Below are 230,686 nucleotides of genomic sequence, written 5' to 3' on the forward strand. Positions count from 1 at the left end.
CTGGCGATGGCCGCCGCCCTGCGCGCCGCCCACGACGCCGGGGTCGTGCACCGGGACGTCAAACCCGCCAACGTGCTGCTCGGTGCCGGCGGTCGGATCGTCCTCACCGACTTCGGGATCGCCATGGAGTCGGGAACGTCCTCCCTCACCAAGCCCGGTGAGCTGATCGGCTCCATCCGCTATCTGTCGCCCGAACGCCTCCGGGGCGCCGAGCCCGGTCCCGCCAGCGACCTGTGGGCCCTGGGGGCGACGCTGTACCAGGTGGTCGAGGGGCAGCACCCGTTCGCCCGCGACACCCCGATCGAGACCGCGTACGCCATCGCAACGGATCCGTACGAGCCCTTGCGCAACGCCGGGGACCTGGCCCCGGTCATCGAGGGTCTGCTCGTCAAGGAACCCGGGCAGCGCATGGACGTGCACGAGGTCGAACGCCGCCTGGGCGATGTGACCGCCACACGGACCGCTCGCCTCGATCCGCCCACACGGTCGGAACGGACCGACACCCCCTCGCCTCCCGCACAGAAGGGCAGTGGCAACCGCAGCCGTACGGTGGTGCGGTCGGTGGTGGCAGTGGTGCTCGCCGCCGCTGTGGCGGGCGGCGGCGCACTGTGGTGGCTCAAGGGCCCTGCCGATGAGCCGAGTTCACAGGCGTCCGGGTCCGGTGCCTCCGCCTCTCCCAGTCCCAGTCCCAGTCCCAGCGCCACCCTGCCGCCGCCGGTGCCCGACGGATATCAGCTCCAGAAGGCGGGCAGCGGCTTCTCCGTACCCGTACCGGACGGCTGGACCCGCAAGACGCTGGACGGCGGCGAAGTCGCCTTCATCGACCCGTCCGGTCTGGTCGGGCTCAGGGTCAACGCCATCGAGTTCGCGGGCACCGATCCGCTACGGCACTGGCGTGAGACGGAAGAGGAACAGACCGCCCGCGACAACCCCGGCTACGAACGCGTGCGGATGGCCGAGACGACCTTCCGCGGACGACCCGCCGGGTACTGGGAGTTCACCTTCGACGGCAGGGCACGGCAGTTCCGGGCGGCGGAGCTGGCGTTCTCCAGCACCGACGGCACCCAGTACGTGGTCTATCTCTCCGCGCCGAACGCGCAATGGCACAAGTACCGGCAGGTCTTCGACACCGCCGCCAACGGAGTCCGCGTTAGCGAGACCGGTGAGTGAGACCGGCTAGCCAGACCGGCTGAGGAAATCGTCCGTCGAAGCTGTTGCATCGCGCAACAAAACGCAGAACGCACCCAGGTGAGGGACCGACGCGGACGCCCCCGGGACTTCTACTCGTCCTGAACCGCCGTCCACTCCCCGGCCCGGACGACGTCGGCGACCACACAGCTGACGTTGTCCGGGCCGCCAGCGTCGTTGGCGGCGTCGACCAGGGCTCGTACCGCGGTGTCCGGGTCCGGGACAGAGAGGAGGAGGTGCCGGATGCGGTCTTCGGGGACGACGCCGTACAGCCCGTCCGAGCAGAGGAGGTAGCGGTCGCCGACGCGAGTCTCGTGCAGACGCAGGTCAGGGGCGGCGGGCGGGCCGCTCCCCATGGACTTGAGCAGGAGCATCCGCTGCGGATGGGACCCGGCCTCCTCCGGCGTCAACCGGCCCTCGTCGATCATCGACTGGACGACGGTGTGATCGTGGGTGATCCGGAAGAGGCCGCCGTCCCGCAGCAGATACGCGCGGCTGTCGCCGATGTGGACGAGGGCCAGCTGGGAGCCCGTCCACAGCACGGCGGTGAGGGTGGTACCGGCCTCCTCGCCGTCGGCCGCGACATCCCGAACCGCGTCGGTCGCCCCCTGCACGGCATCCTCCAGCAGCCCGAGGACGCTACCGGCCGGCACCTCGTCCCCGTCCAGGAACTTCAGCGCCTGCACGGCTGCGCTGCTGGCGGGCGCACCCGCAGGCCCGTACCCGTCGGCCACGGCGAGCAGCCGCGCGCCCGCGTACGCGGTGTCCTGGTTGGCGGGGCGTACCCGTCCGATGTCCGAGTGGGCGGCGTAACGCAGTTCCAGCATGCTGGTGCCTCTTTCCGATATGCCCGGTCCATCCGCTACGGCGGACAGCTGATCGACGAGGAACGAGGCGAGGTCACGCCGGACCGCCGTCTCGGCCTCGACGCCGGCCCAGTAGGCACGGATCTCCCGAGCGGCGGCGGCGCGCTCAAGACCGCACACCGCACGGATCCGCGCCAACGGCATCCCCAGCCGCCGCAGCCACGCCACCAGCCGGGCCCGCTCCAACTGGCCGGGCGCGTAATAGCGGTAGCCGGTGTCCGGGTCGACGTGGGCGGGCCGCAGCAGGTCCAGTTCGTCGTACAGCCGCAGTGCTTTGGGCGTGAGCCGGGACGCGTTCGAGAAGGCGCCGATCGTGAGCAGATCCATTCGCAGATCCATCCGTGAGCTCCCCCTGTTCCGCCACCGATGCTGGGGCTTCACCAAGGGTGAAGGTCAAATGGGTTGTCGCGGTTGCGGGCGTGACGGTTAGCCTGCGGGAACGCCGTACGAGAATGGAGTCCCGCCGTGCCCCGAGTCGCCCTCGTCACCTACGACCCCCGACCGGAGCCCAGCAAGGACGCCGACCTCCCCGTGCTGCTGCGGGCGCTGCGCGAGGCCGGGGCCGAGGCGGAGGCGGTGTATTGGGACGACACCGAGGCCGACTGGGCCGCGTACGACCTGGCCGTCATCCGCTCCACCTGGGACTACAGCTGGCGGGCGGACGAATTCCTGGCGTGGACGCAGAAGTGCGCGACCCTGACACGGCTGGCGAACCCGGCCGAGGTCGTGCGGTGGAACGCGGACAAGCGGTACCTCGGGGATCTTGCGGGGGCGGGAGTGCCGGTCGTCTCGACCAGCTACATAGCCCCCGGGGAGCCGGCCAGCCTCCCCGACACCCACGAGTACGTCCTCAAGCCCACCACCGGCGCCGGCTCCCGCTATGCCGCCCGGTACACCGCCGACGACCACGACACGGCCGTACGGCATCTTGCGCGGATGCACGATGAGGGGCTGACCGCGATGGTCCAGCCGTACATGCGCGGCATCGACGTCTCCGGCGAGCGCGCGTTGCAGTTCTTCGGCGGAGGGTTGCTGCACGCCAGCCGCAAACGGGCGGTGCTCACACCAGGCACGGCATACGACGCCCCCAAGGTGGCCCACCCGGACCTCGCCCCCTGGACCCCGAGTCCGTCCGAACTCGCCGTCGCCGAACAGGCGTTGGCCGCCGTACCGGACGCGACGGACCTGCTCTACGCCCGCCTGGACCTCGTGGACGGCCCCGACGGCGAACCACGCGTGATGGAACTGGAACTGGTCGAGCCGAACCTGTTCCTGTTTCTGCACCCGACGTCGGTGCCGGCGGTCAGTGACGCGATCCTGGCGGCGGTTGCGCGGTAGCCCCTAGGGCCGTGTCCCCGACCTCTTTCCGGGATGTTCCCGATGTATGGGGATGGGGCACCTTGGTCAACTTTTCCCATGAGCCGTCAACAGTCCTCTCGTGGACTCCCCATCGCCCTTGCCGTCGCAGCCGTCGCCCTGGGAACGCTCGCCGCTGCCACCGCCGCACCGGCCGGGCCAGCCCACCATGATCCGCCCCGGTTACACGCGAAGACCCAGGCCGTACTGAACGAGATCGTCGCGCAAGGCACTCCCGGCGTCATCGCCCGGGTACGAGACGCGCGCGGCGTGTGGGACGGCCGGGCCGGTGTCGGTGACCTGGTCACCGAGCGACCGAGGAGTACCAGCGAGAAGTTCCGTATCGCCAGCGTGACCAAGACCTTCACCGCCACGGTGCTGCTCCGGCTCGAAGCCGAGGGCAGGCTTTCGCTGGACGACAGTGTGGAGAAATGGCTGCCCGGGGTGGTGCGCGGCAAGGGCTACCGGCCCGGGAACATCACCGTGCGGCACCTGCTCAACCACACGAGCGGCATCTTCGACTACAACATGGACGACGGCTTCCGCGCCCTGTACGCGGGTGACGAGTTCGACCGGAACCGCCACACCAGGTGGTCCCCGAAGGAGCTGGTGGACATCGCGCTCGCCCACCCGCCCAACTTCCAGCCGGAGCAGGGCAGCAGGCCCGGCAGGCCAGGCAGGTGGGACTATTCCGACACCAACTACATCGTCGCCGGCATGGTCATCGAGAAGGCCACCGGCGGCACCTACGCGCAGGCGGTCGAGCGTCTCGTCATCCGGCCGCTCGGTCTGCCCGGCACGATCGTGCCGGGCACCTCGCCCCGACTGCCCGCGCCCCACGCGCGGCACTACTCCACGCTGTTCGAGGACGGGCCGGAGGCGAAGGTACGCGACGTCACCGAGTTCAGCCCCACCGTCGCCTTCTCTGCCGGGCAGATGATCTCGACCGTCTCAGACGTGAACACCTTCCTGTCCAAGCTCCTGGCCGGTCAGCTGCTGCCGCCCGCCCAGCAGCGGCAGCTGCTCGACGCGGTCCACGTCGACGGGGACAAGGGACACGGTGGTCCGCAGGACCGCTACGGCCTCGGCATACGGCACTTCAAACTCAAGGAGGGCTGCTGGGCCTGGGGCCACGGCGGCATGATCCCCGGCTCCGCGACCCGAACGCTCGCCTCGGCGGACGGCCGGCACGTCATGACCATGAACCGCAACGGCGACTGGGGCGAACAGCGACTGGAGGACGCGGCGGTCGAGACCGAGTTCTGCGGGCCCTGACACCCTGGGTTCCCTGCCCCGCGACGTCTGCCCGCGCGCACATGGCGACACAACCGCTCCAGCGCGTCGCCGGCGGATCGACATCACCGCCTGGGAAGCGCGTTCATGGCAGTGGTGATCCGGGCTTCTGCGGTTACCTACTGCGGAGCTGGGACCGGGGCCGCGGAAAGCCTCAGGCGCGGGCCCGGACGATGAGCGTGCCGATGTGTCCGGCCTCGGGGGCATCCACAATCGTCGCTTCAGCGGTGGCGAACCCAGCACGGAGCAGATGCCGCTCCCACACCGCGGGCTTGTAGCTGTACCGGTAGGTGAACATCGCCTTGCCCGCGAAGCCTCCCTTGTACATGCCCTGCGGCCCGTAGGCCCCGGGGATCGCGGGTGGCTGTGAGAACACGAGGACGCCGCCCGGGACCAGGTGTGCGCGGACGAGGGGGAAGAGGCGGGATGGGTCGGTGAACCATGCCGCGCCGAAGATCGAGTACACGGCGTCGTACCGGCCCTCGTCTGCGGCGAGCCAGTCGATGATCTCGCCCTGCTGGATCCGTACACCGAGCGGGGCCCACTTCTCGCCCGCGAGTTGCACCATGCGCGGCGACAGGTCGACCCCGGTCGCTTTGACGCCCCGCTGTGCGAGGTGGGCGAGGGCGCGGCCCGTGCCGCAGCCGATCTCCAGGACGGACTCCGGGGCACCGAGGAGTTCGGGACCGGGCCCGTGGCCGGCGTACTGCGTCCAGCAGAACGAGGGTGGGGCGTCGTCCTTGAACGCGGATTCGGCGTAGGTGTCCCACAGTTCGGTCTCGGCGGCGATGTCGTGCGGTACGGGCACGGGCGCGTTCCTTCGGATTGTCGGGATGCCGGAGCCCCCACCCTCGGGGAGATGTGTGAGGGCGGGGGCCGACTGTAGCGGGGTCAGTGGCTGTCGGGGACCTTGTCGTCGCAGGGAGAGCAGTCAGTGCCGTCGATGGCCCACAGTTCCTCGTCGATTGCCCAGCCCTGGCTCTTGAGGAAGTCGCCGGTGCGCAGGCACAGGCCGTCGCGGCGGCGCTCGATGAACGGGGCGTGGTGCTTGGAATCGGCCGCCGTTGTACAGGCGGCAGATGCCCCACCAGACGGGTGTGTCGAGGATGAGTTGATGGACGCCGATGTCGACGAGTTTGCCGACGCCGAGGTGCACGTCGGGATTCTCGATGGAGCCGAGGACGTACATAACGGCGTTGCCGAGGATCCGCTCGGCCATGTCGCGGACCATCGTGTGGTCGCGGAGCAGTAGGGCGACCTCGCGGTCCCACAGGCTCATGCCGGAGTCGAAGACGTTGACGGTCAGCTCGGTGATGTGCGGTGCGACCGAGTTCAGCAGCTCTTGCGGGTCACGGGTGCGGGTTGCGGCGGGACGTTCCAACGCGACGGTCACGTGGTCCTCCTGTTGTGGACGGTCGCCTCCGGCCGGAGGCGACCGTCCCTTCGAGGGTGCAGGGCAGGCGGGTCAGTGGTTCGACAGAGCGCGGGCGGGCCCGAGTTGGCGGGCTCGTGTCCACGAGCACTGAGTCGTCGGGATCGGTGATCGGCTCGTCGCAGTGACGGCAGATGTGCAGCGTCCCCGTCACGGGCGCCCGTTCAGCGTCTCGAAGTGGTCGCACAGCGAGTTCAGGGAACGGGCCAGACGGCGGGCGTGGGCAACACCGGCATCGAGCCTGGCGAGCGGTGTAACGGCCATCTTCCGGCGCGCCTCACCGACGCAGGCCATGGCGCAGTACGACTGCACGCTCTTGAGCCGGTTCCCCGCGGCCCGCTCCACCTCCGGGACGAGCAACTCCAGGTGGCCGCGCAGCACGAGGGCAAGCGCGTCGACCTCGGTGGCTGTCGGCGGCAGCGCCTCCGGACCGTCATCGGGGCCGAGGAGACGGCGCGCGTTCTCCCTCATCATTTCCAGGTCGGGAGGAGCCTGATCGCACTCTTCGACGGCCGGTGGGCGGGCTGTAGCTTGGGCCATGTCGGCGCTCCTCAGCAGCGTTGGCCACGCCCCGGGAGGCCTCCACCTCGCCGGGTCTTTCCGTAGCTCCCGACGCTAGAAGTGCAGTCTGCGCAACCTCCAGGAATGTGCATGGATGTACACCCGTCTTGTTTGCGGTCTTGACCTGCCAACTGCTCCACACGACCGTGGTGTACATCCCTGAACACCATGAGCAGCGGAGGCGATTGTGGACCTACGGTTCATCGGGATCGACCCCAACACCGGCGACGGCGAAAGCCCCACCGTGTGGGTCGACCAGGAGAAGCAGGAACTCGTACTCCAAGGCTGGAAGCCGGGTCCGGAACTTGAAGCGGCGTGTGCGCAGTTCGAGGTGCCCGGCCACGCGGTGGGGATCCCGGACCACGAGGCCGTGATCCGTATCCCCGCCAGGATGGTGCCGATGATCAGGGAGGCCTGCGATGCCGTCGAGCGTGCCGACGTTTCCTGAACTGCTCGGCTCGGCAACGAGCACGGCCGTCCATCTGGAGATGCGCGACAGCTACGCCGTCGACTACGAGAACGGGCCGTTCGCCGACTGGCGGGCTGGCTTCCGTCACGACCCCGCGGACCGGGCGTCCTGGTGGCGTCCGTGGCTCGACCTGATCCAGGAGACCGTGGGCCGCGGCGTCGTCGTCCGCCGGGCCCGTATCGTGTCCGAGCCGGTCAGCGAATACACCCGCTTCCTCTACGACGGCACGTTCACCAACGTCGCCGCGGGCGAACAGGTGCGCTGGCTTGCTCGCCGCCGTGCTTCAGACATCGCCCTGCCGGGAAACGACTTCTGGCTGATCGATGGCCGGCTGATCCGGTGGAACCACTTCACCGGCGAAGGCGCGTCCGGAGGCGGGGAGATCAGCGATGATCCGGCCGCGGTGAAGCTGTGCGCCGACGCCTTCGAAGCGGTGTGGGAGCGAGCCATCCCGCACGACAAGTACAAGATCAGCTAGCACGGAAGGCGCACGCCCAGCTCATGCCCATCTCTCCCTCGTCCTCGGCGCAGGCCGCCCGAAAAGCAGTAGCCGGACGGCTGAAGGAACTTCGCGCCGACGCCGGGATCACCGGCCCCGAGCTGGCCGCGCGCTGCGGCTGGAGCCACCCGAAGACGTACCGGATCGAGGCTGCCCGCACGCCGCCGTCAGCTGACGACATCCGTCGTTGGTGCGAGGCGTGCGGCGCCGCGGGCCAGGCCGAGGACATCATCGCCCAGTCCCGCACCGCCGAGTCCATGTACACGGAATGGCGACGCAAGGTGCGCACTGGCCTCAAGCAACTCCAGAACAGCTACGTGCACTTGTTCCGGTCCACGCAGCTCTTCCGCGTCTACTCGCCCACGCTCGTGCCCGGCCTGCTCCAGACCGAGGGATACGCGACGGGCCTGCTCTCCTCGATCACAGAGTTCCGCGACATCCCCAACGACGTCGGGGAAGCCGTAGCCGCGAGGCTGGAACGATCCCGGATCCTGCACGAACCCGGGCACCACTTCGTGATGGTCATCGAAGAGCCGGTCCTCTACTACCGACTGGGCGACAGCGATGCGATGGCCGCCCAGCTCGGCTACCTGCTCACCGCTGGCGCGCTGCCGTCGGTGTCGCTGGGCATCATCCCCAGCGCGACCGAGGAACGCGCCATGTGGCCACAGGAGTTGTTCCACGTGTACGACGACGCGCTTGTGTCGGTGGAGCTGCTTTCGGCGCGCGTCCAAGTCACCCAGCCCTCGGAGATCGCCCTGTACGTGAAGGCGTTCGAGCAACTGCGCGGCATGGCCGTGTACGGGGCCGACGCTCGCGCGTTGATCGTGAAGGCCATCGAGGTGCTGAGATGACCCGGGTGCAGGGCCTACCCTCCCCGGCATGACCGCCGTCGCTGTGACCCTGGCCGTGATCGCCGCCGCCCTGGAGATCTGGGGCATCTGGCGGACCATCAAAGACATCCGTACGGCACGCCGGCGTCTGGCGTCGTATCTGGATCTTCCGCGCACCGTGTACGGGTCGGCTCACGGCCTCCTTGGCGGCTTGAGGATGATGGCCACTGGGACGGTGCGGTCAGACGCTGGAGCAGCGCATCGAGGCTCTGGAGGCGGCACAGCGCGGTCTGCATGACGAACTCGACCGTCGGGAAGAGACGGCGAGGGAGCGCCTCAGGAAAGAGTTCCAAGGCGCCCTGAAAGATTCCGAGAAGACCATCGACGACCAGTTCACGAAGCTGCGGAGATACGTCGTGGGCGATGGTCAGACATCCCGGACCAGGGCGTACCGGGGGCCGATCGTGTTGGGCATCGGCATCGTGGTCGGCCTGGTCGGCAACATCTTCTCCAGCCTCTGATCGCAGAGATCAGGCAAGGGTGGACGGGTCCGCCGACCGAGAAGAACGAGTCCGACCGCATCGAGTGGATCCCGCTCGCGGAGGTTCGGGGCATGATCGACCGCCGCGAGGTCGTGAGCAGTGGGTCGCTTGTGGGTCTTCTCTACCTGCTCATGGATGAAGCGATCCGCTGACTGGTGGGACGAGTCCCCGTAGCTCTGTCCCGACACTTCGGGCCGGGACAGAAGCCGCACGGCTACGGCTCGAGGCCGCTGGCCTTGGCGATCGCCTCTACCTCGCGGCGGAGTCGTTCACGATCGGTGGCGCTCTGACCGGGATCCGGGCCCGCGGCGCCGAAGCCGACGAAGGTCTGCGCGCCGAGCGGGCCCAGGAGCGTCAGGAGTTGGTGGAGCTGCTTGCCGAACTTCGGGGTGAACAGTTCCTGTTCGCGTGGGGAGAGGGCGATGTCGATGTTGGTGTTGCGGTGCACCAGGGCGTCGTTGGTGCCCTTGAGGATGCGTAGCAGCAGGTCGTACGACTCGGGGTCGAGGCTGTTCTGGAGCTCGGACAGACAGAGGGCGAACTGCTTGGTGCTCTCCAGGAATCCGTGTTCGTTCATTGGGGCATCGTGGCGGATCACTGGCTGCGATATGGGGTGTTTCGGGGGATTGGCTGTCTTTCCTCTGTCTGGCTTGACAAGACAAGGATGCAGGGCGGGGGTTCGGGGGGTTCGGACAGGATGGGTCCCATGACTTCCTCGTCCTCGCTGTCCGCCACGGTGATCACCTCGGACCGACTCCGGCTGCGCAAGGCCCATGACACCGACCGCGATGGAATCATCGAGCTTCAGACCGATCCACGGGTCCGGATGTACCTCGGCGGACCGAGGCCCCGGAGTGCTGTCGAGCAGTATCTCGATGCGGCCGGTATCGCCGACGTGGCCAACAAGCCCGGCACCTTCGTCATCGCCGACAAGACGACGGACCGGCTCATCGGAACGCTCGTACTCGACCGACGCTCCCCCGACCTCCCCGGTCACGTCACCGAGAACGGTGGGGAACTGGAGCTGGGCTACCTCCTCCGACACGACGCCTGGGGCGCGGGCCTGGCGTTCGAGGCCGCCACGGCCGCGTTGCGCGCCGCCGCCGACGAACTGCCCGACCAGCCGGTCCTGGTCGTGACCCAGACAGCCAACGAGCGTTCACTCAAGCTCGCCACAACCCGCCTCGGCTTCCAGCGCATCAGCACCTTCGAGGCGTACGACGCGGAGCAAACCCTCGCCGTAGCCAGCCTGCACTCATTCAAAGCCTGACCGACAACCTTGTGCCGGTGCGGTTTTCCGCAGCGTCGGTCATGCGGAAACCCGTACAGGACCGGACGGCAACCCTCATACCAGCGTTGAGCTGCGGTTTCTAAGTTGGAGGGCGGTCGGGGTCGTTGCCCCGGCGAAACTGAACCTGACCCTCCGCGGGGAGACCGTATGCAGCTCACGTCCTTGGCTCTGACCGACCAGCCGACCGGCGGTATCGCCGGCTGGGCTGCCGATCTTGTGGAGGCGTTGGGGGGTCCCGGGGCCGGACTGGCCATCGCGTTGGAGAATCTCTTTCCGCCGCTGCCGAGTGAGGTGATTCTGCCGCTGACCGGGTTCGCGGCGGGGCAGGGATCGCTGAGTCTGGTCTCGGCGCTGTTCTGGACCACGCTCGGGTCGGTTGTGGGGGCCGTGGTGCTGTATTGGACCGGCATGCTCTTCGGGCGTGAACGGATGCACGCGATCTGGGCGAAGCTGCCGCTGGTGAAGGCTTCCGATCTGGAGCGTACGGAGCGGTGGTTCCTGAAGCACGGCACCAAGGCGGTGTTCCTCGGCCGTATGGTGCCGATCTTCCGGAGTCTTGTCTCCGTGCCCGCCGGGGTGGAGCGTATGCCGTTGCCCGTGTTCGTCATGCTGACGACGCTGGGCAGCCTGATCTGGAACTCGGTTCTGGTACTGGCCGGTTACTGGCTGGGCGACCAGTGGTCGTCCGTGGAGAGGTATGTCGGGGCCCTCTCCAAGGGTGTGCTGATCCTGGTGTTCGTCGCCCTTGCGGCATACGTCAGCGTACGGCTGCGCGGCGGCAACCGGGCCCAGCACCGCCGTACTTCATGACCCACCGGATAGGCTCGGCGCTCGTGCAGGGGGATTCCGCAGGTGTCAGCGGCCAGGACTCCGCAGGTGTCACCGGCCAGAACCTGTCGGCCTCGTGGCCGCGTCGAAGTGCCGGTACGTTACTCGGCTGCGTCACGGGGCTGTTCGACTCCCTTCATTTCCTCGTCGTAGGCACCGCCCTCGGCCCCTTCCTGCTGTGGCCACTCACCCGCGCCAGTGCCCTCGGCGTCCTTATGGCCGGAGCCCGTCGGCTGATGGTCCTGGAGCGGAGGCGGCGGGCCGTCTTCTTCGGTGATGTCTTTCCCGGGCGCTATCAGGCGTCCGATGAGAAGGTTCTGCGCTATCTGGCGGTGCGCAGTTACGCCGGTCTGCTGTGCGGTGTCGTGATCGCACTGCTGGGGGCCGGCATCGTCCTGGCGGGGCTGCTCGTCGCGGGAGTGGTGCAAGGGAGCGTCCGCTGGAACGAGTTGCTGACGCAGGTGCTGTTGGGTGGTGTGCTGCTCTTCCTCGATCTCCAGGGGCTCCACTCGCTCGCCGCCCTGGACGCGCGTCTCGCCCGCGAGTACTTCGGCCCCTCCGAGCGGGAACTGCTGGAGCGCCGCATCCATGAACTCGCCGCCAGCCGGGCAGCGGTCGTGCAGGCCGTCGACGCGGAACGCCGGCGTATCGAGCGGGATCTGCACGACGGGATTCAGCAGCGCATGGTGGCGCTGGCCATGCTGCTGGGCCGGGCACGCCGGGGACGCAGTCCCGAGCAGGCGGACGCCATGCTGCGCCAGGCGCACCAGGAGTCCCAGGACATGATGGCGGAGCTGCGCGAAGTGAGCTGGCGGGTGTACCCCTCGGCGCTGGACAGCCTGGGGCTCGAGGAGGCGCTGGGCGGGGTGTCCGAGCGGTGCGGCATTCCCGTACGGACGGAGTTCGACGTCGGTGGGCCGTTGCCGCAACCGGTGGCGACCGCCGCGTACTTCGTGGTGTCGGAGTCCGTGACCAACGCGGCCAAGCACTCGCGCGCCACGGCCGTCTCCGTGCGGGTCGGGCTCCGCGGCGGAATGCTCGCCGTGCAGGTCCAGGACGACGGCAAGGGCGGCGCGAATCCGGCGGGCGGCGGGCTGAGCGGGCTGCGCAGCCGGGTGGCCGCGCTGGACGGCGCCCTGCGTGTCGACAGCCCCGAAGGGGGACCCACCACCATCACCGCGGAGCTGCCATGCGCCTGATGATCGCCGAGGACTCGACCCTGCTGCGCGAAGGGCTGGTCCGTCTCCTGGTGGAGGAGGGGCACGAGGTCCTGGGCGCGTACGGCGACGCTGGTCCGTTGATGGAGGAGATCGCCGTACGGCGGCCCGACGTCGTCGTTCTCGACATCCGGATGCCGCCTACGCACACCGACGAGGGGCTGCGTGCCGCGCTGGAGATCCGTGAACGGTGGCCGGAGACCGGCGTAATGGTGCTGTCCCAGCACATCGAACGCAACTACGCCGTCCAGCTCCTGGCCTCCAGCGCGGAACGAGTCGGCTACCTCCTCAAGGACCGCGTCGCACAAGTAGAGGAGTTCCTGGACGCGTTGGAGCGCATTCAGGCCGGGGGTGCGGCCATCGACCCGGAGGTGGTACGGCAGTTGGTGGTCCGGACGACGAACGCCGATCTCCTGACCCGCCTCACGCCTCGCGAGCGCAGCGTTCTCGAAACCCTGGCCCAGGGGCACACCAACACGGCGATCGCCCAGCAGCTGCATATCTCGCTGAGCGCGGTGGAGAAGAACCTCAACGCGATCTTCGACAAGCTGGAGCTGTCGCGCACCACCGGTTACAACCGGCGGATCCTGGCGGTGCTGAGGTATCTGGAGGCGTAGCGAACGCCGGTTGGCGGGAGGCGTGGAACGCAGACCGTGGCGCCTCGCGGCTACGCCCCCTCCCCCGGGTCCCAGTCCAGCAGCCGTACCTTCGCGACCGTCCGGACGTGGCGGCGCATCGCCGCGGCGGCGGCTGCGGGGCGGCGGTCGGTGATCGCGTCGAGGATGGCCTCGTGCTGGGCGTAGGAGCGGGTGGGGCGGCCGGGCTGGCGGAGGGACTCGGTGCGGCTCTCGGCGATCTGGTCGGAGATGGAGCGCATGAACTCGGCGAGGATGCTGCTGTGCGCGGCCGCCGTGACCGCCGCGTGGAACAGGCGGTCACCGTCGACACCGGGCCGGCCGTGCTCGATCTCCTCGGCCATGTGCGCGAGCGCCTGGCGCATCGCGGTCAGGTCGTCCTCCGTACGCCGCTCCGCGGCCAGTTCGGCGAGTTTCGTCTCCAGGGCCTCGCGGGCGTCGAGGACGTCGGGGAGACGCCGGCGACGCTCGACCAGCTTCTCCACGGGCTCCACGTCGAGGCTGTCCCGGACGAGGTACGTGCCGCCGCCGTGCCGCGCCTCCACCAGGCCCTGGACCTCCAGCACCACGATGGCCTGCTTCACCGAGGCGCGGCTGACGCCGAGGCGCTGGGCGAGGTCGCGCTCGGGCGGGAGACGGTCGCCGGCCTTGAGGTCACCCTCGGCGACGTACTGGCGCAGCCGGTCCAGCACCTGCTCGTAGAGGCGCTGCTTGCTCATGGGGCGCAGGGCGTCGGTCACAGGGTCCCCCTCTCGTGGGGAGGGTAACACTGGGTGGTCGAGTGGTTCATTGGTGCAGTGGCTGAGCCAATTCTTGCGCGACCCCTTGACGCGTCGGACAGACGGGCCCACGCTAACCAGCCAACCAGGCAAAGTGGCTCAGCCACTCGTCCACTCACCCAGCCGTCCACTCACCCAGCCAGTCATCCCTCACCGCTCCGGGACCCAAAGGCGGGAGCCCGTATGTCATCCGAACTCATCTCGATCCTCGTCCTCGTCGTGGTGTTCGTCATCGCCACCACGCGCTCCATCAACATGGGCGCGCTCGCCTTCGCCGCCGCCTTCGCGGTGGGCGAGCTCGTCGCCGACCTCGACGCGGACGGCATCTTCGCCGGCTTCCCCGGCGACCTCTTCGTCGTCCTCGTCGGCGTCACGTATCTGTTCGCGATCGCGCGGGCCAACGGCACCACCTACTGGCTGGTGCATGCGGCCATCCGGCTCGTACGGGGGCGGGTGGCCCTGATCCCGTGGGTGATGTTCGCGATCACCGGGGCGCTCACGGCGATCGGCGCGGTCAGTCCGGCCGCGGTCGCGATCGTCGCGCCCGTCGCGCTGAGCTTCGCCTCCCGTTACGGGATCAGCCCGCTGCTGATGGGCGCGATGGTGGTGCACGGCGCCCAGGCCGGCGGGTTCTCGCCGATCAGCATCTACGGTTCGATCGTCAACGGCATCGTGGAGCGCGAGAAGCTCCCCGGCAACGAACTCGCCCTCTTCCTCGCCTCGCTCCTCGTCAACCTGGTCATCGCGGGCGTGGTGTTCGTCCTCTTCGGCGGCCTGAAGCTGTGGACGCAGGGCGCGGTGGCGACGGAGACAGGGACAGGGACGGAAGGCGGTGGCTCCGGCAGCGGCGATACGGGGAAGCCGCGCCCGGAGCCGAACGGCACCGGCACCTCCCCCACTCCCACCGCCACAGTCACAGCCACCCACCCCGACACAGCCCCCGACACCCGCCTCACCCCCTCCCGCATCACCACCCTCGTCGCCCTGGTCGCCCTCGTCGTCGCCGTGCTCGCCTTCGATCTCGACGCCGGGCTCACCGCGATCACGCTCGCCGTGGTCCTCAGCGCCGCCTGGCCGGAGGACAGCAAGAAGGCGGTCGGGCAGATCGCGTGGCCGACGGTGCTGGTGATCTGCGGTGTGCTCACGTACGTCGGCGTGCTGGAGGAGATGGGCACGATCACCTGGGCGGGCGAGGGCGTCAGCGACATCGGCGTGCCGCTGCTGTCCGCCGTGCTGCTGTGCTACATCGGTGCGCTCGTCTCGGCGTTCGCGTCGTCCGTGGGGATCATGGGCGCGCTGATTCCGCTGGCGGTGCCGTTCCTCGCGGAGGGGGACGTGGGCGCGGTCGGCATGGTGGCGGCGTTCGCGGTGTCGGCGACGGTCGTGGACGTCAGCCCGTTCTCGACGAACGGCGCGCTGGTCCTGGCCGCCGCGCCGGACGTCGACCGCGAGCGATTCTTCAAGCAGCTGATGGTGTACGGAGGGATCGTGGTGGCGGCGGTACCCGCGGTGGTGTGGCTGGTGCTGGTGGTGCCCGGCTGGGGGTAGGCCTCACCGGCCTGCGCCGCCGCAAGGTGACCGTTGCAGCGTGACAACAGGTTCGAGTTAAGGAGTACGACGCGTGTCCTCTCTCTTTCCCGCCCTGACCGAGGGCCCGACCGACCGTCCCGCGCTGCGGTTCGGCGACCGCTCCCTGACCTACGGGCAGCTCGCCGCCGCGGCCGGCGCGACGGCCGGGAGAATCCGGGGCGCGGAGCGGGTGGCCGTCTGGGCGACCCCGGCGCTGGAGACGGCCGTCGCCGTGGTGGCGGCGCTGGAGGCCGGGGTGGCCGTCGTACCGCTGAACCCGAAGTCGGGCGAGAAGGAGCTGGGGCACATCCTGGCCGACAGCGCCCCGTCGGCCGTACTGACCGCATCCGGCACCGAACTCCCCTCCCCCCTGGGCGACTTGCGGCGCATCGACGTGAACCCGCAAGCCACCGGCACCACGCCCGCCACCTCACTCTCTCCCGAAGATCCCGCCCTCGTCGTCTACACCTCCGGCACAACCGGCCCGCCCAAGGGCGCCGTCCTCCCGCGCCGCGCGATCGCCACCACCCTCGACGCGCTCGCCGACGCCTGGCAGTGGACCGGCGACGACATCCTCGTCCACGGCCTCCCCCTGTTCCATGTGCACGGTCTCGTCCTGGGCGTCCTCGGCCCGCTGCGGCGCGGTGGGTCCGTCCGCCACCTCGGCCGGTTCAGCACGGAGGGCGTGACGCGCGAGCTGAACGACGGCGCGACCATGCTGTTCGGCGTGCCGACGATGTACCACCGCATCGCCCAAGCCCTGCCCGAGGAGCCGCAGTTGGCGAAGGCTCTCGCCCATGCCCGGCTGCTCGTCTCCGGGTCGGCCGCGCTGCCCGTGCACGACCACGAGCGGATCGCGGCGGCGACCGGGCGGCGGGTGATCGAGCGGTACGGCATGACGGAGACGCTGATGAACACCAGCGTGCGGGCCGACGGGGAGCCGCGGGCGGGGACGGTGGGCGTACCGCTGCCGGGCGTGGAGCTGCGGCTCGTCGAGGAGGACGGGGCGGCCATCACGTCGTACGACGGCGAGACCGTGGGCGAGATCCAGGTGCGCGGACCGAACCTGTTCACCGAGTATCTCAACCGGCCGGACGCGACGGCCGCCGCGTTCACCGCCGACGGCTGGTTCCGCACCGGCGACATGGCGGTGCGGGACCCCGACGGCTATGTCCGGATCGTCGGTCGCAAGGCCACCGACCTGATCAAGAGCGGGGGGTACAAGATCGGGGCGGGCGAGATCGAGAACGCGCTGCTGGAGCACCCGGGTGTGCGGGAGGCCGCGGTCACCGGTGAGCCCGACCCGGATCTGGGTGAGCGGATCGTCGCCTGGATCGTTCCTGCGGATCCTCAATCCCCGCCCGCCGACGACGAGTTGGCTGATCATGTGGCCCGTCGCCTGGCCCCGCACAAGCGGCCCCGCGTCGTCCGTCACCTCGACGCCCTGCCCCGCAACGACATGGGGAAGATCATGAAGCGGGCGCTGAGCACCGATGGCTGACCGTCTCACCGCCCGCGAGACGATCGCCCTCGTCGCCGACGACTTCTCCGAACTCCCGCCCCCGCCGGGGCAGTCGGCCCCGGACGGCCCCCTCGGCTGGCAGGGTTACGACGCCTCGCGCGCCCGCGCCGCCGAACGCACCGGCGAGCAGGAGTCCGTCGTCTGCGGCACGGCCCGCATCGAGGGCACGCACGCGCTGCTGATCGCCTTCGAATTCGGTTTCCTGGGCGGCTCGTTGGGCGAACGGACCGGCGACCGTATAGAGGCCGCCTACGCTCACGCCCGCGCTCACCGTCTCCCCGTCGTCCCGCTCGTCGCCACCGGCGGCAGCCGCATGCAGGAGGGCATGTTCGCGCTCACCCAACTCCAGCGCGTGGCCCGGCAGTCCGCCCTCACCCGCGAGGCGGGCCTGCCCCAGATCGCCGTACTCCGCGACCCGACGACCGGCGGCGGCTGGGCCACGCTCGGCGCGGGCGCGGATGTCGTCCTCGCCCTCCCCGGCGCCCAGGTCGGCTTCGCGGGCTCCCGGGTCCGTCCCCCGGACGCGGATCCCGCCGCGTACACGGCGGAGGCGCAGGTGGCGGCGGGCGCGGCGGACGCGATCGTACGGCCGGAGCAACTGCGGGCGACGCTGGGCCGGTGGCTGAAACTCCTGACGCGACCGTCGGCACAGGAGGCACCGGTCCCGCGGACGCTGGGCACCGCGGAGGCCTCGGCCACAGCCACCGCGGCACAGCCCGCCGTCACAGGCAACGCCCCCGACGACGCCCCGAACCTCCCGCCAACAGCCTGGGAAGCCGTCCAGCGCGCCCGCTCGCCTCAACGCCCGCGCGCCGAGGCCTACTTGGACGCCTACTTCACCCACCGCGTCGCCCTCAGCGGTGACCGTTGCGGTGGCACCGACGCGGGGATGCTCTGTGGGTTCGGCGAGCATGACGGTCGTACGGTCGCGTATGCGGCGCAGGCCGGGACGGCGACGCGGCCCGCCGGTTACCGTATGGCCGCCCGGCTGATCCGGCTGGCGGACCGGCTCGGGATTCCCGTGCTGACGCTGGTGGACACGCCGGGCGCGGCCAATGACGCCGAGGCGGAGCGGCAGGGGGTGGGCGCGGCGATCGCGGACGTGTTCGTCGCGGTGGCCGGCGCCCGTACGCCGATCACCACGCTCCTCATCGGCGAGGGCGGCTCGGGCGGCGCGCTGGCGCTGGCCGCGCCCGGCAACACCTGGGCCACACCGGACAGTTACTTCTCGGTGATCGCACCGGAGTTGGCGGCGGCGATCCTGAAGCGGCCGGCGGAGGAGGTCGAGGCGACAGCGGATCAGCTCCGTATCCGGCCGCAGGACCTGGCGGAGCTGGGGGTGATCCGGGGCGTGGCCGGCTGACTCCCGGCGGAATCCGGTGACATCTCCAAGCACCGTCCGTAACAATGGAGTTCGCACAGGTCACATACATCGCGGGGGAGCGGGCGACGCCATGGACGGGTTGATGGAGTTCCGGACCGAGGGCGGCGCCATGGTGGTCGTGGAGGGTGTCGAGGACGAGTCGGGCGCCCGGCTGGTGTCGCGCGGCGACGGGCCGGCGCGGGCGGCGCGCACGTTCGAGGGCGCGCTGGACGGGGTCCGGGCGGCGGCCGAGTCCGCGTTGCGGGTCTTCCGGGACGGCTCGCTGCGGCCGGACTCGGTGGAGCTGGAGTTCGGCGTGAAGCTGACCGCCGAGTCCGGAGCGGTCATCGCCAAGGGGTCGGCGGAGGGCCATCTGGTGGTGAAGCTCAGCTGGTCCCCGGGACAGACCCCGGGACAGCCCCTGGGACCGACCCCAGCGGCACCGGAGGCCGCCGGCCAGTCATGAGCGGCGCCGCCTGGCACGCCCGGATCTCCTGCGGGAACGAGGTCGGCGCGGGCTTCCTGATCTCCCCCCGCCGTGTCCTCACCTGCGCCCACGTCGTGCGCGGGCGCGGCACGTCGGAGGTGACGGTGACCTTCCCCGGCAGCAGAGGGCTCGATCCGCTGTCCGCCACGGTGACCGCCCACGGCGGCTGGTCGGGCGGCGCGGCCGACCCCGGTGACCTGGCCGTCCTCGAACTGGACCGCGAAGTCCCGCTGGCGCCCGCCCAGTTCGCACCGCCGGGCGCCGAACTGGGCGACCCCGCGCCGACGCTCGTCGCATACGGCTTCCCCAAGGGGTACGACGAGGGCATGCTCGCCCGCTACCAGGCCGTGCCCGGCGCACTGGTCTCGGACGAGTGGCGTCAGCTGGAGGCCGTGACGGCTCACGGGCAGCCCCTGGCGGCCGGCTTCAGCGGCGCCGCGGTGGCCCTCCCGGACGGCAGGGTCGTCGGCATGGTGGCGTCGGTCGCGGGCGCGCGGGACGTCCGGGTCGGGCGGATGCTGCCCACCCAGGTCATGGCGCGCTACTGGCCGGAGCTGGGCGAGCGGGTGCCCACTCCCGACCATCACCCCGATGCCGTACGGCGGTTGTACACGCTGGTGCGCAGGGCGGTGGCGCACGACGTGGACTGCGATCCGAACCGGCTGTACGTCGATGCCGTGGGCCCGTTCGGGCCGCCGTTGCCGGAGGGCGGGTTCGCCTCGCTCGGGGCGGCTGCCGGGTATGTGCAGTGGGAGGTGCCGGGCGCGGAGGCGGTGGGCCGGTTCGCCGACCGGCTGCAGGAGCTGCTGGACGCGACGCCCGCCCGGCCCGCCGCCGCGCACGCATGGTCGCCGATCCTGGTCGAGATCGAGCACAGCGGAGCCGGCGTCGACCAGGTCACCGTCGAGGTGTCCGCCTACCGCGACGGGCACCGGCGGCGCATCGGGTCGCGCAGGCTGCCGCGCACCGCCGTACGGGCGTACGTCCAGGAGCGCATCGACGAGGCGTTCAGCCACCTCGCTCCGGACGCGGACGAGCTGATCACGTTCGTGCTGCCCCGCGAGTGGCTGAACGAGCCGGTGGCGCACTGGGAGTGCGGTGAGGACGACTCCACCCCGCTGGGCTGCGCCTATCCGCTGGTCGTGGTGGACCGGTCCCGGCACCGCAGCGGGCGGCTGCGGCACCGGCTGGCCAAGCGGTGGCAGCAGCTGGACGCCTGTCCCGGGGCGCGGCTGCACCGCGTGGAGTGCGGTGCCCCGGAGCGGCCGCCGAGCCTGCGCAAACGGCTGCGCGACCACTCGGCCGACCTGGCGGGCTTCGCCTTCCCGCCGTCCACCGCGAGGCCGCACTTCGAGGTCGGCCTCAACACTCCGGTGCCGGTGCTGCTGTGGTCGCGTACGGGCTGTGCCGACCTGCGGCACGACGGTCCCTGCTCCGGGGCCGCGTTCCTCGACGAACTCGCCGCCTCCGTCGCCGATGTCCCGCCGATCGAACTCCCGCGTCACGTCATGGAGTTGAGGGAGTCGGCGGACGCGGACGACGATCCGGAGAGCCACTGGGCGAAGGACGTCCAGCTGCTCTGGGACGACCCGCGCTGCTTCCCCGAGCCCGCCGCCTCCTTGCACTCACCCGTCGTCTGAGCTGCCCAACCCCATGGAGAGAAGATCCATGCCCCTGTGGCCCGTCTACACCGGTACGACCGAGCCGCACGACGGCATCGACCGGCTGCCGCCGCCCCCGCCCTGGCGGGCCTTCGACGGCGGCCCGGTGCTCGACGCCCCGGACGGGGCCGCCGACGCGTCGGCCGTCTCCCCGGACCGCACCCATCGCGCCGCGACCTACCGGGCCACCCCGCAGACGGTCCAACTGGTCAACGCGGCCCTGTACTTGCGGCGCCCGCTCCTGGTGACCGGCCCGCCAGGCACCGGCAAGTCCTCCCTGGTGTACGCGGTCGCGCGCGAGCTGAGCCTCGGCCCGGTCCTGCGCTGGAACATCACCAGCCGCAGCACCCTGCACGACGGCCTCTACCAGTACGACCCGCTGTCCCGCCTGTACGCGGCCCGGCACACCCCGGCGGCGAAGACCGGCGACGCGGGCGGCATCGAGGACCATCTGAGGCTGGGCCCCCTCGGCACCGCCCTCCTCCCCTACGCCCGCCCGCGCGCCCTGCTCATCGACGAGATCGACAAGAGCGACCTCGACCTGCCCAACGACCTGCTGAACGTGCTGGAGGAGGGCCAGTACGAGATCCCCGAACTGATCCGGGGGTCCCGCACGGCCGAGGTCATGATCGACGGCGCCGACCAGCGGGTGCCGGTGCGGCGCGGCCGGGTGCGCTGCCGGGCCTTCCCCTTCGTCGTCCTCACCAGCAACGGCGAGCGCGAGTTCCCGCCCGCCTTCCTGCGCCGCTGTGTGACCTTGCGCCTGCGCCAGCCCGACGACGGCCACCTCGCCGACATCGTCCGCGCCCACTTCGACGAGGATCCCGACGCCTACGCGCAGACCCTCATCGACCGTTTCCTGTCCCGCGTGGGCGGCGGCGACCTCGCCACCGACCAGCTCCTGAACGCCATCTACCTGGCCCGCTCCTCCGACCTGGCCGCCGAGTCCCTCGACGAGCTGGCCGAGCAGCTGATGCCGTATCTGAGCGAGGCACCGCAGACCGATGCCTTCTGAGCGCCCCGGACCGCGCACGCCGCTGCTCCGCCTGGCCGACATGCTGGCCGAGGCGTCCGGCGGCCCGCACCCGACCCCGCTCGAACTCGCCGAACTGCTGTGGCTGGCCCGCCACATGGAGCCCTCGGCGGAACCCCCGGCCGCCCCTGCCGCGCAGGCCGCCGCCGATGTCGTACGCCCTCCCGAAGCCGCGCCCCAGACACCACCGCCACCCCCAGCCGGGCATCAGGACGTCAGCCGGCCCTCCCCTCGCGCCCCGCTTCACCTGCCCGCGCCGACCACGGCACCCCAGTCGACGACCCAACCCCACACGACCCTCCTGGCCCCCGCGCCCCCGATGCTGCGCCACCCCCTGGCCCTGCAACGCTCCCTGCGCCCGCTCAAGCGCCGTACCGACGCCCCCGACCGGCTCGAACTGGACGAGCGGGCCACGGCCGACCGCATCGCCCGCCTCGGGGCCGCCCCCGAATGGTGGCTGCCGGTGCTGCGGCCCGCGCGGGAGCGCTGGCTGCGGCTGAACCTGGTGTACGACACGGGCCCGACCATGCCGGTCTGGCGCCCTCTGATCCGCGAACTGCACACCGCGCTCGTCCAGTCCGGGATCTTCCGCACGGTCACCCTGCATCGCGCCCACCCGGACGGCACCGTGCGCTCCCTCCCCCTCCCCGGCGACGGCCGCACGGTCACCCTGCTGGTCAGTGACTGCATGGGCCCGCAATGGCGGCAGGGTCCGGCCGGCGCCCGCTGGTTCGGCACGCTGGCCCGCTGGGCGCACCGGATGCCGCTGGCCGTCGTACAACCCCTCCCGGAACACCTGTGGCGGGACACCGCGCTGCCGTCGACGCCGGGCCGTCTGTCGGCACCGCATCCGGCGGCACCGGCGGCCTCGCTCGCGTTCACGCCGTACGACGACGCCCTCGACGCGCCGGACGGCACCGGCACCAGCACCGTCCCGCTGCCCGTGCTGGAGCCGGGGCCGCGCTGGCTGGCGAACTGGGCGGCGCTGGTCGCGGCGCCTGGCGGGCAGGAGTTTCCCGGTTCGGCGGCCCGGCTGGGCGGACCGCTGCCGGCCGCCTCCGACGACCGTACGGACATCACCGGCCTGTCCGCCGAGGAGCTGGTCCTCCGCTTCCGCGCGACGGCGTCGCCGGAGGCGTTCCGGCTGGCCGGCCATCTCGCGCTGGGCCGCCCGGACCTGCCGGTCATGCGCCTCGTCCAGGCCGCCGTCGAGCCACGCCCGCGCCCCCAGCATCTCGCCGAGGTGATCCTCAGCGGCATGCTCACCACGGTCCCCGGCCCGGCCGGGTCGTATGCCTTCCGGCCCGGCGTGGGCGAACTGCTGCTGCGCAGCCTGCCGCGGACAGCGCGGGGGCGTACGGCCGAACTGCTCACCCGAGTGGGCGGGTTGATCGAGGAGCGGGCGGGAGCGGCGCCGGGTGAGTTCCGGGCGTCCACACCGGCGGCGGGCGGTACGCCGACCGTCGTAGAAGGGGAGGCGTTCGCGACGGTCACCACGGAGAGCGTGCGGCAGTTGACGGGCGGGGGCACGGGGACGTCGGGGTCCGTGCCGCCGGTTCTCGGCCGCTACCGGATGCTGGGCCTGCTCAGGTCGGACAGAACGCTGTGGCGGGCCCATGACACCGAGGCGGACCGGACCGTCGTGATCCAGCGGCAGCGGCCGGTCACCGACCCGGAGGGGCGGGAGGCCTTCCTGCGGGAGGCGCGGATTCTCCAGGGCATCGAGGACCGGGGTGTGGTGACCATCCACGACTTCGGCATCGAGGACAACATCCCGTACGTGGTGATGGAGCATCTGGACGGCATTCCGCTCAACGCGATGGCGGCGGCGGGCGGTTATGAGCTTCCGTTTCCGCTGCTGGTGTCGATCGGGACGCAGCTCGCGCGGGCCCTGCGGGCCTGCCACCTGTCCGGCATCTTCCACAAAGGGCTCGAAGCAGGGCAGGTCGTCCTCCTGCCGGACGGCACGGTCAAGATCACCCTCTTCACACCGGGCCGCACCGCCGGCCCTGATCTGCGGGCCCTGACCGAGGTGCTGCTCGAACTGGCGGCGGCGACCGCGTGGCTGACACGGCCGGTACACCCGGACCAACTGATCCATCTGCCGAGCAGCTTGCGTCCGCGGTTCGCGGAGGCGATCGACCAGCTGCTGTCCCAGGATCTGAACACTCAGATGCAGGGCCTGGAACAGCTCACCTCCCCGGACCTCCTGCTGACGGCCAGGGAGGCCTACGAACCCCGCTACCACTACGTCCTGGGTCCCCTGCACGTGGAAGGCCCGACCGGCGACATCCCCATCCCCCGGCACCTCCGGCCCATGCTCGCGATGCTGCTGCTCAGAAACGGCCGCAAGGTGACCTACGACGAGCTGGCCGCCGGCGTGTGGGACCCGGGCGAGGCGCCACAGGACACCGTGGCCGAGCTGGCCCGGCAGGCGTCCGAGCTGCGCGCCCTGCTGGGCCCCGGCACCCTTGCCGTCCAGCCCGACGGCTATGCCCTGCACACGAGCGCCGACTTCGTGGACCTGATCACGTGCGAACGGCTCGTGGCCCGCACACCCCGCCACCCCTCGCACTACGACCGGGCCCTGGAGCTTTGGCGCGGCGACGAACCCCTCGCCGACGTCCCCGGCCCCGCCGCGCACACCGCCCGCGGCCGGCTCCAGCAGCTCCGCCTCGGCCTCTACCGTTCCCGCGCCGAACTCGACCTGGAGCGCGGCGAGTTGGAGCGCGCCGAGACCGACTTGGCCGAGCTGCTCCGCGCCCATCCCGACCGTGAGGACTTCCGCCGCCTGTACATCACCGCGCTCCGCCGCCAGGGCCGTACCGAAGACGCGCTCGAGGCGTACGAGGAGTACGAGGTGTCCGGCGGCCAGAATCCGGAACTGCGGACCCTAGGACACGAACTCCGAGACGAGCTGGAGAGGTTCGACGACCCTCCGGAGGGCGGGTACGAGGAGCCGGCCGCCGACAGCACCGTCACCGACATCCTGCTCGGTTACGCCGCGGCGGCCGAGGAGCTGCCGTCGGGGGAGCCACTCCCCGAGGAGGACGTGCCGGTCGACCCGCGCGACGAACTTCCGCCGGAGACGTTCGACAATGCGGACGACGAGCCGGATGCCGACCAACGCGACTGTGCCGCCTTCGAGTTCGTGGACGGCCCGCCGTCCGAAGAGGCGCTGGAGGGCCTCCGCCGGCTGGTCACGCTCCTGCTCACGGTGAGTGGTCTCGACTCCGACCAGTACGAACTGGTAGGAGGCCGCACGGGTTTCACAGTCCTGACGGCGCCGTACCTGGACGGGGCTCCCCTCTTCCGGGCGACCGTGGCGGGGCTGCCGGAGCTGCTGGAGCGCTTGGACGGCCACCGCCTCCGGGCGGAGTTCTGGCAGGCGTGGTTCCGGCCGGACGGCACCGAGGAGTACAGCGACCGGCCGGGCGCCGAAGCGGTGACGGCTGCGCTGGACGCGTCCGGTGCGCTGGCGGTCCTCGCCTTCTCGGGCTTCTGGCACGATGTCGAGGTCGCCGAGAATCCGTACGCGAACCCGGGGTTGTTCGAGCCGTTGTGGGACGGGACGGGGTGGTGTCTGACGGTCCAGCCCGTCGAGGTGCGCGAAGCGCCCGCGGCGGACGTCGTGGTCGACATCTCCGGCGCGGCCTACGACGTGGTCACGGCGTCGACCGACCCCGCGGTGCGCGGCCCCTTCCCCATGCCGGCCGACGGCGGACTCGTACGTGCGGAGAGCGCGTCCGAGGCTGTCGTTCTCTCTCTCCCCGGCGGCGAACTCATCCCTGTGGACTCGTCATTGGCCCGCGTCGCACCCGATGACGTCCGTGCGACGTGGAGCTACTTCACGGTCGACCTGACGGAGCGCGGCCTCGCGCCCGACGCCGTGCGCGGCGTCGAGGTGAGATGGTCCGTCAAGGACCCGGTGAAGGCCGCGAGCAGCCTCGATCTCGACCTGCCCGGCCTATTGACCGAAACGCTGCTCGGCGCGCGGGGCATGTACGGCCACGAACTGCGCGAGGCGTTGGCCCGGACGAAGGTGCCCGGCTATGTCATCCACTGGATCCTGCCCGCCGAGTTCCAGAGCGCGACGCTCGGCACCATGCCCGACTGGTCCCGCCGGGCCAAGGCCTCCTTGACCCTCATCGCCGCCGCCGACGCGGTCATCCTGGCCTTCGAGGACGTGCTGGCCCGTATGTTCGTTGCGGGCGCCGAGCGGGAGGTGCTGCGGGATGTGGCGCGGCTCATCGCGGAGGTACGTGATCTCGAGGTGCTGACGGGGAAGCCGCTGCTGCCGGGGGGCGGGCCGGTTCCGCCGCTGGAGGGGCACGCCAACTCCCTCGATCTGCTGAGGGCGTTCGCCGGGCACGGCCTGCTGGCGGAGGAGGTGCGGCGCCGGATGGACGCGCACGAGGCGCGGGCGGCGGCGACCGCACGGCCCACCCCGCGGTCCGACCAGCTGGTGAGCACCCTGGCCGCGGCGAACGTCCCCTTGGCCGTGGTGACCGACAGGGCGCCCGAGCCGGTCAGGAAACACCTGGACCGACGGGGCCTGACCCGGCACGTGACGGGCGGCGTGCACGGCCGCGGCACCGAACTCGCCCTCCTCATGCCGCACCCGCATGTCCTCCAGCAGGCCCTCGACCGGCTCGGCGTGCCTGCCGCCCGCTGCGTGATGATCGGTTCCACCGTCGCCGAGCAGGCCGCCGCCCGCGCCATCGGCCTGCCGTTCATCGGCTTCAGCCCGGACGACCGGACCCTGCGGCGACTGCGCGCGGCGGACGCCGAGGCCCCCCTCGTCACGAGCCTCCGTACGCTCATGAAGGCCGCCCGGTACCGCTGAGCCCGCAGGAGCCCGATACCGCTGAGCCGACAGGACAGGGCGGCGACGCGCCACGTGAAGATCAGGAATCACCCGTCCAGTCGCACCCCACCCGGCCCCCCACAAGAGGCGGCCCCCGTCACGCCCCCCGCACGATGCGAGGGAGAGGCCCGCCGCCCGGCGGCCCGCGAAGCGAGGCCGGCCGGCGCGCGTCCGGCGGCCCGCCACGCTCTGCACTCGGGAGGATCTGCCGTGACCGACAGCCTGAACCAGTTGCGCCGTTGCCATTTCGCCGTCGACCTGGGGGCGGCCCGGACCCGGGTCTATCTGAAGGGGACCGGGCTCGTGGTCGACCAACCGTCGGCGGCGGCCGTGAACACCAGGAACGGTGCGCTGATAGCGGTCGGGGAGTCCGCGGAGCGGATGACGGGCCGTACGCCGCCGTTCATCCGGGTCGTCAGGCCCGTATCGGGTGGCAGTGTCGTCGACATCGAGATGGCGCAGCGGATGCTGCGGCATCTGCTCGGTGACAAGATCCGCCGCTCGCTGCGCCGCAGGCCGTTCCTGCGGGCCGCCGCCTGCACACCGCACGACGCGGACCCGCTGGCCCAGCGGGCGACGATCGAGACGCTCGTCGGGCTGGGTGCGCGCCGGGTCGAGCTCGTCGACACGCTGATCGCCGCCGCCGTCGGCTGCGGGCTGCCCGTCGAGCAGCCGGAGGCCACGATGGTGCTGGTGTGCGGGGCCGCCGCCACGCAGATCGCCGTGCTGTCGTTGGGCGCGATCGTGACCGCCGAGCGCATCTCCGTGGGCGGCGAGGCCGTCGACCGCGCGATCGTGCAGCACCTGCGGCACCAGCACGAACTGATGCTGCCGAGCCAGTCCGTACGGCCCCTGCAGCTCGCCCTCTCCGGCAACGGACTCACGCCCCACGGGCCCGCCTCCACCGAGATCCACGGCCGGGACGTCGCCACGGGTCTCGCTCGTTCCGTGCACGTCGACACGGCCGCCGTACGCGACGTCATCCAGACCCCGCTCACCGCCGTCCTCGACGGCATCGGCAAGGTGCTGCGGGACTGCCCGCCCGACCTGGTGGCCGACCTGGCCGACCGGGGCGTCATGATGGTCGGCGGAAGCGCCCTGATCCCCGGCCTCGACCAGATGGTCCGCCAGGCGACCGGCATGCCGGTACACATCGCGGAACGGCCCGACGTGTGTGCCGTACAGGGCCTCGGCTCCATGCTGGAGGGCGAGATCGAGCCGATCGCGCTGGACACGAGCACGACGACCTGACGACGGACCGGCCGCGCCCCGAAGGGGCGCGGGGAACTGCGCGACCAGCCCCAACGGACCCGCAGACGACAGCGCACCCAGCGGAGCGCCTACGTGCGGGTGACCGTCCCGCACTCCTCCTCGCGGTCCGGCTCCGGAGTGCGGCTGCGGTCGTACGGGTCGACGGCCGAACCGGAGGGCGAGGGGCCGGAGGGGACGTCCGAGTCGAAACCGGGGTGGAGGAAACCGTCGTAGACGTCGCAGGCGGAGTTGCCGATCTCCTGGTCGTAGCGCTTGACGGCGATCTTTCCCGGGGTGACCTGGTAGCGGCCGGGATCGTCGAGGCGGAGGTCGAGCACGCGGCGTACGACGGTCCGGGCCACCTCGGTCGCACCGTCGCCCGCCTTCACGAGCGGGTAGACGAAGGTGTAGTCGGCGTGCACGGCCAGCGAGCCGTCCTCGCCGGCCCCGAAGGTCATCCGCCCGCGCGTCTTGACGACGTCACCGGCGAGGCGGACTTCGTCGGGGTCGAAGCGGCTGAACATGGTCAGCGGGTCGTGGTCCTTGTCGGGCTTGCGCAACGACATGTCGAGCAACTCCACAAGCTCCGTCTGCTTCGGCTCGATCACGCCGAACGCGGTCTCGGGCCGGCCGCCACGCAGCGTGACCGGGTCGAGGTTCGCGTCGACCAGCAACTCCCGGGTCTGCCGCAGGGCTTGGCCCACTCGCGCCGCGGAGAACGTGCCGACCGCGGTCGCCTTCGGCAGTACGATCCCGGCCGCGCCGTCGGCGTACTCCTTGGCCGGTGACCCGGCGAACGGATCGGCGAGCGTGGCGGTGTCCGGGGCCACCGAGGACGGCGGTGCGGTGGGGCGGGCGGTTTCGGCGGGCAGCGGGGAGGCGGCGCCGACGTCGTCCGAGGCGCCGGATCCGAAGGGGTCCCCGGGGAGCAGCGACGGCTTCACCGCCACCAGCGCGACGACGATCGCGACGGGAACGCCGAGGATCGCCCACAGCCGCCGGCGCCGTGTCCCGCGCCGCTCCGTCACCCGCCGGTCGGGCCCGGCCCGCCATGCTTCGGGCGCCTGCCCCCGCGCGTCCTGCTCCCGCAACCGCGCGGTGACCATACGGGCCCGCGCGGACGGTTCCTTCGGCGCCGAGGCCGGGGTCTCCCGCTCCGCGTCCTTGAGGAACCGCTCCCACTCGTCGTCGGAAATGGGCGTCTCGTCGGACGGCTGTCCGGCCATGCTGCTACTCCCCCTCGTTCACCATTGCCCCCAGGGCAGCGTCGCCCCTGCTGGGCGGGGCTGACGCGCAGGCGCAAGTGTAGATGCGGGTCGGGTGGAAGTCGGCCGACGGTTCGGCAGCGCCCCGAAAGGGGCGCGGGGAACTGCGCGACCAGCCACAACGGACCCGCACACGACCGACGACCGGCCTCTGCCCCTTACGGTGGCTATATGGGTGGCGGCGGCGTAGTCACGCTGTTCCTGTGCGGCGACGTGATGCTCGGACGAGGCGTCGACCAGATCCTCCCGCACCCGGGCGATCCGGCCCTGCGGGAGACCTGGGTCGCGGACGCCCGTTCCTACGTCGACCTGGCCGAGGCGGCGCACGGGCCCGTCCCCGCCCCCGTACCCCCGTCCTGGCCGTGGGGCGAGGCCCTGCGCGTGCTGGACGAGGCCGGGCCGGACGTGCGGGTCCTGAACCTGGAGACGTCCGTCACGCGCAGCGACACGTTCGCGCCCGGCAAGGAGGTGCACTACCGGATGCACCCGGCCAACCTGCCCGCCCTGACCGTGGCCCGCCCCGACGTGTGCGTCCTGGCCAACAACCACGTCCTCGACTTCGGCCGCCCCGGACTCGACGAAACCCTCGGCTCAGTCGCCGGCGCGGGCCTGCGGACGGCGGGAGCGGGACGGAACGCCGACGAGGCGTACGCGCCGGCGGTCGTCCCGCTCGGGCACGGCCACCGGGTGCTGGTGTTCGCCCTGGGGGCGTGGTCCAGCGGCATCCCGCCCGACTGGGCCGCGACGACGGACCGGTCCGGTGTCGCCTACGTGCCCGAACTCTCCGCCGCCGAGGCCGCCGCGACAGTCGTACGCATACGACGGACCAGACGCGCGGGCGACCTCGTCGTCGTCTCCGTGCACTGGGGCTCCAACTGGGGCTACCTCGTCCCCCACGACCAGACCGCCTTCGCGCACGCCCTGGTCGACGGCGGCGCCGACGTCGTCCACGGGCATTCCTCGCACCATCCCCGCCCGTTGGAGGTGTACCGCGACCGGCTGATCCTGCACGGCTGCGGCGACTTCATCGACGACTACGAAGGCATCTCCGGCTACGAGCAGTACCGCGACGACCTGCGCCTCGCCCACCTCGTCTCGCTGGACGCGGAGACGGGACGGCTGACCGGGCTGCGCCTGGTGCCGCTGCGGGCGCGCCGGATGCGGCTGGAGCCCGCACCGCCGGATGACCGCGCGTGGCTCGCCGAGACGCTCGGCCGGATCAGCGGCGGGCCGCGGATCGCCGTGGAGCGCGACGGCACGCTTGGGCTGGTGCTTGCGGATATGCCGGGGTGAGCGTCATCAACTACCGGACGGCGTGAGGAGAGAGATCCCGCCGCCGCACATCCGCCCCCCTCCTCCCCCCTCGGACACCGACCCCAACTCGCTCACAGGCACCACCTAATATCAACGCGATGAAGAGCCGGGCGCAGGACGCGACCCGCGGCACGCGGTGGACCACGCGGATCGCGGCGCTCTGCCCTGCCGCCGCCGTACCGCTCTCCGTACTGCTCTCCGCGCTCGTGCTCTGCCTGGGCCTCGTGACGCCCGGTCAGAGCGCCCCGGCCGACGACGCCTCCACGATCTCCGTGTCCACCACCGCGATGGGCTCCCCTGCCGGGCAACCCCTCGCGGCGCCCGTCGCGCACGCCTCCGACTGCCCCTACGGCGACATGTGCTGCCACCGGGCCGTCGACGCCGTACGAGCCGTGCTCGCCGCTCCCGTCCATCCCCTCCCGGCGGTCCTCCCCCGCTCGCCGGACCTGCCCCGGCCGCCGGACACCGCCCCGCGCATCGCCGGGCCCACGCCGGCCTGTCGCGCTCCCGATCTCCACGTCCTCCAGGTGCAGCGGACGTAGACGAACACCCAGGGCCCGGTACGCACGTGTGCGCACCGGCCCGGCGGCGTACGTCCAACCACCCCTGCATGCACCGCCGTTCGGCGGGGACGAGGAACGCACAGCCATGAGCAGAACCAGCAAGAAGGCCGCCGCCCAGGCACGGCGGGCGCGAATAGAGGAGATGCGCCGCGCCGACCAGGCCCGCGAGCGCCGTAACCGGATCATCACCATCACGCTCAGCACGGTCATCGTCGCCGGACTGGTCGGCTGGGGCGGGTACGCCCTCAACAAGGCCGACGAGAAGGACGAGCAGCAGGCCGCCGCGGCGAAGAAGCCCGTACGCGGCGAGCAGACCTGGGCGAAGAAGGAGCTCACGCAGAAGCACGTCGAGGGCACCGTCGACTACCCGATGGACCCACCCGTCGGCGGCGATCACCATCAGGCCTGGATGACCTGCGACGGCACGGTCTACACCAAGCCCGTCCCGAACGAGAACGCCGTGCACTCCCTGGAGCACGGCGCGGTCTGGGTGACGTACAACGACAAAGCCGCCGACGCCGACATCAAGACGCTCGGCGACAAGGTCTCCCGGACGCCTTACACCCTGATGAGCCCGAACGACGACCAGTCCGGGCCCATCATGCTGTCGGCCTGGGGCCGCCAGCTCAGTGTGGACAAGGCGTCCGACCCGAGGGTGGAGCAGTTCTTCACCAAGTACGTCCAGGGTGCGCAGACCCCTGAGCCGGGCGCCGCCTGCTCCGGGGGCCTGACCGGGGCGTGAGGGCTGATCGCAGCCCAGTTCATACCGTTTCATGCCAGTTCATGCCGGTTCGTAGACACACCCCCGTCTACGGACCGGCAGTCGGCCCTGTGCCCCGCAGTTCCCGGACGGTCCCGCCGATCTTGTCCCGGAACCGCTCCAGCATCTCCGGCTTCGCACTGACGACCCAGCGCTCACCGACCAGGTACTTGCCGCCGTAGACCGCGGCGGAGTCCAGCCAGACCTGGGTGTACTTCTCCTCGGGGAAGGTGGTGATGAGGTACTCGGCCTCCTTCGTGCGGCACACCCCCTCGCGCAGTTGGTCCGCCTCGACGCGGATCTTGGGCTTGCACCCGGTCAGGGAGGCGATCACCTCGACCTTCGCCGGAGCCTCGACACCGGCCGCCGGAGCGGCCGACATCTCCGAAGGCTTCACGTCCGCCGACGCCTCACCTTCATTACCACCGCACGCTGCGACCAAAGGAAGAAGGACCAGACTCACGACCGGCGCGGCAGCGCGCAACAGACGGGCGATGCTTCCTCGCGCGGGCCACCGTGACTCCTCAGGCAGATGTGGCACGAACCTCTCCGTCTCCGTACTGCTCAGACCTACGAGAAGAGGTACGGGTGTCCGCCGACGACTGTTCACCGGGCTGCCTCCCTCAACAGGTCAGCGGCAAGCTGGAGGGGGCTGTCTGGGCGCCCAGGTCAGGCAGGCGACCGCGGTTGCGTAGGCGGCGGCTGCCGAGGAGGCCAAGGTGAGGGCCGTTCGATCGGCTCGGTCACCATGGCCTGCGATCGGTGGGGACCGGCCTTGTGGAGGCGGTCCTGGTGATCAGGCTCGTACGTCTCGCTGCTGAAGTTCCTTGAGCACTCCGGCGACCGTCGCGAAGTCGTTGTCCACATGGAGGACGGTGTGCCCGTGGTGGACCGCGGTCGCACACACCAACAGGTCGATCGCCCCTGCAGCACGATGCTCACCCTGTTGTGTCAGCTTGTACTGGGCGGTGTCGACCCAACGCCAGCCATTCTTCGGAACGGGAGAGAGCAGGCAGAGTGCGTCCAGCTCCTCCGCGAGCTCGTCCCGGTGAGTCGGACTGGTTGCCGAGACGGGTGGGGCGTTGGGGCGACCGACACGTCGGACAACGCGAGCGGCGCATGCACCTCATACCCGTGATCATGGCGTCCGTCGGCATCGCCATCACGGCCATGGTGCTGCTCGACGCGCCTGCTCAGATGACCGCCCTGGTGGTGGCGATGCTGGCTACGCTCGGGGCGATCCTGCCGGTGACGGCATTCTGGAAGATCAGCGTGCATACCTCGGTCTCGGCCGGAGCCGTCGCGATCCTGGCGGCCGGCATCAACCCCTGGTGGGCGGCGGCCTTCCCGCTGGTCGCGCTCATCGGCTGGTCGCGGGTTGCTTTGCGCGACCACACGCTCGGCCAGGTGGTGGCCGGCGCGGCGCTTGGCACCCTCGTCGCCAGCGGAGTCTTCGCGTGGTTGACCTGAAAGTCCGTCGGCGTCCGACACGCCACGAAGAGAGCCGGAACGCCCCGACAGGGGATCACGCGCCGGCGGAAAGTCCTCGCCCGAAAGACCGGTCAAGGGCGATGCGCGTGAGCCAGCCGAGGCCGGCGGTGAACAGCGGTGGCCAGACGATCGGCCCGAGCGCGTAGCCGATCAGTACCACCAGCGGGATCCACACGCGGTGTACCGCTTGGTGGAGTGGGCCCGGCGGGCGGACCCCAGCCAGCCGAGCCAGGTCAGGCAGAGCGAAGAACACCAGCGCGGCAGCCGTGGTCGGCAAGCCGTACTTGACGCTCTCGAAAACCGCGAACGCAGCCAGGAACAGGGTGAACGCCCCCCAGCTGCTCTTCCTGACCCAACCGCCGGCACCGTGTCGGCTGCCGACCCCCGTGATGCGCTGCGACACATCGCCATGAGCGCGTTCGCTTGTCACGCCCACAGCGTAGGCCAGTTGAGGACTGGGCGGCCCAACTACCAGACTCGCACGGTGAGCTGTACCAGGTTCCCCGGCGCTGCTCGCGGCCCGCGGTCTCGTTCCACCAGGTCCCGACGCCCTGGTCCCCGGGGGCCCACACCGGGTTTCCCCCGACGTTCCCCCGACCGAGTGCAAAACGTACGAAACAACGAGCTGCGGCCCCTGAAGCAGGTCCAGGGGCCGCAGTCTTGATCTACGTGACCCGGATTCCCACAGGCCACATCGTTTCTGCGCGAAGTGTGTGAGGTGGGGCGGGTGGGACTCGAACCCACGGCCGACGGATTATGAGTCCGCTGCTCTAACCGGCTGAGCTACCGCCCCATAGCGGCGTGTCGCGCACATTTGTGCGCGCCGTCTGCCGCAGCATAGCCGCTCATACGATCTCCTGCCTCGGATGGTCGACTTCGCACGCCCATGAGGACTTAGGCCTGGCCTGGGCGGTTCCACCGGACATGAAAAAGGACCCCAACGGGGTCCTCTTCAGGGGCTCTCCCGACTGGACTCGAACCAGTAACCTGCCGGTTAACAGCCGGCTGCTCTGCCAATTGAGCTACGGAAGATCGAAGCTCCCCCGACTGGACTCGAACCAGTAACCTGCCGGTTAACAGCCGGCTGCTCTGCCAATTGAGCTACGGAGGATCGCCTCGTTGCATCGAACGTACCTCCCTGGGTATTCGCCAGGGGGCGCGCGCTCGCTGCGACACATACATTAGCGCAAGCAGGGGGGTGCTCCGCCAATCGGTTCCCCCCGGCCCGACGCCGACACCAGGGACTCGTCAAGGAAGGGTGGCCACCATGCGCTACCGGCTCACGTTCGTCGCCGGACTCGCTCTTGGTTACGTGCTGGGCACACGGGCCGGGCGCGAGCGCTACGAGCAGCTGAAGAAGTCCGCCCAGCAGATCTCCCAGAACCCCGCCGTCCGCAACACCGCCGAATCGGCCGCCCAACAGGGCCGCCAGTTCGCCGGCAAGGCCTACCACACGGTCACCGAGAAGGTCCACGTCCCCGACTCAGTAGCCGAACGGGTCCGCGCCCTCCGCGACCGCAACACCAACGGCGCAGTAGAGGACGACTGGGGCACCAGCAACACATGAACCCCGAGTACCTGGATGCCCTCAAGGGGCGCGGGGAACTGCGCGACCAGCCACAACGCACCCACACCAGCAAGACCACCGGCACCCCTACGGCGCCGATGGCCACACCCAGTGGAACGGTGCGGCAGAATTTTGTGTCATGGGGATAGTCGCCGGGCTGGACAGTGCGCCCGATTTCACTCGCATCGTCGTCTGCGACGCGGACACCGGAGCCGTGCTCCGGCAGGGGTACGCCCCGCATCCGATCGAAGGTGCCGAAGGCGGATCGCGGCCGTCCGATGTCGATCCGCAGGCCTGGCTGCTGTCCCTCGGTGAGGCGGCCGGGGGTGGTCTCCTCGAAGGTGTGCAGGCCATCGGCGTGTCCGCGCAGCAGAACGCGCTGGTGCCGCTGGACCCGCAGGGCAACACCGTGCGGCCGGCGATGGTCGGCGGTGACAAGCGGGCGCAGGTCGCGGCGGCCGATCTGATCGACGCGCTCGGCGGGCGTGAGGCGTGGGCGCAGGCGGTGGGGTGTGTGCCGCAGGCCGCTCAGCCCGTGACCAAGCTGCGGTGGCTGGCGAAGACCGAGCCGGAGAACGCCGTACGAACCGCTGTGCTGATGCAGGCGCACGACTGGCTGGTGTGGCAGTTGCTGGGGCGGCCGGTGCGGAGGACGACCGATCGCGGTGGGGCTTCCGGGACGGGGTACTGGTCCGCGGCCACCGGGGCCTACCGGGGTGATCTCGTCGAGCTGGCGCTCGGGCATCAGGCGATGCTGCCCGAGGTGATCGGGCCGTCGGACGCGGGCGGTACGACGCCGGAGGGGCTGCTGATCTCCGCCGGGACCGGCGAGACGATGGCCGCCGCTTTCGGGCTGGGGATCGGGCTCGGCGATGCCGTCGTGTCGCTGGGCGCGTCCGGGTCGGTGATGGCCGTGCACCCCGAGGCGCTCGTCGACCAGACCGGGATGATCACCTCGCTGGCCGACGCGACCGGCATGCACTTGCCGGTCGTCACCACCCTGAACGCCGTACGGACCCTGCGCGGCACCGCCGAGCTGCTCGGGCTGCCCGACCTGGAGAGCCTGTCCGACCTGGCGATGAAGTCGACGCCGGGCGCCCATGGACTCGTGCTCCTCCCCTATTTGGAGGGTGAGCGGACGCCGAGTCTGCCGCACACCGCGGGGACGCTCGCGGGGCTCAGGCGGGAGTCGATGAAGGCGGAGCATCTGGCGCGGGCGGCCTTCGAGGGGATGCTGTGCGGGCTGGCGGACGCGCTGGACGTGCTGCGGGGGCGGGGTGTGGAGGTGCGGCGGGTGTTCCTGCTCGGAGCCGCTGCCGAACTGCCCGCCGTGCAGGCCGCGGCGCCTTCGCTGTTCGGGGCGCAGGTCGTCGTGCCGCAGCCCGCGGACTACGGGGCGATCGGTGCGGCCCGGCAGGCGGCGTGGGCGCTCGGCACGTCGCAGGGCTACCTCGACCCGCGTACCCCGCCGGCCTGGCAGGGACCGGCCGCGCAGGTCCTGGAGCCCGGCGAGGAACTGGCGGTGGGACAGGCGGTGCGGCAGCAGTTCGTGTCGGTGCGGGAGCAGACGCATCCCGGGGCGTTCCGGATGTGAGTCCGGCCTTGCGGAACGTAAGAGACCGGTAGGAGTCGGGCGCTGTCCGTACCCATTCCGTACCCATAAGGCCGTACGAAGCACTGCTGACGGCTTAATCGGTTGAGGTAACGCGGGTGGAGTGTCCGACGATAGGGGCCAAGGGCAACCACCGCCCCCACCGCCGACTCCGAGAGACGTAGCGTGCTCATACGACTTCTGCGGACCTATCTCAGGCCCTACAGAAAACCCATCGCTGTGCTGGTGCTGCTGCAGTTCCTGCAGACCTGCGCCACCCTCTACCTGCCCACGCTGAACGCCGACATCATCGACAACGGTGTCGTGAACGGCGACACCGGCTACATCCTTTCCTACGGCGCCCTGATGATCGGCATCTCGCTGGTGCAGGTCGTCTGCAACATCGGTGCCGTGTACTACGGCGCCCGTACGGCGGCGGCGCTCGGCCGCGACATCCGGGGTGCCGTCTTCGACCGGGTGCAGTCCTTCTCCGCCCGTGAGGTCGGTCACTTCGGGGCGCCCACGCTGATCACGCGGACGACCAATGACGTCCAGCAGGTGCAGATGCTGGCGCTGATGACCTTCACGCTGCTCGTGTCGGCGCCGATCATGTGCGTGGGCGGCATCGTGCTGGCGCTGGGCCTGGATGTGCCACTGTCCGGGGTGCTGGTCGCGGTGGTGCCGGTGCTGGGCATCTGTGTGACGTTGATCGTGCGGCGGCTGCGGCCGCTGTTCCGGACGATGCAGGAGCGGCTGGACACCGTGAACCGGGTGCTGCGCGAGCAGATCACCGGCAACCGGGTGATCCGCGCCTTCGTCCGCGACGAGTACGAGCAGCAGCGCTTCCGGCACGCGAACGCCGAGCTGACCGAGATGTCCCTGGCCACCGGCAAGCTGCTGGCGCTGATGTTCCCGATGGTGATGACGGTGGTGAACCTGTCGTCGATCGCGGTGGTGTGGTTCGGCGCGCATCGCATCGACAGCGGTGGGATGGAGATCGGCGATCTGACGGCGTTCCTCGCCTATCTGATGCAGATCGTGATGTCCGTGATGATGGCCACCTTCATGTTCATGATGGTGCCGCGCGCGGAGGTCTGCGCCGAGCGCATCCAGGAGGTGCTGGACACGTCCTCATCGGTGGTTCCGCCGACCGCGCCCGTGGTCAAACTGCTTCGGCACGGGCATCTGGAGATGCGCGGGGCCGGGTTCCGCTACCCGGGTGCCGAGGAGCCGGTGCTGAAGGCCGTCGACCTGGTGGCCCGGCCCGGTGAGACGACCGCCGTGATCGGCTCGACCGGCAGCGGCAAGTCCACGCTGCTGGGGCTGGTGCCGCGGCTGTTCGACGCGACCGACGGGGAGGTGCTCGTCGACGGCGTCGCGGTGGCCTCCCTCGAACCGAAGCTGCTGGCGAAGACGGTCGGGCTCGTCCCGCAGAAGCCGTATCTCTTCGCGGGTACGGTGGCGACCAATCTGCGGTACGGCAATCCGGACGCGACGGACGAGGAGCTGTGGCACGCGCTGGAGGTGGCGCAGGCCAAGGAGTTCGTGGAGCGGCTCGAAGGCGGGCTCGACTCGCCGATCGCGCAGGGCGGCACGAACGTATCCGGTGGTCAGCGGCAGCGGCTCGCGATCGCCCGCACGCTGGTCCAGCGGCCGGAGATCTATCTCTTCGACGACTCCTTCTCCGCGCTCGACTACGCGACCGACGCGGCGCTGCGTGCCGCGCTCGCCCAGGAGACCGCCGAGGCGACCGTCGTGATCGTCGCCCAGCGGGTGGCCACCATCCGGGACGCGGACCGGATCGTCGTACTCGACGAAGGGCGGGTGGTCGGGACGGGCCGGCACCACGAGCTGATGGCGGGCAACGAGACCTATCGGGAGATCGTGCTCTCCCAGCTGACGGAAGCGGAGGCTGCGTGATGGCCGGGCCTGCGGGGCGGATGATGGCCGGGACGGGACCCGAGCACCGCTCGATGGACTTCAAGGGGTCGGGCAAACGACTCGTCGCCCAGTTCAGACCCGAGCGGCTGACGATCTGCGCGCTGCTGCTGTGCGTGCTGGTGAGCGTGGGCCTGTCGGTGGTCGGGCCGAAGATCCTCGGTCATGCGACCGACCTGGTCTTCGCGGGCATCGTCGGGCGGCAGTTCGAGGCCGGGTCCACCAAGGAGCAGGTGCTCGACGCCATGCGGGAGCGGGGTGACGGCTCGGTCGCCGACATGCTCCGCAGCACGGACTTCACGCCGGGTCAGGGCGTCGACTTCGATGCGGTCGGCTCCGTACTGCTGCTCGCGCTGGGCGTGTTCGTGGTGGCGGGGCTGCTGATGCTGGTGGCGACGCGGCTGGTGAACCGTTCCGTGAACCGGACGATGTACCGGATGCGGGAGGACGTGCAGACGAAGCTGTCGCGGCTGCCGCTGTCGTATTTCGACAAGCGGCAGCGCGGTGAGGTGCTGTCCCGTGCCACCAACGACATCGACAACATCGGGCAGACGCTGCAGCAGTCGATGGGGCAGCTCATCAACTCCGTGCTCACGATCATCGGTGTGCTCGCGATGATGTTCTGGGTGTCGTGGATCCTGGCGCTGGTGGCGCTGGTGACCGTGCCGCTGTCGTTCGTCGTCGCCACCCGGGTCGGGAAGCGGTCGCAGCCGCACTTCGTGCAGCAGTGGCGGTCCACCGGGAAGCTCAACGCGCACGTCGAGGAGATGTACACCGGGCACGCGCTGGTGAAGGTGTTCGGGCGGCAGGACGAGTCGGCGCGGCAGTTCGCCGAGCAGAACGACGCGTTGTACGAGGCCGGGTTCAAGGCGCAGTTCAACAGCGGGATCATGCAGCCGCTGATGATGTTCGTGTCGAACATCAACTATGTGCTGGTCGCTGTGGTCGGTGGCCTGCGGGTCGCGTCGGGCGCGCTGTCCATCGGTGACGTGCAGGCCTTCATCCAGTACTCCCGGCAGTTCTCCATGCCGCTCACGCAGGTCGCGTCGATGGCGAACCTCGTGCAGTCCGGGGTCGCGTCGTCCGAGCGGGTCTTCGAAGTCCTCGACGCCGAGGAGCAGGAGGCCGATCCGATGCCGGGCGAGCGGCCGGAGGAGCTGCGCGGGCGGGTGGCGCTGGAGCATGTGTCGTTCCGGTACGACCCCGAGAAGCCGCTCATCGAGGATCTGTCGCTGAAGGTCGAACCCGGGCACACGGTCGCGATCGTTGGGCCGACCGGTGCGGGCAAGACCACCCTCGTCAATCTGCTCATGCGGTTCTACGAGGTCTCCGGCGGGCGGATCACCCTCGACGGCGTCGACATCGCCCGGATGTCCCGGGACGAACTGCGTGCCGGAATCGGCATGGTGCTCCAGGACACCTGGCTGTTCGGCGGGACCATCGCCGAGAACATCGCGTACGGGGCGTCCAGGGACGTCACCCGAGGCGAGATCGAGGAGGCGGCGCGGGCTGCGCACGCGGACCGGTTCGTGCGGACGCTGCCGGACGGGTACGACACCGTGATCGACGACGAGGGGACCGGGGTCAGCGCGGGTGAGAAGCAGCTGATCACCATCGCGCGGGCGTTTCTGTCCGATCCGGTGATCCTGGTGCTGGACGAGGCGACGAGTTCTGTGGACACGCGGACCGAGGTGCTGATCCAGAAGGCGATGGCGAAGCTGGCGCACGGTCGTACGTCGTTCGTCATCGCGCATCGGCTGTCGACGATTCGGGATGCCGACACGATTCTGGTGATGGAGAACGGGGCGATCGTGGAACAGGGGGCGCACGGGGAGTTGCTGGCGGCCGACGGGGCTTATGCGCGGCTGTACAAGGCGCAGTTCGCGCAGGCGGTGGCTGAGGTGGACTGAGCGGGTGCGGGGGGGGTGGGGGCTGGGGCGGGGGCGTGGCGCAGCCCGGCGCGACGGGGTGCCGCCTGCGCCCACCCGTGCCGCCCCAGCGGCACGACTGCCCGCAGCTCAGCTAGTCGAGGTAGCCCCTCAGCTGGTCCGCGAAGGCGTGGTCGCGCAGTTTGTTCAGGGTCTTCGACTCGATCTGGCGGATTCGTTCCCGCGTCACGCCGAAGATGCGGCCTATCTCCTCCAGCGTGCGGGGGCGGCCGTCTGCCAGGCCGTAGCGGAGTTGGACGACTTTGCGTTCGCGTTCGCCGAGGGTGGAGAGGACCGCCTCGAGGTGCTCTCGGAGGAGGAGGAACGCTGCTGATTCCACCGGGCTTGCGGCGTCGCCGTCCTCTATGAGGTCGCCCAGGGCTACGTCGTCCTCCTCGCCCACGGGGGCGTGCAGCGACACGGGCTCCTGGGCCAGGCGCAGGACCTCGCTGACGCGCTCGGGTGGGAGGTCGAGGTGGGCGGCGACCTCTTCGGGGGTGGGTTCGTAGCCGCGTTCCTGGAGCATGCGGCGCTGGACGCGGACCACCCGGTTGATCAACTCGACCACGTGGACCGGGACTCGGATCGTGCGGGCCTGGTCGGCGAGGGCTCGGGACATGGCCTGGCGGATCCACCAGGTGGCGTACGTGGAGAACTTGTAGCCGCGGGCGTAGTCGAACTTCTCCACCGCGCGGATGAGTCCGAGGTTGCCCTCCTGGACGAGGTCGAGCATGGTCAGCCCGCGGCCGACGTACCGTTTCGCGACGGACACGACGAGCCGCAGGTTCGCCTCGATGAGGCGGCGCTTGGCCATCCGCCCCATGACGACGAGTTTGTCGAGGTCGAGGGCGAGCTGGCTGTCCAAGTCGGAGGCGCCGGCGAGCTTCTCCTCGGCGAACAGGCCGGCCTCGACACGGCGGGCGAGGTCGACCTCCTCGGCCGCCGTGAGCAGGGGGATGCGGCCGATCTCGCGGAGGTACTGGCGGAACAGGTCCGAGGACGGGCCGCTGGTGTCGGCGCGGCGCGGGGGTTCCACCGGCTCGGGTTCCGCCTCTTCGACGGGCGGTTCCGCCGCTTCCTGCGGGGCCTCCGGCTCCGCCTCGGGATGGTGCACGACACGGCCCTGCGGCGGAACAGCGACGAGCACGTCGGTCTCCGCTTCCGGCTCCGTGATGTCGGTCTGGGTCAGGGTCTGGGTCTGCACGGGGGCGACCTCCAGGATGATCGCTGCTGAGGTGTGCGGCAGCGCTGCTTCGGGAGCGGAGTCGGCGGCCACGCCGCTGTCCGTCCCGTACGCGATGAGCGGAACCGCGGGGGTGTGGGATCCGTTGGGGACGGATCGGCCGCGCTCCGAGGACTCAGGCACCGGAACCCAGTGTGGAGTACGACACATCGCCGCCACGAGGGGCGTGCGGTGACTTTTTGAGTCCGGTCCGTGACCGCGTGGTTACCCCTGCGAAAAACCCGGGTGCTCGTTCGCGCCCTGATCTGCGACGACCCGAGGGCGTCCGGTTCCTTGTGGGACCGGCCGGTGCCCTCTTGCCGGGTTCCCCGTCATATGCCGGGGAACCAGCCAGGGGGCAAGAGGAACCGGAAGCGGGCTAGAGCGCCGCCACTCCCCGCTCCCGCAGCGCCTGCCCGTACTGCTGGAGCACCCACAACTCGTTCTGTACGGCCGCCAGTTGGGCCGGGTCACCGCCGTTGGTGAGGCGGGTGAGGGTGCCCTGGATCTCCTGGATGCGGCGGTCCACGGCGCGGCGGCGGACCATGACGAGCTGATCGCCGGCGTAGATCTCGTCGACGGTGCGGCGCATGATCGCCTCCACCGCCAGCTCCGTCACCATCGCGCGGACCTGGTCGTCGGGGGCGGCCTCGCGGACGCGGACCAGGTACTCCTGCGGGTCCTGGATGCCGTACTCCGCGCCGCCCGCGTCCATGACGGCCTGGCGTACGGCGGCGTAGGGCGGGGCGGTGAACTCGTCGACGCCGTATGCGTCGAAGGCCGGGGAGACCAACTCGGGGCGTTGGAGGGCGAGTTTCAGGAGCTCGCGTTCGGTGGCGTATACCGGGTTGCGGAGGTTCAGGGCCGGGCCGGAGGGGGCGCGGACCATGTCGTACTGCTGCGTGTGGCGCTGCTGGGCGGGGGCCGGGCCCTTGCCGCCGCGGTCCCTGGCCCAGCGCGCCAGCTGGGCGACCCGCTTGACCACGAACTGGGTGTCGAGGATGCCGAGCATGCCCGCGAGCTGGACGGCGACCTCGTGCTGGGCGCCGGTGTTCTTGATGCGGGCGACGATCGGCGCCGACTCGTCCAGCGCCGAGGCGCGGCCCGCGGGGGTGTCGAGGTCGTAGCGGCTGACGATCTGGCGGAGCGCGAACTCGAAGAGCGGCGTGCGGGGTTCGACCAGGTCGGCCACCGCCTCGTCGCCCTTGGCCAGGCGCAGCTCGCAGGGGTCCATGCCGTCGGGCGCGATCGCGATGTACGTCTCGGCGGCGAACTTCTGGTCGTCCTCGAAGGCGCGCAGGGCCGCCTTCTGACCGGCCGCGTCGCCGTCGAAGGTGAAGATCACGCGGGCCGAGCCGTTGTCCATCAGGAGGCGGCGGAGGATCTTGATGTGCTCGCCGCCGAAGGCCGTGCCGCAGGTGGCGATGGCGGTGGTGACGCCGGCGAGGTGGCAGGCCATGACGTCCGTGTAGCCCTCGACTACGACCGCGCGGCTGGCCTTGGCGATGTGCTGCTTCGCGAGGTCGACGCCGTACAGGACCTGGGACTTCTTGTAGATCGCCGTGTCGGGGGTGTTGAGGTACTTGGGGCCGTTGTCGGACTCGTACAGCTTGCGGGCGCCGAAGCCGACGACGTCGCCGGCGATGTCGCGGATCGGCCACATCAGCCGGCCGCGGAAGCGGTCGATGGGGCCGCGGCGGCCCTCCTGGGCGAGGCCGGACAGGAGCAGCTCCTTGTCGGAGAAGCCCTTGCCGCGGAGGTAGCGGGTGAGGTGGTCCCAGCCCTGGGGGCTGTAGCCGACGGAGAAGTGCTCGGCGGCGGACTGGTCGAAGCCCCGCTCGGCGAGGAACTTGCGGCCGGTGTCGGCCTCCGGGCTGGTGGCCAGCTGCTCCACATACCACTGCGCGGCGATCTTGTGCGCCTCGACCAGGCGGATGCGTTCGCCGCGCTGGTGGGAGGGGTTGTACCCGCCCTCCTCGTACCGCAGGGTGATGCCGGCCTGGCCGGCCAGGCGCTCGACCACCTCGGAGAAGGAGAGGTGATCGACCTTCATCACGAACGTGATGGTGTCGCCGCCCTCCTGGCAGCCGAAGCAGTGGAAGAGCCCCTTGCTCGGGCTGACCTGGAAGGACGGTGACTTCTCGTCGTGGAACGGGCAGAGGCCCTTCAGGTTGCCGCCGCCCGCGGGGCGCAGCTGGAGGTACTCGGACACGACGGCGTCGATCGGGACCGCGTCCCGAACCGCCTTCACGTCCTCGTCGTTGATCCGTCCTGCCACGCGGTGATTCTACGGGGCAGAACTGACACTCTGGGGCGCGGTGACCGACCCCCGGCCGGGGGTCCGGGGGTTGTCCCCCGGGAATTGCAGCACGGGGGCGGACCGACATTCCTGACTGCTGCCGTCGGCTACGGGATGAGGCTGTCGAGTGGTACGTGCGGGTCCGCGAGCGCCTCTGTGTCCACGCGTGCCGCGGAACGAATCAGCTGCTGGATCGGGTCTGTGACGTCCCACACATTCACGTTCATCCCGGCCAGCACGCGGTTCTCCTTCACCCAGAAGGCGATGAACTCACGCTTTCCGGCGTCCCCCCGGATCACCACTTCGTCGTACGTGCCCGGGGGCGCCCAGCCGGAGTACTCCATGCCGAGGTCGTACTGGTCGGAGAAGAAATAGGGCACGCGGTCGTAGGTGCCGTCCCGGCCGAGCATCGCGCGAGCCGCCGCCGGGCCGCCGTTGAGGGCGTTGGCCCAGTGCTCGACGCGTACGCGGGTGCCGAACAGGGCGTGCGGGAACGCGGCGACGTCGCCGGCCGCATAGATATCGGGGTCGGAGGTGCGCAGCTGTTCGTCGACCAGCACGCCGCCGCCGTACGCGCGCTCGGCGATTTCCAGCCCGGCCGACTCCGCGAGGGCGATGCGCGGGGCCGCGCCGATCGCCGCGAGGACGTCGTGCGCGGGGTGTTCCTCGCCGTCGTCGGTGCGGGCGGCCAGGACCATGCCGTCCTGGCCGATGATCTCCGTCAGCCGCACGCCGAAGTGGAAGCGGACACCGTGCTCGCGGTGCAGCTCGGCGAAGACGTTGCCGAGTTCGGGCCCGAGGACGCCGTGCAGCGGGGTCGGCCCCGGCTCGACGACCGTGACCTCCGCGCCGTACTCCCGGGCCGCCGCCGCGACCTCCAGGCCGATCCAGCCGGCGCCGGCGATGACGAGGTGGCCGTTGTCGCGGCCCAGGGAGGCCAGGACGCCCTTGAGGCGTTCGGCGTGGGCGAGGCGGCGCAGGTGGTGGACGCCCGCGAGGTCCGTGCCGGGGACGTCCAGGCGGCGGGGTTCGGCACCGGTCGCAAGCAGCAGCTTGTCGTAGCGGACAACGGTGCCGTCCTCGCCGAAGCGGACCGTCTTGGCCGTACGGTCGATGGCGTCGACGGTCTGGCCGAGGTGCAGCTCGATGTCGTTGCGGGCGTACCAGGCGGGCTCGTGCACGAAGACGCTGTCGCGCTCCTCCTTGCCGAGCAGATAGCCCTTGGAGAGGGGCGGGCGCTCGTACGGGTGATCGCGTTCGTCGCAGATCAGTATCACGCGGCCGGTGAAGCCCTCCGCTCGGAGTGTCTCGGCCGCCTTCGCGCCGGCGAGACCGCCTCCGACGATGACGAATGTCTGATCCGCGTCGACCACTTGATGCCTCCTCGTAAGGATGTCGCCACATGCGAGCGTCCCGCACGCAGCGTGATGGGGGAAGAGGGAGTGGCCCGATCAGGCCACGGAGGGTCACATTCGGGCTTGATTCACCTCACTGCCGTCCCGTGCGCCTCTGGTGCAACGACCGCGCCGACGCGTCCGTGAGCGACGCGATCTGGTCGACGATCACGCGTTTACGGGCGCGGTCGTCGGACGCCCGGTCGAACAGCGCGCGGAACTGGGGGTCGAGTCCGTCGGGCGCGCGGGTGGTGAGCGCGTCGGCGAGTTCCGCGACGACGATGCGCTGGTCGGCGCGGAGACGTTCCTGTTCGGCGCGCTGCATGACGTACCGGTCGGCGACGGCCTTCAGGACGGCGCATTCGAGGCGGACCTCGCGCGGTACGACGAGTTCGGCGTCGTATCTCGTCAGGCGGCCGGTGCCGTACGCCGCGCGCGTGGCGGCCTCCGCGCCCAGGCAGAAGCGGCCGATGAGCTGGCTGGTGGCATCCTTGAGGCGGGCCTGGGCCACGGCCGTGCCGTCGTAGCCGTGCGGCCACCAGTCCTCGTCCAGGAGACGGTCGAGGGCCTCGGCGAGTTCGGCGGGGTCGGTGTCCGGGGGGACGTAGCGGCCGATGGCGACCGCGAAGACCGCCTGCCGTTCAGGTTCGGCGTGCAGACAGTTGGGGTCGATGTGGCCGGCGTGCAGGCCGTCCTCGACGTCGTGCACGGAGTAGGCCACGTCGTCGGACCAGTCCATGACCTGGGCCTCGAAGCAGGTGCGGGTGCCGGGGGCGTCCTTGCGGACCCACTCGAAGACCGGGCGGTCGTCGTCGTAGACGCCGAACTTCCGGGACTTGGGGTCGGTGGGGTGGGCGCCGCGGGGCCAGGGGTACTTGGTGGCCGCGTCGAGGGCGGCTCGGGTGAGGTTGAGGCCGACGGAGCCTTCGGGGGTGAACCGTTTGGGCTCGATGCGGGTGAGGAGCCTCAGGGACTGGGCGTTGCCCTCGAAGCCGCCGCAGTCTTCCGCGAACTCGTTGAGGGCCTGTTCGCCGTTGTGGCCGAACGGGGGGTGGCCGAGGTCGTGGGAGAGGCAGGCGGCTTCGACCAGGTCGGGGTCGCAGCCGAGGGCTGCGCCCAGTTCCCGGCCTACCTGGGCGCACTCCAGGGAGTGCGTGAGCCTGGTGCGGGGGCTGGCGTCCCAGACTGAGGAGCTGCCCGGCGTGACGACCTGGGTTTTTCCCGCGAGCCTTCTGAGCGCGGCGGAGTGCAGGATGCGGGCGCGGTCGCGCTGGAAGGCGGTTCGGCCGGGGCGTTTGTCCGGTTCGAGGGCCCAGCGTTCGGTTGACTGCAGGTCGTACGGCATGACTCGACAGTAATCGCCGGTGGTGGCGAACGGTGTGCGCCTTTGCGTCTGCCGAGTCCGGTTAGCTGGCGAGTGCGGGTTGTGGGTGGCTGGTCGCGCAGTTCCCCGCGCCCCTGACGTACGTCCGCTCGTCCTGCGTTTTCAGTGACTCGTCGTAGCGGTGCAGGACCAAGCGGGCCATCGCCGGGTGAGTGCCCAGGGGGGCCGACGCTATCCAGGGGGCCGCCTCCGCGCACTGGGTCGCGAAGTAGCCGGGGGCCGTGAAATAGCTCGCTACGGCCACCCTGCGGCAGCCTCGGGCCGTAAGCGCCTGTACGGCTTCCTCGACCGTGGGCTTCGCTGCCGACGCGTACGCGGGGATCACCGGTACGCCCAGGCGGTCGGCCAGCAACTGGGCCGTGCGGCCTGTGTCTGTTGCCGCGTCTGGGTCGCGGGAGCCTGCGGCGGCCAGGACGACTCCGGTCTTTTCCGTGCCCTTGCGCCGCCAGCCCGCCTCGGTCAGGCGGTCGTGGAGGGCGTCCACGAGGAGGGGGTGGGGTCCGAGGGCGGGGGCGACGCGGGTGCGGGCCGGGGCCGCGGCGGCCATGTCGGGGATGTCGCGCTTGACGTGGTAGCCGCGGCTGAGGAGGAGCGGTACGAGGACGGCTTCGGAGGTGCCGAGGGCGGCGAGGGTGTCCGGGAGCAGGGGCTCGTTCAGCTCGATGTGGCCGAGTCGGACGGGCAGGCCGGGGCGCAGTTCGCGGACGCGGTCGACGAGGGCGGTGACCGTGCGCAGGGTGCGCGGGTCGCGGCTGCCGTGGGCCACGAGGACCAGGGCGGGCGGCTCCGGGCGTCGCCTGCCGTCGCGGGAGACGAGGCTGAGCTGGTCGGCGAGCTGGCTGGTGATCCGGTTCATGATGTGCGCCGTACTGTCGAGGTGGGCCCCGTGCGGGAGGGTCGCGGACTCGTCGTGGAGGTTTTTCGACGCCGTCATGAACCGATGGTGACGGCGGGAGGTTGCCGCCCCGTTGCATGGGCGTCACGGGTCTTTTCGCGGGGTTCACGGTGGGGGGCATGGGGTGTGTGAGGTGGCCTGACCTGCGGTTTCGGTGGGGTGAGTGAAGCTGGTCACATGGGCGGGACCGAACCGGAACGGCTGTACGGGACGTCTGTCACTGTCGAGAACCCACCAGGGAGGGACCGTGAAGGTGCGCAGACCCCGTCTGCCGCGTAGCCGTACCGGGCAGCGGTGGCTGGTGCAGGCCGTGATGCTCGGGTGTGTGCTGGCGCTGCTTCCGGCGACCTGGATGTACGTGGTGGCCGGCGACCGGCTGCGGACCACGGCGGACGTGCCCCGCACCGAGGTCGCGGTCGTCTTCGGCGCGGGTCTGTGGGACGGCGAGCCGTCGCCGTATCTCGCGCACCGGCTCGACGCGGCGGCCGAGCTGTACCGCGAGGGCCGTATCGAGGTCGTCCTCGTCACTGGCGACAACAGCCGCGAGGACTATGACGAGCCCGACGCGATGCGCACCTATCTGACCCGGCGGGGCGTGCCGGACGCGCGCATCGTGAGCGACTACGCGGGGTTCGACACCTGGGACTCCTGTGTCCGCGCGAAGAAGATCTTCGGGGTGGACGAGGCCGTGCTGATCAGCCAGGGCTTCCATATCCGGCGGGCGGTCGCGCTGTGCGAGGAGGCGGGGGTGTCGTCGTACGGCGTCGGGGTGGCCGACGTGCACGACGCGACCTGGTACTACGGCGGCGTCCGGGAGCTGATCGCCGCCGGGAAGGCCGCCGTGGACGCCGTGTTCGAGCCGGACCCCCGGTTCCTCGGACCGCGGGAACCGGGGGTGGCTCGGGCGCTCGCTAGCGCCCGGTGAAGTGCGGGGCGCGTTTCTCCAGGAACGCGCTCATGCCCTCCTTCTGGTCGGCCGTCGCGAACAAGGCGTGGAACACCCGGCGTTCGAAGCGGATGCCGTCGCGCAGGCCGGTTTCCAGGGCCTGGTTCACGCATTCACGGGCCGCGGTGACCGCCGCGCGGCCGTACGAGGCGATGGTCGCCGCCGCTTCGAGGGCCTCCGGCAGGACCTGGTCGTCGGATACGACGCGGGAGACGAGACCGCAGCGTCCAGCCTCCCGTGCGTCCATGGTGCGACCGGTGAGGATCAGGTCCATCGCCGTGGCCTTGCCGACCAGCCGGGTCAGCCGCTGGGTGCCGCCGATGCCCGGGATCACCCCGAGCTTGATCTCCGGCTGGCCGAACACCGCCGACTCGCCCGCGATGACGAGGTCGCACATCATCGCCAGCTCACAACCACCGCCCAGGGCATGCCCGTTGACGGCGGCGATCTTCGGCGTACGGAGGTCGGCGAACTCCTCCCACGCCGCGAAGTAGTCCTCCGCCGCCATCTCCGCGGCCGACTTCCCCGCCATCTCCTTGATGTCGGCGCCGGCGGCGAACACACTCTCCGAGCCGGTGACGACGAAGCAGCCGACCTCGGGGTCCGCGTCCAAGGGGCGCAGGGTGTCGAGGAGTTCGGTCAGCAGCTCGGTGTTCAGTGCGTTGAGCACGCGCGGCCGGTGCAGTCGGACCGTCACCACCCGGCCGTGCTGTTCGACTTTCAGGTTTCTCATACGGAATCCCTTCGAGGGTTACGAGTCCCAGATCGCGCCGTACGCCGGAATCCCGCGCCGCTCCAGCCCGTGGACGACCTGCCAGGTGAGCTTCTTGTTGGAGATGCAGATCACCGCCTCGGCGCCGAAGTCGCGGTACGCGGCGTACGCGAGGCGCACCATGTCGGGCTTGCCGTGCCGGGAGGTGTCCCAGATGACGGCCTCGGGCTGGACGGCGAGGATCTCGTCGGCGAGGGCGTCGCCGTAGGTCGTGCGGGGGTCGCGGGTCGCCCAGACCAGGCGGGAGGGGACCTCGGCGGCGAGGAGATGGGGCAGGCAGGGGCCGATGCCGCTGCCGGTCGCGACGTAGATCACCTTCTTGAACAGGACCTCGATGTTGGCGACGCCGGCCGTGGTGATGCCCTTCACCCACACCTTGGGCGGCAGGTCGTCGATGAACGAGCCCGTCCAGTCGCCGGCCCGCGAGATGGTGAGCCGGAAGCCGGGCTCGCCGGGGGCCGGGACGTTGGCGAAGGAGTGCCATTCCCGTAGCGGGCTGCGGCTGATCGCGGTCGAGGAGCCCGCGAAGGGGGTCTCGCCGTGGTCGAAGCGGGCCAGTACGACGTGGCGCGAGGGGCGTTCGAGACGGACGGCGACCTTGCGGAGCCGTAGCCAGGGCAGGGCGACGCTGAAGGTGACGACCGTGAGGACGGTGACGGGTATCGGCCCCGGCGTCGACATGAGCGTGTGCGTCCAGAAGAGGGCCAGGGCCGTCCAGCCGCCGAAGCGGTGGATCTTCTCGAAGTGGTCGTGATGGCGGGAGCGGAAGGGCGGCAGGGCGGTGGCGACGATGACGGTGAGGAGGGCGATCAGGGTCCAGCTCACGGTCCTGAGCGCCGTACTGGCCGGCCCCTGGGTCGTGCTGATCGTGAGCGCCAGGAACCAGCCGGTCCCCGCCAGCGCCCCGCCCGCGTGCAGTCCGCCGAAGTGGTACACCTTCCCCAGCGTCCAGCGGATCTTCAGGGGCCAGTGCGTCGGCGCCCAGGTCGCCAGCCGGAAGAAGAGGTTGATGACGTACTGCTGTCGTACGACGACGGCGAGCGCGAGGTTGGCGAGGGCCGCGTGGCCGAAAGTCTCGGTCGACAGGGGCCAACGGGCGTACAGGAAGACGAGGTTGGCCAGGATCACCAGGGCCGCGAGCCTGTTGTAGTGCATCAGGCGTGGGTGCTTGAGCAGGCGGCGAGGGCCCGACAGAAGCGGGGGCAGCTCGGTGGTGTCCTGCCGTGTCCGCGGAGGTGAGGTGGTCATCGGGCCACCGCCATCCGCTCTTCGGCCATCCGCAGCAGCGCCGTTTTGTCGATCTTGCCGCGGTCGGTCTCCGGGAGGACGGGCAGGGGCAGGACCTCGTCGGGCACGCAGTAGTACGGCAGGGCGTCGGCGACGGCGCCGCGGGCGGTGCCCGGGTCGACGTCGGCGGGGCAGACGAAGGAGACCAGCGTGCGGGCGTCCCGCTTCAGGGTCACCGCGCGCCGGCAGCCCGGCACCGACTCCAGCACCGAGGACACCGAGTCGAGCTCGACGCGGAAGCCGCGCACCTTGACCTGGTCGTCGGTGCGGCCGAGGTGTTCCAGTTCGCCGTCCGAGGTCCAGCGGCCGAGGTCGCGGGTGCGGAACATACGGCGGCCACCGCCGAGGAAGGGGTCGGGGGCGTATCTCTCGGCGTTGAGCCGGTCGTCGCCGAGGTATCCCGCCGAGACGCAGTCACCGCCCGCCCACATCTCGCCGATCTCGCCGATGGGCAGCGGGCGGCGGGCGGCGTCGAGGACGTAGACCGTGTTGTTGGGGGTGGGCCGGCCGATGGTGAGGAGCGGGTCGGCCGGGTCGTGGCGGCGCATCGTGTTGACGATGGTCGTCTCGGTGGGGCCGCAGCAGTTGTGGAAGGCGGCGCGGGCGGCCCAGGCGTCGGCGAGCGGACGGGGGCAGGGTTCGCCCGCCACCGCGACCGTGCGGACGCGCGGGCAGGCTGCCGGGTCGATGCCGGACAGGACGGTCGGCGTGGCGATCAGGACGTCGGCCGTACGGGCCGCCGCCGCGATGTCCTTGCCGCGGATCGCGAGGGTGCCTCCGTGGGCGAGGCAGCCGAGGATCTCCCAGGCGGCCATGTCGAAGGCGATGTTGAGGAGCTGGGCGACCCGGTCGCCGGGACGGATGCCCAGGTCACCGGGGGCGGTGAGGAGGATGTTGGCGACGTTGCGGTGGGTGACCTTCACGCCGTTGGGTCGGCCGGTGGTGCCGGAGGTGAACAGGACGTAGCAGCCGTCGTCGGGGCTGATGTGCGGGCGGGGGGCGATCGCAGGGGGCAGCGGGCTGTCCAGGGCGATCACGCGCGGGCCCCGCGGAATACGGGCCGCGTGTTCCGCGACGGTGAGGATGACGCGGGTGCGGGCGGTGCGGACGACGTGGGCGAGCTGGACGGGGGGCGCGAGAGCGATGTCCTGGGGGACGTAGGCGGCGCCCGCCTTCAGGATGCCGAGCAGTCCGACGAGCATCGGGAGCGAGCGGCGTACGAAGAGGCCGACGTGGTCGCCGGGCCGTACGCCCTCGCGGACCAGACGGGCGGCGAGCGCGTCGGCCTGGCGGTCCAGCTCGCCGTAGGTGATCAGCGCGCCCTGGTGTTCGGCGGCGACGGCGTGCGGGGTGGCCGCGGCGTGCCGTTCGACGGCGCGGTGGACGAGGGGGTCCGGGACGGGAACCGTGGGACCGCGACCGTATTGCCGGAAAAGGTGCTGGTCACGAGGGGTCAAATGGCGCAGGGGCATGACTCGGAGACCTCCTGGCTGTTTCGCTTGACGGGCTGTTTCGATGGCGGTTACTGCCTTGCCGGATCCGGGATGAGCGGCGGGCATGCCCGGTATGTCGAACGCCGTACGGAGTCGCGCGAAGGCCCGACTGTAGGGGCCTTTACTCCAACACTCAACAACCTGCGATCGGCCAACTACAGTACGGAACGAGCCACATGTGGCGCCTTTCACACCAAGGGCACCTTGCGCACCGTCCGGCGGCGTCTCAGAGGCGGGCTGCCGTGCGCCTCACGTCGGTCCGGTGGCGGCGGGGAGGTCGCCGTCCCGGCCGTGTAACAAAGAGCCGACCCGACCCGTAACAAGGACGAAGCATGCTGAATGACATGCAGAACTCCGCGACGCCCACGCACTGCCCGTACTGCGCCCTGCAGTGCGGGATGAATCTGACGCCGGCCCCGGACGGGACCGTCGAGGTGACCGAGCGCGCGGACTTCCCGGTGAACCGGGGTGCGCTGTGCGGCAAGGGCCGTACGGCGCCGGCGGTGCTCTCGTCCCGGGTGCGTCTGACCTCCCCGTTGGTGCGCTCCGAGGGCAAGCTCGTGCCCGCCTCCTGGGACGAGGCACTGGACCGGATCGCCGAGGGGCTGTCCCGCACGCGCACGGAGCATGGCCCGGACGCGTGCGGGGTCTTCGGCGGCGGCGGACTGACGAACGAGAAGGCGTACACGCTCGGCAAGTTCGCGCGGGTGGTGCTGGGCACCTCCCAGATCGACTACAACGGGCGCTTCTGCATGTCCTCGGCGGCAGCCGCCGGGATGAAGGCGTTCGGCCTCGACCGCGGCCTCCCCTTCCCCCTGGAGGACATCCCGAAGACGGGCTGCGTGATCCTCGTCGGCTCGAACCTCGCGGAGACGATGCCGCCCGCGCTCCGCTTCTTCAGCGAGCTGCGCGAGAACGGCGGCACGCTGATCGTCATCGACCCGCGCCGCACGAAGACCGCCGAGCAGGCGGACCTGCATCTGGCGCCCCGCCCCGGCACCGACCTCGCGCTCGCCCTGGGCCTCCTCCACCTGGTCGTCGCCGAGGGCCGGGTGGACGAGGAGTACGTGCGTGAGCGCACGGTTGGCTGGGAGGAGGCGCGGGCTGCCGCGATGGCGCACTGGCCGGAGTACGTGGAGCGGATCACCGGCGTCGATGTGCCCCAACTCCGCGAGGCTGTACGGATGTTCTGCGAGCCCGAGGCCGCGATGGTGCTGACCGCGCGCGGGCCCGAGCAGCAGTCCAAGGGCACCGACACGGTGGGCGCGTGGATCAACCTGTGCCTGGCGACCGGCCGTGCGGGCCGCCCGCTGTCCGGCTACGGCTGTCTGACCGGACAGGGCAACGGACAGGGCGGGCGCGAACACGGCCAGAAGGCCGACCAGTTGCCCGGCTACCGCAAGCTGACCGACCCGGCGGCGCGACAGCATGTGGCCGAGGTGTGGGGCGTGGACCCGGACTCGCTGCCGGGTCCGGGGCGCAGTGCGTACGAGCTGCTGGACGCGCTGGGCACGGATATTCGGGCGCTGCTGCTGATGGCCTCCAACCCGGTGGTGTCGGCGCCGCGCGCCGCGCACATCGAGGAGCGGATCAAGTCCCTTGATTTCCTTGCGGTTTGTGACGTTGTACTGTCCGAGACCGCAGCCCTCGCCGATGTCGTCCTCCCGGTCACCCAGTGGGCGGAGGAGACGGGCACGACCACCAACCTCGAGGGCAGGGTGTTGTTGCGCCGGCAGGCGATCACCCCGCCCGACGGCATCCGCAGCGACCTCGACGTCATGCACGAACTGGCCGACCGGCTCGGGGTGGAGAAGGGTTTCCCGACCGACCCCGAGGAGGTCTTCGAGGAGCTGCGCCGGGCGAGCACGGGCGGCCCCGCGGACTACTCCGGCATCACCTACCGCAGGCTGATCGAGGAGAACGGGGTGTTCTGGCCGTGCCCGACCCCGGCGGAAAGTTCTGACGCCGGTGACCATCCCGGCACCCCCCGCCTCTTCCTCGACCGCTTCGCCACCGAGGACGGCCGCGCCCGCTTCGTCGCCGTCTCGCACCGGGCGATCGCGGAGGAGCCGGACGACGAGTACCCGGTGCTCCTGACGACCGGCCGGGTCGTGGCCCAGTACCAGTCCGGCGCCCAGACGCGGCGCGTGGACGAGCTGAACGCCGCGGCGCCGGGGCCCTTCGTGGAACTGCATCCGCGGCTGGCCGAACGGCTCGGCGCCAACGAGGGCGACCCGTTGGCGGTCGTGTCCCGGCGGGGCAGGGCGGTGGCCCCCGCGCGCATCACGACCACGATCCGCCCGGACACGGTCTTCATGCCCTTCCACTGGCCGGGCGAGGGCCGCGCCAACACGCTGACGAACCCGGCGCTGGACCCGACGTCGCGGATGCCGGAGTTCAAGGCGTGTGCGGTTCGTCTGGAGACGGTGAAGCCGTAGTAGCCCGGTTCAGCGCCGGGCGGCCCGCCAGTCCCCGCCCTCGATGACCTTCCCGCGCGCCCGCAGTCGTACGGCGACTGCGGGCGCCGCGACGTACACCCAGGCGCGTACGACCGTCCCGTCCCCCTCCCGCGTCACGTCACGCGCGACGCGCTCGTAGAGGTTGCGCGGGTCGCCGGGGGTGTACTCCTCCAACTGGTCGAGGGTGGCGAGGAGTTCGCCGTACGCGTCGGGGCGCGCGGTGACGATTTCCCCGCATACGGCACCGGCTCCCGCATCCTCCACGGCGTACGGATATCCGGGCCCGGCGTAGAGCAGCCCGCCCGTGAGCCGGGCCGGCTCCTCGGCCTCGGTGCGGCCGCTCAGGAAGAGGTCGTGGTTGGGCTCGCCGGGGCGGAGGGTGCCGTAGACGAAGAACGGAAGTCTCGCGGATCTCACAGAAACGATTCTCTCTCCTCACACATCTCCTCAGCAGCGCCATGGACATGGCAGGTCAGCGGCCCCTTGAATCGCAGGACCGCAGAAACGATCACGCCTCCGTCCCCACGCGCCCGTCCCCATGCGCCCGCCCCAGGCGCCTCCCTGAGGAGACTCATGAGCCGTATACGCATACGGACCCGGACCATCCGGGGTTCCCGTCTCACCGCGGCCGGCACGGCGGCGACCGCAGCCGCTCTGCTGGCCGCCGCCCTCTCCCCCACGGCGGACGCCACCGACAAACCGACCCGCGCAACCGCTGTCGAGAACGCGGCAGCGGCGCTCGCCGAGCACGCGACGTCGCTGGGTCTCACGCCGGCGACGGACACGAAGGTGCGGGACGTGATCGTCGATTCGGACGGCACGCAGCACGTCCGCTATGACCGGACGTACCGTCACCTCCCGGTGTTGGGCGGCGACTTCGTCGTGCACCTGGCTCCGGACGGGGCGTACCGAAGTGTCTCGCGGGCGACTCGGCAGGTGGTGGGGTTGTCGAGTGTGACACCCAAGTTGTCGGGCCCCCGTGCTGCCGACCTGGCGGCGAACGCGCTGCGGGCGGCCAACTTGGGCGAGACGCTTCACAAGTTGACGTCGAGGCCGGAGCTGGTCGTCGACGCCCTGCACGGCGCCCCGAAGCTGGCCTGGCGCACGGACGCGACGGCTCAGGACTCGCTCGGCAACCCGGTCGCCCGCACGGTGCTGACCGATGCCGTCACGGGTGAGCAGATCGACGCGTGGGATGTGTTGGAGACGGCGACGGGAGACGGGGAGTCGCTGTACGCGGGCACGGTCCCGCTGGAGACGACGGCGACGGGATCGACGTACGCACTCAAGGACCCGACGCGCGGAAACACGTACACCGGCGACGCGGCGAACAAGACCGACCTGTGCCTGCTGACCACGATCTGCCTCAGCCGCGCCCCCTCCACGGTGTTCACCGACACCGACAACCACTGGGGCACGGGCACGACGACCGACCGCGCGTCGGCGGCGGTGGACGCGCAGTACGGCACGGACGTCACCTGGGACTACTACGAGAACATGCACGGCCGTTCCGGCATCCGCGGCGACGGCGTGGGCTCGTACAACCGCGTGCACTACGGGACGCGGTACAACAACGCCTTCTGGGACGACAGTTGCTTCTGCATGACGTACGGGGACGGCGACGGGACGCAGCTCGGTCCGTTGGTGTCCTTGGATGTGGCCGGGCACGAGATGTCACACGGGGTGACGTCGGCGACGGCGGCGCTGACCTACTCGGGCGAGTCGGGCGGGCTGAACGAGGCGACGTCGGACATCTTCGGGACGCTGGTGGAGTTCTACGCGAGGAATGCGTCCGACCCCGGTGACTGGCTGATCGGCGAGAAGATCGTCCGGTCGGGGCTGGGGCGGGATGCGCTGAGGTACATGGACCGGCCGTCCAAGGACGGCAACTCGGCGGACTGCTGGAGCGCCGGGACCGGAAGGCTCGACGTCCACTACTCGTCGGGCGTCGGCAACCACTTCGCGTATCTGCTGGCGGAGGGGAGCGGGGCGAAGACGATCGGCGGGGTTGCTCATAACTCGCCTACGTGTGACGGGTCTTCGGTTGCGGGGATCGGGCGGGGGAAGTTGGGGGCGATCTGGTATCGGGCGCTGACGGTTTATATGACGTCGTCGACGGATTATGCGGGGGCTCGGGGGGCTACGTTGCGGGCGGCTGCGGATCTTTATGGGGCTGGGGGTGCTGAGCACGATGCCGTGGCTGCGGCTTGGGGGGCTGTGAACGTGGGGTGAGTTGAGTGTCGTGTCGGCGGCCGTTGCGCGTCGGTGAGGCATGTTCCCTCACCGACGGAGGGGCGGTCAGCCCCAGGCCTTCAGCAGAGCATCCGGCTGCCAGCACGCAGCCAGATGCTCGCGCGCTCCCTCCGTCGGCGGAGTACGGGTGACGGCGACCAGCTCAGCCCTCTCCGCCCCTGGGACATGACGGGCGTGTTCGCGGAGTTCAGCGAGGTCGCGTACGTCGAAGGGCGCGTCGTCCCGCCACTTCACCGATCCGACGAAGCGCACAGCGGCGGCCACCGGCTCACTGTCGGCGCCGATCAGATCCACTTCCGGGTTGTTCTGGCGGTTCCACCAGCCACCCACCTCGGACACCTCCGGAAAGGTGTCGTCGGGGAGCAGCCTCACCAGTGCTTCCCGCACGACCGGTTCGATCGCGCGCCCGCGCCAAGACGGCCAGGACTTCTCGATCCGGGTGAGCGACTGGGCGCCTCGCCCCCGCTCTGCCTGAGCGACCGCGTTCTCCAGGTGGGCAAGCCAGAAACGGAGGTAGGTGTCGGCGATGCGGTACCGCTTCAGTTTGGGAGCCGGCTGAGTGGAGAGCGGCATGTCGACGGCCACGATCTTCTTGGCATCGGTGAGTTCGGTCAGTATCGGGGCGAGGGTCCCATGGGCGAGCGGCTGACCTCCGCTGCCGCCGGTACGGGCCGCGATCCCGGAGAAGGTCCGCTCCCCGGAGCCGATGGCCCGCAACACCCGGCCCGCCTGCAGCCGGGCCGGGAACTCCGCCGCAAGCGAGCGCTCCCCCGTGGTCAGCAACACCGAGGACGGATCCTCCAACTGCCGTTCGAGATAGGCGGACAACGACTCCCCCGGCCGCCAGCCCGTGACGACCTCCGGGAATCCGCCCGTGACGAGGTAGGCATCCAGAGCGGATGCCGCGTCCAGTCCAGTGACATCACGGATGTCTGCGGGGTTGAGGGGACCGACCGTATACTGCCCGGCCCGCCCGTAGAACGGATGGTCGTAGGAGGTGAGCCGGTCCATCATCGCCAGGTCGGAGCCAAGCAGCAGGAGCAGCACGGGCCGGGCGGACAGATGCATGTCCCAGGCTGTCTTGAGCGCGGCGTCGAACCCGGGGTCGGCTTCCGCAAGCCAGGGCACCTCGTCCAGTACGAGGATCGACGGCCCCTGGGCCGGCAACGCGGCGGCGACGGCGGCGAGTGATCGCGCCCAGTCCGCGGGGGGCACGGCATGGGCCAGTGCCTGAGCATGTTCACGCAGCCCTTCTCCCTCAGCCAGGGCATCGAACAGCGCCTGCCTGGCCAGCGGCGCGGGCTGGCTCCTGGTCGCCTGGAAGAAGGCGTACGGCACCCCGGACTGCGCACAGAACTCCTGCACCAACCGCGTCTTCCCGATCCTCCGTCGCCCCTTGAGGACCAGTGCCTGCCCCAGGCTCCCGCCGGACGGCGAGCGGACCTTGTCGAGCCAGGAGTCGAGGATGCGCAGTTCGCGCCGGCGGCCGGTGAATGCCATGGGCGGCTCCAAAAGTAGGATTCGAGCAAAGTTGGGACCATTCCTACTTTACCTCGGCGGTCGCGATGCCGCGCACACCGAGGCTTCGGATCGCAGCCGGCGCCGGTGGGGTACTCCGCACGTATCCAGGGCCCTCAGCCCTTGCTCCAGCTCCAGCTCCAGCTCCAGCCCAACGTCACCGCTACTCGGGTACGCCGTCAGGCTCGGGGAGGTAAGACCGACACAGGAGGCCCTGAGCAGCCACTACCAGCATGCGCCCAGGGACCCGGAGACCACGCCCGGTGGATCAGCGGCACCTCACAGACCACTCAGCAAGCCCGTTCCTCGCGCCGCTCGTCCGGGAGGGCCGCACGGATGTCGGGGATGCTGTTGGGGACCTCGATGGCTACGCCGTTGACGACAGCCTTGAGCGGTTCGGCCATCGTTGCCCTCCCTGAGGACCGTGGTTCGCCGGGCTCACAGTGATGCATCGAGGCGGCTTCTCGTACGACGTCCAGCTCGGCCCACACCGATTTGCCGACGGCTCGCTCGCACACGCCCCACCGGTCGGCGACCTCCCGCACGATGAGCAGGCCTCGTCCGAACATGTCATCGTCCGATGCGTGGCGTGGGATTGGCAGTAACTCACCCTTGGGGTCGGAGACATCGATGCGCAACGCGCGCTCGGTGAGGGTGAGTTCGACACGGAAGAGGCGGTCGCGAAGGCATCCGTGGAGGACTGCGTTGCCGCCGAGTTCGGAGACCAAGAGGGCGGCGTCGGCGGCGAGTTCGGGGTGGCCCCATTCGGCGAGGAGGCGGTGGGCTCGGCGGCGGGCGAGGGTGACGCTTTTGGGGAACGGGGTGTAGTCGAGGCGGTCGCGTTGAAGGACGCCATCGGGTTGCCGAGGCTCTTGGGGGACGGCCATGCCAGTCACCTCCGGGCAGGGGCGAGCTGCACCAGACATCCACTGGCACCGCTCTGCGATCGGTTCACAACGGAAGGTAGCGGCGCGAACTCAATCCATTCAACCTCTACCCGGAAGATATCCACCGAACGTGTTTGCCAGACCGATCTCGCACCCAGCAAACTGACCGCGCACAGCGCCGAAGGAGCAGCTAGTGACAGCAGGTCAGGCACGTCAAGGCAACAGCACGACCAGCGTCTTGGGACGCAGGCTCGGAACAGAACTCCTCAAGCTCCGCACGGCGGCCGGCCTCACCCAGCCGCAGGCCGCCAATGCACTGTCGGCTTCAACTGCGAAGGTCGCCAAGATGGAGGGTGGCTGGGTTCCCGTACGCGATCCGGACATCCGGGCGCTGTGCGAGTTGTACGGGGTACATGATCCCGCCACCGTGGGCGGACTACTGGAGCTGGCCAAGGTCGACCGCGAACGCCGCAAGGCAAAGGGGTGGTGGGACGACTACCCGCTCCCCGGCATCATGCAGGAGTACATGGCGCTGGAGAGCGCTGCGACGACCATCAAGGCATGGCAACCGGCGTTCGTCCCAGGGCTGCTCCAAACGCCAGAGTATGTACGGGCATTGAGGGAAAGTCCCGCGGCGCAGGTAGCCAAGGGGACCGTACCGGACGAGGAGTTCATCGAGACTCGGCTCACTCGCAGGCAACGCCTCGTAGGTGACCCGGCACTCGCGTTCCAGGTGGTGATCTACGAAGCGGTTCTTCGCAACTTCCCGGGCGGCGCGGCGACAGCGCGGGGTCAGCTCGAAGACCTGACGAAGACCGCCGACCTGCCGAACGTCAGTCTCCGGGTCTTCCCCTTCACCTCCGGCACGCACTCGGGCCTCAACGGCTCGTTCAACATCCTCTCGTTCGCTGCCCCCGGAGCCATGGACGTCGTCTACGTCGAAGGGCCCTTCGCTCAGCGCTGGTTGGAGGGAGGAGACGCCGCAGCCTCCTACGATGAGCTGTTCGAGCGGATCACCGAACGCTCCCTTGATGAACGGGAGTCGGTGTCCTTCCTCCACAAGCTGCGCAAGGATCTGTGAGACCGTGCCTGACTTCGAGTACCGCAAGTCCAACTACAGCGACGAAGCCGCCGAGTGCGTCGAGATAGCGACCAACGTCCCCACCACCGTCGCTATACGCGACTCCAAGGACCCCGACGGCGCTTCCCTCCAACTCCGAGCAACCACCTGGGGTTTCTTCCAGGCAGCCCTCCTTGAGGGAAAGCTGTAGCCACAGCCCCTCAAGACGGCTCTATCCGGTGAAGGGGTCTTCCAGCGTCGGGATGCAAGGAGACAACAACGCCTCCGTGTGCAGTGTGATCGCGCCCCGCGCGAGTCTCAGCACGCGTACCTCGTTCTCATGGCCCGGATCCTCGTCATCACGAATATGAAGGAGTCCGTAGGAGCCAGGAGCAACCGCCGCCACATGCTCGAACAGACCGACAACATCAGGCGACGAGCGGTGATTGGAATGGCCTCCGAGGTGGATGAACGCCTCGCCGTTCATCCACCTGAGGTCAAGGAGGTAGGGGCTCGCCATCTGGGCGATACGAGGCTGAAGCTCATCGACGATCTGCCGCAGCCGGATCTCATCATCGTCATCAACTGCGGTCTCTCTGACGGTGATCCAGCCGTGGTATTCGAACACACCACGATCCTACTGAGTTCAGCTGTGCGTCACTGATCCGCATCGGCAAGCCGTTGCAACACTTCCTCGATGGTGAAGCTCCACCCCACGAGACGGGGTCCGGACCAGTTGACGCCGATGAGCAGACCGCCGCGGCGCGCGGCCGGTAGTTCACCAGCACGCCAGGCGCCCAGGGTCATCGACTCCATCCACAGACCCTGGCCCCAGATGTCGCGGGCCGAAGACGACCAGAAGGGCAGGCTGCGTCGGCCATCAGCGCCCAGGGGCGCGGGGCTACCGTCGCCGTCCCGGACAAACCAGACCGTCTCCGTCTGACGGACATCTCGAAAGAAGGCCGCCGCCTGTGCACCGCTTTGACTCATGACAGCGGGAGCGTAGCGCGGCCCGCCTCATTCCGCTGAGAGCTCTACCAATGGCTGAGGCGCCATGAGTTGGTGATTGGCGATGTAGATAGTCACTGGCAGACGTGCTGCGGTAGCGGTTGAATGCCTTGGTGAGCGGCTACTGGACTCCCGCCCATCACGCGGTCGAGCACGAGGATGCGGAAACCTTGGCCCGGTTGCTGGCCGACGGCGCCAATCCCAATGAGGTCTTCAGCAACATGACGCTGCTGACGCACGCGATCGACGTCGAGGGCGATGGCTCCCTGCAGACCGGCTGGCCATTGACCGTGCACACCACTGCTGTGCTGCTGGCTTTCGGGGCTGATCCTGAGCTCGCAGATCCAGACGGCCACAGCCCCCTGGACATGGCCAATGACTACGGTCACGTCCTGGCGGTGAAGCTGCTGCGCGCCCACATCAGCGGGCGAGGCGCCCGGTAACAGATGAGGGTGCAGGCGACTCTCGTTAAGACAGGGAACCGTTCGGCCTTGCGCCCGTAGCGATGCTGGAGACAGCGGCAACCGGCGAGCCAGGACGTTGGGTCGGCCACGCGACTTCAGACAGTGCAAATCTACTGGGAAACCGGTCCAAAATACACGAAGCCGCCTTTTGAAACTGGCCTGCTGCCTGATCGCCCACCGATGGATCGACTCGCTGTACCGACCGTCGAAGGCGAACGGCCGATTACCATCGCTCACTTCAGCGACTCAGAACTCTCGCCCTGCCCATAAACCCCGGCGTGGGAACCTTCGACTCCACTACGATAGAGGGCGATGGGCATGTGGATGCGGCCATGAGCTTCTACTCCAATACGAGTTGACCTTTCTCGCTCAGTGACAGCGACTCGTCTAGGGTCAGAAATCGGCACTCGCCAGTCTGAAGAGATGCAAACACAGGAGTGATCCCCACAGCTGATTCTCCACGCCCTTCAAGGAAGGATTTCAAGTTACAAAGAAACACAATCCCTTCATCAAAATTGAAATGAATCCCGCCCTCGATGCCCAATCCCTCGCCGTCCTCGGTGTCCACCGATTCCAGGAAGGAGCGCGCCCGATTACGCAATTCATCGATCTTCACACTCGCCACCCCCGTCCTCATGTTCGACCATCAAGGAAGATCACATCGCCTCATCATTTGTGAGGTTGAACGCGTGCGATGATACCTCGCGCCCCGCAGCATCGGTCTTGGTATCGACAAATATACCTAGCCCTCATCACCATTCTTCGAAATATCGCCGACGCTACTGGCCAGGGATCTGCCGTGAAATTCCTCCCAGATAGCTTCTCAATGGGCCGTCGACACTAACTCCCTAGTCCCATTCAGAGAGGCAACCGCAAGCGACGTCACCAGGTGAGGGGCCCACTCTCAGTAGAGCGTAGACGATCAAGGTATTCTCTACCCCATCCGATAAAGTCGTCATCATTGTCGATCACGCAGGGCCACCGGTCACACATCGCGGCCACAACCATCACCGCGACTTCTATCGTTCGATAGTCGATAATGAAGCCAACCCACTCTCCGATGAGTCCGCTGACAAGAGCAAGCTCATCCGGCTCGTACTCCCTCTCGAGCTCGCCGTCCGAGTCTCGCCCGATCCACGCGATCGACCCTCCACTGGACACCGTAACCCGGTTGTCCCGGAATTCCACTTGCATTCCGGATTCAGACAGCTGGTCGCGTACATCCTCCGAGGTCACGCTGCGTGGCACGCAGACGATCAGCGAATTCATGGCGCCACACTGCCAAACAGATCGTCCAGTGATGTCACGCCAATTACTCCACGACTACTCAGTTCCGCTGATCCACTCTCTCATGGCTGCAATCACCATATCCCCGATGAGATTCCAGCTCGGCGGCTCGGGGAACCTCTTCTCCGTTCCGCTCGAACCATCCAGGACAGCTGTTGAGCCAAGCGGCCCAGGCGGGGATGAAGGCAGGCAGGGAGTCGTTCTCCCAGCCTTCCGGATTCGCCGCGAGGTCCTCGGCAGCCAGGCGCAGAAAGGCGCCTAGGTCGTCTCTCGTACGCACTTCTCGTACGCGCGTCTCGCACACTTTCAGCCAGACCCGCCACCGTCCAACCCTCACCATGATCGAAATTCCATCGTTCCGCGTTGGGAATTCCACGCTTCGTTCTCCAACTCGGCGGCCGTGGCCAGTTTGTCCTCGCTTCCCCCGGCTCCCCTGAAACACGACAAACCACCCCCACCTCTCGACCAAAGCGATTGGGCCCCTGCAGCCGCAAAGGCGGCACCCCGATGCATGAGGAGCGCCGCCTTCGTCGTATCAGTCCATTCCGCCGTTCAGACCACTTCCTCAGTGACCTCGAAGGCGACCGGGACCCTCTTGCGGATCACATCCCATACGGGATCCCGCAGCACGCTGTCGAACCACACGGCGAAGGAGGTAACGCCGTCGCGAAACCACCAGGAGTCGGGGCTCTTGAGCTGGTCCAGTTCGGCGTCGTAGTGGTACTGATACTCGAACTGGACTTGGACGTACTCCTCCACGGAGCCCTCCTCTCCCACTCCCAACTGCCGTGTGATCCCCAGGACGAACGTGGGCTCCGGGAACCAGTTCGCGTGACCGTACTGGAAGAGGAAACCGTCCGTTTCGTCGCCCGCCGGGACCTCGAACTCCACCTGCTCGAAGCGACGCACTGCCTCGGCCAGGTCAGGGACTTCGGGAATCGCCGCGGAGGTTACAGACAGGAGCACCCTCAGGGCGACCTCACGAGCGTGGTCAACAGGCTGCTTCATGGTCGAACCCTCTCATGGCCAGTACCCGCCCTCCAGTTGTCTGCGCATGTGGCCGAGCACATCGATCGCTTCGCTGCGGTTCCGTGCCCCGTCCATCATGGTGTTGACGTAGTTGAAGTATGCGTTGGTGTGGATCCTCGAATGCACGGACATATTGTTCGGGTTCACGGACTTAGAGCTCGTTGGCAGATACACCCCGTTGACCGCGTCGTTGAAGTTGATGCCGTATTTGGCCATCACGGCCCGCGCGGGAGCGGCCTTTTTCGATGTGCTCGCCACGATGTGATGCGCGGAAGTCTCCGCCGGACGGCTGATACGGGCCTTGGTCATGTTGTTGGCAAGGATCTGCGCGTTCGAGGCGGTGGTGGGGGGTACCTTCGCGCCGCCAGGCTTGCCTTTGCCCAGAGGCGCCCCCAAGCTCCCCACCGCCGCGCCGAGGCCGGCCGAGTTGGAGTCGGGGTCGAGGCCGTGCTCCTCCCCCCAGGTCCGGTAGCGGTCGGCCAGGCACTTGCCCTCGACGATGCAGGCGGGGGTGTAGAGGGCGCTGGTGTAGTCGAGGAGGGTGGCGAAGGGCAGGCCGAGACCGAAGAGGAAGTTGTCAATCCAGCCAGCACCAGAGTGGCCTTCCCCGTTCACCCCGCCACCAGTATTTTGGTCAACATCGGCCGGCCCAGCGACTACACCGGTCCCGGAATCCGTAGTGCTGAAAGTGTCATCGGAGCTGCTGCCGTCGGCCGTGCCCCCGGTGTTTCCGCCTCCGTAATTGCAGGTGTAGTAGCAGCCGCCTTCGCGGGTTCCGCCCGCCGGGATACCCGGTGTCGAACTCTGGCCGCCGCCACCGCCGCCGGGGCGGGGTTCGTTGTGGCCCGTGCCGTCGTCGAGCCACAAGCCCGTGGGGTCGCTGAAAGTGGTCGGGTTGTTTCCGGCGTAGCTGTAGCCGTTGAGGGTTTGGTGGCGGTCGGGGGTGAGGAGTGGGTCGACGCTGATGAACTGGCCCGTTTTCGGGTCGTATTCGCGGGCGCCGATGTGGGTGAGGCCGGTGGTGGTGTCCTCGGGTTTGCCGAGGAAGCCCTTGTCGTCCGGCCACGGGCCGAAGAGCGTGGTGCCTCGGGGAGCGCCGAATGGCGTGGTATAGCGCTTGGTGATGGCCCACGTCGTCGCGTCGAGGACGACGCTTGCCGTGCCGTGAGGGTCGGCGGCCAGGAAGGAGAGCTTGGTGGTGCTCGTGCCGGCTGTGGCCGTGCGGACGGCAATGGTCTTGCCGCCTGCTGAGTAATACCGGGTGCCGGTCAGGGTTTTCGTGCTGCCCTTGACCGTCAGGCGCACTTCGGTGTCGCCGAGGTAGAGGATCGTGTCGCCATCTCCGGTGGCGCGACGGATGAGGAGATTGCCGTCGGCGTCGTAGATGTAGCCGGTCTTCTTGGTGCCTTCGGTGAGGCCGGAGAGCTTGCCTTCGCTGTTCCAGGCGAGGGTCTGTGTGCCGGTGGTCCCCGGGCGCTTGGTCGTGTTGCCCGTCTTGTCGTACGTGTACGTGGCGCTCTTGGCGCCGGTGGTGTGGTCCAGGGGGTGAGGCTGGCCGTTGGCCGTGCCGTAGACGTAGTCGGTCGTCTGCTTGGTGGTGGTCAGGTTCTGCGTCTCGGTGTCGCGCTGCCCGGAGGTCGTGTAGGTGTACGAGGTCCAGTACGGGGCCGCGCCGCCGAGGTTGGCCGTGGTGCGGCCGGTGGCGGCGCAGTCGGCGGTCTTGGGGGTCCAGGCTTCGGTCATGCGACGGTAGCCGTCGTAGGAGAAGCACTGGTTGTCGGCCTGGCCGGTGCCGCCGAGGGTGCTGGCGTCCTTGATGGAGGTGACGTTGCCCGCGTCGTCCTGGGTGAACGTGAGGTCCTGTGGCATGTAGCTGTGCGTGTCGTCGGTGATGTAGGACCGGGTCAGGCGGCGGGTGCCTTGCTCGTACCTGTAGTTGAGATATGCCTTCCTCGCCGAGTCGGTGTCGTCCATGCCCAGCGTGAGCTTGGTCAGGTCGCCGAGTTCGGAGTAGGCGGCGCCCAGGAGGTAGCCGGTCTTGCCGTTGAGGGTTTTCGGGTTGCCGAGGTTGTCGAAGGTGGTACTGATGCCTTCCGTGGCAAGGCCCGCAACGGCAGGGTCGCCGATGAGGGACAGCTGGTTGGCAGCGTTGTAGGTGGCGGTGAAGTTCAGCGTCGGTGGGACACCGGCATCGACGAGCGCGTCGCTCTCCGGGAGGATCAGCGAGGTACCCGTGGCGTTGTAAAGGCCGTCGAACTTCGTGATCTTCTTGACGTACGCCTGACCGCCGCTACCACCGACATAGCGCGTGGCAGTGTCCTGCTGGCCCTTGGCGACCTGGTCGTAGTCCCAGTGGGCGAGCTTGTTGGCGGCGGTCTTGTCGGTCTGCCACTGGTCGGTCTTGCGCCCGAGCAAGTCGTACGCGTAGATCAGCTTGTTGTTCTCCGTGTCCTGCGTCCACTCGACTTGGTCGAGGTTGTTGTAGTGGGTGTTGGTCGTGCCCGAGTCGGGGTCAGTGGTGCTGGTCTTGCGGCCGAAGAGGTCGCAGGCGTAGGACCAGACACTGCTGTCGTGAGCGGTGAGGGTCTTCTGCTGTCCGGCGGGCGTGTAGGTGTAGCGGGTGTGGTTGTAGGAGCCGGTGCCGTTGGGCTCGGCGTATTCGCGGGTTTCGGTCGTCTGGCCCAGGGCGTTGGTCAGAGTTGCGGTGGCCTGGCCGCCCGCGGGAGCCGTCTGGATGACGCGGTCACCCTGGTACTTGGTGGTCGTCGTCCAGCGCTTGACTCCCTTCACCTTTGTCTCGCTGGTAACAGGGCGGGCGGCACCGTCGTAGGTGGTGTCCACCTGTAGGGGGGCCTCGCCGCCCTCGACCGTGGCCGGGTTGTCCCCGGACGGAGCGTTGTTGGCGTCCCAAATATCCGCCATGGTCGAGTTGGCCAGGCCGCGGGTGTCGTACTGGGTCAAGCTGACGATGCGGCCGCCTGCCGGCGAGGGGGACTGCGTTTCACGGGCCCGCAGCAGCGAGTCGTAGATGGTGTACGTGGTGGTGTATCCCGACGCGGTCGGCGTGAGGGTGCTCGTCGAAACCCAGGACGCGGTGTCCTTCGACAGGTGGTACTCGTACTTGAAGTTCGGTGTGGCTCCGGCCAGGCGCAGGCGGTTGGGCAGCCAGACGTCGGTGACGCGTCCGAGGCTGTCGTACGTGGTCTCGGTGGCCTTCGAGTTGGGATCGGTGACCTTGGTTGCCGTACCTGTCGCGAAGTCGATGACGCTCTTGGTGGCGTAGTCCTTCGCGTCGTACACCGTTGTGGCGGTAAGTGGGCCGGTGGTTTCCGGGGTGTACGTGGTCTTGCTGGCTTGCGCGTCGTTGGTGTCTTTGACGACCAGGGGTCGGCCCAGAGTGTCGAACGTCGTAGTGCTGACCTTCTGCCAAGTCGGCTGATCGTTCGCGTCGTAACCGCTCGCGCGGCCGGTCCACTTCGGCTCACCCCGCGTGGGTGACTGGCTTGAGGTCCAAGCCGTCGTGGCGTCGTAGGTGACAGCGGTGTCGGAGATGACGTCACCTGCGGATGCGGAGTTGGCAGGCAGGTTGAGTGCGCTGTCTGCTGTGGCGCAGGGGTCGGCGGTGGTGCGCGTGCGGGAGACCAGGGATGTCAGACCCGCGGACGCGTTGCGGGCGTACCAGGTGCGAGTGCAGGTCTCATCGCCGGTGGCGGCGTCGTCGCCCTTGTCCTCCACGGTCTGCGCCATGCCGTAGTCGTCGTAGGTCGTGACGGTCGTCCTCGTGCGGTCGACCGGAGTGCTGCCGCTGGTGATGCGGGTGCGGGTGTGGGAGGCGCCGGTGCGGACGTAGTACGCCTCGGTGTCGGCGTACGACTTGTGCTGAGTGGCGGTCCTGCGCGACCAGGGGTCATTGATCGTGCCGGTGACTTCGTCGGCCCCGTTGTAGGTGACCGTCTCCCGAGTGAAGCCCGCGTACTGGTCGGCGTCGGCGATGGCCGCGGCCTTGATGCCCGTGATCTCAGCGTTTCTGCGGGCGTCCGGGTCGAGCGTCTTGCCGTCGGCCTTCAGCAGGCGATCGCCGTTCATACCGCGCATGTAGACGGTGACGGTCTTGCTCCGTGGGCCGGCGGCGGGACCGGTGAGGTGGGTGACCTTCGCGAAGCCGCGCCAGATGGACCAGGTGCGCTCCTTCTCGGGGGTCATGGGGTCGTCGTTGTAGTGCCAAGCCCCGCTGCTGGATGGGTACTCGTAGGTGTCGGTGATGGTGCCGGAGGCGCCAGTCTCGTCGGTGGTGTTGACGGCGATCACGGGGTACTTCTGGAACCAGTCCAGAATGGGATCGACATCTCCCCCGTTCGGCCTCCAGTAGACGGGGTAGCAAGTGCTCTTGTTCTGGTCAGGGCGGGGCCTTGCCTGGCCGGCGACGCAGCCCGCCTCGGCGTAGGTGACGGCGGTCTTGGCTCCTGTCTCCGTCACGATGCCGGTCAGGCGCGGCTTGGCGAGGGGCAGGATGTTGTCGGATTCGCCGTCGACGCGGTTGGTGAGGAATTCGCTGGCGAAGGTGATCGGCTCGGTCGACAGGGGCGTGCCGTGCTCACCGGTGTGGCGGATGGACTGCAACACGAGGGACTGGTCGCCGGAATCGCCGGTCTCACCGGCCTCTTGGTAGTTCTGCGTGAGCTTCCAGGAGTCCACAGCCTCGAAGTCGGCGGTCGGGGTGAGAGCCGCGTTCCACGCGTAGGTGGTGATGCCGGTGAGTCTCTTGCGGGTCACCTTCTCGGCCGTGAACGGCCGAGCTTGTGTACTCGGTCGTTCACACCTTGTCGCGCTCCCGACTGCCCCCTACGACAGGACGGTCACGGGTCGCATCTCCCCACCATCCGGCCTGTTCAGGCTGGTGCGGGGACGGGTGCGGTGACGAACACCCACGCCGAGCGTGCGCGGTTGCGCACGTTGACCCCGGCGACGTGGTCGGCAGGCCCAGCGAGGCCGCACCGACGACAGGAGAAACGGTCCCGGGTGGGCCGGTTGGCCCGCTCGGTGTGCCCGCAGCGCGGGCAGTGCTGCGAGGTGTAGGCCGGATCCACTTCTACAAACGGCACCCCGGCCCGGCGGGCCTTGTAAGCGAGGTGCTGTCCGAGCTGGTGGAACGGCCAGGAAGACAAGGTGCCCCGCTGGTCGCGGCGAAGCCGTACCCGGTCCCGGATCCCGTCGAGCTCCTCGACGGCAATCCCACGACCGGTGCGTTGCGCGACGGACACAATCTCCTTCGAAATCCGGTGGTTCACATGGGTGGCATGACACTGCTCCTTCTTCGCCCGGCGAGCCAGGCGGCGGGTGGCCGAACGGCTCTGCTTTGCCTGGAGTTCGGCGCGTTTACGGGCCTGCCAGCGCCGGTAGCGGTTCAGCCGACGGCCCTGGTAGTTGGCGCCGTCACTGGTGCTGGCGAGATTGACGATGCCACGGTCCACCCCGATCCAGTCACTCGGCTCATACACCTCGGGATCGGGAAGGTCGCAGGTCGCGATCAAAAACCACTTCCCGCCCCGCTGGACCAGATCGGACTCGCCCTTGCGGTACTCGGCCAGCACCTTGAGCTGGTCCGACGAGCCGGTGTAGCGGATGCCGCGCATCCGCCCATCCACCGTCCAGATCGACACCGTGCGCGCGTCCATCTGCCAGGACAGGCACCGGTCGTCGAACGGCTGCGCCGCCTCGGGCCGGAAAGTGACCGGCGAACCGACCGCCTTGCGGTACCGCTTCGACCCCGGACCGCCCAGCCGCCCGGCCTGCAGGCTCGCCCCGAGCGCACCGTAGGCGTCCACGACCTTCTTCACCACCCGCACCGCGGGCTGCGCCGACAGCCCGAACGTGGCCTTGATGTCCGCGTAGACCAGCTTCTGCAGCCCGTTGCGGTCCTTCACGCCCGTCTCGAAGGCGGTCCGGGACACGTGGTCGGCGGCCCGGTTGCAGGCACGCAAGGTCGCCTCCAGCGCCGCCGCCTGCTCCGGCGACGGCAACAGCTTCATTTGCACCACCAGCTTCACAGCCCCAAACCTAGGCAGCACCTCGCACACCCGGGCGAACTTCGCACTCATTCACCCACCCTCGCGACCATCCAGCACGCGCGTGCGAATTCGCCGCTCCGCTGGACAGTCATGCGGGCACTCCGCGCCCGGCCAGGGACGCGGTGACGCCCCGCGTCACCGGTTCGAGATGCGATTCCTCCCCGACCTGAACGCCGGGACATCCTCGCAAGAATCAGGGGAAGGTGCTCGAGGAGCCACCGGTCGGCCAGGTGGATGAGGCCGACAGCGGCCTGGCCTTGTAGCCGCCGTCGTCCGACTTGGTGCCTGCTGCGAGGGCGAGCACCATGGTCTGGCCATCGGCTGCCGCAGAGCTGAAAGCGAGGTGGGTGCGGAGCCTCTCTCCACTGCGGTCAATGGCGACGCAGATCATGCGGCGATTTTCGGTCGAGCGTTCAAGCAGCGAAACAATCGACCATCTATCTGAATCCAAGAACGTGATAACCACAGGCATACGCAGGGAACTTCTGGCGCTCGGGGCAACGCGGTCACGTCGGCCGTAATGCCGGAAGCGGACCAATGAGTGACACCGCCCCAGCCCCACTACCCCGCATACGCCCGCCGCCCCCGCCCCTCCCGCAACGCCCTCCCCCACCACACCAACTGATCCAGCATCCCCTTCGCCGCCGCATCCGCCGCGGACGGATCCTTCAGGCGTCCGTCGTCGCCGAAGGACGCCCCCGCGTTGTGGAAGGACACCGTGTCCCGGATCGTCACGGCGTGGAGTTCGGCGAAGACCTGGCGGAGGTGTTCCACCGCGCGCAGGCCGCCTGCCAGGCCGCCGTACGAGACGAGGGCCACCGGCTTGGCGCGCCATTCGGTGTAGTGCCAGTCGATGAGGTTCTTGAGGCCGGCCGGGTAAGAGTGGTTGTACTCGGGGGTCAGGACGACGAACGCGTCGGCGGCCGCCAGTTTCGGGGTGACCGTGGACAGTTCGGCGGTGGCCTGCGGGGTCGGGGCGAGAGATGTCGGGAGGGAGATCTCGGCTACGTCGACGACCTGGGGGATCAGGTCGTCCCGGTCCCGGAGGCGAGCGAGCAGCCAGTCGGCGACGACGGGGCCGAAGCGGCCGTGGCGGTTGCTGCCGATGACCAGGGTCAGGTTCAGGGGAGCGTTCGGAGTTGTTTTCGTCTGCATGCCGCCCACCCTCGTATCTCAACCTAACTTGAGGTCAAGGTCCGGCTGCCCGGCGTCTTCGTGTCACCCGTTCACAGCCCCGCCCCGCCTCCTTCCGGTTCTTTACCGAAGGCCGCCCCGCACACACCGGTGACCTGCCGAAATGCCGGCCCAGGGGGCCCTAGGGCGACCCTCACCGCGCCCATTCACCCCACTCCCCCCGCCCGCTCAGGAAGCGCGCTCGGCGTCCTCCCTTTTTCCTCGGAAGGGAAACCACCGCTGATCTCGAGGGAGCACCGAATGCGACGTACCGCCCGCCTGCTGTCCGGTGCCGCACTCGCCCTAGCCGCCGCGGGCCTCGGCAGCGGGCCCGCGGACGCCGCGGACGCCGCGGACGCCGCGGACGCCGCGGACGCCGCGGACGCCGGGAGTCTGGAGGTGTTTCCGTCCTCTGTCGTGCCGGGCGGCCAGGTCTCGGTGAACACGACGGCATGCGGCGATACGGGCACGGCGGCGGGGGACGCCAGCGCGGTCGGCGCCGGTTCGTTCACGCTCGCGCCGAGCACCCACAAGGGCAACGCCATCGGGCAGTTCAAGGTGCCGCCGAGCGCGCAGCCGGGGACGTACGAGATCGTCGCGACCTGTGCCGAGGACGGGAAGCGGGTGACCGGTGACCTGGTGGTGACGCTGACGGCGCCCCGTGAGCAGGTGTACCCGAGAGGAAGCGTGAAGACGGGGGTCGGCGGCGCCCTGGGCCCCGATCCCGTGCAGACCGCGGCCGGCATCGCGGCTCTTGCCGTCGCCGCCGCGGGCGGTACCTGGCTCCTGCATCGCCGGGCGAGAGGCGACGGGATCTGACGGACACCCTCCGCTGTCCGTCCGCCGGTACCGCACGTCCCCTCCCCCTCCGGGTCCGACGCCCCTCGCGGCCCGGAGGGGGATCGGGGCCAGCCGGCTTCAGGGGGTCGTTTTACGGGGTCGCTTCAGGAGGTCGTATGCGCAGGTCGGGCAAAGCCGTCATAGCCAACGCCTCCATAGCCAACGCCGCGATAGCGGCCGTGACCCTCACCGCCCTGTGCACCGGCGCCTGGCTGCTCAGCAGCGGCACCCAGCCGCACAACACCCCTCCGCAGCCCTCCGCCCAGGAAGCACAGCAAGCACAGGAAGCACAGGAAGCACACGCCGACGCGTCCGTACGGCACTCCGCCCTACCCGCCACCCCCGCCCTGCCCCCCTCCCCACCCGACCGCATCCGCATCCCATCCCTCCGCGTGGACGCCCCCCTCATGGGCCTCGGGCTCACCAAGACCGGCAGTCTCGACGTCCCGCCGGCCGGGCAGCGGAACCTCGCCGGCTGGTACGAGGCCGGCACCACCCCGGGCGAGACGGGCACCGCCATCGTCGCGGGCCACGTCGACAACGCCGACGGACCCGCCGTCTTCTACGGCCTCGGCGCCCTGAAGCGGGGCAGCACGGTGGAGGTGGACCGGCGCGACGGCGGGATCGCCGTGTTCACCGTGGACGCCGTCGAGGTGTACGACGCGAAGGACTTCCCCGACGAGAAGGTGTACGGGGCGGCGAACCGGCCCGAGCTACGGGTGATCACCTGCGGCGGGGGCTACTCACGGGCGACGGGATATCAGGGGAACGTGGTCGTCTTCGCGCATCTGACGGGCAGCCGCTGACTCCCTGCCCCTCGCACTCAAGGCAGTGCCCACCGCCTGCCTCCCCGGCCGTGAGCTGCTGAAAGCCGCCCCCTCCAGCCCGCCCCGCCCCCGCTTCGTAGACGATGGTGGCCGCACGGATACCGCACGGATACCGCACGGATACCGCTGGTTCGGGCACCCGTACCGGCCCCGCCTCACAGTCCGCGACCCGCGCACCGTCCGAACCCTCACACACACCCCCGGCCTCCGCTGAGGGCAGCGTTCCTCACGGGAAACAGACGTGATGCGGCCGGGTAACACCGGCACCGCACGCTCAAGGGCATGACCTCGAATACGCGTGTGGTGGTGATCGGCGCCGGCCTCGCGGGCGTACGTCTCGCCCGGCGGCTCGGTGAGCTCGGCACGCCCGTGACGCTGATCGGCGAGGAGGAGCACAGGCCGTACAACCGGGTGCTGCTCGCCGAGGTGCTGGCCGGCCGGTACGCCCCCGAGGTGATCGCCCTGCCCTCTCCCACCGGTCTCGTCCGGGCCCGGGTCACCGGGATCGACCGTGCCGGGCGGCAGGTGGAGTGCGCGGACGGCACGAAGATCCCCTACGACACGCTGGTCCTGGCCACCGGCTCCAACCCGGTGCTCCCACCGCTGCGCGGACTGTTCACCCCCGAGCACGAGCTGCCCGAGGGCGTGCACGCGTTCCGGACCATGGACGACTGCCTCGGCCTGTCCAAGGCGGTACGGCCGGGTGTGCGCGCGGTCGTCATCGGCGGCGGGCTCCTCGGGGTCTCCGCGGCCCGGGCACTCGCCATGCGCGGCGCCCAGGTCATGCTCGCCCAGCAGTCCGAGCGGCTCATGGAGCGCCAGCTCGACCCGAACGCCTCGGGGCTGGTGCTGCGGCACCTCAAGGATCTCGGCGTCGAGGTCCACACCGAGTGCCGCGTGCGCGACGTGCGCTGCGTCGGCGGCGCGGTCCGCTCGGTGGAGATGGCCGACGGATACGCCCTCGACGCCGACCTCGTCGTCCTGGCCTGCGGGGTCCACCCGCGTGTGGGCCTCGCCCAGATCGCCGGACTCGCGGTGCGCAAGGGCGTCATCGTGGACGACGAACTGCGGACGTCCGACCCGCACATCCGGGCGATCGGCGACTGCTCCCAGCACGACGGCGTCCTGTACGGGCTCGCCACTCCGGCCCTCGAACAGGCCGACGCACTGGCCGAGATGCTGGCGGGGAAGGCGGGCGCCCGCTACACCGGCACCCGTTCGCTGACCCGGCTCACGCTGAACGGGACGGACGCGTTCGACCTCGCCGCGTTCGGCGAGACCGTGCCGCTGCCGGGCGACGACGTCGTCCAGCTCGCCGACGCCACCCGCGGCACCTACCGCAAGGTCGTCGTCCGCGACGACCGCGTGGTCGGCGGCGTACTGGTCGGCGAACTCGGCACCGTGGGCGCCCTCGCCCGCGCCTGGGAGGGAGCAGAGCCGCTTCCCGCCGACGGCGCCCCCCTGCTCCACCTGCTCACCAACGATGGAGGCTCCTGATGACCGCCACCCTGGGGGCCACCCCCACGATCGTGCTCGTCGGCCATGGCATGGTCGGCCAGCGCTTCCTCGAAGCGCTGGCCGAGCGCGGCCTGACCGCCACGCACCGCGTGGTCGTGCTGTGCGAGGAGCCGCGCCCCGCGTACGACCGCGTCGGCCTCACCTCGTACTTCTCGGGGAAGACGCCCGAGGACCTGTCGATGACAGACATGGAGTTCATCGAGAAGCACTCGATCGAGCTGCGCGTCGGCGACCCGGCCGTCTCCGTGGACCGCGAGGCGAAGAAGGTCACGGCCAGGTCCGGTGAGGTCTTCGAGTACGACACCCTCGTCCTCGCCACCGGCTCCTTCCCCTTCGTGCCGCCCGTCCCCAACAAGGACGCCACCGGCTGCTTCGTCTACCGCACGATCGAGGATCTGCTCGCGATCGAGGAGTACGCGAAGACGGCCACGACCGGCGCGGTCGTCGGCGGCGGTCTGCTCGGCCTGGAGGCGGCGGGCGCGCTGCAGGGCCTCGGGCTCACCTCCCACATCGTGGAGTTCGCGCCCCGGCTGATGCCCGTCCAGGTGGACGACGGCGGCGGCGCGGCGCTGCTGCGCACGATCGAGGACATGGGCCTGAGCGTCCACACGGGCGTCGGCACGCAGGAGATCGTGGTCGACGCGGACGGCGCCGTGACCGGCATGAAGCTGTCCGACGGCTCCGAACTCGCCACCGACCTGGTCGTGTTCAGCGCCGGTGTCCGCCCCCGCGACCAGCTGGCCCGCGACTGCGGTCTGACGGTCGGCGAGCGCGGCGGCATCACGGTCGACGAGCAGTGCCGTACGGTCTCCGACCCGCACGTCTTCGCGATCGGCGAGTGCGCGCTGGCGTCCGACGGCCGGGTCTACGGCCTGGTGGCGCCGGGCTACGAGCAGGCGGAGACGGCCGCCGCGACCATCGCGCGGGACGAGGCGGAGTTCACCGGCGCCGACCTCTCCACCAAGCTGAAGCTGCTCGGCGTGGACGTGGCGTCCTTCGGTGACGCGCACGGCTCCACCGACGACTGCCTCGACGTCGTCTACTCCGACTCCCGCGCGGGCCTGTACAAGAAGCTCGTCATCGGCCGCGACGGCACCCTGCTCGGCGGCATCCTGATCGGCGACGCGGACGCGTACGGCACCCTTCGCGCGCTGACCGGCTCGGTCCCGCCGATCGCACCCGAGTCGCTGGTCCTGCCGGCCGGCGCGAGCGGCGGCGCCCAGCTCGGCCCGTCCGCGCTGCCGGACGACGCGGTCATCTGTTCCTGCCACAACGTCTCCAAGGGCACGATCCGCGGCGCGGTCACCGACCACCAGTGCACGACCGTGCCCGAGGTGAAGAAGTGCACCAAGGCCGGTACGGGCTGCGGCAGTTGCGTCAAGGTGCTCGGCCAGCTGGTCACCGCGGAGCTGGAGGCCAGCGGTGTCGAGGTCGACAAGGGCCTGTGCGGCTGCTTCTCGCAGACCCGCGAGGAGTTGTACGAGATCGTCCTCGCCCTGCGCATCAACACCTACCAGGATCTGCTGGACCGTTACGGCCGCGAGGACGCCCGGGGCGGCGACGGCTGCGAGATCTGCAAGCCGGCGGTGGCGTCGATCATCGCCTCCCTCGCCCCGACGATCGGCGCGAGCGGCTACGTCCTCGACGGCGAGCAGGCGGCCCTCCAGGACAGCAACGACCACTTCCTCGCCAACCTCCAGAAGAACGGCTCGTACTCGGTCGTCCCGCGCATCCCCGGCGGTGAGATCACCCCGGAGGGCCTGATCGTCATCGGCGAGATCGCCCGCGACTTCGGCCTCTACACGAAGATCACCGGCGGCCAGCGCATCGACATGTTCGGCGCACGGGTCGAGCAACTCCCGCTGATCTGGACGAGGTTGGTGGACGCCGGCTTCGAGTCCGGCCACGCCTACGGCAAGTCCCTGCGCACGGTGAAGTCCTGCGTCGGCCAGACCTGGTGCCGCTACGGCGTCCAGGACTCCGTCCGCATGGCGATCGACCTGGAGCTGCGCTACCGGGGGCTCAGGTCCCCCCACAAGCTGAAGTCCGCGGTCTCGGGGTGCGCCCGCGAGTGCGCGGAGGCCCAGTCGAAGGACTTCGGCGTGATCGCCACGTCCAACGGCTGGAACCTGTACGTCGCCGGCAACGGCGGCGCGACCCCGCGCCACGCGGACCTGCTCGCGCAGGATCTGACCGACGCCGAGCTGATCAAACTGATCGACCGTTTCCTGATGTTCTACATCCGCACCGCCGACCGCCTGGAGCGCACGTCGACGTGGCTGGAGCGGATCCCGGGCGGCCTGGACCACGTACGCGATGTGGTCGTCGAGGACTCCCTCGGTATCTGCGAGGAGCTGGAGACGCTGATGGCCGCACACGTCGCCAACTACCGCGACGAGTGGTCCGACACCATCAACGACCCGGAGAAGCTCGCCCGGTTCGTGTCCTTCGTGAACGCGCCGGACACCCCCGACCCCGTCGTCGGCTTCGTCCCCGAGCGCGACCAGATCAAGCCCGACCTGCCGTTGCTGTCCATCGGCCTGCGCCCCGCCGATGACGTCCTGGAAGGAAGCGCCCAGCGATGACCCTGGCCCCCGAGACGACCGATCTGTTGGTCCAACTCCGCCTCGACGACAGCTGGTTCACCGTCTGCGACCTGAACGTCCTGCTGCCGGGCCGCGGCGTGGCCGCCCTGCTGCCCGACGGCCGGCAGGCAGCCCTCTTCCGCGACCGGGCCGGCAACCTCTACGCCATCGACAACCGCGACCCGTTCGTCGGCGCGGCCGTCCTCTCCCGCGGCCTGATCGGCTCCCACCAGGGCCGCCCCTTCGTCGCCTCCCCGCTGCTGAAGCAGCGCTTCGACCTGGAGAGCGGGCAGTGCCTGGACGACGACACGGTGCGGATCACCGCGTACGAGGTGCGTACCGCTGACGTCGGCGCTCCTACGACCGACGGCTGAGACGAAGGCCGACCGCACCGGCCGGCCTTCCGCGTCTCACTCGCAGCCGACGCCGTCGCCGTCCCGGTCGAGGTGGCGGCCGTAACCGGGATCGCCGACCCGCACGGGCGCGGCACCGGCGGCGCGGGCCGCGTCGCAGTTGCCGTAGTAGACGCTGCCTGAGCCGCCGCCGTCACCGGATCCGGCGTCCGCGTCGGCGGCGGGCCGGGCCGTGACGGTGACGGTCTCAGTGACCTCGACGGTCTTCGTCGCGGTCACGGTGGGCGCCGCTTCGGGCTCCGCCGTCTCCGTGGCGGTCGCGGTCGCCGTCGCCGTGACAGTGACGGTCGGCTGTGGCTTGGCGGACGTGGGCTGCGCCTGGTCCGTCGTCGTGCCCTGGCCGCTGTTGCCTATCCCGACGCCGATGAACAGCGCCACGGCGAGCGCCGGCAGGACGTACCGCTTCCTGGCCCACTTGGGCGTGGGCGTGGGCCTGGAGGCCGGCGGCTGCGGCGGCCAGGGCGGTGTGGTGTACGCGTTGCTCATGCTTGCTCATCCCCCCGAAGGTGTTACGTGAGGGGATGACCGTATTGCCGCGCTCTCGCTTGTGAAGGTTAAGTGACCATCTTGTGATGCATCGGTGGTCGACTGCTCAGGCCTTCAACCCTTCGTACGTCACCCTGGTCAACCGCTCCGACGCCTCCCAAAGGCGTTCCCCCGCCCGGTTGTTGAGCGTCCAGGGGGCGCGCCAGGCCCGGCCCGGTGCGCCTCGCCAGCCCGCGAGTGACGGGCCGGTGAAGGAGTCGGGGGTCGCGTCGGGGGCGGTGGCGGCGTAGAGGGTGGGCAGGGCGCCGGTGGTGGCGGGCTGGGCGAAGATGCGGTTGCCGAGGAGCATGAACCGTTCGCTGAGCTTGCTGCCCGCCATTCGGGGGCCTGCGGTCTGGAGGTTGGTCTCGGCGTAACCGGGGTGCGCGGCGGCGGCCAGGAGGTCCGCGCCGGCGGCCGCCGCCCTGCGGGCCAGCTCGTGTGTGAAGAGCAGGTTGGCCGTCTTGGATCGGGCGTAGGCGATCCAACGGCTGTAGCGGCGCTCGCTGTTGAGGTCGTCGATGTCGATGTTGGACAGGGCGTGCATGGCGCTGGAGACGGTCACCACGCGCGCCCCGGGCGTGCCGAGCAGCACCGGCAGCAGCCGTCCCGTGAGCGCGAAGTGGCCCAGGTGATTGACCCCGAACTGCGTCTCGAAGCCGTCCGCCGTCGTCCCGTACGGCAGGGCCATCACCCCGGCGTTGTTGATCAGCAGATCGAGACGGTCGTACGGATACCAGGCCGCGAAATCCCGTACGGACCCCAGGTCCGCCAGGTCCAGCCGGCCGCACTCCACGTCCGAGCCCGGCGCTTCGGTGACCAGCCGGTCGCCGGCCTCGGTGCCGCGGGCCTCGCTGCGGCAGGCGAGCACCACACGGGCGCCCTTGCGGGCCAGCTCCCGCGCGGTGACGTAGCCGAGGCCGCTGTTGGCGCCGGTGACGACGGCGACGCGGCCGTGCTGATCGGGAATCTCCATCGTGTTCCAGCCGGCCATGGCCGAGCTCCCTCCGCTGACGGCTGGATTCAGCGTACGAGCGGTGGGCGGCCGGCGTAATCGGCCGGAAGGGGGCGTGTGTCCAGGTAGAACCATTCGGCTCCGGGGCCCGGGGCGGGCAGCGCGGCCGTGTCGGCGTCGGCGGGGGCGGGTTCGGTGGGGGTGGGAGCGGGGTCTGCCCCTCTCACCGGGCCCGGCATCAGCAGTTCCACCCGTGTGCCCGTCCCCCGCTGCTGGGCCGTGAACTCCTCGATCTGGTTGCGGCAGGCGTGGTCCAGATGGGTCACGCCGGTCAGATCGAGGCGGATCCTCGGCTTGCCCGACGCGGCGGCCGCCTCCAGCGCCTCGATGACCTGCGGCAGCCGCAGGAAGGTGGCGTTGCCGACCATGACGACCTTGGCGGTGTCCTCCTCGGTGTGCTGCCGGATCACCGTCTGCGACATGCGCAGCGCGGCCAGCACGATCCCGGCGCCGAGTCCGACGATCACGCCTTCGAGCAGCGCGGTCGCCACGATCACCAGCGTGGTCACCGTCATCACCACGAACTCGCCCCGGTCCTGCCGCCACATCTTCGGGAACTCCTCGGGCGCGAACAGCTTCCAGCCGCTGTGCACGAGGACCCCCGCGAGCACCGAGACCGGGATCAGGGCGAGGACCTGCGGCAGCAGCAGCGCGAACGCGAGCAGCCACAGGCCGTGCAGCGTGCGGGAGAGCCGGGTCTTCGCGCCGGCCTGGACGTTCGCCGAGCTGCGGGCGACGACCGCGGTGATCGGGAGCGCGCCCAGCAGCCCGGCGAGGGTGTTGCCGGCGCCCTGCGCCATGAGCTCCGTGTTGTAGCGGGTGCGCGGGCCGGTGTGCATCCGGTCCACGGCCGCCGCGGTGAACAGGCTCTCCGCGGAGGCGATGACCGTGAAGGTGAGGACGGACGTGATGATCGCCGCGTCGGCGAGGCCCGCGAACTGCCCGGCGCCCGGCGGCTGTATGGAGTCCAGCAGACTGCCGACCTGGAGGGTCTTCACCTCCACGCCGGGCAGTGCGGCGACCGCGATGCCGATGCCCACGGCGATCAGGGCGGCGGGGATCTTCCGCAGCGGCCCCGGCACCTTCTTCCACACGAAGCTGAGCACGATGGTGACGACCCCGAGCAGCGCGGCGATCATCGCCTGCCGGTCCGTCAGGATGTCGCCGAGCAGCCCCGGGATGCCGGCCATGTTCTCGATCGGGGTGCCGGGGGCCTTGGCGTCGGCCATCGGATAGGCCTGGCTGAACATCAGCGGCAGTCCGATGCCGGCCAGCATGCCCTGGATGACGGCGAGGGAGATCGCCTGGAACAACCGGCCGAGGCGTACCAGGCCGAGGATGATCTGCAGCAGCCCCGAGCACAGGACGATCACACCGAGCATGACCACGCCGTGCTCCGCGACGGTCTCCGCGACCAGTGCGGCGAGGCCTGCGGCGGGCCCGCTGACCTGGAGCGTGCTGCCTCGGAACGCGCCCACCACGAGGCCTCCGATGACGCCGGAGATGATGCCTAGCTCGGGCGGGACGCCGGATGCGACGGCCACGCCGATGCACAGGGGGAGGGCGACGAGGAAGACAACGAGGGAGGCGGTGATCTCGGTGCTGAGCGGTCCGCTGGGATTGCCCTTCGGGGTCGTCGGTCGGCTGCTGCGCCGTTGTGGCTGGTCGCGCCCACGCGGCGGTAGCCGCACATCGATTGCAGCCCCGCGCCCCTTTGGGGCGCTGCCTCGCACCGTTGGTTTTCGGCCCCGCGCATGCGCCCCGCTCATCCGGCGTGCACCCGGAAGCGGCCGTCGTCGTCCAGTTCGGCCACCCGGCCGGTGTGGACCTCGTAGTACCAGCCGTGCAGCCGCAGCCGGCCCGCGTCGAGCCGCTGCCGCACCACCGGGTAACTCCGCAGCGCGGCCAGCTGGTTGACGACGTTGCGCTGAACCACCTCCGGCAGCGACGGATCGTCGGACGGGCCGGCCAGCACCGATGCCAGCTCGGGGCGGGCCGTGCGGAGCCAGGCGTCCACGCCCGGCAGCGCGGTCAGGTCCTCGCCGGACATGAGCGCACCCATCGCCCCGCAGTGTGAGTGACCGCACACCACGATGTCCTGAACTCCGAGCACCTCCAGCGCGTATTCGACGGTGGCGGCCTCGCCACCGGCGCCGTGCTGCCCGTACGACGGCACGATATTGCCCGCGTTGCGCAACTCGAATATCTCTCCGGGGCGGGCTCCGGTGATGAGCGCCGGTATGACCCGGGAGTCCGAGCAGGTAATGAAGAGGACCTCGGGATTTTGCCCCTCGGCCAGTTTCCGGTATTCGCCGCTCTCGAAATCCACGTGTCGTTTGAACGAGCGGGCGCGGTCCAGCAACGCCTTCAACGGTGCCTCCTCGACTGGGAGTTCGGTCAGTGCACGACACCGTAGAGGGGCGATGGACAGAGGAAGGTTAAGCCAACACCAGAGCGCGGCCAGCAGCCGGACATTCTTTGTCACGGAGCCGGTGACACACGCGGAAATAGCAGCGGACAAACGCTTTCTGAGCGGCTGGTCACACTGTGCCGCATTCGCTCGACGCACGGTTGGCATCCCTCGTAACGTGTCAACTCCACGACACACCGAACGCATTGTCGTGATGTTGATACGCATTGTCGTGTTGTTGTCCGGATTCACGGAGAGACGGGACCTATGGGCCTACACGTGTTGCTCATCGAGGACGACGAGACGATCGCCGAGCCGCTCGCCGAGGGGCTCGGGCACTTCGGGCTGACGGTCGATCGCGTCGCCACCGGCACCGAGGGTCTGAGAGGTCCGTACGGCGATGTGGTCCTGCTCGATCTGGGGCTGCCGGACATGGACGGCATCGACGTCTGCCGGGGCATCCGGCAGACCTCCGACGTCCCCATCGTCATCCTCAGCGCGCGCGGCGAGGAGGCCGACCGCGTGCTGGGCCTGGAGCTGGGCGCCGACGACTATCTCGCGAAGCCGTTCAGCGTACGGGAGTTGGTGGCGCGGGTGCGGGCGGTGACCCGGCGGACGCAGCGCACGCAGGAGCCCGCGGAGTCCGCGCCGGAACCGGCGTACGAGCCCGGGCCCCTCGTGGTGGACCGCCGTACCCGCCAGGTCTGGGTCGGTGAGGTGCAGATCCCCCTGACTCCCAAGGAGTTCGAGTTGCTGGCGCTGCTCACCGAGGACCCGGGCGCCGTCTACTCCCGGCAGCAGATCCTCGACCGGGTGTGGGACCCGCACTACGAGGGCCCGACCAAGACCCTGGATGTCCATGTCGCCGCGTTGCGCCGGAAGTTGGGGCACCCCGCGTGGATCCAGACCCTGCGCGGGATCGGCTTCCGGCTGGCGGTGCAGTCCGGGCCGAACGAGCCGACATGACGCGTCGGCTGCTGTTCAGCTATCTCAGCCTGGCCGCCCTGGTGCTGCTCTGTCTGGAGGTCCCGCTGGGCTTCGTGTACTCGCGGGGCGAGCGGGAGCGGGTGGTGGGCCTGGCGAGGGACGAGGCCGAGTCGGTGTCCGCGTACGCCGCGCTGTCCCTGGCGGCCGGCCGGGCCGAGCGGGACCTGCCCGGCCGGGCGGCGCACTGCGCGGTGCGCATCGGCGGGAAGGTGGTGGTCGTGGACGCCTCGGGCACCCTGCTCGCCACCTCGCATCCGCTGACCGGGCAGGCGGTGCGCGCACTGCCGACCCGCCCGGGGATCGCGGCGGCGCTCCGGGGCACGTCCACGGTGGATGTCCGTACGTCGACCATCGGCGGGGTGGAATACCTCTCCGTCGCCGCGCCCGTCGGGGAGGGGGCGCGGGGTGCCGTATGGCTCACGGTGCCCACGCGGACGGTGCATGAACGCGTCCACGATGTGTGGCTGCTGCTCGCTCTCGGCGGGCTCGGGGTGCTCGCCGCGGTCACCCTGGTCGGCTTCGGCATCGCCCGCTGGACCGGCCGCCCCATCCGTGAACTGGAGCGGGCCACGCACGCGTTGGCGGACGGCGGCTGCGCCGAGCCGGTGACGATCACCAAGGGCCCGCCCGAAGTACGCAGGCTGGCCGCCGCGTTCAACCGTACGGCGGCCCGGCTCGCCCATCTCCTCGATTCCCAGCACGCCTTCGCGGGCGAGGCCTCGCACCAGCTCAAGACGCCGCTCGCGGCACTGCGGCTGCGGCTGGAGAACCTGGAGCCGAACGTCTTGGCGCGCGGCCGGGGCAGCCTCGCCGCCGCCGTCACCGAGACGGACCGGCTGTCCCGGATGGTCGAGGGCCTGCTGGCGATGGCCCGGCTGGAGGAGGACGCGGTCACTCCCGGGCCGGTCGACGTGGGCGCGGTCTGCGCGGAGCGGCACCGGACCTGGGGGGCGCTGTTCGAGCAGCAGGGGGTCGCGCTGGTCCTGTTCGCCGGCAGCGTGGGCCCGGTGCTCGCGGTGCCCGGGGCCGTCGAGCAGATCCTGGACAACCTGCTGTCCAACGCCTTGCGGGCCTCCCCGTCCGACAGCACGGTGACCATCGAGCTACGGCTCCTCGTCCCCGCCCGCCGGGCGCTGCGCGACAGCCGCCCCTGCTGGGTCGACCTGCACGTCACCGACGAGGGCCCCGGCATGACCGCGGACCAGCGCCACCGCGCCTTCGACCGGTTCTGGCGCGCGCCCGGCGCCCCCAAGGGCGGTACAGGCCTAGGGCTCTCGCTGGTCCAACGGCTCGCGCACGCGAGCGGCGGCGAGGCGAGGCTGCACGCCGCGGCGACGGGAGGGCTCGACGCCGTGGTCCGCCTGCCCTCCGCGGACCCGTCCGCCGGCGGCCACCCCATCACCAGGCCGGGCCCACCACGCCGCCGCGAGGCACCGGCGCTTCCGGCATGAGCGGTCTTGATCGGCGTGAGCGGCCGGATCGGCCTGATGGCAACGGCGCCCGAGCCCGCCACAGCCGCCGCACAGCCCCGTCACAACCTGTCCATGACACGTCAACCCAGGGTCTCCGAGGGCGGTAACCCGCGCCCATAGGTTCCGTGACCGCACGACCCCGTCGCCGATCGGTGACGGGGCGGTCATGCCACCCTTGGAGCGAGAGTGGAACGTCGTACTGTCCTGCGTGCGGCCGTCCTCGGCGGGTCCTCCGCCGTCTTCGGCGGAACCCTGTGGCGCGGCGCCGCGTACGCCGCACCCGCGCAGCCCGGCACCGGCCCGTACGGAGCGCTCGGCTCGCCGGACGCCCGCGGCATCAGACTCCCCAGCGGCTTCACCAGCCGAGTGATAGCCCGCTCCGGCCAGACGGTTCCCGGCACGTCGTACACCTGGCACAACGCCCCGGACGGCGGCGCCTGTTACACCGACGGCAGCGGCTGGATCTACGTCTCCAACTCGGAGATCAACCCGTCCGGCGGCGCGAGCGCGGTGAAGTTCTCGTCGACCGGCGCGATCACGGGCGCGTACCGCATCCTGGCCGGCACCCGCCAGAACTGCGCGGGCGGCAAGACCCCGTGGAACACCTGGCTGTCCTGCGAGGAGGTGTCCCTCGGCTACGTGTACGAGACGGACCCCTGGGGCGTGAACGCCGCCGTGCGCCGCGACGCCATGGGCCGCTTCAAGCACGAGGCCGCGGCCGCCGACCCCGTGCGCAAGGTCATCTACCTGACCGAGGACGAGTCCAACGGCCGCTTCTACCGCTTCGTACCGACCACTTGGGGCAACCTCGCCTCCGGCACCCTTCAGGTCATGGTCGCCGGGTCGGGTACGTCCGGCTCCTTCACCTGGGCCAACGTCCCCGACCCGGACGGCTCCCCGACGTCCACCCGCACGCAGGTCTCCGGCTCGAAGTCCTTCAACGGCGGCGAGGGCTGTCACTACGCCGACGACACGGTCTGGTTCACCACCAAGGGCGACAACCGCGTCTGGCAGCTCAACCTGACGTCGAACACCTACGAGCTGGCGTACGACGACTCCCTGGTGACCTCGGGCACGGCCCCCCTCACCGGCGTCGACAACATCACCGGCTCCGCCTCCGGCGACCTCTTCGTCGCCGAGGACGGCGGCACCATGGACATCTGCGTCATCACCCCGGACGACGTCATCGCACCGTTCCTGCGCATCGACGGCCAGTCCGGCTCGGAGATCACCGGCCCGGCCTTCTCGCCCGACGGCTCCCGGCTGTACTTCTCCAGCCAGCGGGGGACCAGCGGAAGTTCGGCCGGTGGGATCACATACGAGGTGACGGGGCCCTTCCGCGCGTAGCGGCCCGTCCGGCGGGGGCGTCCGTGCCGTGCGGGACGCCCCACGGCCTGCTTAGGCTTCCGTCATGACCGTGACCTTCTTCGCCGTGACCGTTCCCAAAGACTGAGCGGGAGTGAGTCCTGTTGCCAGGACTCATGCTCAGCCGAACGCCCCGTACGGTGTTGGGCGTTCTGGTCGACCGCGTTCGCTCCGCGTCCGGCGCGCACGGATCGTGTCCGTGGTCCGGGGATGCGCGGGCGGTTTCCCTCACGCCCCGGGGTGCCCGGTCGGGCCTGGACGGTCCGATGCCCCTGCTCATCACTCCGGTGAGCAGGGGGCGGTGCCGTCCGTCGCCGGATCGGGTGCCCCAGGGCGCGCCTTCCGATCGCCACGGCCGCTGCGTCGTGGCGGGTCGTCTTACGGGTCTTGCTGGTGAGGGGCTTTTGCCAGTGTTGGGCGCCCCAGCGAGAGGTGTAGGCCGGGTCCACGGCGACGATGGTGACGCCGAGTTCGGCAGCCATCGACACCAGCCGGGCCCGCAGCCTGCTGACCGGCATGCCGGAGATGAGCTTGCGGAACCGCTTGCGGCCGCCGTGCTTCTCGCGGGTCTTCTCCGCGGTGAAGTCGAGGTCCTCGACCGCGATGGACAGACCACGTCGTTTGGCCCAGTGCAGTAGGCGGATCAGTGCGTGGCGGACTTGCGCGTCGCGGTGGCCGGCGGTGCCGGACAGGTCGTAGCCGAACCGGAGCGGTTCGCCGGTGGGGTTGCCGTGGTGGTCCAGGCGGCGAGGTGGTCGGCGTTGGTGTCCACGCCGACCATGCCGTGCGCGCGGGCCGCCTCCAGCGGCACGAGGGCCACGGGCGGGTTCGTCCATGACGCGGTCAGGTACCGGCGGCCCCGCACGGTGTCTTCGTGGATGCGGTAGGCGACGGCCCGGTTGGCGGCGACCCGGTCGGCCCACTGCTCGCCCCGGTGCGCGAAGCTCACCCGGGCGGTGAGCACGTAGCGGCCGTGCGGCGCGTTCGCCAGGTGCGCCAGCGGCGCCGGGAGCTTGAGCGAGACCTCGCCGTCGGGCGTGACGCGGATGGTCTCGTTGCCGTACCGCTTGCCGGTCTCGCCGTCCGCCTGCAGGAACCGCCGCCCCGCCTCCCACCGGGCACGCCATCCGGCATCGGTGAGCTGGGCTTCCTGAAGGTGGTGCCGGGTGTTCAGCAGCCGCTTGCCGCCCCGCACCACGCGCACGATTCCGGCCTCGCGGTCGGCCCGCGCCGCGTCGAGCCGGTCTTCGAGTACGTGCAGGCGGCGGGACTTGGCGAACCACCCCTGCCGACTGCGGTACCCGCCCGGAGCGCGCTTGCTGCCCTTCTCACCGATGGGCCTCGACAGCCGGTGGGTGATCGTCTCGATCCCGGCTTGAAGGCTGTGGATGTGTGCGAGCTGGCCGCGGCGGGCGAGCGCCCACTGATCGTGGGTGGCCTTCGTGATCGCCCCGGCCCAGCGGGAGGAGGACTGCTTGGTGAGGGTGCGCTTGCGCTCGGCCCATCGCTCGGCGTCGTGATCCGTCCCGGCCGCACACCGCGCTTTGAGGTCGCGGGAGGCGAGCGTGCCGAGCAGATCACCGACCGGCCGAAGCACCTTCTCGTCCCCGGCACTCAGGTGCTTGAGCCGGGTACGGATCGCGACCCCGCAGGGGCCGGGCACCACGAACGGCGCCGCCACCTCCCGCAGCCCACCCACCCCGTTCCCCCCGCACTACACAAGCCGAAGAACCCACTGCCCCACCCAACGACCCACCGCCCGCAAGGGTCACGCATTCGATGTAGGAACCTTCGTTCCCATCCCGGACGCCCGCACCCGCCGCCAGGACACTCACTCATACACACCAGAACGCGCCCGTGCGCAGTCGATCGACAGCAGCTCATTACCCCCCAACCACCCCACTGGCCGGACCCGGCCGCCCCGCGCCGCCATCACCTGGAGTTCGCCGTCGACGAGGACATGCCCACGATCGAACGCCGCCTCCTCGAACTCGGCGCGACCATGCACGAACACCAGTCGGGCGCCGACCAGTTCCGGGTGTTCACCGACCCCGCCGGTCACCTGTTCTGCGTGGCGCCGCGCGAGACGACGTATGTGCACGGGGAGTTGCTCGACGCCGAGCACTGAAGCGGGATCGGGCGGACGCCGACGCTCCGGGGCCAGGTGGCGTGGCCCAGCGCTGATCCAAACGAAAAGCCCTGGTGGGATGTCTCCCCGATCGGTGCCGGTACGTTGGCCCGATGGACGAGGCATGGAGCGAGTTCCGTGACCGGCTGCGGGCGGAAGTGACCGGTATGCGCGAGAGGGACACCCTGGTGGTCTCCGAGCCCGACCCCGAGCCGGCGCCCGATGCTCCGGGCCGGCACTGGTGGCAGCGGCGCCCCAAACCTCGGCAGGATACGGGGCGTTACGTGCAGTTCATGAGGTGGGACGACGGGTTCGGCGCCGAATGCGTCTCATTGGCGTACCGGAAAATGACCGAGGCACAGAAGCAGCGACTGCTGTCGCTCGGCTGGTCCGACCCGGACGCCCACCCGCCGCGCAGCGGGCGCTCGGAGAATCACGAGATGTGGTTCGGCCTCGACGAGGTCGACCGACTTGCCCAGATCTCCACCGACTCGCTCCGCGTACTGGGCGAGGAGCCGCCCGACGCGCACTGGACCTGGCGCAAGGACCCGCCGGCGTGAGCGGCCGGACAGCACACCTAGTCGCGCTTGGGCCAGATGAGGCCCTGATCGGTCCAGATGACACCCTTGTTGCGGCAGAGGCAGAAGGGGTGGCCGATGGGATCGGTGTAGACGCGGAAGCCGTAGCCGTCGGGGCCGACGCAGTCCCGCTCCAGGGTCGCGCCGAGGGCCAAGACCCGGCGCTGTTCGGCCTCGACGTCATCGACTTCGAAGTCGAGGTGGAACTGCTTGGGGTGCTCGCTGTCGGGCCACTGCGGGGCGCGGTAGTCCTCCACCCGAATGAAGGCCAGCTCGATCTCGCCGCACTTGATACCGGCCCAGTCCTCGTTACTGCCCTCCTTGACCGGGAGCCCGATCACCTCGGAGTAGAAGGCTGCCAGCTTCATCGTGTCCGGGCAATCGATGATGAAGTCGGTTAGTCGTAGCATCCGGCGATCTTGCCACAAGATCCGAGTGCTCGACTGCTTGCTCCGCCGGCGCGGCCGGTCTTGGCAGCGGGCCAGGTTATGCGAACGCCCAGCCGCTCCACCGCTCGACCCGAATGGCGGCCACGGGACCCTGGGGAGGAGAGTCCCGGTACTGGTCGTACTTGTCGCGCAGCAACTCCACCGCGCGATGCCGCTCTTGCCCGTCCTCCAGCACTTCCCCGCGTCCGTCGGCACGAGCCCACCACAACGTCGACCAGTCCTCGGCGTAGTGGTCGACCAGGACCGTCACCGAGGGATTCTCCCGAATGTTGCGGAGCCGCCGCAGTTGCCATGTGCTCTTGGGTTTGTGGTCCACCGCGAAATACACGACGTCGTCCAGGACGGCGAAGGTCACCGGCACGGCGTGGGGCACTCCATTGGCGTCGGCGGTCGCCAGCCGTGCGACAGGGGATCCGGCAAAGCGTTTCCGGGCGACGAGCGGCGAGAGCTTCACGCATTCCACGGTAGAGCTGAAGCATCACCGGGTTTACAGAACGCCAACCCATGAGCGGAGAGCTACCGTCCGGTCACGTCACGTTCGCATCACGTGTCCGGCATTTCGCCGCGGCATCAGCAGCCCCCCAATACTTTCGTCACCTCATATCCGGCCGATTGCCTCTGTGTGATCAGGCGTATGGATATCCGCGCACATTGAGGGGGCTCTCCGTGAAGTCGTTCCACAAGCCTGCCGCCGTGGCTGTCGCCGCGTTGGCACTGGCCGCTCTGCCTGTCACTGCCGAGGCGCATGACGGCAATCACCCGTTCGAGAACTGCTCCGAGGCGTACGACAACGGGTACTCCAATATCAAGGAGGGCGACGAGCACTACGGGGAGCACCTGGACCGCGATCAGGACGGCGTCGGCTGTGACAACCCGCCCGCGGGCTTCGTCCCCGCCGAGGACGAGGGCAGCGGCGAAGACGAGGACGCTGCGGGGCAGGACGACACCGACCTCGCGGCGACCGGCGGCAACAGTGTCACGCCGTACATCGCGGGTGGCGGTGCGGCCGTTCTGCTCGCCGGGGGTGGGCTGCTGGTCGTGGTGCGTCGGCGGCGCGAGGTTCGCTGAGCCGCGGAATCGGGGCGTCTGTCGGCGAGTTGACGAGAGCGTATCCGCGATCTTCAGAGAGCAGGCCGACATGTCTGACGAACCCGCCGTCCGTGAACTCCGCCTCGTCGTCACAGCGGACGACTACGACGCCGCCCTGCACTTCTACCGGGATGTCCTCGGCCTGACCGAACAGGCCGCGTTCTCCTCACCCGGCGGGCACGTCACGATCCTCGATGCGGGGCGGGCCACGCTGGAGCTGACCGATCCGAATCATGCGGCGTTCATCGACGAGGTGGAGGTCGGGCGGCGGGTGGCCGGGCATATCCGCGTGGCGTTCCAGGTGGGTGACTCCGCCGCCGTCACGGCGAGGCTGGCCGCCGCCGGTGCCGAGGTGGTCGCCGAGCCGACGCGGACGCCGTGGAATTCGCTCAACTCCCGGCTGGAGGCGCCGGGTGCGCTCCAGCTGACCCTCTTCACCGAGCTGGGCGAAGGCGAATAGGAAGGGCGAGAGGGCGGCACCCCCCGCACGGGGTGCCGCCCTCTCGTCGTGCGCCGGAACCGCCGCCCATCGGTGAGGGTCGGGGACGGACGACGGCTCCGGGGACCGAGGGTCAGCGGTGGTCGCTGCCCTGCGACTGAGACGCCGCCCGGCCCGCCTCCAAGCGCGCCACCGGGATGCGGAACGGGGAGCAGGAGACGTAGTCCAGGCCCACCTCGTGGAAGAAGTGGACGGACTCCGGGTCGCCGCCGTGCTCGCCGCAGACGCCGAGCTTGAGGTCGGGGCGGGTCGCACGGCCCGCCTCGGCGGCCAGCTTCACCAGCGAGCCCACGCCGTCCCTGTCGATCGTCTCGAAGGGCGACACTCCGAAGATGCCCTTCTCCAGGTACGCGGTGAAGAACGAGGCCTCCACGTCGTCCCGGCTGAAGCCCCACACCGTCTGGGTCAGGTCGTTCGTGCCGAAGCTGAAGAACTCCGCCGCCTCCGCGATCTGGCCCGCCGTCAGCGCGGCGCGCGGCAGCTCGATCATCGTGCCGATCGCCAGCTTCAGGTCCGTGCCCGTCGCCGCCTGTACCTCCGCTACGACCTGGTCGGCCTCCTCGCGGACGATCTCCAGCTCCTGGACCGTGCCGACGAGCGGGATCATGATCTCGGCGCGCGGGTCGCCCTTGGCGTTCTTGCGCTCGGCCGCGGCCTCGGCGATCGCCCGTACCTGCATGGTGAACAGGCCGGGGATCACGAGGCCCAGGCGCACACCGCGCAGACCCAGCATCGGGTTCTGCTCGTGCAGGCGGTGGACGGCCTGGAGGAGGCGCAGTTCGTTCTCGTGCGGCTCCTGGCGGGACTCGGCGAGTGCCACGCGGACCGACAGCTCGGTGATGTCGGGGAGGAACTCGTGCAGCGGCGGGTCGAGGAGACGGATCGTCACCGGGAGGCCGTCCATCGCCGAGAACAGCTCCACGAAGTCCTGCTTCTGGAGCGGGAGAAGGGCCTTCAGGGACTCCTCGCGCTCCGTCTCCGTGTCGGCGAGGATCAGGCGCTCGACCAGTTCGCGGCGGTCGCCGAGGAACATGTGCTCCGTACGGCAGAGTCCGATGCCCTGCGCGCCGAACCTCCGCGCCCGCAGCGCGTCCTCCGCGTTGTCCGCGTTGGCGCGTACCCGCAGCCGGCGCTTGCGGTCGGCGAACGCCATGATCCGGTGTACGGCCTCGACCAGCTCGTCGGCGTCGTTGGCACCCGCGTGCATCCGGCCCTCGAAGTACTCCACGACGGGAGACGGGACCACCGGGACCTCGCCCAGGTAGACCTTGCCGGACGAACCGTCGATCGAGATCACGTCGCCCTCCTCGACCACGTGACCACCCGGCACCGTCATCCGGCGCCGCTTGGTGTCGACCTCGAGCTCCTCCGCGCCGCACACGCACGTCTTGCCCATGCCGCGCGCGACCACGGCCGCGTGGGACGTCTTGCCGCCGCGGGACGTCAGGATGCCCTCCGCCGCGATCATGCCGTCCAGGTCGTCGGGGTTGGTCTCCCGGCGGACCAGGATCACCTTCTCGCCCGAACGCGACCACTTCACGGCGGTGTACGAGTCGAAGACCGCCTTGCCGACCGCCGCACCCGGCGACGCCGCGATGCCCCGGCCGACCGTCTCGACCTTCGTGTCCTCGTCGAAGCGCGGGAACATCAGCTGGGCCAACTGGGCGCCGGTGACGCGCTGAAGCGCCTCGGCCTCGTCGATCAGCCCCTGGTCCACCAGCTGGGTCGCGATACGGAAGGCCGCGCCCGCCGTCCGCTTGCCGACGCGGGTCTGGAGCATCCACAGCTGGCCGCGTTCGATGGTGAACTCGATGTCGCAGAGGTCTTTGTAGTGGTTCTCCAGGGTCTCCATGATCTGCATCAGCTGGTCGTACGACTTCTTGTCGATCGACTCCAGCTCGGCGAGCGGGACCGTGTTGCGGATGCCTGCCACCACGTCCTCGCCCTGCGCGTTCTGCAGGTAGTCGCCGTACACGCCCTGGTGGCCGCTGGCCGGGTCACGGGTGAAGGCGACGCCCGTGCCCGAGTCCGGGCCGAGGTTGCCGAAGACCATCGAGCAGATGTTGACCGCGGTGCCGAGGTCGCCGGGGATGCGCTCCTGGCGGCGGTACAGCTTGGCCCGGTCGGTGTTCCAGGAGTCGAAGACGGCGTGGATGGCGAGGTCCATCTGCTCGCGCGGGTCCTGCGGGAAGTCCCGGCCGGCCTCGGTCTTGACGATCTTCTTGAAGCGGGTGACCAGCTTCTTGAGGTCGGCGGCCTCCAGCTCGGTGTCGACCGTGACCTTCTTGGCCTCCTTGGCCTTTTCCAGCGCGTCCTCGAAGAGGTCGCCGTCGACGCCGAGGACGGTCTTGCCGAACATCTGGATGAGGCGGCGGTAGGAGTCCCAGGCGAACCGGTCGTCGCCGGCCTGCTTGGCGAGGCCCTGCACGGACTTGTCGGAGAGACCGATGTTGAGGACCGTGTCCATCATGCCGGGCATCGAGAACTTCGCCCCGGAACGTACCGATACGAGGAGGGGGTTATCGGCCTGTCCGAGCTTCTTGCCCATCGTCGCTTCGAGGGCGTCGAGGTGCGCGCTCACCTCGTCACGCAGTGCCACCGGCTCCTCGCCGCTGTCGAGGTAGACCTTGCAGGCCTCGGTGGTGATGGTGAAGCCCGGAGGGACCGGAAGACCCAGATTGGTCATCTCGGCGAGGTTCGCACCCTTTCCGCCGAGGAGGTCCTTGAGTTCCTTGTTGCCCTCGGTGAAGTCGTAAACGAACTTTTGATTTTCCGACACGGGTCCCAACTCCTCGAGGACGCGGTGGCTGCCCTGACGGCCAGGAACATACCCAGTTCGAAGGCGCCTGGGTACGTCCACTTGTGCGTCATGAGCCTGTAACCAGCCGTCCGCCACAGGATCGAAAGTCAAAGCTTGGCAAGGAATAGCCCGGCCATGTGTTCACCTCTTGAACGGGCCAAGCCCCGCATGTCGCCATTATCGCTCACCTGAGCGGCTCTCAGCACGTCTGATTTCGATCGATGAACGATCAAGGGGTGGCACTCAGTGCCACCCCTTGGAGAAGTGCAGCCGCTCAAGATCCGCTCATCTGAGCGCAACCCTTATCAAGGGTGGCGAGAATCACGCTGCCACACGCGACGGAATTTCACCATGCGGACGCCCCGCGGACAGGTATCCGGACCGAAACGTGCTGCTTACACAACGTCTTGCTTACAGACCGAGCGCCAGCAACCGCTCCTCCACCCGCTCCGGCGCATACAGGTACTCGACGACCAACGCCCCCGCCCCCACAAGACCGGCCCGCTCACCGAGCCGCGAGGTCACGACCTCCAGATGAGCGGTGGAACGCGGCAGCGCCCGCTGGTACAGCAGCTCCCGTACGCCGGTGAGGAAGGGAGTTCCGGCCAGATCCCCGGCGATCATCAGAACCCCGGGGTTCAGCAGCGTCACGACGGTCGCCAGTACGTCCCCGACCGCCCGCCCGGCCTCCCGCGCGAGCGCCGCCGCCTCCGGATGCCCGGCCGCCAGCAGATCCCGTACATCCGAGCCGGAGGCCGCCGGCACCCCGGTCTCCGCCAGCCGCCGGGCCACGGCACCACCGCTGGCGACGGCGGCCAGACAGCCGTACGAACCGCACCGGCACAGCGCCTCCGCGCCCACCCGGATGTGCCCGAGGTCGCCCGCGCCCCCGTCGATGCCCCGGTAGACCGAGCCGTCGACGACGACGCCCGCGCCGATACCGGTGGACACCTTGACCAGCACGAAGGCCGAGCAGTCGGGGTGGCTGGTGCGCTGTTCGCCGTACGCCATGAGGTTCGCGTCGTTGTCGACGAGGACGGGGACGGGTGCGGCGCCCGTGTGCTCGGTGAAGGCCCGGGCGAGGCGGCCCCGTATGTCGTAGCCGTCCCAGCCGGGCATGATCGGCGGCTGGACGACGCGGCCGGTGTCGCGGTCGACGGGGCCGGGCACCGCGAGCCCGATGCCGCAGACCTCGTCGGCCCGGTGACCGGCCTTCTCCAGGAGCTCGGCGAACCAGTGGCCGAGATCGCCGAGTACGGCGTCCGGGCCGTCCTCGACGACCAGCGTGCCGGAGTGCTCGGCGAGGATCTCGCCGGTGAGCGAGAGGACGGCGGCGCGGGCGTGCCGGGTGTCCAGGTCGGCGGCGAGGACGACGGCGTGCTCGTCGTCGAACTCCAGGGTGATCGAGGGGCGACCGCCGAGCGGGGACTCGACCCGGCCGCCGGCGCCCTCGCGCAGCCAGCCCGCGCGGAAGAGACGGTCGAGACGCTGGCCGACGGTGGCGCGTGAGAGACCCGTCACTTGCTGGAGGGCACCACGAGTCGTCGCACGGCCGCTGCGCACCAGTTCCAGCAGCTCTCCGGCGCTCGCCTGAGTCCGACCGGCCATGCACACCCCCTTGTGTTTCTCAAGCCTGCATTACATATTGAGTTTTGCGTGTTAAATAGACGTAACTCTACGGTAGCCAGCGCCGAACCGATCGGCCGGACGTCTTCGGGGAGCCCCGAGTGGATCGCACTGCCCAACTCACAGCACGCCGCACCGAGCGTGAGCTCGTATACGATCCGCCCCGCACGAAACCTTCGCTGCACCTCAGGGCCGCGCGGGTGCTGGAGACCAACTGGACCGGCACCAACACGGTGCCCTCGCGCAGCCTGTATCCGCACCAGTGGTCGTGGGACTCCGCGTTCATCGCGATCGGCCTGCGGCACATCTCGCCGTTACGGGCGCAGACGGAGCTGGACACGCTGCTCGACGCCCAGTGGGGCGACGGCCGGATCCCGCACATCGTCTTCAACCCCTCCGTACCGCTCGACGCCTACTTCCCGAGCCCCGACTTCTGGCGCTCCTCGACCGCGGGGCGCGCTGCGGGCGCCCCGCGCACCGTACAGACGTCCGGCATCGTGCAGCCACCGGTGCACGCGCTGGCGGCCTGGCTGGTGCACTGCGCCGACCCCGGCCTGTCCCGCGCGCGCGGCTTCCTCTCCAGGGTGTATCCCCGGCTGGCCGCCTGGCACCGCTATCTGCTGCACCGGCGGGACCTGGGCGGCGGCGGTCTCGCGTCCGTCGTGCACCCGTGGGAGCAGGGCATGGACAACTCCCCCGCCTGGGACGCTCCGCTGAGCCGCATCACGCCCGCCCCGGCCCGCTCCTTCCGCCGCGCCGACCTCGACCACGGGGCGGCCGAGGACCGGCCGACGGATCTGGACTACGGACGGTATGTGCGGCTGGCGACGGACTACCGGGACCGGGGGTACGCCGACGGGGCCGGCGACTTCGCGGTGGAGGACCCGGCCTTCAACGCCCTGCTCATCGCCTCCGAACACGCCCTCGCCCGCATCGCCCACGAGCTGGGCGCGACGGGCACGGCCCGGCACGCACGCGCGGAACGGCTGACGGCGGCGCTGGTGGACCGGCTGTGGGACCCGGAGCGGGGCATGTTCTTCTGCCGGGATCTGCGGGGTGGCGCCCTGATCCCCGAGCGCGGTGTCTCGGGGCTCATCCCCCTCCTCCTGCCCGGCCTCCCGCGTGACATCGCCGCCGCCCTGATCCGCACGGCGAGCGGCCCGCACTTCGGCCTGGGTGACACGACGCGCCTCATCCCGTCGTACGACCTCCTGGGCGAGGCCTTCGACCGGCACCGGTACTGGCGCGGCCCGGCGTGGTTCAACACGAGCTGGCTGCTGGAGCGCGGGCTGCGGATGTACGGCGAGCGGGAGCGCGCCGGTGCGCTGCGCGAGGCTGTGCTGGAGCTGGCCGACACGTCCGATTTCGCGGAGTACGTCGACCCGTACACCGGCGAGGCCTGCGGAGCCACCGGCTTCGGCTGGACCGCCGCGCTCGCGCTCGACCTGCTGCACAGCGACACGTCAGTCAGCGGCACCTCAGTCAGCGATACCTCAGTGAGCGATACCTCAGTCAGCGGCACCTCAGTGATGGCCGGCGCGGCGGCCAAGGGAGGGGACCAGGGATGACGGACCGGCATCATCTGCTCGTGCACGGCGGGACGTTCGCCGCCGTGGGCGACGGCGGCGACATCAGCGGCGTACGGGGCGGCACCTCCCCCGACGGCTTGTTCGTGCGCGACGCCCGGCACCTCAGCCGCTGGCAGCTGACGGTCGACGGGGCCGTGCCCGAGGCCCTCAGTCCCGTCGCCGACGGGGACACCGCGCGCTGTGTCCTGGTCCCGCGCGGGGGCCGCCAGGAGCCACCGGCGTACACGATCTTCCGCGAACAGGCCGTCGGAGACGGCGCGTTCGTCGAGTTACTGCGGGTGACCAGCAACCGCCCGGTGCCGACCACGGTCCGCCTCGCGGTCACCGCCGACGCCGACTTCACCGACCAGTTCGAGCTGCGCTCCGACCACCGCACCTACACCAAGATCGGCGCCACCCGCGCCCGCCAAGTCCTCGACGGCGGCGTGGAGTTCACCTACCGGCGCGGCGAATGGCGCTCCCTGACCACGGTGACGGCCGAGCCGGTGCCGGACGGCGTCGAGGAGACGGGCACGGGCGCACGTCGCCTCGTCTGGACCCTGGAACTGGAGCCGCACGGCACGGCGGAGCTCGCCCTGCGGGTCATGGCCCGCCCGCACGGCGACAAGCGGGCCCTCCGGGTGCCCCGCTCCCCCGCCGCGCTGACCGACCAACTCCTGGCCATGGAGGGCGAGTTCGTCGAAGGCGTGGCGTTCCCGACCGGCTGGCCGGAGCTCGCTGCGGCCTGCGCGCGCGGCCTCGCCGACCTGGCCTCGCTGCAGATCCCGGCGGCGGGCCTGGACGGTGAGGAGGTACGGGTTCCCGCGGCCGGAGCGCCCTGGTTCCTGACGCTGCTGGGCCGCGACGCGCTCCTGACATCCCTGTTCGCCCTCCCCTACCGCCCCCAGCTCGCCGCCGCCACCCTCCCCGCGCTCGCCGCCGTCCAGGCGACGGAGACCGGCGCGGACTCGGTCGCCCAGCCCGGCAAGATCGTGCACGAGGTACGGCACGGCGAGCTGGCGCACTTCGGACAGGTGCCGTACGGGCGTTACTACGGGTCGGTGGATGCGACGCCGCTGTTCCTGGTGCTGCTCGGCGCGTACGTCGAGCAGACGGGCGACGCGGAACTGGCCCGCCGCCTCGAGCCCCACGCCCGCGCCGCGATCGGCTGGATGCTGGACCACGGCGGGCTCACCTCCCGCGGCTACCTCGTCTACCGCGCCGACCAGGGCGGCCTCGCCAACCAGAACTGGAAGGACTCCCCCGGCGCGATCTGCTCCGCCGACGGCACGAGGGCCTCCGGCTCGGTGATGGCGGCGGGCGCGCAGGGTTATGCGTACGACGCCCTGCGCCGCACCGCGTGGCTGGCCCGCACGGTGTGGGACGACGAGGTGTACGCGGCGCTGCTTGAGCAGGCGGCGGGCGATCTCCGCGACCGTTTCCAGCGGGACTTCTGGATGCCGGACCGGTCCTTCCCCGCCCTCGCGCTGGACGGCGAGGGCCGACATGTCGACGCGCTGGCCTCCGACGCCGGGCATCTGCTGTGGTCGGGGCTGCTCGACAAGGAGTACGGCGCGATGGTCGGGCGACGCCTGCTGGAACCGGACTTCTTCTCCGGGTGGGGCGTCCGCACGGTGGCCTCCGGCCAGCCCGCGTACCATCCGCTGTCGTATCACCGGGGGTCTGTGTGGCCGCATGACAACGCGCTGATCACGTTGGGGCTCGCGCGGTACGGGCTTCATGACGAGGCTCGTACGGTGGCGCATGCGCTGGTTGACGCGGCGGCGGCGACGGGGCATCGGTTGCCGGAGGTGCTGGCGGGGTACGGGCGGGACACCCATGGGGAGCCGGTGCCGTATCCGCATGCGTGCGTGCGGGAGTCTCGGTCGGCGGCGGCGCCGCTTGCTCTGCTGACGGCTGTTGGGGGTGCCTGAGGTTTGTGTTGCGGGTGCGGGTGAGTGGGGGCTGGTCGCGCAGTTCCCCGCGCCCCTATCGGGGCGTCTTGTTTGCCCGGAGTTTGCTGAGTGCTGGGCGAATGTGCTGAACACGAGCCACAGCCCGGCCGTACGGGATGGCGTAGATCCTGGGCTTTGCACGGAAGGACTTCGGGTGCCCGTCTTCACGCGCCAACGTCAACAGCCTGCTACGACTGACGAGCCGGCACCCGCCGACGGCGAGACACCACTGGAGGGGCCACCCGCACCCGACGACGAAAGTAGTACGGGTGGTGCGGGTGGGAACGACAAGGCCGAAGGCGAAGCCGAGGCCGCAAAGCTACCCACCATCCTCAGCTGGACCACCACCATCCTCGCCGCCACCCTCGTCATCGCCGCCTTCCTCCTCCCGAACGCCTGGGGCGCCCTGCGCCCGAACAGATTCATGCGGCTCCCGGCGGAGGCGATCGTAGGAGCCGTGCTCCTGCTCGCACTCCCCCGCCGCCCCCGCACCATCGTCGCCGCGCTGATCGGAGCCGGCCTGGGTGTCCTGACTGTGCTGAACTTCCTGGACATGGGCTTCCGGGAGTACCTGGGCCGGGGCTTCAACCTGGTCCTGGACTGGGAGTTGCTGGACGACGCGCAGTCGTACATGGCGGACTCGATGGGCGGTACGGTCGCGACGCTCGCCGCCGTCGGAGCCGTACTCCTCGTCGTCGTACTGATAGCCGTGATGGCGCTGGCGACGGTCAGGCTGGCGAATCTCCTCGGCCGGAACACCGCGCTGGCGACGCGCGGCACGCTGATCGCGGGCACCGTCTGGATCATGTGCTCGGCGATGGGGGTCCAACTGCTGGGCGTGCCGGTGGCTTCCGACCGGGCGGTGAGCGCGCTGGCGGTCCAGGCGCGGCGGGTGAAGGACACGCTGCGGGACGAGGCGGCGTTCGCCGAGGAGGCCAAGGCGGACCGGTTCGGCAGTACGCCCGGCGCTCAGCTGGTGCCGGATCTGCGGGGCAAGGACGTCATCTTCACGTTCATCGAGAGCTACGGCCGCAGCGCGCTCGAGGACCCGGACATCTCGCCCGGCGTGAACAAGACGCTCGACACGAGCGCCGAGGCGCTCACGAAGGCCGGTTTCGCCGCCAAGAGCGGCTGGCTGACGTCGGCGACCTTCGGCGGCAGCAGCTGGCTCGGCCACTCCACGTTCCTGTCCGGCCTGTGGATCGACAACCAGCAGCGCTTCCGCACCGTCATGTCCAGCGACCGGCTCTCCCTCACGAAGATGTTCCAGAAGACCGGCGCGTGGGACACGGTCGGCATCATGCCGGGCATCCAGAAGGGCTGGCCGGAGGAGAAGTTCTACGGCCTCGACAAGGTCTACAACGCCTTCGAACTGGGCTACAAGGGCCCGAAGTTCAGCTGGTCGACGATGCCGGACCAGTACGCCCTGGAGGCCTTCCAGCGCCAGGTGCACGGCAAGAAGCGCGACAAGCCGCTGATGTCGGAGGTCATCCTGACCTCCAGCCACCAGCCGTGGTCCCCGATACCCAAGATGGTCGGCTGGGACGAACTGGGCGACGGCTCCATCTTCAACAGCATCCAGAAGGCCGGCACCAACCCGTCGGACGTCATGTCCGACAGCGCCAAGTCCCGTGAGGAGTACGGCAAGTCGATCGAGTACTCGGTCACTTCCCTCACCCAGTGGCTCGAGCGCTACGGCACCGACGACACCGTCCTCGTCTTCCTCGGCGACCACCAGCCCATCGCCCGCGTCAGCGGCAACAACGCCAGCCGCGACGTCCCGATATCGATCGTCGCCAAGGACCCCAAGGTCCTCGACAAGATCTCCTCCTGGAACTGGACCGACGGCATCAAGCCCGCCACCAAGGCCCCCGTCTGGAAAATGGACACCTTCCGCGACCGCTTCCTGATGGCATACGGCTCAACACCCGGCCCCAGCAAGGGCTGAGGGGGCTGCCGCGCCCCGAAGGGGCGCGGGGAACTGCGCGACCAGCCCCAACGGCGCCGCAGCGGACCACTTACCCGCCGGACGTATCCAGTTCCGCATCCTCGCCGATGCCCGCACAGTCGTACGGATCCTTCAACCAGCCATCCGGGAGAACGACCCGGTTGTTCCCAGAGGTACGCCCGCGAGGGCCATCCGCCCCGGTCGGCCAGGCCTGGTCGAGGTCCAACTCGTCCAGACCAGAACGGAGTTCCTGAAGCGAGGAAGTGATCGCAAGACGCTTCCGCATCTCCGAACCCACCGCGAAGCCCTTCAGATACCAGGCCACATGCTTACGGAAGTCGATGACGCCGCGCGCCTCGTCACCGATCCACTCCCCGAGCAGGGCCGCGTGGCGGACCATGACGTCGGCCACCTCACGGAGGGTGGGCCTGCTGAAGTCCGTCCGTCCCTCGAACGCCGCCACCAGGTCGGAGAACAACCACGGCCGCCCAAGGCAACCCCGCCCGACAACCACCCCGTCGCATCCGGTCGCCCGCACCATCCGCAGCGCGTCCTCCGCCGACCAGATGTCGCCGTTGCCGAGGACCGGGATCTCCGGCACGTGTTCCTTGAGGCGGGCGATGGCGTCCCAGTCCGCCGTACCCCCGTAGTGCTGCGCAGCCGTACGACCGTGCAGCGCGATGGCCGTCACGCCCTCCTCGACGGCGATCCGCCCGGCGTCGAGGTAGGTGATGTGATCGTCGTCGATGCCCTTGCGCATCTTCATCGTGACCGGCAGGTCCCCCGCCCCGCTGACCGCCTCCCGCAGGATCGCCCGCAGCAGGTTCCGCTTGTACGGCAGCGCGGAACCCCCGCCCTTGCGCGTCACCTTGGGGACCGGACACCCGAAGTTCAGGTCGATGTGATCGGCCAGCCCCTCCTCGGCGATCATGCGCACGGCCTTGCCGACCGTCGCCGGATCGACGCCGTACAGCTGGATCGACCGCGGCTTCTCACTCTCATCGAAGTGGATCAGCTGCATGGTCTTCTCGTTGCGCTCGACCAGCGCCCGGGTGGTGATCATCTCGCTCACGAACAGGCCCTTGCCCCCGCTGAACTCCCTGCACAGCGTGCGGAAGGGCGCGTTGGTGATCCCGGCCATGGGGGCCAGGACGACGGGCGGCTGGACGGTGTGGGGGCCGATCCGCAGGGTCGAGTTCATCGTGGACGTGGGCGTGGACATTCCCCCATTCTCCCGTACCGAGGGGGGTGCGGCCAGATTCATTAGTTAGGCGTACTATTGATGGATGCCCGAGTTGAGCCCCCGTCGCCGCAAACTGGTGCTCGCGATCTGCTGTATGAGCCTGCTGATCGTGAGCCTCGACAACACGATCCTCAACGTGGCCCTGCCCTCGGTGCAGCGCGAGTTGCACGCGAGTACGGCGGGCCTGCAGTGGACCATCGACGCCTACACCCTCGTACTCGCCTCGCTGCTGATGCTCGCGGGCTCCACCGCCGACCGGATCGGCCGCAAGCGCGTCTTCATGGCGGGGCTCGTCGTCTTCACGATCGGCTCGGCGCTGTGCTCGATCGCGCCGAACCTGGAAACGCTCGTCGCGTTCCGCATGGTGCAGGCGGTGGGCGGTTCGATGCTGAACCCGGTCGCCATGTCCATCATCACCAACACGTTCACGGACCCGCGTGAGCGGGCCCGGGCGATCGGCGTCTGGGGCGCGGTGGTCGGTATATCGATGGCCGCGGGCCCGCTGGTCGGCGGACTGCTCGTGGAGTCGGTGGGCTGGCGGTCGATCTTCTGGGTCAACCTGCCGGTCGGGCTGGCCGCGCTGCTGCTGACCCTCCGCTACGTCCCCGAGTCCCGTGCGGACCGGGCCCGCCGTCCCGACCCCGTCGGCCAGCTCCTGGTGATCGCGCTGTTCGGCTCCGCGACATACGGGATCATCGAGGCGCCGCACGCGTCGGCCGCCACGGTGCTGCCGTTCGCGGTGGTCGCGGTCGCCGCGCTGATCGGGCTCCTCGTGTACGAGCCTCGTCGCGCCGAGCCCCTCATCGATCTGCGGTTCTTCCGGTCGGCACCGTTCAGTGGGGCGACCGTGATCGCGATCAGCGCGTTCGCCTCGCTGGGCGGGTTCCTGTTCCTGTCGACGCTGTATCTGCAGAACGTGCGGGGGCTGGACGCGCTGCACGCGGGGCTGTGGATGCTGCCGATGGCTGTGCCGACGCTGGTGTGCGCTCCGCTGGCCGGGCGGTTGGTCGGGAGCCGGGGGCCGCGGTTGCCGTTGCTGATCGCGGGGGTGGCGATGACGTGCAGTTCGCTGTTGTTCGCGGTCTTCGACGCGGAGACCTCTGACGTGACGCTGTTCCTGGGGTACGCGCTGTTCGGTGTCGGGTTCGGGTTCGTGAACGCGCCGATCACCAATACGGCCGTGTCCGGGATGCCGCGAGCGCAAGCCGGCGTGGCCGCCGCCGTCGCCTCGACGAGCCGCCAGTTGGGACAGACGCTCGGTGTCGCCGTGGTGGGGGCGGTGCTGGCCGCCGGTGTGGGGGCAGCGGCGTACAAGGACGCGTTCGTGGCTGCCGCCGTGCCGGGGTGGTGGATCCTGACCGGGTGCGGGATGGCCGTACTGGTGGTGGGTCTGCTGAGCAGCGGGCGGTGGGCACGGGGAACTGCCGAACGCACGGCTGAGAAGCTGGACGCGGTGGAAGTACGTCAGACCGTAGGGGCTTCTGAGCGTCATTGAGGGACGTGAACACTGGGACCTCTTCGGCAGAAACTGGTGAAGGACCACCTGTTGATGTTGGTCTTCCTGCACACTCCTCCTTGACTCTCCCGGGACGACTTTCCCAGGACGCTGGAGGCGTCATGCCGCAGATCGACTCGAGCAAGGTAAGCCGCTGGGACCAGCACGGCCGTGAGCACGTGGTGCGGGTGCAGCGCACCGGAGTGCAGCGCACGATCAAGTGCGACACGTGCGGCTGGCGCAAGCCGGCGCAGTTTCTGCCCTGGCTGAAGGCGGAGGAGCATCTGGCGGAGGCGCATCAGGCGACGGTGGATCCATCGGCGGCCTAGCGCTCCGCGGGATGGGCCGCGATGGGCTGTCGATCGGCTGCGGGCTCGTCGTGGCTGGTCGCGCAGTTCCCCGCGCCCCTTTTGGGGCACTGTCGAGCCGTAGCCAACAACGATCAACGCGGAAGGCCGGCCCATGAGCGCTCTGCGCGAGACCCTGCGACGGCACGTCGACGACGGATCTGTGCCGGGCGCGGTCGGTCTGGTGGACCGCGGCGACGAGGTGGAGGTGGTGACCGTCGGTTCCCTGACCGCCGGCGGCACCGCGCCGCTGCCCCGGGACGCGATCTTCCGGATCGCCTCGCTGACCAAGCCGATCACCGCGGCGGCGGTGCTGATGCTGGTGGAGGACGGGCGGATCGGGCTCCATGACGCCATCGACGAATGGCTGCCGGAGCTGTCGAAGCCGATGGTGGTGCGTACGCCGTCGAGTCCCGTGGACGACGTGGTTCCGGCGGTCCGCCCGATCACGGTCGAGGACCTGCTCACCTCCCGGACGGGCTGGGGCTACGCGTCCGACTTCTCGCTCCCCGCGGTCCAGGCCCTCTCCGCGGTCCAGAAGGACAGCCGGGAACCGCACACCTATCCGGACCCCGACACCTGGCTACGGCAGCTGGCCCAGGTCCCGTTGCTCCACCAGCCGGGCGACGGCTGGCTCTACCACACCGCGTCCGACCTCCAGGGCATCCTGATCGCCAGGGCGTCGGGCCGGACCTTCCCCGACTTCCTCGCGGAACGGATCTTCGAACCGCTGGGCATGAAGGACACGGCCTTCGAAGTGCCGGAGACGAAGCGCGACCACTTCACGACCTACTACCGCACGGACTCGACCGGCACCCTTGAACCGGCGGACACCCCGGACGGCGACTGGAGCCGCCTGCCCGCTCTCCCGTCGGGCGGCGGCGGACTGGCCTCCACGGCCGACGACCTGCTGGCCTTCTTCCGCCTCCTCCGCGCCTCCGGTGAATCCGGCGGCCACCGTCTCCTGACCCCCACCTCCGTCAGCCGCATGACCACCAACCACCTCACCGCCCACCAGCGCGAACTCGGCACCCTCTTCCTCCAGGGCCAGGGCTGGGGCTACGGCGGCCAGGTCGACGTCACTCCCAGCCAGCCCTGGAACACGCCCGGCCGCTACGGCTGGGTCGGCGGCACCGGCACCACCGCCTACCTCATCCCGCCCACCGGCACCATCACGATCCTGCTGACCCAGGTGGGCGTGGAGAGCCCGGAACCGGTGCGGTTGCTGGTGGACTTCTGGCGGTGTACGGCGGGAGGTTAGGCCCTGAGTCCGCGCACCAGCAGATCCACCATCGCCTCGAACTCCCCCTGGATCTCCGCCCGTTCCCACTCCCGGTAGTACCGCGGGTCGTGGAAGAGGGCCGTGGCCTGGAAGAGGGCGGTGGCGGTGGTCGCCGGGTCGGCGGTGGAGAAGGCGCCGGACTCGGTGCCGGCGCGGACGATGTCCGTGAGCTGGCCGGTCAGGTCGGTGAGGTGTTCGTCGACGGCGTGGCTGTTCTCGCTGGTGAGGACGGTGTAGGTGGCGAAGAGTTCAGGGTCGTCGCCCGCCTTGTGGCGCTTGGCGTCGAACAGGGCCCGCAGCCAGTCGCGGACCCGGGACTCCGGGTCACGGTCGGTCGCCGCGACGATGCCGGACAGGGACGCCGACGTACGGTCCAGCCACCTCTTCGTCACGGCCTCCCGGAGCGCGGCCTTCGTGCGGAAGTGCCGGTACACGCTCCCGTGGCTGACGCCGAGCGCGCGGGCCACGTCGACGACGGTGGCCTTGGCGGGGCCGTGGCGGCGCAGCACCTCCTCGGTCGCTTCGAGGATGCGCTCGGCGGTCAGGATCTCGGAGGTGGGTGGCATGGTCAGACCGTACCTGGCGGCCCGGTCGTCACTTGGTGCCCAGGTGGGACATCTGCGCGGCCGGGTAGCGGTCGCCCGCCGCCGCGTCCGCCGGTACGGCCTCCTCGACAGCCCGCAGATCGGCCTCGTCCAGCGTGACGTCCAGCGCGCCGAGGGACTCCGTGAGCCGGTCCCGGGTGCGGGCGCCGACGAGCGGCACGATGTCGTCGCCGCGCGACAGAGCCCAGGCGATGGCGATCTGCGCGACCGAGACGCCCTTCTGCTCGGCGATCTTCCGCAGGGCCTCGACCAGGTTCAGGTTGTGCTGGAGGTTCTCGCCCTGGAAGCGGGGCGACAGGGACCGGAAGTCGTTCGCGGCGAGCTGCCGGTCGGCGGAGAAGTGGCCGGAGATCAGTCCGCGCGAGAGCACCCCGTACGCCGTGATGCCGATCCCCAATTCGCGCGTGGTCGGCAGGATCTCGTCCTCGATGCCGCGTGAGATCAGCGAGTACTCGATCTGCAGGTCGGCTACGGGTGCCGTGGCGGCCGCCCTGCGGATGGTGTCCGCGCCGACCTCGCTCAGACCGACATGCCGCACGTACCCCTTCTCGATCAGCTCCGCGATCGCTCCGACCGTCTCCTCGATGGGCACGGCCGGGTCGAGCCGGGCGATCCGGTACACGTCGATGTGGTCGACGCCGAGGCGCTGGAGCGAGTACGCGGCGAAGTTCTTCACGGCGGCGGGACGGCCGTCGTATCCGCTCCAGCCGCCGTCCGGGTCGCGCAGTGCGCCGAACTTCACACTGACGACCGCCTGTTCACGCCGGGCCGCCGGCGCGCTGCGCAGGGCCTCGCCGATCAGCATCTCGTTGTGGCCCATGCCGTAGAAGTCGCCGGTGTCGAGCAGGGTCACGCCGGACTCCAGTGCGGCGTGAATGGTCGCGATCGACTCGGCCCGGTCCGCGTCGCCGTACAGCGCGGACATGCCCATGCAGCCGAGGCCGAGGGCGGAGACCTGGGGGCCGGTGGTTCCGAGGGTTCGGGTTCGCATCGTCATGTGCTCCAGCCTGACATGACAGCTGACATATTTCAATATCTGTCAGCTGTCATTCGTCAGCCACCACAGCCGTTCCTGCGGAGCGAACCCCGAGCACATCGAGCATCGCCCGCGTCGCCGGACTCGGATTGAACCGGCTCCACGCGAGCACCTCGATACGACGCGGCCCGCCCACCACCGGGACCAGCACCAGCTCGGGGTCGCCCTCCGCCAGCGGCCGGGCGAAGGCCGACGGCAGCAGCGCGACGCCCAGGGCCCGGGCGGTCAGCCGGGTGATCAGCTCGACGACCCCGACCTCGTAGGCCACGTCCCGCGCCAGCCCTGCCGCGGCGAACGCCTGGTCGGACTGGGCCCGGGCGGGTGTGCCGTGCATGAAGTCCACGAAGGTCTCCTCGGCGATGTCCCGCAGGGTGACCCGGGAAGCGCCCGCGAGCCGGTGCCCGGCCGGCACGACCAGCACATGCTCGTCGTGATCGAGCACCAAGGTCTCCACCTCGGCCGGCCGCTGGTCCTCGGGCAGACCGAGAAAGGCGATGTCCAGTTCGCCGTCCCGGATCGCCGCCACCAGATCGTCGCTGCGCCCGGAGCGCAACACGATCCTGACCTCCGGGTGCAGCGCGCGATACCGCTGCAACAGCTCCGGTACGTCGACGGCGGCGGTGGTCACGATCACGCCGACGGCGAGCCGGCCCCGTACCACCCCGGCCGCCGCGCCGGCGTCGGCAGCCGCGAGGTCGGCGGCCGTCAGGCACTCGCGGGCCCGCGCGACGAACGCCTCTCCGGCGCTGGTCAGCTCCACCCGACGACTGGAGCGGGCGAACAGCCGGACCCCCAGCTCCCGTTCCAGGCCCGCGATCCGGTGGCTCAGTGACGACTGCACCACGGAACACCGCTCCGCGGCCCGCGTGAAGTTGCGGGTCTCGGCGACGGCGACGACGTAGCGCATCTGCTGAAGATCCATCCAGCCATCGTTCTGATTCATCGCTGCCATGGCAACCATGCTTTGGAGTCATGACGCGGTGCGGCCGAGACTGCACCCCATGCAGAGGAATTCGTCCGCGCAGCACGCGGCGACCGTCGCCCTGACCGCACTCGCCCCGGCCTCCTGGGGCACCACCTACGCCGTCACCACAGAGCTGCTGCCGCCCGGGCATCCGCTGTTCGCCGCGCTGTTGCGTGCCCTGCCCGCCGGGCTGCTCGCGCTGGCGCTCACCCGTGTGCTGCCGCGCGGCGACTGGTGGTGGAAGGCCGCCGTCCTCGGCACCCTCAACATCGGCGCGCTGTTCCCCCTGCTGTTCGTGGCCGCCGAACGGCTTCCCGGCGGTGTCGCCGGCACCCTCGGCGCCGTCCAGCCGCTGCTCGTCGCCGGGCTGGCCATCGCGGTGCTCCACAGTCGGCCGACCGCCTGGACCTGGATGTGGGGTGTGCTCGGTGTGGTCGGCGTCGGGCTCGTGGTGCTCGGGCCCGAGGCCCGGCTGGACGCCGTCGGCGTGCTCGCCGGTCTCGGCGGTACGGCGGGCATGGCGGCCGGGGTGGTCCTCACCAAGCGCTGGGGCCGCCCCGCGGGGGTCGGTCCGATGACCCTGGCGGGCTGGCAACTGACGGTCGGCGGGCTGGTGTTGCTGCCCCTCACCGTCGTGTTCGAGGGAGCGCCGCCGTCGATCGACACGGAGGCCGTCGTCGGCTATCTGTGGCTCGGCAGCATGGGCGGGCTGATCTCGTTCACGCTGTGGTTCCGCGGCATCGGGAAGCTGCCGGTCAGGGCGTCCGCCCCGCTGGTGCTGCTGTCACCGCTGGTCGCCACCGTCGTAGGTCTCACGCTCGGCGAGACGCTGAACCCGCTCCAGGCCTTCGGTTTCACCCTCGCCCTGGCCGCCCTGCTGGCCGCGCAGTTCAACGCCCCGCACACAAGGAGAGCAGATTCCATGACGACAGGGTCGACAGGGACGGCAGGGACGGCAGGCCTGACGATCGCCGTGCTCGGCGCCACCGGCATGGTCGGCAGCCGGGTGATCAACGAGGCCGTCGCACGCGGACACCACGTGCGCGCCCTGTCCCGGAAGCCTGCCGACGAGGACCCCGACGTGACGCCCTTCGCCATCGACGCGAACGACACGGACGCCCTGCGCGAGGCGCTCGCCGGCACCGACGCCGTTGTGGTCGCGGTGCGGACCGATCCGGTCGACCAGGACTTCCTCGTCGGTACGACCCGTGCGGTGCTGAACACCGGGATACGCACCCTCGTGGTCGGCGGCGCGGGGGTGCTGCGCAGCCCGGAGGACGGTGAGCTGCTGGTCGCCGACAACCCGGTGTACGTGCCGGAAGAGGTGAAGCCGGTAGCGGCGGCCGGAGTGGCTCAACTGCGGGCCTGCGAAGGGCACGGCGGCAACTGGGCCTATCTCGCGCCGCCCGCCCTGCTGGTCCCCGGCGAGCGCACCGGCCACTACCGGCGGGGCACCGACACCTTGCTCACGGCCGCCGACGGCCGCGCGTGGATCAGCGCGGAGGATCTGGCTGTCGCCGTACTCGACGAACTGGAGGCGCCCGCCCCTGACCGCCTGTTCACCGTCGTCCACTGCGGCGCCGTCGTGGCTGGTCGCGCAGTTCCCCGCGCCCCTTTGGGGCGCCACCGAACCGCCTAGCGGGAGGTGAACGCCAGCTTCGCCCCCAGCGCCACGAACGACCCCGCGAAGCTCCGCCGCAGCCACGTCATCACCCCCGGCCGGGACGTGACGTGGCTGCGGACGGACGCGGCGAGGATGCCGTAGGCCGCGAAGACGACGAAGGTGGCCAGCATGAAGACGCCGCTGAGGGCGAGCATTCGCGGGACCGCACGCGGCCCGTCCGGGTCGACGAACTGGGGCAGGAAGGCGAAGAAGAACATCGTCAGCTTGGGGTTGAGCAGATTGATCAGTACGCCTCGGACGATCATTCGACTCGCCGAGACCGGCGCCGCCGTACGCTCCACGGTGATCGCATCCTTGTCCCGCAAGGTCGCCCACGCCATGTACAGGAGATAGGCGACACCGGCGTACTTCAGGATCTGGAAGGCCGTGGCACTGGCGTGCAGCAGCGCGGCGACGCCGGTGATCGTGGCCACCATGTGCGGGACGATGCCGAGGGCGCAGGCGAAGGCGGCCACCACACTCGCCCGCCGGCCGTGCGACAGCCCGGCCGCGAGGGTGTAGACGACGCCGGTGCCGGGAGTGGCGACCACGACCAGGGTGGTCAGCAGGAACGCGATGCTCATGCCACCCACCCTGTCGGGCCGCCACGGACCGGTACAGGACCAATTACTCGTCCCCTACGGGGACCACTCAGCCCTGCTTCAGCGGCAGCGCCAGGTCGACCACGGCCCGGCCGCCGTCGAAGGTCCCGGCCCGCGTGACCGAGCCGTTCAGCAGGTCCACGCGGTACAGCCGCTGTGCGCCGCCGACGCTGAGGACGCCGTACGCCGTGTTGGAACCGCTCCTCGTGGACGTGTAGATGTCGAAGCCCGCGCTCGGGCCCGCGTCGACGCCCAGCTTGCCGGTGGGGGCGAGGTTGCCCGCGTTCGCCGGGGACTGGATGGAGACCTGGTCGCCCGCCGTGTCCACGTCGAAGAGGGTCGTGGCGGTGGTCTGGGAGAGGTCGTTGTTCGTGTACGCCGCCCCGGTCACGCCCTGTGCCGTGGCGCCCGCCGTCGCGGGCGGGACCGGCGGGTTGGTCAGGGTGCCGTCGACAGCAGTGGTGCCCGCCGCCGGGGCGCCCGCCGGGTCGTCGATGTTGTGGCGGAGGTTCTGGCCGGTGTCGCTGATGACGCGCAGGCGGTTGGCGGCCGGGTTGAAGTCGACGCCGTACGACCCGCCCTGCAGCGCCACGCTCAGCTGGCTGACCTTCTTCGCCTTCGCGCCGATCTCGCGGACCGTGTAGACGCCGCCGCGGTCGCCGACGCCGTACAACTTGCCGTTCTGGACGCGGTAGTCGATGCCGACGAGCTTGGTGTCGCCCTGGAGGCCGTGCACCTTGCCGAGCGGGAGGACGCGGTCGGGACGGTCGGTGCGGAAGCTGACGAGCCGCTGGTCGGCGGTGAGGCCGATGGCGGTGAGCCGGTCGCTCTGCGCCGCGCCCGCACCAGCGCCGGCGCCGGCGCCGATCAGGCCGCCCTTGTTCTCGATGGCGGCGGGGGAAGACTCGGCCTTCGCCGCCCCGTCGCCCGTCGCTCCGCAGCCGACGGTGCCGATGGCCAGTGCCATGACGGACGCGGCGATGACTGCTTGCTTGCGCATTGGTGCCCCCGTGAAGTTCTCACCGCGACCCGCCCGCTGCGGGCCGCGCATGTCCCCTCTTCGGAGCCGGATGGGCACTGGATGGGAAAAACCCCGGTTCCGTTACGTCTGTTACGTCCGTAACGGAACCGGGGTTTTTGCCGACACTTACGCGCCGATGAGACGACCCGCCAGGTAACCCTCGATCTGGTCCAGCGACACCCGCTCCTGCTTCATGGTGTCGCGCTCGCGCACCGTCACCGCGTTGTCGTCCAGGGTGTCGAAGTCGACCGTCACGCAGTACGGCGTGCCGATCTCGTCCTGGCGGCGGTAGCGGCGGCCGATGGCGCCGGCGTCGTCGAACTCGATGTTCCAGTTCTGCCGGAGCGCCTGGGCGAGGCCCTTGGCCTTGGGCGACAGTTCCGGGTTCCTCGAAAGAGGAAGCACGGCAACCTTCACCGGAGCCAGACGGTGGTCCAGACGCAGCACCGTCCGCTTCTCCATCTTGCCCTTGGCGTTGGGCGCCTCGTCCTCGATGTAGGCGTCGAGGAGGAAGGCCAGCATCGCGCGGCCGACACCGGCGGCGGGCTCGATGACGTACGGCGTCCAGCGCTCCCCGGCCTCCTGGTCGAAGTAGGAGAGGTCCTGGCCGGAGGCCTTGGAGTGGGCGCCGAGGTCGTAGTCGGTGCGGTTGGCCACACCTTCCAGCTCGCCCCACTCGTTGCCGCCGAACTGGAAGCGGTACTCGATGTCAGCGGTGCGCTTGGAGTAGTGGGAGAGCTTCTCCTTCGGGTGCTCGTACCACCGCATGTTCTCCTCGCGCAGGCCCAGGCCGGTGTACCAGTTCCAGCGCTGCTCCATCCAGTACTCCTGCCACGTCTCGTCCTCGCCCGGCTTGACGAAGAACTCCATCTCCATCTGCTCGAACTCGCGGGTGCGGAAGATGAAGTTGCCGGGCGTGATCTCGTTGCGGAAGGACTTGCCCATCTGGGCGATGCCGAACGGCGGCTTGCGGCGCGAGGTGGTCTGCACCTGGGCGAAGTTGGTGAAGATGCCCTGCGCGGTCTCGGGACGCAGGTAGGCGATGGAGCCGGAGTCCTGGGTGGGGCCGAGGTGGGTGGAGAGGAGGCCCGAGAACTGCTTGGGCTCGGTGAACTGGCCCTTGTTGCCGCAGTTGGGGCAGTTGACGTCGGCGAGGCCGTTCTCGGGGAGGTGGCCCTTCTTGGCCTCGTACGCCTCCTCCAGGTGGTCCGCGCGGAACCGCTTGTGACAGGAGGTGCACTCGGTGAGCGGGTCCGTGAAGGTGGCGACATGGCCGGAGGCGACCCACACCTCGGGGGCCAGGATCACGGACGAGTCGATACCGACGACGTCCTCGCGCGAGGTCACCATGTAGCGCCACCACTGGCGCTTGAGGTTCTCCTTGAGCTCGACACCAAGCGGCCCGTAGTCCCAGGCGGCGCGCTGTCCGCCGTAGATCTCACTGCAGGGAAATACGAAGCCACGGCGCTTGCTCAGGCTGACGATGGTGTCGATCTTGTCGGCGGCCACGGTGCTCTCTTCATTACGACGACGGGCGACGAAGCGAGGTGCTTCCAGCGAATGCTTCAGGTTACCGGCGCAGGCTCCCCCTCAACCAAATCGGGTTGTGCTCAGGGCCACCCCGGACCTTTGTTGACAATCGTTTCCAGAACCATTGAAAATGACTGTCATGAACGTACGTCGTCGTCTGATACCCACAGCCGTGGTGACCGCCCTCGGTCTCGCGGCCCTCTCCGCCTGCTCCAGCGACAGCGGCAGTGACACCGCCGCGAGCGCGGGCGGCACGGACAAGTTCGACGTCGTCGCGTCGTTCTACCCGATGCAGTTCCTCGCCGAGCAGATCGGCGGGGACCATGTGAACGTCACCACGCTGACCGAGCCCGGCCAGGAGCCGCACGACCTCGAGATCAGCGCCAAGCAGACCGCGGCACTCCAGGAGTCCGACGCGGTGCTCTATCTCAAGACCCTCCAGCCCGCCGTCGACGAGGCGGTGGAGCAGTCCCCCGTCAAGACGAAGATCGACGCGGCGACCCTCACCAAGTTCGAGAACCACGGCGAGACCGGCCACGCCCATGAGGGCGAGGAAGAGCACGCCGAGGAGGAGCACGCGGAGGAGGAGTCGGCGCTCGACCCGCACGTCTGGCTGGACCCGGTGAAGTACGCCGAGGTCGCAGAGGGTGTCAGCGCCGCCTTCGAGAAGGCCGACCCGGACAACGCGGCCGACTACCGGAAGAACACCGTGGACCTGGTCGCGAAGCTGAACACGCTGAACACCGACTTCGAGACCGGCCTGAAGAACACCGACACGAAGGTGTTCTTCACCAACCACTCGGCCTTCGCCTACCTCGCCGAGCGCTACGGCCTGACCCAGGAGTCCGTCACCGGCGTCGACCCGGAGAGCGAGCCCAGCGCGGCGCGCATGAAGGAACTCCAGGCGGAGGCCAAGGCGGACGGCGTGACCACCGTCTTCTACGAGACCCTGGTCTCCGACAAGACGGCCAAGACCCTGGCCGACGACGCCGGGCTGAAAACTGATGTACTCGACCCGCTCGAGGGCATCACCGACAAGTCCAAGGGCGACGACTACTTCGGGGTCATGCAGGCGAACCTGACGGCCCTGGAGAAGGCGCTCGGCGCGAAGTGACCAGCAGTACACAGCAGTTCGGAGGCGCACGCCATGACGGCACGTAAAGCCGGCGACCCCGTCATATCCCTGCGGAGCGTGACGGCGGAGCTCGGCTCGCGCCCCGTGCTGCGCGGCATCGACCTCACCGTGGGCCACGGTGAGGTCGTCGCGCTGCTCGGCGCCAACGGCTCCGGGAAGTCGACCGCGGTGCGCACGATCATCGGCCAGGTCCCGGTGTCCGGCGGCGAGATAGAGATCTTCGGCACCCCGCGGCGCCGGTTCCGCGACTGGGCGCGGGTCGGCTACGTCCCCCAGCGCACGACCGCCGCGGGCGGTGTCCCGGCGACGGTGACCGAGGTCGTCTCCTCGGGCCGCCTCTCCCGCACCCGCTTCGGCGTCCTGCGCAAGGCCGACCGGGACGCGATAGGGCACGCCCTGGAGCTGGTCGGCATGGCGGACCGCGCCAAGGACTCCGTCGACGCGCTCTCCGGCGGCCAGCACCAGCGGGTGCTGATCGCCCGCGCGCTCGCCTCCGATCCCGAACTGCTGATCATGGACGAGCCGATGGCAGGCGTGGACCTGGCCAGCCAGGAGGTGCTGGCGCGGACGCTCACGGAGCAGGTGTCCCAGGGCACGACGGTCCTGCTCGTCCTGCATGAACTGGGCCCCCTGGAGCCGCTGATCGACCGAGCGGTCGTCCTCCGCGACGGCTGTGTCCTGCACGACGGCCCGCCCCCGAAGGCGGTCGGCCAGCACGCGCTGCCGGGCCACGACCACGTCCACCCGCACTCGGCCCACGACGCCGAACCGATCCGCACGGGACTGCTGAGCTGATGGAGATCCTGGACTACGCCTTCATGCAGCGGGCCCTGCTCGCCGCCGTCCTGGTCGGCATCACCGCCCCCGCGATCGGGATCTACCTCGTCCAGCGCCGCCAGGCCCTGATGGGCGACGGCATCGGCCATGTCGCGATGACCGGCGTCGGCCTCGGCTTCCTGCTCTCCACCTCGCCGGTGTGGATGGCGACGGCGGTCGCGGTGATCGGCGCGGTCCTGATGGAGCTGATCCGCTGGTACGGCCGCACCCGCGGCGACATCGCCCTCGCGATGCTCTTCTACGGCGGTATGGCCGGCGGCGTGATGTTCATCAACCTCGCGCCGGGCGGCTCCAACGCCAACCTGAACTCGTATCTGTTCGGTTCGCTGTCCACGGTCTCCGAGGACGACGTGGCGGCGATCTGTCTGCTGGCGGCGTTCGTGGTGCTGGTCACCGTGGGGCTGCGCCGGCAGTTGTTCGCGGTCAGCCAGGACGAGGAGTTCGCGCGGGTCACGGGCCTCCCCGTCCGCGCCCTGAACCTGCTGACGGCGATCACGGCGGCGGTGACGGTGACCGTCGCGATGCGTGTGGTCGGGCTGCTGCTGGTGTCGGCGCTGATGGTGGTGCCGGTCGCCGCGGCGCAGCAGCTCAGCCGGAGTTTCGCGCTAACGTTCGCCATCGCGGTGGCGATCGGGGTGAGCGTGACGATCGGCGGGACCGTGACCTCGTACTACCAGGACGTGCCGCCCGGCGCGACGATCGTGCTGTTGGCCATCGGCGCGTTCATCGTGCTGACCGCGACGGCGGCTCCGCTGGCCCGGCGCCGTGCTCGGGCCCTGGCCGCGGCACACCCCGTGGGAGACCCCGCGGAGTGTGCGATTCCGGCCAGCCGGGAACGCGACGGAAAGGTCGGTGTCTGACCGCGCACATGTCGGACTGGCACAATGGCCGGGCACGGCAAGCGCAGATGTGAGTCGCTCGGTCGACACCGGCGCAAGCGCCCGTAGGCGACCGAGCAATAAAGGAGGACCGGTGACGACCGCTGGACAGCCGGTGAAGGGCCGAGCCACCCGGCAGCGTGCCGCCGTGGCGGCGGCGCTCGACGAGGTCGACGAGTTCCGCAGTGCGCAGGACCTGCACGACATGCTGAAGCACAAGGGCGATTCCGTCGGGCTCACGACGGTCTACCGCACCCTGCAGTCCCTCGCCGATGCCGGTGAGGTCGACGTCCTGCGCACCTCCGACGGCGAGTCCGTCTACCGCCGCTGCTCCACCGGCGAACACCACCACCACCTCGTCTGCCGCGTCTGCGGCAAGGCCGTCGAGGTCGAGGGCCCGGCCGTCGAGAAGTGGGCGGACGCGATCGCCGAGGAGCACGGCTACGTCAATGTGGCGCACACGGTGGAGATCTTCGGCACGTGTGCGGACTGCGCGGCGGCCACCGCGTAACTGACGCACCCGACGCACCTGGGGCGCCCCTCACGGGACGCCCCAGAGCCGTTCACTCCTGCCTGCCCTCCATGGCCAGCAGCTCCTCGTTCGGGATCGCGCCGCCGAAGCGCCGGTCGCGGGAGGCGAACTCCAGGCACGCGCGCCACAGGTCACGGCGGTCGAAGTCCGGCCACAGCACATCCTGGAAAACCATCTCGGCGTACGCGCTCTGCCAGAGCAGGTAGTTGGAGGTGCGCTGCTCACCGCTGGGCCGCAGGAAGAGGTCCACGTCCGGCATGTCCGGGTAGTACAGGTACTTCGCGAAGGTCTTCTCGTCGACCTTGGACGGGTCCAGCCGCCCGGCCTTCACATCCTCCGCCAGCGCCTTCGCGGCGTCGGCGATCTCGGCACGCCCGCCGTAGTTCATGCAGAAGTACAGGGTCAGCTTGTCGTTGTCCTTGGTCTGCTCCTGGGCGATCTGGAGCTCCTTGGCGACCGACTTCCACAGCTTGGGCATCCGGCCCACCCAGCGCACCCGTACGCCCAGTTCGTCGAGCTGGTCGCGGCTCTTGCGGATGAAGTCGCGGTTGAAGTTCATCAGGAAGCGCACCTCGTCGGGCGAGCGCTTCCAGTTCTCGGTGGAGAAGGCGTAGAGCGAGATCGCTTTGACGCCCATCTCGATCGATCCCTGCAGCACGTCGAGCACGCGCTCGGCACCGACTTTGTGGCCCTCGGTCCGCGGCAGCCCGCGCGCCTTGGCCCAGCGTCCGTTGCCGTCCATGACGATCGCCACATGGCGGGGGATCAGCTCGCCCGGGAGCTTCGGCGGGCGGGCACCGGACGGGTGCGGCTCCGGCGTCGTGTACTCGCGGCGCTGACGCCCCAGAAACCCGCGTACGGCCATGTGTTTCTCGTCTCCTCGCTCCGTGCATGTTGTGCGTGTTGCACGGGTTTCGCGTGTCTCGCTACTTCTCTACGTACCTGAGTGAGCGCAGCCCGCGCTCCAGGTGCCAGTGCAGGTAGGCGGAGACCAGCCCGCTGCCCTCCCGCACATACCGCGGCTCGCACGCGTCCGCGGTCTCCCAGTCTCCCGTAAGCAGCGCGCCGAGGAGTTCCAGGGTCTGCGGCGAGGGTACGACGCTCCCGCCCACCCGGCAGTCGACGCAGACGGAGCCGCCGGAGGCCACGGAGAAGAACCGGTTCGGCCCGGGCAGCCCGCACTTCGCGCAGTCGCTGAAGCTGGGCGCGTAGCCGTTGACGGCGAGCGAGCGGAGCAGGAAGGCGTCCAGGACGAGGTGGGAGGCGTGCTCGCCCCGGGCGAGCGTGCGCAGGGCGCCGACGAGCAGCAGATACTGCTGGACCGCCGGCTCGCCCTCGTGGTCGGTGAAGCGCTCGGCGGTCTCCAGCATGGCCGTCCCGGCGGTGTAGCGGGCGTAGTCGCTCACGATCCCGCCACCGTACGGAGCGATCGTCTCGCTCTGCGTGCACAGCGGCAGCCCGCGCCCGACCAGCTCGCTCCCCCGCGCGAAGAACTGCACGTCCACATGCGAGAAGGGTTCGAGCCGCGCCCCGAACTTCGACTTCGTCCGCCGCACCCCGCGGGCCACGGCGCGCACCCGCCCGTGACCGCGGGTGAGCAGGGTGATGATGCGGTCGGCTTCCCCGAGCTTTTGCGTCCGCAGGACGATGCCGTCGTCCCGGAAGAGACTCATGAGCCCATTCTCGCCTACCGCGTGCGCGCATCCGCCCGGTTGTGGCCCAGCCCACCCGGATCCGGTGCGTCGGCCGTTTCCCCCATGGGACGGATCAGCGGCCCCATTGACGGCATGGCCAACACCGGCGGACCGGAACAATAAAGTCCGGATTTCGATCCCGTAACAAGAATCGTCGGGTCCCGTGAAAATAACCACCCTCGCATGACCCACCTGCAGAGAAGCCCTTAATCAACCGCCTTTACGACCAGATTCAACATCTCCATCCTGACCGAAACGAATCAGCGAGTACGTGTAGCATCGATTGCCAGCGACCCGCCAATTCAACGGCGAAGGAGGCCGGGCCGCCAACGGGGGCACCACATGCTGCGCCCGCGCACTCTCTTCACGCACGCGAACGTCACGCGAACGAAGGGAAAGCATGTCATCGATACGAATCCTGCTCGTGGACAGCGAACGTTTAGTGGCCGAAGGATTCCAGAAGTTGTTGGAAAGTTTCTCCGAGTTTTCCGTCGTCGCAGTCGCCCGTGACGGGCTGTCGGCGCTGAGGGAGGTGCGCCGGGAACAGCCGCACCTCGTCATCATGAATCTGAGCCCGGCCGGGTCCAACTCCGCGCAGGTCGCCCGGGAGATCCGCCGCGACTTCCAGCACGTACGGATCGTCGTCCTCGCCACCAACCAGCAACCGGTCTACATGCGCGAGGCATTCGTGGCCGGCGCCAACGCCTACCTCTCCCGCAACATCGGCGCGGACGAGCTGCGCGACACCCTGCTCACGGTGCACCGAGAGGGCGCCGCCCTCTCGACCGTCGCGGCGGGGCAGGTCCTGGAACTGCTGTCGGGGCGCCCGCCGGACGGCGGCTCCCCACTCTCCCTGCTCACCGAGCGCGAACGGCAGATCCTGTTCCTCGTGGCCGACGAGCAGGCGACGCACCGCATCGCCAAACGTCTGGGCATCAGCCCGAAGACGGTCCGCAACTACCTGAGCCGTATCTACGCCAAGCTCGGCACCCAGAACCGCGTCGAGACGGCGCTGTACGCCAAGCGTTCCCTGGACCGTCGACCGGAGCCGGTCGCGGAGTTCTGACCTGCTCCCTCCGGACGCCCTGTTCCCCCTTGGGTAAATACGCTACGCTACTCGTAGCGTATTTAAATGGTCTGGCATTGAACAACCCAAGGAGGGGGCATGGCGCCCAACCGGTGGTGGACACTGACCGTGGTGTCGGTGGGCAGCTTCATGCTGCTGCTCGACGTCACGATCGTGAACATCGCACTGCCCGAGATCGAGGAGGCCCTGGACGCCACGCTCACGGACCTGCAATGGGTGGTGGCGGCCTACGCCGTGGCCCTGTCGGCCGTGCTGCTCACGGCGGGCTCCCTCGCCGACCGGTTCGGCCGACGCGCGGTCTTCTCCTGGGGCATGGCGGTCTTCACGCTTGCCTCACTGCTGTGCGGGGTCGCCCAGGACCCGCTCACCCTCATCGTGGCCCGGGTGCTCCAAGGGGTGGGCGGCGCCGCCCTGCTCGCGACCTCGTTGGCCCTGCTCGCCGCCGCCTACCCCGACCACCGCGACCGGCATGTCGCCCTCGCCGTCTGGGGCGCCGTCAGCGGGGCAGCGCTCGCCGTGGGACCGCTCGCCGGCGGGGTGCTGGTCGAAGCGGCCGGCTGGCGGTGGATCTTCCTGGTCAACCTGCCCGTCGGCATCCTCGCTCTGATCGCCACCGCACTGTGCGTGGCCGAGTCCCGGGCGGAGAGCGCCGGGCGGATCGACTGGCCCGGCTTCCTCACCTTCGGCACCGCGCTCGGCGCCCTGTCCTTCGCCCTGCTGCGCGCCAACGAGGAGGGCTGGGGCAGCGCCCCGGTGGTCAGCGGCTTCGTCCTGTCCGCCGTGTCGATGACCGCGTTCGTCCTGGTCGAACGCGCCCGGCGGGACCCCATGCTCCCCGGCGCCGTGTTCCGGAAGATCACCACCACGGGTGCCGCTGTCGGCGTCCTTGCCATGAGCTCCACGGCGTTCGCGCTGCTGCTGTACCTGACGCTGTATCTGCAGACGGTCCTCGGGCACGAACCCCTGGCGGCCGGGCTGCGGCTGCTGCCGCTGACCCTCTCCATCTTCGTCGCCTCGGCGATCGCCGCCCGGGTGGGCACCGTGCTGCCGGCCCGCTGGCTCGTCTCCGCCGGCCTGGCCTGCGTAGGGCTCGGGCTGCTGCTCATGGGCGGCCTCGACGCGTCCGACGACTGGACCGCTCTGCTCGCCGGGCAGTTGGTGACCGGGCTCGGCGTCGGACTGGTCAACCCGAACGTGGTCGCCGCCGCGATGGGCGCGGTCGAACCGGCCCGCGTGGGGGTGGCCTCCGGGCTGAGCAACACCTGCCGGTCCCTGGGCATCGCCGTCGGCATCGCCGCCTTGGGCGCGATCTTCGCCGACCGGGTGCGCGACGCGGTGCACGACGCCGTCGCCGGCACCCCGCTCCAGGAGCGGGCGGGCGAGCTCGGCCACGCCGTCGCCTCCGGGCAGATAGGTCCCGCCCTCGCCGGGCTCCCGCCCGAGCAGCGGGGCATCTTCACCGACGCGGCGCACTCCGCGTTCGTCCACGGGCTGAACTCGATCCTGACGGTGGCGGCGGTGGTGGCCTTCGCGGGTGCCCTCGCCGTCATCCCGCTCATTCGCAGCCGCGACCTTTCCACCACCGGGCCGGACGGCGAGCCCCTGCCGATCGCGGCCGGGCACTGACCCGCGCCCGCACGCAACCCAGGAGCGATCCATGAAGACCGAGACCACCCAGTGCGTCGTCGTGGGCGGCGGCCCTGCCGGGATGATGGCAGGACTGCTGCTCGCCCGGCAGGGTGTGCAGGTCACCGTCATCGAGAAGCACGGCGACTTCCTGCGGGACTTCCGCGGCGACACCGTGCACCCCTCGACCCTCCAGGTCATCGACGAACTGGGGCTGCTGGACGAGTTTCTGCAGATCCCGCACACCAAGGTCACCGACATCACGGTGAGCACAGCCGCGGGGCCGACCACGTTCGCCGACTTCTCCCGGATCCGCAGCCGCTACCCGTACATCGCGTTCATGCCGCAGTGGGACGTCCTGGACTTCCTGGCCCGCAAGGCCGGGGAACTGCCCGGCTTCCGGCTGCTGCAGAAGACCGAGGGCACCACCGTGATCCGCGAGGGCGACCGGGTGGTCGGGGTGCGCGCGGACACCCCGGAGGGGCCGCTGGAGATCCGGGCCGACCTGGTGATCGCCGCGGACGGCCGCCACTCGGCCATGCGCAAGGCCGTCGGACTGCGCGTGGCGGCGAGCGCCGCGCCCATGGACGTGCTGTGGTTCCGGCTCGGCCGCGAACCCGAAGAGACCATGACCTTCCTGCACACCGGGAAGGGCTTCGTGCTGATCACCATCGACCGGGGCTCCTACTGGCAGGTCGCGTACGTCATCCCGCAGGGCCAGTACGACGCCGTACGGGCGGAGGGCCTCGGCCGGCTGAGGGCCGACGTGTCCTCCGTGCACCCGCCGTTCGCCGAGCGGGCCGAGCGGGAGATCCGCGACTGGGACGACGTGAAACTGCTCGGCGTCCGGGTCGACCGGCTGCGCAGCTGGTACCGGCCCGGCCTGCTGTGCATCGGGGACGCGGCGCACGCCATGTCTCCGGCCGGCGGGGTCGGCATCAACCTCGCCGTGCAGGACGCGGTGGCCGCCGCGCGGATGCTCGGACCGGTGCTGCGCACGGGACGTACGCCGACCCTCAAGGAACTGCGCCGGGTCCAGCGGCGGCGCGAGTTGCCGGTACGAGCCGTGCAGTTGGCGCAGGTGCACATGCTCGCCGACCTCTATCCGAAGGACCGGCGGTCGGTGGTGGAGCGGCCGTTCGCGGCCCGGCTGGTGCGGCGCTTCCCGTTCCTGAACCGGTGGACAGCGCAGTTCATCGGCGTGGGGCTGCGGCCGGAACACGTGTCCTGAGCGGCCTGCCCTCAGGTGGCCCGGATGGCCGGCCAGATCGTGTCGACCACCACGTCCGCCCAGTCGGCGGGTGGCGGCGCGCCCCGGACCGCGAACCGGGCGATGAAGGAACCGGCCAGCATGCTGACGACCGTCTCGTAGTCGGCGTCCGCCCTCAGTTCGCCGCTCTCCACTCCGGACCGGAGGGTCTGGAAGATGACCTCCAGCCGCGGCCCCAGAATGGTCTCCCGGAACACCTGGGTGAACTCCGGGTCCTCGTCGCCGTGCAGCAGGGCGACGAGGGCCCGGAGGCCGACCACCTCTTCCAGACCATGTCGGAATTGCGTGAGCAAATAGACGAGCCGTTCCCGCACCGGAAGACCGGGGGACGGCTCGGGAATGTCCTCGACGAAAGCGAGCGAGGACCGCAGAAGTTCATAGCGGTTCTTGTACCGGCGGTAGATCGTCGTCTTCGCGGAACCCGAATACTGGGCCACCGCCTCGACCGTGACGCCCTGCGGGCCGCGTTCCCGCAGCAGGGCGAGAGCGGCCAGATTGATTCCTCTGGACACTTCCGCACTGCGCGGGCGGCCCGGAGCGGACCGGGCGATATCTTCTTCAACCATTGCCGCCAGTATAAGGAAAACCCGGGAACGGCTATACGACGGAACGGGACCCGGGGTAGACACGGCTCCAGTCCACCGGCACCCCCGCCGTGTACAGCCGCCCCAGCGCCATGAGCATCGGTCCGGTGCCGTCGGTGCTCCTGCCCAGCGAGGCCAGCCACAGCCGCCCCTCCCCCGGCAGGCAGCGTGCCCCGAGCCCGACCAGCGCCCGGCCGGGTCCGGCCTCCACATGGGCGCGGATGCCGAGTCCGTCGAGGACACGGACGGCGTCCAGGAATCGCACCGGGCCGCTCAGATGCCGGGACCAGTGCTCGGGGGCGAGTGGGCCGGTGACCCTGGCGCCGGTGACCGTGGACACGAAGGGAATGCGGGGCGGGCGCGTGGGGATCCTCTCCGCCACGGCCCGCAGTTCGGCCGACGCCGGTTCCTGGAGCGGTGAGTGCAGGCCCGAGGACACCGGCAGGCTGCTGGTCCGGACGCCGGCGGCCGTGAGGCGCTCCACGATCCGGGCCAGTTCCGTGGCCCGGCCCGAAAGGGACACCTCGCCCGGTGAGATGACCGCCGCGAGCCCCACCGACGGCCCGGTCTCCGCGAGGAGGTCCAGCGCGGCCTTCTCCTCCAGGCCGACCACCGCCATCGCACCGTCCGTGACCCGCTCGGCAAGGGTGACCTGCGTGCCGAGCAGCAGCACCGCGTCCTCCGGGGTGAGGACCCCCGCCCAGCAGGCGGCCGCATACTCGCCCGAGCTGAAGCCGAGCACCGCCGCGGCCTCTATCCCCCAGCTGCGCCACAGCTCGCCCAGCGCGAAGTTGACGCAGAACGTGCCGAGGGCCGCGTGGGCGAGCCGGTACACCACGGCCGGCCCGGCGCCGGGGTCGAGCAGGTCCTGGAGAGGAATGCCGAGGTAGGGCCGGGCCGCCTCCGCGCACCGGTCGAAGGCCGCCCGGAAGACGGGTTCGGTGCGGTGGAGGCCCCGGCCCATGCCCGCGTACTGCGCCCCCTGGCCGCTGAACAGCAAGGCGACCGGCGGCCGACGGGCCGGGTCCGCGTGCCCGACGGACACCTCCCGGACCGGCTCGCCCGCCAGGTGAGCGCCGATCCGGTCGGCCATCTCACCCGCCGTGCGGCCCACCACGCCCATCCGATGGCCGGAATGCGGGCCTGCGGCGGCCTCGGCGCACCACTGGGCCAAAGCGGCGTCGCCGAGCCGGGCGAGCCGGGCGGCGGTTTCGCGAGCGCCGGCGGTCAGGGCGTCCGAGGTGTCGGCGGAGAGGGTGAGGAGGTGCGTGGCGCGGGGGTCGTACGTCATGGTGGGAGGCCTTTCGCTGCGGGCGGGCCGGAGCCCGGTCACTGTGGGGCGGGGCCGGGCTCCGGGAACCCGGTGCGCGCCACCGCCCGGCACCATGCCGCCCCCGCGTCGGCGAGAGCGACGGGGAACGCCATGAACGTGAACGGGCCGTCCGGCAGCGCCCGTAGCCGGGCGAGCCCCTCGATCTGGATGAACTCCCGCCGCCTGCCGTGCAGATGGGTGGGCCACAGGGCGCCGGAGTCGCCCGTGGCGAAGAAGTCCTCGACCATCCGGCGGGCCGGCCCGTCGAAGCTCCAGCAGTCCGTGCCGAGCACCTTGACGCCGAGGTCCAGGAGGAGGTCGACGGCCTCGGGAGTGATCGCCGTGGATTCGGTGTAGTACGCCGGTGTACCGAGCCTCAGGTCGGAGTCGGTGCGGAACAGCACCACCCAGCCGGGACCGACCTCCGGACCGGCCGTGCGCAGCGCCTCCTTGACGTCGGCGGCCGTCACCCGGCCCCCGCAGCCGCGCACGTCGAGGACGGCACCCGGGCCGTGGAACCACTCCAGGGGCAGGTCCATGACCTTCTTCGCGGGGCGTCCCTCGCACTGCGGGCCGTAGTGGAAGGGAGCGTCGACGTGGGTGCCCTGGTGGACGGACATCCGGTAGAACTCGTTGGACATGAAGCAGCCGTCGGGCAGGTCCTGTTCGCGCAGCCGTCGGCTGCCGGTGAGCCAGCGCAGGTGGTTGACGAACCGGTCCCGGCGGCTGTCACCGGGCAACGCCCGGATCCGGCGGGAGAGATGGCGGATGCCGTCCCGGTGGAGCCACTGTTCGAACTCGACGCCGGGGGCCCGGCGGCTGACGGGGATGCTCAGATCGACGAACACGGCTGCTCCTCTACTCCTCGGTCGGTTCCGGCCGCCTGCGCACGGCCCTGCGCCCGGTGCCCGCCGCGGTGCCGGGGATCCACGCGGGCACGGCTCGCCGGTAGGCGGCGTACTCGGCACCGAAGGTCTCCGACAGTCCCGGCTCCTCGATCCGGCGGGCGGTCGTCCAGGACACGGCCAGCACGAACGCGGCCCACAGGGCGACGCCCGGCGCGGACCACAGCAGGGTCTCGCCGGCGAGGACGAGGGTCATCCCGGCGGCCATGGGGTTGCGGATCACCGCGTACCAGCCGGACCACACGAGATGCTCGGGCGGCCGGTCGCCGAGCGGGGTGGGCTGGCGCAGGTAGACCCGGTCCACGGCGTCCACGGTCATCCAGGCACCGAGGAGGACGAGAACGGCCCCGGCGGGCAGCGACAGCCAGCGGGCGAGCGGCAGTCGCGGCCCGGACAGCCACATCCCCAGCACGCTGGGCACGATCCCGGCGACGGTCAGGGGAATCAGCAACGGCCCGGGCCGGACCCGACGACCACGGCTCACGGCGGCCTCGCCGGAATTCACGAGAGGCCTGCCTTCTGCGTCTTGGGCGTGAGCCCTGGCACCGGTGCCAGTTCCGCCAGTGCCCGGTCGCCGTAGACCTCGCGCACCCGTCCCGCCACCGCCCGTGCCCTCGGCGCGTAGGTCTGGGTGCCGATCGACTCCAGGGCGAAGGACGCGAGGGCGCACCCCAGCCGGGCCGCCGCCTCGGCCGGTACGCCGAGGGCGAGGGCGGCGAGCATGCCCGCCCGCAGCGCGTCTCCCGCGCCCGTCGGATCGGCCACCGGGACATCGGGGACCGCGGGCACGACGACCGGTCGGTGGCCGGCACGTTCGAGGCGTACGCCGCTCGCGCCGAGCGTGGTCACCCAGGTGCCGACCCGCTCCAGGACGCTCGCGGCGCCCCAGCCGGTGCACTCCTGGAGCAGCGCGGCCTCGTACTCGTTGGTGAACAGCCAGCGGGCCGCCCCGAGCAGGAACCGGACGTCCGCCCGGTCCATGCGGGCGAGCTGCTGGGAGGGGTCGGCGACGAACGGCAGTCCGGCGCTACGGCACTCCTCGGTGTGCCGGAGCATCGCCGCGGGGTCGTTGGGCGACACGACCACCAGGCCGAGTTCCCCGACCCGCGCCAGGACGTCCCGCAGGGCGATGGTGTACGCCGCCCGCATCGCGCCCGCGTGGAACGTGGCGATCTGGTTGTGGTCCGCGTCGGTCGTGCACACGAACCGTGCCGTGTGCTCGCCCGGCACGACCAGCACGGAGTCGGTGTCGACGCCGTGCTGCTTGAGCCAGACCTGGTAGTCGGAGAAGTCGGCCCCGGCCGCGCCGACCAGCACCGGGGACATCCCGAGCCGCCCGAGGCCGTAGGCGATGTTGGCGGCGACGCCGCCGCGCCGTATCTCCAGCCGGTCGGAGAGGAACGACAGGGAGACGCTGTGCAGCCGGTCGGCGACGAGCTGCTCGGCGAAACGGCCCGGGAAGGACATGAGGTGGTCCATGGCGATGGACCCGGTGACGGCGATACGCGGCGAGGACGGGGGTCGGGTCACGGCCCCACGGCCCCTGACTCGATCTTCTGCTTGATGCCGGCCTGGTTCTGCCGCGTGTGGGTGTTCATCCGCTCCAGGACCGTCGCGAGCGGGACGTCGAACTTCTCGTCGAGCTCGAAGTCCTGGACCCAGGTCATCCGCGTCCCCTCGGGGACCGCCTGGTAGCTCCACCGCAGGTGCATGTAGCCGAACGGGTAGAGGGGGTCGCGGCGTTCGGCCACCGCGACCAACTCGCGGTGGTCCAGGATTCGCCAGGAACGCCAGCTCGCCCCCTCCTCGTTGGTCAGCTCGAACACGATCTCCGTCCAGCGGCCCTCGCGTTCCTCGGAGAGGACCTTGGCGTCGCTGTACTCGTCGAAGATCTCCGACCAGCGGGCGATGTCGTTGGTGACGTCGAAGACGAGCCGGGGGTCGGCCCCGATCACGATGCTGTTCTCGATCCGCGGCATCCCGTCACCTCCGCGTGGCGGTGCCGGCGGACAGCAGCCGTCCGACGCAGCCCACCAGGTCGCCGGCGGTGGTGAAGCCGCCCTCGGCGTCCGCGTCGATGGCGATGTCGAAGTGCTGCTCCAGGGCGACGACGATCTCCACCAGCTCGGTCGAGTCGATGTCGAGGTCCTCGGCCAGCCGCTTGTCGGCCTCCAGTTCGTCCCCGTCGAAGCCGACGCCGCGCATCACGGCGAACACCTGCTCTTGTACGTCCATGACTCCTAAGTCCTCCGTCTCGTGGTCGGGGTGGTCCGGTTCGTCTAGACGGCGAGGGCGATCGCCAGGGCGAGCCCCGCCTCGTGCGTGATGCTCAGGTGCAGTCCGGTGAACGAGGCCTGCCGAAAGGCTTCCTCGGCCCGCCCGGACACCCGTGGCAGCGGCTGCCCGGACTCCGCCCGGCCGATCTCGACGTCCAGCCAGCCGCACCCCTGCCCGTGCGCGCCGAGGGTCTTGCGGACGGCCTCCTTGGCGGCGATCCGGCCGGCCAGGCGGCGGGCGCGGTGGTGCGGCGAGCCGCCCTCGCACAGGGCCAGTTCGGCGGGCGTGAACAGCCGGTCGTACAGCGGCCGTCCACGGCGTTCGAGCATGGCCCGCAGTCGCTGGACGTCCACGACGTCGATGCCGATGCCGCGTACCGCCGCGGGGGTGTTCAGCAGGGCTTCCGCGATCAACGCCTCAGTAGGAGACATGCGTTCACACCTCCCAGGCCTCGGGACACGACCAGCGTGTGCTCCCACTGAGGGGCCGGCCGCGCCTCGCCCCGGACGATGTCCAGCTCGATGCCCGGCGCCTGCCGGTCGAGGTTCACTGTGGGCGGCACCGAGCCCGCCGCCATGGCCCGCAGGGCGAGCGCCACGTCGGCGGGGGCGGCCGCGCCGAGCAGATGCCCGAAGCCCGACTTGGGCGCGGTGACGGGCACGTGTGCGGCGCTCTGCCCGAACGCCTCCTTGAGGCCGTAGCCCTCGGTGACGTCCTCGAAGGGGATGCCGGAGCCGTGTGCGAAGACGGCGCCCAGGTCGCCACCGGAGATCCCGGCGCGCTCGGCGGCGGTGCGCATGGCCCGGCCCAGCACCTGGCCGGTCGGTTCGACGGTGTAGTACGGCATGTATCCGTCGGTGCTGACGCCCCAGCCGGCGAGTTCGCCGAGGATGCGTGCCCCGCGCCGCTCGGCGTGCTCGCGGCGCTCCATCACCAGGAACACCGACCCCTCGGCGAAGACACTGCCGCCGTGCCCGGCGTCGAAGGGCCGGTACAGCTCGTGCGGGGCGAGGGAGCCGCGGGCCTTGGCGACCAGCCCGCTGGTTTCCAGGCACAGCCAGCCGTACGGCGACAGCGGGGCCTCGACACCGCCCGCGAGGACGACGTCGGCCCGGCCTCGCAGCAGGGTCTCGGCGGCTCCGATCAGCGCGTATGCGCCGCTGGCCCGGTCGGCGACGAAGGTGCGGGCCGGGCCCTTGATGCCCTGGTCGATGCAGATGTTGCCCTGCGGCGCCGCCGGGAACCAGGCGGTCGCCTGGTACGGGCTGACCGCGCGCGGGCCGTCGATCCACAGCTTGCGCAGCTCGCGCTCGGCGAACTCCCAGCCGCCGAGGATGTTGCCGACCATGACGCCGGTGCGCTCCGGGCTCACGTCGGTGCCGACGGCGACCCCGGCGTCCGCGAGAGCCCGGCGGACGGTGTGCACGGCGAGGTGGGTGAAACGGTCGGTGCGCTTGACGAAGCGGGAGGGCAGCTCGGCGTCGGCGTCGAAGTCGGCCTGGCCGGCGACGGGGCAGGCGTAGTCCCCGGCGTCGAAGCGGTCGATGGTGGCGAGGTGCGAGGTGCCCGCGCGGGCGCTGTTCCACAGGGGTTCGACGCCGTCGCCCGCCGGGGTGACGGCACCGATGCCGGTGATGACGATGCTCATGACCGGCCCCCGTCCCGCACGGTCCGCACGACCATCGCCGCGTGCAGGCCCGCGAAGCCGCTGGCGTCCTTGAGGATGACCTCACCGTCCCAGGGACGGCCCGTGCCCGGCACATAGTCGAGGTCGCACGTGGGATCGGGCGTCTCGTAGTTGGCCGTGGGGTGCACGAAGGAGTGCCGGCCGGCCAGGGCGCACAGCACGATCTCCATGGCGCTGGCGGCGGCCAGGGCGTGACCGAGCATGGACTTCGCCGAGTTCACCGGGATCTCCCGTGCGCGCTCGCCCAGTGCCAGCTTGAGCGCGCTGGTCTCGCAGGTGTCGTTCTGCCGGGTGGAGCTGCCGTGCGAGCTGACGTGGTCGATCGCGCCGGGCGCCACCCCGGACACGTCGATGGCCTGGCGCATGGCCCGGGTCAGGTCCTCGCCGTCGGACAGCAGGTCGGTCATGTGGATGGCGTTGGACGTGTGCGAGAAGCCGCTGATCTCGAGGTAGGGGGTGGCACCGCGCCGCAGCGCGTGCTCCTTCTCCTCCAGTACGACGACACCGCAGCCCTCGCCGAGCACGAAGCCGTCGCGGTCCGCATCGTAGGGGCGGGAGGCGGCCTCGGGGTGGTCCCGGTGGGCGCGGGAGAGGCAGTTGATGATCTCGAAGGAGGCCACGGTCACCGGGGTGATGGGGGCCTCGCTGGCGCCGGCGATCATGACGTCGGCGTCGCCGTGGGCGATCGTCTCGAAGGCGTGGCCGACCGCGTCGATGCCGCCGATGCAGCCCGTGGACAGGGTGACGCAGGGGCCCTGGGCGCCGAGCAGGGCCGACAGGACGGTCCCGGGCGTGTTCGACATGGACGCGAGATACAGGTCCCGGCCCGCCTTGGCCGGGTCGATGGGCTTCCGGCCCTCGTCAGTGACGGCGAGGAACTCCTCCTCCATCTTGGGCGTGCCGCAGATCGCCGTGGACAGCGAGATGCCGGTCCGTTCCGCGTCGTAGCCGCCGTCCTGGAGTCCCGCGTCCCGTATCGCCTGCAGGGCCGCCGCGACCGCGAACTGCACATACCGGTCGAGGCGTTGCACCTCGGGCGGCAGCGAGGGTATCTGCTCCTCGAATCCGGGGACCTCGGCTATCGCGTCGGAGGCGAAGTCGAAGGACTTGAAAAGGGGAGAGCTCGTAATGTCGGAAAGGGATTTCGTGACGCTTTTTCCCGCCGAGACCGTGTCCCAGAAGGCTTCTTTCCCGATTCCCGCCGGGCTGATCACGCCGAGCCCGGTGACGACCACTTCTCGCATGGTTACCGCCTTTCTCCTGTCTGGGCCGTCACCAGCCCGTGCGTTACGCATTCCTTCGCCGTCACACCGGCGTCTTCCATGAGGGCGCGGTAGTCCTCCGCCGCGAGTACGGCCCCGTCCGCGGTGTTGACCAGGAGGCTGAGCCCGAGCATCGGCCGGCTCAGCGCGGGCCGCCCGGGCTCCGGCCGCATGACGTCGGCCAGCAGCAGCGTGCCGCCCGGGCGGAGCAGCCGGGCGCACTCCCGCACCAGCCGGGCCGTGGCGGTGGGCCCCGCGAAGCGGCCCGCGTGTGCCAGCACCACGGTGTCGAAGCCGGCGTCGGCGAACGGCGGTGCGGCGAAGTCGGCGGACACGAACCGGAACCTGTCGGCCACCCCGAACTCCGCCGCCCGCGCCCGGGCCGACCCGAGCAGCACCGGATCGTCGTGCGCGGTCACCTCGGCCCGCGGATCGGCGGCGGCAAGGGCGATGCCCCACTCGCCGCCCCCGCAGGCCAGGTCCAGCACCCGGCCCGCGCCGCGCATCCCCAGGGCCTCGACCGCCGCGAAGGCGACCCGGACGGCGAGCGGGAAACCGCCGCCGAAGAGTCCGGGGTGACGACCGCGCGAGGCGGGGGCGCCGAAGTCCCCGGAGCGGTCGCCGGAGCGGGTGACCGAGGTCAGCGCACTCCACCGGTCCCACTGGCCGAGCACCTCGGTGAAGTGGTCGCCCAGGTAGGTCGGCTCGCCCTCGACGAGGTAGGCACGCGACAGCTCGGTCAGTCCCTGCCCGTCACCGGTGAGCAGTCCGAACTCGGTGAGGGCGGCCAGCAGGTCGCCCAGGGCCCGGGGGTCGCAGCCGAGTGCGCCGGCGAGGTCCTCGATGCCGCGCGGGCCCCGGGCCAGCTCGGTGAACACGCCCAGTTCCAGGGCCGTACCGAGGGCTCTGGCCCTGGCGAAGCCGAAGTTGAGGGCGAGCAACGGGCCTGGGTCGGGGGCGGTCGTGTAGCGGGCCAACGCCGCGGCGGGGGGCGCGGCCTGCACCGGGGTGTCCGTCATCGTGGCGTCCTACTTGGTTGCCGTGAGCAGACCGGAGAGCAGGGACACGTTGCGGGTGCCGATGTCCCGGAACCCGGCGCCCTCCACCCAGGCGCGGATCTCGTCCACGTCCCGGACCTCGCCCTCCTCGGTGTTGACCAGGAGGATCAGCCCGAACATGGCCGGGAAGAGCCCGGTGGCCAGGGCGGGCATGTGGGAGTGCACCAACAGTCGTCCGCCGTCGGGCAGATGGGCGTGGATGCGCTTGACCAGGTGGGCGGCACGCTCGGGGCCGTAGCCGTCGAGGACGTGGGAGAGGAGGACCGCGTCGGTCTCGGGCCAGGCGTCCTCCATGATGTCGGCGGGCCTGACCTCGATCCGGTCCTCGAGTCCGGCCTCGCGCACGTTGGCGCGGGCCAGGTCGGTCACGGCGGGGTAGTCGAGGGCCGTGACGCGCAACTCGGGGTGGTGCGAGGCGAGGGCGATCGAGTAGTCGCCCGAGCCGCAGCCCAGGTCGACGACGCGGCCGACGCCGGCCAGCGGGGCCGCGGCGGCCAGCTTGCCCGCCTGGAGCCGGGAGCTGACCCGCATGGCCTGGATGAGCCGCCCGGTGCCCTCGCGGCCCTCTCCGGCCGCGGCGCCCTGGTCGCGGTAACCCTGCTTGAGGACCCGCTGGTTGAGGGAGGTGTTGGTGCGTACGGCCTCGTCGAGGCGGGAGAAGTGGCCGAAGTGGGAGTTCTGGTGCGCGGCGAACCCGCCCATGTACTCGGGCCGCCCGGCGACGAGATACCGGCTCGTCTCGTCGGAGTTGCGGTAGCCGCCGTTCTCGGCACGCACCAGGTCCAGGCCCTTGAGAGCGACGAGGAGGGCACGGGTGGGACGTTCCTGGAGGTTCAGTTCGCGGGCCAGTTCGGCCACGGTGCGCGGGTTCTTCTCCAGCGCCTCGAAGACCCCGAGCTCGAGGGCCGTGAACACGGCCTTGGACTGGAGGTAGGCGGTCAGGATGGTGTGGACCCGCGAGGAGTCGCCGTCGGGTGCGGGGGAGCCGGCCTGGGTGTGGAGGTCCTGAGTGGTCGTCACTTGTTCTCCAGGAGGCTGGTGTACTCGGGCATCTGCGTGTACTCGTAGGGGTCCTCGGAGAGGAAGACGTTGCGCACCGGCGGCCGCTCGCACGGAGCGACCACAAGGAACCGGCACGTCTGCTCGGGGCCGGTGACGAAGCCGTGCTGCTCGCCCCGGGGGATGAAGATGGCCTCGCCCGGCCCGACCTGCTCGGTGCGGCCCTGGTCGGGCAGGACCAGGCCCATGGAGCCTTCGAGCACGTAGATCTCGTGCTCCCAGTCGTGGAAGTGGGGCGGGGTGGACCCGTTCGGCGACACCTCGAACTCGGTGAGGACGAAGCGGTCCGCGCCGTCCGGGGTGTCGATCAGTTTGCGGTGCGTCGTTTCCTTCGCTCCCGGTTCCCTTACGATTTCCGCCTTCACATCGGTTCGGTGCACGCGTTTCATCGGCCGCCTTTCCGCTCTGAGGGACCCGTCATCCGGTGATTCGGAGCCTCGTTCGGAAAGCGACTCTAGGGCTGACATAAGAAAACCCTCTACGGACAACCGTCACCGCATATCCGTGACAATCACCCATTACCGACCGGGACATGTGCCCACCCGATGGGGACATCCACCCAGGGGGCCATCACCGGCCGGTGCTCGGCCGAAATTCGAGGGTGGCCGGCATATCGCCGGCCACCCTAGGTGAGCGGCCCCTCAGGGGATCTCGCCACGGCTGCGTGCGTTCGCATAGGCCGTGGCGGCACTGAGCCGCTCGGCGGGGGTGGCATGCCGTACGACGCTGGGCTCGGCGTCCCACTCCTTGCCGCCGCCGTACGGTCTGAGTTGTACGTATGGCCCCTCGTGCCCCATGACGAGGCCGACCCGCCCAGTGCGGGTGTCCACCACGTACGACCCGACCGGCGGCTTCATCGCAGGACCACCGCGAGTCGCTGCGCGGCCTCGACGGAACAGCCGCCCAGTTCGACGAGCGGACATGGGGTCTCCCGCGCGAGACTTGCCGGGTCGAGCCGCAGGGACGGCAGAATGATTCCTGCGTTTTCCAACGCTGCCCGCAATTCTTTCACTGCTTCCTCCGCCTCTTCGACGCAGAGCGCCGAGTGCTGTGCCTTCACGTGGTTCCCCTCCCTTTTCGGGTTTTACGCTTCGCATCTCAAGGCTCGCGCACCACATCTACACTCGGCAGGAGTCTGTGCTCTACAAGTGCGGGGCAGTACAAGGGGGTTGAACTGTGGCCAACGGTTCACGTCAGGCGGCATGGGAGTTCTTCGGCACGGAACTGAAGCGGCACCGGGAGGACAGGGGGCTCACTCAGGTCGAGTTGGGGGCGCGCGTCTTCGTCTCGGGCGCCTATATCGGCCAGTTCGAGCAGGCGATTCGAAAGCCGCAGCTGGATATCGCCCAGCGGATTGACGAGGTGCTGCAAACCGACGGTATTTTCGAGCGGGCGTGGCGCAAGCTCATCGACGACAAACGGTATGCCGATTATTTTGCGGCCGTCGTGGAACTGGAGCGGACGGCGACGAAGATTGCGGAGTTCGCACCCACCGTGGTGCCGGGCCTGTTGCAGACCGCCGCCTACGCACGGGCGGTCACCATCGCGGCCAACCCGTTCGTCACCGACGAGTACGTGGAGGAGAAGGTTACGGCCCGCCTGGAGCGCCAGCACATCCTCAAGGACGCTACAAGGCCGGAGTATTGGGTGATCCTGCATGAGGGGGTGCTGCGCAGCCCGGTGGGCGGCCCGGAGGCCATGGCCCAGCAACTGGAGCACATCGCGGGGCTGATGCGGGAGCGCAAGGTGTGGGTGACGGTGGTGCCGTTCGCGGCTGGAGCGCATGCGTCGATGGGCGGAATGCTGCAGCTCATGGAGTTCGACGACGCCCCTCCGGTCGCCTATACAGAGACCGCGTTTTCGGGAACGTTGTTGGACGATCCGGCTGTGGTGAAGCGGGCACAGCGCGCATACGATCTGCTCAGGGGCGCCGCACTGTCGCCGTCGGCGACCCTGGCCCTGATCGAATCGGCGGCTGAGGACTACAGACGATGCGCGAGTACGACCTGAGCAACGCCCGCTGGCGCAAGAGCAGTCACAGCAACGGCGAAGGCGGCAGCTGCGTCGAGGTCGCGTACGACTTCCCCGGCGCCGCCCGCTGGCGCAAGAGCAGCTACAGCAACGGGCAAGGCGGCGACTGCGTCGAAGTCGCCGACGGAGTCCCCGGCGTCGTACCGGTCCGCGACAGCAAAGTCGCCGACGGCCCCGTCATCCTCCTCGGCGCCACCGCCTGGGCGGCCTTCATCCGCGCCTGCTAGTCTCCCCGAGCCTCCTGCGGGGGAAGTCCGGTGAGAGTCCGGCGCTGACCCGCAACGGTGTGTGCGTGGGCCCCCTGGGGCCGACGTGCAAGCCCGATTACCCGCAGGCGGTTGCCAGCCCATTGACCGCTCGCCGAGGACTGCGAGCCGAGGCGAAGGACCGCCGAGCGTGCGCCTCTCCCCAGGCCGAGTATCTGTGCCGCTGTTGGTTGTCGCCCTCGCGATGCTGCTCCTCGTCTCCCTTGTCGCCGGCGTCGGGCTGGGGGCCGCCGGGGTCGGCTGGGGTGACGTCCTCCGGTTCCTGGGGGCCGGGTTCACCGGCGAGACCATTCACTCCGCGGACGTGGCGTCGTACACCATCGTCTGGGAGATCCGGCTGCCTCGTGTCGTGCTCGCCGCTGTCGTGGGGGCGGGGCTCGCGACGGTCGGGGTGGCTGTGCAGGCGATGGTGCGTAACGCGCTGGCCGATCCGTTCGTGCTGGGGATTTCGTCCGGTGCCGCTGTGGGGGCCAACGCGGTCATCCTGCTCGGGGCGTTCGCGGGGCTCGGGGTGTGGGCGCTGTCGGTGTCGGCGTTCTGCTCGGCGCTGGTGGCGATGGCGATCGTGTACGCCGTGGCGCGTTCCGCGACGCACGGGCTGACGCCGCTGCGGCTGATCCTGACGGGGACGGCGCTGGCGTACGGCTTCGAAGCGCTGACGACCGTGATGGTGTTCGGCGCGGCCCGGGGCGAGGCGGCCAGGTCGGCGATGATGTGGCTGCTGGGGAGTCTGGGCGGGGCGACCTGGCCACGGGTGCCGATCGCCGCCGCGACGGTCGTGGCCGGGTGGGTGTGGCTGCGGTGGCGGGCGGAGGCCCTGAACGCGCTGGCGATGGGGGACGAGACGTCGGCGACGCTGGGGGTGCAACCCGGGCGGCTGCGGCGGGAGTTGTTCCTCGTCACGGCGGCGGTGACCGGGACGGTCGTCGCGGTGAGTGGAGCCATCGGGTTCGTCGGGCTGATGGTGCCGCATGTCGTACGGATGCTGGTGGGCGCCGATCACCGGCGGGTGCTGGCCGTCGCGCCGCTCGCCGGGGCCGTACTGCTGGTGTGGGCGGATGTGCTGTCCCGGCTGCTGCTGGCGCCCGCGGAGTTGCCGGTCGGGGTGATCACCGCGGTGGTCGGCGTCCCGGCCTTCCTGCTGCTGATGCGGCGCGGCGGCTACGCCTTCGGGGGGCGCTGATGCGGCTCGACGTGGAGGGCGTGACGGTCGAGGCCGCCGGGAAGCGGCTCGTCGACGAGATCAAGCTCACCGTGGACAGCGGGGCGTTCGTGGGGCTGGTCGGGCCCAACGGGAGTGGGAAGTCGACCCTGTTGAGGTGCGTGTACCGGGCGCTGCGGCCGGCTGCGGGGGTCGTACGGCTGGACGGGGACGACGTACACACGCTGGCTCCTCGTGCCGCCGCCCGGCGACTGGCCGCGCTGCCGCAGGAGTCGTCGTCGGAGTTCGACTTCACCGTCGCCGAGGTGGTCGGGATGGGGCGGCTGCCGCACCGGGACCGTACGGCGGCGGAGGACCGGGCGATCTGCGCGGAGTCGATGCGGGCCACCGGCGTGGAGCATCTGGCCGCCCGCGGCTTCCTCGCTCTGTCGGGCGGCGAGCGGCAACGCGTGCTGATCGCGCGGGCGTTGGCGCAGCGCCCCCAGGTGCTGGTCCTCGACGAACCGACCAACCACCTCGACATCGCCCACCAGTTGGACGTGCTGTCCCTGGTCCGGGCGAGCGGCCTGACCGTGCTGGCCGCGCTGCACGACCTGAACCTCGCCGCCGCGCACTGCGATCTGCTGTATGTCCTCTCGGCGGGCCGGGTCGTCGCGTCCGGGCCGCCGCACGACGTCCTGTGCCCGGACCTGCTCGCCGAGGTGTTCGGCGTGCGCGCGCATCCCGTACGGCATCCGGAGACGGGTGCCATGCAGCTGCTCTTCGACCTTCTCCCGCCGTCCGAATAAGGAACTAAGGAACTCTCCCGCATGCGTAAGCCAGTTGTCGCCGCCGCCGTCTGCCTCGCCGTGCTCATCACCGGCTGCGGTGCCGAGGTCGAGCCCTCGCCGGACTCGAAGGCCGCGTCGTCGGTCACGCTCACCAACTGCGGGCGCAAGGTGACGTACGACAAGGTCCCCGAGCGGGTCGTCACCAACGATGTCGGCATCACCGAGTTGATGTTCGCGCTCGATCTTGAGGACCGGATGGTCGGGTTCGCGATGCCCGACGACAAGGGGGACCTCGGCGGGGTGCCGTGGAAGGACGGCTACGACAAGGTGACGTGGCTGTCGAAGGACCAGCTCACCAAGGAGAACGTCCTCGACGCCCGCGCCGACTGGGTCTTCGCCGGCTGGAACTACGGCTTCCGCGAGGACGACGGCTTCACCCCGGACGCCCTGCGCAAGCTCGGCATCCCCTCGTACATCCTCACCGAGTCCTGCCGCAACGGCCGTACGGAGTCCTCGCGGGGCATCATGCCGCCGCTGGACGCGCTGTACGAGGACCTCACCAACCTGGGCAAGCTGTTCGGCGTGGAGAAGCGGGCGGCGGCCCTGATCTCCGGCTTCAAGCGCGAGGTGGCGGAGGTGAAGGCGAAGGCCCCGTCCGCTTCCCCCAAGGTCTTCCTCTACGACAGCGGCGAGGACCAGCCCTTCACCTCCGGCCGCTACGCCGCGCCCGACCAGATCATCAGCGAGGCGGGCGGGGTCAATGTCATGCACGACCTCCAGGACTCCTGGACGACCGTCGGCTGGGAGACCGTTGTGGAACGCGACCCCGACGTGATCGTGGTCTGCGACTACGGGGACGTGAGCGCGGAGCAGAAGAGAAGGTTCCTGCTGTCCTACGCCCCGCTGCGGAACGTGTCGGCCGTCAAGCACAAGCGGATCTTCACCCTCGACTACGTCGACCTGGTGGAGAGCCCGCGGAACCCCTCTGCCATCGCCCGCCTCGGGGAGTACCTGCGGACGACGACGCCCTGACTCGGAGGCCGGGACCGGTCCCGGCTCGTCCGTGGTCGAATCTGCGCCCGTCAGCAGTGCATGTCACGGAACGCGGAGAGTCGGATGAGAAGTCGAAGTCCGGTACGTGCAGGTGTCGTCGCCCTGGCCGCAGTGGCTCTGTTGGCCGCGTGCACGGGAGGCTCGACCGGGGAAGGCGACAGTCCCGCTGCCTCCGGCTCGCCCACCCGGAAGGCCCTCGACCTCAGCGGCGATCCACGGGCCGCGGCGCCCTTGGCGTTCGACAGCAAGGCGGCCCATGTGCTGCCGACGGGCCCGAAGGGATTCCCTCCCCTCACTCTGTACGGGCGTGCGGCCTGGCTCACGCACGCGTCCGGCCTGACGATGTACAACCTGGCCACGGGTAAGGCCGTCACCGACATCAAGACCCAGAACACGCCCACGTACGACCTGCCGGCGCCAGGCGATCTGAGCAAGAAGCAGGCCGATATGGTGCGCAGCCGCGTGTCGTTCCCTGTGCCGGTGGAGATCGGCGGTGTACCGGCGCTGGTCGCCGTCGTGCCGGTCCAGCTCGCCAAGCAGGGCAGCGGTTCGGCGCAGGCCGGATTCGAGGTGATCGCCGCCCGTGCGGACAACGGCAAGCTGATCTGGCGGCTGCCTGTGGACATCTACGGTAAGCCGGAGGGCAAGCTCGGCGCGCTTCTGGGTGAGCCCGGGGACGGTGTGGTGACCGTCTCCTGGACCGAGGACGACTACCCGCAAGGCGCCTTCGCGGTCTCCTTGGACGACAAGCCCAGCATGCTGTGGCAGCGTGCGGACTTCTGGACGGTCGCCGGATCCGGCGACACCGTTCTGGGATTCCGCGAAGACTCGGCCGAGGAATACTCGTTGACCGGTGTCGCCGCGACCGACAGCCGTGACCTGTGGGCCAAGGGGATCCCCGCCGGAACCACTTGGGCGGTCAAATCGACCGACACCCCATTGGCCAAACTCGACGACGACAGCGAGCAGGCGCGGCTGATCGAGATCGCGACCGGCGACTTCGTCCTGTCCAAGCGGGCGGGCCTGACCAAGCGCATGAACTGCGAACACGGCGAGGGCGGCACCGTCCTGCTGTGCACCTCGAAGCAGGACGGTGCGCTCGCGGTGGACAAGACCGGCAAGGTCCTGTGGCGCCGGGCGGCGGGGGACGGTCCGGACAAGTGGAATGCCACCGTGGAAGCCGAGTTCAAGGATCTGTTCTACGCCAAGGGCAAGGACGGAGGATTCGTCATCGACGGCCGTACCGGACGAACGGTCAGCGCGGACGCGGGGATTGTGCCGGATCGCGTCAACGCCTATGCCGCGCTGGTCTACACCGACAAGGGCACGGAGGTCCATCTCCCTAAGCGCTAAGCGCTCCGCGGGGGTGCCGCGATAGGTCGTTGGGCGGCTGCGGCGGCGTGGGGGGCTTGTCGCGCAGTTCCCCGCGCCCCTTCGGGGCACGACCGGTGGCGGGGTTGAACCCGCCACCGGTCCTCTTGCGCGTCCTACGCGGCGCCTGGGCCTACGTCCGTCGCATTGAGCGGCGTCCGTGTGACCGGGGACGACGATCGTTCGTCGGCGCCCGCGTCGATGGTGCCGACTCGGGCCTGGCCGTCCATGTCCTCGGTCACGAAGGCGTGGCCGCTGGTACCGGTGTCGATCGCCGGGCTGCCCGCGCCGATCCGGTACAGCGATCCGTCGGAGGCGAGCAGCGGGTCGACCGCCCTGACGGAGCCGGAGGGCAGGGACACGCCGACGGTCGCCGATCCGGTCGGCCACGCGATGTTGCCGGCGTAGGTCATGCCCACGGGCTTCTTGACCTCGTTGAGCAGCTTGCCCCGGCTGCCCGTGATGACGTTGTCGGCGATGACCGAGTCGACCGGGGCGAGGTTGTAGTTGGCGCCGATCTCGATGTTGGACACGTTGTTCACGAAGGTGTTGTGCACGACGGTCGCCCGGTAGACGCGCCAGTGCGCGCTCAGCGCGCCCGAGGTGTCCACGTCGCCGCCGTCGATCTGCAGCGCGGCGTCGAAGCCGGTGCCGGTCAGGCCCTCGAAGTAGTTGTTGTAGATCTTGTGGTCCTGGCCGTAGATGCGGATCCCGCCGGTTCCCGCCTTGCCCTCCCCGAAGAAGAAGTTGCCGTAGAACTCACCGCGGTTCCCGTGCCGTTGGGACAGGACGCCCTGTGAGGCACGGAAGGTGTTGTGGCGGACGATGTTGTCGTTGCTCTTCACGGAGACGATCTCCGGGTCACCGTCGCACCTCTCGAAGAGGTTCGACTCGACGACGGTGAATCCGCTCGACTGGGACATGCCGCTCCAGCCGACCCGGACGGCCTCCATCTCGTTCGTCACGCGGGGGCCGATGTCTCGGAAGTGGTTGTGGTCGATGCGGTCGTACTGCGACTGCTGCGTCCCGGACCCGTCGATGGTGATGAAGTTCCCGGGCTGGTGCTTCTCCTCGAACAGGTTGTGATCGATCCGGTTGTGGTGGCTGTTCTCACCCTGGATGATCACCCACTTCAGCGAGGACTCCCCCTCCGTCAGCCGGAAGTGGTTGCGGGTCAGCCGTACGTTGTTCGAGCTGGTGATCTTCAGGGTGTTGCTGTTCGTGAACTTCAGCCCCTGGAAGGTGACGTAGGAGGAGCTCGCCACCTCCAGCTGCCCATCGCCGATCACCGCCTTGCCGCGGTTCTCCGCGACGACGGTGATGGGCTGGGCGGCCGTTCCGTTCTTGCCGGTCAACTTGCCTATCGAGTACGTGCCGTCCGCGAGGACGATGCGGTCGCCGGGGCGCGCGTCGCTGAACGCGCTCTTCAATGCGGTGGAGTCTGCGACACGGACGGTGCGAACGGGGGCCGGGTCTGTTGGGTCCGTTGGATCTGTCGGATCCTCGCCGCCGTCACCGCCCCCGTCGGCTCCGTAGATGTCGGTCTCGGTGATGCTGGTCCAGTCGTTGACCGTGTTGCCGTGGCCGACGATCCGTACGTAGCGGGCCGAGGCGTCGGCGAAGTCGTACTTCTGCTGCTCAAGTGTGCTGCCGCTGCTGGTCTTCCGGGCCAGGACCGTCTTCCACGACGATCCGTCGTCGGACAGCTGGATGTCGAAGGTGTTCGTCCTGCTGTTCCCCTGATGCCAGCCCAGCGACACCGACCCGACGTTCTGCGTCGAGCCGAGGTCGTAGCGGATCCAAGCCCCGTCGCCCTGCGACGACCAGCGGGTGCTCAGGTTGTTGTCCAGAGTGTTGGCGGGAACGTTGCCGTCATCAGGACTTGCCGTGACGTCTGCGACCTGGACCGGGGAATCCCCGGAGGGGTCCTCGCTCGCATCGACGTCGTACGTCCGGACCCAGTCGACCTCGAACACGGCCGGGCGCGGAACGCCGTTCTTGGCGAAGTTGTCCAGCTGGATGACGAGGTTCCCCAGGGGCATGTCCTGGATGTTCCCTCGGTCGGCGTTCGCGCCGTCCGCCAGCCGGAACCATTCGACACCGTCGACGTAGCCGACCAGCGCCTTGGACGTCCACTCGAACGCGAAGTTGTGCCACTTCGTCATGTCCACGGGGCAGTGATCTTCTTGTTCCTTCTTGTCCGACGGGCTCTTCGGGTAGTGCAGGAACGCCCCGAGGCACTGCGCGTCGGGGTCCGAGTACTCGACCCAGTCGTACTCGCCGTTTTCGAACCGGTCGCCCGCGGTGGGCCAGATCAGGTGCAGCGGGTGGTAGGGCACGCCCTCCGGGCCGGTGTTCCGGGAGCGGGACCGGATTTCCCACCGGCCGTACTGGGTGGGCTCGTGCTGCCTGATCCACCCCGTGTCGCCGTTCGCCTCACCGCGCATGGTCATGATGCCGTCGGCGACGGTGCTGTTCTTCCCGCACCGGCGGCCGTTCTTTTCGTGGCCGTCCCAGCATTGGGGCGTGCCGCCGACGCTGCCCGACGGTACGTCCCACTTCGCGGGGTCGACCGGGCCGGTGTAGTTGAACTCGTCGGATATCGGCAGCGGGTTGCCCCAGCCGTACCGCTTGGCGGCCTCGGTCGAGTCCCCGCCGCCGTCGCCGCCGTCACCACCGCCGTTGCCGTTGCTGTGCGTGACGTTCAGATCGTAGATCTTCACCTGGCCGTAGTTGTCGGCGCTGCACGGATCCGAGTTGCCGCAGTTGGCCTGCGTGTACGCGCCCGCCTTGAAGTAGGCGCCGGAGAAGTCCTTCGACAACGTGGTCTGCAGCACGCCGTTGTAGTACGCCTTGATCTTGCCGTCGCTGACCACGAACTTCGCCTCGAACCGCGTGCCCAGCTTGTAGTCAGCCGTCACCAGATGGTGATGCTTTGTGTCGCCGTCGGTGACGTAGAGCTTCTCGCCCTCCAGACGGAAGACGCTGAGGTCGTCGGAGCCGCCGTGGATCTGGCCGGCGACGACGTTCGGGGTCTCCTTGGGGACGTCCGTGATGGCCTGGTCGATCACCATCGTGTGGGTGCCGGACGTGGACGACCAACTCGCCTTGTTCTTCCCCGAGTCCGTCATCTCCCGCAGCTCCGAGCGGGGGTACTTGGAGCCGCTGGTGGTGACGCCGTTGACGGGGGCGCGGAACCGGACGGCCGCGCACTCGTCGGACGTGGTGAACCAGGGGTCGTTCGCGTAGGTGTCGAGATCGGGCTGGTAGACGTTGGTGGGGGACTCCTCCTCGCCCACCGGCAGCCCGATGTACCAGTTCGTCAGGTCCAGCACGTCGGCCGGGTACGCGCAGGAACCGCCGCCACCGCCGCCGGTGCCGTCGGCTCCGTAGATGTCGGTCTCGGTGATGCTGGTCCAGGCGTTGACCGTGTTGCCGTGGCCGACGATCCGTACGTAACGGGCCGAGGCGTCGGCGAAGTCGTAGCTCTGCTGCTCAAGTGTGCTGCCGTTGCTGGTCTTCCGGGCCAGGACGGTCTTCCACGACGATCCGTCGTCGGACAACTGGACGTCGAAGGTGTTGGTCCTGCTGTTCCCCTGATGCCAGCCCAGCGACACCGACCCGACGGTCTGCGCCGAGCCGAGGTCGTACCGGATCCACGCCCCGTCGCCCTGCGACGACCAGCGGGTGCTCAGGTTGTTGTCCAGGGTGTTGGCGGGAACATTGCCGTCATCGGGACTCGCCGTGACGTTCTTGACCTCCAGCGGAGAGGTGTCGGCGGCCGACGCGACCGGGTGGAACACACCCGAGACTCCGACGGCGACCGCACCCACTAACAGCGCATGACACATGCGTCTCATAGGGCCCTCGCTTCCGTGAGGTGGCGCACCGTGGGGTGGTGCGCCGAATGCGGAGATACTGTGTCTGTCCTGTGACGGGAGGGGTCCCGTTCCGTCCGTGGTCGAATCTGCGCACATCAGCAGTGCAGGTCACGGAACGCGGAGAGTCGGATGAGAAGTCGAAGTCCGGTACGTGCAGGTGTCATCGGCCTGGCTGCGGTGGCTCTGTTGGTCTCGTGCACCGGAGGCTCGACGGAGGGCGGCGGCAGTCCTGCGGGCTCCGGCTCGCCCACCCGGAAAGCCCTCGACCTCAGCGGCGATCCACGGGCCGCGGCGCCCTCGGCGTTCGACAGCAAGGCGGCCCATGTCCTGCCGACCGGCCCGGTGGATACCCCCAGCGTCGCTTTGTACGGGCGTGCGGCCTGGCATGCGCACGCGTCCGGCGTGACGATGTACAACCTGGCCACGGGCAAGGCCGTCACCACCATCCCAACCCAGAACACGCCGACGTACGATCTGCCGGCGCCACGCGAACTGAGCAAGAAGCAGGCCGGCATGATCGCCGGGCGCGTGCGGGCCCCTACGTCGGCGCAGATCGGCGGTGCACCGGCCATGCTCGCCGTCGTGCCGGTCCAACTCGCCAAGAAAGGCAAGGGTTCGGCCCAGGCCGGGTTCGAGGTGATCGCCGCCCGCGCGGACAACGGCAAGCTGATCTGGCGGCTTCCCGTGGACATCCATGGCGAACCGGACGGCAAGCTCGGCGCGCTCCAGATGGGGATCGGGGACGGCGTTGCGGCCGTCACCTGGACGGCGGACGACTACATGACAGGCACCTTCGCGGTCGCCCTGGACGGCAAGCCCCGCCTGCTGTGGCAGCGTCCGGACTTCTGGAAGATCGGTGGATCCAGCGACGCCCTGGTGGGGTTCGGCGATGACGCGGCCCAGGCGTTCCCGTTGACCGGTGTCGCCACGACCGACGGCAGTGACCTGTGGTCCAAGAAGATGCCGCAAGGTACCGTCGCGTCGATCGACGGCACACCCTTCGCCAAGTTCGAGGAGGACGGCAGCAAGCAGGCGCAGCTGATCGACATCGCGACCGGCGAATTCGTCCTGTCCAAGCGTGCCGGCCTGACCAGCGGCATGGATTGCGGTCAGGGCGAAGGCGGCACCGTTGTGCTGTGCGCCTCGAAGCAGGACGGGGCACTCGCGATGGACAAAGCCGGCAAGATCTTGTGGCGCCGGGCGGCGGGGAACGGCCCCGACGACTGGAACGCCACCGTGGAAGCCGAGTTCAAGGATCGGTTCTACGCCAAGGGCAAGGACGGAACGTTCGTCGTCGACGGGCGCACCGGACGAACAGTCGCCGCCGACGCGGGAGTTGTCCCCGATCGCGTCAATCCCTATGCCGCGCTGGTCTTCACCGACGCCGGCGCAGAGGTCCACCTCGCCAAGCGTTGAAGTGAACAGGTTGTTTACAACGTCTAGTTGACATCGAGTCGTGCGCATCTCATGCTCATCTCATGCCTTCGACTCCTGATCAGCCGGCCGATCCCTTCACGCCTCCGCAGCCGGAGCAGGCGCGGGCACACCGCGTCTACGCGTCCCTGTTCCGCATCGCCGAACGCCACGCGGCCACGGACAAGCAGCGCCACCGGCAGGTTCACCCCTCGGTCCTCGGGCCGCACGAGGCCGTCAGGCTTGTGTCGTTCCTGCTCAGCGGCGCCGCACAGCCCGATGACGGCGAACCGGAGGTGGACCACGCCGATATCACCGCCGCATTGAGTCTCGTCCCACTGGTTCGCGGGGAGATGGACGAGTTGGAAACCGGACTTCTCCAGATGGCCCGGGGCCGCGGCATGACCTGGCAGGAGATCGCTTTCGGACTCGGGCTCGGCACTCCGCAAGCCGCCAGGCAGCGATACGAACGACTGGCCAGCCGCACCACAGCCGACGCGGACGGCTCGGAGTAGCGAGAGCCCGTGCCTAACTCACCGACACCAGGCCCGCCTCGTACGCGATGATCACCAGCTGGACCCGGTCCCGTGCGTCCAGCTTGGTCAGCAGGCGGGTCATGTAGGTCTTGGCTGTCGCCACGCTGATGCACAGCTCCGCGGCGATCTCCGTGTTGGACAGGCCCGTGCCGACGAGGGTGAGGACCTCGCGTTCGCGGTCCGTGATGGCCTTCAAGTCGCGGCGGGAGCCGGGCGGTTGGGGGCGGGAGGCGAAGTCGCGGATGAGGCGGCGGGTGACGCTGGGGGCGATGAGGGCGTCTCCGGCGGCGACGACGCGTACGGCCGCGATGATGTCGTCCAGGGCCATGTCCTTGACGAGGAAGCCGGACGCGCCGGCGCGCAGGGCGCCGTAGACGTGATCGTCGTCGTCGAAGGTGGTGAGGACGACGACCCGGGTGTCGGGCACGTCGCGGGTGATGTGGTCCGTGGCCTCGATGCCGCCCATGCCGGGCATCCGGATGTCCATCACCACGACGTCCGGGGCGAGTTCGGCGACGAGCCGCACCGCCTCCTCCCCCGTCGCCGCCTCCCCGACGACCTCCACGTCGTCGAGTTCGGCCAGCACCATGCTCAGTGCCGTGCGGATCAGCTGCTGGTCGTCGGCGAGGACCACCCGGACCGGGGCGGTCATCGGACCACCACCGGCACCGGCAGCCTTGCCGCCACCCGGAAGCCGCCCTCGGGGCGCGGTGCCGCCGTGAACTCGCCGTGGAGCAGGGCGACGCGCTCTCTCATGCCCGCAAGCCCGAAGCCCGTGTCGGTCGAATTGCCGCTGCCCCGGCCCTCGTCGGTGATCTCCAGGGCCAGTTCGTCGTCGGCGCGGTAGTCGAGCGTGACCCGGCACGCGCGCGTGCCCGCATGCCGTACGACATTGGTGACCGACTCCTGGACGATGCGGAAGGCCGACAGGTCGATGTCCGGGGGCAGGGCTCGGGGGTCGCCGACGCGGCGCACCTCGACCTGGACGCCCGCCGCCGTCGTCGTGGCCGCGAGCCGGTCCACGTCGGCGAGACCGGCCGGGGTCATGCTCTCCCCCTCGTCCGCCGCCCGCAGCGCGACCAGCATGCGCCGCAGGCCCGCCAGCGTCTCCCGCCCCTCGTTCTCCACCGCCCGCATCGCCTCCAGGGCCGCCTCCGGACGGGCCGTCGCCACGCGGGCCGCCGCTCCGGCCTGGAGGGCGATGATGCCGATGCTGTGGGCGACCGTGTCGTGCATCTCGCGGGCGATGCGCAGGCGTTCCGCGGTGACGACCTGCGCGGCGTGCTCGGCCACGAGCCGTTCGGCGTGGACGCGGGCCTGGTGGGAGGAGTTGCCGAGCAGCCAGGCGATCACGGCGACCATGGCCACGGTGAGCTCGGCCGAGGTGCCAACGGTCCAGCCGCTCAGCAGGCGCACGGTCAGCCAGCCGGCCAGCGTGCCCAGTGCCATGGCCAGGGCGATCACGGCAGTCCGCCGGGCCTGCGACGCCGCGATGAAGTACAAGGCGACGGTGGGCGCGAGGAACTGGGCCATCGGTATCTCGCCCCCTCCCAGCGCGGTCGTCGCCAAGCCCGCGGCCGTCAGCAGGCAGGCGAGAGCGGCGAGCGGTTTCCGGGACAGCAGGCGGCCGCCGTTCAGGGCCAGCGCTGTGGCCAGCACGAGGGTCACCAGCCCCTCCCAGCGGTACAGCTGGGCCGCGGGCCACTCCTCAGGCTCGATCTCGCCGGGCAGGCGCACGCGCGCGAGGCGGGTGAACAGCTCCCCCGCGCACCACGCGAGCGCCACCCAGACGCCCGGCGGTATGCGTTTGTGCAGGGGCGGCGGCGGTTCGGTGGCGGGCATGACGTGATCGTAGAGCGGGCTCTATGAGCTGGTCATCGGCCCGGAGATGTACAACCACGGTCGACATCGGGTGCGTACGAGTGTCAGCGGGCGGCCGATGTGCCGCACCGGCCGGCCGCGCGACCGTGTTCCCGTGATCGAAGTCAACGAACTGACCAAGAGATACGGCGGCACGACCGCCGTCCGCGACCTGTCCTTCTCCGTCCGTCCCGGCCGCGTCACCGGCTTCCTCGGTCCGAACGGCGCGGGCAAGACCACGACCCTGCGGATGCTGCTGGGCCTCGTGGAGCCGAGCGGCGGCACCGCCACCGTCGACGGCCACGCCTTCCGCCGCCACCGCCGTGGACTGCGGCACGTCGGCGCGCTCCTGGACGCCGGCGATGTGCACGGCGGACGCAGTGCGCGGGCGCATCTGGGGGCACTGGCCCGGAGCAATCGCATCCCCGCGCGCCGGGTGGACGAGGTGCTGGCGGAGGTGGGGCTCGGTGATGCCGCCGCCCGGCGCCGGGTCGGCGGGTTCTCGCTGGGCATGAAGCAGCGGCTCGGCATCGCGACCGCGCTGCTCGGCGAGCCGCCGGTGCTGGTCTTCGACGAGCCCCTCAACGGGCTTGATCCGGAAGGGGTGTTGTGGGTGCGGGGACTGTTCCGGAGGCTGGCGGCCGAGGGGCGTACGGTCTTCGTCTCCAGCCACCTCATGTCAGAGATGGAGCACACTGCCGACGACCTGATCGTCATCGGACGGGGCGAGCTGATCGCCGCCGAGAGCCTCGCCGAGTTCTCCGCGCGGGGGACGGCGCCGACGGTGACCGTGCGGTCTCCGGACGCGGGGGCGCTGGCCGGCGTACTGGCGTCTCAGGGTGCGGCGGTGGCGCCGTACGACGAGGAGACGCTCCAGGTGGCGGGGCTCAGCACCGAGCGGATCGGCGAGCTCGCCTTCGAACACCATTTCCTGGTCAGGGAGTTGACCACACGCGCCGCCTCCCTGGAAGCGGCCTTCATGGAACTGACCGCCGACAGCGCCGAGTACACCGCCGGAGACCCACGATGACCGACGCCCGCTTCACCGACCTCCTGGCCGCCGAGTGGCTCAAACTCCGCTCCCTGCGCTCCACTTACTGGGCACTCGGCCTCGGCACGCTGACCGTCCTCGGCTTCAACGCGAACGCCGCCCGGGACCACTACGTCAACTACCCGTACATGCCCGCCGACATGAAGGCGGACTACGTGGAGTGGGCGCTGCGGGACGCGTTCACCGCCGGGGCCGCGCTGATCCTGATCCTGGTGTGCGCGAGCGTCGGCGCGATCACGGTCGTCGGCGAGTACGCGACCGGGCTGATCCGTACGACGTTCGCGGCCGTTCCCGACCGGCGGGCGCTGATGGCGGCGAAGGTGACGGTGGTGGCGGGGGCGATGACCGGCTACGGGGCCGTGGTCGTCGGCACGTCGTACGCCGCCACGCAGGGCATCCTCTCCGGCCGGGGCGCGGACGTCCCGGTCAGTCACCCGGGCGTGCTGTCGCTGCTGCTGGCCTCCGCCCTGCTCGCCCCCGTCTCCGCGCTGGTCGGCATGGGGCTGGGCGCGGTGATCCGGCACGGGGCCACGACGACAGGCGCCATCACCGTCGTCCTGCTGCTCCTGCCGACCTTCATCACCGACCGCTACGCCTGGACGGCGGCCGTCCGCAACGCGCTGCCCGTCAACGCCTGGACCCGGCTGGTCGATGTGACGTACGGGGAGTCGGCGATCCGGCTCTATCCGCCGCACTATCCGACGACGGTGACGGGGAGCTGGGTGGTGTTCGCGGCGTGGGCGGCGGTGGCGGCCGTGGTCGCGGTGGTGGTCGTGGACCGGCGGGATGTGTGAGTCGGGGGTGACCCTGACGTGGGCACTGGGGTAATCCCCCGTGCGAAGTGGGTTGTTGCCCGGATGTGAGGGACGGTCGGGCTCCGCGAGGCTCGTACCCATGAAGCCGATGACCAAGAGCCTCGCCCTGATCGCCGCCGCCTCCGGAATCGTGTTCGGTGTCGTGACGCCTCTCACCGCGTCCGCCACGAGCGGCCCCGCGCCAAAGTCGCCGAAGTCGCTGAAGTGGACGAAGTGCGAGGGCACCGGCCTCGATCCACGACAGCAGTGCGCGACAGTCGAGGTACCGATGGACTACGCCGACCCGGACGGGCCGACGATCGACGTCGCCGTCTCCCGTATCCCGAGCGAGAAGCCGTCCGCCCGCCGGGGCGCCTTACTGCTGATCCCCGGCGGACCCGGCGGCTCCAGCCTGAACAACCCGTCGGGCAAGGGCCAGCAATTGCCGCAGAAGGTGCGCGACGCCTACGACCTGATCGGGTTCGCCCCGCGCGGGCTGGCCCCGTCCACCTCCGTCGACTGCGGCCTCGAACGCCGCGATCTCGCCCTCACGGCGACCCGGCCCTGGCCCGCCCCCGACGGCTCCATCACGGAGAACCTGGTCACCGCGAAGCGCATGTCGGACGCCTGCGCCCGCAATGGCGGCGAGCTGATCCAGCACCTCAGCTCCGTCAACGAGGCCCGCGACCTCGACCGCATCCGGGCCGCGCTCGGCGAGCGGAAGATCTCCGCGTGGGGTGTCTCCTACGGCACCTATGTCGGCTCGATCTACAACGAGCTGTTCCCGCACCGCACCGACCGCATCGTGCTGGACAGCAACGACAACCCCGACCCCGTCAGGGTCCAGCGCGCCTGGCTGGCCGCGTTCGAGCGGGGCGTCGAGGACGTGTTCCCCGAGTTCGCCAAGTGGGCTTCCGCGCCCGGCAATCCGCACCGGCTCGCCGAGACCCCGGCGAAGGTCCGGGCGGACTTCCTCAGCCTGACCGCCCGCCTCGACCGCGAGCCCATCCCCTGGCCCGGCGCCAACCCGCCCGTGCTGAACGGCAACGAGCTACGTCAGGCGATGCTGAGCGCGATGTACGACACGGACGACTTTCCCGGCCTCGCCCAGCTGATCCTGGCCGCCCGGAAGGGGACCGTGCCGCCCGCGCCGCCGTCCCCGCCCGAGGAGGCACTTCAGAACCTCTCCGCTGTCGCCATCGGGACCATCTGCAACGACGCCGACTGGCCGGCCTCCGCCGACGCCTACCGGGACGATGTGGCGAAGAGCCGGGCCGAGCACCCGCTGACCGCGGGCATGCCCCGGAACGCGATGATCTGCGCCGCATGGCCCTACGAACAGCGCGAGGCGCCGGTCCGGATCACCGACCGCGGCCCGTCCAACGTCCTCCTCGTCCAGAACGAACGCGATGTGGCGACCCCACTCACCGGCGCCCTGAAACTCCGCGCGGCGCTCGGCAAGCGAGCAGTCATGGTCGTCAACGACGCCACCGGCCACGGCGCGTATCTGGACGACGGCACGGCGTGCGGCGACGAGATCGCGTCCCGCTTCCTGGCGACCGGAGAGCGTCCGCGAAAGGACACGTACTGCAACTAGGCAGCGGTACAACCACGCCCCGATAGGGGCGCGGGGAACTGCGCGACCAGCCACAACGGCGCCGCACACGCTCACGACCGATCCCGGCACCCCCAGCGCCGCGCAATCGCCCTGAACGCCTCCTTCCGCTCCCAGTGCCAGTCAGACTCCGGATCCCCCGGACGATCCTTGATCGGCTTCGTAATGGCATAGCTCGCCATGTCGATGTCATAGCGAGGATCGTCCACCCGGTGCTCGGAGTCCGCGGTGACGAACTCGAAGACCATCGCCGCATACAGCCCCATCGACTCAAAGACGTCCAGCAGCTCGACCAGATAGTCGGCCTGCGTACGCTCACTCCGAACCGGGTTCCCCTTGATCTCCGGCGGAGTCTTGTAGTGGTCGACGATGTTCCAGCCCATACCGCCCGCCTCGGGGGCGCCGACGAACGTGCACGTCCCGAACTCGGTGATGGCGAGGGGCTTGCCCCAGCGGAGGTAGCGCTTCAACTCCCGTACGTAGTCGGCGCGGTCGGGGTGGGACGAGTAGTAGTCGATGCCGACGACGTCGAACAGGTTCCAGTCGACCTTGTCGTCCTGCGCGGCGGCGTAGGAGAGGCGGCCGCGGAAGACGGAGCGGCCGACCGCGGCGGCTTTGGCGATGAAGGCGTCGAGACGGCGCTGCATCCGCGCATAGTCGACCGTGCCGTTCAGGAGGTTCTCGATGCGGTCGAGAACCGTCTCGCCGGGCACGATCCCCGGCACGAACAGCCAGAACTCGCACCCCACGCTGAAGTCGACGCCCGCGCCCTGCCGGCGCAGCCGCTCCGCGTGCCGGCCGGTCTCCGCGATGTGGTCGAGGATGTCCCGCTCGGGGGCGTCGCCGAGGGTGGGCTGCAGCCAGACGCGCAGTCCGGCTTCGGCGGCCTCGGTGGCGGTGGTGTTGAGGCGTTCGACGCCGTCGCCTGTGACGTCGACGGTGTCGGCGTGCAGGTCGTCGCGGATGACCCGGATGTCCCTGCGCATGCGGGCGGTGCTGAAGGCCGTACCGGGCGTCTCCCCCGCGCCGACGGTGTAGACGACACCCCGGTGCCGCAGCCCGCGACGGCCCCCCGTCGCCTCCGTCGCCTGTGCACCGGTCGCCGGCAGCATCGCCGCCCCCGCGACTCCGGCGGCCACGGCCCCGGCCAGGAACCGCGCCCTGCTGATCCCGTTCTTGGTGTTCTCCATGCCCTCACTGTGGCGAGCGGGGGCTTGTCCAGGCTGTCGCCCGAAGGTCTATGGCACGGCAACCAAGGTATGAGGTTCTGCGCGGATCACATCCAGACGCTTCCGTGGCACGAACACTGTCCACGGGGGCGCCGCACAGGGGACGGCGCCCCCCACCGCCCGGCTCACCGCGCCCCGGTGGGCCCCGCCGGCGCCGCCGCCCGCGCCTCGATCCCCTGGAAGTGGACGGCCATCGCACGCTGCGCGCCCTCGACGTCGCGGGCGCGCAGGGCGGTGACGATGTCGCGGTGGCGGCTGACGGTGAGTTCCGGTGCGGGTTCGTTGGGGCGGCCGAGCGCGCCGGCCACGCGGCGGAAGACGGTCCAGAAGGCGCCGAGCAGCTGCGGCACGAGCGCGTTGCCGAGCGAGGCGTAGAGCAACTCGTGGAATTCGCGGTCGAGTTCAGCGAAGGGCGTACCCGCCCGGCCCGCGGCCTCCATGCGGTCCACGACCGACTCGAGGCGGTCCAGGTCGGCGTCGCTGAGCAGCGGCGTCACCCGCCGGATCAGCCCTTCCTCCAGCACTTCGCGCACCTGCAGGATGTCGGCGAGCGCGTCGGCGTCGCCCTCGTGCCGGGCCAGTGTGCGGAACGTCAGCCCGTCGATCAGCGGGGTCAGGGAGGCCTGTCCGACGTAGGTGCCGAAGCCGTGGCGGATCTCCACGATGTCGAGCGCCTGGAGCGCCTTGAGGGCTTCGCGGACGGAGTTGCGGCTGACGCCGAGGTCGGCCATCAGCTCGGTCTCGGTGGGCAGCGGCGCACCGACCCGGAGCTTGCGGTCGAGGATCAGCTGTACGACCTCGCGCTGTATCCGGCTGTTCCTGGGCTCCGAGGACATGCGCCGCATCGTACGCGCCCGGGACGTCCCACGTCCCACGTCTGACCGGTGACGGTTCGTCAACATCGGCACGCGACAGCGCCATTGGTCCGACCTCTGGCATATACGCCATTCGTGTGCGTTCCCTTGACCGCCCTCACAGCCCCTCCTATGGTCGCGCTGACTGCAGGACGTAGGACGTCGTATCTCCTCATATCTTCCGCCCGTCCTCTCGTATCCCCACCCTGATCTCGCTGGAGGAACCGTGCGCGACGTGACCGACGACGTGCCGGCGCTGCATCGCCGGTCGTTCCTGAAGTACACCGGCGCGCTGGGAGCGTCCGCCGCCGTCACCGCGTCGCTGTCGGCCTGTTCGGCGGGCCCGGAGTCGACCAATGACACCGGCGGCAGCGGCAAGAACCGCACCCTGACCGCGGTCATCGGCTACGGCAACGACGGCAGCTGGGATCCCACGCAGACCGCGTCGGCGTTCTGCATGGCCGCCAACAACCACATCTACGAAGGGCTGCTCGACACCGACCCGATCTCCCGCGAGCCGTACGCGGCGCTCGCGACACAGGTGCCGGGCGACCCGAAAAGCACGTCCTGGAAGTTCACGCTGCGGGCGGGCGCCACCTTCCACGACGGCAAGCCGGTCACCGCCGACGACGTGGTGTTCGTCTTCGACCGGATCCTCGACCCGAAGACGCAGACCCTGGCCAAGGGGTTCTTCGCGAGCTGGCTGAAGGAAGTCCGGAAGATCGACGCGCAGAACGTCGAGCTGGTGCTCAAGTTCCCCTTCCCGGAAGGGATTTCGCGGCTCACCCTCGCCAAGATCATGCCGAAGCACGTGTTCTCGCAGCCGGGTGCCTTCGACGACGCGATCAGGGGCAAGGCGATCGGCTCGGGACCGTACCGGCAGACCGCGCACCACCCGAAGTCCAACACCACCTTCGAGGCGTACGTCGACTACAACGGCCCGCGCAAGGCCGCCTTCCAGAAGATGAACTGGCTGACGATCGTGGACGCCGCCCCGCGCGTCGCCCGGATCTCCGGCGCCAGCGCGGGCGCGCAGATCGCCGACAACATCCCGTACGCCAATATCGGCCAGCTCACGAGCGGCGGGCTCACGGTCGCGGGCGGGGCCGGGATGAACAACCTGTTCCTGATGTTCAACACCAAGCACAAGCCCTTCGACGACGTGCGGGTCAGGCAGGCGCTGCACTACGCCATCGACACCGAGAAGATGGTCGAGGTCGCGCTGAAGGGACACGGGAAACCGTCGTCGTCCTTCCTCAACGAGGGCAACCCGAGCTACCGGCGCGCGAAGACGGTCTACGACTACGACCCCGACAAGGCGAAGGCGCTGCTGAAGCAGGCCGGGGTCCGCGGGCTGAAGATCGACATCCTTGCGGTGAACGTGAGTTGGATCGTCGACTGCCTGCCGACCATCAAGGCGTCCTGGGACGCGATCGGCGTCAAGACGACCCTCAATCCGCAGGAGACCACGGCCGTCTTCACCAAGATGGACCAGAAGCAGGACTACCAGGTCGTCGCCGCCGCCTCGAACCCCAACCAGTTCGGCCTCGACGCCGACCTGATCATGCACTACAACTACGGGCCCACCAACCTGTGGATGGGGTACACGCGCTGGGCGGACAACTCGGTCGCCAAGAAGCTCTTCCAGGACATGGACGCGGCGACCCGGGAGCCGGACGCGGACCGGAAGAAGACGATGATCCAGGACTACATCGACGTCGTCGCCGAACAGGCCGTGCTCTACCCGGTCGTCCACAACGAGCTGATGACCGCCTGGGACCCCGCCGAACTCGCCGGGATAAGGGCCCAGCCGTACCCCGGAATCAACCTGCTTCAGGCCAAGTGGGTCTAGTCACCGACGTCGTACGGGAGTTGGTCCGTGGTCGCCATCGCCAGGATCCTGGCCCGCCGTGTCGCCCTGCTCGTGCCGCTGATGCTCGGCATCGTGCTGTTCGTGTTCCTGGTGATGCGGTTCTCGGACGTCGACCCGGCGTCCGCCTTCTTCCAGGGCGCCAATCCGACGCCCGAGCAACTGCACGCGTTCCGTGAGGAGAACGGTCTGCTCGACCCGCTGCCGGTGCGCTACGTCGACTTCGTGGGCGCGCTGCTCCATGGCGACATGGGCATCAGCGCACTGACCCGGGCGCCGGTGATCGACCAAGTCACGACCGCGCTGCCGCTCACGCTCCAGCTCACCTTCCTGGGCCTGGGCATCGCGGTGGTGCTGTCGCTGATCGGCGGCGTGACCGCGGCGATCTACCGGGACCGGCTGCCGGACCAGATCATCCGGGTCGTGTCGCTGACCGGCGTCGCGGCGCCCGGCTTCTGGCTGGCGCTGCTGATGATCCAGTACCTGGCGGTCGACCTGGGCTGGTTCCCGACCGGCGGCTACATCAACCCGGCGGACTCCTTCACGGGCTGGCTGAAGACGATGACGCTCCCGGCGCTCGCGCTGTCCCTGCCGGTGGCGGCCCAACTCACGCGCATCGTCCGGACGTCCGTGGTCGAGGAGCTGGACAAGGACTACGTCCGCACCGCGATCGGCAGCGGACTGCCGCCGCGCGTCGTGGTCGGCCGGAACGTCCTGCGCAACGCGCTGATCAATCCGCTCACCGTGCTGGGCCTGCGCGTCGGCTATCTGCTCGGCGGCGCGGTGGTCATCGAGACGATCTTCTCGCTGCCCGGCATGGGCAAGCTGATGATCGACGCGGTGAAGAACGGCGACCCGGCCGTCGTCCAGGGCGTCGTCCTGACGACCGCGACCGGCTTCGTCGTCATCAACCTCGTGATCGACATCCTCTACCTGCTGGTCAACCCGCGACTGAGGGAAGCCTCCTGATGTTCACGCGCAAGGGGCTCACGGACGCCCTCGCCCGGCCCGGCATCCGGCTGCGCGGCTGGCGCCGGCTGCCGCTGCTGTCGAAGATCTCCGTCTGCTTCCTGGCCGTCGTGGTCCTGGTGGCGCTGTTCGCGCCGCTGCTCGCGCCGGACGACCCGCTCGACCAGCAGCCGCCCGTCGACGGCACCGGACATCCGTCCGCCGGGCACTGGATGGGCCAGGACAGCCTCGGCCGGGACATCATGAGCCGGCTGATGTACGGCGCCCGCTGGTCCCTCGCCATCGGGCTCGGGGCGACCGGGCTCGCGCTCGTCGTGGGCGCGATCGTCGGCGCGATCGCGGCGACCTCCCGCAAGGCCGTCGACGAGACGCTGATGCGCTGCCTGGACGTGGTGATGGCGTTCCCGGGGATCGCGCTGGCCGCCGTACTGGTCGCCGTGTTCGGCGGCGGGATCACGGTCCTGATCTGCGCGATCGCGTTCCTGTTCACGCCGCCGGTGGCACGGGTCGTACGGGCCAATGTGCTCGATCAGTACGGGGAGGACTATGTGACGGCCGAGCGGGTGATCGGCGCCCGCACCCCGCACATCGTCTGGCGGCACGTGGCCATCAACTGCGCCGCGCCCGTGCTGGTGTTCTGCACCGTGCAGGTCGCCGAGGCGATCGTCTTCGAGGCGTCGCTGTCCTTCATCGGCGCGGGCGTCCGGCCGCCGGACCCGTCCTGGGGCAGTGTCATCGCGGACGGCAAGAACATGGTGCTGACCGGCGGCTGGTGGGCGACCGTCTTCCCCGGGCTGCTGATGCTGGTGACCGTGCTGTCGCTGAACATCCTCTCCGAGGGCGTCTCCGACGCGTGGGCGGCACCGTCGGCGCGGGAGGTCGAGGTCCGCGACGAGGACGACCGGCTGGAGGCGCCGGAGCCGGGCAGCGGGGAGATCGTGCAACTGCCGGGGCTGACGGAGGCGGCGGCGCGGCTGCGGGCGCGGGCCCGGCCACTGCCCGGCGGCGCTCAGCCGGTGCTGGCCGTGGAGAACCTGGCCATCGGCTTCGCGGCCCGGCACCACGGCGTGGACATCGTCGACGGGATCAGCTTCGAGGTGCAGCCCGGTGAAGTGCTGGGCCTGGTGGGCGAGTCGGGCTGCGGGAAGTCGCTGACCGCGCTGACGGTGATGGGCCTGGAGCCGAAGGGGGCCCGCGTGCGCGGCCAAGTCCGCTTCCACCAGCGGGACTTGCTCGCCGAACCGATGCGCGTGCGCCGCAAGCTGCTCGGCCACGAGATGGCGATGATCTACCAGGACGCGCTGTCGTCCCTGAACCCGGCGATGACGATCCGCGCGCAGCTCAAGCAGGTCGTACGACGCGGAGGGCGCCGTAGCCCGCGGGAACTGCTGACGATGGTCGGCCTCGACCCCGACCGCACCCTGCGCAGCTATCCGCACGAACTCTCCGGCGGTCAGCGCCAGCGCGTCCTGATCGCCATGGCGCTGTCCCGCGACCCGAAGCTGATCGTCGCCGACGAACCGACGACCGCGCTCGACGTGACCGTACAGGCGCAGATCATGGAGCTGCTGCTGCGGCTGCGCGAGGAGCTGGGGTTCGCGCTGATCCTCGTCTCGCACGACCTCGCGCTGATCGCCGACATCACCGACCGGGTGGTGGTGATGTACGGCGGGCAGATCGTGGAGACGGGCGTGACCGCCGATCTGGTCGAGGCGCCCGCCCACCACTACACGCGCGGGCTGCTCGGCAGCGTGCTGTCCCTGGAGAGCGGGGCCGAGCGGATGACGCAGGTCAAGGGGGTCGTGCCGTCCCCCGCGGACTTCCCGGCGGGCTGCCGGTTCGCCGACCGGTGTCCGCGGGCGAGCGAGGTCTGCCGTACGACTGCTCCCGTGCTGGCGGGTACCCGCACGCATACGGCGGCCTGCCACCATCCGGCCGTCGACCTGATGGACGTGGAGGTCGCCCAGTGAGCGCGCTCGTCGAGCTGTCCGACGCGCATGTCGTCCACAAGGCCCGCAGCGGCGGCCTGTTCACCCGGGACCGGGTGTACGCCCTGACCGGCGCCGACCTCGCCATCGCGCCCGGCGAGACGGTCGGCGTCGTCGGCGAGTCCGGGTGCGGCAAGTCGACGCTGGCGAAGGTGCTGGTCGGCGTGGAGCGGCCGACGTCCGGCACGGTGTCCTTCCGGGGCCGTGACCTGTGGAGCATGGCGCCCGCCGAACGCCGGGCGACGGTCGGCCGGCACACCGGCATGATCTTCCAGGACCCGTCCACCGCGCTGAACCGGCGCCTGACGGTACGGCAGATCCTGCGGGACCCGCTGGATGTGCACCGGCAGGGCACGGCGAAGGAACGGGACGCGCGGGTACGGGAGTTGATGTCCCTGGTCGGCCTGCCGAAGGCGCTGACCGACGCGCTCCCCGGCCAGCTCTCCGGCGGCCAGCGGCAACGCGTCGCCATCGCCCGGGCCCTCGCGCTCGACCCCGATCTGGTGATCGCGGACGAGCCGACCAGCGCGCTCGACGTGTCGGTGCGCGCGCAGATCCTGAATCTGCTGCTCGACCTGAAGGAGCGGCTTGGGCTGGCGCTGGTCTTCGTCTCGCACGACATCCAGACGGTACGGCGGATGAGCGACCGGGTGATCACGATGTACCTGGGCCGGATCGTGGAGGAGGCACCGGCCGGGCGGGTGACGGAGGGCTCCCGGCACCCGTACACCCGTGCCCTGTTCTCGGCGACCCCTGGACTGCTGCACCCGATCGAACCGATCCCGCTGGTCGGGCCGGTGCCGTCGGCGACCCACCCGCCCAGCGGGTGTCCCTTCCGGACGCGCTGCTGGAAGGCGGACGGGGTGTGCGCCGACACGATGCCCGAATTTTCCGTTGCGTCCGCTCCTGTGCACCGGTTCCGGTGTCACCATCCAGTGGAGGAGGGCCGACCTACCCGCGACCTCGTGGGCCAGGCGGCCGTACCGGAAGAGCACCAGGAGCCGACATGAACCTCCCCACCCCGCTCACCGGAGTGGTCCCGCCCGTCTGCACGCCCCTGACGCCGGACCGCGAGGTGGACGTGGACTCGCTGCTCAGGCTGGTCGACCATCTGATCGACGGCGGGGTGGACGGGCTGTTCGTGCTCGGGTCGTCCTCGGAGGCCGCGTTTCTGACGGACGGGCAGCGCAGGCTGGTCGTGAAGGCGGTGGCGGCGCATCTGGGCGGGCGGCTGCCGCTGCTGGCCGGCGCGATCGACATGACGACACCGCGGGTGCTGGACCATGTGGCGGCGGTGACGGAGGAGGGCGCGGACGCGGTCGTCGTGACGGCGCCCTTCTACACGCGCACCCACCGCGCGGAGATCGCCCGCCACTACCGGCGGATCGCCGCCGCCTCCCCCGTGCCCGTCGTGGCGTACGACCTCCCGATGGCCGTCCACACCAAACTCCCCGCCGACCTGGTCCTGGAACTCGCCGCCGACGGTGTGCTGGCCGGGCTGAAGGACTCCAGCGGCGACCTGGGTGCCTTCCGCGCCGTCGTGACCGGCGCCCGCACCCACCCCGGCCTCACCGGCTTCAGCGTGCTGACCGGCTCCGAGGTGATCGTCGACGCGGCGCTCGCGCTGGGCGCGGACGGGGCGGTGCCTGGGCTCGCCAACGTCGACCCGCACGGATACGTCCGCCTCTACCGGTTCTGCCGCGCGGGTGACTGGGAACGGGCCCGGGCCGAACAGGAGCGGTTGTGCGGGCTGTTCGGCATGGTGGGTGTTGGTGATCCGGCGCGGATGGGTGGTAGTTCGTCGGCGCTCGGGGCGTTCAAGGCGGCGTTGCAGTTGCGTGGGGTCATCGCTTGTGGGGTGACGGCGGAGCCGCAAGTGCCTCTGGCGGAGGACGAGGTGGAGCGGGTGGGGAAGTATCTTGCTGCGGCGGGGTTGCTTTGAGCTTCGCGGTGGGTTGATTTTCGTCTGCGGGCTTGTGGGGGCTGGTCGCGCAGTTCCCCGCGCCCCTATCGGGGCGCTTCGCTCAAGGTCAGCTCACACATTGAACTTGACTGCTTCGAGCCACAAGTCGTTGTTGAGGGTTCCGCCGAAGATCAGGTTCTCGCCGCCGGGTTCGTCGCAGCCCATGCCGTGCCAGCCCTCCTTGTGGACGTTCGAGGTCTGGCAGATGACGCTCGTGCTTCCGCCGACGTTGATGGCGAAACCGAGCATGTCCGGGGCGCTGTTCTTGCTGCTGCCGATGTAGTTGTCGATGCCGTCGACCGCGCCCTTCCATCCTGTGGGGTAGTGCCCCTTGCCGTCGGTCGAGTCGGGGTTGTGGACGAAGGCGGTGGCGGCTGTGCCGTTGGTGCCGGACACGGCGATGTTCAGCGCCTTGATCGGCCTGCCCTGGCCCACCGTGCCGGCGGTGGCGCCGTCGCACACCGCGGCCTGCCAGCCGAGGTTCTCCACGTAGGCCCGGTAGCAGATGTGCCGGCCCGGATTCCGTGTGGCCAGCTGCTGCACGGCGACCGCGGCGGTCCTCACCCGCGGCTTGGCCGCCTCCTTCGTCACGTCGCCCCCGGACCCCGTACCGGCGGCCGGCGCCGAGGCGACCGGTGCCGCGGACGAGGTCTCCGGTGTCACGACGGGCGGAGGGGGCGGGGCCACGGCCTTGGCGGTGGGGGTGGGCTTGGTTCTGGTGGGCGTCGGCGTGGGTGTGGGCGAAGGGGTGCGCGAGGGAGCGGGCGAGGTGGGGACGGTCTCCGCGGTGACCACTTTGTCGCTGTCGTCCGAGGTGAAGACGCCACTGCCGACGAGCGGGATGCCGACGGCGAGGACGGCCGTCAGGGCACCGCCCCAGCCCAGGCTGAGCCAGACCCGACGCCCGGGCACGAGACCACGGGGTGAACGGGCGGGTTTGCGGGCGAAGGTGTCCGAGAAGCCGTTCGGTGACTTCGAGGGCTTGGAGGACTTCGAAGGCTTCGGTGACGGTGTGGGCATCGGGGTTACTCCGGGAATCGTGGACGGTGAGTCGGGCGTCGTCTTCTGGTACGGCCTGCGCCGGACCCGCTCAGGGGACCGTCCACTTCTGGGCCGCGTTGCCCGAGCACCAGGCGATCTGGAGCGGAGCGCCGTCGGTGGTGGCGGCGTTGGCGACGTCGAGGCACTTGTCGGCGGCGACGTTGACGATGTCGTAGCCGGCGCTGTAGCGCCACTGGGTGACCGTGGTCGAGTCGCAGGAGGCCATGACGACCCGGGTGCCGTCGCTGGTGGAGCGGCCGGCCAGGGACAGACAGCGGCCGTCCTTCCGGAGGGTGCCGTTGGCGGCGAACTGCCACTGCTGGTCGGAGCCGCCGTCGCAGCCGTACAACTGGAGGGCACTGCCGACGAGTTGGACGCACTTGCCGACGAACCCGTCGTAGTGGCCGGAGATCTGGCCGACGGGGCGGGAGAAGTCCTGGGCGGGGGTGGTGGATTCGGGGGTGCGCCTGGTCTCGGGGGCGGGCTTCTGCTTGGCGGCGGGTGGCTTGCTGCTCGCGGTGGCCGTGACGGTGGCTACGGTGCCCGGGTGGTTCGGGGCCTGGGCCGGGTCCGGGATCCCGGTCTCCTTCGTGGTCTTCGCCGGGGTCCTGGAGGGGCGCGGGGACTCGGGGGAGGGCGTGGGCGACGGAGCGGGCGGCGCGGCCGGGATGCCGCTCGCCGCGGCCACTTCGGCGCCGTCGTCCGAGGCGAGGCCCCCGCCGCCGGCCAGCGGGATGGCGAGGGCGCAGACGGCGGCCACGGCACCGGCCCAGCCCAGGCTGATCCAGACCCGTCGCCCGGGCACGAGACCGCGGGGCGAGCGGGCGGGTCTGCCGGCGAAGGTCTCCGAGAAGCGCTGCGGGGATTTCGAGGGCTTCGGGGGCATGGGGGTTGCTCCGGGTGGTCGGGATCGGGGGCCGTGGGACGGACAGGGGTCGGTCAGACGGGTGTGGCGGGCTGGGGCAGGTCCTGCTCGTCCAGCAGTACGAGCTGTGCCGCCTCGGGCGCGGTCAGCTCGGCGACCCGCATGGCCTGGCGTTCCGTCATGGTCTGGAAGAGCTGGCGGGCCGTGCGGCCGTTGCCGAACCGGTCGTTGCGCGGGATCAGTTCGACGTGCTCGGCCAGCGCCTTGCGGGCGGCCGTGCTGAGTTCGTACTGATGGCGCTGGGCGTGGTGCTCGACGATGCTGACCAGTTCGGCCGTGGAGTAGTCGGCGAAGACCAGGCTGCGGGTGAAGCGGGAGGACAGGCCGGGGTTGGAGCCGATGAAGCGGTCCATGTCGTCGGGGTATCCGGCGGCGATGACGACGACCTCGTCCCGGTGGTCCTCCATCAGCTTGACCAGGGTGGCGATCGCCTCGCCGCCGAAGTCGTTCGCGGACCCGGCCGGGACCAGGGCGTACGCCTCGTCGATGAAGAGGACGCCGCCCCGGGCACGGTGGAAGGCCTCGGTGGTCTTCGGGCCGGTGTGGCCGACGTACTCGCCGACGAGGGCGCTGCGGTCGACCTCGACCAGGTGGCCGCGGGCGAGCAGGCCGAGGGCCTTGAGGAGGCGGCCGTAGAGGCGGGCGACGGTCGTCTTGCCGGTACCGGGGTTGCCGGCGAAGACCAGGTGGCGGCTGAGCGGCGGGGCGGGCAGGCCCGCCTGCTCGCGCAGCCGCACGGTCTGCATCAGCTTGACCATGCCGCCGACGTCGCGTTTGACGCCGTCCAGGCCGACGAGTTCGTTCAGTTCGGCGAGCAGGTCCTCCAGGGTCTCCGGCTCGGGTTCGGGCTCGCCCTGCTGGGCCAGGCCGGGGGTGCCGGTCGCCGGCCCTGCGGGGGTGGCCGGGGTTCCCGCGGGGGTGCGGGGTGTGGCGGGGGCCGTCGGCAGGTCCGAGAGCGTCGGGAGCAGGGCCGTGCCGACCCGGATCGCGGCGCAGTCCTCGAACTTCGGCTCGGCGCCCTCGGCGAGTTGCGCGTCGTGGCCGCAGTCGAAGACGCGGCAGCCCCGGAATCGCGGGGTGGCGCCGCGGGCCATGTGCAGCGCGGGGAACGCGGTGGCCGACACATCGCAGTGGTCGAAGGTGCCGCCGGACTCCTCGCCGACGAGGATGCCGTTCTTGCCGGTGCCCTCGATCCGTACGCCCCGCACCTCGGCCTGTGCCTTCCGCCCCAGGACCAGGCCGCCGGCCCCCGACCCCGAGACCGATCCGCCCTCCATGACCAGCCGGGCCCCGGTGTCGACGGTCACGCCCGCGCCGCCCACCTCGGCGATCCGGGTACCGCGCAGCACGGCGACCGCGTCGGCCGCCAGCTCGACGCCGCCCCGCCGCTGGCCGGTCACCGAGCAGTCCAGGAGCTGCGACTGACGGCCGGAGCGCACCCGTACGCCCGTCTCGCCGTCCTCCACGCGTACGGCGGCCAGCACCACCTGTGCCTCGTCGTCCACCTGCGCTCCGCACGCCCGCGCCCCGGCCAGCGTGGTCCGGGTGACCTCGGCCTGCGTGCTCCCGGCGGCCACCAGGGCGTGCTCCCCGCTGCCGGACACCCGGCAGCCGGTCACCACCGCGACCGCCCGCTCGTCCAGGTGCAGGGCCGAGCCGCCGGTGCGGGCGAACAGCGAGTCGGTCAGCGTCACCGTCGTACCCCCGGCCGCCAGCAGCCCGTGGCCCGCCGGGTCGAGCACATGGCAGCCGCGTGCCGTCAGCCGGGACGCGTCGCCGGCCTCCAGGCCGTGGCCGCCCGCCCCGGTGATCCGGCAGTCGGTCAGCTCGGCCCGGGCCTCGTGCGAGACCTGGACACCGGAGCGGGCCACGCCCTCGATCCGGCACCCGTCCAGCAGCGCCTCGGCGGTGTCCTGGACGAGGACGCCGTTGCGTCCGGCGCCCACCAGGCGCGCGTCGCGCACCAGCAGCCGTGCACCGCCGCGCACCCGCAGCGCGGATCCGGAGTTCTCCTGGATCCGCAGCCGCTCGGCGAGCAGCACGGCCGTGCCGGACAGTACGGCGCCGATGCCGTCGACCGACTCGATCACCGTGTCCTCGACGCGGGCGCGGGCGTCCCCCGCGAGGTGCAGCGCGGTGTGCTGGGCGCCGCTGAGCCGGGTCCCGCGCAGCACCAGGACTCCGCCGCCCAGCGGGTCCGCCAGCTCGGCGGCGAGATCGCTGTCCAGGTCCAGGGCGGCGTTGGCGACGGCTCCGGAGCCGTCCGGGGAGCCGAGCACCTCGATGCGGCCGTGGCCGAGCCGGCAGTCCTCCAGGCTGAGCCCGGCGGCGTCCTCGACCCGGATCAGCGCCTCTGTGGGGTCGGCGCCGCGCAGCACCAGGCCGGTCAGCAGGCACTCGGGGGCGGTGACGGTGAGGGCGATGCCCGCGGGGGCCCGCAGGACGACCGAGCCGGGGCCGTACTCCGGCTCCAGCGTGACGCGCCGGTCGAGCCGCAGGGTCTCCTCGTACTCGCCGGGCGCGACGGTGACGACCGCGCCGGCGGGCGCGGCGGCGAGCGCCGAGGCGATGGAGCGGTGGGTGCCCCGGCCCTTGGGCGCGACCCTGATGATCCGGTCCGTCATGCGCCGCCCCCGCTGTTTCCACTGTTCCCGATGTCTCCGACGACCGAGTCGCGGATCGCGTTCGTCAGGTACATGTTGGCGAAGATCTTGTCGGCCAGCTTGCCCATGCCCGCCGCCACGAAGATGTCGAAGAAGCCCTGGCGGTGGTACCAGCGGCCGGCGATGTTCTGGGTGATGATCGTCTTGGCGAGGCCGGTGGTGACACCGCCGATCACACCGGACGCCGCACTGGCCGCGCCCACCAGCAGCGCGTCGGTGCCGTAGAGGTGGACGGTGTTGCCGTCCTTGTCCTTCACGCCGAAGATCGCCGCGCTCGCGCTGCCGCCGATGAAGCCGGACAGGGCGCCGCCGACGATGCCGACGCCGAAGTCGTAGGTGCCCGCGCGCCAGCGGGTGACCTTCTCGTTGCCCGCGAACTCGCTCTGCCAGCTGTCGTCGTTGGGGCGCCGGGAGTAGGGCTGCCCCATGTCCATCTGGCCGAGGCCGGTCTTCCAGGGCCCGCCCCGGAACGTGGCGAGGTGCCCGGCCGAGAGGCCGCCCTTGACGCCCACGCTGACGGTCGCGCCGAAGGCCGCCTTGGCGACGTCGGTCCAGCCGAACTCGCTGCCGGTGGCGGCCGCGACGATGCCGTAGACGACCAGGTTCATGCTGAAGTCGAGCAGCCACTCCTGGCCCATCTCGACGGCCAGCATCTGGGCGGCCTTCCCGGCGAACGGGGTGTACACGGACTCGCCGCCGACACTGCGGCCGAAGTCCCAGCGGTTGGGCTCGCGCCACATCCGGCTGAAGCCCCGGTACTCGCCGAACGCGCCGGTGAAGTTGGTCTCACGGCCGATGAGCGTGGTCCGGCCGAAGGTGTCGCTGCTCCAGATGTATCCGGAGATGGCGCGCTGCTCCAGGAGTGTCGTGCCGGTCGGGCCGCCGTAGCGCCGCCACTGCTTGTGCCACTCCTCGCTCTCCAGGAAGGTGCCGTCGCCGAGATCCTCCTTGCGGCGGATGTCGATCCCGTTGTCGAACTCCTTCCACACGTTGGAGTTGAAGTTCCCGCCGACGTCCGGCACGTACTCGCGCACCCGGAACGGCGCGTCGGTGGCCCAGGTGTGGATCGGGCCGGTGGCCGGGCGGGCCGGGATCTCCTGCACGGTCATGGTGTTGACGGTGGCCGGGTTGTTCGGGTCCGGAGTGGCCACCTGGTCCTGCCAGCGGGCGTCCGGCCGCCAGCCGGGGAGCACGTTGCCGTTCGCGTCGATCCAGTTCCGCACCCGGTGCGCGGCGGCGCCGCCGAAGTCCATGACGTTGCCGTAGCGGTCGATCTTGTTCCACTGCCAGGTCTCGGCGCCGGTGTTCGGGTCGCGGTGGACGCGCCAGGCGTCGACGGTGGTGCCGTCCCCGAGCAGCCGGTGCTCGCGGATCAGCCGTCCCCCGTCGAAGTCCTGGAACGACTCCCTGTCCCAGGCCCAGGTCTCCATGCCCCGGTGGTGCTGTGTGTACCGGATGCCGTGGGTGCCGTTCGAGCCCTGCCATTGCAGGGTCTTGGCGCCCGCCGGGCCCGTGGCGGTGATCGTGATGGTGTTGTTGCCGCCGCCGGCCGGGTCGGGCCAGGTGTCCTTGCGGCCGACGACCACGCCGTGCGGGTCGTACTTCGTCCAGTCGCCGGTGCCCGCGTGGACGTTCTGCTGGAAGGCGATGTCCCCGTTGCCCGCCTGGCCGTCCGGGCGGACGGCGGGGGCGGGCCGGTACTCGACCACCGTGCCGTCCTTGAGGCCGGTGCGGGCGACCTCCCACTGCTTGTTCGGGTCGGGCGAGTACCAGTCGCCGTCGGCCCGGTTGGGGGTGAAGCGGTCCTGGAAGAGGATGTCGCCCCGCTGGTAGCCGTGGCCCGGCGGCACGTGGAAGTCGGCGGCCACGTACGTGCGGTGGCCGTCGAGCTTGCCCGCGCCCTCGGACCAGGGCAGGTAGTTGGCCTGCCGGTTGACACCGTTGGGCAGCGGGACGTCGCCGACGGTGAGTTCGTTGCCGCTCGGCGTCTTGCCGGTCACCCGGACGACCTGTCCGTTCCTCGCGATGTCCGTCGTGACACCGCTCATGCTGACGAACCGCACACCGCGCTCCGGCAGTCCGCCGGCCGCGGGGGTGAGCTTCCACTCGTGGACCTGGTACCTGCCGTCGAAGCGCAGCCAGCTCGCGTCGGCCAGGCTGGTGGCCCGGTAGTCCCCGCTCATCGCCCAGCGGGCGAAGAACGGCGGGCGCTGCTCGGCGATCCGGTACGACTCCAGGAAGTCGCCGTTGCTCAGCGTCTTGCCGCGGTCGATCTCCTTGCCGTGCGGCGAGTGGGACATCCAGTCCCGCTTGGGGATGCCGTCCGCGCCCATCTCCACCTGGAAGTAGCGGCGTACGTCGTGCGGGCTCGGGGTGAAGCGGCCGAACTTCTCGTGGACCACGGTGTCCGCGCCGGTCTTCGGGTGGGCCATGGTGTCCGTCCAGCCCCGGCCCGGACCCCACTTCCTGGCCCCCTCCGCCAGGTGGTTGTAGTCCGCGTCGAAGCGGTGCCAGGTGCCGTGGCCCGCGCTCTGCGTCCAGACCGAACGGTCCAGGCTCGCCAGCACATGGCCGCCGTCCGGGTTCTGCTGGAAATGGCGGACGCGGGTGTCGACGCCCCGGACCGTGGTGACGTCGAAGTAGCTGCGGCCGCTCTCGCCCCAGTGCCGGGTGCCGTAGCGGACCGCCGCGCCGGCCCCGTCGAACTCGGTCCACACACCGCGCTGGTTGAAGCGGCCGAACGCGCCGACCCCGGCGGCGGAGTGGAAGGCGTCGATGGAGCCGCCGTTGCCGAACGGCAGCGGGCGGCGCTCGAACACCTCGGTGCCGGAGTGGCCGAGCAGCCGGACCCGGCCGTGGTCGATGCCCTTGAGGTCGACCGTCCCGCCGTCGTACCAGGGCCGGTTCCCGGCCGGTGGCACCGGGTTGCCGGCCGCGTCCAGGTGGATCCGCTGCCAGGTCGGCTTGGCGCCGGCCGGGGCCGTGTTCGGGTTCGGGTAGGTCACCTCGATGTGCTGGTCGGGCTTGATCCGGCCCTGGTGGATGACGTTGATCCGCTGGAAGTCGAGTCGGCCGTCGGCGTCGTACCGCTTGAACTCGCCCTGGTGCGGGGCGCCGACGCCGTCGACCCGGTACTGGCCGTTCGGCTCGCGGGTGACGTTGCCGGGTGTCGGGGTCAGGTGGGCGTCCAGGACGCGGAGCTGGTTCAGGTCGGTGCGCAGGAAGCGGGTGCCGATGCCGTCGCCGAGCCGGACGGTGTCGTACAGGTGCGTGCCGTTCCCGTCGTCGACGCGGAAGACGCCGCCCTGGCCGGTGTCGGTCACCGAGTGGTCCAGCCTGCCGTTGTTGCCGTAGAGCCGGAAGCCGCCGTCCGCCTGCTCCACCCGGTGTCCACCGCCGGGCCGCGCGGTGACCTTGATGTTCGGTATCTCGACCAGGTTGTTGTCCACCAGCTCCAGGGCCCCGCCGGGGTGGACGCGGACGTTCTGGCCGACCGGCGCACCGGCCGCGTCCTGGAGCCGGACGGTGTCGATGTCGACGCGGCCGTCCGCCGCCCCGTGGACGCGGAGGGCGGTCGGCTGTTCGACGAGGAAACTGCCGTCGGCGCGGACGGTGACATGGGAGTTCGGGATGACGGAGCCGTCGCCCTGCTTGAGTACGGCCGGTCCGTTGACCGGCGTGTGGACGAACTCGCCGTTCGCGTGCGGGGCGGTGCCGCCGGACAGCTCCCGGACATCAGCGGTGTGGTTGCCCCTGACGTCCACGGCGACATGGTCGTTGCCGCGGAGGACGCGGAAGCCGTTGCCGTCGCCCGGCTGGGGGACGGCGGTGGCGGTCGGGTGACCGTTCAGACGGACCGTGCCCGCGGGGTCGATGCGTAGCACTCCGCCGTTCAACGCGCCGCCGTTGAGGGGGAGTTCGTCGTGCATGTGTGTGTAGTTGGCGTTGTAGAAGGCCGTACGGTTGTTGGCGGCCGGTACGCGGTACTCGCCGCCGACGTGAGTGATGCCGCCCGGCTGGGGTGCCCCGGCCACGTCCGTGCGGATGATGCCGCCGGGCTGGCCCGCGACGGGCGTGTGGACGAACTCGCCGTTCGCAGCGCCGCCGTTCAGGGGGCGGGCGGTATGCGTCTGAACGCCGAGGTCGTTGACCACGAGGTGCGGCTGACCGGCACCGCTCTCGATGCGGAAACCGGTCGGCTGCTGTGGCTCCACCCGGGCACCCGGCACCGGATTGCCGCCCGCGTCGAGCAGATCGTGAGTCGCACGGGTCCCCTCCGGGAAACGGACCACGTTGCCGCCCGGCACCGGCAGAACCCGATGCACATAACCACCGTCAGCCCCGTACACCCGCAGCCAGTTGCCGCTCGCCTCCCCCACATGGAAACCGGCGTTGCCCGGCAGGACCGTGACGTTGACGCCGGGCTGACCGGTCACACCGACCCTGCCGTTGCGGTCGATCCGCAGTGCCCCGCCGTTCAACGTGCCGCCGGTCAGCGAGAGTTCGTCGTACGCGTGCGTGAAGTTGGCGTCGTAGACGACCGTGCGGTTGCCCGGCCCGGGGACGCGGTACTCGCCGCCGACGTGGGTGATGCCGCCCGGCTGGGGTGCCCCTGCCGCGTCGGTACGGATGATCCCGCCGGGCTGGCCCGCGACGGGCGTGTGGACGAACTCGCCGTTCGCAGCGCCGCCGTTCAGGGGGCGGGCCGTGTGCGTCTGAACACCCAGGTCGTTGACCACGAGGTGCGGCTGACCGCCACCGCTCTCGATCCGGAAACCGGTCGGCTGCTGTATCTCCACCCGGGCACCCGGCACCGGAGTGCCGCCGGCGTCGAGCAGATCGTGAGTCGCACGGGTCCCCTCCGGGAAACGGACCACGTTGCCGCCCGGCACCGGCAGAACCCGATGCACATAACCACCGTCAGCCCCGTACACCCGCAGCCAGTTGCCGCTCGCCTCACCCACATGGAAACCGGCGTTGCCTGGCAGAACCGTGACGTTCACGCCGGGACGACCGACCACGCCGACCGTGCCGTTGGCATCGATCCGCAGCACCCCGCCGTTCAACGCGCCACCGCTCAACGGGAGTTCGTCATACGCGTGCGTGAAGTTGGCGTCGTAGACGACCGTACGGTTGCCCGGCCCCGGGACGCGGAACTCGCCGCCGACCTGCGTGATGCCGCCCGGCTGGACTGCTCCCGCCGCGTCGAGGTGCCGTATCGCGCCTGTGCCGCCCGGCAGTACGTCGATGCCGACCGTCGTACCGCCGAAGTGGCCGCCCCGCAGGGTGATCTGGTGCTCGGCGCCGACCAGACGGGTGCCGTGGGCGTCGACGTCGAAGTCCCAGTGGCGGGTCTCGCCGCCGTTGACGTGCTCGACACGGACGACGTTGCCCTGGCCGGTCTGTTCCGCGCGCAGTCCCTGGACGCCGTTCGGGTTGACGATGTTCGGCCGGGAGCCGGGCGTGATGTCGACGCGGACGCCGTTCAGGCCGGGCACGTTGACGGCGTGGGCGGGTGCGGTGTTGGTTTCGGAGGGTCCGGCCGTGGTGATGTGCGGCGGCGGGGCCTGACTCGGGAGGGTCTGGAGCTCGATGCCCCGGACGACCTGGGTGCCGATCTGCTGGTGGTTCAGGGCGGCGCTCAGGTGGTAGTCGGTCCGGCGGACCGAGCCGTCGCCGAGGTCCTGCTCCACCCGCAGGAACTGGTTGCCTCCGCCCTGCGGTGTCTCGTACGTCGCCCGGACTCCCGGCGTGGCGGGGACGACCCGCGGTCCGGTGGCCGTCGGGGTGACTTCGACCCGTACGTGGGGCAGCCCGGGGATGTTGGTGAAGGTGTGCTGGAGGTCCAGCACCTGGTCGTTCTGCATGAAGACCCGGATGGTGCGGTGCTGGTCACGGAACGCGGCCAGGTCGACGCGGCCGAGCTGGGGCAGGTCGGCGAGGAGGCTGTCGTTGCCGGGCAGGCCCAGGCCGCCGTTCTTGGCCGGTCCCCCGGTGCCGGCTGGCGGTACGTGCGAGGCCGGGGTGCCGTCGAGCCCGCCCGTGGGGGTGTGCTGGACTCCGCCCGGTGCCGGGGGCGCGGTCAGCGCGTTCGCCGGCGCCGGGTTCACCGCGGGCGTACCGCTGACGGGCACGTCCACCCGACCGAGAGCGGATGCGGGCGGTGCGTCGACGTGGGCGGCCCCGGCCGGGACGTCCGACGCGACCCCTGTCGGTCCGCCCGCGTTGCCGGTGACGGGGAGGTCGACGCGTCCCACGGACGGCACGTTCACGCTCCCGGCGGCCGGAACGTCGAAGCGCCCCACGGACGGCACGTTCACACTTCCCGCGCCCGGGACATCCACCCGCCCCACCGTCGGCACGTTCACCCCACCCGTGGCCGGCACATCCACCCGACCCACCGGCGCCACACCCACACCACCCGCGGCCGGCACATCCACCCGCCCCACGGCCGACAGATTCACCCCACCCGCCGCCGGCACATCCACCCGACCCACGGCCGACAGATTCACCCCACCCGCCGCCGGCACATCCACCCGACCCACGGCCGACAGGTTCACGTTCACGCTCGTGACCGACGGGACGTCCACGCGGCCGACGGACGGTGCGTTCATGGTGCCGACCGACGGGACGTCGACCCGGCCCAGGGTCGAGCCGACGCCGTTGACCGAGGGGATGTCGGTGATCCGGGCGGCCATCCCCGGGGCGTCCAGCCGCGCCGTCGTGGGGCCGTTCGCCAGCGCCCCGGGGCTCGGCACGTTGACCTGGTGCGCGCCCACCGCGGCGACGTCCGGCGCGGCCCCCATGTTCACCGTGGGCACGTTGACCTGCCCGAGGCCCATCGTGGGCACGTTGACCTGGGCGACGGCCGGGACGTCGACCTGGCCGACGGACGGTGTCTGCACGGAACCGACGCCGTGCGCCGAGGGGATGTCGGTGACCCGCGCGTCCACCGAGGGCATGTCCACCCGCACCGCGGTCGGACCGGACGCCACCGAACTGAGACTCGGTACGTCGATCCGGGCGGCGCCGACCGCCGCGATGTCCCCCACCGCGATGTCGGCGCCCCGGAAGGCGCCCGTGCCGACCGCTCCGACCTGGCTGATCTGGCCCAGCTGCGGCATGTTCATGTTGCCGAGCCCGCTCAGCTGGGGCACGTTGACGCCGCCGAGCCCGGCCAGTGGGGGCATGTGCGCACCGCTGAGTCCGGAAACGGCCGGCAGGTCGGTGATGCGGGCGCCGATGGCGGGGACGGGCGCGTTGAAGGACCCGCCGAGCCCGCTCAGTCCGCCGGTGAGGTTGACGTTGCCGATCGAGGGCGACAGGTCCAGCGGCGGCAGCTTCGTCAGCCCCGAGCCGAGTCCGCCGGCCGGGGTGGGAGTGAAGCCGGTCAGGTTGACGTGCGACAGTCCGCCCAGGTCGGCCCCGGGCCGCAGCAGCGTGAGCCCCGACGCCGCGGCGCCGCTGATCTTGCTGGACGCGCCGAGGAACTGGCCCCCGGCGAAGGCCCCGTACCGGTACATGCCGAAGACACCGCGGTCGATGACGCCGATCCTGAGCGCGAAGAGCAGGCCGTTGCCCATCTCGTCCGCGGCGACCGGCAGGAAGAACCGCAGCCCGTTGAGCCCGCGCACGCCGTTCAGCATCGTGTGGCCCAGCGAACTGCCCAGCCTCCCGATGCCACCCAGGCCGCTGATCACGCTGCGCACCGCGAAGAAGCTCTTCGCGCCCAGCAGGTTGATGACGGTCAGTTCGGTGGCCGCCGGGAGGACGCTGAAGCCCTTGCCGAGGCCGACCCCGCCCAGGGTGAAGCCCTTGAGTCCCGGCATGAAGGCCAGACCGGGCGTGAACTTCATCCCGTTGATGCCGCGCAGACCGTTCAGCCAGACTCCGGTGGCCCGGAAGGTGTCGTCGATGCCGAGGGTCAGCCGGCCGAGCAGCCCGAACGCGTTGGGCCCGCCCAGGAACAGGGTCTTGCCGCCCTGGAAGGCGGAGACACCGGCCCCCTTCAGCCCCTTGAACACCGCGCCGACGTTGATGCCCTTGGTGGTGGGCGCGATGACGCCCAGGATGGAGAGCACCAGTTCGGTGACGCTCGCCTTGCCCTGGGAGAAGTCCACCGCCGTCTTGATCAGCAGCGCCACGTTGAGCCCGATGGCGAACAGGGCCAGCGGACCGCCGACGATGATCGCGGGGATGATGAGGATCAGCGCCAGCCAGCCCAGCGCCTTCCAGAACTCCTCGCACTCGTCGATCGGCGAGGCGATGCTCTCCGCCGCCGTGGTCAGCGCGGTCGCCGCCGTCTCGGCGGCGTCCGACAGGATGCTCCCCGCGTCCTCGGCGGTTGACTTGTGGCCCTCGCGTCCCTCGTCGTCGTCCTCGGCCAGCCCGGCCGCCGCGGTCAGGGCGGCGTCGGCCCGCTCCTGCTGGGCGCGCATCACACCGACGTAGGTCCGCAGCGCGGCCTGGGCGTCCTGGTGGGCCTGCCGGAACGTGGAGACGTAGTTGCGCAGATCGCCGTCGATCACCTTGCGCAGCGCGTCCGCCGTCTCGCCGACGAAGGCCCCGTCCGTGGTGTTCTTGATCTCCGTCAGTCCGGTGTCGATGGTGTCCGCCAGAGTGACCAGTTCGCCCTGCGAGGTGATGATCTCGTCGATCCGGGCGGCATCGCCCGGGGTGGGGTCACTGCCGAGGCCGAGCGCGCTCCAGTCGGCGGGACGAGCCATCGGGGGCGCCTCCTTCTGCTTGCGGGACGTGCGTCGGGACGCACCCGGACGTGACGTGGGACGTACGTACGGGCCGTCGTCTGTCCCGTCCACGCACCGGGACCCCGAGATGGTTCAACGCACGGGAAAACAGTGTCTGTTGAACCTTTCCGGGGTCCTGGTGCGTGGAGGGGGCGGAAGAGGCGGACGGGACACCAGGAGGTACGACGCGTGGCGGACTTCTCCGTCGACTACTCGGCCCTGCACACGGTCCAGAAGAAGATGCACGACCTGGCCGACCAGGCCGACTCGGGCGGCGCGACCGGGGCGTTCAAGGAGGTGGGCGAGGACACCTCCAGCGAGCGCAGGGCGGTCTTCGGCGACTCCGGTCTCTCCTCCGCGTTCAACCTCTTCTACCGCCGCTCCAGCTCCCGTACGAAGCAGGCCAAGGACGGGCTCGGCCAACTGGCCGACGTTTTCAGCTCCGTCGCCAACACCTTCTTCGACGCCGACGCCCAGCTCTCCAGCGCGGCGGGGCTGATGGGCTCCAGCATCGGCCTCGACGAATGGAAGAACGACACGGCGGCGTACGAGGCCTGGCAGGAGGACAAGACCGCCTGGGACGCCTACCTCGACAAGATCGGCGCCGGCGAGTACTTCGACCAGCACCCGGACGCCGACATCGGTGAGGTCTGCCGGGCGGACGGCGCCCCTTCCTGGTGCGAGACCTGGCAGAACGACGAGGATGCCCCCGATCCGCCGGGCCCCGCTCCGGAGAAGCCCTCCGCCGACCCGCCGACCGAGTACACCTACGAGGACGAGCACGGGACGGTCGAGGTCAAGGTCGAGCTGAACGACCAGCACGACGTCATGAAGGAGACGTCGACGATCACCACCCCCGACGGCCAGTCCTACACGTCGGTCACCACGTACGACTCCGCCCCGAAGATCATCGATCCGGAGGGCAACGGCACCAAGGACGCCTTCGACGCCCGCGACTACACCATGGTCACCACCTACGCGGACGGTTCGAAGACCACCAGCGTCTTCGCGATCAGCGACGACGGCTCGGGAACCATGACGAGCACCGATCAGGACGGCAAGGTCACCGTCTCCACCCGCTCCGGCCCGGACGCGGAATGGGTGACCCCCGAAGACGACGAAGAAGAGTAGAGACCGGGAAAGGACCCCTCCCCCATGGCAGCCAACATCAGCCTCTCCTACGCCGAGATCGAACGTGTCGCCGGCCTGCTGGACACGAGCGTCGACCAGACCCTGGTCCCGCGCATGGACGAGGCCAAGCTGGAAGTGGACACCCTCCTGGACACGGCCCTGATCCTCACCGAGTCCAGCCCCGCCCTCCAGGTCCAGTACGAGAAGTTCACCACCTCGCTGAAAGAGGCCACCGACAGCATCAAGGGCTACGCGGAGCAGTTCCGCAAGATCATGGAGTCGGTGAAGGGGATGGACCACGACATCGCCGAGAAGGTCAACAGCAGCGGTCAGTAGCCCGAGCAGTCGGACACCCCTCAGGAGATCACGATGGCAGCAGGAAATCCCGATGTCCTTTTCGATTACGACGAGATCGCCCGGGCCGCCACGACCATGGGCAACAAGCTCACCGACATATCCAACGAACTGACCGACCTGGAGACCACGGTGAGCGGTCTGCTCCAGGACGGCCTGGTCTTCGAGAAGGCCAGCCCCGCGCTCAAGGACGCGTACGACGCCTTCAGCAAGCAGATGAAGTCCTCGGCCAGCAACATCGGGGAGTACGGCAAGAGCTTCCAGGACATCGGCGAGTCGATCGCCCAGTCCGACCAGGACATCGCCAACGAGGTCATCAAGGCCCAGAGCGAGTCGAACGCCTGAACCGGTAGAAGGGGGGTGGGGCCGCTGTCCGGCGGCCCCACCCCCTTTTGTACTGCCTTTTTGTACTGCCTTCTCAGCCGTCAAGCACCGTGAGCGGCACCTGGACCGCGATCGGGGCGCCCGCCTCGCTCGCCGTCCAGCCGCGGCCGGGGGCCAGCGGTGTGCGGACCTGCTCGGAGGAGATCCGCACCCCGATGAGGTCGCCCTCCCCGATCGACTTCGGCCCGAGCAGGATGCCGCGCCGCGAACGGCGGGCCATACCGACCCAGCCGAGGGAGCTCATCGACTCGGGCAGGCCGGCGAGCAGCAGGCCCTGCTGTCGGTCGCGCCCCGAAGTGGCGACCTGCCGGAGCACCTTGTCCGCCCCGCACGCCAGGAGCAGGTCCGCGTCGTCCACGACGACGACCACCGGTTTCCCGGAGACCGCGCGCAGGGCCTGGGTGACCGCGTCCGCCGAGGGGTCGTGGTCGGTGATGACCTGGGCGAGATCGTGTGCGGCGAGCTGCCGCAGCTGCGAGTCGCGCGGCGCGAGGACGACGAGGGCCGTGCCGCCCATCAGCAGGGACACGCACATGGAGGCGAGCGTCGTGCTGCGCCCCGAGCGCGGGGGCCCGGCGACCACGAAGGAGCCGCCGCCGGCCGCGAAGTCGAAGCCGAGGGGCTCGGCGGTGTCGCCGCCGATGCCCACCAGGGCCCACAACGGGCGGCGCTGGGACTCCGGGACGCGGTCCACGGCCTCCTGGAAGCCGATCAGGGAAGGGAGTTCCTCGATGCGGAAGGGACGGCGGACGACGGGGATCGCGGAGTCGCGCGCGGTGGTGCGGCGGCCGATCTCGGCCAGTGCCTCGCCCTGGTCGGCGCCGTCCTCGGCGGGCAGCAGGGCGATCTGGGCCTCGACGCCGCTGGGGGCGTGCCAGCCGCGGCCGGGCGGGATGTGTGCCGGAACCTTGCCACGGCCCATGCCTGCGATGTTGTAGTCGCTGAGGTCGGCCTGCTTGAGCAGGAACCGGCTGTCGTTGTGGGCGGCGAGGCGGCCGCCCAGCAGGATGCGCTCGGAGGTGGCGATGACATGGATGCCGGCCGCCGCGCCCTCCCTCAGCAGCCGTACGACCTCGGAGTACAGCCGGCCGCCGTCGTAGTCGTCGAGCATCGCGCTGAGCGCGTCCCAGCCGTCGATGAGCAGCAGCAGTCGGGCCGGGCGGCGGTCCTTGGGGAGCTTGGCGCGCAGTTCGCCGATGCCGGGGGCGCCGTGCTGCGAGATCAAGCGCTGACGGACCGTCAACTCCGCGGTCAGGCGGGAGATCAACCGCTCCAGGCGTTCCGTGTCGTGCCGCGAGACGACCGCTCCGCAGTGCGGCAGGGACTCCAGGGCGGCGAGACCGCCGCCGGCCGCGTCGATGCCGTAGATGTGCAGGTCGGAGCTGGGGATGACGAGGGCGGCGGAGCCCGCGACGGTCCGTAGGACCTGGGTGCGCCCGGAGCGGGGCGAGCCGATGACGTAGAGGTGGCCGAAGCTCGCGAAGTCGATCGTGCCGAGCCGTTGTTGCTGGAGCTGCGGGACGTCCATGAGGGCGTACGGCACCAGCGGCAGCCCACCGGGTTCGGGCGGCGGGCAGGGCGGCAGGGATTCCATGGGGACGGTCTCGGCCAGCGGGGGCAGCCAGGGGCTGCGCTGCGGCTTGTAGTCGTCGAGGAGCTCGGCGGCCCGGCCGACGGCCTCGACCAGGGCGCTCAGGTCGGTGACGGGTTCCTCGCCGCCGGTGCGGTACTCGAAGGATTCGTGCTCGTCCTCCGCGGCCAGGTCGGCGGGGCGGCCCAGCCGGTTCCAGGTCAGCTCGACCCCTCGTACCGGACGGGAGGGCGTCACCGATTCGGGCGTGGCGGCTCCGGCACGCTCGGCGCCGACCCAGGCCGTCTGGAACGGGGTGGGGGCGCCGGAGCCGCGCCGGATGAGGGCGCGGCCCGGGGTGGAGGGCGAGATGCTGGCCGCTTCCGGGGCGTTGATGATGTCCTGGCTCTCGGAGCGGTCGGTCACCCGAAGCGCGATCCGGAGGTTGGTGTTGGCCTTGATCTCGTTGCTGACCGAGCCACCGGGCCGCTGGGTGGCCAGGACGAGGTGCAGGCCGAGGGAGCGGCCGCGCTGGGCGAGGCTGATCAGGCCCGGCACGAACTCGGGCAACTCCCGTACGAGGGTGGCGAATTCGTCGATGACCAGGAGCAGTCGGGGCAGCGCGGGCAGCTTCGGGTCGCGGGCCCGTTTGGCCCGGTACTCGGGATGGTCCTTGGCCTCGACGTCGGCCAGCACGCGTTCACGGCGGCGCAGTTCGGCGTCGAGCGAGGCCAGGGCCCGCTGCACCAGATGACCGTCCAGGTCGGTGATCATGCCGAGGGTGTGCGGGAGTTCGGCGCACTCGCGGAAGGCGCTGCCGCCCTTGTAGTCGACCAGCACGAAGGCCAGTTCGTCGGGCCGGTTGACGACGGCCAGTGAGGCGATCATGGTCTGCAGCAGCTCGGACTTGCCGGAGCCGGTGGTGCCGCCGATCAGCCCGTGCGGCCCGTCCCTGACCAGGTCGAGGCGGAGCTCGCCCTCGTATCCGGCGCCGAGCGTGAACGCGGTGGAGGCGGGCCGTCGGGCCCAGCTCGCCGCTATCGCGGCCGGGTCGGGCGGTTCCTGGCCGAGCAGCGGCAGCAGCCGTACGTCGGAGGGCAGCCCGGAGTCGCTGTCGACCGTGACGTCCCGCACGGGCGCGAGAGCGCGGGCGACCTCCTCGCACCAGTCGGCGCCGACCAGGTCGGCCCGGATGTCCTCCACGGAGGGCACCCCGGACGCCCGTACGGTCAGCCGGTTGCCCTCCGTCGTGATGACGGCGGTGCACTCCTCGGGCAGCAGCCGTTCGCGTTCGTCCACGCACAGACTGAAGATCCGCACACCGGGTCCGCCGGTCAGCAGCTGGACGACGCCGGGCACGTCCCGCAGCCGGCGGGCACCGTCGAGGACGACCAGCACATCCGGTTCGCGCAGCAGGGTGTGGCCCAGCGCGGAGCCGGCGGCGGACGTCCTGGCCTGGATGTCGGCGATCAGTTCGCTGACGCGGTGGGCCGTGCTCTCCGGGTCGTTGCCGAGCGCGATGACCGAGCCGCGGCGGTCGGGCCGCAGGTGCGGCAGCCAGCGCACCCAGTTCCAGGCGTCCGCGTGCGCGTCGTCGGTGAGGACGACGATCCGCAGGTCCCGGGGACTGTGCAGGACCGCGGCCTGCGCGACGGCCCAGCAGGCCACCGTACGAGGGGTCTCGCCGGCACCGGACAGGCCCACGACGCCGAAGTCGGCCAGTTCGACGCCGAACGGCACGTCGGCCAGGCGCCAGTGCACCTGGCGGTGGTTGGACTCGCGGGCCTGGTCGTCGATGCGCTTGAGGGACGGGCGGGTGACCGTGCCGAGCCTGAGGGTGAGGTGGTCGGGGTCGCGGCGGCGGCGCTGCCACAGCAGGCTGCCGGGGCCGGTGGCGGTGAGCAGGACGGTGGCCGGGTCGGGGAAGGTGATGTTGCGCAACTGCCGTTCCGCCACGGTCGCGTCGCGCATCTCCAGCTCCAGGGAGGCGCGGCGCAGCCGGTAGATGCGCAGTGCCTCCTCCTGCTGTTTGCGCCCGGTACGGCGGCCCATGATCCAGTTGCTGACCGCCATCATCGGCGTGAAGAAGATGAAGATGATGAAGTAGAAGGAGCGGAACAGGCTCATCAGGACGAGGCCCATGACCAGCGGCATCAGCATCATCAGCACAGGGAACGGCCGTGAGCCGCGTTCGCCGGGCGGACCCTGCATCCGGATCTGCTCGCTGTCCAGGTGCGGGGCGATGCGCGGCGGCCGGTTGTACTCGATGGCCAGCCCGTCGGCCGAGGGGTTGACGGCCGCGTCCGGGTCGAACAGCGGGCTCAGCCGCAGCAGATGGTCACCGAGCGACAGGTCGGCGTAGGCGGGCCAGTCCTGCGAGCCGTCGTCCGGCGGCGGAAGCCAGCCGACCGGGGGCGGCGAGGGCGGTTGCGGCAGACCGTCCGGACCCGGCCGGGCGGGCTGCGGGGTGTGGCCGCCGGGGCCGCCGTCCTGCGGGCCCGCCGGTTCCTCGGCGGTCAGCGGGGTCCCGGTCTCCGGGTCGACGGGCGGCGGCGGGGTCAGGCTGCGCAGCCCGCAGCGGTCCTGGTCGGCGTCGCCGGGCAGCCGGTAGGTCACCGTGCCGTCCGTGCCCACGGTGATCCACACGCCCTGCTCGGGCGCGCCCCCGCCGTCCAGCCGCAGGGCGCAGCCCCGGTCGGTGCCGGCTTCGTGACTGCCGGGCCCCAGCCGCCAGGACCGTCCGGCGCCGGGCCCGCTCACATGCCGGATCTCCACCAACTCCGGGTCGCAGGACGGCGGTTCCCAGGCGCGGGCGGCGGTGCGGGCCGGCACGGGGGCGCCCAGGCCGACCACGACACCCTCACGGATGCCGCTGGCACCGATGGGCAGATCGGGGCCGAGCAGCCGGTCACCCAGATACAGCGGCCCGGCCTCCAGAGCGGCACCGAGGTCACCGACCGTGGCGCCCTCAGGCAGATCCAACAGATGGTCCACCCGGCGCCCGGCCGGGTCGGCGGTGGTGAGGATGAGATTCAACGTGGGTCCAACCGGTGCGCGAGGGGTCAGCTTGCGTGGACGTGGTGCCGACGGGCGGGGCCGGACGGGGGCCGGCCGTGCGGACGGGGGCAGCTGTGCGTGGACGAGGGGCCGGCTCCCGACGGGGGCCGGCCGAGCGGACGGGGTCGACTGTGCGTGGACGAGGGGCCGGCTCCGGACGGAGACAGGCCGCGCGGACGGGGTCAGCTGGGCGTGGACGTGGTGCCGGTGGGCGGGGTGGCGGGCTCCGGGTGGGGGGCAGCCGCGCGGGAGGTGCCGGGGAGTGGGGCCTCGCCGGTCGTGTGCAGGGAGGTGGCGGACTCGTCGGGCGTACTGCGGGACGCCTTCGGCGCCTCCCCCACGCCTTGGTCTTCCTCTTCTTCGAACAGGTCGCGCGCGTGGCGGCCGGACAGTCCGGTCGAGGCCTCGGCGGCCGGGGCGGGCGGCAGGACGGGCGGGATCGAGGGCAGCACCTTGGCCACGGCGCGGCCCAGCGGGCCGCAGCGGGCCAGCAGCGGGGTCCCGGCGACGGCCACCCTGCCGTGCCGGTCGGTCAGCAGCGAGCGGACGTAGGCCCGGCCGGGGCCCAGGACCACGGCCCGGACCGTGGGGTCGTCCCCGGGCGGCGCGGCGAACTCCGGGGGCAGCGGGTCCGGCAGCTCGGCCGCGATCAGCACGGGCGCGATACCGAGCCGGGGCGGAGTCTCCCGGGCGGTCCGGTACGCGGACCGCACCGGGGGGCCCGCGTAGTCCCGGTGCACGCCCTCGGCGACGACGACCAGCGGGCTCGGCAGCCGTACGTCGAGCTGCGCGGCGACCGCCTGGACCAGGGCCGTGGCCGCCCGGTCGTGCCCGGTGACGGAGAGCACGGGCGGGCCGACGGCGAGGTCGAGGAAGGCCACCGACCGGTCCGCCTCACCGACGGCGACGATGATCGGACGGACGTCGGCCGCCTCCGGTGTCACCGAGGGCAGGTCCGCGCGGGCCACGAGCCATCGCTCCGGCTGGTCCGGCTCCGTCCACCACGCCCCGTCGGGGTCGGGCCGCGGGAGTTCGGTCCCGGCGAGGAGCACGGCGACCGAGTCGGAGGCCACCAGCGCGGCGTACGGCCGGGCCGGCGTGGCGGCCGACCGGGCCGCGGCCAGGGCCCGTTCCGCGTCCCGCCAGGTCGCGGGGGCGCCCAACTGCCGTACGAGCAGCCGCAGACTGCTCCGGTGGCGGTACCAGGCGCGCAAGGGCGCGGTGAACGCGTACCGCGTGACGGCCACTTCACGGCGCAGCCGCGCCCAGGCCGCGCGCCAGCCGCCCCAGCGCATCGCCCACACGCGCAGCAGCAGGTAGACCAGCAGCAGCGCCCCCAAGATGCCGAGCACCCGGTAGATGGTGTCGCTGTGCTGCCGGAAGAAGACGAAGGGGTCGGTGTTCCTCATGCCGCCTGGATCTGGTCTCGTAGCGCCAACAGGGCATAGTGGTTGCGTGACTTGACGGTGCCCTGCGGGACCCCGATGGTCCGCGCGGCCTGCGCCCGGGTGTGGTCGCGCACGTGGATGTGGAACAGCACCTCGCGATGCTCGGGCGACAGTCCCGCCAGGGCCAGCCGGACGATCTGACGGTCGGCGACGCTGTCGGCCAGGTCGCCGGCGCTGTCCGGCCGGTGCACGATGTCGTCCGGGATCACGCCGACCGGGACGGCCCGGTCGCGTCGGCGGGCATCGACCGCCAGATTGCGGGCTACGCGGTAGAGCCAGGCGATCCGGCGGTCCTCGTCGTACCGGTCGAGGTCGGCGGCGGCCAGCCAGGCCCGCAACATCGTTTCCTGCACGATGTCCTCGGCGCGGTGCCGGTCTCCGGAGGTGAGCCGGTACGCGTGGCGGAGCAAGCGAGCCCGGTAGCGCTCAGCGGTTGGGGGAGAGCCGGGTAATTGAGCGTGAGACATGGTTTTGCTCCAACGACGCACTCTGTGGGGCGACATGGGGGCACCGGGCCCACTGGGGCCGTGGTGGAACTCTGAGGCTATTGACATCCTGCCGATTTTTCTTCTGTCAGCTTTTGCCCAATAACGACAAAAGAGAGCAGAGTCACCTCAGATATAGCTCAGAGTTCCACTTCCAATGGGCAACAGCGACAGGCAAGTTGCCCAATCGGTCTAGAGCCCGCTGACCGGAAGCCGACGGAACTCGATCGTCTCGTACGTCCCGCTCGTCCCCGTCTCGTACAGGATCCCGACCGTGTTCCGGTTCACCTGGACCAGGTCGGAGTAGGCGGCCCGGCGGCCGTCCAGGGTGCGGACCTTCTTGAATGTCTTCCCGGCGTCCTTGCTGCGCCAGATCGCCATGGACCGCCGGGCGGTGGGCACGGACGGGCCGGAGAACAGCAGCGGGCCCGACTGGACCTGGAGGACGGCGGCCTCCACCACGGGCACGTCGTCGAGGGTGGGCTGCACGCGGTAGGGGCGGTCCAGCTTCCGTGCGCCGCTGCTCGAATAGCTGTCGAGGCGGTTGCCGGGGCTCGTGCCGTTGTGGTCGCGGGAGTTGAAGTAGAGGCGGCCGTCGGTGAGCTGGGTTGCGGTGGATTCGTTGGCGTTGTTGTAGCCGTTGTAGGTGGCGTCGACGAAGCCCAGGTTCCAGGTCTGGCCGCCGTTGTCGCTGTAGAGGGCGTGGCCGCCGTAGTACTTGGGCTCCTGGCCGGTGTCGGCGGAGCCGGCGGGCGGGGCCGTGGAGTGGTTGGCGGGGACCACCAGGCGTCCGGCGTGCGGGCCGCGGCTCAGGGCGACGGCGTGGCCGGGGCCGGTCGCGTACCAGCGCCAGTTCCGCGGCTTGACGCGGGTGGTGATGTCGCGCGGGGACGTGAAGGTGCGGCCGTCGTCCCAGCTGCGCTGCACGAAGACCCGGCGGCTCTGCTGGGGCGTGACCTCGCCGCGCATGATCTGACTTTCCGTCACATCGCCGCTGTTGTAGGAGGTGAGCAGGATGACCGCCTGGGCGCGCGGGTCGTACACGGGTGCCGGGTTGCCCCGGGTGTTCCCGCCGCCGGCCGCGACGACCTGGAGCGGACCCCAGGTGCAGCCGCCGTCGCCGGAGCGGCGCAGGACGACATCGATGTTGCCGGTGTCGCCGGCGCCGTCGCGCCGGCCCTCGGCGAAGGCGAGGATCGTGCCCTCGCCGGTCCTGACGGTGGCGGGGATGCGGTAGGTGTCGTAGCCGCCCTTTCCGGAGACGTACGGCAGTGAGGTGGTGCAGGCGGCTGCCGAGGCGGTGGCCGTGGGAGCGGCCAGGGGACTGAGGAGTACGGCGGTGACGAGGAGGGTGCGGATCAGGAGTCTCATCCCTCTCCCTGACGGATCGTCGGATGCGGTCCGTCACATGGTCCCCGGTGTGACCATCCCCGACTCGTACGCCACGATGACCAATTGCGCCCGGTCCCTCGCCCCCAGCTTCCCCATGATGCGGCTGACGTGCGTCTTCGCCGTCAGCGGGCTCAGCCCCAAGGTCTCGGCGATCTCGGTGTTGTTGAGCCCGCGCGCCACCAGGGTGAGCACCCCGCGCTCCCGTTCGGACAGGGATTCGGGCCCGCCCGCCGCCGGTGGAGCCGAAGGGCTGCGCAGAAGTCGCTCGATCAGCCGTGCCGTCGGTCCCGGCGACAGCAGCGCCTCCCCGGCCGCCACCGTGCGGATCGCGTCCAGCAGTTCGGCCGGACGGGTGTCCTTCACGAGGAACCCGGAGGCGCCGGCCCGCAGCGCCTCGATGACGTACTCGTCGGTGTCGTAGGTGGTGAGGACGAGGACCTTGACGCCGGCCAGGTCCTCCTCGGCGGCGATCTGCCGTGTCGCCTCGATGCCGTCCAGGTCGGGCATGCGGATGTCCATCACCACCAGGTCGGCGCGTTCGGTGCGGGCCAGTTCCAGTGCCTCGCGGCCGGTCGCGGCCTGTCCCACGACCTCCATGTCCGGCGCGGACTCGACGAGCATGGCGAACGCGGCCCGGACGAGGGTCTGGTCGTCGGCGAGCAGGACGCGGATGGTCACGTGGCTCCTCCCAGCGGAAGTACGGCGGTCACCTGGAAGCCGCCCCGGTCGCGCGGCCCGGCGTCGAGTGTGCCGCCCACGCTGCGGGCGCGTTCGCGCATTCCGACGAGCCCGAAGCCCGGTGACTTCCCGGGGGTGGGCCCGGTGCCGTCGTCGGTGACGGCGAGGTGCAGGGCGCCGTCCTTCTCGTGCAGGTCGACGGCGACGGCCGGTTCGGGTCCCGCGTGCCGTACGGCGTTGGTGAGCGCCTCCTGGACGATGCGGTAGGCGGCGGCGCCGACGGCGGGCGGGGCGTGCCGTATCGCCACCGTCTGCTGGACCTTCGCGCCCGAGCGCCGGGCGGCCTCCACCAGGTCGGGGAGCCCGTCGATGCCGGGCAGCGGGCCGCGCGCGTCGACCGAGCCGTGCTCGCGCAGCACCTCCAGGGTGGTGCGCACCTCGCCGCGTGCCGTACGGCAGGTCTCGGCGATGTCGTCGAGGGCCTTGGCGACCGTCTCCCGGTCCAGGCGCTCAGGGTCGGCGGCGAGGACGTGCGCGGCGACGGAGGTCTGCACGCCGATGAGAGTGATGCTGTGCGCGAGCAGGTCGTGCAGGTCCCGGGCGATCCGGAGGCGCTCCTCGGCGACGGCGCGGCGGGCCTCCTCCTCCCGGGTGCGTTCGGCGCGTACCGCGCGTTCGACGATGGTGGCGACGTACTGGCGGTAGTAGCGGACGTTCATGCCGCAGAAGAGGAAAGCGATGACCCAGCCGGAGATCCGCAGGAGCTCCACCACCCCGTCGGGGTTGGTGAGGGCGTTGATGATCAGCGTCACGCCGAGGATCGCGGTGCCGGTGAACAGACTACGGCGGACCGTGCCGGTCGCCGCGATCGTGTAGAGCACCACCATGGTCGCCGGAATGGGCGCGGAGTGGTTGTTGTCGAGGGCGTGGTACGGAGCGATGCAGGCCAGCGCCACGAGCAGCACCCGCACGGGGTGGCGGCGCCGCCACACGAGCGGCACATGCGCGGCGAGCAGCAGGGTCCAGCCGAGCGCGTCGGGCCGCAGCCCGTCTTCGACGAGCAGGGCGAGGGCCGTGGCGACGACGGCGAGCGCCCCGGCCAGCAGCGCGTCGTTGCGCATGCCGTGCGGGGCGGTGCGGGGGTCGCGGTTGATCGCCGCCATGACCCGCTCGCCGAGACGGGGAGATGCCGTGGTGGTGGATGTCTGCACAGGGTCATCTTCCGTGCGGAGGGCGCCCCTCCGGGAGGGAGGGGCGCCTTTCGGGTCAGTGGGCGGACGCGGTCACCCGCTCGGGTTCCTTCGGCGGCACCGGCGGTTCGGGCTCGCGGGACAGGCGGCCCGGCCACCACACCTTGCGGCGCAGCGCGACGCTCGCGCTGGTGACCAGGTAGGTGCGGACGAGGAAGGTGTCGAGCAGGACGCCCACCGCGATGACGAAGCCCAGCTCGGCGAGTTGGACGAGCGGCATGTTGATGAGCACCGCGAAGGTGGCCGCGAGGACCAGTCCCGCGGAGGCGATGACCCCGCCCGTCGTCCGCAGCGCGGTGAGGGCGGCCGCCACGGGCTCGGCGCCCTTCAGCGCCTCCTCCCGCATCCGGTGCATCAGGAAGATGCCGTAGTCGACACCGAGGGCGACGAGGAACACGAAGGACAGCAGCCCGAGTCCGGGGTCGGTGCCCTCGAAGCCGAACACCGGCCCGAAGACCAGCCCGCCGATGCCGAGCGCCGCGCCCCACACCGCGACCACGGCGGCCACCAGCAGCAGCGGCGCGACGATGCTGCGCAGCAGCGCGATCAGGATCAGCAGTACGGAGGCGAGGACGAGCGGCACGACGACCTTCGTGTCGCTCGCGTTGGTGGACTTCAGGTCGATCTGCTCGGCGCTCACTCCGCCGACGTAGGAGCCGTCGAGCCGGTCGCGCAGATCCTTGATGGTGCGGGTCTCGCCCGGGGACTCCGGCGGGGCGGCGGCGAGTACGGAGATCTCGGTCCAGCCGTCGCCGCTGCGTTCACGTTCGGCGCTCTCCACGCCGGCCGTGTCGCGGATGTCGGCCAGGGCGGCGTCGGCGCGGTCGGTGGGCGCGATGACGCTGATGGGCTGCGTGCCCTGCTCGGGGTAGGCCTTGACCACGGTCTCCATGGCGGCCACGGCTTCGGGCTTGTTGGTGAAGGAGTCCTCCTGCTTGATGGTGCCGGGCAGGTTCAGTGTGCCCAGCGCGAGCGCCCCGAGCAGGATCGCGCCACAGGCGAGCACGGTCAGCGGGCGTCGCCCGGCGGAGCTGCCCATCGCGGAGAACAGCGACCGGCGGACCTTGGGTGTACTGCCGTAGCGCGGCACCAGCGGCCAGAACACCCGCCGGCCCAGCAGCACCAGCAGCGCGGGCAGCAGGGTCAGCATGGCCACCAGAGCGCACAGCACGCCGAGGGCGCCGAGCGGTCCCATGCCCCGGCTGGAGTTGAGGTCGGCGGCGAGCAGGCACAGCAGTCCGGCGGCGACGGTGCCCGAGGAGGCGAGCACGGCGGGCCCGCAGCCGCGCAGGGCGGCCATCATGGCGTCGTACGGCCGCTCGATGCGCCGCAGTTCCTCCCGGTACCGGGCGACGAGCAGCAACGCGTAGTCGGTCCCCGCGCCGATCACGAGGATCGTCATGATGCCGGAACTCTGGCCGGACACGGGCGTCCCGAACCACCGGTTGAGCCCGTAGGCGAGGCCCATCGACAGATAGTCGGCCAGACCGGCGACGAGGAGCGGCAGCAGCCACAGGAACGGGCTGCGGTAGATGAGGATCAGCAGCAGCGCGACGACCGCGAGGGCGGTGTAGAGCAGCGGTCCGTCGAGCGAGTCGTAGACCTCGGAGGCGTCCGTGTCGAGCGCCTCCGGACCGCCGACGTCGACGCTCAGCCCGTCGCTGCCCTGCGCGATGTCCCGTACGTCGAGGACCATCTCCTCCCGGGCCTTCTCGTCCGCGCCGGGCTCGGTGCTGGACACCGGGTAGATCAGGGTGGTGCCGTCCTTGGACGGCACTCCGGCCGGTTCGTCGGTCAGGGTGTGCGCGCCCGCGATCCGGTCGATCTGGCCGGCGGCGGTGGCCTTGTCGGCGGCGGTCAGTCCGCCGTCGCGGTGGTAGACGACGACCATTTCGGTGGCCTCACCACCGGGCAGCCGCTCCTCGATCTTGGCGGCCTGGGTGGAGTCGGCACTGGCCGGCAGATAGTCGACGGCGCCGTCACGCTGGACGTCGGCGAGTTTCGCGGCGAACGGCGAGGCGATCACCAGTACGGCGATCCACAGCCCGAGTACCAGCCAGGGCACGGCTCGTCGCCGTACGGATGTCTTTGCGGCCCCCATATGACGGGCCTCCCTCCGGTCGGGGTGTCTGGGTCGTTCTCCAGACTCCCGGCGGGAGGGGGGCGATTCGTCGCGCGTGAGGGCGAGTTGAGGGGTACTGCCAGGGGCGTCACGTGGGCCGCGTTACTCCCCGGGGAGTACGGCTACGACGGTGTACGCGCCGCCGCCAGCAACCGGCTCACATCGTCCCCGCAGATCGTGAGCGCCGCCCCTACCGTGCTGAGCACGTCCCGCTCGGCCGGCGTGTACGGCCCGTCCGCGAGCGCGATCCGCGCGCCCTGCAGCAGGATCGACTCCCGGCCCGCCGCCGCGAGGTGCGGGGCCAGCGGATCGAGAGCCTCGTGCAGCTCTATGGCCAGGCCCGCCCCGCACGGCTCCCCGTAGACCCGGCCTGTGTCCGCGGCCAGCGCCTCCACGAGAGCGTTCAGCTGGTCCTCCGTGCACTCGTCGAACCCGGCGGCCCGCACCTCGGTCGCCGCCGCCTCAAGCGACGTACGACTGCACGTGCCGCCCGCGGCGAGGACCGCGAGGGCGACGGTGTGCACGGCGTCGCGGAGCATCGCGGAGAACCGCGTGGTCGTCGGGTGATCCAGCACATCGGTGCCGAAGTGCCGCTGGCACGCCGCACACTCCACGACCGGCCCCGACTCACCCCTCGGCAGCACGGGCACACCCAGCATCGTGAACCGGCGACGCCCGGTCAGCCGCTGATAGTTCCGGTCTCCCCCACACCCCGGACAGAAGAACTCGCCGTCCCCGACGGCACGCCACGAGGTACAGGTGCCCAGAATGCGCGCACGCCTGGCAGCACGGCCGTCTCGTCCCCGTCCTGGCAGCACGTCGCACCTCCGTAACCCCACGGCAACATCGCCGCGCTCGCGTGATGTTAGCCACATTGTCGAGCCAGAGTCAGCACCCCGGACGAGACCCACCCGTGACCTGCACAGGGATTGGCCGGAAAACGACAGCCCCCGCGCCCCGATAGGGGCGCGGGGAACTGCGCGACAAGCCACGACGGCGAGTCAGCCGCTCAACAACAGCAACCCCGTCAACGACCCGCCCGGTTGACGGCGGAGACAACGGCCTTCAGCGACGCCCGAGTCGTATTCGCATCGATCCCGATCCCCCACAGAACCTTGTCCTCGATCGCCACCTCGATGTACGACGCGGCCTGCGCGGACGCCCCCTCGCTCATCGTGTGCTCCTGATAGTCCAGCAGCCGCGCATCGATGCCGATGCCCTGCAGCGCGTGGAAGAAGGCCGAGATCGGCCCGTTGCCCGTGCCGACCAGCGTCGTCTCGACGCCGTCCACCTCCGCCTCGACATGGAGCGTGTCCACACCGTCCGTGTCGGTCGTCGACTGGCCGTTCTTGACCTGGATCCGACCCCACGGATTCCCGGGGTTCGGCAGGTACTCGTCCTGGAAGACCGTCCAGATGTCCTTCGGCGTGACCTCGCCGCCCTCGGCGTCCGTTTTCGCCTGGATGATCTTCGAGAACTCGATCTGCATCCGGCGCGGCAGGTCCAGCTTGTGCTCGTTCTTCAGGACGTACGCCAGCCCGCCCTTGCCGGACTGCGAGTTGACGCGGATGACCGCCTCGTACGACCGCCCGACGTCCTTCGGGTCGATCGGCAGGTACGGCACGGCCCACTCGATGTCATCGACGGTGACACCCTTCGCGGCCGCCTCGGCCTCCATCGCGTCGAAGCCCTTCTTGATGGCGTCCTGGTGGGAGCCGGAGAAGGACGTGTAGACCAGGTCGCCCACGTACGGGTGGCGCGGGTGGACCTGCATCTGGTTGCAGTACTCCCACGTACGACGGATCTCGTCGATGTCGGAGAAGTCGATCTGCGGGTCGACGCCCTGCGAGAACAGGTTCATGCCCAGCGTGACCAGGTCGACGTTGCCGGTGCGCTCGCCCTGTCCGAACAGGCAGCCCTCGACGCGGTCGGCGCCGGCCATCAGCGCCAGTTCGGCCGCCGCCACCGCCGTACCGCGGTCGTTGTGCGGGTGAATGGACAGGCAGACGTGCTCGCGACGCGAGAGGTTACGGCCCATCCACTCGAAGCGGTCCGCGTGCGTGGACGGCGTGGAGCGCTCCACGGTCGCCGGCAGGTTGAGGATGATCTCGCGCCCCGGACCGGGCTGCCACACATCCATCACCGCCTCGCAGACCTCCAGCGCGAAGTCCAGCTCCGTGTCGGTGAAGATCTCCGGGCTGTACTGGTACCCGAACTCGGTCTCCGGCCCCAGCAGCTTCTCCGCGTACTCCATCACCAGCCGCGTGCCGTCGACGGCGATCTGCTTGATGTCGTCCTTGGAGCCGCGGAAGACGACCCGCCGGAAGACCGGGGCGGTGGCGTTGTAGAGGTGCACGGTGGCGCGCTTGGCGCCCTTGATGGACTCCACCGTCCGCTCGATCAGGTCCTCGCGGGCCTGGGTCAGTACGGAGATGGTGACGTCGTCGGGGATCGCGCCCTCTTCCTCGACGATGGAGCGCACGAAGTCGAAGTCGGTCTGACCGGAGGCCGGGAACCCGACCTCGATCTCCTTGTAGCCCATCTTGACCAGCAGGTCGAACATCGCGCGCTTGCGCACGGGCGACATGGGGTCGATCAGCGCCTGGTTGCCGTCACGCAGGTCGGTGGAGAGCCAGCGGGGGGCGGTGGTGATCCGCTTCTCGGGCCAGGTGCGGTCGGGAATGTCGACCTGCTCGTACCGGCCGTACTTCTGAATCGGCATAGAACTGGGCTGCTGGCGATTTGCCATGGTGCGGGGCTCCTCAGGATGTCCGGAAGGACGGCCGACGACGCAACACCAAGCTCCGCGGGGAGGGAGTCGACCTGTACTACAGGCCCTCGCCGCGGCAGCTAAGGAGGAGCAGCCCGAAACGCATGATGCGCAGCATGCTAGCGGACCGTTCCCGGATGCAGGTCTCTGTATCAATATGCGGGACTAGAACGCGCCCCACAGGGGCGCGGGGAACTGCGCGACAAGCCCCCACCGACCCGCAGCCAATAACACAGCGCAACCAGCCTACGCCCCAAACATCCCCACATTTCACCAATCATGGTTGCCGATAGTGACAGCCAGCTAACGCAGTGCCATCGTGCCGCACATGACGACAAACGGGGGCTACACGCCCGTCTTCTGCACCGTCGTACCACCCCACATCCTCGACAAGCTCGCCCAGGCCGAGGACCCCGCGCTGGCCGGCCCCGCTCGCAAGACCCTCGAGCGCGACGCCTACCAGCGCACCCACCGCCGCCTGACCACGGTCCTCGGCGCACCCACCGTCACCCCGCCCGCCCAAGCCGCCGCAGGCAAACCGCACCGCACGATCTACGACGCCGAGCACAAGACCGACCTGCCCGGCAAGAAGGTCCGCGGCGAGGGCGACGAGCCCGGCAAGGACGCCACCGTCAACCGCGCCTACGCGGGCCTGGGCGCGACGTTCGAGCTGTTCCTCAAGGCGTACGGGCGCGACTCGATCGACGGCGACGGACTGCCGCTCGACGCGACCGTGCACTACGACGAGGACTACGGCAACGCCTTCTGGAACGGCGAGCAGATGGTGTTCGGCGACGGCGACGGCGAGATCTTCCTCGACTTCACCATCCCGATCGACGTCATCGGCCATGAGCTGGCCCACGGCGTCACCCAGTACACGGCGAACCTGACCTACTTCGGCCAGCCGGGCGCCCTGAACGAGTCGATGTCCGACGTCTTCGGCTCACTGATCAAGCAGTACACCCTCGGCCAGACCGCCGCCGAGGCGGACTGGCTGATCGGCGCGGGCCTGCTCGCCCCGCGCGTGACCGGCAAGGCGCTGCGCTCCATGAAGGAGCCGGGTACGGCGTACGACGACGACGTCCTCGGCAAGGACCCGCAGCCCGGCACGATGGACGGCTACGTCCGCACCGGCCGCGACAACGGCGGCGTGCACATCAACTCCGGCATCCCCAACCACGCCTTCTACCTCGCCGCGACCGCGCTCGGCGGTCACGCCTGGGAGCGGGCCGGGCAGATCTGGTACGACGTGCTGACCGGGGGCGAGCTGAAGGAACAGGCCCTCTTCGTCGACTTCGCCACGCTGACGGTCGCCGCCGCGAAGGCACGGTACGGCGACAGCGGCGAGGAGATTCAGGCCGTACTCAAGGCCTGGGAGCAGGTCGGGGTGCGCACCCTCTAGTTCCGTACTAGACAGGATCCATGCGTATTCAGGTGCGACGCACAGGCGGATTCGCGGGCATCGACCGGCACGCCGAGGTGGAGACCTCGGGGCGGCCCGATGCCCAGGAGTGGCACTCCCTGGCCGAGAGCGCGGTCGCGTCCGGCCGGGGCGTGCCCCCCGTCGGGGTTCCGGACGGCTTCAGCTACCAGATCACCGTGGACGGCAAGACGGTGTACTGCTCGGATCCCCGGCTCACGGACGAGCAGCGGAAACTGATCTCACGCGTCCTGAAGGAAGGCGCGTAACCGGTCGGGGAAGGGCGCGTAACTGCTTGTTCACGCCTGCCCGTTGACTTCCGTTACCGGCGGTACGGATGATCCGGCGCATGGCGACCGATCCGATACCTCAGTTCCCCTCCGGCTTCCTGTGGGGCGTCTCGACGTCCGCGCACCAGATCGAGGGCGCGGCCGACCGACGCGAACCCTCCGTCTGGGACGCCTTCACGGCCGAACCGGGGCGGGTGAAGGACGGCTCGACGGCGGCGGTGGCCTGCGACCACTACCACCGCTACCGCGAGGACGTGGCGCTCTTGGCCGAGCTCGGGGTGGACGCGTACCGCTTCTCGATCTCCTGGCCGCGGGTCCGGTCCGACGGCGGACTGGCCTTCTACGACCGTCTGGTCGACGAGCTGTGCGCGGCGGGCGTACGTCCCGTCCCCACCCTCTTCCACTGGGACCTGCCGGTGTCCCTCGACTGGCTGAAGCGCGACACGGCCGCGCACTTCGCGGAGTACGTGTCGACGGTGGCCGACCGCCTGGGCGACCGCGTCTCGAAGTGGATCACCCTCAACGAGCCCGCCGAACACACCCTGTTCGGCCATGCGATCGGCGCCCACGCACCGGGCAAGCAGCTGATGTTCGACGCGCTGCCCGCCGCCCACCACCAACTCCTGGCCCACGGCCTGGCCGTACAAGCCCTGCGCGCCTCGGGCGCCACCGACATCGGCATCGCCAACTCGCACGGCCCGACCTGGCCGGCCTCCCGCGACCAGGCGGACCTGGAGGCCGCCGACTTCTACGACCTGCTGCTCAACCGCCTCTTCGCCGACCCGGTCCTGCGCGGCGAATACCCCGAGGGAATCGGCGAGTTGATGCCAGGGCCGGTCTCCGCCGACCTCAAGGTCATCGGTGAGCCGCTGGACTTCTACGGCGTCAACTACTACTCGCCAACGCGGGTGGGCGCCCCGCAGGGCACCGACATCGAGTTCGGCGGGCTGACGATCCCGGCCGAACTCCCCTTCTCCGTCCACGAGATCGACGGCGTCCCGGTCACCGACTTCGGCTGGCCGGTGGTCCCGGAGGGCCTGCCCGAGCTGCTCACCGGCTTCCACGAGCGCTACGGCGACCGGCTCCCGCCCGTCGTGATCACCGAGAACGGCTGCTCGTACGAGGGGATCGACGACCAGGACCGGATCGCCTACCTGGACGCTCATGTGCGCGCGCTGCACCGGGCGGTGGAGGCGGGCGTGGACGTACGCGGCTACTTCGTGTGGTCGCTGCTGGACAACTTCGAGTGGGCGGAGGGGTACGCGCGGCGCTTCGGGCTGGTCCACGTGGACTTCGAGACCCTCGCCAGGACCCCGAAGGCGTCGTACGCCTGGTTCCGGGATGTGCTGCGGGCCCAGAGATGAGCGGGGTCGCCCTCGCGGAGCCCGGCATGGGGGTCCCCCCGGTTTGAGCGAATTCGAGAACTGGGGGAGGGTCGGCCGGGGCTGGATGTCGGCCCTGTCGCTGGCCAACGTGGCGATCTGGGTGGGCTGGTACGGCCCGCTGCAGATCCTGCTGGCCCGGCAGGCGGAGGACTTCGCGCCCGGCACGGGCATGTCGAAGGAGACGCTGCTGGCGTGGGTGACCGGCGTGGGCGCGGTGGTGTCGCTGGCGGCCAACCCGTTCTTCGGCGCGCTGTCGGACCGGACCACGGCCCCTCGGGGTCGCCGTACGCCGTGGATCGTGGCGGGGGCTGCGGGCGGTGCGCTGTCGTTGCTGCTGCTCGCGGGCGCGGGCGGGCTGTGGACCATGGCGGTGGGCTGGTGTCTGGTCCAGCTCACCCTGAACGCGTCCTTCGCGGCGGTCACGGCAGCGGTGCCGGACCGGGTGCCCCGGCTGCAACGCGGTTCGGTGGGCGGGTGGTTGGGAGCGGCGCAGATCCTGGGCGCGGTGGTCGGGACGGGACTGGCGACGGCGGCGGGCGGGATCGCGGCGGGCTATGCGGCGTGCGCGCTTTTCACGCTGGCGGGTGTGCTGCCGTACGTCCTGCGATACGGGGATCTCAGGCTGGCGGTCACGGACCGGCCGGCCTGGTCCCCGAAGGCCTTCCTCAAGGGCTTCTGGCTGAGTCCGCGCCGCTACCCGGACTTCGGCTGGGCCTGGCTGACCCGCTTCCTGATCAACCTCAGCAACGCCCTGGTGATCCTCTACCTGCTCTACTACCTACGGGACCGCCTGCACCACGACGACCCCGAGTCCGGCGTCCTGATCCTCACCGCCGTGAACAGCGTGACCCTGCTGGCCACGGTCGTGGTCGGCGGCGCCTGGTCGGACCGCGTGGGCCGCCGCAAGCCCTTCGTGCGCTGGTCCGGCGTACTGATGGCCGCGGCCACCGCCCTCCTGGCCGCCTGGCAGACCTGGCCGAGCGCGATCGTCGTCGCGGCCCTGCTGGGCGTGGGCCTCGGAGTCTTCATGTCGGTCGACTTCGCCCTGATGACGGACGTCCTGCCGCAGGCACGGGACCGAGGCAAGGACCTCGGCCTCATCAACGTGGCCAACGCCTTACCCCAGGTCGCGGCCCCCGCCCTGGCCGCCCCGATCGTGACGCACTTGGGCGGCTACCGGGTGCTGTACGGGGTGGCGGCGGTGATCGGGCTGGCGGGGGCGGTACTGGTGGGCCGGATCAGAGGGGTGGACTGATTCAGCCGCGGTCGGGCAGCGCCGCTAAGGGGCGCGGGGAACTGCGCGACCAGCCACATCAAACCCGCAGCCGCCCAACCACCCATCGCGGCACCCCCTTAGAGCGCCCCTGCGTCCCGAGCCGCATAAACACTCGGAAACACCGGCCGATACCCCAGCTCCCGCCGAATCCGTTCCGTGGACATGATCACCAGCCACGGATCGGGATCGGTACGGGCATACAGCTCCTCAGGAACCTCCACCCCGTTCACCTGATGCAGCTCAACCGCCGTGACGGGCGCATCGTCAGCGATGTTGTAAACCCGGCCCCCGATCCCCGGCGCATGCAGGATCCGCAGCAGCCCTTGCGCAACGTCCACGTGATGCCCCATGTGCAACCGCTGGCCCGCCGCCCAGGCACCCGCCCACATCAGGGACTGGGCCAGATGCGGATCGCCCTCCCCGTAGACGAAGGGAAGCCGGCCGACGCGCACGTCCAGACCCTCCAGCGCGAGCAGCTCCCGCTCGGCCTGCGCCTTGGACTCGGGATAGGCACCCCACATCGCCCCGCCGGGCCGGCTCTCGTCGTCCTCGGTGAGCGGGCGCCCCCGTCCGACGCCGTACACCAGCCCCGTGCTGACCTGCACGAACCTCTGCACACCGGCAGCCTGTGCGGCACGCCCCAGCTCCACGGCCGCGTCCCGGTTGACCGCCCACGCCTCCTCGTCCGGCACCCCGCGGAAGGACGCCGCGACATTGACGACCGCGTCCACCCCGGCGACCGCCTTGCCGAGCACCTCGGCGTCCCGCAGATCGCCGACGACGACCTCGGCGCCCAGCTCGGCGAAGGGCTCACCCCGCGCCGCGTCGCGCACCAACACCCGCACCCGCTCGTCCGGCCGCGCCTGCGCCAGCAGCCTCGGCACGAAGCGCCGCCCGACCTGCCCCGTCGTACCCGTCACCAGTGTCAGCATGATCTGCTCCTCACGAACCGGATGTTCTCGTGCCACCACCCTCGGAGAGACTCGCGCCGACCGGGAGAGACCCGTCGATCAGGGGACCGACAGTCCCTGGATACGGCGGGGCGCGTGCCGCACCCTGGACGCGTGAACCGAGCCGAACTCGCGGACTTCCTGCGCCGGAGCCGCGCCCGCCTGGCCCCGTCGGACGTGGGCCTGGCGCCGGGCGCCCGGCGCCGTACGGCCGGTCTGCGGCGCGAGGAGGTGGCGCAGCTGGCGGGCATGTCGGTGGACTACTACACGCGCCTGGAGCAGTCCCGCGGTCCCCGCCCGTCCCGGCAGATGCTGGCGGCGCTGGCCCGTGCCCTGCGTCTCACCGCCGACGAACGCGACCATCTGTTCCACCTGACCGACGAGGAGCCACCGCGCCGCGAGACGGCGTCGGCGCACGTCGCGCCCGGTCTGATGCTGATCCTGGACCGGCTGCATGACACACCGGCGCAGGTGGTGACCGACTGTGGCGAGGTGCTGGCCCAGAACGCCATGGCGCGGGCGCTGACCCGCGATGTGATGTCGCGCCCTCCGGGCGAGCGCAATCTCCTCCGCCTCTACTTCCTGGACCCTCAGGCGTGCACCCTGTTCCCGGAGGAGGACCGGGCCGAGCACGCACGCGCCCATGTGGCCAATCTGCGTGCGGTGGCCGCCGCCCGTCCCGACGACCCGGAACCCGCCGCGCTGGTCGCGGAGCTCCGTTCGTCGAGCGAGGAGTTCGCGCGGCTGTGGGACGAACACGAGGTGTCGCTGCGCCACCGGGCGACCAAACGCTTCCTGCACCCGCTGGTCGGCCTGCTGGACCTCGACTGCGAGATCCTGCTCAGCCACGAACACCACCAGCTCCTGGTCATCCACACCGCGCGCCCGGGCACGGAGTCCTACGAACGCCTCCAGCTGCTGCGTGTGCTGGGCCTGCAGAACATGTCGGTGGGCAGGCCCTGAGCCGGGCCATGAGCCGGGCAATGAGCCGGGCCGATGAAAAGACCTACGGCGTTGTCAGTCTCCCGGCGTACCCTTGAAATCGCCAGGCCGCCCTTGTGGCAGGCGAGTCGTATGGAGGAGGACGTGCAGGCCTACAGAGCCGGCCCATGACTCAGACACCCACAGCTCACACCCCTGCGCAGGGGCAGTCACGAGCAGAGTTCACCGTCCCCGCCCAGCACCCCATGGTCACGGTCCTGGGGTCCGGCGACGCCCTACTGCGCGTGATCGAGAAGGCCTTCCCGGCGGTCGACATCCATGTCCGGGGCAATGAGATCAGCGCGGTCGGCGACACCGCAGAAGTCGCCCTCATCCAGCGCCTGTTCGACGAGATGATGCTGGTGCTCCGCACCGGACAGCCGATGACGGAGGACGCAGTGGAACGCTCGATCGCCATGCTCCGGGCGAGTGAGAACGGCGAGAGCGACGGCGAGGAGACCCCCGCCGAAGTCCTCACGCAGAACATCCTCTCCTCCCGCGGCCGCACGATCCGCCCCAAGACCCTCAACCAGAAGCGGTACGTCGACGCGATCGACAAGCACACGATCGTCTTCGGCATCGGCCCCGCCGGTACCGGCAAGACCTATCTCGCCATGGCCAAGGCGGTGCAGGCCCTGCAGTCCAAGCAGGTCACCCGCATCATCCTGACCAGGCCCGCGGTCGAGGCGGGCGAGCGTCTCGGCTTCCTGCCGGGCACGCTCTACGAGAAGATCGACCCGTATCTGCGTCCGCTGTACGACGCGCTGCACGACATGCTCGACCCCGACTCCATCCCGCGGCTCATGGCGGCGGGCACGATCGAGGTCGCCCCGCTGGCGTACATGCGTGGACGTACCTTGAATGACGCCTTCATCATCCTGGACGAGGCCCAGAACACGAGCCCCGAGCAGATGAAGATGTTCCTCACCCGCCTCGGCTTCGAATCGAAGATCGTGATCACGGGTGACGTCACCCAGGTCGACCTCCCGGACGGCACCAAGTCCGGCCTGCGCCAGGTCCAGGACATCCTGGACGGCGTCCCGGACGTCCACTTCTCCCGGCTCTCGTCCCACGATGTCGTCCGGCACAAGCTCGTCGGCCGTATCGTCGACGCGTACGAGGAGTACGACAGCCGGCACGGCACCCAGAACGGCACCCGCAAAGGCGGCCGGAGCAGGTCCGGGCACAAGGGGCTGTGACATTTAAAAGCGGGAGACCGAGCAGCACCATGTCGATCGACGTCAACAACGAGTCCGGAACCGAGGTCGACGAGCAGGCGATCCTCGACATCGCCCGCTACGCGCTCGCGCGGATGCGCATCCACCCGCTCTCCGAGCTCTCGGTGATCGTCGTGGACGCCGCAGCCATGGAGCAGCTGCACATCCAGTGGATGGACCTGCCGGGCCCGACGGACGTCATGTCCTTCCCGATGGACGAACTGCGTCCGCCGGCGAAGGACGAGGACGAGCCGCCGCAGGGCCTGCTCGGCGACATCGTGCTGTGCCCTGAGGTCGCCGAGAAGCAGGGCAAGGAAGCCGAGACGCAGCACTCCATGGACGAGGAGCTCCAGCTCCTGACCGTCCACGGAGTGCTGCACCTGCTGGGCTACGACCACGAGGAGGCGGACGAGAAGGCCGAGATGTTCGGGCTCCAGGCGGCGATCGTGGACGGCTGGCGGGCGGAGAAGGGCCTCACCGGCCCGTCCCCGGCCCCGACCGTGTCATGAGCCTCCCGCTGATCTCCGGCGCCGTCGCCCTGGTCGTCGTCGCCTGGCTCGCCGCGTGCGCGGAGGCCGGTATCGCCCGCGTCTCCAGTTTCCGCGCCGAGGAGGCCGTCAAGTCCGGCCGCCGCGGCAGCGAGAAACTCGCCCAGGTCGCCGCCGACCCGACCCGCTATCTCAATGTCGCGCTGCTGGTGCGCGTGGCCTGCGAGATGGCCGCCGCGGCGATGGTGACGTACGCCTGTCTGAACGAGATCGAGGGCACCACCCGGGCCCTGCTCGCCGCGATCGGCGTGATGGTCCTGGTGTCGTATGTCGCCGTCGGCGTCTCCCCGCGCACCATCGGCCGCCAGCATCCGCTGAACACCGCGACCGCGGCGGCGTACGTCCTGCTGCCGCTGGCCCGCGTGATGGGCCCGATCCCGCCCCTGCTGATCCTCATCGGCAACGCGCTCACCCCCGGCAAGGGCTTCCGCCGCGGCCCCTTCGCCTCCGAGGCGGAGCTGCGCGCGCTGGTCGACCTCGCCGAGAAGGAGTCCCTGATCGAGGACGAGGAGCGCCGCATGGTGCACTCCGTCTTCGAGCTGGGCGACACGCTCGTCCGCGAGGTCATGGTCCCGCGCACCGACCTGGTCGTCATCGAGCGCTACAAGACCATCCGGCAGGCCCTGACGCTGGCGCTGCGCTCCGGTTTCTCGCGGATCCCGGTGACCGGCGAGAGCGAGGACGACGTCGTCGGGATCGTGTATCTGAAGGACCTGGCCCGCAAGACGCACATCAGCCGGGACGCCGAGTCCGAGCTGGTCTCCACGGCCATGCGGCCCGCCGCCTTCGTGCCCGACACCAAGAACGCCGGCGATCTGCTCCGCGAGATGCAGCAGGACCGCAACCACGTCGCCGTCGTCATCGACGAGTACGGCGGCACGGCCGGCATCGTCACCATCGAGGACATCCTCGAGGAGATCGTCGGCGAGATCACCGACGAGTACGACCGGGAACTCCCGCCCGTCGAGGAGCTGGGCGAGGACCGCTACCGCGTCACCGCCCGCCTCGACATCGGCGACCTCGGCGACCTGTACGGCCTGGAGGCGTACGACGACGAGGACGTGGAGACCGTCGGCGGCCTCCTCGCCAAGGCGCTGGGCCGCGTGCCCATCGCCGGGGCGTCGTCCGTCGTCGAACTCCCCGACGGCCGTGAACTGCGACTGACCGCGGAGGCCGCCGCGGGCCGCCGGAACAAGATCGTGACGGTGCTGGCGGAGCCGGTGGGCGCCTCGAAGGAAGGGGAGGAAGAGGAGTGAGCCCCGAGGAGCTGCGCGGCTTCTGCCTGTCCTTCAACGCGGCGGTGGAGGACTTCCCCTTCTCGCCGGACATCTCGGTCTTCAAGGTCCTGGGCAAGATGTTCGCCCTGAGCTGGCTGGACTCCCGCCCGCTCACCGTCAACCTCAAGTGCGACCCGGAGGACGCCATCCGGCTCCGCGGCGAGCACGAGGGCCTGATCATCCCCGGCTACCACATGAACAAGCGCCACTGGAACACGGTCACGGTCGACGGCGACCTCCCGGACCGCCTGGTCCGCGAGCTCATCGAGGACTCGTACGACCTCGTCGTCGCCGGACTTCCGCGCGCCGAACGCCTCCGGCTCGACCGGCCGTGACAGCCACTTCGTATGCTCAGGGCATGACCGACAGCAGCGCGCTCGACCCCGAAGACCGCAAGATCGTCACCCTGGCCCGTTCCGCGCGGGCCCGCAACGGTGTGCCCGAGGGGGCGGCCGTACGGGACGACACCGGGCGTACGTATGTCGCCGGAACCGTTGCCCTCGACTCCCTGAAGCTGAGCGCGTTGCGGACGGCCGTGGCGATGGCGGTGGCGTCCGGGGCGACGTCACTGGAGGCAGCGGCCGTGGTCACGGAGGCGGAGTCGGCGTCGGCCGAGGACCGGGCGGCCGTGGCGGATCTGGGCGGGCCTGGGACGCCGGTGCTGGTGGCAGGGCCCGACGGCACGGTAAGGATGACTGTGCCCGCAGGCTGAAAACCGCCCTTTTCAGAGTCGTCCGGAATTCAGCCTTGCCGACCCGCATCTCCCACGCATCAATGGGACCCGTAGTTCCGACGGACCGTCAGATTCACCGCTCCACCCCCACCGAGCGTCCCGCACCGCGCCCGTCGACGGCCCCGTCGGGTTCTCCCACATCCATCCCCACATGGCATTCCCAGATACGGGAAGGGAGCCGGATTCCCCATGAAACGCATAGCAACGGGTGCGGCACTGACGGTCGGGGCCCTCGCGGTCACCGGCCTGGCCTTCGCACCGGCCGCCCTCGCCGTCGCGCCGACGACGGCGACGCTCAACGCCGACTGCGGCAGTTTCGGTGGCGGCGCGGCCACGCTCACGGCCACGCAGAACGGCACCGCGGCGACCATGACCCTCAAGTCGTCCGCCGTCAAAGCGCCGATCGGGCTGGGCGCGGACTCGATCACGTCCACTCTCACTCTCGTGAAGGCGGGCGGCGGCACCACCACCTTCACCGCCAAGGAGAACCCGGCCATGGCGGCCGGCGACGACGTCCAGGTCGGTCCGCTCCCCGGGACCGTGGCCTCCGGCGACAGCCTGGAGGCGTTCGGCGGATCGCTGAAGATGACGGTCCTCGGCATCACCATCACCTGCACGGCGACGGGACCGCAGTCACCGGGTCCGTTCGTGTTCGACTGACAGTCACATAGCAGATGGGTCGTCAGTTTCCTGGAGTGACAAGGAAACTGACGATCCATCAGCTCTTTTCGGCGTCTCCATTGACTTCTCACGCAATCCCCACATCAATGCCCCACAGCGGGCGCGGGAGTTCAGCAGCCGCGCCCGCGTCCTCAGCCATCGCTCAGGAGGGGGCACCATGGCTACGAGAGCCCGAAGACGCCGCTGGTCATCGCTGCTCGGGGTGACCGCGCTCGCGGTCACCGGGGGCGGCGCACTGGCCTGTCCGGCCAATGCCGCGCCCACGAACGTGGACTTCGCCACGCACTGCATCCCGCCCGACATCGCGGGCATCCCGCCGATCGACGGCACCACCACGGCCAGTGTCGCGGTGGACAACGCCAGTCCGAAGGTCGGCGACACCGTCACCGTCACGTACACGGTCGTCAAGCCCGCCGCCAACAACCCCACCGCCATCGCCCTGCCGGCCGACATCATGACGCCCACCGGCAAGGTCACCCTCGGCGGGGCGCAGACCGGTGACGTGACCGTCGCCGGGCCGAAGAAGAACGACCCGGTGCCGGGCAACGGCCCCTTCCCGTCGTTCTCCATGACCGGCACCTTCAGAGTCACCGCGCCGGGGCCGATCACGCTCTCGCCCGGCGACTACAACATCCACACCAGCTACATCCTCGAACTGGACACGCCCTGCACGGTGATCACCCCGCCCGCACCGGTCTCCGAGACGATCACCGCGACGGACGGCAACCCCACCAACAACCGTGCCATCTCGCTGAGTTCGGCCTCCGGCGACCCGGGTGACAGCGTCACCGTCAGCGGCAGCGACTTCACGCCGGGGGCGACCGTCACGCTGGCCGGGCGGTCGGGGAACACCCAGACCGCGGACCAGGCCACCGTCACCGCCGGAGCGAACGGCTCCTTCAGCGGCTCGCTCGTCGTCAACGACAAGACCACGACCGGTGTGGTGGCGTACGAGGGGAGCGCGTGGAACGCGGAGAAGGGGGCCGGGCCCGCCGCGTACGTCGTCAATGACGACACACCCGTGCCCGACGGAAGCCAGAAGCTGACGACGACCGTGAAGGCGGGGACACTCTCCATGTCCCAGGCCGGGGACTCCGTACAGCTGTCGGCGGTGGACTTCGGCGAGGGCGGGGCGTCGACGGGCTCGCTGCAGACCGTCACCGTCGAGGACTTCCGGGGCGGGCCCGCAGGATGGTCCCTCACCGGCAAGGTCACCGACTTCACCGGGCCCGGCGCCAAGATCGACGCCGGGAAGCTGAAGTGGACCCCCGCCTGCGCCACCAAGGCGGGCAGCCCGAGCACGTGCCAGACCGGTTCGTCCGGCGTGGTCGGCGGTGCGGGCGCGACCCTGGCGTCCACGCCCAACGGCACGCTCACCGGCGGTGAGTTCACCGTCGACGCCGGGCTCTCCCTGGACGTACCGGCGTTCACGCCTCCGGGCTCGTACGCCGGAGTGCTCACCCTCACGCTCAGCTGACCGTACGGGCGTCCGCACCCGCCCGTTCACCTCATCCACGTGGGGGTCCGCACCCATGCGCAAGCTGTACGTCCTCCTCCCTGGACTGCTCCTGGGCCTGCTCCTCGCCGCACCCGCGCACGCCGCCGACAACGGCAGCTGGTCCGTCTACCCGGCCGCCTCGAAGGTCGCCGCGCGCCCGTACTTCTACCTCTCCGCCGATCCCGGGACGACCGTCGAGGACAAGGTCGTCGTCGCCAACAAGACGGGGCAGCCGCTGACGTTCCGGCTGTACGCCGCCGACGCGTACAACACCGCGCGCGACGGCGGGTTCGCCGTGCGGACGGTCAAGGAGAAGCAGCGCGGAATCGGAGCCTGGGCCAGGCCCGCCAAGTCCCGGGTGACCGTGCCCGCGCACGGCGAGGTCACCGTCCCCTTCACGCTCCGCGTGCCCGAGGGCGCCGAACCCGGCGATCATCCGGGCGGGTTGGTCGCGCTCGACGAACGTGTGGACCGGGGCGACGGCTCACTCGCGCTCGGTGTGCAGCGGGCCGTCGCCGCCCGGATCTATCTCCGTGTCGGTGGTCCGACGCTCCCCGCGATCGCCGTCGAGGACGTCCGCGTCGCCCACCACCAGCCCCTCGTCCCGGGCCTCGGCGACAGCACGGCGACGATCTCCTACACGCTGCACAACACCGGCAACGTCACCCTGAACCCGAAGGTGGAGCTGCGCGCGAAGGGCCTGTTCGGCCGTACGCTGCTGGCCCGCGACCTGTCGCGCGTCCCCACGGAACTGCTGCCGCGCCAGCGCGTCCGGCTGACCGAGCCCTGGCGCGGGGCGCCCCAACTCGACTGGGGCGACGTGACGTTGACGGCGAGCGCGCAGGACACGCGGGAATCGGCCGCCGCGTCGTTCTTCGCGCTGCCGTGGCTGGTCGGCGTGGTGCTGCTGGTCGTGGTGGTCGTCGGGGTGGTGCTGTGGGTCAGAGCGCGTCGGGCCCGCGCTCGTCGGTCCGCACGCGTACGACCGTCTCCACGGGCAGCACCCACACCTTCCCGTCCCCGATCTTCCCCGTCTGCGCGGCCTTGACGATCGCGTCGATGACGTCGTCCGAGGCGGCGTCCTCGACGACGATCTCGATACGGACCTTCGGCACCAGGTCGACCTGGTACTCGGCGCCGCGGTACACCTCGGTGTGGCCGCGCTGCCGGCCGTAGCCGCTGGACTCGGTGACCGTCAGACCATGCACGCCCAGCTCCTGGAGCGCGTTCTTGACCTCGTCGAGGCGGTACGGCTTGACGATCGCGGTGATGAGCTTCATGCCGGGGCTTGACCTTCTGGTCGGAGGGGACAGGGGACGCGCTGACCGGGGCGTCATGGCCCGGGACGCCGCGATCGTATGCGGTCCGGGCGCGCACCGTAAGGGAGGCGGGCGTGCACTGGTGCGGCGGGGGCCTGTGGATCAGGGAGAATGGGCGCCATGAGCGTGCGTATCAAGTCATCCGAGCCGTCCGAGGCCACCCATCGCGCCGGCTTCGCCTGCTTCGTGGGCCGCCCGAATGCGGGCAAGTCCACCCTTACGAACGCTCTGGTCGGCCAGAAGGTCGCGATCACCGCGAACCAGCCGCAGACCACGCGGCACACGGTGCGGGGCATCGTGCACCGGGAGGACGCCCAGCTGATCCTGGTCGACACCCCTGGGCTGCACAAGCCGCGCACGCTGCTCGGCCAGCGGCTCAACGACGTCGTACGCACCACCTGGGCCGAGGTCGACGTGATCGGCTTCTGTCTGCCGGCGAACGAGAAGCTCGGCCCCGGTGACCGCTTCATCGCCAAGGAGCTGGCCGGGATCAAGAAGACCCCGAAGGTCGCCATCGTCACGAAGACGGACCTCGTCGACTCCAAGACCCTGGCCGAGCAGCTGATCGCGATCGACCAGCTCGGCAAGGAGCTCGGCTTCGAGTGGGCGGAGATCGTGCCGGTGTCCGCGGTCAAGGACCAGCAGGTGGACCTGCTGGCCGACCTGCTCGTCCCGCTCCTGCCGGAGGGCCCCGCCCTCTACCCCGAGGGTGACCTCACCGACGAGCCCGAGCAGGTCATGATCGCCGAGCTGATCCGCGAGGCCGCGCTGGAGGGCGTCCGCGACGAGCTCCCGCACTCCATCGCGGTCGTCGTCGAGGAGATGCTCCCCCGCGAGGACCGCCCCGCCGACAAGCCCCTCCTCGACATCCACGCCTTCGTCTACATCGAGCGCCCCAGCCAGAAGGGCATCATCATCGGCCCCAAGGGCAAGCGCCTGAAGGAGGTCGGCATCAAGAGCCGCAAACAGATCGAGGCGCTGCTCGGTACCCCGGTCTACCTGGACCTGCATGTGAAGGTGGCGAAGGACTGGCAGCGCGATCCGAAGCAGCTGCGCAAGCTCGGCTTCTGAGCTTTCAGGCAGACCTTGAGCTTTCAGGCAGACCTTCGGAAGCCGATCGTCGGGACCGCTCGGGCCAACGGCCAAGGGCGGGCCGATGCCTCCGGGACCAGGGACTGAAGGAACGCGTAGCGCTGGAGCGCCGCCCGGTCCTGTCCCTCCAGGGACTGCACTTCGCGCCACCACGTGGCGATCTCGGCCCAGCCGGGGGCCGAGAGGGAGCCGCCGAACTCCTGGACGGAGAGGGCGGCGGTGAGGCCGGCGAAAGCGAGGCGGTCGGCGAGGGGCCAGCCGGCCAGGGTGCCGGTGACGAAGCCGGCCACGAAGACGTCCCCGGCGCCGGTCGGATCGAGGGCCTCCACGGCGATCGCGGGCACCTCCGCGGTCTCGCCGGTGCGCCGGTCCACGGCGTACGCGCCCTCTTTGCCGAGGGTGACTACGGCGACCGGCACATGCTCGGTGAGGGCGTGGGCGGCGGCGCGCGGGCAGGTGGCGCCGGTGTAGCGCATGGCCTCCTCAGCGTTCGGCAGGAACGCCTCGCAGTACTTGAGGTCGGTCAGCCCCGCCAGGTCCCAGGCACCGGTGTCGTCCCACCCGACGTCGGCGAAGATCCGGGCGCCCTTGCCCGCGGCCTGGGCGACCCAGTGGGCGGGTCTGCCCGGGGTGAGCGAGGCGATCGCGGCACGCGCGCGGGGCGGGCAGTCCGGCGCGGGCTCCTCCGGCGGGGGCTCGTGGCCGTGGGAGACCATCGTGCGCTCGCCCTCGTACGCCATGGAGACGGTGACCGGCGAGTGCCAGCCGGGCACGGTGCGTGCCAGGGAGAGGTCGATGCCCTCGCCGTGCGCCAGGGCGTCCCAGCAGTACTCGCCGTAGTGGTCGTCACCGAAGGCCGCCGCCAGGGACGTCCTCAGACCCAGCCGGGCCAGCGCGGTCGCCATGTTGGCGACGCCGCCGGGGCTGGAGCCCATCCCGCGGGCCCAGGACTCGGTGCCCCGCACGGGCGCCGAGTCGAGGCCGGTGAAGACGATGTCGAGGAAGACGGTGCCGGTGAGGTACACGTCCCAGGGCGGGTCGTCTGACCTGCGCAGGGGCCCCAGCGGGTCGACCTGGGCCTGGCAGCGGTGTCCCTCTCCGTTGAACACGATCACGGTGAGCTCCCTGGCATGGTGCGGATCAGGCCAGTGTGCCTCACACCACTGACACCGCGCCGTCGCTCACCGTCAGCCACCGCCCCGTCCCGCACCGGCGGCCCGCTTACCAGCGAGGCACCGCCGGGGTGACCCAGCCCGGGTCGGCGATGCGCATGGCGGCTGCGTCGTCGCGCTCCCGCAGCGCGCCGTCGTCATCCAGCCACCGTTGGTGCAGGAGCCGCAGCTTGTCGTGGTCGAGCTCGACTCCGAGGCCGGGGGTGTCGGGGACGGCGACCTTGCCGCCCTCGAAGGTCAGCCGCTCGGTGAGGACGTCCTCCGACTGCCAGGGGTAGTGGGAGTCGCAGGCGTGGTGGAGGTTCGGAACCGTCGAGGCCACGTGAGTCATCGCGGCGAGGCTGATCCCCAGGTGGGTGTTGGAGTGCATGGACACCCCGACGCCGAACGTCCGGCAGATGGCGGCGAGTTGCTGCGTGTTCCGCAGCCCGCCCCAGTAATGGTGATCGGAGAGGACGACCTGCACGGCATCCTTCGCGAACGCCTCCTTGATCTCCCCGAACGTCGTCACACACATGTTGGTGGCGAGCGGCACGTCCGTCCCCACGGAGACCTCGGCCATCGCGGACGTACCCAGCGTGGGATCCTCCAGATACTCCAGAACGTCCCCCACCTCCTCCACCACCCTCAGCGAAGTAGCCACGGACCAGGCCCCGTTGGGATCAAGACGCAGCGGATGCCCGGGAAACGCCTCCGCCAGCGCCCGTACGGCGGCGATCTCCTCCTCCGGCGGAAAGACACCCCCCTTGAGCTTGAAGGACGTGAACCCGTACCGCTCCTTGAACACCCGGGCCTGCGCGACCACCCCGGCCGGATCGACGGCGGCCCCCCAGTCGTCCTTCTCACAGGCCACCCCCTCCGGATGATCGGCCCACCTGTAGAACAAATACGCGCTGTACTCCACCGCGTCCCGCACCTTGCCGCCGAGCAACGCATGCACCGGCAGCCCGACCGCCTTGCCGAGCGCATCCAGGCAGGCCACCTCGAACCCGGAGACGACGGACAACCGCAACTTGTCCGCGGTCTGAACACCACGCAGCCCACCGACGTCGACCTGCCCGGAGACCCGCGACTGATCGACGGCGACTTCGTCGGCGACCGTGAACAGCCCGTTCAGATCGGAGACTTGACGCCCGATCAGCTTCTCGGCGAAGGGCCGCGCCAGCTCAAGGTACTTGGTGTCACCGTACGTCTCGCCGACCCCCACGACCCCGTCACCGGTCACAACCTCGACGATCAACCGAGGCGTGTAAGGCTGATGGACACCCTGGGTATTCAGCAGAGGCGGATCGGCGACAAGGATCGGCGTAAGGCGCACGTCGATGATGGCGAGGTTCACAGAGAGGCTCCTACGAAGTCGAATAAGCGGGACTACAGCGCCCCTTTAGGGGCGCGGGGAACTGCGCGACAAGCCCCCACCGACCCGCAGGCGACAAACAAACCCGCTCAGCCGAACTCGTACGCCGCGACCTCCGCGAGATACCCCGCCCGCCGCTCCTCATCGTGCTCCAGAAACGCCGCGAGAAACGAGTTACGCGCCAACTCCCGCAACCGATCCTCCCCCAGCCCCAACACCGACCGCACCGCATCGAAGTTGTCCCCGACATACCCGCCGAAGTAAGCCGGATCGTCAGAGTTGACCGTGCACAACAGCCCCGCATCAAGCATCGCCGGCAACGGATGCTCGGCAAGAACATCCACCGCCCGCAACCGGACATTGGAGAGCGGACACAGAGTCAGCGGCACGCGCTCCCGCACCAGCCGCTCGACGAGGACCGGGTCCTCCATACACCGCAGCCCATGGTCGATCCGCTCGACGCCCAGCACGTCCAGCGCCTCGGTGATGTACTCCGGCGGCCCCTCCTCCCCCGCATGCGCGACACGCCGCAGCCCCAGCTCCGCCGCCGCCTCATACACCTCACGGAACTTCACCGACGGATGCCCGACCTCGGCGGAGTCCAGCCCGATGCCCACGATCCGGTCGAGATACGGCTTCGCGGCCTCCAGCGTCGCCATCGCCGACTCGGCGGACTCGTCGCGCAGGAAGCACATGATCAGCTGCGTGGAAATGCCATGCGCCTCCACGCTCAGGTCGAGCGCGCGAGACAGCCCTTCGACGACCGTGCCCATGCCCACGCCCCGCGCCATGTGCGCCTGCGGGTCGAAGAAGATCTCCGCGTGCCGCACACCCTGCGAGGCGGCGCGCGCGAGGTAGGCGTCGGCGAGATCCTCGAAGTCCCGCTCGGTCCGCAGAACGGCCATGAGCTCGTAGTACAGGTTCAGAAAGGACTGGAGGTCCTCGAACTGGTACGCCTTGCGGAGCTGGTCCGTGTCGGCGTACGGCAGCTCGACGCCGTTGCGCGCGGCGAGCTCGAAGGCCAGCTCGGGCTCGAGTGTGCCTTCGATATGAAGGTGCAGTTCTGCTGTGGGGAGGGGCATCGAAATATCGTACGGGCGTTTTACCGCCGTTTCGGAACCGGCACCCTCAGCAGATCGTGCGCCACGGTCAGCTCCCCCTCGAACCCGGCGGCCCGCGCCTGCCGCTCGAACTCGTCGGGCTCGGTGTACCGCTGACTGAAGTGGGTGAGCACGAGATGCCGTACGCCGCCTTCCTTCGCCACCCGTGCCGCCTGACCGGCCGTCAAATGACCGTGTTCTACGGCGAGTTGCTCGTCCTCGTCGAGGAACGTGGACTCGATGACGAGCATGTCGCAGCCCTCGGCGAGGGCGTATGCCCCGTCGCACAGCCGGGTGTCCATGACGAACGCGAACCGCTGTCCGCGCCGGACCTCGCTGACGTCCTCCAGCGTGACGCCGCCGAGGGCGCCCTCGCGCTGGATGCGGCCCACGTCCGGGCCCTTGATGCCCTGCGCGGCGAGCCGTTCGGGGAGCATCCGCCGCCCGTCGGGCTCGACGAGGCGGTAGCCGTACGACTCGACGGGGTGGGAGAGCTTGCGGGCTTCCAGGGTGTAGGCGGGGGTGGTGGCGAGCGCCCCGTCGGCGGTCACGGGTGCCTGGGTGAGCTGGACCGTCTCCCGGTAGGCGGTGGCGTACCGCAGCCGGTCGAAGAAGCGCTGGCCCGACTTCGGGTAGTGGGCGGTGATCTCGTGCGGCACCTGGTCGAGGTTGATGCGCTGGATGACACCGGCGAGGCCCAGGGAGTGATCCCCGTGGAAGTGGGTGACGCAGATCCGGTTCAGGTCGTGCGCGGCGGCCCCGGCACGCAGCATCTGGCGCTGGGTGCCCTCGCCCGGGTCGAACAGGATGCCCTCGCCGTCCCAGCGGAGCAGATAGCCGTTGTGGTTGCGGTGCCGGGTCGGGACCTGGCTGGCTGTGCCGAGGACCACCAATTCACGTACGGACACGGTGAGTTACCCGGGCGGCCACTGCATGCCGCGACCGCCCATGACGTGGGCGTGCGCGTGGAAGACGGTCTGGCCGGCGCCGGCTCCCGTGTTGAAGACGATGCGGTAGCTCTCCAGCTTGTCCTCGTCGGCGACGGCGTGCGCTTCGCGGAGTACGTCGGCGGCGATCATGGGTTCCGCGGCTGCCAGCTCGGCGGCGCTGGGGTAGTGCGCCCTCGGGATCACCAGGACGTGGGTGGGCGCCTGGGGGTTGATGTCCCGGAACGCGACGGTGGTCTCCGACTCTCGGACGATCGTCGCCGGGATATGCCCCTCGACGATCTTGCAGAACAGACAGTCGTCCTGCGGTTCCCCTGCCATGCGGTTCCCTCCGAGTTTGGGCCGTTTACAGCTCGCATCGTATCGTCGTCGGCTGCGAGTGCTTCGTGGCTGGTCGCGCAGTTCCCCGCGCCCCTTCGGGGCGCGGGGCTGCGGGCATGCGTGCCGCCTGGGGCGGCACGGGTGGGCGCAGGCGGCACCCCGTCAGCGCCGGGCCGCGCGACCCACCCCCGCCCAGCCCCCGGCAGGGTCACGGCAGACTCGGCGGCACCTTCGCCGGCGTCTCCTCCAACGCGGCCAACGCCAGCCTCACCGCCTCGTCCAGCTGGACGTCCCTCCCCGCCGCGTAATCCTGCGGTCGCTGCACGACCTCCACATCCGGATCCACCCCGTGGTTCTCCACACCCCAGCCGTAGTTCTCGAGCCAGAACGCGTACTTGGGCTGAGTGACGAGCGTGCCGTCGACCAGCCGGTACCGGTTGTCGATGCCGATCACGCCGCCCCACGTACGCGTGCCGACGACCGGCCCGATCCCCAGCGCCTTGATCGCCGCGTTGACGATGTCCCCGTCGGACCCGGAGAACTCGTTGGCGACGGCGACGACGGGACCGCGGGGGGCGTCCTCGGGATAGCTGTACGGCCGCATGCCGCGCGGCGAGGCCCAGCCGACGATGCGGCGGGCCAGCTTCTCGATGACGAGCTGGGACGTGTGGCCGCCCCGGTTCTCCCGGACGTCGACGACGAGCCCTTCCCTGGCGACTTCCACGCGCAGGTCGCGGTGGATCTGGGCCCAGCCCGGCGCCTGCATGTCGGGGACGTGGAGGTAGCCGAGACGGCCGCCGGAGCGTTCGTGGACGTAGGCCCGCCGGTCGGCGACCCAGGCGTGGTAGCGCAGCGGCTCCTCGTCGGCGACGGGGACGACGACGGCGTGCCGGGGCTCGCCGCCGCCGGAGGGCGACACCGTCAGCTCGACCGGCTTGCCCGCCGTACCGACGAGGAGGGGGCCGGGTCCGGTCACCGGGTCGACCGGGACGCCGTTCACCGCCACGATCGCGTCGCCCGCGCGCACAGCCACACCAGGCGCAGCCAAAGGCGCACGGGCATCCGGGTCGGACGTCTCGGAGGGCAGGATCCGGTCGATGCGCCAGCTTCCGTCCGCATGCCGGGAGATGTCCGCGCCGAGCAGCCCCTGCCGGTCCCCACTGCCGTGGCCGCCGCGCGGTATGACGTACGCGTGCGAGGTGCCCAGCTCGCCGTGCACCTCCCACAACAGGTCCACGAGGTCGTCGTGGGTGGCGACGCGGTCGAGGAGCGGGCGGTAGCGGTCGAGGACGCCGTTCCAGTCCGTGCCGCCCAGGTCGGGACGCCAGAAGTTGTCCCGCATGATGCGGCCGTTCTCCTCGTACATCTGCCGCCACTCGGCCGCCGGGTCGACGGTCTGGCGGATCCGGCCGAGGTCGACGGTGATGTTGGTGTCGCTCTCGTCGTCGTTCGCGGCCCGCCGGTCGCTGGGGACGACCTTGAGCCGGCCGTCGGTCCACAGCAGGACCCGCTTGCCGTCGCCGCTGACCCGGAAGTGGTCGGCGTCGTCCGCGAGATGCTCCACGCGCCGCTGGACGAGGTCGTACCGCTCCAGCTCCGACTTGGGGTCGGGGTCGTCCGGGTTGGCCCGGGTGGCGCCCAGCGCCCCGCGCACCGGGTGGCGCAGCCACAGCACGCCGTCCTTCGCGGCGCGCAGCCCGGAGTAGCGGGCGGCCTCGACGGGGAACGGCACGATCCGGTCGGCGAGTCCCTCCAGGTCGACGCGGGTGGTCGGGGCGCCCTCGCTGTCCGGGGTCTCGTCCTTGTCCGGCGCGTCGAAGGGGCGGCCGTGCCGCTGCGGGCCGAACGGGGACGGGGTCGTCGCGGCCAGCGTGATCAGGTGCGGGCGTGAGCCGACGACGAAGGCCAGGTCGAAGACGTGCTCGTCGTAGACCGGGTCGAAGGCGCGCGTCGACAGGAAGGCGAGGTGCTTGCCGTCGAGAGTGAACGCGGGCGCGTAGTCCTGGAAGCGCAGCGGGGTCGCCTCGGTGACCGACAGGTCGGTGGTGTTGGCGAGTTTGAGGTGGCACAGGGGGCGCGGGCCGGGGTGCGACCAGGCCAGCCATGCCGAGTCGGGCGAGAAGACCAGGCCGGAGGCGTCTCCGTCCTCGCTCCGGTCGACCTCGCGCACCTCGCCGGTCTCGCGCTCGACGAGCAACACGCGTCCGTCGTGCGAGGCCACGGCGGCCCTGCTGCCGTCGGGCGCCATCGCGAGCGCGAGCACGCGGCCGAGCTGCCCGGCGGCGAGCCGGCGCGGAGTCGCGCCCGGCGCCAGACCGGTCGCCGGCGCGAACTCCAGGGCGTCGTCTCCCTCGGCGTCCGTCACCCACACCACCCACTCCTCGCCCTCCGCACGGAACGTGCGCGGCAGCCGGGCCCGTACGCCGGGCTGGGCAGCGAGCGCGCGGGCCGGTCCCGAGCGGTGGGTGACCCAGTGCACGGCACCGCGCACCGCGACCGCGCTGCCGCGCGCGGTGTGGTCGGGGGACGCCGACCCGAACCAGCGGGCTGGGTTCACCGGGTACGGCTGCCGGTCGGTGCGCTGCCCGCCGAGCCGGATGTCGAGCCTGCGCGGCTCGGCGCCGTCGAGGTCGTCCAGGATCCAGAGTTCACCGGCACAGGAGTAGACGACGCGGGTGCCGTCGCCGGAGGCGTGCCGGGCGTAGAAGCCGTCGACGGGAGTGTGCCGCCGTAGATCCGAACCGTCACCGAGGGAGGAGTACAGCGCACCGACCCCTTCGTGGTCGGACAGGAACGCGATCCGCTCCCCCGCCCACACGGGGTACTCGATGTTGCCGTCCAGTTCCTCATGCAGCCGTACGAACTCCCCGGCACCTTCTTCACCTTCGGCGCCACGGTCGATCCACAACTTGCCCGCCGTACCGCCCCGGTACCGCTTCCACCACGCCGCCTCCCGCCCCATCGGCGAGGAGAGCAGTACCGCGCTGGGGCCGTAGGCGACGTGGCCGACCCAGCCGTACGGCAGGACGGTCGACGGTCCGCCGTCGAGCGGGACGGCGTGGGCCCAGCTGCGGCGGAGGTTGGCCTGGCCGTAGGTCGTGATGGCGAGGACCTGGCCGTCGGGGGTCCAGCCGCGCACCTGGGTGCGTGAACTGCCCCAGTGCGTCAGGCGCTTGGCGGGACCGCCGTCGACGGGGGCGATGTGCACCTCGGGGGCGCCGTCGCGGGTGGAGGTCCACGCCACCGTCGTACCATCGGGCGAGATGCGCGGCAGGGTGACCGGCACATTGTCGGCGCTGACCCGCCAGGCCCGGCCGCCGTCGAGAGGCGCGAGCCAGACGTCGTCCTCGGCGGTGAAGGCGACCAGGTCACCGTGCAGGTGCGGGAAGCGGAGATACGCGGCGGAAGCGGGCTCTGTCACCCGATCACCCTATGCAGGCGCGGCGCCGCTGGACAGGCCTTTGGATCACTTGCCCGGTCCGCGTGGACCACGGCTCACTTGCCCTCGGGCCAGCAGTTCGGCTGCTCCTTGCACCACAGCGTCTTCGTCTCGGTGACCGTCACCGTGGCCCCGGGCCGCTGCGGATCATTGACCGGCGGGGTGCTCGCCGCGTCGCAGTCGCCGAGCCCCTCGACGTGGAACCACTCCTTGCCGTCGATCTTGGCGGTGAGGTCTCCCCGTACACACTTGCCGTTGACCGCGCGCGTCACCTTGCCGGTGACGGTGATGTCCTGCCCCTGGTCGGTACGGCCCTTGCACTCGACGTCGGCGACGGCGTTCTCGCTCGGGCTCGAACTCCCCGACGCGGAGGCCTTGTTGCCATCACCGAAGGACGCCGTACAACTGAGCCAGCTCACCTTCGCGTTCCGCCGCTCCAGCTCCTTGGTGACGGTCTGGTCGGTCGTATACGCCACCGTCGCCGAACTCAGCCCGGCCGGATCACAGCCGACGACCACCCCGACGACTCCGACCACGGCAACGATCCGCGTCCCGCGCGGGCGATCCCAAATCCACCGCAATGCCCCCATGGACGGCAGCCTCCCACTGTCCCGCCCGACACGGAAGAGCGCATACGGCCACTCAGGGCCCTCTCCCGTCACAATCAAGCGCCGCCCAGCTGGGGCGCCCCGAAAGGGGCGCGGGGAACTGCGCGACAAGCCCCCACCGGCCCGCGGATTGAATACCGCCCTCCCCGCGGAGCGTCACGTACGCAGCAGCAACCACTCTTGGAGCTCGACCAAGTTGCCTTCCGGATCCTTGAGATGCGCGACACGCATACGCGCCGCCATATGAGTCGGCCCGTGCAGCAACTCGGCACCACGCCCAGCGACCTGCTCGCAATACGCATCCAGGTCATCGACGCGCAGCACAACCAGCGAACGATGACCAGTGGCCGCGTCCCCCAACTCCCCCAGCATCTCCGCCATCATCGCCCGGTCCTGCAGCGCGATCCCCGCGGAGCCGGTCGCGGGACTGAACTTCTCGTACGGCCCCTCCGTCGCCCCCGACTGCGGCTTGAGGCCGAGGACCTCGGAGTAGAAGCGGTAGCAGGCGGCGAAGTCGGTGACGAGCAGCCGTACTTGAGCGAGTTCCATGACCACTCCCGGGTGTTCAGGACCACCGGCCGGTGCGGCCGAGAAGAAGCGCCGCCGCCGCGGTACCGGCGGTGGAGGTACGCAGCACACTGGGCCCGAGCCGGTACGCCCGCGCACCGGCCTGAGCAAACAGTGTCAACTCCTCGGGAGAGACGCCCCCTTCGGGCCCGACGACCAGCACGATCTCACCCTCGGCGGGCAGTTCGGCACCGGCGATTGGTTCCGTACCGCTTTCGTGCAGTACGGCGGCGAAGTCGGCCTTCGCGAGAAGTGCCGCGACCTGCTTGGAGGTCGCGGCGTCCGCGACGTCGGGGAACCGCACCCGGCGGGACTGCTTGCCGGCCTCGCGCGCCGTGGCCCGCCACTTGGCCAGCGCCTTCAGTCCGCGGTCGCCTTTCCACTGGGTGATGCAGCGGGAGGCGGCCCACGGCACGATCGCGTCCACGCCGACCTCGGTCATCGTCTCGACGGCGAGTTCGCCGCGGTCGCCCTTGGGGAGGGCCTGGACGATCGTGATGCGGGGTTCTGGCTGCGGCTGCTCGGCCACCGAGTCGAGCCGGACGATGAGGCGGTCCTTGCCCTCGGTGTCCAGCACCACGCACTCCGCCCAGCGGCCCGCCCCGTCGGTGAGCACCACGTCCTCGCCGGGCCGCAGCCGCTTCACCGAGACCGCGTGCCGCCCCTCGGGGCCGTCGAGGACGTACCGTCCGCCGCTGTCCGCGTCGAAGTGCTCGACCACGAAGACGGGGGCGGTCATCAGGCACCGCCGCCCATGGACGGAGCGGCCGACAACGCTGTCTTCGCTGCGGCGATCTCCGCGGCCAGCACCTCGACCAGTTGTCCGGCGGGCAGTTCGCGGGCCATCCGGTGGCCCTGTCCCGCCCACAGCGCCATGCCCTGCGCGTCGCCCGCCTTGGCCGCCGCCTTGCGCAGCGGCGAGGTGAGGTGGTGGACCTCCGGGTAGGCGGCGGGCGCGTACGGGCCGTGCTCGCGCAGGAAGCGGTTGACCAGGCCGCGGGCCGGGCGGCCGGAGAACGCGCGCGTCAACTCCGTACGGACGAAGAGGGGGTTGGTGAGCGCCTGCTTGTGCAGGGCGTTGGCGCCGGACTCGGGGGTGGCGAGGAACGCCGTGCCGAGCTGGGCCGCACTGGCGCCCGCGGCGAGGGCGGCGGCGATCTGGCTGCCGCGCATGAGGCCGCCCGCGGCGACGAGCGGGAGCGACACGGTCTCGCGGACCTGCGCGATCAGCGACAGCAGGCCGATGCCGCCGCCGTCCGTCTCCTGGACGTCCCGGTGCGTGCCCTGATGGCCGCCCGCCTCGACGCCCTGCACGATCACTCCGTCAGCACCGGCCCGCTGCACGGCGAGGGCCTCCTCGGCGGTGGTCGCGGTGACCAGCGTGAAGGTGCCGACGCGGCGCAGCGAGTCCAGTACGTCCCGGCTGGGCACGCCGAAGTGGAACGAGACCACCGGCACCGGGTTGTCGAGCAGGACGGCGAGCTTGGCGTCGTAGCCGTCGTCGCGACCGCTGTCGGGGTCGCCGAGCTCGGTCCCGTACCAGGCGGCCTCACCGGCGAGCTGATGGGCGTAGACGTCCACGGCGGCGGCATCGGCGTACTCCGGCTGCGGCATGAACAGGTTCACGCCGAACGGGCGGCTCGTGATGCCCCGCAGCTGTTTGATCTCCTGGTACATGCCGTCGGCGGTCTTGTACCCGGCAGCCAGAAACCCGAGCCCGCCGGCCTCGGACACGGCCGCAGCGAGATGCGGGACGGAGACTCCGCCCGCCATGGGGGCCTGCACGATCGGATGAGGGAAGAGATCGGTCAGTGCGGAGGACATGACGGCATGTTGTCACGTCCTCCGAACAAGTCCGAATCGAGCCTGACCTCCGGCATAGGCCAGGCGCAAACAGCCCGTCCGGCGTTTGAGGACGAGGCCGTTCAGGCCGAAGCGGGGGTCTGGGGGCGGCAGCCCCCAGGGATGGGACGGGTAAGGGCGGCGGGGGCGAGAAACCCCTCAGCGCCCGTTGAACGCATCCTTCAGCCTCGAGAACAACCCCTGCTGCCCCGGCTGGAACTGCCCCGTAGGCCGTTCCTCGCCGCGTAGCTTGGCCAGCTCTCGCAGGAGGCGTTCCTGCTCGGGGTCGAGTTTGTTCGGGGTCTGGACCTCGACGTGGACGATGAGGTCGCCGCGGCCGCCGCCGCGGAGGTGGGTGACGCCGCGGCTGTGCAGCGGGATCGACTGGCCGGACTGGGTGCCCGGGCGGATGTCGACCTCTTCCAGGCCGTCCAGCGTCTCCAGCGGGACCTTGGTGCCGAGCGCCGCCGCCGTCATCGGCAGCGTGACCGTGCAGTGCAGGTCGTCGCCGCGCCGCTGGAACTGCGCGTGCGGCAGCTCATGGATCTCGACGTACAGGTCACCGGCGGGACCGCCACCGGGGCCGACCTCGCCCTCACCCGCGAGCTGGATCCGCGTGCCGTTGTCGACACCGGCCGGGATCTTGACCGTGAGGGTGCGACGGGAGCGGACCCGGCCGTCACCGGCGCACTCCGGGCACGGCGTCGGCACGACCGTGCCGAAGCCCTGGCACTGGGGGCAGGGCCGGGACGTCATGACCTGGCCCAGGAAGGACCGGGTGACCTGCGACACCTCACCGCGACCGCGGCACATGTCACACGTCTGGGCACTCGTCCCCGGCGCGGCCCCCTCGCCACTGCAGGTCGAGCAGACGATCGCCGTGTCGACCTGGAGGTCCTTGGTCGTGCCGAAGGCCGCCTCGTCCAGCTCGACGTCCAGCCGGATCATCGCGTCCTGGCCGCGCCGCGTACGCGACCGCGGGCCCCGCTGGGACGCCGTACCGAAGAACGCGTCCATGATGTCCGAGAAGTTCCCGAAGCCGCCCGCGCCGAAGCCGCCCGCGCCACCGGCGCCGCCGGCCTGGGACAGCGGGTCGCCGCCGAGGTCGTAGACCTGCTTCTTCTGCGGGTCCGACAGCACCTCGTAAGCGGCGTTGATCTCCTTGAACCGCTCCTGGGTCTTCGGATCCGGATTGACGTCCGGGTGCAGCTCGCGTGCGAGCCGCCGGAAGGCCTTCTTGATCTCTTCCTGCGACGCGTCGCGGCGCACGCCGAGAACGGCGTAGTAGTCCGTGGCCACTTACGACTCCGCCAGGATCTGTCCGACGTACCGTGCCACTGCGCGTACCGCTCCCATCGTTCCTGGGTAATCCATGCGGGTCGGTCCGACCACGCCGAGCTTGGCGACTGCCTCGCCGCCCGAACCGTAGCCGACCGACACGACAGACGTGGAGTTGAGTCCCTCGTAGGCGTTCTCATGACCGATGCGTACGGTCATGCCCGAATCCCCGGCCTCACCAAGCAACTTGAGGAGCACGACCTGCTCCTCAAGCGCCTCGAGCACCGGCCGGATCGTGAGGGGAAAGTCATGCCCGAAGCGGGTCAGATTGGCGGTGCCGCCGATCATCAGCCGCTCTTCGTTCTCCTCGACGAGGGTCTCCAGAAGTGTGGAGAGCACCGTCGAGACCGTGCCGCGGTCCTCGTGGTCGAAGCCCTCGGGCAGGTCCTCGACCAACAGCGGGACATCGGTGAACCGGCGTCCGGCGACCCGGCTGTTGAGCCGCGCGCGCAGATCGGCGAGAGAGGCCTCGCCGAACGGCGCCGGACAGTCGATCATCCGCTGCTCGACCCGTCCGGTGTCCGTGATCAGCACGAGCATCACGCGCGCGGGAGCGAGCGAGAGCAGTTCCACGTGCCGCACGGTGGAGCGGGTGAGCGAGGGGTACTGCACGACGGCGACCTGCCGGGTCAGCTGCGCGAGCAGCCGCACGGTCCGCGCCACCACATCGTCGAGATCGACGGCCCCGTCGAGGAAGTTCTGAATCGCCCGCCGCTCGGGCGCGCTCATCGGCTTGACGCCGGCCAGCTTGTCGACGAAGAGGCGGTACCCCTTGTCCGTGGGGATGCGCCCGGCGCTGGTGTGCGGCTGGGCGATGAACCCCTCATCCTCCAGGACCGCCATGTCGTTGCGCACGGTCGCCGGGGAGACACCGAGGTTGTGCCGCTCGGTGAGCGCCTTGGAGCCGACCGGCTCCTCCGTGCCGACGTAGTCCTGGACGATGGCGCGCAGCACCTGAAGCCTGCGTTCACTCAGCATCTCGCGCACACCTCCAGAAGTCGTCCTCTCGGCGCCTCGCCTGGCACTCTTCGCTTCCGAGTGCCAGAGTTCCCCGGCCCAGTGTACGGCGGTCGGGTACTCACGGGGCAAGGACGGGGTCGTACGGCTAGCGTCGCCGTATGAGCGTGACTTGGGAAGAGCTGGGGTGGGAGCGGCTGGCGGCCGGGGTGGGGCGGTGCCGGCTGCCGGTCTGGGACTGCACGGTGGGGCTGGTCGTCGGGGCCGGCGCGGCCCTGGTGATCGACGCCGGGTCGAGCCTCGCGGAGGGCGCACGCGTGCGTGCGGGGGCGCAGGAGCTCGCCGGTCACCGTGTGACTCATCTCGCGCTCACCCACCCGCACTTCGATCACGTCTTCGGGGCGGGGGCCTTCGCGGGCGCGGAGTTGTACGGCGCGGTGGGCATCGACACGGCGTACTCGCACACCGGGCGCGAGGAGCTGCGTACGGACGCCGTACGCCACGGTCTGGACGCCGGCCCGGCGGACGAGGCGGTGGCGTCCCTCACACCGCCCCGCCATCACGTCTCCGGCGAGTGGACCCTCGACCTGGGCGGCGGCCGGCAGGTCCTCCTCGCCAACGTGGGTCCTGGCCACACCGCCCATGACCTCGCGGTCCTGGTCCCCGGCGATCCGGAGGTCGTGTTCTGCGGCGATCTGGTCGAGGAGTCGGGGGAGCCGCAGGCGGGCGCCGACGCCGTACCGACCCACTGGCCCGCGGCACTTGATCGTCTGCTGGACCTGGGCGGCGAGGACGCGCTGTATGTGCCCGGTCACGGAGCGGTGGTGGACGCGGAGTTCGTCCGCGCGCAGCGGAACGCGCTCGCGCGCCGATTCGGCGTGTCGTGACCACGCCCCTCCGGCTTCTCCTATCGTCATCCGAATGCGCCAGTACTCTTCGGACCTGACCCCGCCGTGGAAGAAGCCCAAGCCCGTCCCCGAGGTCCCGGCGGACCCCGGCCTGGTCGTCGAGGAACCCGGCACCGGCTTCTGCGGCGCGGTGATCCGCTGCGAGGCGGGCACGGTGACCCTGGAGGACCGCTTCGGCAAGCACCGCGTCTTTCCCCTGGAACCGCGGGGTTTCCTCCTGGAGGGCCGAGTGGTGACCCTGGTCAAGCCTGCCGCCGGTCCGGTACGTCCCACCCGTACCGCATCCGGCTCCGTCGCCGTCCCCGGCGCCCGCGCCCGCGTCGCCCGCGCCGGGCGCATCTACGTCGAGGGCCGGCACGACGCGGAACTCGTCGAGAAGGTCTGGGGCGACGACCTCCGCATCGAGGGCGTCGTCGTGGAGTACCTGGAAGGCATCGACGATCTGCCCTCCATCGTGGCCGAATTCGCACCGGGCCCGGACGCACGGCTGGGGGTCCTGGTCGACCACTTGGTGCCGGGCACGAAGGAGTGGCGCATCGCGCAGGCGGTGCCGAGTGAGCACGCTCTGGTGGTCGGCCACCCCTACATCGACATCTGGGAGGCCGTGAAGCCGTCGTCACTGGGGATCGCGGGGTGGCCACGGATTCCGCACGGCCAGGACTGGAAGACGGGGGTGTGCCGGGCGCTGGGGTGGCCGGAAAACACCGGTGCGGCCTGGCAGGGGATTCTGGGGCGGGTGCGGTCCTATCGGGACCTGGAGCCGGAGTTGCTGGGGCGGGTGGAGGAGCTGATCGACTTCGTCACATCACCGGCGTAAGGGCGGCTTCGCTTCAGTCCACCAGGTCCCGCACCACCGCGTCCGCCAGCAACCGTCCCCGAAGCGTCAGCACTGCACGCCCCTCCTCGTACGGCCCCTCCTGCAGCAGCCCCTCTCCCAGCGCCCGCCGAGAGGCCTTGAGGCCCTCCTCCCGGAGCAGGGCCAGCGGTACGCCCTCCCGAAGCCGCAGCTCCAGCAGGATCCGCTCGACCCTCCTGTCCTCCTCCGACAGGAGCTCGCGCCCGGCCCCCGGCGACCGCCCCTCCGCCAGCGCCGCCGCGTAAGCCCCCGGGTGCTTCACGTTCCACCACCGCACGCCGCCCACGTGCGAGTGCGCTCCCGGTCCGGCGCCCCACCAGTCGGCGCCTCGCCAGTACAGCTCGTTGTGCAGGCACCGCCCCGCGTCCGACGTCGCCCAGTTCGACACCTCGTACCAGTCGAAGCCGGCTCCCGACAGCACCGACTCCGCGATCAGATACCGGTCGGCGTGGACGTCGTCGTCGGTCATCGGAACCTCGCCGCGGCGGATGCGCCGGGCCAGTTGTGTGCCCTCCTCGACGATCAGGGCGTAGGCCGAGACGTGGTCGGGACCGGCGCCGATCGCCGACTCCAGGGAGGCCCGCCAGTCGTCGTCCGACTCCCCCGGCGTGCCGTAGATCAGATCCAGGTTGACGTGCTCGAAGCCCGCCGCCCGGGCCTCCGCGACGCAGGCCTCGGGGCGTCCCGGCGTGTGCGTGCGGTCCAGCACGCGCAAGACGTGCTGCTTCGCGCTCTGCATGCCGAAGGACACCCGGTTGAAGCCGCCCTCCCGGAGCGTGGCCAGGTAGGCCGGGTCCACCGACTCGGGGTTCGCCTCGGTCGTGATCTCGGCGTCGGGTGCCAGGCCGAACTCGTCGCGGATCGCGCCCAGCATGCGGACGAGATCGTCCGCGGCCAGCAGGGTCGGCGTACCGCCTCCGACGAAGACCGTCCGCACGGCGCGCGGGTCGTCGCCGAGGACCTTGCGGGCCAGGCGGACCTCGTCGATCAGCGTGTCCGCGTAGTTGTCACGGGACGCCAGCACGCCGCCCGTGCCGCGCAGCTCGGTCGCGGTGTAGGTGTTGAAGTCGCAGTAGCCGCAGCGGGTGGCGCAGTACGGGACGTGCAGATAGAACCCGAGGGGGCGGGCGGCGGCGTCGGCGAGCGCGGGGGCGGGGAGCGCGCCGTCGTCGGGGACGGGCTCGCCGTCGGGGAGTGCGGAAGGCATGCCTTCCATTGTCCAGCACCCGTACGGATCACTCCGCCTGCAGCACCAGCAGCGCCAGGTCGTCCTCCGGCGGCCGCCCGCCGAACTCGTGCACCAGCCTGCGGATCCGTTCCGCGATCAGCTCCGCGCTGAGCCCTTCGCACCCCGCCAGCGCCTGAGCCAGCCCGTCGCCGTCATCGAACTGGCGGGAGCCGGAGCGCCGCTCCGTCACCCCGTCCGTCACGCACAGCAGCGTGTCGCCGGGGCCCAGCTCAAAGGTTTCGCTGGTGTACGTCTCGTCCTCGACGACGCCGAGGAGGGTCTGCGGGCGGGCGGCCGTGCGGACGGAACCGTCCGGGCCGAGCAGGAGGGGCAGCGGGTGGCCCGCGGATGCGAGCGTGCAGCGTACGCCGCCGTCGAAGGGCGCCAGCTCGCCGTAGAGGAGGGAGAGGAAGCGGGTCTGCGGGCCGTCGTCCGGCCGGCCGCCCGCCGCGACCAGCACGCGCGCCGCCGCGTCCGCGGCCTCGGTGGCGTCGTCGAGGAGGAGCTGGTTGAGACGGTCGAGGACGTCGGCGACGCGGTAGCCCTCGCGGGCCAGCAGCCGCAGCCACGGGCGGGCCAGACCGATCACCACGGCGGCCTCGGGGCCCTTGCCCTGTACGTCGCCGAGCGCGAAGCACCAGCGGCCGTCGCCGGCCGGGAAGAGGTCGTAGAAGTCGCCGCTGGGTCCGCCCTTGTCGCAGGGCTCGTAGACGAGGGCGCTGTGCACGCCGGGGATCTCGGCGACCGCGCCGGGCAGCAGTCCGCGCTGGAGTACGGCGCTGATGGTGGCCTGGCGGGCGTACTGGCGGGCCGTGCCGATGGCGAGCGCCACCCGGCGGCCGAGATCCTCGACCAGCCCGGTGATCTCGTCGGGGAAGCGGAACAGCCCGGACCGCCCGATGACGAGCGTGCCCAGCGGACGGCCGCCCGCGATCAGCCGGTACGCCAGTGCCGAACCGTGCTCCGCGCGCGGGCCGAGGGCGTCGCCGGGCCAGGGGTAGGGGACCGGGCCCGAGCGGACCGGGTCGGGGGCGCGCGGCGGGTCCTTCTCCAGGGCCTGGCGCAGCTCCTCGATGCGGTTCTCGCTGCTGTGCCAGACGCGGGCGAGCCGGGGCCCGGTGCCGGCGACGCCCTCGGACCAGACTCCGCGGCCCATGACCTCGTCCTCCAGCCACACCGCGCACCACTCGGCGAGGCGCGGCACGATCAGCTGTCCGGTGAGCGCGGCGACGAGATCCTCGTCGAGCTGTCCGGCGAGCAGGTCGGAGGCCTCGGCGAGGAAGGACAGGGCGCCCCGGTTGAGCCAATCGCGGTCCCGCTCGGCCTGCTGCGGTTCGGGGGCGAGGAAGTCGGCGACGCGGAGGCTGCAATCCCCGGCGTACGCGCCGGGCGCCTCGGCGGGCAGTCGCGCCCACAGTGTCTTGGCGCCCCGGCGGTAGGTGACGCCCCAGTCCTCCGCGAGCGTGGCGACGAGGCGCAGGCCGCGGCCGTACTCCGGTGTCTCGTACGGCGGTTCGCTGTCGCTGTCGCGCGGGGCGCGCGAGGGGTGCTGGTCGGTGACCTCGACGACCAGGTCGCCGGCCGGCGCTTCCAGCCGGCACACCAGCCCGACGTCGGTGCCCGCGTGGATGACGGCGTTGGTGACGAGTTCGCTGACGACCACCACCGCGTCGTCGGCGAGCCGCTGCGTGACGTGTTCGGTGCCGGGCAGGCCCAGTTCGGTCCATTCGGCGAGTGCGGAGTGCAGAAGTGCGCGGGCGGCTCCGGGCGCGAGGGGGCTTCCGCAGAGGGTCGTATTCACCTCCGCGCTCCGGTGCCCGCTCTCGTGCGCAGGTGCACCACAGGCACGGGGATCGGTCTCCCGTTGCATCGGAATGGCCCCCATGTCCAGCTCCCCGAGCAGATCGGACGAATAGCCTCGGTCGATGCGGACAGAGTGACAGACTGGCCACGCCCATAAGCGCCGAGTTACCGAAGTGGGCCGCCATGAGTGAGAACACTGCTACGCGTGTGCTCGAAGACGGACACATTCGGGCATCGGATTTGCGCCCTCTGCTCGCCGCGATGACCGCGGCCCGCGACGGAGACTTCTCCAGGGTGCCGGAATCCGGCCATGGACCGGGTCATGACGACGGCAACGGCCTGGTGGCCGAACTCGCCGCCGTCTTCAACCAGATCATGGACCGCAGCAACCACTTCAACACGGAGGTGCAGCGCGTACGACGCGAGCTGATCCGGCACGGCCGGCTCGACGAACGCCTCTCGGCCAGCCCCGGCCAGGGCGACTGGACGTCCCGTGTCAACGAGGTGAACCAGCTGCTCGACGCCCTGGTCGCCCCGGCCGCGAACGCCACGCGCGTGCTCGATGCCGTGGCAGGGGGCGATCTGACCCAGCGGGTCGATCTGCACGACGGCAGCAGGCAGTTGCGCGGGGACCTGCGGCACCTCGGGCGTGCCGTGAACAAGATGGTGGACCAGCTCTCCCTGTTCACCGGCGAGGTGACCCGGGTCGCCCGTGAGGTCGGCACGGAGGGACGGCTCGGCGGCCGGGCCAAGGTGACGGGCCTGTCGGGCAGTTGGCGGGATGTCACCGAGGCGGTCAACACGATGGCGTCCCGGCTCACCGCTCAGGTGCGCGACATCGCCCTGGTGACCACGGCGGTGGCCCGCGGCGATCTGACCCGCACGGTCACGGTGGAGGCGACCGGTGAGCTGCTGGAGCTGAAGCTCACCGTGAACACGATGGTCGACCAGCTCTCCGCGTTCGCCGACGAGGTGACCCGGGTGGCCCGCGAGGTCGGCACGGAAGGGCAGTTGGGCGGGCGGGCGCAGGTGCGGGGCGTGTCCGGGGTCTGGAAGGACCTCACCGACAACGTCAACTTCATGGCCTCGAACCTGACCTCCCAGGTCCGCAACATCGCCCAGGTCACCACCGCCGTCGCCAACGGCGATCTGAGCCAGAAGATCACCGTGGACGCGCGCGGCGAGATCCTGGAGCTGAAGTCGACGGTGAACACGATGGTGGACCAGCTGTCCGCGTTCGCCGACGAGGTCACCCGCGTCGCCCGCGAGGTCGGCACCGAGGGAGACCTCGGGGGCCGGGCTCAGGTGCGGGGCGTGAGCGGCGTCTGGAAGGACCTCACCGAGAACGTCAACTTCATGGCGGACAACCTCACTTCGCAGGTCCGCAACATCGCGCTGGTGTCCACGGCCGTCGCCCAGGGCGACCTGTCCAAGAAGATCACGGTCGAGGCCAAGGGCGAGATCCTGGAGCTCAAGACCACCTTCAACACCATGGTCGACCAGCTCTCCGCCTTCGCCGACGAGGTCACCCGCGTCGCCCGCGAGGTCGGCACCGAGGGAAACCTGGGCGGGCAGGCGCAGGTGCGGGGTGTCAGCGGCGTCTGGAAGGACCTCACCGACAACGTCAACTTCATGGCGCTGAACCTGACGTCGCAGGTCCGCAACATCGCCCAGGTGACCACCGCCGTCGCCAACGGCGACCTGTCGAAGAAGATCACCGTCGACGCCCGCGGCGAGATCCTCGAACTGAAGGACACCGTCAACACGATGGTGGACCAGCTGCGCGCCTTCGCCGACGAGGTCACCCGGGTGGCCCGCGAGGTCGGCACCGACGGCCGGCTCGGCGGACGCGCGCAGGTACTGGGCGTCTCCGGCGTCTGGAAGGACCTGACGGACAACGTCAACTACATGGCGGACAACCTCACTTCGCAGGTCCGCAATATCGCCCAGGTGGCGACGGCCGTGGCGCAGGGCGACCTGTCGAAGAAGATCGACGTGGACGCGCGCGGCGAGATCCTGGAGCTGAAGACCACCATCAACACCATGGTGGACACGCTGTCCTCCTTCTCCTCCGAAGTCACCCGGGTGGCCCGCGAGGTCGGCTCCGAGGGCCAACTCGGCGGCCAGGCACGGGTGGAGGGCGTGTACGGCACCTGGAAGCGCCTGACGACGAACGTGAACGAACTCGCCTCGAACCTGACCACCCAGGTCCGCGCCATCGCCGAGGTCGCCTCCGCGGTGGCCCAGGGCGACATGTCCCGCTCGATCACCGTGGAGACCCAGGGCGAGGTCGCCGAGCTGAAGGACAACATCAACCTGATGGTGGCCAACCTCCGTGAGACCACCCGGGCCAAGGACTGGCTGGAGTCCAACCTGGCCCGTCTCGCCGCCCTGATGCAGGGCCACCGCGATCTGATGGAGGTCGCCGACCTGATCCTGCGCGAGCTGACCCCGCTGGTGAACGCCCAGTACGGCGCCTTCTACCTGGCCGATCCGGACGAGGACGGCGCCGCGCTGCGCACCACCGTCCCGTCGAAGGGCCTCGCGTTCATCGCCGGATACGGCGCGGCACAGGGCGCGACCGTGGAGACCGGCGGCCTGCCCACCCACGGCCTGGTCCGGCAGGCGGCCCGCGAGAAGAAGCGGATCCTGGTGGAGGAGGCCCCGCCGGACTACATCAAGATCAACAGCGGGCTCGGCGAGGCGGCGCCCACCAGCGTGGTCATCATCCCGATCCCGTTCGAGGACAAACTCCTCGGCGTGATCGAGCTGGCCTCGTTCTCCCGCTTCTCCGACGTCCACCTGGCGTTCTTCGACCAGTTCGTGAACACCATCGGCGTCGCCATCAACACCATCATCGCCAACTCCCGCACCGAGTCCCTGCTCGGCGAGTCCCAGCGCCTCGCGATGCAGCTCCAGGAACGCTCGGACGAACTCCAGGAGCAGCAGGCCGAGTTGCAGCGCTCGAACGCCGAACTGGAGGAGAAGGCCGCCCTGCTGGCCACGTCCTCGCAGTACAAGTCGGAGTTCCTGGCCAACATGTCGCACGAACTGCGCACCCCGCTGAACTCCCTGCTGATCCTGGCGAGGCTGCTGTCGGACAACCCGGACGGCCATCTCTCCGACCAGGAAGTCCAGTTCGCGACGACGATCCACCGCTCGGGCTCGGACCTGCTCCAGCTGATCAACGACATCCTGGACCTGTCGAAGATCGAGGCGGGCAGGATGGACGTACGCCCGAAGAAGCTCCCCCTCATCAAGCTCCTCGACTACGTCCACGCCACCTTCCGCCCGCTCACCATCGACCGGGGGCTCGCCTTCGAGGTGGCGGTCGGTGAGGACGTGCCGCGCGAGATGTACTCGGACGAGCAGCGGCTGCAGCAGATCCTGCGCAACCTGCTCTCCAACGCGATCAAGTTCACCGCGAACGGCCGGGTCGAACTCCGCGTCAGCCGGGTCAAGGACCCCCAGCACCACTACGTCCGCGACACCGACGAGGTGATCGCCTTCGCCGTCTCGGACACCGGCATCGGCATCGCGCCGGAGAAACTCCCGGTGATCTTCGAGGCGTTCCAGCAGGCCGACGGCACGACCAACCGCAAGTACGGCGGCACGGGACTGGGACTGTCGATCAGCCGGGAGATCGCCGGCCTGCTGGGCGGCCGTATCGCCGCCGAGAGCGAACCCGGCAAGGGGTCCACCTTCACCTTGTACGTCCCGGTCGTCAGCCCCGGTCACTCGGCGACCGGCCCGGTCCCCGAGCAGCGCCCGCTGCCGGTGCCCGAGCAGCTGTCGGCCGAGCCGTACACCGCGCACGAGCCCGACGACAGCTGGCCGGCACCCACCAAACTGGAGGAGTGGAAATCCGGTCGCGCGGGTCAGGTCCTGCCCGGACGGCGGGTGTTGATCGTGGACGACGACATCCGCAACGTCTTCGCCCTCACCCATGTCCTGGGCCGGGTCGGGATGCCGGTGCTGTACGCGGAGAACGGCCGCGAGGGCATCGAGACCCTGGAGCGCAACCCGGACGTCGAACTCGTCCTGATGGACATCATGATGCCGGAGATGGACGGCTACGAGACCATCGCCGTCATCCGCAGCACCCCCCGCTGGACGGGCCTGCCCATCGTCGCGCTGACCGCGAAGGCGATGCCGGGAGACCGCGAGAAGTCCATCGCCCGGGGCGCCAACGGCTACGTACCCAAGCCCGTCGACGTCGACCAGCTGCTGACCGTCGTCTGCGCCCTCCTCGATCCGGAGGGCGCGGACGCGCAGCACACCGACAGCGACACGGAGACAGCAGTACCGGAACCGGACCCGGCAGGTGAGGCTGCGGTTCCGCCGACCACTGAGTGAGGCACAGTCATCATGAGCGCTGAGGCAACGACCGGCGAGCGCGCGAACATCCTCCTGGTGGACGACATGGAGGACAACCTGATAGCGCTTGAGGCCGTCCTGGGGTCCCTCAACGAACCGCTCGTGCGGGCACGTTCGGGCGAGGAAGCGATGAAGGCACTGCTGCGGCAGCAGTTCGCCCTCGTCCTTCTCGACGTCCGTATGCCGGGCATGGACGGCTTCGAGACCGCCGCGAACATCAAGCGGCTCGACCAGACCAAGGACGTCCCCATCATCTTCCTCACCGGCGCGGAGGACGACTCCGGCTACGCCTTCCGCGGCTACGCGACCGGCGCCGCGGACTACCTGACGAAGCCGTTCGACCCCTGGGTCCTACGGGCGAAGGTGAGCGTCTTCCTGGAACTGCACCGCAAGAACCGGCAGTTGGAGAGGCTGAGCGGAGAAATGGGCACACGACTGGCCGTACTCGAGGAGCACTTGACGGGGGAGAGCCCCCCGGACAAGGCGAGCCTACTGAGGCAGGTGGTGGAGCTACGCCAACTGGTGAACAAGGGCCGCGTGAACTGACCTGAAGGGGCGCGGGGAACTGCGCGACAAGCCACGACGAACCCGCAGCCGCCACACAGTCCCCCACCACCCCCTACGCCTCGCGCGAACCCTCGTACATCTCCTCGATCAGGTACTTGTACTCCCGCTCGACAACCGGCCGCTTCAGCTTCAGGCTCGGCGTCAGCTCACCGTGCTCGACGTCGAGATCCCGCGGCAGCAGCCGGAACTGCTTCACGGTCTGCCACCGCTGAAGCCCTGCGTTGAGTTCCTTCACGTACCCGTCGATGAGGGCCACCGTGGCGGGCGCGGCGACGACCTCCTCGTACGACTTGCCCTCCAGGCCGTTGTCCTTCGCCCAGGCCATGATCGACGGCTCGTCGAGGGCGATGAGGGCGCTGCAGAAGTTCCGGTCCGCGCCGATCAGCACGATGTTCGAGGTGTACGGGCACACCGCCTTGAACTTGCCCTCGACCTCGGTCGGCGCGACGTACTTGCCACCGGACGTCTTGAACAGGTCCTTCTTGCGGTCGGTGATCCGCAGGTACCCGTCGGGCGACAGCTCGCCGATGTCGCCGGTGTGGAACCAGCCGTCCGCCTCCAGCACCTCGGCGGTCTTCTCGGGCAGCCCGTGGTAGCCCTCCATGATGCCGGGGCCACGCAGCAGGATCTCGCCGTCGTCGGCGATCCGGACCTCCGTGCCGGGCAGCGGCTTGCCGACCGTGCCGGTGCGGTACGCCTCACCGGGGTTCACGAAGGACGCCGCGGAGGACTCGGTGAGGCCGTAGCCCTCGAGGATGTGGATGCCGGCGCCGGCGAAGAAGAACCCGATCTCCGGCGCCAGGGCGACCGAGCCGGAGACACAGGCCCGCAGATTCCCGCCGAAGGCCTCCCGCAGCTTGGCGTAGACGAGCGCGTCGGCGACCTTGTGCTTGGCGGCGAGCCCGAACGGCGCGGAGTGGTTGCCGGTGCGGCGGAAGTTGTCCTGGGTGACCTTGGCGTACTCGCGGGCGACCCCCGCGGCCCACTGGAAGATCTTGTACTTGGCGGGACCGCCCGCACGGGCCTTGGCCACGACCCCGTTGTAGACCTTCTCGAAGATCCGCGGGACCGCCGCCATGTACGTCGGCTTCACCACCGGCAGATTCTCGATGATCTTGTCGACCCGGCCGTCGACCGCCGTGACGTGCCCGACCTCGATATGGCCGGAGGTGAGCACCTTGCCGAAGACGTGCGCGAGCGGCAGCCACAGATACTGCACGTCGTCGGCGCTGACCAGCCCGGTCGCGGCGATCGCCTTCGCCATGTACGACCAGTTGTCGTGCGGGAGGCGGACGCCCTTGGGCCGGCCGGTGGTGCCGGAGGTGTAGATGAGGGTGGCGAGCTGGTCCTTGGTGATCGCGCCGACCCGTTCCTTGACGACGTCGGGGTTCTTCTCCAGATACGCGGCGCCCCGGCTCTCCAGCTCGGCGAGGGTGAGCACCCAGTCGCCGGTCTCGACACCCTCCGGGTCGATCACCACGACATGAGTGAGCTCGGGCAGCTCGGCGCGCTTCTCCCGCGCCTTGGCCAGCTGCTCGGCGTTCTCCGCGATGAGTACCCGGCTGCCGGAGTCGGCGAGGATGAACGCCGACTCCTCGGCGTTGGTCTGCGGGTAGACCGTGGTGGTGGCGGCGCCCGCGCACATGATGCCCAGGTCGGCGAGGATCCACTCGATCCTGGTGGCGGAGGCGAGCGCGACGCGCTGCTCGGACTGCACCCCCAGCTCGATCAGTCCGGCGGCGATCGCGTTGACCCGCTCGGCGGTCTGCGCCCAGGTCAGCGACTTCCAGTCGTCCGGGCCCTGCCCGGACGCGGCCGGTACCGGGTAGCGGTAGGCCTCGGCATCCGGCGTGGCGGCCACGCGCTCCAGGAAGAGGCCCGCCACGGACGGCGGACGGTTCTCGATCAAAGTCTGTGTGTCGCTCACGACATCCTCCGGGGCCCGCGGCTGCGCGGCTGGCTCATTGCGGCTGTTTTCACTGCTGCTGATTCACTCACGAGCGGTTGCAGATCTGTTGTTTAACTCGCGAGTAACTACCGAGCAGAGATCAGAGTAGAGCGCGACCGGCTGGTGCGTAAGGGGCTGCGGCCTGTCACTTCCCCGATCGGGCGACCGTACGCACGCACAGGGGCCCGCCGCGCTGTGACGCGACGAGCCCCGATTTTCGCGGGTGACAGGTGGCTATTTCTTGCCCTTGCCCGATCCGGCGTTCTCGTCGCTGGACAGAACGGCGATGAAGGCCTCCTGAGGAACCTCCACGGAACCCACCATCTTCATCCGCTTCTTGCCCTCCTTCTGCTTCTCCAGCAGCTTCCGCTTACGGGAGATGTCACCGCCGTAGCACTTGGCGAGGACGTCCTTGCGGATGGCGCGGATGGTCTCGCGGGCGATGACCCGGGAGCCGATGGCGGCCTGGATGGGGATCTCGAAGGCCTGGCGCGGGATGAGCTCGCGCAGCTTGGCGACGAGCCGTACGCCGTACGCGTACGCGGCGTCCTTGTGGGTGACGGCGGAGAAGGCGTCGACCCGGTCGCCGTGCAGCAGGATGTCGACCTTCACCAGCGAGGCGTCCTGCTCGCCGGTGGGCTCGTAGTCCAGAGAGGCGTAGCCGCGGGTCTTGGACTTCAGGTTGTCGAAGAAGTCGAAGACGATCTCGGCGAGGGGAAGCGTGTAGCGGATCTCCACGCGGTCCTCGGAGAGGTAGTCCATGCCGAGAAGGGTGCCGCGGCGGGTCTGGCAGAGCTCCATGATCGAGCCGATGAACTCGCTGGGAGCGAGGATCGTGGCCCTCACGACCGGCTCGAAGACCTTGTCGATCTTGCCCTCGGGGAACTCGCTCGGGTTGGTGACCGTGTGCTCCTTCCCGTCCTCCATGATCACGCGGTAGACCACGTTGGGCGCGGTGGCGATGAGTTCGAGGTTGAACTCGCGCTCCAGGCGCTCACGGATGACGTCGAGGTGCAGCAGGCCGAGGAAGCCGACGCGGAAGCCGAAGCCGAGGGCCGCGGAGGTCTCCGGCTCGTAGACCAGGGCGGCGTCGTTGAGCTGGAGCTTGTCCAGGGCCTCGCGGAGGTCGGGGTACTCCGAGCCGTCCAGCGGATAGAGGCCGGAGAAGACCATCGGCTTGGGGTCCTTGTACCCGCCGAGGGCCTCGGTGGCGCCCTTGTCCTTGCTGGTGATGGTGTCGCCGACCTTGGACTGGCGGACGTCCTTCACGCCGGTGATGATGTAGCCCACCTCGCCGACGCCGATGCCGTCGGCGGGCGTCATCTCGGGGGAGGAGACGCCGATCTCGAGGAGCTCGTGGGTGGCGCCGGTCGACATCATCTTGATGCGCTCACGCTTGTTGAGCTGGCCGTCGATGACGCGGACGTACGTGACCACGCCCCGGTAGGAGTCGTAGACCGAGTCGAAGATCATCGCGCGGGCGGGGGCGTCCTTGACGCCGACCGGCGCCGGGACGTCGCGGACGACCCGGTCCAGGAGCGCGTCCACGCCCAGGCCGGTCTTCGCCGAGACCTTGAGCACGTCCTCCGGCTGGCAGCCGATGAGGTTGGCGAGCTCCTCGGAGAACTTCTCCGGCTGGGCGGCCGGCAGGTCGATCTTGTTCAGTACGGGGATGATCTTGAGGTCGTTCTCCATCGCCAGGTAGAGGTTGGCGAGGGTCTGGGCCTCGATGCCCTGGGCGGCGTCGACGAGGAGGACGGTGCCCTCGCAGGCGGCGAGCGACCGCGAGACCTCGTAGGTGAAGTCGACGTGCCCCGGGGTGTCGATCATGTTGAGGATGTGCGTGTTGCTCTTGTCATGGGTGGGGGCCCACGGCAGGCGCACCGCCTGGGACTTGATCGTGATGCCGCGCTCGCGCTCGATGTCCATACGGTCGAGGTACTGAGCGCGCATCTGCCGCTGCTCGACCACTCCGGTCAGCTGGAGCATCCGGTCGGCGAGCGTGGACTTGCCGTGGTCGATGTGCGCGATGATGCAGAAATTGCGGATCAGAGCCGGGGCGGTACGGCTCGGCTCGGGCACATTGTTAGGGGTCGCGGGCACGCAGGGTCCTGTCTCTTGAGGCGCCTTATGCCTCGGGTCGGATCGATACGTAGGCTCCATGGTCCCACGGGCGGCGACCGGACACCGTTTTGGGCCGTGGGCCGGGCCACTGGTACTCTGGGTGGCTGTGTCTCATGCCCTCTCAGCGCGAGGCACACCCCGAGAAAAATCACCGGTGCGGGACCCGTGTGGGCCCGTGCCAGAACCTGTAGAGGCTCATTCGTGGCGAACATCAAGTCCCAGATCAAGCGGATCAAGACCAACGAGAAGGCCCGGCTGCGCAACAAGGCCGTCAAGTCCTCCCTGAAGACCGCGATCCGCAAGGCCCGTGAGGCCGCTGCCGCGGGTGACGTCGAGAAGGCCACCGAGTACCAGCGCGCTGCTGCGCGTGAGCTCGACAAGGCCGTCTCCAAGGGCGTCATCCACAAGAACCAGGCCGCCAACAAGAAGTCGGCGCTGGCTTCCAAGGTCGCTGCCCTCAAGGGCTGACACTTGATTTGACCGCCGGAGGGAATCGAGCGGGCCCTCTCTCATCCGCTCCCGTCCGGCACCCCGAGCCTGTACGCGGCCTGCGTTCGCCACGCGGGTACGGGCTCATCATCTTGAACCGAAGGCCCCGGCACCTCGCCCTTCCCCAGGGCGGGAGCCGGGGCCTTCGGTGTGCCTGGGTCACGTCCAGAAGTCGTTGGACTTGTCGATGTCCGCAAGGCACTCGTCGAGATCGGTGATCTTGTCGCCGACGATCCGGAAGACGATGCCCCCGTCCTCGTCGATGTGCTTGTCACCCCGGTCGGCGGTGAAGCGGTGCACGGTGACGGCGTGCCCGCGGCCGTCCACGAATATGTTGCGCAGCTCGACCTGGAACGACCCGCCCGTCTCCGAGTAGAGCCGGGCGTAGTACCCGTCGAGGATCGAGTCGATCCCCTTGAAGTCCCCGGAGAGCGGGTGCGAGCCGGGTACGTGGTGTGTGCAGTCCCCGGTCATCAAGCCGCGCAGAGTGTCCATGTCTCCGCGCTGGAAGGCTTCATAGCCCTTGCGGACGAGAGCGGCATGCGGGTGTTCAGCCATGACAGTCGCCACCTTTCCGTCATATCGGCGATCTACGGCTGATACGCCCGATTCTCCTCTCTTCGGGCTACGCACGCCCCCTGGACCGAGCGGCCCGCGCGATCGTGACGACGGCTTTCTCCAGCGCGTACTCGGGATCGTCCCCGCCGCCCTTCACCCCGGCGTCGGCCTCCGCGACGGCCCGCAGCGCCACGGCCACCCCGTCCGGAGTCCATCCCCGCATCTGCTGGCGCACCCGGTCGATCTTCCACGGCGGCATGCCCAACTCACGCGCCAGATCGGCCGGCCGTCCGCCGCGTGCCGAGGACAGCTTTCCGATCGCCCGTACGCCCTGGGCGAGCGCGCTGGTGATCAGCACCGGAGCCACGCCGGTCG

The 230,686-nt window shown here is 70.3% G+C and carries 193 protein-coding genes, 3 tRNA genes, 6 pseudogenes and 1 riboswitch (2 of these 203 cut by a window edge); of the genes and pseudogenes, 98 read left to right on the forward strand and 104 right to left on the reverse strand.

All coding sequences use genetic code 11. The features are described from left to right. Window positions 1-1,170 carry the 3' portion of a serine/threonine-protein kinase gene (locus KCH48_RS14400; protein ID WP_210574083.1) on the forward strand. Its footprint begins 360 nt before the window's first position, so the window shows 1,170 of its 1,530 coding nt (coding positions 361-1,530); the start codon falls outside the window, past its left edge; it ends in the stop codon at window positions 1,168-1,170. A gap of 110 nt (window positions 1,171-1,280) precedes the next feature. Here the strand turns inward: KCH48_RS14400 and KCH48_RS14405 are convergent, their stop codons facing one another. Further along, window positions 1,281-2,381 (reverse strand): MerR family transcriptional regulator, encoded by a 1,101-nt coding sequence (locus tag KCH48_RS14405; RefSeq protein WP_210574569.1) that lies wholly within the window; start codon window positions 2,379-2,381, stop codon window positions 1,281-1,283. Between the two features lie 138 nt (window positions 2,382-2,519). Between KCH48_RS14405 and KCH48_RS14410 the strand changes: the two genes are divergently transcribed. Beyond that, window positions 2,520-3,392, forward strand: coding sequence for a RimK family alpha-L-glutamate ligase (locus KCH48_RS14410; RefSeq protein WP_210574085.1), 873 nt, complete (start codon window positions 2,520-2,522; stop codon window positions 3,390-3,392). Window positions 3,393-3,470: 78 nt separating this feature from the next. Next, window positions 3,471-4,685 carry a serine hydrolase gene (locus KCH48_RS14415; RefSeq protein ID WP_246885292.1) on the forward strand — a complete coding sequence of 405 codons (1,215 nt, stop codon included), beginning with the start codon at window positions 3,471-3,473 and terminating at the stop codon, window positions 4,683-4,685. A 172-nt stretch (window positions 4,686-4,857) separates the two neighbouring features. On the opposite strand, the gene KCH48_RS14420 is transcribed toward KCH48_RS14415, so the two are convergent. The 3 genes and pseudogenes from KCH48_RS14420 to KCH48_RS14430 all read right to left on the reverse strand — a co-directional run bounded on the left by KCH48_RS14420 (window position 4,858) and on the right by KCH48_RS14430 (window position 6,675). Next, window positions 4,858-5,511: a bifunctional 2-polyprenyl-6-hydroxyphenol methylase/3-demethylubiquinol 3-O-methyltransferase UbiG gene (locus KCH48_RS14420; RefSeq protein ID WP_210574087.1), complete on the reverse strand. Its 654-nt coding sequence runs from the start codon at window positions 5,509-5,511 to the stop codon at window positions 4,858-4,860. Between the two features lie 83 nt (window positions 5,512-5,594). Next, window positions 5,595-6,096 (reverse strand): annotated as a pseudogene (locus KCH48_RS14425) (hypothetical protein). Window positions 6,097-6,285: 189 nt separating this feature from the next. Further along, window positions 6,286-6,675: a DUF6415 family natural product biosynthesis protein gene (locus KCH48_RS14430; RefSeq protein WP_210574089.1), complete on the reverse strand. Its 390-nt coding sequence runs from the start codon at window positions 6,673-6,675 to the stop codon at window positions 6,286-6,288. 208 nt (window positions 6,676-6,883) lie between these two features. Here KCH48_RS14430 and KCH48_RS14435 point away from each other — a divergent pair, with 208 nt between their 5' ends. The 4 genes and pseudogenes from KCH48_RS14435 to KCH48_RS42230 all read left to right on the forward strand — a co-directional run. Continuing rightward, window positions 6,884-7,144: a hypothetical protein gene (locus KCH48_RS14435; protein ID WP_210574091.1), complete on the forward strand. Its 261-nt coding sequence runs from the start codon at window positions 6,884-6,886 to the stop codon at window positions 7,142-7,144. After that, the gene (locus KCH48_RS14440) at window positions 7,116-7,643 is read left to right on the forward strand and encodes a DUF6879 family protein (protein WP_210574100.1); all 528 of its coding nucleotides are present in this window, start codon (window positions 7,116-7,118) and stop codon (window positions 7,641-7,643) included. The genes KCH48_RS14435 and KCH48_RS14440 overlap by 29 nt, the downstream gene beginning before the upstream one ends. 23 nt (window positions 7,644-7,666) lie before the next feature. Then, the gene (locus KCH48_RS14445; RefSeq protein WP_210574102.1) at window positions 7,667-8,518 is read left to right on the forward strand and encodes a helix-turn-helix transcriptional regulator; all 852 of its coding nucleotides are present in this window, start codon (window positions 7,667-7,669) and stop codon (window positions 8,516-8,518) included. Window positions 8,519-9,038: 520 nt separating this feature from the next. Continuing rightward, window positions 9,039-9,191 (forward strand): annotated as a pseudogene (locus tag KCH48_RS42230) (NUDIX hydrolase); the annotation flags it as partial. A gap of 62 nt (window positions 9,192-9,253) precedes the next feature. On the opposite strand, the gene KCH48_RS14450 reads toward KCH48_RS42230, so the two are convergent. Continuing rightward, window positions 9,254-9,616 carry a hypothetical protein gene (locus KCH48_RS14450; RefSeq protein ID WP_210574104.1) on the reverse strand — a complete coding sequence of 121 codons (363 nt, stop codon included), beginning with the start codon at window positions 9,614-9,616 and terminating at the stop codon, window positions 9,254-9,256. Between the two features lie 129 nt (window positions 9,617-9,745). On the opposite strand from KCH48_RS14450, the gene KCH48_RS14455 reads away from it, so the two are divergent. The 4 genes from KCH48_RS14455 (at window position 9,746) to KCH48_RS14470 (ending at window position 12,992) form a co-directional block, all read left to right on the forward strand. Then, entirely contained in the window at window positions 9,746-10,309 is a 564-nt protein-coding gene (locus tag KCH48_RS14455; protein ID WP_210574106.1) for a GNAT family N-acetyltransferase, read from the forward strand. 168 nt (window positions 10,310-10,477) lie between these two features. Next, window positions 10,478-11,140, forward strand: a complete 663-nt coding sequence (locus KCH48_RS14460; protein ID WP_210574108.1) for a DedA family protein — start codon at window positions 10,478-10,480, stop codon at window positions 11,138-11,140. Then, window positions 11,137-12,357, forward strand: a complete 1,221-nt coding sequence (locus KCH48_RS14465; protein WP_210574110.1) for a sensor histidine kinase — start codon at window positions 11,137-11,139, stop codon at window positions 12,355-12,357. Before KCH48_RS14460 ends, KCH48_RS14465 begins: the two co-directional genes overlap by 4 nt. Then, entirely contained in the window at window positions 12,348-12,992 is a 645-nt protein-coding gene (locus tag KCH48_RS14470) for a response regulator transcription factor (RefSeq protein WP_210574113.1), read from the forward strand. The genes KCH48_RS14465 and KCH48_RS14470 overlap by 10 nt, the downstream gene beginning before the upstream one ends. Window positions 12,993-13,042: 50 nt before the next feature. On the opposite strand, the gene KCH48_RS14475 is transcribed toward KCH48_RS14470, so the two are convergent. Next, window positions 13,043-13,750 (reverse strand): FadR/GntR family transcriptional regulator, encoded by a 708-nt coding sequence (locus KCH48_RS14475; RefSeq protein ID WP_210574115.1) that lies wholly within the window; start codon window positions 13,748-13,750, stop codon window positions 13,043-13,045. Window positions 13,751-13,972: 222 nt separating this feature from the next. Between KCH48_RS14475 and KCH48_RS14480 the strand changes: the two genes are divergently transcribed. From KCH48_RS14480 to KCH48_RS14515, 8 genes are all read left to right on the forward strand, one after another. Continuing rightward, window positions 13,973-15,337, forward strand: a complete 1,365-nt coding sequence (locus tag KCH48_RS14480) for an SLC13 family permease (RefSeq protein WP_210574117.1) — start codon at window positions 13,973-13,975, stop codon at window positions 15,335-15,337. 73 nt (window positions 15,338-15,410) lie between these two features. Then, window positions 15,411-16,859 carry an acyl-CoA synthetase gene (locus tag KCH48_RS14485; RefSeq protein WP_210574124.1) on the forward strand — a complete coding sequence of 483 codons (1,449 nt, stop codon included), beginning with the start codon at window positions 15,411-15,413 and terminating at the stop codon, window positions 16,857-16,859. Next, the gene (locus tag KCH48_RS14490) at window positions 16,852-18,243 is read left to right on the forward strand and encodes a carboxyl transferase domain-containing protein (RefSeq protein WP_210574126.1); all 1,392 of its coding nucleotides are present in this window, start codon (window positions 16,852-16,854) and stop codon (window positions 18,241-18,243) included. Before KCH48_RS14485 ends, KCH48_RS14490 begins: the two co-directional genes overlap by 8 nt. 91 nt (window positions 18,244-18,334) lie before the next feature. Further along, window positions 18,335-18,709, forward strand: coding sequence for a CU044_2847 family protein (locus tag KCH48_RS14495; RefSeq protein WP_210574128.1), 375 nt, complete (start codon window positions 18,335-18,337; stop codon window positions 18,707-18,709). Then, complete coding sequence (locus KCH48_RS14500; protein WP_210574130.1) at window positions 18,706-20,370, forward strand: trypsin-like peptidase domain-containing protein; 1,665 nt, start codon at window positions 18,706-18,708, stop codon at window positions 20,368-20,370. The genes KCH48_RS14495 and KCH48_RS14500 overlap by 4 nt, the downstream gene beginning before the upstream one ends. A gap of 28 nt (window positions 20,371-20,398) precedes the next feature. Beyond that, the gene (locus KCH48_RS14505) at window positions 20,399-21,406 is read left to right on the forward strand and encodes a MoxR family ATPase (protein ID WP_210574132.1); all 1,008 of its coding nucleotides are present in this window, start codon (window positions 20,399-20,401) and stop codon (window positions 21,404-21,406) included. Then, the gene (locus KCH48_RS14510; RefSeq protein WP_210574142.1) at window positions 21,396-26,270 is read left to right on the forward strand and encodes an SAV_2336 N-terminal domain-related protein; all 4,875 of its coding nucleotides are present in this window, start codon (window positions 21,396-21,398) and stop codon (window positions 26,268-26,270) included. Before KCH48_RS14505 ends, KCH48_RS14510 begins: the two co-directional genes overlap by 11 nt. A gap of 231 nt (window positions 26,271-26,501) precedes the next feature. After that, a complete protein-coding gene (locus KCH48_RS14515; RefSeq protein ID WP_210574147.1) occupies window positions 26,502-27,542 on the forward strand; it encodes a rod shape-determining protein in 1,041 nt (346 codons plus the stop codon). Window positions 27,543-27,631: 89 nt separating this feature from the next. Here KCH48_RS14515 and KCH48_RS14520 read toward each other — a convergent pair whose 3' ends face one another. Further along, complete coding sequence (locus tag KCH48_RS14520) at window positions 27,632-28,768, reverse strand: hypothetical protein (RefSeq protein WP_210574154.1); 1,137 nt, start codon at window positions 28,766-28,768, stop codon at window positions 27,632-27,634. Window positions 28,769-28,978: 210 nt separating this feature from the next. Here KCH48_RS14520 and KCH48_RS14525 point away from each other — a divergent pair, with 210 nt between their 5' ends. The 3 genes from KCH48_RS14525 (at window position 28,979) to KCH48_RS14535 (ending at window position 31,426) form a co-directional block, all read left to right on the forward strand. Further along, window positions 28,979-30,100, forward strand: coding sequence for a CapA family protein (locus tag KCH48_RS14525; protein ID WP_210574156.1), 1,122 nt, complete (start codon window positions 28,979-28,981; stop codon window positions 30,098-30,100). A 119-nt stretch (window positions 30,101-30,219) separates the two neighbouring features. After that, window positions 30,220-30,663, forward strand: coding sequence for a hypothetical protein (locus tag KCH48_RS14530; protein WP_210574158.1), 444 nt, complete (start codon window positions 30,220-30,222; stop codon window positions 30,661-30,663). A 106-nt stretch (window positions 30,664-30,769) separates the two neighbouring features. Then, complete coding sequence (locus KCH48_RS14535; RefSeq protein ID WP_210574160.1) at window positions 30,770-31,426, forward strand: DUF3105 domain-containing protein; 657 nt, start codon at window positions 30,770-30,772, stop codon at window positions 31,424-31,426. Between the two features lie 67 nt (window positions 31,427-31,493). Here the strand turns inward: KCH48_RS14535 and KCH48_RS14540 are convergent, their stop codons facing one another. Together KCH48_RS14540 and KCH48_RS14545 are read right to left on the reverse strand one after the other, a co-directional pair. Next, window positions 31,494-31,841 (reverse strand): hypothetical protein, encoded by a 348-nt coding sequence (locus KCH48_RS14540; RefSeq protein WP_307840884.1) that lies wholly within the window; start codon window positions 31,839-31,841, stop codon window positions 31,494-31,496. A 399-nt stretch (window positions 31,842-32,240) separates the two neighbouring features. Then, window positions 32,241-32,513, reverse strand: a pseudogene (locus tag KCH48_RS14545) (VapC toxin family PIN domain ribonuclease); the annotation flags it as partial. Between the two features lie 71 nt (window positions 32,514-32,584). Between KCH48_RS14545 and KCH48_RS14550 the strand changes: the two are divergent. After that, window positions 32,585-32,914, forward strand: a complete 330-nt coding sequence (locus KCH48_RS14550; protein WP_246885293.1) for a phosphatase PAP2 family protein — start codon at window positions 32,585-32,587, stop codon at window positions 32,912-32,914. Window positions 32,915-32,969: 55 nt separating this feature from the next. On the opposite strand, the gene KCH48_RS14555 is transcribed toward KCH48_RS14550, so the two are convergent. From KCH48_RS14555 to KCH48_RS14570, 4 genes are all read right to left on the reverse strand, one after another. Beyond that, window positions 32,970-33,365, reverse strand: a complete 396-nt coding sequence (locus tag KCH48_RS14555; protein ID WP_246885294.1) for a DUF4260 domain-containing protein — start codon at window positions 33,363-33,365, stop codon at window positions 32,970-32,972. Between the two features lie 289 nt (window positions 33,366-33,654). Next, window positions 33,655-33,728, reverse strand: a tRNA-Ile gene (locus KCH48_RS14560). Between the two features lie 166 nt (window positions 33,729-33,894). After that, a tRNA-Asn gene (locus KCH48_RS14565) sits at window positions 33,895-33,967 on the reverse strand. 6 nt (window positions 33,968-33,973) lie between these two features. Then, window positions 33,974-34,046: transfer RNA gene (locus tag KCH48_RS14570), tRNA-Asn, on the reverse strand. A 156-nt stretch (window positions 34,047-34,202) separates the two neighbouring features. Here KCH48_RS14570 and KCH48_RS14575 point away from each other — a divergent pair. The 4 genes from KCH48_RS14575 (at window position 34,203) to KCH48_RS14590 (ending at window position 39,941) form a co-directional block, all read left to right on the forward strand. Next, window positions 34,203-34,502, forward strand: a complete 300-nt coding sequence (locus tag KCH48_RS14575; protein WP_210574173.1) for a YtxH domain-containing protein — start codon at window positions 34,203-34,205, stop codon at window positions 34,500-34,502. A gap of 139 nt (window positions 34,503-34,641) precedes the next feature. Next, window positions 34,642-36,096 (forward strand): FGGY family carbohydrate kinase, encoded by a 1,455-nt coding sequence (locus KCH48_RS14580; protein WP_210574180.1) that lies wholly within the window; start codon window positions 34,642-34,644, stop codon window positions 36,094-36,096. Window positions 36,097-36,279: 183 nt separating this feature from the next. Further along, complete coding sequence (locus tag KCH48_RS14585; RefSeq protein WP_210574183.1) at window positions 36,280-38,013, forward strand: ABC transporter ATP-binding protein; 1,734 nt, start codon at window positions 36,280-36,282, stop codon at window positions 38,011-38,013. Further along, window positions 38,013-39,941 carry an ABC transporter ATP-binding protein gene (locus KCH48_RS14590; protein ID WP_210574575.1) on the forward strand — a complete coding sequence of 643 codons (1,929 nt, stop codon included), beginning with the start codon at window positions 38,013-38,015 and terminating at the stop codon, window positions 39,939-39,941. Before KCH48_RS14585 ends, KCH48_RS14590 begins: the two co-directional genes overlap by 1 nt. Window positions 39,942-40,053: 112 nt before the next feature. Here KCH48_RS14590 and KCH48_RS14595 read toward each other — a convergent pair whose 3' ends face one another. The 5 genes from KCH48_RS14595 to KCH48_RS14615 form a co-directional block, all read right to left on the reverse strand. Continuing rightward, window positions 40,054-41,325: an RNA polymerase sigma factor gene (locus KCH48_RS14595; RefSeq protein WP_210574184.1), complete on the reverse strand. Its 1,272-nt coding sequence runs from the start codon at window positions 41,323-41,325 to the stop codon at window positions 40,054-40,056. 235 nt (window positions 41,326-41,560) lie between these two features. Next, window positions 41,561-43,459, reverse strand: coding sequence for a DNA primase (gene dnaG, locus KCH48_RS14600; RefSeq protein WP_210574191.1), 1,899 nt, complete (start codon window positions 43,457-43,459; stop codon window positions 41,561-41,563). Window positions 43,460-43,587: 128 nt separating this feature from the next. Next, entirely contained in the window at window positions 43,588-44,853 is a 1,266-nt protein-coding gene (locus KCH48_RS14605) for an NAD(P)/FAD-dependent oxidoreductase (protein WP_210574194.1), read from the reverse strand. 115 nt (window positions 44,854-44,968) lie between these two features. Further along, window positions 44,969-46,219 (reverse strand): deoxyguanosinetriphosphate triphosphohydrolase, encoded by a 1,251-nt coding sequence (locus KCH48_RS14610; RefSeq protein ID WP_210574196.1) that lies wholly within the window; start codon window positions 46,217-46,219, stop codon window positions 44,969-44,971. Between the two features lie 61 nt (window positions 46,220-46,280). Then, window positions 46,281-47,192, reverse strand: coding sequence for a sirohydrochlorin chelatase (locus tag KCH48_RS14615; RefSeq protein WP_210574198.1), 912 nt, complete (start codon window positions 47,190-47,192; stop codon window positions 46,281-46,283). 214 nt (window positions 47,193-47,406) lie between these two features. Between KCH48_RS14615 and KCH48_RS14620 the strand changes: the two genes are divergently transcribed. Continuing rightward, window positions 47,407-48,078 carry a vancomycin high temperature exclusion protein gene (locus KCH48_RS14620; RefSeq protein ID WP_210574200.1) on the forward strand — a complete coding sequence of 224 codons (672 nt, stop codon included), beginning with the start codon at window positions 47,407-47,409 and terminating at the stop codon, window positions 48,076-48,078. On the opposite strand, the gene KCH48_RS14625 is transcribed toward KCH48_RS14620, so the two are convergent. From KCH48_RS14625 to KCH48_RS14635, 3 genes are read right to left on the reverse strand one after another with little or no spacing between them, the layout of a single operon-like run. Next, window positions 48,065-48,832 carry an enoyl-CoA hydratase-related protein gene (locus KCH48_RS14625; RefSeq protein ID WP_210574202.1) on the reverse strand — a complete coding sequence of 256 codons (768 nt, stop codon included), beginning with the start codon at window positions 48,830-48,832 and terminating at the stop codon, window positions 48,065-48,067. The two genes, KCH48_RS14620 and KCH48_RS14625, sit on opposite strands and share 14 nt — an antisense overlap. An 18-nt stretch (window positions 48,833-48,850) precedes the next feature. Then, complete coding sequence (locus tag KCH48_RS14630) at window positions 48,851-50,119, reverse strand: hypothetical protein (RefSeq protein ID WP_210574205.1); 1,269 nt, start codon at window positions 50,117-50,119, stop codon at window positions 48,851-48,853. Continuing rightward, window positions 50,116-51,630 (reverse strand): amino acid adenylation domain-containing protein, encoded by a 1,515-nt coding sequence (locus tag KCH48_RS14635; RefSeq protein ID WP_210574207.1) that lies wholly within the window; start codon window positions 51,628-51,630, stop codon window positions 50,116-50,118. Before KCH48_RS14635 ends, KCH48_RS14630 begins: the two co-directional genes overlap by 4 nt. A gap of 365 nt (window positions 51,631-51,995) precedes the next feature. On the opposite strand from KCH48_RS14635, the gene KCH48_RS14640 reads away from it, so the two are divergent. Continuing rightward, complete coding sequence (locus KCH48_RS14640) at window positions 51,996-54,089, forward strand: molybdopterin oxidoreductase family protein (RefSeq protein ID WP_210574577.1); 2,094 nt, start codon at window positions 51,996-51,998, stop codon at window positions 54,087-54,089. 9 nt (window positions 54,090-54,098) lie between these two features. Here the strand turns inward: KCH48_RS14640 and KCH48_RS14645 are convergent, their stop codons facing one another. After that, window positions 54,099-54,527, reverse strand: a complete 429-nt coding sequence (locus tag KCH48_RS14645) for a gamma-glutamylcyclotransferase family protein (RefSeq protein ID WP_210574208.1) — start codon at window positions 54,525-54,527, stop codon at window positions 54,099-54,101. 156 nt (window positions 54,528-54,683) lie between these two features. On the opposite strand from KCH48_RS14645, the gene KCH48_RS14650 reads away from it, so the two are divergent. Then, window positions 54,684-56,342: a M4 family metallopeptidase gene (locus tag KCH48_RS14650; RefSeq protein ID WP_210574210.1), complete on the forward strand. Its 1,659-nt coding sequence runs from the start codon at window positions 54,684-54,686 to the stop codon at window positions 56,340-56,342. A gap of 66 nt (window positions 56,343-56,408) precedes the next feature. On the opposite strand, the gene KCH48_RS14655 is transcribed toward KCH48_RS14650, so the two are convergent. Together KCH48_RS14655 and KCH48_RS14660 are read right to left on the reverse strand one after the other, a co-directional pair. Further along, complete coding sequence (locus KCH48_RS14655; RefSeq protein WP_210574211.1) at window positions 56,409-57,863, reverse strand: ATP-binding protein; 1,455 nt, start codon at window positions 57,861-57,863, stop codon at window positions 56,409-56,411. 308 nt (window positions 57,864-58,171) lie between these two features. Beyond that, a complete protein-coding gene (locus KCH48_RS14660; protein ID WP_210574213.1) occupies window positions 58,172-58,768 on the reverse strand; it encodes an ATP-binding protein in 597 nt (198 codons plus the stop codon). Between the two features lie 238 nt (window positions 58,769-59,006). On the opposite strand from KCH48_RS14660, the gene KCH48_RS14665 reads away from it, so the two are divergent. Next, complete coding sequence (locus tag KCH48_RS14665) at window positions 59,007-59,849, forward strand: helix-turn-helix transcriptional regulator (RefSeq protein ID WP_246885296.1); 843 nt, start codon at window positions 59,007-59,009, stop codon at window positions 59,847-59,849. A gap of 4 nt (window positions 59,850-59,853) precedes the next feature. Continuing rightward, window positions 59,854-60,039 (forward strand): DUF397 domain-containing protein, encoded by a 186-nt coding sequence (locus tag KCH48_RS14670; RefSeq protein WP_210574217.1) that lies wholly within the window; start codon window positions 59,854-59,856, stop codon window positions 60,037-60,039. Between the two features lie 21 nt (window positions 60,040-60,060). On the opposite strand, the gene KCH48_RS14675 is transcribed toward KCH48_RS14670, so the two are convergent. After that, window positions 60,061-60,456 (reverse strand): Imm7 family immunity protein, encoded by a 396-nt coding sequence (locus KCH48_RS14675; RefSeq protein ID WP_210574224.1) that lies wholly within the window; start codon window positions 60,454-60,456, stop codon window positions 60,061-60,063. Between the two features lie 29 nt (window positions 60,457-60,485). Next, a complete protein-coding gene (locus tag KCH48_RS14680) occupies window positions 60,486-60,818 on the reverse strand; it encodes a DUF2750 domain-containing protein (RefSeq protein WP_210574226.1) in 333 nt (110 codons plus the stop codon). Between the two features lie 131 nt (window positions 60,819-60,949). On the opposite strand from KCH48_RS14680, the gene KCH48_RS14685 reads away from it, so the two are divergent. Further along, window positions 60,950-61,279, forward strand: coding sequence for an ankyrin repeat domain-containing protein (locus tag KCH48_RS14685; RefSeq protein ID WP_210574232.1), 330 nt, complete (start codon window positions 60,950-60,952; stop codon window positions 61,277-61,279). A 361-nt stretch (window positions 61,280-61,640) separates the two neighbouring features. Here KCH48_RS14685 and KCH48_RS14690 read toward each other — a convergent pair whose 3' ends face one another. The 7 genes from KCH48_RS14690 to KCH48_RS14720 all read right to left on the reverse strand — a co-directional run bounded on the left by KCH48_RS14690 (window position 61,641) and on the right by KCH48_RS14720 (window position 70,839). Continuing rightward, on the reverse strand, window positions 61,641-61,916 hold the full coding sequence (locus KCH48_RS14690) for a hypothetical protein (RefSeq protein WP_210574234.1): 276 nt from the start codon (window positions 61,914-61,916) through the stop codon (window positions 61,641-61,643). 266 nt (window positions 61,917-62,182) lie between these two features. After that, window positions 62,183-62,569, reverse strand: coding sequence for a hypothetical protein (locus tag KCH48_RS14695; RefSeq protein ID WP_210574236.1), 387 nt, complete (start codon window positions 62,567-62,569; stop codon window positions 62,183-62,185). 570 nt (window positions 62,570-63,139) lie between these two features. Continuing rightward, window positions 63,140-63,595, reverse strand: a complete 456-nt coding sequence (locus KCH48_RS14700; protein ID WP_210574238.1) for a hypothetical protein — start codon at window positions 63,593-63,595, stop codon at window positions 63,140-63,142. A 12-nt stretch (window positions 63,596-63,607) separates the two neighbouring features. Beyond that, entirely contained in the window at window positions 63,608-68,389 is a 4,782-nt protein-coding gene (locus KCH48_RS43190; protein WP_210574240.1) for an RHS repeat-associated core domain-containing protein, read from the reverse strand. A 116-nt stretch (window positions 68,390-68,505) separates the two neighbouring features. Next, window positions 68,506-69,663: a transposase gene (locus KCH48_RS14710; RefSeq protein ID WP_307840885.1), complete on the reverse strand. Its 1,158-nt coding sequence runs from the start codon at window positions 69,661-69,663 to the stop codon at window positions 68,506-68,508. A 214-nt stretch (window positions 69,664-69,877) separates the two neighbouring features. Further along, entirely contained in the window at window positions 69,878-70,156 is a 279-nt protein-coding gene (locus KCH48_RS14715) for a hypothetical protein (RefSeq protein WP_210574242.1), read from the reverse strand. Between the two features lie 89 nt (window positions 70,157-70,245). After that, the gene (locus tag KCH48_RS14720) at window positions 70,246-70,839 is read right to left on the reverse strand and encodes an NADPH-dependent FMN reductase (RefSeq protein ID WP_210574244.1); all 594 of its coding nucleotides are present in this window, start codon (window positions 70,837-70,839) and stop codon (window positions 70,246-70,248) included. Window positions 70,840-71,118: 279 nt separating this feature from the next. Here KCH48_RS14720 and KCH48_RS14725 point away from each other — a divergent pair, with 279 nt between their 5' ends. The 5 genes from KCH48_RS14725 to nirD all read left to right on the forward strand — a co-directional run bounded on the left by KCH48_RS14725 (window position 71,119) and on the right by nirD (window position 77,001). Then, a complete protein-coding gene (locus KCH48_RS14725; protein ID WP_210574249.1) occupies window positions 71,119-71,676 on the forward strand; it encodes a hypothetical protein in 558 nt (185 codons plus the stop codon). Between the two features lie 137 nt (window positions 71,677-71,813). Beyond that, the gene (locus KCH48_RS14730; RefSeq protein WP_210574252.1) at window positions 71,814-72,503 is read left to right on the forward strand and encodes a class F sortase; all 690 of its coding nucleotides are present in this window, start codon (window positions 71,814-71,816) and stop codon (window positions 72,501-72,503) included. A 303-nt stretch (window positions 72,504-72,806) separates the two neighbouring features. Next, window positions 72,807-74,021, forward strand: coding sequence for an NAD(P)/FAD-dependent oxidoreductase (locus KCH48_RS14735; RefSeq protein WP_210574254.1), 1,215 nt, complete (start codon window positions 72,807-72,809; stop codon window positions 74,019-74,021). Then, entirely contained in the window at window positions 74,021-76,627 is a 2,607-nt protein-coding gene (nirB, locus tag KCH48_RS14740) for a nitrite reductase large subunit NirB (RefSeq protein ID WP_210574256.1), read from the forward strand. Before KCH48_RS14735 ends, nirB begins: the two co-directional genes overlap by 1 nt. Continuing rightward, entirely contained in the window at window positions 76,624-77,001 is a 378-nt protein-coding gene (nirD, locus tag KCH48_RS14745) for a nitrite reductase small subunit NirD (RefSeq protein WP_210574258.1), read from the forward strand. The genes nirB and nirD overlap by 4 nt, the downstream gene beginning before the upstream one ends. 36 nt (window positions 77,002-77,037) lie before the next feature. Here nirD and KCH48_RS14750 read toward each other — a convergent pair whose 3' ends face one another. From KCH48_RS14750 to KCH48_RS14765, 4 genes are all read right to left on the reverse strand, one after another. Next, a complete protein-coding gene (locus tag KCH48_RS14750) occupies window positions 77,038-77,526 on the reverse strand; it encodes an excalibur calcium-binding domain-containing protein (protein WP_210574260.1) in 489 nt (162 codons plus the stop codon). A 106-nt stretch (window positions 77,527-77,632) separates the two neighbouring features. Further along, window positions 77,633-78,559 (reverse strand): oxidoreductase, encoded by a 927-nt coding sequence (locus KCH48_RS14755; protein WP_210574262.1) that lies wholly within the window; start codon window positions 78,557-78,559, stop codon window positions 77,633-77,635. A gap of 29 nt (window positions 78,560-78,588) precedes the next feature. Then, window positions 78,589-80,349, reverse strand: a complete 1,761-nt coding sequence (locus tag KCH48_RS14760) for a SulP family inorganic anion transporter (RefSeq protein WP_210574264.1) — start codon at window positions 80,347-80,349, stop codon at window positions 78,589-78,591. Next, window positions 80,346-80,951: a carbonic anhydrase gene (locus KCH48_RS14765; protein WP_210574266.1), complete on the reverse strand. Its 606-nt coding sequence runs from the start codon at window positions 80,949-80,951 to the stop codon at window positions 80,346-80,348. The genes KCH48_RS14760 and KCH48_RS14765 overlap by 4 nt, the downstream gene beginning before the upstream one ends. A 306-nt stretch (window positions 80,952-81,257) precedes the next feature. Between KCH48_RS14765 and KCH48_RS14770 the strand changes: the two genes are divergently transcribed. The 3 genes from KCH48_RS14770 (at window position 81,258) to KCH48_RS14780 (ending at window position 84,796) form a co-directional block, all read left to right on the forward strand. Continuing rightward, window positions 81,258-81,956: a response regulator transcription factor gene (locus KCH48_RS14770; RefSeq protein ID WP_210574268.1), complete on the forward strand. Its 699-nt coding sequence runs from the start codon at window positions 81,258-81,260 to the stop codon at window positions 81,954-81,956. Continuing rightward, entirely contained in the window at window positions 81,953-83,428 is a 1,476-nt protein-coding gene (locus tag KCH48_RS14775; protein WP_210574271.1) for a HAMP domain-containing sensor histidine kinase, read from the forward strand. The genes KCH48_RS14770 and KCH48_RS14775 overlap by 4 nt, the downstream gene beginning before the upstream one ends. A gap of 207 nt (window positions 83,429-83,635) precedes the next feature. Further along, window positions 83,636-84,796, forward strand: a complete 1,161-nt coding sequence (locus tag KCH48_RS14780; RefSeq protein WP_210574273.1) for an alkaline phosphatase PhoX — start codon at window positions 83,636-83,638, stop codon at window positions 84,794-84,796. A gap of 62 nt (window positions 84,797-84,858) precedes the next feature. Here KCH48_RS14780 and KCH48_RS14785 read toward each other — a convergent pair. Continuing rightward, window positions 84,859-86,513, reverse strand: a pseudogene (locus tag KCH48_RS14785) (IS200/IS605 family accessory protein TnpB-related protein). On the opposite strand from KCH48_RS14785, the gene KCH48_RS14790 reads away from it, so the two are divergent. Together KCH48_RS14790 and KCH48_RS14795 are read left to right on the forward strand one after the other, a co-directional pair. Further along, complete coding sequence (locus KCH48_RS14790; RefSeq protein ID WP_307840886.1) at window positions 86,433-86,942, forward strand: VOC family protein; 510 nt, start codon at window positions 86,433-86,435, stop codon at window positions 86,940-86,942. The pseudogene KCH48_RS14785 and the gene KCH48_RS14790 overlap by 81 nt on opposite strands. Before the next feature lie 113 nt (window positions 86,943-87,055). Beyond that, window positions 87,056-87,502 carry a hypothetical protein gene (locus KCH48_RS14795; protein WP_210574275.1) on the forward strand — a complete coding sequence of 149 codons (447 nt, stop codon included), beginning with the start codon at window positions 87,056-87,058 and terminating at the stop codon, window positions 87,500-87,502. A gap of 17 nt (window positions 87,503-87,519) precedes the next feature. Here the strand turns inward: KCH48_RS14795 and KCH48_RS14800 are convergent, their stop codons facing one another. Continuing rightward, window positions 87,520-87,930: a VOC family protein gene (locus KCH48_RS14800; RefSeq protein WP_210574277.1), complete on the reverse strand. Its 411-nt coding sequence runs from the start codon at window positions 87,928-87,930 to the stop codon at window positions 87,520-87,522. A 76-nt stretch (window positions 87,931-88,006) separates the two neighbouring features. Further along, the gene (locus tag KCH48_RS14805; protein WP_210574284.1) at window positions 88,007-88,423 is read right to left on the reverse strand and encodes a TIGR03668 family PPOX class F420-dependent oxidoreductase; all 417 of its coding nucleotides are present in this window, start codon (window positions 88,421-88,423) and stop codon (window positions 88,007-88,009) included. 212 nt (window positions 88,424-88,635) lie between these two features. On the opposite strand from KCH48_RS14805, the gene KCH48_RS14810 reads away from it, so the two are divergent. Both KCH48_RS14810 and KCH48_RS14815 read left to right on the forward strand, forming a co-directional pair. After that, window positions 88,636-89,037 (forward strand): excalibur calcium-binding domain-containing protein, encoded by a 402-nt coding sequence (locus tag KCH48_RS14810; RefSeq protein WP_210574289.1) that lies wholly within the window; start codon window positions 88,636-88,638, stop codon window positions 89,035-89,037. A gap of 70 nt (window positions 89,038-89,107) precedes the next feature. Further along, a complete protein-coding gene (locus tag KCH48_RS14815) occupies window positions 89,108-89,518 on the forward strand; it encodes a VOC family protein (RefSeq protein WP_210574291.1) in 411 nt (136 codons plus the stop codon). 112 nt (window positions 89,519-89,630) lie between these two features. On the opposite strand, the gene ppdK is transcribed toward KCH48_RS14815, so the two are convergent. Both ppdK and KCH48_RS14825 read right to left on the reverse strand, forming a co-directional pair. Continuing rightward, window positions 89,631-92,336, reverse strand: a complete 2,706-nt coding sequence (gene ppdK / locus KCH48_RS14820) for a pyruvate, phosphate dikinase (protein ID WP_210574293.1) — start codon at window positions 92,334-92,336, stop codon at window positions 89,631-89,633. A gap of 432 nt (window positions 92,337-92,768) precedes the next feature. Continuing rightward, window positions 92,769-93,965 carry an ROK family protein gene (locus tag KCH48_RS14825; protein WP_210574295.1) on the reverse strand — a complete coding sequence of 399 codons (1,197 nt, stop codon included), beginning with the start codon at window positions 93,963-93,965 and terminating at the stop codon, window positions 92,769-92,771. A 119-nt stretch (window positions 93,966-94,084) separates the two neighbouring features. Between KCH48_RS14825 and KCH48_RS14830 the strand changes: the two genes are divergently transcribed. The 3 genes from KCH48_RS14830 (at window position 94,085) to KCH48_RS14840 (ending at window position 99,454) form a co-directional block, all read left to right on the forward strand. Continuing rightward, window positions 94,085-95,551, forward strand: coding sequence for a hypothetical protein (locus KCH48_RS14830; protein ID WP_210574297.1), 1,467 nt, complete (start codon window positions 94,085-94,087; stop codon window positions 95,549-95,551). Then, a complete protein-coding gene (locus KCH48_RS14835; RefSeq protein WP_210574299.1) occupies window positions 95,548-97,485 on the forward strand; it encodes a glycogen debranching N-terminal domain-containing protein in 1,938 nt (645 codons plus the stop codon). The genes KCH48_RS14830 and KCH48_RS14835 overlap by 4 nt, the downstream gene beginning before the upstream one ends. A 175-nt stretch (window positions 97,486-97,660) precedes the next feature. Then, the gene (locus KCH48_RS14840) at window positions 97,661-99,454 is read left to right on the forward strand and encodes a CDP-alcohol phosphatidyltransferase (protein ID WP_210574301.1); all 1,794 of its coding nucleotides are present in this window, start codon (window positions 97,661-97,663) and stop codon (window positions 99,452-99,454) included. Window positions 99,455-99,524: 70 nt separating this feature from the next. On the opposite strand, the gene dusB is transcribed toward KCH48_RS14840, so the two are convergent. Continuing rightward, window positions 99,525-100,676 carry a tRNA dihydrouridine synthase DusB gene (dusB, locus tag KCH48_RS14845; RefSeq protein ID WP_210574303.1) on the reverse strand — a complete coding sequence of 384 codons (1,152 nt, stop codon included), beginning with the start codon at window positions 100,674-100,676 and terminating at the stop codon, window positions 99,525-99,527. Window positions 100,677-100,740: 64 nt separating this feature from the next. Between dusB and KCH48_RS14850 the strand changes: the two genes are divergently transcribed. From KCH48_RS14850 to KCH48_RS14860, 3 genes are all read left to right on the forward strand, one after another. Further along, window positions 100,741-102,192 carry an MFS transporter gene (locus KCH48_RS14850; protein WP_210574305.1) on the forward strand — a complete coding sequence of 484 codons (1,452 nt, stop codon included), beginning with the start codon at window positions 100,741-100,743 and terminating at the stop codon, window positions 102,190-102,192. Between the two features lie 122 nt (window positions 102,193-102,314). Beyond that, a complete protein-coding gene (locus KCH48_RS14855) occupies window positions 102,315-102,521 on the forward strand; it encodes a hypothetical protein (protein ID WP_210574306.1) in 207 nt (68 codons plus the stop codon). Window positions 102,522-102,654: 133 nt separating this feature from the next. Beyond that, window positions 102,655-103,800, forward strand: a complete 1,146-nt coding sequence (locus KCH48_RS14860; RefSeq protein WP_210574309.1) for a serine hydrolase — start codon at window positions 102,655-102,657, stop codon at window positions 103,798-103,800. Here the strand turns inward: KCH48_RS14860 and KCH48_RS14865 are convergent. From KCH48_RS14865 to KCH48_RS14875, 3 genes are read right to left on the reverse strand one after another with little or no spacing between them, the layout of a single operon-like run. Further along, complete coding sequence (locus tag KCH48_RS14865) at window positions 103,797-104,387, reverse strand: TetR/AcrR family transcriptional regulator (protein WP_210574311.1); 591 nt, start codon at window positions 104,385-104,387, stop codon at window positions 103,797-103,799. The genes KCH48_RS14860 and KCH48_RS14865 overlap by 4 nt on opposite strands. Window positions 104,388-104,415: 28 nt before the next feature. After that, a complete protein-coding gene (locus KCH48_RS14870; protein ID WP_210574313.1) occupies window positions 104,416-105,423 on the reverse strand; it encodes an aldo/keto reductase in 1,008 nt (335 codons plus the stop codon). Window positions 105,424-105,472: 49 nt separating this feature from the next. Continuing rightward, the gene (locus KCH48_RS14875; RefSeq protein WP_210574580.1) at window positions 105,473-106,384 is read right to left on the reverse strand and encodes a LysR family transcriptional regulator; all 912 of its coding nucleotides are present in this window, start codon (window positions 106,382-106,384) and stop codon (window positions 105,473-105,475) included. A 79-nt stretch (window positions 106,385-106,463) separates the two neighbouring features. Here KCH48_RS14875 and KCH48_RS42240 point away from each other — a divergent pair. Together KCH48_RS42240 and KCH48_RS42245 are read left to right on the forward strand one after the other, a co-directional pair. Beyond that, a pseudogene (locus KCH48_RS42240) lies at window positions 106,464-107,342 on the forward strand (EamA family transporter); the annotation flags it as partial. Window positions 107,343-107,453: 111 nt separating this feature from the next. Further along, a pseudogene (locus KCH48_RS42245) lies at window positions 107,454-108,065 on the forward strand (NAD(P)-dependent oxidoreductase); the annotation flags it as partial. On the opposite strand, the gene KCH48_RS14885 reads toward KCH48_RS42245, so the two are convergent. The 3 genes from KCH48_RS14885 to KCH48_RS14895 form a co-directional block, all read right to left on the reverse strand. Further along, window positions 108,062-108,673, reverse strand: a complete 612-nt coding sequence (locus tag KCH48_RS14885) for a LysE family translocator (protein WP_210574317.1) — start codon at window positions 108,671-108,673, stop codon at window positions 108,062-108,064. The pseudogene KCH48_RS42245 and the gene KCH48_RS14885 sit on opposite strands and share 4 nt — an antisense overlap. 67 nt (window positions 108,674-108,740) lie before the next feature. Then, the gene (locus KCH48_RS14890) at window positions 108,741-109,691 is read right to left on the reverse strand and encodes a DUF4394 domain-containing protein (RefSeq protein ID WP_210574319.1); all 951 of its coding nucleotides are present in this window, start codon (window positions 109,689-109,691) and stop codon (window positions 108,741-108,743) included. 147 nt (window positions 109,692-109,838) lie between these two features. Then, the gene (locus KCH48_RS14895) at window positions 109,839-111,221 is read right to left on the reverse strand and encodes a glycine--tRNA ligase (protein WP_210574321.1); all 1,383 of its coding nucleotides are present in this window, start codon (window positions 111,219-111,221) and stop codon (window positions 109,839-109,841) included. 160 nt (window positions 111,222-111,381) lie between these two features. Here KCH48_RS14895 and KCH48_RS14900 point away from each other — a divergent pair, with 160 nt between their 5' ends. The 4 genes from KCH48_RS14900 (at window position 111,382) to KCH48_RS14915 (ending at window position 114,603) form a co-directional block, all read left to right on the forward strand. Continuing rightward, window positions 111,382-112,356 (forward strand): metal ABC transporter solute-binding protein, Zn/Mn family, encoded by a 975-nt coding sequence (locus KCH48_RS14900; protein ID WP_210574323.1) that lies wholly within the window; start codon window positions 111,382-111,384, stop codon window positions 112,354-112,356. Between the two features lie 33 nt (window positions 112,357-112,389). Beyond that, complete coding sequence (locus KCH48_RS14905; RefSeq protein WP_210574325.1) at window positions 112,390-113,172, forward strand: metal ABC transporter ATP-binding protein; 783 nt, start codon at window positions 112,390-112,392, stop codon at window positions 113,170-113,172. After that, on the forward strand, window positions 113,172-114,074 hold the full coding sequence (locus KCH48_RS14910) for a metal ABC transporter permease (protein WP_210574327.1): 903 nt from the start codon (window positions 113,172-113,174) through the stop codon (window positions 114,072-114,074). Before KCH48_RS14905 ends, KCH48_RS14910 begins: the two co-directional genes overlap by 1 nt. A gap of 112 nt (window positions 114,075-114,186) precedes the next feature. Further along, window positions 114,187-114,603 (forward strand): Fur family transcriptional regulator, encoded by a 417-nt coding sequence (locus tag KCH48_RS14915; protein WP_210574329.1) that lies wholly within the window; start codon window positions 114,187-114,189, stop codon window positions 114,601-114,603. 52 nt (window positions 114,604-114,655) lie between these two features. Here the strand turns inward: KCH48_RS14915 and KCH48_RS14920 are convergent, their stop codons facing one another. Beyond that, window positions 114,656-115,489: an isoprenyl transferase gene (locus KCH48_RS14920; RefSeq protein ID WP_210574331.1), complete on the reverse strand. Its 834-nt coding sequence runs from the start codon at window positions 115,487-115,489 to the stop codon at window positions 114,656-114,658. Window positions 115,490-115,550: 61 nt separating this feature from the next. Beyond that, the gene (recO, locus tag KCH48_RS14925) at window positions 115,551-116,297 is read right to left on the reverse strand and encodes a DNA repair protein RecO (protein WP_210574333.1); all 747 of its coding nucleotides are present in this window, start codon (window positions 116,295-116,297) and stop codon (window positions 115,551-115,553) included. Between the two features lie 421 nt (window positions 116,298-116,718). On the opposite strand from recO, the gene KCH48_RS14930 reads away from it, so the two are divergent. The 3 genes from KCH48_RS14930 (at window position 116,719) to KCH48_RS14940 (ending at window position 120,262) form a co-directional block, all read left to right on the forward strand. After that, window positions 116,719-117,384, forward strand: a complete 666-nt coding sequence (locus tag KCH48_RS14930) for a response regulator transcription factor (RefSeq protein WP_210574335.1) — start codon at window positions 116,719-116,721, stop codon at window positions 117,382-117,384. Window positions 117,385-117,483: 99 nt separating this feature from the next. Next, window positions 117,484-119,031, forward strand: coding sequence for an MFS transporter (locus KCH48_RS14935; RefSeq protein ID WP_210574337.1), 1,548 nt, complete (start codon window positions 117,484-117,486; stop codon window positions 119,029-119,031). Between the two features lie 31 nt (window positions 119,032-119,062). Further along, the gene (locus KCH48_RS14940) at window positions 119,063-120,262 is read left to right on the forward strand and encodes an FAD-dependent oxidoreductase (RefSeq protein ID WP_210574339.1); all 1,200 of its coding nucleotides are present in this window, start codon (window positions 119,063-119,065) and stop codon (window positions 120,260-120,262) included. An 11-nt stretch (window positions 120,263-120,273) separates the two neighbouring features. Here the strand turns inward: KCH48_RS14940 and KCH48_RS14945 are convergent, their stop codons facing one another. The 15 genes from KCH48_RS14945 to KCH48_RS15015 all read right to left on the reverse strand — a co-directional run bounded on the left by KCH48_RS14945 (window position 120,274) and on the right by KCH48_RS15015 (window position 131,505). Then, complete coding sequence (locus KCH48_RS14945; protein WP_210574341.1) at window positions 120,274-120,867, reverse strand: TetR/AcrR family transcriptional regulator; 594 nt, start codon at window positions 120,865-120,867, stop codon at window positions 120,274-120,276. A gap of 31 nt (window positions 120,868-120,898) precedes the next feature. After that, window positions 120,899-122,176 carry an acyltransferase domain-containing protein gene (locus tag KCH48_RS14950; protein WP_210574343.1) on the reverse strand — a complete coding sequence of 426 codons (1,278 nt, stop codon included), beginning with the start codon at window positions 122,174-122,176 and terminating at the stop codon, window positions 120,899-120,901. 38 nt (window positions 122,177-122,214) lie between these two features. Continuing rightward, window positions 122,215-123,045, reverse strand: a complete 831-nt coding sequence (locus KCH48_RS14955; RefSeq protein WP_210574345.1) for a cyclase family protein — start codon at window positions 123,043-123,045, stop codon at window positions 122,215-122,217. 10 nt (window positions 123,046-123,055) lie between these two features. Further along, a complete protein-coding gene (locus KCH48_RS14960) occupies window positions 123,056-123,607 on the reverse strand; it encodes an isoprenylcysteine carboxylmethyltransferase family protein (RefSeq protein ID WP_307840887.1) in 552 nt (183 codons plus the stop codon). Continuing rightward, on the reverse strand, window positions 123,604-124,581 hold the full coding sequence (locus tag KCH48_RS14965) for a carbohydrate kinase family protein (RefSeq protein WP_210574582.1): 978 nt from the start codon (window positions 124,579-124,581) through the stop codon (window positions 123,604-123,606). The genes KCH48_RS14960 and KCH48_RS14965 overlap by 4 nt, the downstream gene beginning before the upstream one ends. A gap of 47 nt (window positions 124,582-124,628) precedes the next feature. Further along, entirely contained in the window at window positions 124,629-125,081 is a 453-nt protein-coding gene (locus KCH48_RS14970) for an SRPBCC family protein (RefSeq protein WP_210574347.1), read from the reverse strand. A 4-nt stretch (window positions 125,082-125,085) separates the two neighbouring features. Further along, window positions 125,086-125,337 (reverse strand): acyl carrier protein, encoded by a 252-nt coding sequence (locus tag KCH48_RS14975; protein WP_210574349.1) that lies wholly within the window; start codon window positions 125,335-125,337, stop codon window positions 125,086-125,088. 44 nt (window positions 125,338-125,381) lie between these two features. Next, a complete protein-coding gene (gene acpS, locus KCH48_RS14980) occupies window positions 125,382-125,810 on the reverse strand; it encodes a holo-ACP synthase (RefSeq protein WP_210574355.1) in 429 nt (142 codons plus the stop codon). Further along, on the reverse strand, window positions 125,789-127,027 hold the full coding sequence (locus KCH48_RS14985) for a beta-ketoacyl synthase (protein WP_210574357.1): 1,239 nt from the start codon (window positions 127,025-127,027) through the stop codon (window positions 125,789-125,791). The genes acpS and KCH48_RS14985 overlap by 22 nt, the downstream gene beginning before the upstream one ends. Then, window positions 127,024-128,310, reverse strand: a complete 1,287-nt coding sequence (locus tag KCH48_RS14990; RefSeq protein WP_210574359.1) for a beta-ketoacyl-[acyl-carrier-protein] synthase family protein — start codon at window positions 128,308-128,310, stop codon at window positions 127,024-127,026. The genes KCH48_RS14985 and KCH48_RS14990 overlap by 4 nt, the downstream gene beginning before the upstream one ends. A gap of 2 nt (window positions 128,311-128,312) precedes the next feature. Continuing rightward, on the reverse strand, window positions 128,313-129,347 hold the full coding sequence (locus KCH48_RS14995) for a class I SAM-dependent methyltransferase (protein WP_210574361.1): 1,035 nt from the start codon (window positions 129,345-129,347) through the stop codon (window positions 128,313-128,315). Between the two features lie 9 nt (window positions 129,348-129,356). Then, a complete protein-coding gene (locus tag KCH48_RS15000; RefSeq protein ID WP_210574363.1) occupies window positions 129,357-130,406 on the reverse strand; it encodes a methyltransferase in 1,050 nt (349 codons plus the stop codon). Continuing rightward, window positions 130,403-130,810, reverse strand: a complete 408-nt coding sequence (locus tag KCH48_RS15005; protein WP_307840888.1) for a cupin domain-containing protein — start codon at window positions 130,808-130,810, stop codon at window positions 130,403-130,405. Before KCH48_RS15005 ends, KCH48_RS15000 begins: the two co-directional genes overlap by 4 nt. Window positions 130,811-131,086: 276 nt before the next feature. Then, window positions 131,087-131,302 carry a hypothetical protein gene (locus KCH48_RS15010; RefSeq protein ID WP_210574367.1) on the reverse strand — a complete coding sequence of 72 codons (216 nt, stop codon included), beginning with the start codon at window positions 131,300-131,302 and terminating at the stop codon, window positions 131,087-131,089. Next, window positions 131,299-131,505: a hypothetical protein gene (locus KCH48_RS15015; protein ID WP_210574369.1), complete on the reverse strand. Its 207-nt coding sequence runs from the start codon at window positions 131,503-131,505 to the stop codon at window positions 131,299-131,301. The genes KCH48_RS15010 and KCH48_RS15015 overlap by 4 nt, the downstream gene beginning before the upstream one ends. A gap of 116 nt (window positions 131,506-131,621) precedes the next feature. On the opposite strand from KCH48_RS15015, the gene KCH48_RS15020 reads away from it, so the two are divergent. The 6 genes from KCH48_RS15020 to KCH48_RS15045 all read left to right on the forward strand — a co-directional run bounded on the left by KCH48_RS15020 (window position 131,622) and on the right by KCH48_RS15045 (window position 137,080). Then, window positions 131,622-132,455 (forward strand): helix-turn-helix transcriptional regulator, encoded by an 834-nt coding sequence (locus KCH48_RS15020; RefSeq protein ID WP_210574371.1) that lies wholly within the window; start codon window positions 131,622-131,624, stop codon window positions 132,453-132,455. After that, window positions 132,437-132,703 carry a DUF397 domain-containing protein gene (locus KCH48_RS15025; RefSeq protein ID WP_210574373.1) on the forward strand — a complete coding sequence of 89 codons (267 nt, stop codon included), beginning with the start codon at window positions 132,437-132,439 and terminating at the stop codon, window positions 132,701-132,703. Before KCH48_RS15020 ends, KCH48_RS15025 begins: the two co-directional genes overlap by 19 nt. After that, window positions 132,684-132,827, forward strand: a riboswitch (cobalamin riboswitch). (Overlaps the previous gene by 20 nt.) A gap of 99 nt (window positions 132,828-132,926) precedes the next feature. Continuing rightward, window positions 132,927-133,925 carry an iron ABC transporter permease gene (locus KCH48_RS15030; protein WP_210574583.1) on the forward strand — a complete coding sequence of 333 codons (999 nt, stop codon included), beginning with the start codon at window positions 132,927-132,929 and terminating at the stop codon, window positions 133,923-133,925. After that, entirely contained in the window at window positions 133,925-134,692 is a 768-nt protein-coding gene (locus KCH48_RS15035; protein WP_210574375.1) for an ABC transporter ATP-binding protein, read from the forward strand. Before KCH48_RS15030 ends, KCH48_RS15035 begins: the two co-directional genes overlap by 1 nt. A 21-nt stretch (window positions 134,693-134,713) precedes the next feature. Further along, window positions 134,714-135,706: an ABC transporter substrate-binding protein gene (locus KCH48_RS15040; protein ID WP_210574377.1), complete on the forward strand. Its 993-nt coding sequence runs from the start codon at window positions 134,714-134,716 to the stop codon at window positions 135,704-135,706. Window positions 135,707-135,790: 84 nt separating this feature from the next. After that, window positions 135,791-137,080, forward strand: a complete 1,290-nt coding sequence (locus tag KCH48_RS15045; protein WP_210574379.1) for a hypothetical protein — start codon at window positions 135,791-135,793, stop codon at window positions 137,078-137,080. A 134-nt stretch (window positions 137,081-137,214) separates the two neighbouring features. Here the strand turns inward: KCH48_RS15045 and KCH48_RS15050 are convergent, their stop codons facing one another. After that, on the reverse strand, window positions 137,215-140,901 hold the full coding sequence (locus tag KCH48_RS15050; protein WP_210574381.1) for a chondroitinase-B domain-containing protein: 3,687 nt from the start codon (window positions 140,899-140,901) through the stop codon (window positions 137,215-137,217). A 207-nt stretch (window positions 140,902-141,108) separates the two neighbouring features. On the opposite strand from KCH48_RS15050, the gene KCH48_RS15055 reads away from it, so the two are divergent. Both KCH48_RS15055 and KCH48_RS15060 read left to right on the forward strand, forming a co-directional pair. Next, on the forward strand, window positions 141,109-142,395 hold the full coding sequence (locus tag KCH48_RS15055; RefSeq protein WP_210574383.1) for a PQQ-binding-like beta-propeller repeat protein: 1,287 nt from the start codon (window positions 141,109-141,111) through the stop codon (window positions 142,393-142,395). A 62-nt stretch (window positions 142,396-142,457) separates the two neighbouring features. After that, a complete protein-coding gene (locus KCH48_RS15060; RefSeq protein ID WP_210574385.1) occupies window positions 142,458-142,907 on the forward strand; it encodes a DNA-binding protein in 450 nt (149 codons plus the stop codon). 13 nt (window positions 142,908-142,920) lie between these two features. Here KCH48_RS15060 and KCH48_RS15065 read toward each other — a convergent pair whose 3' ends face one another. Beyond that, complete coding sequence (locus KCH48_RS15065) at window positions 142,921-143,580, reverse strand: response regulator transcription factor (RefSeq protein ID WP_210574387.1); 660 nt, start codon at window positions 143,578-143,580, stop codon at window positions 142,921-142,923. Continuing rightward, entirely contained in the window at window positions 143,577-144,770 is a 1,194-nt protein-coding gene (locus KCH48_RS15070; RefSeq protein ID WP_210574389.1) for a sensor histidine kinase, read from the reverse strand. Before KCH48_RS15070 ends, KCH48_RS15065 begins: the two co-directional genes overlap by 4 nt. A gap of 133 nt (window positions 144,771-144,903) precedes the next feature. Between KCH48_RS15070 and KCH48_RS15075 the strand changes: the two genes are divergently transcribed. From KCH48_RS15075 to KCH48_RS15085, 3 genes are all read left to right on the forward strand, one after another. Next, window positions 144,904-145,818, forward strand: a complete 915-nt coding sequence (locus KCH48_RS15075) for an ABC transporter ATP-binding protein (RefSeq protein WP_210574395.1) — start codon at window positions 144,904-144,906, stop codon at window positions 145,816-145,818. Continuing rightward, entirely contained in the window at window positions 145,815-146,633 is an 819-nt protein-coding gene (locus KCH48_RS15080) for an ABC transporter permease (protein WP_210574397.1), read from the forward strand. Before KCH48_RS15075 ends, KCH48_RS15080 begins: the two co-directional genes overlap by 4 nt. Before the next feature lie 100 nt (window positions 146,634-146,733). Further along, window positions 146,734-148,230 (forward strand): alpha/beta hydrolase, encoded by a 1,497-nt coding sequence (locus KCH48_RS15085; protein ID WP_210574404.1) that lies wholly within the window; start codon window positions 146,734-146,736, stop codon window positions 148,228-148,230. A 71-nt stretch (window positions 148,231-148,301) separates the two neighbouring features. On the opposite strand, the gene KCH48_RS15090 is transcribed toward KCH48_RS15085, so the two are convergent. After that, the gene (locus tag KCH48_RS15090) at window positions 148,302-149,438 is read right to left on the reverse strand and encodes an abortive phage infection protein (protein ID WP_210574406.1); all 1,137 of its coding nucleotides are present in this window, start codon (window positions 149,436-149,438) and stop codon (window positions 148,302-148,304) included. A 164-nt stretch (window positions 149,439-149,602) separates the two neighbouring features. Then, window positions 149,603-150,322, reverse strand: coding sequence for a FadR/GntR family transcriptional regulator (locus tag KCH48_RS15095; protein ID WP_210574408.1), 720 nt, complete (start codon window positions 150,320-150,322; stop codon window positions 149,603-149,605). 235 nt (window positions 150,323-150,557) lie between these two features. On the opposite strand from KCH48_RS15095, the gene KCH48_RS15100 reads away from it, so the two are divergent. The 5 genes from KCH48_RS15100 to KCH48_RS15120 are packed head-to-tail and all read left to right on the forward strand — an operon-like array spanning window position 150,558 to window position 157,100. Continuing rightward, on the forward strand, window positions 150,558-152,183 hold the full coding sequence (locus tag KCH48_RS15100) for an ABC transporter substrate-binding protein (RefSeq protein WP_210574410.1): 1,626 nt from the start codon (window positions 150,558-150,560) through the stop codon (window positions 152,181-152,183). Window positions 152,184-152,210: 27 nt separating this feature from the next. Further along, window positions 152,211-153,170 carry an ABC transporter permease gene (locus tag KCH48_RS15105; RefSeq protein WP_210574411.1) on the forward strand — a complete coding sequence of 320 codons (960 nt, stop codon included), beginning with the start codon at window positions 152,211-152,213 and terminating at the stop codon, window positions 153,168-153,170. Beyond that, window positions 153,170-155,140, forward strand: coding sequence for a dipeptide/oligopeptide/nickel ABC transporter permease/ATP-binding protein (locus KCH48_RS15110; RefSeq protein WP_210574413.1), 1,971 nt, complete (start codon window positions 153,170-153,172; stop codon window positions 155,138-155,140). Before KCH48_RS15105 ends, KCH48_RS15110 begins: the two co-directional genes overlap by 1 nt. Further along, on the forward strand, window positions 155,137-156,168 hold the full coding sequence (locus KCH48_RS15115; RefSeq protein ID WP_210574415.1) for an ABC transporter ATP-binding protein: 1,032 nt from the start codon (window positions 155,137-155,139) through the stop codon (window positions 156,166-156,168). Before KCH48_RS15110 ends, KCH48_RS15115 begins: the two co-directional genes overlap by 4 nt. Continuing rightward, on the forward strand, window positions 156,165-157,100 hold the full coding sequence (locus KCH48_RS15120; protein WP_210574417.1) for a dihydrodipicolinate synthase family protein: 936 nt from the start codon (window positions 156,165-156,167) through the stop codon (window positions 157,098-157,100). Before KCH48_RS15115 ends, KCH48_RS15120 begins: the two co-directional genes overlap by 4 nt. 93 nt (window positions 157,101-157,193) lie before the next feature. On the opposite strand, the gene KCH48_RS15125 is transcribed toward KCH48_RS15120, so the two are convergent. The 4 genes from KCH48_RS15125 to KCH48_RS15140 form a co-directional block, all read right to left on the reverse strand. Then, window positions 157,194-158,141: a hypothetical protein gene (locus tag KCH48_RS15125; RefSeq protein WP_210574419.1), complete on the reverse strand. Its 948-nt coding sequence runs from the start codon at window positions 158,139-158,141 to the stop codon at window positions 157,194-157,196. A 70-nt stretch (window positions 158,142-158,211) separates the two neighbouring features. Beyond that, window positions 158,212-159,048, reverse strand: coding sequence for an RICIN domain-containing protein (locus KCH48_RS15130; protein ID WP_210574421.1), 837 nt, complete (start codon window positions 159,046-159,048; stop codon window positions 158,212-158,214). 53 nt (window positions 159,049-159,101) lie between these two features. After that, window positions 159,102-161,711 (reverse strand): right-handed parallel beta-helix repeat-containing protein, encoded by a 2,610-nt coding sequence (locus tag KCH48_RS15135; RefSeq protein WP_210574422.1) that lies wholly within the window; start codon window positions 161,709-161,711, stop codon window positions 159,102-159,104. After that, window positions 161,708-170,476 (reverse strand): hypothetical protein, encoded by an 8,769-nt coding sequence (locus KCH48_RS15140; protein ID WP_210574429.1) that lies wholly within the window; start codon window positions 170,474-170,476, stop codon window positions 161,708-161,710. Before KCH48_RS15140 ends, KCH48_RS15135 begins: the two co-directional genes overlap by 4 nt. 210 nt (window positions 170,477-170,686) lie before the next feature. Between KCH48_RS15140 and KCH48_RS15145 the strand changes: the two genes are divergently transcribed. From KCH48_RS15145 to KCH48_RS15155, 3 genes are read left to right on the forward strand one after another with little or no spacing between them, the layout of a single operon-like run. Then, window positions 170,687-171,628, forward strand: a complete 942-nt coding sequence (locus KCH48_RS15145; protein WP_210574431.1) for a serine/arginine repetitive matrix protein 2 — start codon at window positions 170,687-170,689, stop codon at window positions 171,626-171,628. Window positions 171,629-171,652: 24 nt separating this feature from the next. Beyond that, the gene (locus tag KCH48_RS15150; RefSeq protein WP_210574433.1) at window positions 171,653-171,964 is read left to right on the forward strand and encodes a hypothetical protein; all 312 of its coding nucleotides are present in this window, start codon (window positions 171,653-171,655) and stop codon (window positions 171,962-171,964) included. Between the two features lie 33 nt (window positions 171,965-171,997). Further along, complete coding sequence (locus KCH48_RS15155; RefSeq protein WP_210574435.1) at window positions 171,998-172,327, forward strand: hypothetical protein; 330 nt, start codon at window positions 171,998-172,000, stop codon at window positions 172,325-172,327. A 73-nt stretch (window positions 172,328-172,400) separates the two neighbouring features. On the opposite strand, the gene KCH48_RS15160 is transcribed toward KCH48_RS15155, so the two are convergent. From KCH48_RS15160 to leuA, 9 genes are all read right to left on the reverse strand, one after another. After that, entirely contained in the window at window positions 172,401-176,972 is a 4,572-nt protein-coding gene (locus tag KCH48_RS15160; protein WP_210574437.1) for an FtsK/SpoIIIE domain-containing protein, read from the reverse strand. A 203-nt stretch (window positions 176,973-177,175) separates the two neighbouring features. Next, entirely contained in the window at window positions 177,176-178,402 is a 1,227-nt protein-coding gene (locus KCH48_RS15165) for a hypothetical protein (protein ID WP_210574439.1), read from the reverse strand. Next, window positions 178,399-178,908 carry a sigma-70 family RNA polymerase sigma factor gene (locus KCH48_RS15170; protein WP_210574442.1) on the reverse strand — a complete coding sequence of 170 codons (510 nt, stop codon included), beginning with the start codon at window positions 178,906-178,908 and terminating at the stop codon, window positions 178,399-178,401. Before KCH48_RS15170 ends, KCH48_RS15165 begins: the two co-directional genes overlap by 4 nt. Before the next feature lie 210 nt (window positions 178,909-179,118). After that, a complete protein-coding gene (locus tag KCH48_RS15175) occupies window positions 179,119-180,297 on the reverse strand; it encodes an exo-alpha-sialidase (RefSeq protein ID WP_210574444.1) in 1,179 nt (392 codons plus the stop codon). A gap of 33 nt (window positions 180,298-180,330) precedes the next feature. Next, window positions 180,331-180,996 carry a response regulator transcription factor gene (locus KCH48_RS15180; protein WP_210574446.1) on the reverse strand — a complete coding sequence of 222 codons (666 nt, stop codon included), beginning with the start codon at window positions 180,994-180,996 and terminating at the stop codon, window positions 180,331-180,333. Further along, the gene (locus KCH48_RS15185; RefSeq protein WP_210574585.1) at window positions 180,993-182,159 is read right to left on the reverse strand and encodes a sensor histidine kinase; all 1,167 of its coding nucleotides are present in this window, start codon (window positions 182,157-182,159) and stop codon (window positions 180,993-180,995) included. Before KCH48_RS15185 ends, KCH48_RS15180 begins: the two co-directional genes overlap by 4 nt. Before the next feature lie 103 nt (window positions 182,160-182,262). Then, window positions 182,263-184,347 (reverse strand): MMPL family transporter, encoded by a 2,085-nt coding sequence (locus KCH48_RS15190; protein ID WP_210574448.1) that lies wholly within the window; start codon window positions 184,345-184,347, stop codon window positions 182,263-182,265. Window positions 184,348-184,490: 143 nt separating this feature from the next. After that, window positions 184,491-185,186: a TerB family tellurite resistance protein gene (locus KCH48_RS15195; RefSeq protein ID WP_210574450.1), complete on the reverse strand. Its 696-nt coding sequence runs from the start codon at window positions 185,184-185,186 to the stop codon at window positions 184,491-184,493. Window positions 185,187-185,395: 209 nt separating this feature from the next. Further along, on the reverse strand, window positions 185,396-187,117 hold the full coding sequence (gene leuA, locus KCH48_RS15200; RefSeq protein WP_210574452.1) for a 2-isopropylmalate synthase: 1,722 nt from the start codon (window positions 187,115-187,117) through the stop codon (window positions 185,396-185,398). 349 nt (window positions 187,118-187,466) lie between these two features. Here leuA and KCH48_RS15205 point away from each other — a divergent pair, with 349 nt between their 5' ends. The 4 genes from KCH48_RS15205 (at window position 187,467) to KCH48_RS15220 (ending at window position 191,488) form a co-directional block, all read left to right on the forward strand. Then, entirely contained in the window at window positions 187,467-188,540 is a 1,074-nt protein-coding gene (locus tag KCH48_RS15205) for a M4 family metallopeptidase (RefSeq protein WP_210574454.1), read from the forward strand. A gap of 20 nt (window positions 188,541-188,560) precedes the next feature. Continuing rightward, entirely contained in the window at window positions 188,561-188,827 is a 267-nt protein-coding gene (locus KCH48_RS15210) for a protealysin inhibitor emfourin (RefSeq protein WP_210574456.1), read from the forward strand. Window positions 188,828-188,895: 68 nt separating this feature from the next. Then, window positions 188,896-190,212: a GH1 family beta-glucosidase gene (locus KCH48_RS15215; protein WP_210574458.1), complete on the forward strand. Its 1,317-nt coding sequence runs from the start codon at window positions 188,896-188,898 to the stop codon at window positions 190,210-190,212. A gap of 85 nt (window positions 190,213-190,297) precedes the next feature. Continuing rightward, window positions 190,298-191,488: an MFS transporter gene (locus KCH48_RS15220; RefSeq protein WP_210574586.1), complete on the forward strand. Its 1,191-nt coding sequence runs from the start codon at window positions 190,298-190,300 to the stop codon at window positions 191,486-191,488. 98 nt (window positions 191,489-191,586) lie between these two features. Here the strand turns inward: KCH48_RS15220 and KCH48_RS15225 are convergent, their stop codons facing one another. Next, on the reverse strand, window positions 191,587-192,441 hold the full coding sequence (locus KCH48_RS15225) for an NAD(P)-dependent oxidoreductase (RefSeq protein ID WP_210574460.1): 855 nt from the start codon (window positions 192,439-192,441) through the stop codon (window positions 191,587-191,589). Window positions 192,442-192,573: 132 nt separating this feature from the next. On the opposite strand from KCH48_RS15225, the gene KCH48_RS15230 reads away from it, so the two are divergent. The 9 genes from KCH48_RS15230 (at window position 192,574) to KCH48_RS15270 (ending at window position 200,442) form a co-directional block, all read left to right on the forward strand. Beyond that, window positions 192,574-193,422, forward strand: a complete 849-nt coding sequence (locus KCH48_RS15230) for a helix-turn-helix transcriptional regulator (protein WP_210574462.1) — start codon at window positions 192,574-192,576, stop codon at window positions 193,420-193,422. A 146-nt stretch (window positions 193,423-193,568) separates the two neighbouring features. Further along, window positions 193,569-194,639 carry a PhoH family protein gene (locus KCH48_RS15235; RefSeq protein ID WP_210574464.1) on the forward strand — a complete coding sequence of 357 codons (1,071 nt, stop codon included), beginning with the start codon at window positions 193,569-193,571 and terminating at the stop codon, window positions 194,637-194,639. Between the two features lie 29 nt (window positions 194,640-194,668). Further along, entirely contained in the window at window positions 194,669-195,166 is a 498-nt protein-coding gene (gene ybeY / locus KCH48_RS15240; protein ID WP_210574466.1) for an rRNA maturation RNase YbeY, read from the forward strand. After that, on the forward strand, window positions 195,163-196,461 hold the full coding sequence (locus KCH48_RS15245) for a hemolysin family protein (protein ID WP_210574467.1): 1,299 nt from the start codon (window positions 195,163-195,165) through the stop codon (window positions 196,459-196,461). Before ybeY ends, KCH48_RS15245 begins: the two co-directional genes overlap by 4 nt. Then, the gene (locus tag KCH48_RS15250) at window positions 196,458-196,817 is read left to right on the forward strand and encodes an MmcQ/YjbR family DNA-binding protein (protein ID WP_210574469.1); all 360 of its coding nucleotides are present in this window, start codon (window positions 196,458-196,460) and stop codon (window positions 196,815-196,817) included. The genes KCH48_RS15245 and KCH48_RS15250 overlap by 4 nt, the downstream gene beginning before the upstream one ends. A 23-nt stretch (window positions 196,818-196,840) precedes the next feature. Further along, entirely contained in the window at window positions 196,841-197,194 is a 354-nt protein-coding gene (locus KCH48_RS15255; RefSeq protein ID WP_210574471.1) for a cytidine deaminase, read from the forward strand. Between the two features lie 210 nt (window positions 197,195-197,404). Further along, a complete protein-coding gene (locus KCH48_RS15260) occupies window positions 197,405-197,875 on the forward strand; it encodes a hypothetical protein (protein WP_210574473.1) in 471 nt (156 codons plus the stop codon). A gap of 178 nt (window positions 197,876-198,053) precedes the next feature. Then, entirely contained in the window at window positions 198,054-199,373 is a 1,320-nt protein-coding gene (locus KCH48_RS15265; RefSeq protein WP_210574475.1) for a beta-xylosidase, read from the forward strand. 55 nt (window positions 199,374-199,428) lie between these two features. After that, complete coding sequence (locus KCH48_RS15270; RefSeq protein WP_210574477.1) at window positions 199,429-200,442, forward strand: WxL protein peptidoglycan domain-containing protein; 1,014 nt, start codon at window positions 199,429-199,431, stop codon at window positions 200,440-200,442. On the opposite strand, the gene KCH48_RS15275 is transcribed toward KCH48_RS15270, so the two are convergent. Further along, window positions 200,336-200,674 (reverse strand): P-II family nitrogen regulator, encoded by a 339-nt coding sequence (locus tag KCH48_RS15275; RefSeq protein ID WP_210574479.1) that lies wholly within the window; start codon window positions 200,672-200,674, stop codon window positions 200,336-200,338. The two genes, KCH48_RS15270 and KCH48_RS15275, sit on opposite strands and share 107 nt — an antisense overlap. Window positions 200,675-200,824: 150 nt before the next feature. Here KCH48_RS15275 and era point away from each other — a divergent pair, with 150 nt between their 5' ends. Beyond that, window positions 200,825-201,784, forward strand: coding sequence for a GTPase Era (era, locus tag KCH48_RS15280; protein ID WP_210574481.1), 960 nt, complete (start codon window positions 200,825-200,827; stop codon window positions 201,782-201,784). A 23-nt stretch (window positions 201,785-201,807) separates the two neighbouring features. On the opposite strand, the gene KCH48_RS15285 is transcribed toward era, so the two are convergent. From KCH48_RS15285 to hrcA, 12 genes are all read right to left on the reverse strand, one after another. Then, a complete protein-coding gene (locus tag KCH48_RS15285) occupies window positions 201,808-202,920 on the reverse strand; it encodes a PfkB family carbohydrate kinase (RefSeq protein ID WP_210574483.1) in 1,113 nt (370 codons plus the stop codon). Between the two features lie 106 nt (window positions 202,921-203,026). Continuing rightward, the gene (locus KCH48_RS15290; RefSeq protein WP_210574485.1) at window positions 203,027-204,316 is read right to left on the reverse strand and encodes a glucarate dehydratase family protein; all 1,290 of its coding nucleotides are present in this window, start codon (window positions 204,314-204,316) and stop codon (window positions 203,027-203,029) included. 107 nt (window positions 204,317-204,423) lie between these two features. After that, window positions 204,424-205,416: an adenosine deaminase gene (locus KCH48_RS15295; protein WP_210574487.1), complete on the reverse strand. Its 993-nt coding sequence runs from the start codon at window positions 205,414-205,416 to the stop codon at window positions 204,424-204,426. 20 nt (window positions 205,417-205,436) lie between these two features. Beyond that, the gene (locus tag KCH48_RS15300) at window positions 205,437-206,342 is read right to left on the reverse strand and encodes a ribonuclease Z (protein ID WP_210574488.1); all 906 of its coding nucleotides are present in this window, start codon (window positions 206,340-206,342) and stop codon (window positions 205,437-205,439) included. Between the two features lie 6 nt (window positions 206,343-206,348). Continuing rightward, window positions 206,349-206,702 carry a histidine triad nucleotide-binding protein gene (locus KCH48_RS15305; protein WP_210574489.1) on the reverse strand — a complete coding sequence of 118 codons (354 nt, stop codon included), beginning with the start codon at window positions 206,700-206,702 and terminating at the stop codon, window positions 206,349-206,351. A 208-nt stretch (window positions 206,703-206,910) separates the two neighbouring features. Further along, complete coding sequence (locus KCH48_RS15310; RefSeq protein WP_210574490.1) at window positions 206,911-210,123, reverse strand: S41 family peptidase; 3,213 nt, start codon at window positions 210,121-210,123, stop codon at window positions 206,911-206,913. Window positions 210,124-210,197: 74 nt separating this feature from the next. Next, window positions 210,198-210,731 (reverse strand): hypothetical protein, encoded by a 534-nt coding sequence (locus KCH48_RS15315; protein ID WP_210574491.1) that lies wholly within the window; start codon window positions 210,729-210,731, stop codon window positions 210,198-210,200. Between the two features lie 174 nt (window positions 210,732-210,905). Next, window positions 210,906-211,298, reverse strand: coding sequence for a VOC family protein (locus KCH48_RS15320; RefSeq protein ID WP_210574492.1), 393 nt, complete (start codon window positions 211,296-211,298; stop codon window positions 210,906-210,908). 16 nt (window positions 211,299-211,314) lie between these two features. Then, window positions 211,315-212,055, reverse strand: coding sequence for a 16S rRNA (uracil(1498)-N(3))-methyltransferase (locus KCH48_RS15325; protein WP_210574494.1), 741 nt, complete (start codon window positions 212,053-212,055; stop codon window positions 211,315-211,317). Continuing rightward, window positions 212,055-213,140: a nitronate monooxygenase gene (locus tag KCH48_RS15330; protein ID WP_210574496.1), complete on the reverse strand. Its 1,086-nt coding sequence runs from the start codon at window positions 213,138-213,140 to the stop codon at window positions 212,055-212,057. Before KCH48_RS15330 ends, KCH48_RS15325 begins: the two co-directional genes overlap by 1 nt. A gap of 177 nt (window positions 213,141-213,317) precedes the next feature. After that, a complete protein-coding gene (gene dnaJ / locus KCH48_RS15335) occupies window positions 213,318-214,457 on the reverse strand; it encodes a molecular chaperone DnaJ (RefSeq protein ID WP_210574498.1) in 1,140 nt (379 codons plus the stop codon). Beyond that, complete coding sequence (hrcA, locus tag KCH48_RS15340) at window positions 214,458-215,474, reverse strand: heat-inducible transcriptional repressor HrcA (RefSeq protein ID WP_210574499.1); 1,017 nt, start codon at window positions 215,472-215,474, stop codon at window positions 214,458-214,460. A gap of 140 nt (window positions 215,475-215,614) precedes the next feature. On the opposite strand from hrcA, the gene KCH48_RS15345 reads away from it, so the two are divergent. Next, entirely contained in the window at window positions 215,615-216,340 is a 726-nt protein-coding gene (locus KCH48_RS15345; RefSeq protein ID WP_210574500.1) for an MBL fold metallo-hydrolase, read from the forward strand. A 34-nt stretch (window positions 216,341-216,374) separates the two neighbouring features. Beyond that, window positions 216,375-217,178, forward strand: a complete 804-nt coding sequence (locus tag KCH48_RS15350; RefSeq protein WP_210574501.1) for a DUF3097 domain-containing protein — start codon at window positions 216,375-216,377, stop codon at window positions 217,176-217,178. Between the two features lie 13 nt (window positions 217,179-217,191). Here KCH48_RS15350 and hemW read toward each other — a convergent pair whose 3' ends face one another. Both hemW and KCH48_RS15360 read right to left on the reverse strand, forming a co-directional pair. Then, a complete protein-coding gene (gene hemW / locus KCH48_RS15355) occupies window positions 217,192-218,424 on the reverse strand; it encodes a radical SAM family heme chaperone HemW (protein ID WP_210574502.1) in 1,233 nt (410 codons plus the stop codon). A gap of 28 nt (window positions 218,425-218,452) precedes the next feature. Next, window positions 218,453-220,330, reverse strand: a complete 1,878-nt coding sequence (locus KCH48_RS15360) for a SpoIIE family protein phosphatase (protein WP_210574504.1) — start codon at window positions 220,328-220,330, stop codon at window positions 218,453-218,455. A 101-nt stretch (window positions 220,331-220,431) separates the two neighbouring features. Between KCH48_RS15360 and KCH48_RS15365 the strand changes: the two genes are divergently transcribed. Together KCH48_RS15365 and KCH48_RS15370 are read left to right on the forward strand one after the other, a co-directional pair. After that, entirely contained in the window at window positions 220,432-224,604 is a 4,173-nt protein-coding gene (locus KCH48_RS15365) for a HAMP domain-containing protein (protein WP_210574505.1), read from the forward strand. A gap of 12 nt (window positions 224,605-224,616) precedes the next feature. Further along, window positions 224,617-225,171: a two-component system response regulator gene (locus tag KCH48_RS15370; protein ID WP_210574507.1), complete on the forward strand. Its 555-nt coding sequence runs from the start codon at window positions 224,617-224,619 to the stop codon at window positions 225,169-225,171. A gap of 73 nt (window positions 225,172-225,244) precedes the next feature. On the opposite strand, the gene KCH48_RS15375 is transcribed toward KCH48_RS15370, so the two are convergent. Both KCH48_RS15375 and lepA read right to left on the reverse strand, forming a co-directional pair. Further along, window positions 225,245-227,119 carry a long-chain fatty acid--CoA ligase gene (locus tag KCH48_RS15375; protein WP_210574510.1) on the reverse strand — a complete coding sequence of 625 codons (1,875 nt, stop codon included), beginning with the start codon at window positions 227,117-227,119 and terminating at the stop codon, window positions 225,245-225,247. A gap of 255 nt (window positions 227,120-227,374) precedes the next feature. Beyond that, window positions 227,375-229,243 (reverse strand): translation elongation factor 4, encoded by a 1,869-nt coding sequence (gene lepA / locus KCH48_RS15380; protein WP_210574512.1) that lies wholly within the window; start codon window positions 229,241-229,243, stop codon window positions 227,375-227,377. Window positions 229,244-229,465: 222 nt separating this feature from the next. Here lepA and rpsT point away from each other — a divergent pair, with 222 nt between their 5' ends. Further along, complete coding sequence (gene rpsT, locus KCH48_RS15385) at window positions 229,466-229,732, forward strand: 30S ribosomal protein S20 (RefSeq protein ID WP_210574514.1); 267 nt, start codon at window positions 229,466-229,468, stop codon at window positions 229,730-229,732. Between the two features lie 180 nt (window positions 229,733-229,912). Here the strand turns inward: rpsT and KCH48_RS15390 are convergent, their stop codons facing one another. Beyond that, a complete protein-coding gene (locus KCH48_RS15390; protein WP_210574516.1) occupies window positions 229,913-230,311 on the reverse strand; it encodes a nuclear transport factor 2 family protein in 399 nt (132 codons plus the stop codon). Between the two features lie 67 nt (window positions 230,312-230,378). Then, window positions 230,379-230,686: the 3' end of a DNA polymerase III subunit delta gene (holA, locus tag KCH48_RS15395; protein ID WP_210574517.1), read on the reverse strand. It continues 682 nt past the right edge of the window; the window shows 308 of its 990 coding nt (coding positions 683-990); its start codon lies off the right edge, out of view; its stop codon occupies window positions 230,379-230,381.

It is taken from the genome of Streptomyces sp. GESEQ-4 (assembly GCF_017948455.1).
GTDB lineage: Bacteria > Actinomycetota > Actinomycetes > Streptomycetales > Streptomycetaceae > Streptomyces.

What these genes read in the sequence shown, in the direction of transcription:
- KCH48_RS15210 (WP_210574456.1), top strand. Translation starts at nt 188,561, where the DNA reads ATGCGTATTCAGGTGCGACGCACAGGCGGATTCGCGGGCATCGACCGG.
- acpS (WP_210574355.1), bottom strand. Translation starts at nt 125,810, where the DNA reads ATGTCTCCTACTGAGGCGTTGATCGCGGAAGCCCTGCTGAACACCCCC.
- KCH48_RS15295 (WP_210574487.1), bottom strand. Translation starts at nt 205,416, where the DNA reads ATGCCCCTCCCCACAGCAGAACTGCACCTTCATATCGAAGGCACACTC.
- KCH48_RS14465 (WP_210574110.1), top strand. Translation starts at nt 11,137, where the DNA reads ATGACCCACCGGATAGGCTCGGCGCTCGTGCAGGGGGATTCCGCAGGT.
- KCH48_RS15030 (WP_210574583.1), top strand. Translation starts at nt 132,927, where the DNA reads ATGCTGCTCCTCGTCTCCCTTGTCGCCGGCGTCGGGCTGGGGGCCGCC.
- KCH48_RS15225 (WP_210574460.1), bottom strand. Translation starts at nt 192,441, where the DNA reads ATGCTGACACTGGTGACGGGTACGACGGGGCAGGTCGGGCGGCGCTTC.
- KCH48_RS14985 (WP_210574357.1), bottom strand. Translation starts at nt 127,027, where the DNA reads ATGAGCATCGTCATCACCGGCATCGGTGCCGTCACCCCGGCGGGCGAC.
- KCH48_RS14890 (WP_210574319.1), bottom strand. Translation starts at nt 109,691, where the DNA reads ATGCGCAAGCAAGCAGTCATCGCCGCGTCCGTCATGGCACTGGCCATC.
- ybeY (WP_210574466.1), top strand. Translation starts at nt 194,669, where the DNA reads ATGTCGATCGACGTCAACAACGAGTCCGGAACCGAGGTCGACGAGCAG.
- KCH48_RS15365 (WP_210574505.1), top strand. Translation starts at nt 220,432, where the DNA reads ATGAGTGAGAACACTGCTACGCGTGTGCTCGAAGACGGACACATTCGG.
- KCH48_RS15360 (WP_210574504.1), bottom strand. Translation starts at nt 220,330, where the DNA reads ATGGGGGCCATTCCGATGCAACGGGAGACCGATCCCCGTGCCTGTGGT.
- KCH48_RS14505 (WP_210574132.1), top strand. Translation starts at nt 20,399, where the DNA reads ATGCCCCTGTGGCCCGTCTACACCGGTACGACCGAGCCGCACGACGGC.
- KCH48_RS15205 (WP_210574454.1), top strand. Translation starts at nt 187,467, where the DNA reads ATGACGACAAACGGGGGCTACACGCCCGTCTTCTGCACCGTCGTACCA.
- recO (WP_210574333.1), bottom strand. Translation starts at nt 116,297, where the DNA reads ATGAGTCTCTTCCGGGACGACGGCATCGTCCTGCGGACGCAAAAGCTC.
- KCH48_RS15185 (WP_210574585.1), bottom strand. Translation starts at nt 182,159, where the DNA reads ATGGCGGCGATCAACCGCGACCCCCGCACCGCCCCGCACGGCATGCGC.
- KCH48_RS14930 (WP_210574335.1), top strand. Translation starts at nt 116,719, where the DNA reads ATGTCATCGATACGAATCCTGCTCGTGGACAGCGAACGTTTAGTGGCC.
- KCH48_RS14660 (WP_210574213.1), bottom strand. Translation starts at nt 58,768, where the DNA reads ATGGCCGTCCCCCAAGAGCCTCGGCAACCCGATGGCGTCCTTCAACGC.
- KCH48_RS15070 (WP_210574389.1), bottom strand. Translation starts at nt 144,770, where the DNA reads ATGCCCGCCACCGAACCGCCGCCGCCCCTGCACAAACGCATACCGCCG.
- nirD (WP_210574258.1), top strand. Translation starts at nt 76,624, where the DNA reads ATGACCCTGGCCCCCGAGACGACCGATCTGTTGGTCCAACTCCGCCTC.
- KCH48_RS15025 (WP_210574373.1), top strand. Translation starts at nt 132,437, where the DNA reads ATGCGCGAGTACGACCTGAGCAACGCCCGCTGGCGCAAGAGCAGTCAC.
- KCH48_RS14535 (WP_210574160.1), top strand. Translation starts at nt 30,770, where the DNA reads ATGAGCAGAACCAGCAAGAAGGCCGCCGCCCAGGCACGGCGGGCGCGA.
- KCH48_RS14640 (WP_210574577.1), top strand. Translation starts at nt 51,996, where the DNA reads ATGCAGAACTCCGCGACGCCCACGCACTGCCCGTACTGCGCCCTGCAG.
- KCH48_RS14520 (WP_210574154.1), bottom strand. Translation starts at nt 28,768, where the DNA reads ATGGCCGGACAGCCGTCCGACGAGACGCCCATTTCCGACGACGAGTGG.
- KCH48_RS14735 (WP_210574254.1), top strand. Translation starts at nt 72,807, where the DNA reads ATGACCTCGAATACGCGTGTGGTGGTGATCGGCGCCGGCCTCGCGGGC.
- KCH48_RS15035 (WP_210574375.1), top strand. Translation starts at nt 133,925, where the DNA reads ATGCGGCTCGACGTGGAGGGCGTGACGGTCGAGGCCGCCGGGAAGCGG.
- KCH48_RS15090 (WP_210574406.1), bottom strand. Translation starts at nt 149,438, where the DNA reads ATGGAGAACACCAAGAACGGGATCAGCAGGGCGCGGTTCCTGGCCGGG.
- KCH48_RS15155 (WP_210574435.1), top strand. Translation starts at nt 171,998, where the DNA reads ATGGCAGCAGGAAATCCCGATGTCCTTTTCGATTACGACGAGATCGCC.
- KCH48_RS14910 (WP_210574327.1), top strand. Translation starts at nt 113,172, where the DNA reads ATGGAGATCCTGGACTACGCCTTCATGCAGCGGGCCCTGCTCGCCGCC.
- KCH48_RS15255 (WP_210574471.1), top strand. Translation starts at nt 196,841, where the DNA reads ATGACCGACAGCAGCGCGCTCGACCCCGAAGACCGCAAGATCGTCACC.
- KCH48_RS14500 (WP_210574130.1), top strand. Translation starts at nt 18,706, where the DNA reads ATGAGCGGCGCCGCCTGGCACGCCCGGATCTCCTGCGGGAACGAGGTC.
- KCH48_RS15330 (WP_210574496.1), bottom strand. Translation starts at nt 213,140, where the DNA reads ATGTCCTCCGCACTGACCGATCTCTTCCCTCATCCGATCGTGCAGGCC.
- KCH48_RS14920 (WP_210574331.1), bottom strand. Translation starts at nt 115,489, where the DNA reads ATGGCCGTACGCGGGTTTCTGGGGCGTCAGCGCCGCGAGTACACGACG.
- KCH48_RS14630 (WP_210574205.1), bottom strand. Translation starts at nt 50,119, where the DNA reads ATGACCACCTCACCTCCGCGGACACGGCAGGACACCACCGAGCTGCCC.
- KCH48_RS14970 (WP_210574347.1), bottom strand. Translation starts at nt 125,081, where the DNA reads ATGCCGCGGATCGAGAACAGCATCGTGATCGGGGCCGACCCCCGGCTC.
- KCH48_RS15325 (WP_210574494.1), bottom strand. Translation starts at nt 212,055, where the DNA reads ATGACCGCCCCCGTCTTCGTGGTCGAGCACTTCGACGCGGACAGCGGC.
- KCH48_RS14885 (WP_210574317.1), bottom strand. Translation starts at nt 108,673, where the DNA reads ATGAGCATCGCGTTCCTGCTGACCACCCTGGTCGTGGTCGCCACTCCC.
- KCH48_RS14695 (WP_210574236.1), bottom strand. Translation starts at nt 62,569, where the DNA reads ATGAATTCGCTGATCGTCTGCGTGCCACGCAGCGTGACCTCGGAGGAT.
- KCH48_RS14835 (WP_210574299.1), top strand. Translation starts at nt 95,548, where the DNA reads ATGACGGACCGGCATCATCTGCTCGTGCACGGCGGGACGTTCGCCGCC.
- KCH48_RS14875 (WP_210574580.1), bottom strand. Translation starts at nt 106,384, where the DNA reads ATGGATCTTCAGCAGATGCGCTACGTCGTCGCCGTCGCCGAGACCCGC.
- KCH48_RS14610 (WP_210574196.1), bottom strand. Translation starts at nt 46,219, where the DNA reads ATGCCGTACGACCTGCAGTCAACCGAACGCTGGGCCCTCGAACCGGAC.
- KCH48_RS15150 (WP_210574433.1), top strand. Translation starts at nt 171,653, where the DNA reads ATGGCAGCCAACATCAGCCTCTCCTACGCCGAGATCGAACGTGTCGCC.
- KCH48_RS15235 (WP_210574464.1), top strand. Translation starts at nt 193,569, where the DNA reads ATGACTCAGACACCCACAGCTCACACCCCTGCGCAGGGGCAGTCACGA.
- KCH48_RS14760 (WP_210574264.1), bottom strand. Translation starts at nt 80,349, where the DNA reads ATGAGCGGGGCGCATGCGCGGGGCCGAAAACCAACGGTGCGAGGCAGC.
- KCH48_RS15260 (WP_210574473.1), top strand. Translation starts at nt 197,405, where the DNA reads ATGAAACGCATAGCAACGGGTGCGGCACTGACGGTCGGGGCCCTCGCG.
- KCH48_RS14870 (WP_210574313.1), bottom strand. Translation starts at nt 105,423, where the DNA reads ATGACGATGCGAACCCGAACCCTCGGAACCACCGGCCCCCAGGTCTCC.
- KCH48_RS14720 (WP_210574244.1), bottom strand. Translation starts at nt 70,839, where the DNA reads ATGCAGACGAAAACAACTCCGAACGCTCCCCTGAACCTGACCCTGGTC.
- KCH48_RS15320 (WP_210574492.1), bottom strand. Translation starts at nt 211,298, where the DNA reads ATGGAACTCGCTCAAGTACGGCTGCTCGTCACCGACTTCGCCGCCTGC.
- KCH48_RS14615 (WP_210574198.1), bottom strand. Translation starts at nt 47,192, where the DNA reads ATGACGGCGTCGAAAAACCTCCACGACGAGTCCGCGACCCTCCCGCAC.
- KCH48_RS15390 (WP_210574516.1), bottom strand. Translation starts at nt 230,311, where the DNA reads ATGGCTGAACACCCGCATGCCGCTCTCGTCCGCAAGGGCTATGAAGCC.
- KCH48_RS14935 (WP_210574337.1), top strand. Translation starts at nt 117,484, where the DNA reads ATGGCGCCCAACCGGTGGTGGACACTGACCGTGGTGTCGGTGGGCAGC.
- KCH48_RS14855 (WP_210574306.1), top strand. Translation starts at nt 102,315, where the DNA reads ATGCCGCAGATCGACTCGAGCAAGGTAAGCCGCTGGGACCAGCACGGC.
- KCH48_RS14650 (WP_210574210.1), top strand. Translation starts at nt 54,684, where the DNA reads ATGAGCCGTATACGCATACGGACCCGGACCATCCGGGGTTCCCGTCTC.
- KCH48_RS15095 (WP_210574408.1), bottom strand. Translation starts at nt 150,322, where the DNA reads ATGCGGCGCATGTCCTCGGAGCCCAGGAACAGCCGGATACAGCGCGAG.
- KCH48_RS14700 (WP_210574238.1), bottom strand. Translation starts at nt 63,595, where the DNA reads ATGAAGCAGCCTGTTGACCACGCTCGTGAGGTCGCCCTGAGGGTGCTC.
- KCH48_RS15305 (WP_210574489.1), bottom strand. Translation starts at nt 206,702, where the DNA reads ATGGCAGGGGAACCGCAGGACGACTGTCTGTTCTGCAAGATCGTCGAG.
- KCH48_RS15055 (WP_210574383.1), top strand. Translation starts at nt 141,109, where the DNA reads ATGAGAAGTCGAAGTCCGGTACGTGCAGGTGTCATCGGCCTGGCTGCG.
- KCH48_RS14905 (WP_210574325.1), top strand. Translation starts at nt 112,390, where the DNA reads ATGACGGCACGTAAAGCCGGCGACCCCGTCATATCCCTGCGGAGCGTG.
- KCH48_RS15060 (WP_210574385.1), top strand. Translation starts at nt 142,458, where the DNA reads ATGCCTTCGACTCCTGATCAGCCGGCCGATCCCTTCACGCCTCCGCAG.
- KCH48_RS15270 (WP_210574477.1), top strand. Translation starts at nt 199,429, where the DNA reads ATGCGCAAGCTGTACGTCCTCCTCCCTGGACTGCTCCTGGGCCTGCTC.
- KCH48_RS15345 (WP_210574500.1), top strand. Translation starts at nt 215,615, where the DNA reads ATGAGCGTGACTTGGGAAGAGCTGGGGTGGGAGCGGCTGGCGGCCGGG.
- KCH48_RS14750 (WP_210574260.1), bottom strand. Translation starts at nt 77,526, where the DNA reads ATGAGCAACGCGTACACCACACCGCCCTGGCCGCCGCAGCCGCCGGCC.
- KCH48_RS14580 (WP_210574180.1), top strand. Translation starts at nt 34,642, where the DNA reads ATGGGGATAGTCGCCGGGCTGGACAGTGCGCCCGATTTCACTCGCATC.
- KCH48_RS14415 (WP_246885292.1), top strand. Translation starts at nt 3,471, where the DNA reads ATGAGCCGTCAACAGTCCTCTCGTGGACTCCCCATCGCCCTTGCCGTC.
- KCH48_RS14965 (WP_210574582.1), bottom strand. Translation starts at nt 124,581, where the DNA reads ATGGACCACCTCATGTCCTTCCCGGGCCGTTTCGCCGAGCAGCTCGTC.
- KCH48_RS15170 (WP_210574442.1), bottom strand. Translation starts at nt 178,908, where the DNA reads ATGTCTCACGCTCAATTACCCGGCTCTCCCCCAACCGCTGAGCGCTAC.
- KCH48_RS14775 (WP_210574271.1), top strand. Translation starts at nt 81,953, where the DNA reads ATGACGCGTCGGCTGCTGTTCAGCTATCTCAGCCTGGCCGCCCTGGTG.
- KCH48_RS14680 (WP_210574226.1), bottom strand. Translation starts at nt 60,818, where the DNA reads ATGAGTCAAAGCGGTGCACAGGCGGCGGCCTTCTTTCGAGATGTCCGT.
- KCH48_RS15350 (WP_210574501.1), top strand. Translation starts at nt 216,375, where the DNA reads ATGCGCCAGTACTCTTCGGACCTGACCCCGCCGTGGAAGAAGCCCAAG.
- KCH48_RS15175 (WP_210574444.1), bottom strand. Translation starts at nt 180,297, where the DNA reads ATGAGACTCCTGATCCGCACCCTCCTCGTCACCGCCGTACTCCTCAGT.
- KCH48_RS14525 (WP_210574156.1), top strand. Translation starts at nt 28,979, where the DNA reads ATGGGTGGCGGCGGCGTAGTCACGCTGTTCCTGTGCGGCGACGTGATG.
- KCH48_RS14590 (WP_210574575.1), top strand. Translation starts at nt 38,013, where the DNA reads ATGGCCGGGCCTGCGGGGCGGATGATGGCCGGGACGGGACCCGAGCAC.
- KCH48_RS15220 (WP_210574586.1), top strand. Translation starts at nt 190,298, where the DNA reads ATGTCGGCCCTGTCGCTGGCCAACGTGGCGATCTGGGTGGGCTGGTAC.
- KCH48_RS14770 (WP_210574268.1), top strand. Translation starts at nt 81,258, where the DNA reads ATGGGCCTACACGTGTTGCTCATCGAGGACGACGAGACGATCGCCGAG.
- KCH48_RS14800 (WP_210574277.1), bottom strand. Translation starts at nt 87,930, where the DNA reads ATGCTACGACTAACCGACTTCATCATCGATTGCCCGGACACGATGAAG.
- KCH48_RS14450 (WP_210574104.1), bottom strand. Translation starts at nt 9,616, where the DNA reads ATGAACGAACACGGATTCCTGGAGAGCACCAAGCAGTTCGCCCTCTGT.
- KCH48_RS15190 (WP_210574448.1), bottom strand. Translation starts at nt 184,347, where the DNA reads ATGGGGGCCGCAAAGACATCCGTACGGCGACGAGCCGTGCCCTGGCTG.
- KCH48_RS15370 (WP_210574507.1), top strand. Translation starts at nt 224,617, where the DNA reads ATGAGCGCTGAGGCAACGACCGGCGAGCGCGCGAACATCCTCCTGGTG.
- KCH48_RS14480 (WP_210574117.1), top strand. Translation starts at nt 13,973, where the DNA reads ATGTCATCCGAACTCATCTCGATCCTCGTCCTCGTCGTGGTGTTCGTC.
- KCH48_RS15135 (WP_210574422.1), bottom strand. Translation starts at nt 161,711, where the DNA reads ATGACGGACCGGATCATCAGGGTCGCGCCCAAGGGCCGGGGCACCCAC.
- era (WP_210574481.1), top strand. Translation starts at nt 200,825, where the DNA reads ATGGGCGCCATGAGCGTGCGTATCAAGTCATCCGAGCCGTCCGAGGCC.
- KCH48_RS15275 (WP_210574479.1), bottom strand. Translation starts at nt 200,674, where the DNA reads ATGAAGCTCATCACCGCGATCGTCAAGCCGTACCGCCTCGACGAGGTC.
- KCH48_RS14755 (WP_210574262.1), bottom strand. Translation starts at nt 78,559, where the DNA reads ATGGCCGGCTGGAACACGATGGAGATTCCCGATCAGCACGGCCGCGTC.
- KCH48_RS14715 (WP_210574242.1), bottom strand. Translation starts at nt 70,156, where the DNA reads ATGCCTGTGGTTATCACGTTCTTGGATTCAGATAGATGGTCGATTGTT.
- KCH48_RS14470 (WP_210574113.1), top strand. Translation starts at nt 12,348, where the DNA reads ATGCGCCTGATGATCGCCGAGGACTCGACCCTGCTGCGCGAAGGGCTG.
- KCH48_RS14635 (WP_210574207.1), bottom strand. Translation starts at nt 51,630, where the DNA reads ATGCCCCTGCGCCATTTGACCCCTCGTGACCAGCACCTTTTCCGGCAA.
- KCH48_RS14530 (WP_210574158.1), top strand. Translation starts at nt 30,220, where the DNA reads ATGAAGAGCCGGGCGCAGGACGCGACCCGCGGCACGCGGTGGACCACG.
- KCH48_RS15165 (WP_210574439.1), bottom strand. Translation starts at nt 178,402, where the DNA reads ATGAGGAACACCGACCCCTTCGTCTTCTTCCGGCAGCACAGCGACACC.
- KCH48_RS14445 (WP_210574102.1), top strand. Translation starts at nt 7,667, where the DNA reads ATGCCCATCTCTCCCTCGTCCTCGGCGCAGGCCGCCCGAAAAGCAGTA.
- KCH48_RS15215 (WP_210574458.1), top strand. Translation starts at nt 188,896, where the DNA reads ATGATCCGGCGCATGGCGACCGATCCGATACCTCAGTTCCCCTCCGGC.
- KCH48_RS15040 (WP_210574377.1), top strand. Translation starts at nt 134,714, where the DNA reads ATGCGTAAGCCAGTTGTCGCCGCCGCCGTCTGCCTCGCCGTGCTCATC.
- KCH48_RS15125 (WP_210574419.1), bottom strand. Translation starts at nt 158,141, where the DNA reads ATGCCCACACCGTCACCGAAGCCTTCGAAGTCCTCCAAGCCCTCGAAG.
- KCH48_RS14460 (WP_210574108.1), top strand. Translation starts at nt 10,478, where the DNA reads ATGCAGCTCACGTCCTTGGCTCTGACCGACCAGCCGACCGGCGGTATC.
- KCH48_RS14940 (WP_210574339.1), top strand. Translation starts at nt 119,063, where the DNA reads ATGAAGACCGAGACCACCCAGTGCGTCGTCGTGGGCGGCGGCCCTGCC.
- KCH48_RS15010 (WP_210574367.1), bottom strand. Translation starts at nt 131,302, where the DNA reads ATGAAGCCGCCGGTCGGGTCGTACGTGGTGGACACCCGCACTGGGCGG.
- KCH48_RS14655 (WP_210574211.1), bottom strand. Translation starts at nt 57,863, where the DNA reads ATGGCATTCACCGGCCGCCGGCGCGAACTGCGCATCCTCGACTCCTGG.
- KCH48_RS15110 (WP_210574413.1), top strand. Translation starts at nt 153,170, where the DNA reads ATGTTCACGCGCAAGGGGCTCACGGACGCCCTCGCCCGGCCCGGCATC.
- KCH48_RS14850 (WP_210574305.1), top strand. Translation starts at nt 100,741, where the DNA reads ATGCCCGAGTTGAGCCCCCGTCGCCGCAAACTGGTGCTCGCGATCTGC.
- KCH48_RS14440 (WP_210574100.1), top strand. Translation starts at nt 7,116, where the DNA reads ATGCCGTCGAGCGTGCCGACGTTTCCTGAACTGCTCGGCTCGGCAACG.
- KCH48_RS14625 (WP_210574202.1), bottom strand. Translation starts at nt 48,832, where the DNA reads ATGAGAAACCTGAAAGTCGAACAGCACGGCCGGGTGGTGACGGTCCGA.
- KCH48_RS14950 (WP_210574343.1), bottom strand. Translation starts at nt 122,176, where the DNA reads ATGACGTACGACCCCCGCGCCACGCACCTCCTCACCCTCTCCGCCGAC.
- KCH48_RS15045 (WP_210574379.1), top strand. Translation starts at nt 135,791, where the DNA reads ATGAGAAGTCGAAGTCCGGTACGTGCAGGTGTCGTCGCCCTGGCCGCA.
- KCH48_RS14945 (WP_210574341.1), bottom strand. Translation starts at nt 120,867, where the DNA reads ATGGTTGAAGAAGATATCGCCCGGTCCGCTCCGGGCCGCCCGCGCAGT.
- KCH48_RS14495 (WP_210574128.1), top strand. Translation starts at nt 18,335, where the DNA reads ATGGACGGGTTGATGGAGTTCCGGACCGAGGGCGGCGCCATGGTGGTC.
- KCH48_RS14405 (WP_210574569.1), bottom strand. Translation starts at nt 2,381, where the DNA reads ATGGATCTGCTCACGATCGGCGCCTTCTCGAACGCGTCCCGGCTCACG.
- KCH48_RS15315 (WP_210574491.1), bottom strand. Translation starts at nt 210,731, where the DNA reads ATGGGGGCATTGCGGTGGATTTGGGATCGCCCGCGCGGGACGCGGATC.
- KCH48_RS15080 (WP_210574397.1), top strand. Translation starts at nt 145,815, where the DNA reads ATGACCGACGCCCGCTTCACCGACCTCCTGGCCGCCGAGTGGCTCAAA.
- KCH48_RS14865 (WP_210574311.1), bottom strand. Translation starts at nt 104,387, where the DNA reads ATGCCACCCACCTCCGAGATCCTGACCGCCGAGCGCATCCTCGAAGCG.
- KCH48_RS15065 (WP_210574387.1), bottom strand. Translation starts at nt 143,580, where the DNA reads ATGACCGCCCCGGTCCGGGTGGTCCTCGCCGACGACCAGCAGCTGATC.
- KCH48_RS14825 (WP_210574295.1), bottom strand. Translation starts at nt 93,965, where the DNA reads ATGGCCGGTCGGACTCAGGCGAGCGCCGGAGAGCTGCTGGAACTGGTG.
- KCH48_RS14815 (WP_210574291.1), top strand. Translation starts at nt 89,108, where the DNA reads ATGTCTGACGAACCCGCCGTCCGTGAACTCCGCCTCGTCGTCACAGCG.
- KCH48_RS14995 (WP_210574361.1), bottom strand. Translation starts at nt 129,347, where the DNA reads ATGACGGACACCCCGGTGCAGGCCGCGCCCCCCGCCGCGGCGTTGGCC.
- KCH48_RS14550 (WP_246885293.1), top strand. Translation starts at nt 32,585, where the DNA reads ATGGCGTCCGTCGGCATCGCCATCACGGCCATGGTGCTGCTCGACGCG.
- KCH48_RS14575 (WP_210574173.1), top strand. Translation starts at nt 34,203, where the DNA reads ATGCGCTACCGGCTCACGTTCGTCGCCGGACTCGCTCTTGGTTACGTG.
- KCH48_RS14730 (WP_210574252.1), top strand. Translation starts at nt 71,814, where the DNA reads ATGCGCAGGTCGGGCAAAGCCGTCATAGCCAACGCCTCCATAGCCAAC.
- KCH48_RS15085 (WP_210574404.1), top strand. Translation starts at nt 146,734, where the DNA reads ATGAAGCCGATGACCAAGAGCCTCGCCCTGATCGCCGCCGCCTCCGGA.
- KCH48_RS14510 (WP_210574142.1), top strand. Translation starts at nt 21,396, where the DNA reads ATGCCTTCTGAGCGCCCCGGACCGCGCACGCCGCTGCTCCGCCTGGCC.
- KCH48_RS14455 (WP_210574106.1), top strand. Translation starts at nt 9,746, where the DNA reads ATGACTTCCTCGTCCTCGCTGTCCGCCACGGTGATCACCTCGGACCGA.
- KCH48_RS15120 (WP_210574417.1), top strand. Translation starts at nt 156,165, where the DNA reads ATGAACCTCCCCACCCCGCTCACCGGAGTGGTCCCGCCCGTCTGCACG.
- KCH48_RS15130 (WP_210574421.1), bottom strand. Translation starts at nt 159,048, where the DNA reads ATGCCCCCGAAGCCCTCGAAATCCCCGCAGCGCTTCTCGGAGACCTTC.
- KCH48_RS14430 (WP_210574089.1), bottom strand. Translation starts at nt 6,675, where the DNA reads ATGGCCCAAGCTACAGCCCGCCCACCGGCCGTCGAAGAGTGCGATCAG.
- leuA (WP_210574452.1), bottom strand. Translation starts at nt 187,117, where the DNA reads ATGGCAAATCGCCAGCAGCCCAGTTCTATGCCGATTCAGAAGTACGGC.
- KCH48_RS15245 (WP_210574467.1), top strand. Translation starts at nt 195,163, where the DNA reads ATGAGCCTCCCGCTGATCTCCGGCGCCGTCGCCCTGGTCGTCGTCGCC.
- KCH48_RS14490 (WP_210574126.1), top strand. Translation starts at nt 16,852, where the DNA reads ATGGCTGACCGTCTCACCGCCCGCGAGACGATCGCCCTCGTCGCCGAC.
- hemW (WP_210574502.1), bottom strand. Translation starts at nt 218,424, where the DNA reads ATGCCTTCCGCACTCCCCGACGGCGAGCCCGTCCCCGACGACGGCGCG.
- KCH48_RS14795 (WP_210574275.1), top strand. Translation starts at nt 87,056, where the DNA reads ATGGACGAGGCATGGAGCGAGTTCCGTGACCGGCTGCGGGCGGAAGTG.
- KCH48_RS14990 (WP_210574359.1), bottom strand. Translation starts at nt 128,310, where the DNA reads ATGCGAGAAGTGGTCGTCACCGGGCTCGGCGTGATCAGCCCGGCGGGA.
- hrcA (WP_210574499.1), bottom strand. Translation starts at nt 215,474, where the DNA reads ATGCTGAGTGAACGCAGGCTTCAGGTGCTGCGCGCCATCGTCCAGGAC.
- KCH48_RS14975 (WP_210574349.1), bottom strand. Translation starts at nt 125,337, where the DNA reads ATGGACGTACAAGAGCAGGTGTTCGCCGTGATGCGCGGCGTCGGCTTC.
- nirB (WP_210574256.1), top strand. Translation starts at nt 74,021, where the DNA reads ATGACCGCCACCCTGGGGGCCACCCCCACGATCGTGCTCGTCGGCCAT.
- KCH48_RS15265 (WP_210574475.1), top strand. Translation starts at nt 198,054, where the DNA reads ATGGCTACGAGAGCCCGAAGACGCCGCTGGTCATCGCTGCTCGGGGTG.
- KCH48_RS15140 (WP_210574429.1), bottom strand. Translation starts at nt 170,476, where the DNA reads ATGGCTCGTCCCGCCGACTGGAGCGCGCTCGGCCTCGGCAGTGACCCC.
- KCH48_RS14900 (WP_210574323.1), top strand. Translation starts at nt 111,382, where the DNA reads ATGAACGTACGTCGTCGTCTGATACCCACAGCCGTGGTGACCGCCCTC.
- KCH48_RS14860 (WP_210574309.1), top strand. Translation starts at nt 102,655, where the DNA reads ATGAGCGCTCTGCGCGAGACCCTGCGACGGCACGTCGACGACGGATCT.
- dusB (WP_210574303.1), bottom strand. Translation starts at nt 100,676, where the DNA reads ATGTCCACGCCCACGTCCACGATGAACTCGACCCTGCGGATCGGCCCC.
- KCH48_RS14725 (WP_210574249.1), top strand. Translation starts at nt 71,119, where the DNA reads ATGCGACGTACCGCCCGCCTGCTGTCCGGTGCCGCACTCGCCCTAGCC.